Origin of the sequence: Nocardioides panacisoli, assembly GCF_039537325.1 — a bacterium.
GTDB classification, from domain to species: domain Bacteria; phylum Actinomycetota; class Actinomycetes; order Propionibacteriales; family Nocardioidaceae; genus Nocardioides; species Nocardioides panacisoli.
The window spans coordinates 1-228,319 of record NZ_BAABAH010000005.1 but is presented as its reverse complement, the minus strand read 5'-3'; the positions used below and the strand labels follow the sequence as shown (position 1 = coordinate 228,319).

The 228,319-nt window shown below is 72.0% G+C and carries 202 protein-coding genes, 3 pseudogenes and 1 riboswitch (1 of these 206 cut by a window edge); of the genes and pseudogenes, 90 read left to right on the top strand and 115 right to left on the bottom strand.

The window, feature by feature from the left end:
- From ABD709_RS09985 to ABD709_RS09965, 5 genes are all read left to right on the top strand, one after another.
- A protein-coding gene (locus ABD709_RS09985; protein WP_344774859.1) for an Ig-like domain repeat protein crosses the window boundary here: on the top strand, positions 1 to 3,129 show its 3' portion. The gene continues 744 nt to the left of window position 1, outside the view; 3,129 of the gene's 3,873 nt are visible here — the last part of the coding sequence; its start codon lies beyond the left edge, outside the window; the stop codon is at positions 3,127 to 3,129.
- Positions 3,130 to 3,155: 26 nt separating this feature from the next.
- Positions 3,156 to 6,536 (top strand): Ig-like domain repeat protein, encoded by a 3,381-nt coding sequence (locus ABD709_RS09980; RefSeq protein WP_344774857.1) that lies wholly within the window; start codon positions 3,156 to 3,158, stop codon positions 6,534 to 6,536.
- Positions 6,537 to 6,651: 115 nt separating this feature from the next.
- Positions 6,652 to 7,833 carry a lysozyme family protein gene (locus ABD709_RS09975; RefSeq protein WP_344774855.1) on the top strand — a complete coding sequence of 394 codons (1,182 nt, stop codon included), beginning with the start codon at positions 6,652 to 6,654 and terminating at the stop codon, positions 7,831 to 7,833.
- Between the two features lie 11 nt (positions 7,834 to 7,844).
- The gene (locus ABD709_RS09970) at positions 7,845 to 8,528 is read left to right on the top strand and encodes an HNH endonuclease family protein (protein ID WP_344774854.1); all 684 of its coding nucleotides are present in this window, start codon (positions 7,845 to 7,847) and stop codon (positions 8,526 to 8,528) included.
- A 27-nt stretch (positions 8,529 to 8,555) separates the two neighbouring features.
- Positions 8,556 to 9,977: a calcium-binding protein gene (locus tag ABD709_RS09965; protein ID WP_344774852.1), complete on the top strand. Its 1,422-nt coding sequence runs from the start codon at positions 8,556 to 8,558 to the stop codon at positions 9,975 to 9,977.
- A 151-nt stretch (positions 9,978 to 10,128) separates the two neighbouring features.
- Here ABD709_RS09965 and ABD709_RS09960 read toward each other — a convergent pair whose 3' ends face one another.
- Positions 10,129 to 10,641 carry a MarR family winged helix-turn-helix transcriptional regulator gene (locus tag ABD709_RS09960; protein ID WP_344774850.1) on the bottom strand — a complete coding sequence of 171 codons (513 nt, stop codon included), beginning with the start codon at positions 10,639 to 10,641 and terminating at the stop codon, positions 10,129 to 10,131.
- A 113-nt stretch (positions 10,642 to 10,754) separates the two neighbouring features.
- On the opposite strand from ABD709_RS09960, the pseudogene ABD709_RS21445 reads away from it, so the two are divergent.
- Together ABD709_RS21445 and ABD709_RS09955 are read left to right on the top strand one after the other, a co-directional pair.
- Positions 10,755 to 10,958 (top strand): annotated as a pseudogene (locus ABD709_RS21445) (NADP-dependent oxidoreductase); the annotation flags it as partial.
- Positions 10,959 to 11,014: 56 nt separating this feature from the next.
- Positions 11,015 to 11,689 (top strand): NADP-dependent oxidoreductase, encoded by a 675-nt coding sequence (locus ABD709_RS09955; RefSeq protein ID WP_344774848.1) that lies wholly within the window; start codon positions 11,015 to 11,017, stop codon positions 11,687 to 11,689.
- An 8-nt stretch (positions 11,690 to 11,697) separates the two neighbouring features.
- On the opposite strand, the gene ABD709_RS09950 is transcribed toward ABD709_RS09955, so the two are convergent.
- Genes ABD709_RS09950 through ABD709_RS09935 form a run of 4 tightly spaced genes read right to left on the bottom strand, consistent with a single transcriptional unit; the run spans position 11,698 to position 13,175 of the window.
- On the bottom strand, positions 11,698 to 12,129 hold the full coding sequence (locus ABD709_RS09950; RefSeq protein ID WP_344774846.1) for a pilus assembly protein TadG-related protein: 432 nt from the start codon (positions 12,127 to 12,129) through the stop codon (positions 11,698 to 11,700).
- On the bottom strand, positions 12,129 to 12,575 hold the full coding sequence (locus ABD709_RS09945; protein WP_344774844.1) for a hypothetical protein: 447 nt from the start codon (positions 12,573 to 12,575) through the stop codon (positions 12,129 to 12,131). The genes ABD709_RS09950 and ABD709_RS09945 overlap by 1 nt, the downstream gene beginning before the upstream one ends.
- Complete coding sequence (locus tag ABD709_RS09940; protein WP_344774842.1) at positions 12,572 to 12,961, bottom strand: TadE/TadG family type IV pilus assembly protein; 390 nt, start codon at positions 12,959 to 12,961, stop codon at positions 12,572 to 12,574. Before ABD709_RS09940 ends, ABD709_RS09945 begins: the two co-directional genes overlap by 4 nt.
- Before the next feature lies 1 nt (position 12,962).
- Positions 12,963 to 13,175, bottom strand: a complete 213-nt coding sequence (locus ABD709_RS09935) for a hypothetical protein (protein ID WP_344774840.1) — start codon at positions 13,173 to 13,175, stop codon at positions 12,963 to 12,965.
- A 202-nt stretch (positions 13,176 to 13,377) separates the two neighbouring features.
- Between ABD709_RS09935 and ABD709_RS09930 the strand changes: the two genes are divergently transcribed.
- Together ABD709_RS09930 and ABD709_RS09925 are read left to right on the top strand one after the other, a co-directional pair.
- Positions 13,378 to 13,635, top strand: coding sequence for a hypothetical protein (locus ABD709_RS09930; protein ID WP_344774838.1), 258 nt, complete (start codon positions 13,378 to 13,380; stop codon positions 13,633 to 13,635).
- Complete coding sequence (locus ABD709_RS09925) at positions 13,632 to 14,714, top strand: hypothetical protein (RefSeq protein ID WP_344774836.1); 1,083 nt, start codon at positions 13,632 to 13,634, stop codon at positions 14,712 to 14,714. Before ABD709_RS09930 ends, ABD709_RS09925 begins: the two co-directional genes overlap by 4 nt.
- Before the next feature lie 12 nt (positions 14,715 to 14,726).
- On the opposite strand, the gene ABD709_RS09920 is transcribed toward ABD709_RS09925, so the two are convergent.
- The gene (locus ABD709_RS09920; RefSeq protein WP_344774834.1) at positions 14,727 to 15,560 is read right to left on the bottom strand and encodes a S1 family serine peptidase; all 834 of its coding nucleotides are present in this window, start codon (positions 15,558 to 15,560) and stop codon (positions 14,727 to 14,729) included.
- Positions 15,561 to 15,845: 285 nt separating this feature from the next.
- Between ABD709_RS09920 and ABD709_RS09915 the strand changes: the two genes are divergently transcribed.
- Positions 15,846 to 16,040, top strand: coding sequence for a hypothetical protein (locus ABD709_RS09915; RefSeq protein ID WP_344774832.1), 195 nt, complete (start codon positions 15,846 to 15,848; stop codon positions 16,038 to 16,040).
- Positions 16,041 to 16,814: 774 nt separating this feature from the next.
- Positions 16,815 to 18,737 carry a tetratricopeptide repeat protein gene (locus ABD709_RS09910; protein ID WP_344774830.1) on the top strand — a complete coding sequence of 641 codons (1,923 nt, stop codon included), beginning with the start codon at positions 16,815 to 16,817 and terminating at the stop codon, positions 18,735 to 18,737.
- A 1,097-nt stretch (positions 18,738 to 19,834) separates the two neighbouring features.
- Here ABD709_RS09910 and ABD709_RS09905 read toward each other — a convergent pair.
- The 4 genes from ABD709_RS09905 to ABD709_RS09890 form a co-directional block, all read right to left on the bottom strand.
- Positions 19,835 to 20,953: a hypothetical protein gene (locus tag ABD709_RS09905; RefSeq protein WP_344774828.1), complete on the bottom strand. Its 1,119-nt coding sequence runs from the start codon at positions 20,951 to 20,953 to the stop codon at positions 19,835 to 19,837.
- 256 nt (positions 20,954 to 21,209) lie between these two features.
- Positions 21,210 to 21,842 (bottom strand): hypothetical protein, encoded by a 633-nt coding sequence (locus ABD709_RS09900; RefSeq protein ID WP_344774826.1) that lies wholly within the window; start codon positions 21,840 to 21,842, stop codon positions 21,210 to 21,212.
- 234 nt (positions 21,843 to 22,076) lie between these two features.
- Positions 22,077 to 22,268: a helix-turn-helix transcriptional regulator gene (locus ABD709_RS09895; RefSeq protein WP_344774824.1), complete on the bottom strand. Its 192-nt coding sequence runs from the start codon at positions 22,266 to 22,268 to the stop codon at positions 22,077 to 22,079.
- A 338-nt stretch (positions 22,269 to 22,606) separates the two neighbouring features.
- Positions 22,607 to 22,798, bottom strand: a complete 192-nt coding sequence (locus ABD709_RS09890) for a hypothetical protein (RefSeq protein WP_344774822.1) — start codon at positions 22,796 to 22,798, stop codon at positions 22,607 to 22,609.
- A gap of 446 nt (positions 22,799 to 23,244) precedes the next feature.
- Between ABD709_RS09890 and ABD709_RS09885 the strand changes: the two genes are divergently transcribed.
- The gene (locus tag ABD709_RS09885) at positions 23,245 to 23,445 is read left to right on the top strand and encodes an SHOCT domain-containing protein (RefSeq protein ID WP_344774820.1); all 201 of its coding nucleotides are present in this window, start codon (positions 23,245 to 23,247) and stop codon (positions 23,443 to 23,445) included.
- 330 nt (positions 23,446 to 23,775) lie between these two features.
- On the opposite strand, the gene ABD709_RS09880 is transcribed toward ABD709_RS09885, so the two are convergent.
- Genes ABD709_RS09880 through ABD709_RS09865 form a run of 4 tightly spaced genes read right to left on the bottom strand, consistent with a single transcriptional unit; the run spans position 23,776 to position 28,379 of the window.
- Entirely contained in the window at positions 23,776 to 25,335 is a 1,560-nt protein-coding gene (locus ABD709_RS09880) for a recombinase family protein (RefSeq protein WP_344774916.1), read from the bottom strand.
- On the bottom strand, positions 25,271 to 26,278 hold the full coding sequence (locus tag ABD709_RS09875; RefSeq protein WP_344774818.1) for a type II secretion system F family protein: 1,008 nt from the start codon (positions 26,276 to 26,278) through the stop codon (positions 25,271 to 25,273). The genes ABD709_RS09880 and ABD709_RS09875 overlap by 65 nt, the downstream gene beginning before the upstream one ends.
- Positions 26,275 to 27,129: a type II secretion system F family protein gene (locus ABD709_RS09870; RefSeq protein WP_344774816.1), complete on the bottom strand. Its 855-nt coding sequence runs from the start codon at positions 27,127 to 27,129 to the stop codon at positions 26,275 to 26,277. Before ABD709_RS09870 ends, ABD709_RS09875 begins: the two co-directional genes overlap by 4 nt.
- The gene (locus tag ABD709_RS09865; protein ID WP_344774814.1) at positions 27,129 to 28,379 is read right to left on the bottom strand and encodes a TadA family conjugal transfer-associated ATPase; all 1,251 of its coding nucleotides are present in this window, start codon (positions 28,377 to 28,379) and stop codon (positions 27,129 to 27,131) included. The genes ABD709_RS09870 and ABD709_RS09865 overlap by 1 nt, the downstream gene beginning before the upstream one ends.
- Before the next feature lie 224 nt (positions 28,380 to 28,603).
- On the opposite strand from ABD709_RS09865, the gene ABD709_RS09860 reads away from it, so the two are divergent.
- Entirely contained in the window at positions 28,604 to 29,479 is an 876-nt protein-coding gene (locus tag ABD709_RS09860; RefSeq protein WP_344774812.1) for a hypothetical protein, read from the top strand.
- 61 nt (positions 29,480 to 29,540) lie between these two features.
- Here ABD709_RS09860 and ABD709_RS09855 read toward each other — a convergent pair whose 3' ends face one another.
- Complete coding sequence (locus ABD709_RS09855) at positions 29,541 to 30,443, bottom strand: FHA domain-containing protein (RefSeq protein WP_344774810.1); 903 nt, start codon at positions 30,441 to 30,443, stop codon at positions 29,541 to 29,543.
- A gap of 42 nt (positions 30,444 to 30,485) precedes the next feature.
- On the opposite strand from ABD709_RS09855, the gene ABD709_RS09850 reads away from it, so the two are divergent.
- Positions 30,486 to 32,741 carry a serine/threonine-protein kinase gene (locus tag ABD709_RS09850; protein ID WP_344774808.1) on the top strand — a complete coding sequence of 752 codons (2,256 nt, stop codon included), beginning with the start codon at positions 30,486 to 30,488 and terminating at the stop codon, positions 32,739 to 32,741.
- Positions 32,742 to 32,748: 7 nt separating this feature from the next.
- Here the strand turns inward: ABD709_RS09850 and ABD709_RS09845 are convergent, their stop codons facing one another.
- The 3 genes from ABD709_RS09845 to mfd are packed head-to-tail and all read right to left on the bottom strand — an operon-like array spanning position 32,749 to position 37,631.
- Positions 32,749 to 33,345 carry a MazG nucleotide pyrophosphohydrolase domain-containing protein gene (locus ABD709_RS09845; RefSeq protein ID WP_344774806.1) on the bottom strand — a complete coding sequence of 199 codons (597 nt, stop codon included), beginning with the start codon at positions 33,343 to 33,345 and terminating at the stop codon, positions 32,749 to 32,751.
- A gap of 48 nt (positions 33,346 to 33,393) precedes the next feature.
- Entirely contained in the window at positions 33,394 to 34,074 is a 681-nt protein-coding gene (locus ABD709_RS09840) for a hypothetical protein (RefSeq protein ID WP_344774804.1), read from the bottom strand.
- 2 nt (positions 34,075 to 34,076) lie between these two features.
- Complete coding sequence (gene mfd, locus ABD709_RS09835) at positions 34,077 to 37,631, bottom strand: transcription-repair coupling factor (RefSeq protein WP_344774802.1); 3,555 nt, start codon at positions 37,629 to 37,631, stop codon at positions 34,077 to 34,079.
- Between the two features lie 216 nt (positions 37,632 to 37,847).
- On the opposite strand from mfd, the gene ABD709_RS09830 reads away from it, so the two are divergent.
- On the top strand, positions 37,848 to 40,736 hold the full coding sequence (locus tag ABD709_RS09830; protein WP_344774800.1) for a M36 family metallopeptidase: 2,889 nt from the start codon (positions 37,848 to 37,850) through the stop codon (positions 40,734 to 40,736).
- 65 nt (positions 40,737 to 40,801) lie between these two features.
- On the opposite strand, the pseudogene ABD709_RS09825 reads toward ABD709_RS09830, so the two are convergent.
- The 3 genes and pseudogenes from ABD709_RS09825 to ABD709_RS09815 form a co-directional block, all read right to left on the bottom strand.
- Positions 40,802 to 41,350, bottom strand: a pseudogene (locus ABD709_RS09825) (phosphate ABC transporter ATP-binding protein); the annotation flags it as partial.
- Positions 41,351 to 41,834: 484 nt separating this feature from the next.
- Positions 41,835 to 42,833, bottom strand: a complete 999-nt coding sequence (pstC, locus tag ABD709_RS09820; protein ID WP_344774798.1) for a phosphate ABC transporter permease subunit PstC — start codon at positions 42,831 to 42,833, stop codon at positions 41,835 to 41,837.
- Positions 42,834 to 43,024: 191 nt separating this feature from the next.
- The gene (locus ABD709_RS09815) at positions 43,025 to 43,798 is read right to left on the bottom strand and encodes an isoprenyl transferase (protein WP_344774796.1); all 774 of its coding nucleotides are present in this window, start codon (positions 43,796 to 43,798) and stop codon (positions 43,025 to 43,027) included.
- 167 nt (positions 43,799 to 43,965) lie between these two features.
- On the opposite strand from ABD709_RS09815, the gene ABD709_RS09810 reads away from it, so the two are divergent.
- Complete coding sequence (locus tag ABD709_RS09810; RefSeq protein WP_344774794.1) at positions 43,966 to 45,447, top strand: AIM24 family protein; 1,482 nt, start codon at positions 43,966 to 43,968, stop codon at positions 45,445 to 45,447.
- A 106-nt stretch (positions 45,448 to 45,553) separates the two neighbouring features.
- On the top strand, positions 45,554 to 46,294 hold the full coding sequence (trhA, locus tag ABD709_RS09805; RefSeq protein ID WP_344774792.1) for a PAQR family membrane homeostasis protein TrhA: 741 nt from the start codon (positions 45,554 to 45,556) through the stop codon (positions 46,292 to 46,294).
- Between the two features lie 6 nt (positions 46,295 to 46,300).
- On the opposite strand, the gene ABD709_RS09800 is transcribed toward trhA, so the two are convergent.
- Genes ABD709_RS09800 through ABD709_RS09790 form a run of 3 tightly spaced genes read right to left on the bottom strand, consistent with a single transcriptional unit; the run spans position 46,301 to position 50,077 of the window.
- Positions 46,301 to 46,978 (bottom strand): DNA alkylation repair protein, encoded by a 678-nt coding sequence (locus ABD709_RS09800; protein ID WP_344774790.1) that lies wholly within the window; start codon positions 46,976 to 46,978, stop codon positions 46,301 to 46,303.
- A gap of 5 nt (positions 46,979 to 46,983) precedes the next feature.
- On the bottom strand, positions 46,984 to 47,868 hold the full coding sequence (locus ABD709_RS09795) for an alpha/beta hydrolase (protein WP_344774788.1): 885 nt from the start codon (positions 47,866 to 47,868) through the stop codon (positions 46,984 to 46,986).
- A gap of 10 nt (positions 47,869 to 47,878) precedes the next feature.
- Positions 47,879 to 50,077: an NADP-dependent isocitrate dehydrogenase gene (locus ABD709_RS09790; RefSeq protein WP_344774786.1), complete on the bottom strand. Its 2,199-nt coding sequence runs from the start codon at positions 50,075 to 50,077 to the stop codon at positions 47,879 to 47,881.
- A 210-nt stretch (positions 50,078 to 50,287) separates the two neighbouring features.
- On the opposite strand from ABD709_RS09790, the gene ABD709_RS09785 reads away from it, so the two are divergent.
- Positions 50,288 to 51,313, top strand: a complete 1,026-nt coding sequence (locus ABD709_RS09785; RefSeq protein WP_344774784.1) for an MIP/aquaporin family protein — start codon at positions 50,288 to 50,290, stop codon at positions 51,311 to 51,313.
- A gap of 1 nt (position 51,314) precedes the next feature.
- Here the strand turns inward: ABD709_RS09785 and ABD709_RS09780 are convergent, their stop codons facing one another.
- Complete coding sequence (locus ABD709_RS09780) at positions 51,315 to 51,986, bottom strand: hypothetical protein (protein WP_344774782.1); 672 nt, start codon at positions 51,984 to 51,986, stop codon at positions 51,315 to 51,317.
- Between the two features lie 119 nt (positions 51,987 to 52,105).
- Between ABD709_RS09780 and ABD709_RS09775 the strand changes: the two genes are divergently transcribed.
- A complete protein-coding gene (locus ABD709_RS09775; RefSeq protein ID WP_344774780.1) occupies positions 52,106 to 53,092 on the top strand; it encodes a malate dehydrogenase in 987 nt (328 codons plus the stop codon).
- A 101-nt stretch (positions 53,093 to 53,193) separates the two neighbouring features.
- Here ABD709_RS09775 and ABD709_RS09770 read toward each other — a convergent pair whose 3' ends face one another.
- The 5 genes from ABD709_RS09770 to ABD709_RS09750 all read right to left on the bottom strand — a co-directional run bounded on the left by ABD709_RS09770 (position 53,194) and on the right by ABD709_RS09750 (position 58,096).
- Positions 53,194 to 53,562 (bottom strand): DUF3017 domain-containing protein, encoded by a 369-nt coding sequence (locus tag ABD709_RS09770; protein WP_344774778.1) that lies wholly within the window; start codon positions 53,560 to 53,562, stop codon positions 53,194 to 53,196.
- Positions 53,563 to 53,566: 4 nt separating this feature from the next.
- Entirely contained in the window at positions 53,567 to 54,427 is an 861-nt protein-coding gene (locus ABD709_RS09765; protein ID WP_344774776.1) for a bifunctional methylenetetrahydrofolate dehydrogenase/methenyltetrahydrofolate cyclohydrolase, read from the bottom strand.
- Positions 54,428 to 54,435: 8 nt separating this feature from the next.
- Positions 54,436 to 56,031: a bifunctional phosphoribosylaminoimidazolecarboxamide formyltransferase/IMP cyclohydrolase gene (gene purH / locus ABD709_RS09760; RefSeq protein WP_344774774.1), complete on the bottom strand. Its 1,596-nt coding sequence runs from the start codon at positions 56,029 to 56,031 to the stop codon at positions 54,436 to 54,438.
- 35 nt (positions 56,032 to 56,066) lie between these two features.
- A riboswitch (ZMP/ZTP riboswitch) is annotated at positions 56,067 to 56,155 on the bottom strand.
- A gap of 13 nt (positions 56,156 to 56,168) precedes the next feature.
- Positions 56,169 to 56,786, bottom strand: a complete 618-nt coding sequence (purN, locus tag ABD709_RS09755; RefSeq protein WP_344774772.1) for a phosphoribosylglycinamide formyltransferase — start codon at positions 56,784 to 56,786, stop codon at positions 56,169 to 56,171.
- Positions 56,787 to 56,806: 20 nt separating this feature from the next.
- Entirely contained in the window at positions 56,807 to 58,096 is a 1,290-nt protein-coding gene (locus ABD709_RS09750; RefSeq protein ID WP_344774770.1) for a cell division protein PerM, read from the bottom strand.
- A gap of 89 nt (positions 58,097 to 58,185) precedes the next feature.
- Here ABD709_RS09750 and ABD709_RS09745 point away from each other — a divergent pair, with 89 nt between their 5' ends.
- The 3 genes from ABD709_RS09745 (at position 58,186) to ABD709_RS09735 (ending at position 62,548) form a co-directional block, all read left to right on the top strand.
- Positions 58,186 to 60,078 (top strand): RNA polymerase sigma factor, encoded by a 1,893-nt coding sequence (locus ABD709_RS09745; protein WP_344774768.1) that lies wholly within the window; start codon positions 58,186 to 58,188, stop codon positions 60,076 to 60,078.
- A 111-nt stretch (positions 60,079 to 60,189) separates the two neighbouring features.
- Positions 60,190 to 60,696, top strand: coding sequence for an RNA polymerase sigma factor (locus ABD709_RS09740; RefSeq protein ID WP_344774766.1), 507 nt, complete (start codon positions 60,190 to 60,192; stop codon positions 60,694 to 60,696).
- Positions 60,689 to 62,548, top strand: coding sequence for a hypothetical protein (locus ABD709_RS09735; RefSeq protein ID WP_344774764.1), 1,860 nt, complete (start codon positions 60,689 to 60,691; stop codon positions 62,546 to 62,548). Before ABD709_RS09740 ends, ABD709_RS09735 begins: the two co-directional genes overlap by 8 nt.
- Before the next feature lie 54 nt (positions 62,549 to 62,602).
- Here ABD709_RS09735 and sucD read toward each other — a convergent pair whose 3' ends face one another.
- Positions 62,603 to 63,499, bottom strand: coding sequence for a succinate--CoA ligase subunit alpha (gene sucD, locus ABD709_RS09730; protein ID WP_344774763.1), 897 nt, complete (start codon positions 63,497 to 63,499; stop codon positions 62,603 to 62,605).
- A gap of 17 nt (positions 63,500 to 63,516) precedes the next feature.
- A complete protein-coding gene (sucC, locus tag ABD709_RS09725) occupies positions 63,517 to 64,683 on the bottom strand; it encodes an ADP-forming succinate--CoA ligase subunit beta (protein ID WP_344774761.1) in 1,167 nt (388 codons plus the stop codon).
- 326 nt (positions 64,684 to 65,009) lie between these two features.
- Between sucC and ABD709_RS09720 the strand changes: the two genes are divergently transcribed.
- Positions 65,010 to 66,077, top strand: coding sequence for a M23 family metallopeptidase (locus ABD709_RS09720; RefSeq protein WP_344774759.1), 1,068 nt, complete (start codon positions 65,010 to 65,012; stop codon positions 66,075 to 66,077).
- Positions 66,078 to 66,194: 117 nt separating this feature from the next.
- Here ABD709_RS09720 and pcrA read toward each other — a convergent pair whose 3' ends face one another.
- Genes pcrA through ABD709_RS09695 form a run of 5 tightly spaced genes read right to left on the bottom strand, consistent with a single transcriptional unit; the run spans position 66,195 to position 71,968 of the window.
- Positions 66,195 to 68,660 carry a DNA helicase PcrA gene (gene pcrA, locus ABD709_RS09715; protein WP_344774757.1) on the bottom strand — a complete coding sequence of 822 codons (2,466 nt, stop codon included), beginning with the start codon at positions 68,658 to 68,660 and terminating at the stop codon, positions 66,195 to 66,197.
- Between the two features lie 32 nt (positions 68,661 to 68,692).
- Positions 68,693 to 69,055 (bottom strand): hypothetical protein, encoded by a 363-nt coding sequence (locus ABD709_RS09710; protein WP_344774755.1) that lies wholly within the window; start codon positions 69,053 to 69,055, stop codon positions 68,693 to 68,695.
- A gap of 41 nt (positions 69,056 to 69,096) precedes the next feature.
- Positions 69,097 to 69,975, bottom strand: coding sequence for a M15 family metallopeptidase (locus tag ABD709_RS09705; RefSeq protein ID WP_344774753.1), 879 nt, complete (start codon positions 69,973 to 69,975; stop codon positions 69,097 to 69,099).
- A 24-nt stretch (positions 69,976 to 69,999) separates the two neighbouring features.
- Positions 70,000 to 70,617: a LuxR C-terminal-related transcriptional regulator gene (locus ABD709_RS09700; protein WP_425575097.1), complete on the bottom strand. Its 618-nt coding sequence runs from the start codon at positions 70,615 to 70,617 to the stop codon at positions 70,000 to 70,002.
- 37 nt (positions 70,618 to 70,654) lie between these two features.
- Complete coding sequence (locus tag ABD709_RS09695) at positions 70,655 to 71,968, bottom strand: ATP-binding protein (protein ID WP_344774749.1); 1,314 nt, start codon at positions 71,966 to 71,968, stop codon at positions 70,655 to 70,657.
- Positions 71,969 to 72,112: 144 nt separating this feature from the next.
- Between ABD709_RS09695 and ABD709_RS09690 the strand changes: the two genes are divergently transcribed.
- The 5 genes from ABD709_RS09690 to ABD709_RS09670 all read left to right on the top strand — a co-directional run bounded on the left by ABD709_RS09690 (position 72,113) and on the right by ABD709_RS09670 (position 75,739).
- Entirely contained in the window at positions 72,113 to 73,300 is a 1,188-nt protein-coding gene (locus ABD709_RS09690) for a PspC domain-containing protein (protein ID WP_344774747.1), read from the top strand.
- Positions 73,300 to 73,566, top strand: coding sequence for a hypothetical protein (locus ABD709_RS09685; protein ID WP_344774745.1), 267 nt, complete (start codon positions 73,300 to 73,302; stop codon positions 73,564 to 73,566). Before ABD709_RS09690 ends, ABD709_RS09685 begins: the two co-directional genes overlap by 1 nt.
- A gap of 4 nt (positions 73,567 to 73,570) precedes the next feature.
- Positions 73,571 to 74,113 carry a YbaK/EbsC family protein gene (locus ABD709_RS09680; RefSeq protein WP_344774743.1) on the top strand — a complete coding sequence of 181 codons (543 nt, stop codon included), beginning with the start codon at positions 73,571 to 73,573 and terminating at the stop codon, positions 74,111 to 74,113.
- 83 nt (positions 74,114 to 74,196) lie between these two features.
- A complete protein-coding gene (locus tag ABD709_RS09675; RefSeq protein ID WP_344774741.1) occupies positions 74,197 to 74,712 on the top strand; it encodes a SigE family RNA polymerase sigma factor in 516 nt (171 codons plus the stop codon).
- Positions 74,705 to 75,739 carry a hypothetical protein gene (locus ABD709_RS09670; RefSeq protein ID WP_344774740.1) on the top strand — a complete coding sequence of 345 codons (1,035 nt, stop codon included), beginning with the start codon at positions 74,705 to 74,707 and terminating at the stop codon, positions 75,737 to 75,739. Before ABD709_RS09675 ends, ABD709_RS09670 begins: the two co-directional genes overlap by 8 nt.
- Here the strand turns inward: ABD709_RS09670 and npdG are convergent.
- Positions 75,720 to 76,400 (bottom strand): NADPH-dependent F420 reductase, encoded by a 681-nt coding sequence (gene npdG, locus ABD709_RS09665; protein WP_344774738.1) that lies wholly within the window; start codon positions 76,398 to 76,400, stop codon positions 75,720 to 75,722. The two genes, ABD709_RS09670 and npdG, sit on opposite strands and share 20 nt — an antisense overlap.
- Before the next feature lie 56 nt (positions 76,401 to 76,456).
- Between npdG and ABD709_RS09660 the strand changes: the two genes are divergently transcribed.
- From ABD709_RS09660 to ABD709_RS09625, 8 genes are all read left to right on the top strand, one after another.
- Positions 76,457 to 77,494 (top strand): LLM class F420-dependent oxidoreductase, encoded by a 1,038-nt coding sequence (locus tag ABD709_RS09660; protein ID WP_344774736.1) that lies wholly within the window; start codon positions 76,457 to 76,459, stop codon positions 77,492 to 77,494.
- A 174-nt stretch (positions 77,495 to 77,668) separates the two neighbouring features.
- Positions 77,669 to 80,029 carry an MMPL family transporter gene (locus ABD709_RS09655; protein ID WP_344774734.1) on the top strand — a complete coding sequence of 787 codons (2,361 nt, stop codon included), beginning with the start codon at positions 77,669 to 77,671 and terminating at the stop codon, positions 80,027 to 80,029.
- Between the two features lie 101 nt (positions 80,030 to 80,130).
- Positions 80,131 to 81,402, top strand: coding sequence for a hypothetical protein (locus tag ABD709_RS09650; protein WP_344774732.1), 1,272 nt, complete (start codon positions 80,131 to 80,133; stop codon positions 81,400 to 81,402).
- Positions 81,403 to 81,455: 53 nt separating this feature from the next.
- Entirely contained in the window at positions 81,456 to 83,981 is a 2,526-nt protein-coding gene (locus tag ABD709_RS09645; protein ID WP_344774730.1) for a bifunctional FO biosynthesis protein CofGH, read from the top strand.
- A gap of 134 nt (positions 83,982 to 84,115) precedes the next feature.
- The gene (locus ABD709_RS09640; RefSeq protein ID WP_344774728.1) at positions 84,116 to 85,225 is read left to right on the top strand and encodes a sugar ABC transporter substrate-binding protein; all 1,110 of its coding nucleotides are present in this window, start codon (positions 84,116 to 84,118) and stop codon (positions 85,223 to 85,225) included.
- A gap of 95 nt (positions 85,226 to 85,320) precedes the next feature.
- The gene (locus ABD709_RS09635) at positions 85,321 to 86,130 is read left to right on the top strand and encodes an ATP-binding cassette domain-containing protein (RefSeq protein ID WP_344774726.1); all 810 of its coding nucleotides are present in this window, start codon (positions 85,321 to 85,323) and stop codon (positions 86,128 to 86,130) included.
- Between the two features lie 10 nt (positions 86,131 to 86,140).
- Positions 86,141 to 87,421, top strand: a complete 1,281-nt coding sequence (locus ABD709_RS09630) for a sugar ABC transporter permease (protein ID WP_344774724.1) — start codon at positions 86,141 to 86,143, stop codon at positions 87,419 to 87,421.
- An 8-nt stretch (positions 87,422 to 87,429) separates the two neighbouring features.
- Complete coding sequence (locus tag ABD709_RS09625) at positions 87,430 to 88,659, top strand: ROK family protein (protein ID WP_344774722.1); 1,230 nt, start codon at positions 87,430 to 87,432, stop codon at positions 88,657 to 88,659.
- A gap of 11 nt (positions 88,660 to 88,670) precedes the next feature.
- Here the strand turns inward: ABD709_RS09625 and ABD709_RS09620 are convergent, their stop codons facing one another.
- From ABD709_RS09620 to xylB, 3 genes are all read right to left on the bottom strand, one after another.
- Positions 88,671 to 89,846, bottom strand: a complete 1,176-nt coding sequence (locus tag ABD709_RS09620; protein WP_344774720.1) for an ROK family protein — start codon at positions 89,844 to 89,846, stop codon at positions 88,671 to 88,673.
- Positions 89,839 to 91,008: a xylose isomerase gene (gene xylA, locus ABD709_RS09615; protein WP_344774718.1), complete on the bottom strand. Its 1,170-nt coding sequence runs from the start codon at positions 91,006 to 91,008 to the stop codon at positions 89,839 to 89,841. Before xylA ends, ABD709_RS09620 begins: the two co-directional genes overlap by 8 nt.
- A 76-nt stretch (positions 91,009 to 91,084) precedes the next feature.
- On the bottom strand, positions 91,085 to 92,509 hold the full coding sequence (xylB, locus tag ABD709_RS09610; RefSeq protein WP_344774716.1) for a xylulokinase: 1,425 nt from the start codon (positions 92,507 to 92,509) through the stop codon (positions 91,085 to 91,087).
- A gap of 128 nt (positions 92,510 to 92,637) precedes the next feature.
- Here xylB and ABD709_RS09605 point away from each other — a divergent pair, with 128 nt between their 5' ends.
- From ABD709_RS09605 to ABD709_RS09590, 4 genes are all read left to right on the top strand, one after another.
- On the top strand, positions 92,638 to 93,084 hold the full coding sequence (locus ABD709_RS09605) for a DUF5709 domain-containing protein (RefSeq protein ID WP_344774714.1): 447 nt from the start codon (positions 92,638 to 92,640) through the stop codon (positions 93,082 to 93,084).
- Between the two features lie 26 nt (positions 93,085 to 93,110).
- Entirely contained in the window at positions 93,111 to 94,001 is an 891-nt protein-coding gene (locus ABD709_RS09600) for an alpha/beta fold hydrolase (RefSeq protein ID WP_344774712.1), read from the top strand.
- Positions 94,002 to 94,115: 114 nt separating this feature from the next.
- Positions 94,116 to 94,259 (top strand): GPGG-motif small membrane protein, encoded by a 144-nt coding sequence (locus ABD709_RS09595; RefSeq protein ID WP_344774710.1) that lies wholly within the window; start codon positions 94,116 to 94,118, stop codon positions 94,257 to 94,259.
- Positions 94,260 to 94,356: 97 nt separating this feature from the next.
- Positions 94,357 to 96,384, top strand: coding sequence for an HAD family acid phosphatase (locus ABD709_RS09590; RefSeq protein ID WP_344774708.1), 2,028 nt, complete (start codon positions 94,357 to 94,359; stop codon positions 96,382 to 96,384).
- 4 nt (positions 96,385 to 96,388) lie between these two features.
- On the opposite strand, the gene ABD709_RS09585 is transcribed toward ABD709_RS09590, so the two are convergent.
- From ABD709_RS09585 to ABD709_RS09575, 3 genes are read right to left on the bottom strand one after another with little or no spacing between them, the layout of a single operon-like run.
- Complete coding sequence (locus ABD709_RS09585; RefSeq protein WP_344774706.1) at positions 96,389 to 97,531, bottom strand: FAD-dependent oxidoreductase; 1,143 nt, start codon at positions 97,529 to 97,531, stop codon at positions 96,389 to 96,391.
- A complete protein-coding gene (locus ABD709_RS09580) occupies positions 97,528 to 98,412 on the bottom strand; it encodes a DUF1295 domain-containing protein (protein WP_344774704.1) in 885 nt (294 codons plus the stop codon). The genes ABD709_RS09585 and ABD709_RS09580 overlap by 4 nt, the downstream gene beginning before the upstream one ends.
- Before the next feature lie 48 nt (positions 98,413 to 98,460).
- Positions 98,461 to 99,672 (bottom strand): oxygenase MpaB family protein, encoded by a 1,212-nt coding sequence (locus ABD709_RS09575; RefSeq protein WP_344774702.1) that lies wholly within the window; start codon positions 99,670 to 99,672, stop codon positions 98,461 to 98,463.
- A gap of 84 nt (positions 99,673 to 99,756) precedes the next feature.
- Between ABD709_RS09575 and ABD709_RS09570 the strand changes: the two genes are divergently transcribed.
- Positions 99,757 to 100,419: a TetR/AcrR family transcriptional regulator gene (locus ABD709_RS09570; RefSeq protein ID WP_344774700.1), complete on the top strand. Its 663-nt coding sequence runs from the start codon at positions 99,757 to 99,759 to the stop codon at positions 100,417 to 100,419.
- Here ABD709_RS09570 and ABD709_RS09565 read toward each other — a convergent pair.
- The 5 genes from ABD709_RS09565 to ABD709_RS09545 all read right to left on the bottom strand — a co-directional run bounded on the left by ABD709_RS09565 (position 100,416) and on the right by ABD709_RS09545 (position 108,397).
- Positions 100,416 to 102,557, bottom strand: a complete 2,142-nt coding sequence (locus tag ABD709_RS09565) for a SpoIIE family protein phosphatase (RefSeq protein ID WP_344774698.1) — start codon at positions 102,555 to 102,557, stop codon at positions 100,416 to 100,418. The genes ABD709_RS09570 and ABD709_RS09565 overlap by 4 nt on opposite strands.
- Positions 102,558 to 102,607: 50 nt before the next feature.
- Positions 102,608 to 104,188, bottom strand: coding sequence for a glutamine-hydrolyzing GMP synthase (guaA, locus tag ABD709_RS09560; RefSeq protein WP_344774696.1), 1,581 nt, complete (start codon positions 104,186 to 104,188; stop codon positions 102,608 to 102,610).
- A gap of 370 nt (positions 104,189 to 104,558) precedes the next feature.
- Positions 104,559 to 106,274: a GMC oxidoreductase gene (locus ABD709_RS09555; RefSeq protein ID WP_344774694.1), complete on the bottom strand. Its 1,716-nt coding sequence runs from the start codon at positions 106,272 to 106,274 to the stop codon at positions 104,559 to 104,561.
- Entirely contained in the window at positions 106,274 to 107,908 is a 1,635-nt protein-coding gene (locus ABD709_RS09550; RefSeq protein ID WP_344774692.1) for a succinic semialdehyde dehydrogenase, read from the bottom strand. The genes ABD709_RS09555 and ABD709_RS09550 overlap by 1 nt, the downstream gene beginning before the upstream one ends.
- A gap of 120 nt (positions 107,909 to 108,028) precedes the next feature.
- Positions 108,029 to 108,397: a cupin domain-containing protein gene (locus tag ABD709_RS09545; RefSeq protein ID WP_344774690.1), complete on the bottom strand. Its 369-nt coding sequence runs from the start codon at positions 108,395 to 108,397 to the stop codon at positions 108,029 to 108,031.
- Positions 108,398 to 108,523: 126 nt separating this feature from the next.
- Between ABD709_RS09545 and ABD709_RS09540 the strand changes: the two genes are divergently transcribed.
- Positions 108,524 to 111,643 carry an ATP-binding protein gene (locus tag ABD709_RS09540; RefSeq protein ID WP_344774688.1) on the top strand — a complete coding sequence of 1,040 codons (3,120 nt, stop codon included), beginning with the start codon at positions 108,524 to 108,526 and terminating at the stop codon, positions 111,641 to 111,643.
- On the opposite strand, the gene ABD709_RS09535 is transcribed toward ABD709_RS09540, so the two are convergent.
- Positions 111,630 to 112,439, bottom strand: coding sequence for a class I SAM-dependent methyltransferase (locus ABD709_RS09535; protein ID WP_344774686.1), 810 nt, complete (start codon positions 112,437 to 112,439; stop codon positions 111,630 to 111,632). The two genes, ABD709_RS09540 and ABD709_RS09535, sit on opposite strands and share 14 nt — an antisense overlap.
- Positions 112,388 to 113,398: a phosphotransferase family protein gene (locus ABD709_RS09530; protein ID WP_344774684.1), complete on the bottom strand. Its 1,011-nt coding sequence runs from the start codon at positions 113,396 to 113,398 to the stop codon at positions 112,388 to 112,390. Before ABD709_RS09530 ends, ABD709_RS09535 begins: the two co-directional genes overlap by 52 nt.
- 114 nt (positions 113,399 to 113,512) lie before the next feature.
- Between ABD709_RS09530 and ABD709_RS09525 the strand changes: the two genes are divergently transcribed.
- A complete protein-coding gene (locus ABD709_RS09525; RefSeq protein WP_344774682.1) occupies positions 113,513 to 115,324 on the top strand; it encodes a hypothetical protein in 1,812 nt (603 codons plus the stop codon).
- A 4-nt stretch (positions 115,325 to 115,328) separates the two neighbouring features.
- Here ABD709_RS09525 and ABD709_RS09520 read toward each other — a convergent pair whose 3' ends face one another.
- From ABD709_RS09520 to ABD709_RS09510, 3 genes are all read right to left on the bottom strand, one after another.
- Complete coding sequence (locus ABD709_RS09520) at positions 115,329 to 116,783, bottom strand: aldehyde dehydrogenase (protein ID WP_344774680.1); 1,455 nt, start codon at positions 116,781 to 116,783, stop codon at positions 115,329 to 115,331.
- 114 nt (positions 116,784 to 116,897) lie between these two features.
- Positions 116,898 to 118,076 carry an Rv3169 family protein gene (locus ABD709_RS09515; protein WP_344774678.1) on the bottom strand — a complete coding sequence of 393 codons (1,179 nt, stop codon included), beginning with the start codon at positions 118,074 to 118,076 and terminating at the stop codon, positions 116,898 to 116,900.
- Positions 118,073 to 119,194, bottom strand: coding sequence for a phosphotransferase family protein (locus tag ABD709_RS09510; RefSeq protein WP_344774676.1), 1,122 nt, complete (start codon positions 119,192 to 119,194; stop codon positions 118,073 to 118,075). The genes ABD709_RS09515 and ABD709_RS09510 overlap by 4 nt, the downstream gene beginning before the upstream one ends.
- A gap of 38 nt (positions 119,195 to 119,232) precedes the next feature.
- Here ABD709_RS09510 and ABD709_RS09505 point away from each other — a divergent pair, with 38 nt between their 5' ends.
- Positions 119,233 to 119,727, top strand: coding sequence for a nitroreductase family deazaflavin-dependent oxidoreductase (locus tag ABD709_RS09505; RefSeq protein ID WP_344774674.1), 495 nt, complete (start codon positions 119,233 to 119,235; stop codon positions 119,725 to 119,727).
- 6 nt (positions 119,728 to 119,733) lie between these two features.
- On the opposite strand, the gene ABD709_RS09500 is transcribed toward ABD709_RS09505, so the two are convergent.
- Positions 119,734 to 121,254 carry an MFS transporter gene (locus tag ABD709_RS09500; RefSeq protein WP_344774672.1) on the bottom strand — a complete coding sequence of 507 codons (1,521 nt, stop codon included), beginning with the start codon at positions 121,252 to 121,254 and terminating at the stop codon, positions 119,734 to 119,736.
- A gap of 18 nt (positions 121,255 to 121,272) precedes the next feature.
- Positions 121,273 to 122,382: a GuaB3 family IMP dehydrogenase-related protein gene (locus ABD709_RS09495; protein ID WP_344774670.1), complete on the bottom strand. Its 1,110-nt coding sequence runs from the start codon at positions 122,380 to 122,382 to the stop codon at positions 121,273 to 121,275.
- An 83-nt stretch (positions 122,383 to 122,465) separates the two neighbouring features.
- Here ABD709_RS09495 and ABD709_RS09490 point away from each other — a divergent pair, with 83 nt between their 5' ends.
- Positions 122,466 to 122,987 (top strand): DUF4188 domain-containing protein, encoded by a 522-nt coding sequence (locus tag ABD709_RS09490; protein ID WP_344774668.1) that lies wholly within the window; start codon positions 122,466 to 122,468, stop codon positions 122,985 to 122,987.
- Positions 122,988 to 123,005: 18 nt separating this feature from the next.
- Positions 123,006 to 125,069, top strand: a complete 2,064-nt coding sequence (locus tag ABD709_RS09485; protein WP_344774666.1) for an AAA family ATPase — start codon at positions 123,006 to 123,008, stop codon at positions 125,067 to 125,069.
- Between the two features lie 250 nt (positions 125,070 to 125,319).
- Here the strand turns inward: ABD709_RS09485 and guaB are convergent, their stop codons facing one another.
- Positions 125,320 to 126,819, bottom strand: coding sequence for an IMP dehydrogenase (gene guaB / locus ABD709_RS09480; RefSeq protein ID WP_344774664.1), 1,500 nt, complete (start codon positions 126,817 to 126,819; stop codon positions 125,320 to 125,322).
- A gap of 74 nt (positions 126,820 to 126,893) precedes the next feature.
- Between guaB and zwf the strand changes: the two genes are divergently transcribed.
- Positions 126,894 to 128,351 carry a glucose-6-phosphate dehydrogenase gene (gene zwf / locus ABD709_RS09475; protein ID WP_344774662.1) on the top strand — a complete coding sequence of 486 codons (1,458 nt, stop codon included), beginning with the start codon at positions 126,894 to 126,896 and terminating at the stop codon, positions 128,349 to 128,351.
- Here zwf and ABD709_RS09470 read toward each other — a convergent pair.
- The 5 genes from ABD709_RS09470 to groES form a co-directional block, all read right to left on the bottom strand.
- Complete coding sequence (locus ABD709_RS09470) at positions 128,338 to 129,138, bottom strand: SMP-30/gluconolactonase/LRE family protein (RefSeq protein WP_344774660.1); 801 nt, start codon at positions 129,136 to 129,138, stop codon at positions 128,338 to 128,340. The genes zwf and ABD709_RS09470 overlap by 14 nt on opposite strands.
- Before the next feature lie 37 nt (positions 129,139 to 129,175).
- Positions 129,176 to 130,039 carry a GNAT family N-acetyltransferase gene (locus ABD709_RS09465; protein WP_344774658.1) on the bottom strand — a complete coding sequence of 288 codons (864 nt, stop codon included), beginning with the start codon at positions 130,037 to 130,039 and terminating at the stop codon, positions 129,176 to 129,178.
- Positions 130,040 to 130,086: 47 nt separating this feature from the next.
- A complete protein-coding gene (locus tag ABD709_RS09460; RefSeq protein ID WP_344774656.1) occupies positions 130,087 to 130,872 on the bottom strand; it encodes a DUF1684 domain-containing protein in 786 nt (261 codons plus the stop codon).
- 153 nt (positions 130,873 to 131,025) lie between these two features.
- The gene (gene groL, locus ABD709_RS09455; protein WP_344774654.1) at positions 131,026 to 132,657 is read right to left on the bottom strand and encodes a chaperonin GroEL; all 1,632 of its coding nucleotides are present in this window, start codon (positions 132,655 to 132,657) and stop codon (positions 131,026 to 131,028) included.
- 63 nt (positions 132,658 to 132,720) lie between these two features.
- Positions 132,721 to 133,017, bottom strand: coding sequence for a co-chaperone GroES (gene groES / locus ABD709_RS09450; protein WP_344774912.1), 297 nt, complete (start codon positions 133,015 to 133,017; stop codon positions 132,721 to 132,723).
- 214 nt (positions 133,018 to 133,231) lie between these two features.
- Between groES and ABD709_RS09445 the strand changes: the two genes are divergently transcribed.
- The 5 genes from ABD709_RS09445 to ABD709_RS09425 all read left to right on the top strand — a co-directional run bounded on the left by ABD709_RS09445 (position 133,232) and on the right by ABD709_RS09425 (position 139,912).
- The gene (locus ABD709_RS09445) at positions 133,232 to 134,689 is read left to right on the top strand and encodes an MFS transporter (RefSeq protein ID WP_344774652.1); all 1,458 of its coding nucleotides are present in this window, start codon (positions 133,232 to 133,234) and stop codon (positions 134,687 to 134,689) included.
- 34 nt (positions 134,690 to 134,723) lie between these two features.
- Positions 134,724 to 136,880 (top strand): MMPL family transporter, encoded by a 2,157-nt coding sequence (locus ABD709_RS09440; protein ID WP_344774650.1) that lies wholly within the window; start codon positions 134,724 to 134,726, stop codon positions 136,878 to 136,880.
- Between the two features lie 12 nt (positions 136,881 to 136,892).
- Complete coding sequence (locus tag ABD709_RS09435) at positions 136,893 to 138,068, top strand: class I SAM-dependent methyltransferase (RefSeq protein WP_344774648.1); 1,176 nt, start codon at positions 136,893 to 136,895, stop codon at positions 138,066 to 138,068.
- A gap of 120 nt (positions 138,069 to 138,188) precedes the next feature.
- Positions 138,189 to 138,725, top strand: coding sequence for a SigE family RNA polymerase sigma factor (locus ABD709_RS09430; RefSeq protein WP_344774646.1), 537 nt, complete (start codon positions 138,189 to 138,191; stop codon positions 138,723 to 138,725).
- Positions 138,726 to 138,760: 35 nt separating this feature from the next.
- On the top strand, positions 138,761 to 139,912 hold the full coding sequence (locus ABD709_RS09425; RefSeq protein ID WP_344774644.1) for a TolB-like translocation protein: 1,152 nt from the start codon (positions 138,761 to 138,763) through the stop codon (positions 139,910 to 139,912).
- Between the two features lie 12 nt (positions 139,913 to 139,924).
- On the opposite strand, the gene ABD709_RS09420 is transcribed toward ABD709_RS09425, so the two are convergent.
- Complete coding sequence (locus tag ABD709_RS09420) at positions 139,925 to 140,527, bottom strand: hypothetical protein (RefSeq protein ID WP_344774642.1); 603 nt, start codon at positions 140,525 to 140,527, stop codon at positions 139,925 to 139,927.
- Positions 140,528 to 140,674: 147 nt separating this feature from the next.
- Between ABD709_RS09420 and ABD709_RS09415 the strand changes: the two genes are divergently transcribed.
- Both ABD709_RS09415 and ABD709_RS09410 read left to right on the top strand, forming a co-directional pair.
- A complete protein-coding gene (locus ABD709_RS09415) occupies positions 140,675 to 141,100 on the top strand; it encodes a hypothetical protein (protein ID WP_344774640.1) in 426 nt (141 codons plus the stop codon).
- Positions 141,100 to 142,356, top strand: a complete 1,257-nt coding sequence (locus ABD709_RS09410) for a hypothetical protein (RefSeq protein WP_344774638.1) — start codon at positions 141,100 to 141,102, stop codon at positions 142,354 to 142,356. The genes ABD709_RS09415 and ABD709_RS09410 overlap by 1 nt, the downstream gene beginning before the upstream one ends.
- A 10-nt stretch (positions 142,357 to 142,366) precedes the next feature.
- On the opposite strand, the gene tsaD is transcribed toward ABD709_RS09410, so the two are convergent.
- From tsaD to glmS, 10 genes are all read right to left on the bottom strand, one after another.
- On the bottom strand, positions 142,367 to 143,416 hold the full coding sequence (gene tsaD, locus ABD709_RS09405; RefSeq protein ID WP_344774910.1) for a tRNA (adenosine(37)-N6)-threonylcarbamoyltransferase complex transferase subunit TsaD: 1,050 nt from the start codon (positions 143,414 to 143,416) through the stop codon (positions 142,367 to 142,369).
- A gap of 10 nt (positions 143,417 to 143,426) precedes the next feature.
- A complete protein-coding gene (gene rimI, locus ABD709_RS09400; RefSeq protein WP_344774636.1) occupies positions 143,427 to 143,876 on the bottom strand; it encodes a ribosomal protein S18-alanine N-acetyltransferase in 450 nt (149 codons plus the stop codon).
- Complete coding sequence (gene tsaB, locus ABD709_RS09395) at positions 143,873 to 144,538, bottom strand: tRNA (adenosine(37)-N6)-threonylcarbamoyltransferase complex dimerization subunit type 1 TsaB (RefSeq protein ID WP_344774634.1); 666 nt, start codon at positions 144,536 to 144,538, stop codon at positions 143,873 to 143,875. Before tsaB ends, rimI begins: the two co-directional genes overlap by 4 nt.
- Before the next feature lie 36 nt (positions 144,539 to 144,574).
- On the bottom strand, positions 144,575 to 145,726 hold the full coding sequence (locus ABD709_RS09390; RefSeq protein WP_344774632.1) for a glycoside hydrolase family 16 protein: 1,152 nt from the start codon (positions 145,724 to 145,726) through the stop codon (positions 144,575 to 144,577).
- A gap of 266 nt (positions 145,727 to 145,992) precedes the next feature.
- A complete protein-coding gene (gene tsaE / locus ABD709_RS09385; RefSeq protein WP_344774630.1) occupies positions 145,993 to 146,952 on the bottom strand; it encodes a tRNA (adenosine(37)-N6)-threonylcarbamoyltransferase complex ATPase subunit type 1 TsaE in 960 nt (319 codons plus the stop codon).
- Positions 146,949 to 148,037, bottom strand: a complete 1,089-nt coding sequence (locus ABD709_RS09380) for an alpha/beta fold hydrolase (protein WP_344774628.1) — start codon at positions 148,035 to 148,037, stop codon at positions 146,949 to 146,951. Before ABD709_RS09380 ends, tsaE begins: the two co-directional genes overlap by 4 nt.
- Complete coding sequence (gene alr, locus ABD709_RS09375) at positions 148,034 to 149,188, bottom strand: alanine racemase (protein WP_344774626.1); 1,155 nt, start codon at positions 149,186 to 149,188, stop codon at positions 148,034 to 148,036. Before alr ends, ABD709_RS09380 begins: the two co-directional genes overlap by 4 nt.
- Positions 149,189 to 149,203: 15 nt before the next feature.
- Positions 149,204 to 150,634, bottom strand: coding sequence for an NAD(P)H-hydrate dehydratase (locus ABD709_RS09370; protein WP_344774624.1), 1,431 nt, complete (start codon positions 150,632 to 150,634; stop codon positions 149,204 to 149,206).
- Positions 150,635 to 150,784: 150 nt separating this feature from the next.
- Complete coding sequence (locus tag ABD709_RS09365; RefSeq protein WP_344774622.1) at positions 150,785 to 151,138, bottom strand: holo-ACP synthase; 354 nt, start codon at positions 151,136 to 151,138, stop codon at positions 150,785 to 150,787.
- A 9-nt stretch (positions 151,139 to 151,147) separates the two neighbouring features.
- A complete protein-coding gene (gene glmS, locus ABD709_RS09360) occupies positions 151,148 to 152,992 on the bottom strand; it encodes a glutamine--fructose-6-phosphate transaminase (isomerizing) (protein WP_344774620.1) in 1,845 nt (614 codons plus the stop codon).
- Between the two features lie 85 nt (positions 152,993 to 153,077).
- Here glmS and coaA point away from each other — a divergent pair, with 85 nt between their 5' ends.
- Positions 153,078 to 154,034, top strand: coding sequence for a type I pantothenate kinase (gene coaA, locus ABD709_RS09355; protein WP_344774618.1), 957 nt, complete (start codon positions 153,078 to 153,080; stop codon positions 154,032 to 154,034).
- Positions 154,035 to 154,043: 9 nt separating this feature from the next.
- Here coaA and ABD709_RS09350 read toward each other — a convergent pair whose 3' ends face one another.
- The 4 genes from ABD709_RS09350 to rplM are packed head-to-tail and all read right to left on the bottom strand — an operon-like array spanning position 154,044 to position 157,002.
- Positions 154,044 to 154,664 (bottom strand): hypothetical protein, encoded by a 621-nt coding sequence (locus tag ABD709_RS09350; RefSeq protein WP_344774616.1) that lies wholly within the window; start codon positions 154,662 to 154,664, stop codon positions 154,044 to 154,046.
- Positions 154,661 to 156,010, bottom strand: a complete 1,350-nt coding sequence (gene glmM / locus ABD709_RS09345) for a phosphoglucosamine mutase (protein WP_344774614.1) — start codon at positions 156,008 to 156,010, stop codon at positions 154,661 to 154,663. Before glmM ends, ABD709_RS09350 begins: the two co-directional genes overlap by 4 nt.
- Before the next feature lie 10 nt (positions 156,011 to 156,020).
- A complete protein-coding gene (gene rpsI, locus ABD709_RS09340) occupies positions 156,021 to 156,533 on the bottom strand; it encodes a 30S ribosomal protein S9 (protein ID WP_425575089.1) in 513 nt (170 codons plus the stop codon).
- Between the two features lie 25 nt (positions 156,534 to 156,558).
- Positions 156,559 to 157,002 (bottom strand): 50S ribosomal protein L13, encoded by a 444-nt coding sequence (rplM, locus tag ABD709_RS09335; RefSeq protein WP_344774610.1) that lies wholly within the window; start codon positions 157,000 to 157,002, stop codon positions 156,559 to 156,561.
- Positions 157,003 to 157,211: 209 nt separating this feature from the next.
- Here rplM and ABD709_RS09330 point away from each other — a divergent pair.
- Positions 157,212 to 158,508, top strand: a pseudogene (locus ABD709_RS09330) (citrate synthase).
- A 39-nt stretch (positions 158,509 to 158,547) separates the two neighbouring features.
- Here the strand turns inward: ABD709_RS09330 and ABD709_RS09325 are convergent.
- Positions 158,548 to 159,369, bottom strand: coding sequence for a DUF2127 domain-containing protein (locus tag ABD709_RS09325; RefSeq protein ID WP_344774608.1), 822 nt, complete (start codon positions 159,367 to 159,369; stop codon positions 158,548 to 158,550).
- 74 nt (positions 159,370 to 159,443) lie between these two features.
- On the opposite strand from ABD709_RS09325, the gene ABD709_RS09320 reads away from it, so the two are divergent.
- Together ABD709_RS09320 and ABD709_RS09315 are read left to right on the top strand one after the other, a co-directional pair.
- A complete protein-coding gene (locus ABD709_RS09320; RefSeq protein WP_344774606.1) occupies positions 159,444 to 161,072 on the top strand; it encodes a long-chain-fatty-acid--CoA ligase in 1,629 nt (542 codons plus the stop codon).
- Positions 161,073 to 161,130: 58 nt separating this feature from the next.
- Positions 161,131 to 162,375, top strand: a complete 1,245-nt coding sequence (locus tag ABD709_RS09315) for a S1C family serine protease (RefSeq protein WP_344774604.1) — start codon at positions 161,131 to 161,133, stop codon at positions 162,373 to 162,375.
- 72 nt (positions 162,376 to 162,447) lie between these two features.
- Here the strand turns inward: ABD709_RS09315 and ABD709_RS09310 are convergent, their stop codons facing one another.
- Genes ABD709_RS09310 through ABD709_RS09300 form a run of 3 tightly spaced genes read right to left on the bottom strand, consistent with a single transcriptional unit; the run spans position 162,448 to position 165,704 of the window.
- Positions 162,448 to 163,485 (bottom strand): GNAT family N-acetyltransferase, encoded by a 1,038-nt coding sequence (locus tag ABD709_RS09310; RefSeq protein WP_344774602.1) that lies wholly within the window; start codon positions 163,483 to 163,485, stop codon positions 162,448 to 162,450.
- On the bottom strand, positions 163,482 to 165,209 hold the full coding sequence (locus ABD709_RS09305; RefSeq protein WP_344774600.1) for an ABC-F family ATP-binding cassette domain-containing protein: 1,728 nt from the start codon (positions 165,207 to 165,209) through the stop codon (positions 163,482 to 163,484). Before ABD709_RS09305 ends, ABD709_RS09310 begins: the two co-directional genes overlap by 4 nt.
- A 48-nt stretch (positions 165,210 to 165,257) precedes the next feature.
- Positions 165,258 to 165,704, bottom strand: coding sequence for a hypothetical protein (locus ABD709_RS09300; RefSeq protein WP_344774598.1), 447 nt, complete (start codon positions 165,702 to 165,704; stop codon positions 165,258 to 165,260).
- Between the two features lie 54 nt (positions 165,705 to 165,758).
- Here ABD709_RS09300 and ABD709_RS09295 point away from each other — a divergent pair, with 54 nt between their 5' ends.
- Entirely contained in the window at positions 165,759 to 166,430 is a 672-nt protein-coding gene (locus ABD709_RS09295; RefSeq protein ID WP_344774597.1) for a maleylpyruvate isomerase family mycothiol-dependent enzyme, read from the top strand.
- A 24-nt stretch (positions 166,431 to 166,454) separates the two neighbouring features.
- Here ABD709_RS09295 and ABD709_RS09290 read toward each other — a convergent pair whose 3' ends face one another.
- Positions 166,455 to 167,126, bottom strand: coding sequence for an SIMPL domain-containing protein (locus ABD709_RS09290; RefSeq protein WP_344774596.1), 672 nt, complete (start codon positions 167,124 to 167,126; stop codon positions 166,455 to 166,457).
- Positions 167,127 to 167,248: 122 nt separating this feature from the next.
- Here ABD709_RS09290 and ABD709_RS09285 point away from each other — a divergent pair, with 122 nt between their 5' ends.
- Together ABD709_RS09285 and ABD709_RS09280 are read left to right on the top strand one after the other, a co-directional pair.
- Complete coding sequence (locus ABD709_RS09285; RefSeq protein WP_344774595.1) at positions 167,249 to 167,746, top strand: SigE family RNA polymerase sigma factor; 498 nt, start codon at positions 167,249 to 167,251, stop codon at positions 167,744 to 167,746.
- Positions 167,743 to 168,837 carry a hypothetical protein gene (locus ABD709_RS09280; protein ID WP_344774593.1) on the top strand — a complete coding sequence of 365 codons (1,095 nt, stop codon included), beginning with the start codon at positions 167,743 to 167,745 and terminating at the stop codon, positions 168,835 to 168,837. Before ABD709_RS09285 ends, ABD709_RS09280 begins: the two co-directional genes overlap by 4 nt.
- Before the next feature lie 2 nt (positions 168,838 to 168,839).
- Here ABD709_RS09280 and ABD709_RS09275 read toward each other — a convergent pair whose 3' ends face one another.
- Genes ABD709_RS09275 through ABD709_RS09265 form a run of 3 tightly spaced genes read right to left on the bottom strand, consistent with a single transcriptional unit; the run spans position 168,840 to position 170,658 of the window.
- Positions 168,840 to 169,445: a class I SAM-dependent methyltransferase gene (locus ABD709_RS09275; RefSeq protein ID WP_344774591.1), complete on the bottom strand. Its 606-nt coding sequence runs from the start codon at positions 169,443 to 169,445 to the stop codon at positions 168,840 to 168,842.
- Complete coding sequence (gene truA, locus ABD709_RS09270; RefSeq protein ID WP_344774589.1) at positions 169,442 to 170,266, bottom strand: tRNA pseudouridine(38-40) synthase TruA; 825 nt, start codon at positions 170,264 to 170,266, stop codon at positions 169,442 to 169,444. Before truA ends, ABD709_RS09275 begins: the two co-directional genes overlap by 4 nt.
- 26 nt (positions 170,267 to 170,292) lie before the next feature.
- The gene (locus tag ABD709_RS09265) at positions 170,293 to 170,658 is read right to left on the bottom strand and encodes an MmcQ/YjbR family DNA-binding protein (RefSeq protein ID WP_344774587.1); all 366 of its coding nucleotides are present in this window, start codon (positions 170,656 to 170,658) and stop codon (positions 170,293 to 170,295) included.
- Positions 170,659 to 170,674: 16 nt separating this feature from the next.
- Here ABD709_RS09265 and ABD709_RS09260 point away from each other — a divergent pair, with 16 nt between their 5' ends.
- Genes ABD709_RS09260 through ABD709_RS09250 form a run of 3 tightly spaced genes read left to right on the top strand, consistent with a single transcriptional unit; the run spans position 170,675 to position 173,832 of the window.
- Positions 170,675 to 172,360 (top strand): NAD(P)/FAD-dependent oxidoreductase, encoded by a 1,686-nt coding sequence (locus ABD709_RS09260; protein ID WP_344774585.1) that lies wholly within the window; start codon positions 170,675 to 170,677, stop codon positions 172,358 to 172,360.
- Positions 172,361 to 172,385: 25 nt separating this feature from the next.
- A complete protein-coding gene (xseA, locus tag ABD709_RS09255) occupies positions 172,386 to 173,630 on the top strand; it encodes an exodeoxyribonuclease VII large subunit (RefSeq protein WP_344774584.1) in 1,245 nt (414 codons plus the stop codon).
- Positions 173,623 to 173,832: an exodeoxyribonuclease VII small subunit gene (locus ABD709_RS09250; protein WP_344774582.1), complete on the top strand. Its 210-nt coding sequence runs from the start codon at positions 173,623 to 173,625 to the stop codon at positions 173,830 to 173,832. Before xseA ends, ABD709_RS09250 begins: the two co-directional genes overlap by 8 nt.
- Here ABD709_RS09250 and ABD709_RS09245 read toward each other — a convergent pair.
- The gene (locus ABD709_RS09245) at positions 173,829 to 174,416 is read right to left on the bottom strand and encodes a DUF4245 family protein (RefSeq protein WP_344774580.1); all 588 of its coding nucleotides are present in this window, start codon (positions 174,414 to 174,416) and stop codon (positions 173,829 to 173,831) included. The genes ABD709_RS09250 and ABD709_RS09245 overlap by 4 nt on opposite strands.
- A 121-nt stretch (positions 174,417 to 174,537) precedes the next feature.
- Here ABD709_RS09245 and ABD709_RS09240 point away from each other — a divergent pair, with 121 nt between their 5' ends.
- From ABD709_RS09240 to glpX, 5 genes are read left to right on the top strand one after another with little or no spacing between them, the layout of a single operon-like run.
- Positions 174,538 to 174,945 (top strand): TOBE domain-containing protein, encoded by a 408-nt coding sequence (locus ABD709_RS09240; RefSeq protein ID WP_344774578.1) that lies wholly within the window; start codon positions 174,538 to 174,540, stop codon positions 174,943 to 174,945.
- Positions 174,946 to 174,948: 3 nt separating this feature from the next.
- On the top strand, positions 174,949 to 175,713 hold the full coding sequence (gene modA, locus ABD709_RS09235; RefSeq protein WP_344774576.1) for a molybdate ABC transporter substrate-binding protein: 765 nt from the start codon (positions 174,949 to 174,951) through the stop codon (positions 175,711 to 175,713).
- Positions 175,710 to 176,504 (top strand): ABC transporter permease, encoded by a 795-nt coding sequence (locus tag ABD709_RS09230; protein WP_344774574.1) that lies wholly within the window; start codon positions 175,710 to 175,712, stop codon positions 176,502 to 176,504. Before modA ends, ABD709_RS09230 begins: the two co-directional genes overlap by 4 nt.
- The gene (locus tag ABD709_RS09225) at positions 176,501 to 177,472 is read left to right on the top strand and encodes an ABC transporter ATP-binding protein (protein ID WP_344774572.1); all 972 of its coding nucleotides are present in this window, start codon (positions 176,501 to 176,503) and stop codon (positions 177,470 to 177,472) included. The genes ABD709_RS09230 and ABD709_RS09225 overlap by 4 nt, the downstream gene beginning before the upstream one ends.
- Positions 177,473 to 177,512: 40 nt before the next feature.
- Positions 177,513 to 178,529 carry a class II fructose-bisphosphatase gene (gene glpX / locus ABD709_RS09220; RefSeq protein ID WP_344774570.1) on the top strand — a complete coding sequence of 339 codons (1,017 nt, stop codon included), beginning with the start codon at positions 177,513 to 177,515 and terminating at the stop codon, positions 178,527 to 178,529.
- A gap of 45 nt (positions 178,530 to 178,574) precedes the next feature.
- Here the strand turns inward: glpX and ABD709_RS09215 are convergent, their stop codons facing one another.
- Complete coding sequence (locus ABD709_RS09215; protein WP_344774568.1) at positions 178,575 to 179,408, bottom strand: lipase family alpha/beta hydrolase; 834 nt, start codon at positions 179,406 to 179,408, stop codon at positions 178,575 to 178,577.
- A 58-nt stretch (positions 179,409 to 179,466) separates the two neighbouring features.
- On the opposite strand from ABD709_RS09215, the gene ABD709_RS09210 reads away from it, so the two are divergent.
- The 5 genes from ABD709_RS09210 (at position 179,467) to ABD709_RS09190 (ending at position 184,924) form a co-directional block, all read left to right on the top strand.
- Entirely contained in the window at positions 179,467 to 180,396 is a 930-nt protein-coding gene (locus ABD709_RS09210; protein ID WP_344774566.1) for an alpha/beta fold hydrolase, read from the top strand.
- 165 nt (positions 180,397 to 180,561) lie between these two features.
- Complete coding sequence (locus tag ABD709_RS09205; protein WP_344774564.1) at positions 180,562 to 181,911, top strand: extracellular solute-binding protein; 1,350 nt, start codon at positions 180,562 to 180,564, stop codon at positions 181,909 to 181,911.
- Positions 181,908 to 182,843 carry a carbohydrate ABC transporter permease gene (locus ABD709_RS09200; RefSeq protein ID WP_344774562.1) on the top strand — a complete coding sequence of 312 codons (936 nt, stop codon included), beginning with the start codon at positions 181,908 to 181,910 and terminating at the stop codon, positions 182,841 to 182,843. The genes ABD709_RS09205 and ABD709_RS09200 overlap by 4 nt, the downstream gene beginning before the upstream one ends.
- Positions 182,843 to 183,706: a carbohydrate ABC transporter permease gene (locus tag ABD709_RS09195; RefSeq protein WP_344774560.1), complete on the top strand. Its 864-nt coding sequence runs from the start codon at positions 182,843 to 182,845 to the stop codon at positions 183,704 to 183,706. Before ABD709_RS09200 ends, ABD709_RS09195 begins: the two co-directional genes overlap by 1 nt.
- 3 nt (positions 183,707 to 183,709) lie before the next feature.
- Entirely contained in the window at positions 183,710 to 184,924 is a 1,215-nt protein-coding gene (locus ABD709_RS09190) for an ABC transporter ATP-binding protein (protein WP_344774558.1), read from the top strand.
- A gap of 81 nt (positions 184,925 to 185,005) precedes the next feature.
- On the opposite strand, the gene ABD709_RS09185 is transcribed toward ABD709_RS09190, so the two are convergent.
- Entirely contained in the window at positions 185,006 to 186,022 is a 1,017-nt protein-coding gene (locus ABD709_RS09185; protein WP_344774557.1) for an asparaginase, read from the bottom strand.
- A gap of 53 nt (positions 186,023 to 186,075) precedes the next feature.
- Between ABD709_RS09185 and ABD709_RS09180 the strand changes: the two genes are divergently transcribed.
- Complete coding sequence (locus ABD709_RS09180; RefSeq protein WP_344774555.1) at positions 186,076 to 186,450, top strand: YdeI/OmpD-associated family protein; 375 nt, start codon at positions 186,076 to 186,078, stop codon at positions 186,448 to 186,450.
- 22 nt (positions 186,451 to 186,472) lie between these two features.
- Here ABD709_RS09180 and ABD709_RS09175 read toward each other — a convergent pair whose 3' ends face one another.
- From ABD709_RS09175 to ABD709_RS09155, 5 genes are all read right to left on the bottom strand, one after another.
- Positions 186,473 to 187,522 (bottom strand): NAD(P)-binding domain-containing protein, encoded by a 1,050-nt coding sequence (locus ABD709_RS09175; RefSeq protein ID WP_425575084.1) that lies wholly within the window; start codon positions 187,520 to 187,522, stop codon positions 186,473 to 186,475.
- 33 nt (positions 187,523 to 187,555) lie between these two features.
- On the bottom strand, positions 187,556 to 188,437 hold the full coding sequence (locus ABD709_RS09170; RefSeq protein ID WP_344774553.1) for an RNA polymerase sigma-70 factor: 882 nt from the start codon (positions 188,435 to 188,437) through the stop codon (positions 187,556 to 187,558).
- Positions 188,434 to 189,024 carry a carboxymuconolactone decarboxylase family protein gene (locus ABD709_RS09165; protein ID WP_344774551.1) on the bottom strand — a complete coding sequence of 197 codons (591 nt, stop codon included), beginning with the start codon at positions 189,022 to 189,024 and terminating at the stop codon, positions 188,434 to 188,436. The genes ABD709_RS09170 and ABD709_RS09165 overlap by 4 nt, the downstream gene beginning before the upstream one ends.
- A gap of 90 nt (positions 189,025 to 189,114) precedes the next feature.
- Positions 189,115 to 190,002, bottom strand: a complete 888-nt coding sequence (locus ABD709_RS09160; RefSeq protein WP_344774549.1) for an exonuclease/endonuclease/phosphatase family protein — start codon at positions 190,000 to 190,002, stop codon at positions 189,115 to 189,117.
- Positions 190,003 to 190,104: 102 nt separating this feature from the next.
- The gene (locus ABD709_RS09155; protein WP_344774547.1) at positions 190,105 to 190,698 is read right to left on the bottom strand and encodes a TetR/AcrR family transcriptional regulator; all 594 of its coding nucleotides are present in this window, start codon (positions 190,696 to 190,698) and stop codon (positions 190,105 to 190,107) included.
- A gap of 90 nt (positions 190,699 to 190,788) precedes the next feature.
- Between ABD709_RS09155 and ABD709_RS09150 the strand changes: the two genes are divergently transcribed.
- From ABD709_RS09150 to ABD709_RS09135, 4 genes are all read left to right on the top strand, one after another.
- On the top strand, positions 190,789 to 192,039 hold the full coding sequence (locus tag ABD709_RS09150; RefSeq protein WP_344774545.1) for a glycosyltransferase: 1,251 nt from the start codon (positions 190,789 to 190,791) through the stop codon (positions 192,037 to 192,039).
- Positions 192,032 to 193,744: a fumarate hydratase gene (locus tag ABD709_RS09145; RefSeq protein WP_344774543.1), complete on the top strand. Its 1,713-nt coding sequence runs from the start codon at positions 192,032 to 192,034 to the stop codon at positions 193,742 to 193,744. The genes ABD709_RS09150 and ABD709_RS09145 overlap by 8 nt, the downstream gene beginning before the upstream one ends.
- Before the next feature lie 66 nt (positions 193,745 to 193,810).
- Entirely contained in the window at positions 193,811 to 194,119 is a 309-nt protein-coding gene (locus ABD709_RS09140) for a hypothetical protein (protein WP_344774541.1), read from the top strand.
- A 40-nt stretch (positions 194,120 to 194,159) separates the two neighbouring features.
- Positions 194,160 to 195,551, top strand: coding sequence for a class II fumarate hydratase (locus ABD709_RS09135; RefSeq protein WP_344774539.1), 1,392 nt, complete (start codon positions 194,160 to 194,162; stop codon positions 195,549 to 195,551).
- Between the two features lie 125 nt (positions 195,552 to 195,676).
- On the opposite strand, the gene ABD709_RS09130 is transcribed toward ABD709_RS09135, so the two are convergent.
- The 3 genes from ABD709_RS09130 to ABD709_RS09120 form a co-directional block, all read right to left on the bottom strand.
- Complete coding sequence (locus ABD709_RS09130) at positions 195,677 to 196,333, bottom strand: aggregation-promoting factor C-terminal-like domain-containing protein (protein WP_344774537.1); 657 nt, start codon at positions 196,331 to 196,333, stop codon at positions 195,677 to 195,679.
- A 227-nt stretch (positions 196,334 to 196,560) separates the two neighbouring features.
- Positions 196,561 to 197,199 carry a response regulator gene (locus tag ABD709_RS09125; RefSeq protein ID WP_344774535.1) on the bottom strand — a complete coding sequence of 213 codons (639 nt, stop codon included), beginning with the start codon at positions 197,197 to 197,199 and terminating at the stop codon, positions 196,561 to 196,563.
- A complete protein-coding gene (locus tag ABD709_RS09120) occupies positions 197,196 to 198,302 on the bottom strand; it encodes a sensor histidine kinase (protein WP_344774533.1) in 1,107 nt (368 codons plus the stop codon). Before ABD709_RS09120 ends, ABD709_RS09125 begins: the two co-directional genes overlap by 4 nt.
- Before the next feature lie 167 nt (positions 198,303 to 198,469).
- Here ABD709_RS09120 and ABD709_RS09115 point away from each other — a divergent pair, with 167 nt between their 5' ends.
- On the top strand, positions 198,470 to 199,168 hold the full coding sequence (locus ABD709_RS09115; protein WP_344774531.1) for a hypothetical protein: 699 nt from the start codon (positions 198,470 to 198,472) through the stop codon (positions 199,166 to 199,168).
- Between the two features lie 66 nt (positions 199,169 to 199,234).
- On the opposite strand, the gene phoH2 is transcribed toward ABD709_RS09115, so the two are convergent.
- Entirely contained in the window at positions 199,235 to 200,593 is a 1,359-nt protein-coding gene (phoH2, locus tag ABD709_RS09110) for an RNA 5'-3' helicase PhoH2 (protein WP_344774529.1), read from the bottom strand.
- Between the two features lie 327 nt (positions 200,594 to 200,920).
- On the opposite strand from phoH2, the gene ABD709_RS09105 reads away from it, so the two are divergent.
- Positions 200,921 to 201,646, top strand: a complete 726-nt coding sequence (locus ABD709_RS09105; RefSeq protein WP_344774527.1) for a tetratricopeptide repeat protein — start codon at positions 200,921 to 200,923, stop codon at positions 201,644 to 201,646.
- Here ABD709_RS09105 and trmB read toward each other — a convergent pair.
- From trmB to ABD709_RS09060, 9 genes are all read right to left on the bottom strand, one after another.
- A complete protein-coding gene (gene trmB / locus ABD709_RS09100; RefSeq protein ID WP_344774526.1) occupies positions 201,618 to 202,355 on the bottom strand; it encodes a tRNA (guanosine(46)-N7)-methyltransferase TrmB in 738 nt (245 codons plus the stop codon). The genes ABD709_RS09105 and trmB overlap by 29 nt on opposite strands.
- A gap of 47 nt (positions 202,356 to 202,402) precedes the next feature.
- Positions 202,403 to 202,768 carry a hypothetical protein gene (locus tag ABD709_RS09095; RefSeq protein ID WP_344774524.1) on the bottom strand — a complete coding sequence of 122 codons (366 nt, stop codon included), beginning with the start codon at positions 202,766 to 202,768 and terminating at the stop codon, positions 202,403 to 202,405.
- Positions 202,769 to 203,029: 261 nt separating this feature from the next.
- Positions 203,030 to 204,223, bottom strand: coding sequence for an elongation factor Tu (gene tuf, locus ABD709_RS09090; RefSeq protein WP_344774522.1), 1,194 nt, complete (start codon positions 204,221 to 204,223; stop codon positions 203,030 to 203,032).
- A 66-nt stretch (positions 204,224 to 204,289) separates the two neighbouring features.
- Complete coding sequence (gene fusA, locus ABD709_RS09085; protein ID WP_344774520.1) at positions 204,290 to 206,401, bottom strand: elongation factor G; 2,112 nt, start codon at positions 206,399 to 206,401, stop codon at positions 204,290 to 204,292.
- Positions 206,402 to 206,480: 79 nt separating this feature from the next.
- Positions 206,481 to 206,951: a 30S ribosomal protein S7 gene (gene rpsG / locus ABD709_RS09080; RefSeq protein WP_344774518.1), complete on the bottom strand. Its 471-nt coding sequence runs from the start codon at positions 206,949 to 206,951 to the stop codon at positions 206,481 to 206,483.
- 2 nt (positions 206,952 to 206,953) lie between these two features.
- Positions 206,954 to 207,325 carry a 30S ribosomal protein S12 gene (gene rpsL / locus ABD709_RS09075; protein ID WP_179669067.1) on the bottom strand — a complete coding sequence of 124 codons (372 nt, stop codon included), beginning with the start codon at positions 207,323 to 207,325 and terminating at the stop codon, positions 206,954 to 206,956.
- Positions 207,326 to 207,497: 172 nt separating this feature from the next.
- The gene (locus ABD709_RS09070; RefSeq protein WP_425575096.1) at positions 207,498 to 208,706 is read right to left on the bottom strand and encodes an MFS transporter; all 1,209 of its coding nucleotides are present in this window, start codon (positions 208,704 to 208,706) and stop codon (positions 207,498 to 207,500) included.
- Between the two features lie 87 nt (positions 208,707 to 208,793).
- Complete coding sequence (locus ABD709_RS09065) at positions 208,794 to 209,234, bottom strand: MarR family winged helix-turn-helix transcriptional regulator (protein ID WP_344774516.1); 441 nt, start codon at positions 209,232 to 209,234, stop codon at positions 208,794 to 208,796.
- Positions 209,235 to 209,311: 77 nt separating this feature from the next.
- The gene (locus ABD709_RS09060) at positions 209,312 to 210,775 is read right to left on the bottom strand and encodes an NCS2 family permease (protein WP_344774514.1); all 1,464 of its coding nucleotides are present in this window, start codon (positions 210,773 to 210,775) and stop codon (positions 209,312 to 209,314) included.
- Between the two features lie 69 nt (positions 210,776 to 210,844).
- On the opposite strand from ABD709_RS09060, the gene ABD709_RS09055 reads away from it, so the two are divergent.
- Entirely contained in the window at positions 210,845 to 211,144 is a 300-nt protein-coding gene (locus ABD709_RS09055) for a DUF2530 domain-containing protein (protein ID WP_344774512.1), read from the top strand.
- On the opposite strand, the gene ABD709_RS09050 is transcribed toward ABD709_RS09055, so the two are convergent.
- Complete coding sequence (locus ABD709_RS09050; RefSeq protein WP_344774510.1) at positions 211,141 to 211,920, bottom strand: DUF3027 domain-containing protein; 780 nt, start codon at positions 211,918 to 211,920, stop codon at positions 211,141 to 211,143. The genes ABD709_RS09055 and ABD709_RS09050 overlap by 4 nt on opposite strands.
- A gap of 89 nt (positions 211,921 to 212,009) precedes the next feature.
- Here ABD709_RS09050 and ABD709_RS09045 point away from each other — a divergent pair, with 89 nt between their 5' ends.
- Positions 212,010 to 213,419, top strand: coding sequence for an MFS transporter (locus ABD709_RS09045; RefSeq protein ID WP_344774508.1), 1,410 nt, complete (start codon positions 212,010 to 212,012; stop codon positions 213,417 to 213,419).
- A gap of 1 nt (position 213,420) precedes the next feature.
- Here the strand turns inward: ABD709_RS09045 and ABD709_RS09040 are convergent, their stop codons facing one another.
- A complete protein-coding gene (locus tag ABD709_RS09040) occupies positions 213,421 to 213,816 on the bottom strand; it encodes a cold-shock protein (RefSeq protein WP_344774906.1) in 396 nt (131 codons plus the stop codon).
- Positions 213,817 to 214,005: 189 nt separating this feature from the next.
- Between ABD709_RS09040 and ABD709_RS09035 the strand changes: the two genes are divergently transcribed.
- Positions 214,006 to 216,138 carry a S8 family serine peptidase gene (locus tag ABD709_RS09035; RefSeq protein WP_344774506.1) on the top strand — a complete coding sequence of 711 codons (2,133 nt, stop codon included), beginning with the start codon at positions 214,006 to 214,008 and terminating at the stop codon, positions 216,136 to 216,138.
- 6 nt (positions 216,139 to 216,144) lie between these two features.
- Here ABD709_RS09035 and ABD709_RS09030 read toward each other — a convergent pair whose 3' ends face one another.
- From ABD709_RS09030 to ABD709_RS09020, 3 genes are read right to left on the bottom strand one after another with little or no spacing between them, the layout of a single operon-like run.
- The gene (locus ABD709_RS09030) at positions 216,145 to 217,215 is read right to left on the bottom strand and encodes an RDD family protein (protein ID WP_344774504.1); all 1,071 of its coding nucleotides are present in this window, start codon (positions 217,213 to 217,215) and stop codon (positions 216,145 to 216,147) included.
- A gap of 26 nt (positions 217,216 to 217,241) precedes the next feature.
- Positions 217,242 to 218,876, bottom strand: coding sequence for a hypothetical protein (locus tag ABD709_RS09025; protein WP_344774502.1), 1,635 nt, complete (start codon positions 218,874 to 218,876; stop codon positions 217,242 to 217,244).
- On the bottom strand, positions 218,873 to 219,697 hold the full coding sequence (locus tag ABD709_RS09020) for a PP2C family protein-serine/threonine phosphatase (protein WP_344774500.1): 825 nt from the start codon (positions 219,695 to 219,697) through the stop codon (positions 218,873 to 218,875). Before ABD709_RS09020 ends, ABD709_RS09025 begins: the two co-directional genes overlap by 4 nt.
- Positions 219,698 to 219,715: 18 nt before the next feature.
- Between ABD709_RS09020 and ABD709_RS09015 the strand changes: the two genes are divergently transcribed.
- Genes ABD709_RS09015 through ABD709_RS09005 form a run of 3 tightly spaced genes read left to right on the top strand, consistent with a single transcriptional unit; the run spans position 219,716 to position 224,097 of the window.
- Positions 219,716 to 221,986, top strand: a complete 2,271-nt coding sequence (locus ABD709_RS09015) for a helicase-associated domain-containing protein (RefSeq protein WP_344774498.1) — start codon at positions 219,716 to 219,718, stop codon at positions 221,984 to 221,986.
- A 51-nt stretch (positions 221,987 to 222,037) separates the two neighbouring features.
- Positions 222,038 to 223,693, top strand: a complete 1,656-nt coding sequence (locus tag ABD709_RS09010; RefSeq protein ID WP_344774496.1) for a DNA repair helicase XPB — start codon at positions 222,038 to 222,040, stop codon at positions 223,691 to 223,693.
- 2 nt (positions 223,694 to 223,695) lie between these two features.
- Positions 223,696 to 224,097: a hypothetical protein gene (locus ABD709_RS09005; protein ID WP_344774494.1), complete on the top strand. Its 402-nt coding sequence runs from the start codon at positions 223,696 to 223,698 to the stop codon at positions 224,095 to 224,097.
- 13 nt (positions 224,098 to 224,110) lie between these two features.
- Here ABD709_RS09005 and ABD709_RS09000 read toward each other — a convergent pair whose 3' ends face one another.
- Positions 224,111 to 225,376, bottom strand: coding sequence for an HNH endonuclease signature motif containing protein (locus ABD709_RS09000; RefSeq protein WP_344774492.1), 1,266 nt, complete (start codon positions 225,374 to 225,376; stop codon positions 224,111 to 224,113).
- A 279-nt stretch (positions 225,377 to 225,655) separates the two neighbouring features.
- Between ABD709_RS09000 and ABD709_RS08995 the strand changes: the two genes are divergently transcribed.
- Entirely contained in the window at positions 225,656 to 226,522 is an 867-nt protein-coding gene (locus tag ABD709_RS08995) for a hypothetical protein (protein WP_344774490.1), read from the top strand.
- A gap of 12 nt (positions 226,523 to 226,534) precedes the next feature.
- Here ABD709_RS08995 and ABD709_RS08990 read toward each other — a convergent pair whose 3' ends face one another.
- Positions 226,535 to 226,813, bottom strand: a complete 279-nt coding sequence (locus ABD709_RS08990) for a DUF2087 domain-containing protein (protein ID WP_344774488.1) — start codon at positions 226,811 to 226,813, stop codon at positions 226,535 to 226,537.
- Positions 226,814 to 226,823: 10 nt separating this feature from the next.
- On the bottom strand, positions 226,824 to 227,123 hold the full coding sequence (locus ABD709_RS08985) for a chorismate mutase (RefSeq protein WP_344774486.1): 300 nt from the start codon (positions 227,121 to 227,123) through the stop codon (positions 226,824 to 226,826).
- 54 nt (positions 227,124 to 227,177) lie between these two features.
- Here ABD709_RS08985 and ABD709_RS08980 point away from each other — a divergent pair, with 54 nt between their 5' ends.
- Positions 227,178 to 227,786 carry an HD domain-containing protein gene (locus ABD709_RS08980; protein WP_344774484.1) on the top strand — a complete coding sequence of 203 codons (609 nt, stop codon included), beginning with the start codon at positions 227,178 to 227,180 and terminating at the stop codon, positions 227,784 to 227,786.
- Positions 227,787 to 227,804: 18 nt separating this feature from the next.
- Positions 227,805 to 228,191, top strand: a complete 387-nt coding sequence (locus tag ABD709_RS08975; RefSeq protein ID WP_344774482.1) for a hypothetical protein — start codon at positions 227,805 to 227,807, stop codon at positions 228,189 to 228,191.
- A 13-nt stretch (positions 228,192 to 228,204) separates the two neighbouring features.
- Here ABD709_RS08975 and ABD709_RS08970 read toward each other — a convergent pair.
- The coding region (locus ABD709_RS08970; protein ID WP_344774904.1) for an integrase core domain-containing protein at positions 228,205 to 228,319 on the bottom strand (115 nt) is incomplete at its 5' end.

Genomic DNA, 228,319 nt, shown 5'->3' with positions numbered 1-228,319 from the left:
GTGGTGACCTCGCACAGCTCCGACGGCACCACGATCGACGACCACTGGTACTCCCCCGCCCACAAGTACGACGCCCGCGAGCTCCTGCAGCTGCCGCTGGACGGCGGCTCCCTGACCATCGACCGCAAGCTGTCCTCGTCGGCGGTCCCGGCGGCCGGCGGCATCACCGAGACCATCACGCCGTCGCTGTCGTGCGCCGGTGGGGACGTCACGGTCAGCGGCAAGGTGAGCAGCGGCGCGGCCGGCGTGCCGGTCTCGATCTCCCTGGACCGCTCCCCGGTCTCGGCCGGCGCGAGCACGACCGCGAGCGCGACCACCACCTCGGGCGGCAACTACTCGGCGACGCTCCAGGCGCCGGCCGCCAGTGACGGGATGGCCAAGAGCGGCGCCCGGGCCAGCTGGGGTGTCCTGGTCACCGGTGGCGGCGGGGTCAACGCCGCGACGCTGGTCGTGACCCCTCAGGACTGCACCACGCTGGCCTACGACGGCCCGACGAGCGCCGCGCAGGGCGACACCGTCACCGCCCACGCCACGCTCGTCGACCTGGCCGGCGGCGACGTCGCCGGGCGCACCGTCACCTTCAGCCTCGCGGGCGGCGCCTCGGTGAACGCGACGACCGACGCCGCCGGGGTCGCCCAGGCGAACCTGCCCGTCGCCGGGCCGCCGCGCAGCACCACGATCACGGCGAGCTTCGCCGGGACCTCCGGCCTGACCGCCGCCAGCAGCACCGCGGCGTTCACGGTCGGCACCATCGCGACCACCACCGCCGTGGTCGCCGACCCGCCCGTCGTGACCATCGGCGACGGCGTCCGGTTCACCGCGACCGTCACCCCGGCGCACGGCGCCACCCCGCAGGGCTCGGTGCAGTTCAACGTCGACGGTGCCGACTTCGGCGCCGCCGTCCCGCTGAGCGGCGGCTCCGCCACCAGTCCGGCGCTGTCCACCCTCCCGCTCGGCAACCACACGGTGACCGCGTCCTACGGCGGCTCCGCCGACGACTCGCCGAGCACCTCCGCGGCGTTCACGTTCCGGGTGCGGGAGCCGCTCAAGCCCACGACCACCACCTCGGCGGTGTCCCCGTCGAGCGCCGTCCACGGCCAGGACGTCACCCTGTCCGCCTCCGTCAGCGCCGCCACGGGCACCCCGACGGGTGAGGTCGTGTTCAAGGTCGGCGCCGATGAGGTCGGCCGGGCCCCCGTGAGCGCATCGGGCGACGCGAGCGTCACCGTCACCGACCTGCCGGTCGGCAGCAACGCGGTGGTGGCGACGTACACCGGCGACGACGTGTACGACGCCAGCTCGGCCGCACCGCGCACCGTGAACGTCGCCAAGGCCGACGTGACCGTCACGCTCGGCGCCTCGTCGACGCACACCGTCGCCGGCCAGGCAGTCGCCTACAACGCCTCCGTCGCGGTCGACGCGCCCGGTGGCGGCACGCCCGACGGCACCGTCCAGCTCGCCGTCGACGGCTCCGACGTGGGAGGTCCGGTCCCGCTGAGCAACGGCTCGGCGACCTTCCCGGCCGTCACCTCCCTCGGCGCCGGCAGCCACACCGTCAAGGTGACCTACGCCGGGACCGCCGACTACGCCGGCGGCTCCGACCAGATCCAGCAGACCGTCACGCAGGCGGACACGACCACCACCGTGGTCGCGACGCCGTCGCCGTCGGTCCAGGACCAGAACGTCGAGCTGCAGGCCGTCGTCTCCGCCGTCGCGCCCGGCGCCGGCTCCCCGACCGGGACGGTCACCTTCCTCTCCGACGGCGACCCCGTCGGCTCCGCCCCGCTGACGGCGACCGGGGCCGGGAGCACCGCGACGCTCGATCTCAGCGACCTCGCGCCCGGCTCGCACCAGGTCATCGCGCGCTATGCCGGCGACAGCGACTACCGCGCCAGCGACTCCGAGGCGATCAGCCACACGGTCATCGAGGGCACCGCGGTCGTGGAGACGTCGACGGCGCTCACCTCGAGCGAGAACCCGTCGACGTACGGCTCCCTGATCACCTTCCGCGCCGCCGTCACCGCGGCGGACGGCAGCACACCGGCCGGCTCGGTGCAGTTCTCCGTCGACGGCACCGACGTGGGCGACCCCGTCCCTGTCGACGGCGACGGCGTCGCGGAGAGCCCCGCCCTCGCGTCACCCGACCCTGGTGACCACACGGTCATCGCCGCGTTCCAGGCCGACACCGGCTACACCGGCAGCGGCGACATCCTCACCCAGACCGTCGAGTCCGCGGGCGTCGACGTCTCCCTGACGTCGTCCGCCCCCGACGCCGAGGTCGGGCAGCAGGTGAGCTTCACGGCGACCGTGGCGTCCCAGGTCGTCGGCACCGGTACGCCGACCGGCTACGTCCAGTTCGCGGTGGACGGCCAGCCGCTCGGCGACGCGGTCGGGCTGCAGGGCGGCACGGCGCACAGCCCGGTCGTCTCCGACCTCGCACCCGGCAGCCACCGGGTGACCGCGCTGTACTCCGGCGACACGCACTTCGCCCCACGCCTGGTCGAGCTCGACCAGGCGGTGCACCGGCTGGCCACGAGCACGGCGCTGCAGGTGACCCCGAGCTCCCCGACGTACGGCGACGCGGTGACCCTCAAGGCGACGGTGACCCCGGCGCACGCGGGCCACGGCACGCCGACGGGCGCGGTCCGGTTCACCGACGGAAGCACGGTCCTGGCGACCGTCGCGGTCGCGCCCGGCAGCGGCGGCACCGCCGTCGCGTCGCTGACCACCTCGGCGCTGCACGCCGGCAGCCACACGCTGCGGGCGTCGTACCTGCAGGACCCGGTGTTCGCGGCGAGCGACTCGCCGGCCGTCCAGGTGACCGTCGCCAAGCAGTCGACGGCGCTGAAGGCGGACCCGGCCGTCGTGTCCCTGACGCCGCTCGGCCTGCCCCTCGGGCAGCTGCGGGTCACCCTCACCGGCGGCGGCCAGCCGCTGCCGGGGGCGGCCGTGCAGTTCAAGGTCGGCACCAAGGTCGTCTGCACGACCACGACCGACGCGCTCGGCGTGGCCACCTGCAACGCGGCGAGCCAGGTCCTCAACCTCGTCGCCGCCGGGGGCTACACGGCCTCCTTCGCCGGCGATCCCGACCATCTGTCCGCCTCGGCCCACGGCGCGATCCTCAAGTGACGCGGACCGCGGAAAGGAACTCCGTCATGCGCAAGCTGATCTCCCTCCTCACCACCCTCGCCCTCCCGGTCGCGCTGCTGGCGCTGCTGGCCGGCCCCGCCTCCGCCGACATCTCGGCGCCCGCCGACGGCGCGGTCCTCCGCGGCAACGCGACGCTGTCGGCCGGCGGAGCCTCCGACGGCACCCTGTGCGCCAACGCCAGCAGCCCGCAGACCACCCTGCAGCTGATCAACTCCGGCGGCACGGTGGTGTTCGAGAGCGTGCAGGGCGGGACCGGCGCCAAGAGTGCCGCGATCGACACCCACAACTACGCCAACGGCGCCTACACGGCACGCGCGATCGAGCGGAACAGGTCCGGGTTCGTCTTCTGCTCCAACAACACCAAGACGACCAACCGCTCCGTCACGATCGACAACATCACCCAGCTGTCCTACTCGGGAGCGACCGAGGGCGCGCAGAACACCTCCGTCACCGTCAAGGCGACGCTGACCGACCCGAACCTCTCCGGCTCGGTCCTGGCCAACCGCACCGTCACCTTCTCCCTGTCGGGCGGCACGTCGGTCAACGGCACCACCGATGCCAACGGCGTCGCGACCGCCTCGCTCCCGGTCTCGGGACCGCCGCGGACCGCGACGGTGACGGCCTCGTTCGCGCAGACGACCTTCTACAAGGGCTCGACCGCCTCCTCGCAGTTCACGGTCGAGAAGAACGCCAGCACGACGACCCTGGACGCCCCGGCGCCCGTCGTGCACGGTCAGGCGACCTCCTTCACGGCGCACGTCGCGCACGTGGACGGCACCAGCAACCCCACGGGAACCGTGCAGTTCACCGTCGACGGGGACCCGTTGGGTGCGCCCGCCCCGGTCTCGGGAGGTACGGCGACCTCGCCGACCACCTCCCAGCTCAGCACGGGCGACCACACCGTCCGGGCGACCTACAGCGGTGACGGGAACCTGCTGGGCAGCAGCGCCTCGGCCGTGACCCAGACCGTCGGCAAGGCGCCGACCACGACGAACCTGGCCAGCTCGGGCTCGCCGACCGTCACGGGCGAGGCGGTCACGTTCACCGCCACCGTCGCCGTGGCCGCGCCCGGTGCGGGCCAGCCGGCCGGCGGCGTGCAGTTCAACGTCGACGGCGCTCCCTACGGCACCGCCGTCACCCTGACCGGCGACACCGCCCAGCTGACGATCGCGAACCTGCACCCGGGCAACCACGAGGTGCGGGCGACGTACAACGGGAACGGCGACTTCGCCACCAGCTCCTCGGCCGTGCTGACCCACGGCGTCGACCGGGCGGCCACCACCGTCACGCTCGGCACCTCCGACGCCGATGCCGTCGCGGGCGAGCCGCTCACGTTCACCGCGGACGTCGACGTCGCCGGTCCCGGCGCGGGCAACCCGACCGGGGTCGTCCAGTTCTCAGCGGACGGCCACCCGATCGGCGGCCCGGTGCCGCTGAGCAACGGCACCGCCGTCTCGCCGCCGACCGGGCTGGACGCCGGGACGCACGAGATCACCGCCGACTACCAGGGCGACGACGACTTCGCGGGCGCGACGGCCGCGCTCCAGCAGGAGGTCGCGGCCGCGCACACCACCACGACGGTGACGACGTCGCCGAGCCCCTCGGTCTTCGGCCAGCCGGTCACGATCCGCGCGGTCGTGCGGCCGGTCAGCCCGGCCACCGGCACCCCGGAGGGGGCGGTCCAGCTCACCATCGACGGTCAGCCGGGCGCGTTCGAGACCCTGGTCGACGGCGCCGCGGAGATCGACACCGCGACGCTGTCGCGCGGCAGCCACGAGATCAGCGCCCGCTACTTCAGCGCCGACCCGAACTTCGTCACCAGCACCTCCGACCCCGTCGAGCACGTCGTCAACAAGGCGGCGACGCGGACCACGGTCGAGAGCTCCTCGCCGACGTCGGTCTTCGGGCAGCCGGTGACCTTCACGGCGACGGTCTCGGTGCAGGCGCCGGGCGCGGGCTCCCCGTCGGGCACGGTGACGTTCACCGACGGCTCGACCGTCCTCGGCACCGCGCCGGTCGACTCGAGCACCGGCGAGGTCGCCTCGATCACCACCGACGTCCTCACGGTCGGGCAGCACGCCGTGGTTGCGACGTACGACGGGGACGACAGCTTCCTCGGCAGCACCGGGTCGGCCCAGCAGAAGGTCAACCGGGCCCAGACGTCGCTGGTCGTCGACTCCTCGGTGAACCCCGCGCAGTCGGGTCAGAGCGTGCGGTTCACCGCCACGGTCAGCCCGGTCGCGCCGGGCGCCGGCGTCCCGTCCGGGACCGTGCGGTTCACCGTCAACGGCGCCAACCTCGGCTCTCCGGTCACGCTGAGCGCAGGCCGGGCCACGAGCAGCGCGTTCGCGTCGCTCTCGCCCGGCACCTACAAGATCGAGGCCGCCTATGCCGGTGACGCCCGGTTCGTCGGCAGCACCGGGACCCTCGACCAGGGCGCCGGGCAGAACGTCACGAAGGGCGACACCGCGATGACACTGGTGTCCGACGCGCCGTCGTCGGCCTACGGCCAGCCGGTGACGTTCACCGCCCAGGTGTCCGCGGTCGCCCCGGCGACCGGCAAGCCGAGCGGGACCGTGCAGTTCTGGGAGGGCCAGAAGCTGCTCGGTGCGACCGGTCTCACCGCGACCGGGCCCGGCACCAGCCAGGCCTCGTTCGTGACGTCCACGCTGAAGCCGGGCGACCACTCGATCCGGGCGGTCTACCTCGGGAACTTCAACTTCAACGGCCAGACGGCGTCCGCCGTGCAGACCGTCGGAGGGATCCCGACGGTCACCGGCATCGAGGGCTCGCCCAACCCGGCGACCTACGGCGACGACGTCACCTTCACGGCCGTGGTCTCGGCTCCGGCGGACGCCGCGGCGACGCCGGCCGGGACGGTCACGTTCACCGACGGGTCCACCGTGCTCGGCACCGCTGCCGTCCAGGTCGCGGACGGGCACAGCCGGGCGAGCATCACCGTCCACGGGCTCGGCGCCGGCACCCACCACGTGGTGGCGAGCTACTCCGGTGAGCCGAGCTACCTCGCGAGCGCCTCGCCGGCGTACGACGAGGTGGTCGCGCAGGCCGCGACGACGCTCACCGCGCGGACGGCGTACACCGATCCGGTCCACGACCAGATGGCCCGGCTGACGGCGACGCTCACCGGCCCGGGCGGCCGGCCGATCGCCGGCGAGGTGGTGTCGTTTTCGACGACGCAGCTGCTCGACCAGGGCGTCTACCCGCTCTGCGAGGCGACCACCGACGCCGACGGCGTGGCCACCTGCTGGACGGTCGCCGGGATGTGGCAGCGGATCGAGGACAACGGTTATGACGCCAGGTTCGCCGGCTCGGCGAATTTCCTCTCCTCGGGGGATCACGCGCAGCTGGTCGGCAGTGCACACTGATAAGCAGAAGCGAGAGAGGGAAACCTGAGAATCAGCCAAATCGCACCCCGTTGCGCGACATTTGCGGGCACGCTTTGGTCCTGACTCCCAGACGACCCGACCCGAGGGGAAGCGGATGCCCGACCAGCCACGCCACAGCGCACGACCGATCGGTCGTGCGCTGCGGCGCGCACCCGGGTCCCGCCGGACCGTCCTGACGGCCCTGCTGGCCTCCGGCACGCTCACCGCGGGCGTCGTCACGGCAGCGGCCCTCTCGCTGACCTCGGCCGGACCCACGGACGTCTCCGCGACGCCGGTCGACGCCAGCGCGCCGACCTCGTCTGCGGACGCGGCTCTCGAGTCGCCGGCGACCCTCGACCACGGAGCGCACGTCGACGTCCGCGTCTCGCCGGTCGCCGACGTCCGGGCCGACCTGGCGGCCATCCCGCTGCCGGCGATGTCGGCCTACCAACGCGCCGCCGACGTGATCGACCGCGCCGACCGGAGCTGCCACCTCGACTGGACCGTGCTCGCCGGCGTGGGGCAGGTCGTCAGCCAGCACGGCCTGGTGGACGGCGCCCGGATGACCCACCGCGGCGTGGTCAAGCCGGCCCTGGTCGGCAAGGTGGTCCGCAACAACGCCGGGCAGCGGCTGACCGACACCGACGCCGGACGGCTGGACGGCGACAAGCGGCACGACCGCGCGGTCGGACCGATGCTGCTCGCCCCCTCGACCTGGAACGTGGTCGGCGTGGACGCCGACGGCGACGGGAAGCGCAACCCGCAGGACGTCGACGACGCCGCCCTCGGCGTGTCCGTGCTGCTGTGCTCGGGACAGCTCGACCTCCGCAAGGACAAGGAGCTCGCCAGGGCGGTGGGCCGGGTCAACGACGACCGCGCGTTCGTGCGCGCGGTCCTGAGCGCGGCCACCGACTACGCCCGGCAGGCGGCGGCGACGCCGGTCACGACCGTGCCCGGTCCGGTCGTCATCCCCACCGACCTCCCGACGCACGTCGCCAACGCCCGGGGCGCCGCTCCGAGCGCGACTCCGTCCGACCCGGTCTCCCCCGCGGCTCCCGGCAGCACGGCGACGAGCATCCCGGGCGGTCCGCACCCGACGCACCCGTCCAGCACCGACACCCCGGACCCGACGGACTCCCCGACCGACGACCCGACCGAGTGCACCATGGACGACCCGAGCAGCACCCCGTCCGACCTGCCGACGGACCAGCCCACCGACGAGCCGACCGACGACCCGTGCGCCACGGACCCCACGGACGAGCCCAGCGACTCCCCGTCGGAGAGCCCCACGCCGTAGCGTTCGGCTCGATGAACCGGATCGCTCCCGCGACGCTCGTCGCCGCCCTCGCCCTGTCCGTGCTGCCCTCGGCGCACGCCGAGGCCGACCGGCCGGCGCGCGTCAGGTCGACGTACGACGGGACGGTGGTGGCGGCCCTCGACTCGCTCAAGGTCAAGCGCGAGCACCGCGACGGCTACGACCGCGACCTGTTCCCGCTGTGGGACTCCCAGGGCGGCGGCTGCAGCACCCGGGACGTCGTGCTGATCGACGAGTCCAAGGACCCCGACACGGCACCGGACGGCGACTGCGACTACACCGGCCGCTGGCGCTCCGCCTATGACGGCGTCACCACGACGGACCCGTCCACCTTCGACATCGACCACCGCGTCCCGCTCGCGGAGGCCTGGGACTCCGGCGCGTGGCGGTGGACGACCGCCACCCGCGAGCGGTACGCCAACGACCTCGGCGACCCGCGACCGTTGATCGCCGTCTCCGCCTCCTCCAACCGGTCCAAGGGCGACCGGGAGCCCCAGGACTGGATGCCCGCCAAGCGGCAGTGCACCTACCTCGTGCAGTGGGTCGTGGTGAAGGTCCGCTGGCACCTCGCCGTGAACAGGCGGGAGAAGCGGTTCGTCGAGCGGGACCTGGGCGACCTCGGCTGCGGCAACCCGACCATCACGGTCCGCCGGGCGCCGGTCCACTACGCCCCCTAGCCCGCTCCGCGCGTCGTAGCCTGAGGGATGCGCGCCGCCGGACTCCTCCTCGTCTCCCTGTCCCTTGCGAGCGCGGCCGTCGTCGTGGGCGGACCGCCCGTGGCCCAGGCGCAGGCTCTCTGCAACGGCCTCGCCGTGACGCTTCCAGGGACCGAGGGCGACGACGTCCTCGATGGCACCGAGGGATCGGACGTGATCGCCGGCGGCGCAGGGTCCGACGTCATCCGTGGTCTCGGTGGCGACGACGTCCTGTGCGGCAACGCGGACGACGACCGGCTCGAGGGCGGAGCGGGCGACGACGTCATCATCGGAGGCGACGACCGCCGCGGTGAGGAGTGGGGCGAGAGCCACTTCTACTACTACGGCGACCTGCTCACGGGAGGCGCCGGCGACGACACCCTCGTCGGCGACGGTCCGGAGGTCACCGGCGACCACCCGCACGGCGACGACACCGTCAGCTACGCCGACTCGGCGCGGGGGGTGACCGTGCGGCTCGACCTGGGCACGGTGACGGGTGAGGGACACGACACCCTCGACACCGTCAGCAGCGTGGTGCTCAGCGACCACGACGACCACGCCGTGCTCGGAGGCGACGGCGCCCAGGTCGACGGAGGAGCGGGCGACGACGTGCTGTCCACGGCCCCGGGCTTCCGGCCTCCGTATCGCGCGACCGATGCCTTGATCGACGGCTACCTCGACGGTGGGTCCGGGGACGACCTGCTCCGGTCGGCCGCGCCTGGGTGGATGCTCCGCGGCAGCGGCGGAGCCGACCGCCTCGTCGCCGGCGGCCGCTCGTCGCTCGACGGCGGGCCCGGCGCCGACGTGGTGGTCGGGTCGCAGGGCGCCGACGACATCGCGACCGCGGGTCCGGGCCGCGACTCGGTCCGCGCCCGCGGTGGGGCCGACCTGCTGCTCCTCGGCAGGGCGTCCGAGGACCAGCTCGCTCCGGTGGATGCCGATCTCGGCGACGGCGCGGACACCGTCGAGGTGCACGTCAGCCCGCGGGACGGCACCACGATCTCGCTCGGCGCGGGCGCCGACGACGTCGCCTGGGCGCCCTACGCGTTCGACTCAGAGGCCGCGCCGCTCCCCCAGGTGCGGTTCGTCGCCGGTCGGGGCCGGGACCACCTCGGCGTGCCGCTGATGATCGCCGACAGCAGCCCAGGACGCCCCGCCGGCGTCCGCGCGGACCTCTCCGCCGGCACGGTGCGCACGCTCGGCACGCACTCGCGGATGACGGTGCTCGGGTTCGAGGACCTCACCGGAAGCCCATGGGCGGACGTCCTGCTGGGGTCGGTGGGAGCGAACGGGATCCACGGCGGCGAGCGTGACGACGTCCTCGACGGACGCGGCGGCCGCGACGTGCTCGTGGGAGACACCGGCCACGACCGCGCGGACGGCGGGACGGGCGACGACCGCTGCGATGCCGAGGTCACCCACAGCTGCTGAGACGAGCGGGGGGGCTGCTCTCTCGCTGACCTCGGTGCCGTGTGCGGCCGCATCGGCGCCGTACAGCGCGGCGCCCCCAGCGGTCGTGGCCCTCGACGAGGGTGCCGTCGGGTCCCGCGGAAGAGTTCACCCGACTCCGGCGCGGAGCGGCCTAGTCGTCGCCCTCCTTGCGCCGTCGTCGCCTCGCCGAGCGCGGCGGGGCGGACCGCATGTGCTCGCGGGCGGGCTCGAGCACCGAGCGCAGCGTCTCGACCTGGGCCCGCGACAACGGCTTCAGCAGCAGGTCCTTGATGACCGCCACGTGCCCAGGCAGCACCCTCGCGATCCGCTCACGGCCCGCGTCGGTGATCGTCACCAGGACGGCGCGCTCGTCGTCGGCCGCCGCCGCTCGCGTGACGAGCCCCGCCTTCTCCAGCAGGCCGGCCTGGTAGGTCAGTCCGCTGCGGCTGTAGACCACACCGTCCGCCAGGTCGGTCATCCGCTCGCTCCCCGTCGGCGAGTCCAGGCCGAGCAGCGCGAGCAGCTGGAACTGCACGTAGCTGAGGTCGCCCTGCTCCCGGAGCTGCTGCTCGACCGCGTGGCGCAGCAGGCCCGCGACCTCGATCAGGGCGAAGTAGGCGTCCAGCTCGACGCGGTCGAGCGGTGACTGGCCGGCGTCCGTCATGCCCTGAACATACTTCACGTTCGAATCACTTGCTTTGAATTCGAATCATCGCTACCGTGACTCTAGTGCTTCGAATTCGAAGCACCTTGGACTCATCGAGAGAAGGCACCGCCATGAAGGCAATGGTTTTCCACCAGTACGGCGACCCGGACGTCCTGCAGTACGGGGACGTCGAGACCCCCGAGCCCCGGGCGGGGGAAGTGCGCGTGCGCGTGGCCGGGACAACGTTCAACGGCGTCGACGGCAACATCCGGGCGGGATTGATGCAGGAGCCGATGCCCCTGACCCTCCCCCACATCCTCGGTGTCGACGTCGCCGGCACCGTCGACTCCCAGGCGAAGGCGTCGACACCCTCACGGTCGGTGACCGCGTCGTGGGCTTCCTGCCGTTCGTCAGCAACGGCGCGGCCGCCGAGTACGTCGTCGTCGACGCCGCCAGCCTCGCTGCCGCTCCGGCCGGCATCCCGCTCGGCGACGCCGCCGCCCTGCCGGTGGTCGGGCTGACGGCGTGGCAGGCGCTGTTCGAGCACGCGGAGCTGACGGACGGACAGCGGATCATCGTCAACGGCGCCAGCGGTGCGGTCGGCGGCTACGCAGTCCAGCTCGCCAAGGCGGCCGGCGCCCACGTCATCGCCACCGGCAGCGGCCGATCCCACGACAGGCTCCTCGCGCAGGGCGCGGACGAGATCATCGACCACACCGCGACCGACGTCGCTGCGGCGATCGATGAGCCGGCCGACGTGCTGCTCAACCTCGCCCCCATCACCCCCGACCAGTTCGAGGCGCTGGCCGGCCGGGTCCGCGACGGCGGCGTCGTCGTCAACACGACTGTCTGGATGCCCGCTCCCGGCGACGAGCAGCGCGGCGTCCGCGGGATCGACCTCTATGTCCGCAGCGACGCGGACCAGCTGGCCGAGCTCGTCGCCCGCGTCGACCGCGGCGAGCTGACCGTCGACATCGCCGAGCGCGTCGTCCTTGCCGACCTGCCCGACGTCCACGCCCGGGCCGCCGCCGGGACCCTCCCCGGCAAGCTCGTCGTCCTTCCGTGACGGGGCAGCTAGTCCGGGCGCACGACCGCCGAGCCCGTCGAGCTCACGCCCGCGACCTCCGGCCCGCCGGGGACCGAGAAGGGCAGGTCGATCCGCGAGGAGATCCGGACGACGACCGAGTCGCCGTGGACGGTGACGTGCGCGGACAGGCCGGGGTGGTCGGCGTACGCCCCGACCTTCCGGAGGTACTCCGCAACGCCGGCGCGGGCCCTGGCCGCGGTGAGGTCGAGGTCGCCCTTGCCGATCCCGCCGGTGTAGACCTCGGTTCCCTGCGCGGCCGCGTCGGCGCCGTACAGCGCGGCACCGTCGGCGAGGCTGTCGAGGCTCTGCCGCTCGAGGAAGGCGACGCTGGCGTCGACGACGACCACGATCAGGGAGACGATCACGACCGCGAAGCCGATGATCAGCAGGCTCGCCTGGCCCCGCTCGTCGCGCCGCATCAGCGCGGCCGGTCGATCTCGACGTAGCGGCCGATCGGCACTGTCTGGGTCGCGGAGAGCGAGAAGGTGGGCTGCCCGGAGGCGAGCACGTCGGGCAGCATCCGCAGCACCACGCTGGTCCGGACGTGCACGGTGATGACGGACGTGCCGTTGTGGCAGTCCGAGGGGTACGGCGTGCAGGTGACCCAGAGCCGCAGCGGTGCACCGCCGAGCCCCTGGTCGGCGAGCGCCTGCCGGGCCACCGCCTCGGCCCGCTGACGCCCGCTCGCGTCGTCGGGAGCGAGCGCAAAGGCGCGACCCGCCGCCCGTGCGGCGGCCGCGACGCCGAACGACCCGCGCTGCACGTCGAAGACCGAGACCACCAGCCAGATCAGGGGCACGAGCAGCAACAGGCCCAGCCACACCAGCTCGACCGTGGCACTGGCCCGTTCGTCGCGGCGGATCACGGCTGCTCCTCGATCGCCCGTCCGGTCACGGTGAGGGTGACCGCGGGCCCGCCGAGGCCGAGAGCAGGAACCTCGGCGCGGACGACGATCTCGATGCCGGGCTGGCCGGCGACCGTGGCCGGACGGGCGCTCACGTCCTGCGCGAAGCTGCCGGCGAGCGCGTCGTCGATCTGCTCCCGGGTGCGGGCGATCCCGTCGCCTGGTCCGCGGTCGGCGGTGGCGGCGTACCGCGCTCCCTCCGAAGCCGCCGCGGCCAGCACGGACCGGACGTGCAGGACCAGGGCGACCTGGATGATGCCCAGCACGAGCGGGACCAGCACCACCAGCGCGAGGACGAAGTCGACGACGGCGGCGCCCCGCTCGCCATCACGACGGCGGCGGCTCATCTCACTTCACGGAGCTCAGCGCGTGCCGGAGCATCTCGGACAGCTGTCCCTGGGCGATGCCCCAGAGCGCCGAGACGAGTGCCGCGGTCATGACGGTGACCAGGACCCAGCCCGGTACGTCTCCCCGGTCGTCGTGCGGCCGTAGACCGGTGAGGGCGAGCACGAGCCTCGCCCGGAGCTGCCGGAGCTTCCGGAGCAGGTGGTGCGGGTCCATCGGCGGGTCCTTCCCGAGAGTGCTGCTGGTCAGTGCGTGGTGAGGGAGAGCCCGACGAGGCCGGGCCAGAAGGCGAAGCTCTTTCATCCATCAAGGGTGTTTGAAAGTTGCACCCTGCGAAGGGTTCGGCCAACTTCGCCGGTTGTGTCGGCGTCCCTCTTTACGCTCGTGCTCTCCACAACCGAGAAAGGTGCGAGGCGACATGACGGTCTACCCCTCACCCCCTGTCGAGTTCACCATTGATGTCACCTACAAGGGCAGCGTGGACGGATGCCTAGACGTGCTTCAGGCGATTGAGACCCTGGCCTGCATTGAGGCCGAGTTCATCACCGCATCCCGGAACGGCAAGGGCGCATTGCGCATCCAGGTGACCTCCTCCAGCGGCATCAAGCTCGGCCTTGCTCTCAGCGACCTCACGAAGATCCATGAACTGGCCCAAAGTAAGGGCCTGACCGAATGACCACCGCCCACGGGAGCCCGCTCGGGGACGGGCAGGAGGAGCCCGTGGATTCGTACGACGCCATGTGTCGGTTGGAGTACCTCCGGACGTTCGAAGACTCCGAACCGGACATGGAGTGCTTCCCGGCGTACAACCTGTCAGTCGCTGAACATGACGAACTGGCAGCCGCATACGACCGCATTAAGCAGGCGAACCATCCGCCGATGATCGAGATCCTTGGCGATCTTCGCTTCACGCTGCATGACACGGTCCGCCGCTACCTTCAAGCCCTTGAGTCGGGCGCTCGGGTCTCTCCCGCTGAGGTGACGCGGGTCGCGCGAGTCACCGCGTTTGCAGCCGTCAACGCCGTCTACTCCTTTGGGGAGTACGTGGAGGCCGAGCTGCGGCATCGCGGAGGGAAAGAGCTGTGGGAACCCGCGTCGGCTGTGTTCACAGCCGTCTACGACGAGAACCCGCACTTCCTCCTTGCCGACAAGCTTCGGCAGGTCTTCAGTCACAGGACCATGGAAGCTCTCAAAGTGCACGGCGGATCGAAGATCACGGCGCTGGGCCAAGACCCGACGTTCACCGTGGCCTGCGTGCTAGACCGCACGAAGTTGCTCGAAAGGCTGGAGAACAAAACGCGGCGGTGGCTCCTGACTCTGGATGAGGACGTCGCGCTAGACGACGTTCTGGCCGCGTCGATACATGGAATGGCACGGGTCTACCGGGCGGTTCGACCCATGTTGTTTCCTGACGAGGCGAGGGACCTGACCGCGTTGTCCCGGTATCGAACCGAGTTCCTCAACCTCAACTATCCGCTGACCCTGAGCAGATACACAATCGCCACCGATGGAACGCTCGGCCCCTGGTCTCACACCAGCATCGATGCGGCTGAGCTGACCGCAGCGGGGCTGAAGCCCCTGAGTCGAGAGGAGTGGGAAGCGTCGAGCACACAGGCGAGTGCTCGGATCGACTCTCACCGTTCAGCAATCACGCATCCACCCCACTCACCGGCATTCAAGGACAACCCCAACGCAGACGGCCTACCGCCAGCCGATGGTCAGTCCGAGAACAATCGGCAGGATGACGTTTCGTAAGCAGGAGAGCGCCTACTCACGGGTGGACCGCCAGTCAACCCGGCGGTGCGGCTCGCTCAATAGGGCGAGCAGGTCGGTCGATCGAGTGAAGTAGGAGAACTGCAATGGAGTCTCCTGTGAGTCCTGGAAGCTGCCTGTGTTGACGCCAACCAACCGAAGCGGTCGAGGCTCAGGACCGACAAGCCCTTCGCCATACTTGAAGCCCCGCTGTGTGGCGAAGACAGGGGCGCCCGACAGCCCAGATCGACTAAGCGACTGATAGAGCACGGCTCGCGCAACAGACCCACCCGGGCGCGCTACGTCTATAGGAAAGCGCGGATCACCTGCGATGAGTCCTGTCAGAAGGACGGGCCTGTCCAGCTCGGTACCGGGCAGCTTGGTGAATCCCGGCGAAGCCAGGAAGTCACCTACACGGATGTCGTCCAGATATTCCGACTCTGCCGCGAGCCAGTCGAACGGGATCCATTCGCTGATCCCGCCACCCTTTGGCAACGCCAGGCTCGTCTTTAGGGGGATGATCGCCAGATCGACGTTGGGATCCTCGCTGCAAAGGAACGTCGGCGGGAACAGGGCGGTGAAGGTCCGCTGATCCTCGACCTCTTTGCTGTAGTGCCAACCCGCCATGAAGATGGCGGCGAGGTCAGCGCCCGGGAACTTTATGAGGGCCAGCTCGGGGTCTACAACGTGGCGCGCTGTAACTACGAACGCTTCACCATCCGGCGCCTTCACGACGAAACAGGTTCCCATTCCCGACCTTTCGTCGCCGTCCTTAGTACGGAATACGACGTTGAGCAGTCGAGCGCTGTAGAGCGCAGCGGTCGGGAACGCTAGGTCGAGCACACGCACAGTATGGAGACGATCCTGCAAGGCTGACATGGGAACGCGCACGCCCGAACGGGGTATGGCTGAACGCCTGAGCCCGAGGGGTGGGGGAGCAACCCCCTTGGGGCATGTGAGCCTCCCTGGTGTTGGACAGCAGCCCGCAAGTTGCCACGGTCTAGGGTCGCAACGGCCCCTACACACATAGGACCGCCCCACTCGTCAGGGGGCACGAGTGGGGCGACCGCTCCAGCCTGATGACCGGGGTCTCGGGCCACTGGTCAGCGGGAGCGTGCTGTCTACGCTAGGCGTTTGGTTGTCGTCAGCATCTTTTGTTTCAGCATCGGGGTGCTCGCCGAAGATTTCGAGATAGGCGTCATCGAGGTCGGTCCATTCTTCCTGCATGGCGCCATCGTCTGCCCGATCCGCGCGGCGCGCACCTCGTCATCCACAGGGCTCGGCCAGAGACAAAGAATGGGCCCCTACCGGCCCGAAAGGGACCGGTAGAGCTTGGCAGATCAGCAGTTCGCCGAAGTTAGAGACAGCGCTCACGAGCAGTCTCACACTGTCGGCATGCGTGCTCCCTTCGTGATGCTCCTCGCTGCCGCTTTGCTCGGCGGTTTGCTCGTTGCGGGTCCGTCGACCGCAGCCCGAGGCACAGAAGAGATGTCGCACCATCGCGCTGCGATGTACTACAAGAAGCACGTCCGGCCCGTGACCTGCGCAAGCAACGCCTTCTTTGGACGCATCTGGCACGGTCGCAATCGGATTACCGCGCACGAGGTCGCGCGACGCCTTCCGGAGATACGTCGTCTGTCTGGAATGTACGGACGAGCCTTGTACCGATGGGTCCGCGCGCTGTACAACCCTCCTGCTGACTGGCCGAGCTACGTCGCTCATCTCGTCAACAAGCTGGCCGCTGTGGACACCCGCGCCTCAGAGATTCGGCGTGCCCAGGGTTCTGCCGCTAGTGCTCGCGGATGGTTGCGCCTAAACGCCCGCGCCAACAGGCTGTACTACGGGCACTATGCGGCCACAATCCGGGCTCGTCTTAACCTCCCCCGAACGACGCCCTGCCGCAGGCGCTGAGAGAGATGTCTGCACCGAAGCTCACTGCTCTTCAGTCGCGTCATGGCGACCGCCAGAGCGGCAGCAATTCAAGCGCACACGCCGGGCGGCGGTAGCCGCCGCGCTTCAGTTGCAGATTCGCCGGTGGACCACCCGCTCCTTTGAAGCCGACAGAACGGCGCTGCTGGGCGAGTCGCCTTGATTTTTTCGGCCATGACGCGCACAGGATTGCAGGTGACATTAGTCCAGGTACTTGCTGGGAGACGCTCCGTGCATCTTGCTTGCGACTTTCGACTGACGGACGCGCGCACCCAGCGGCTAATCGAGGACTCCGCGCACAAGCTCGTTCGTGTCGGGACGGAACGATCCGCGCTGGTCGGCGTCACTGGATTGGCCCACCTCGACAGCATTCCCGTTGGCGAGTGGATCGTGCGCCGCTTGGGAACGCTGGAGCCCGGACCGGACTTCCTGGATCGGATCGTCGAAAGCCTGCGCTCGTCGGCGCAGTCCTCTGCTGCTTACATCCGGGACGCGCTTGTCCGCCGGACGACATTTGTGGTTGGCGGCTTCAGCGGAACACAGGCACGGATCGTCTTGGTATCTAACTTCGAGGCATTCTTCAACGGTCGAGTCAAGCGCGAAGGTCTAGCTGCCGATCGGTTCGCAGTAAGCGGCATTCGACCGAAGGCACCCATCTATTTTACGACTGGCGTGACCGGAGTCGAGAAGCCGGAAGACATTGAGAAGGCAAGGCTTCTAGTTAGGTCGGAGGCCGACGATTCCGCGATCCAGCGGTCCCTCGCAGAGATAAATAAGTGGGTTAGCGCACGGTCTCTTTCCGTGAGTCCGGGATGTTACACCGCTACCATTCATGCGACCGGATCTGGGTCAAGTCAACCGTTTCTTTCGGGTGGTCAACTTGACAGCCCGTTCATTCCGCCCGATGTGCAACTAATGATGCACGAGCTTCAGACAGTGTTCCGACCAGCAATCAAGCCTGACGGGCACCCGTCGCCCATTCAAATCAGAGGGACCACGCATGCGTTTATAGGCACTGGCGAGAAGTACTGGCAAGGACAGCTGCGACTCACTCCGCATAGCGCCGCGGTCTGGAATAACTATGGCGCCGATCTCGCCGGGCGAGGCCGGTTCGAGGAAGCTAGACGCGCGTATACCCGAGCGTGCGAGTTGGATGAAACCTATCCGACGCCACGCGTAAATCTCGCAGGACGGGTGTGGGTTGACTTGGGAGACGCCGCGACAGCGGAAGGACTATTCCAGGAGGCATTTGCAATTTGGAAGAACAAAATTCCCTCCAATGAGATTGTCCGATACGCCAATTTCCGTCTCTACGCGTACCGAGATGAAGCGGAAGCAGAAGCGCTCTTTCGGAAAGCGTGCAGGGACAAGGATTGTCCGATGGCGCCAGTCCGGCTGGCGCAACTGCTTCTTGAGACCGGGAGAGGCAAAGACGAAGCCGTCGATCTTCTGGCCAGCGCTCGCGAACGGTTTCCGACAAATCAGGAAGTTCTTGGGCACGTCGGCTTTGCGGAGTTCCGTTATCTAGGCCTCCCCGAGCAGGGCCGCGCACGGTTGGAGCAGGCGTGCGTCGCGGATCCAACTAACGCGGACCTCCTGACGATGGCAGGGGACGTATGCCTACTCACGGGGGATCCGTCAACGGCGTCATATTACTATCGCAAGGCTATCAAGCGACTACCGACCCACTGGGCCATCCACCTCAACTGGGGATTGGCGCTCGCTCTTGAACAGAACTTTGAGGCGGCTCTGAAACACCTTCGTGAGGCGACGGCCATAGTGCCGCCCGACCAATCCGCTTCTGTTCAGATTAATCTTGCAGCTGTGCTGTGGGCTAGTGGAGATCGTTCTGCGGCGGTCGACTTGCTTCACTCCCTGCAGGGCCACCTGCCGCTTCCTCGGGAGGTAGAGATGGAGCTGCTGGCCATGCTCGAGATTGCAGGAGAGGGATCCCACCGTGATCGCATCGCTGACTTGGTGGCGTCAGGACCGCTTCCCACTGCTCTCACTATGCAGGCAATGGCCCTGGGTGGAACGGCCACCGAGCAGACCGTTGCACGCGAACTCGCAGCGTTGCTTGTGAACGACAGCCTGTAGTTGCGACGCCACACCCCTGCCCCGCCACGTGGGACCGGCGAGTACACCCCGGCCCACCCCAGTCAGCCTCGGTGCCCGGATCTCGGCACGAGCACACCATCGCCACTGGACTGTCCGCCTCGGGCCGCCCCAGAGATCCCAAGGGCGAGGCACTCGCGAAGGAAGTAAGAGGCTCGGCGCCGAATGGACGGCTAGAAGGCCCCGACAAGGCACCAATGGGGACTTGCCGGGGCGATGGGGTGACTAGGAGCAGTAGTGGCTAGCCACGTCGCGGAGAACGCGCTCTAGCTCGTCCTCCGTCACACGTCGCCTGGGCCGGACTTCCGAGCCGGAAGGTTGCCAAGAGCGATGGCGTCGTGCGCCAGCTCGATCAGCCAAGCGCCGACGGCGTTTCGGTCAGCAAGGTGCATGGGTCACCTCCTTCCGAGCCAATCAAGACGTTCGCCCGCAGTCGCCGAACGCTCGGGCGATCTGCCCGCTGGTCCGCGTCGAGCAACGCATGACACGAACGGCACCGGGGCTGGTAGTGCTCGGGGTGGTCGCAGTAGGCGAGGACAGTTCGATCAGGCTCAGACGCCTTCCTTGGTCCGCGCTTCTCCTCTGCGCATCCGCCGACGTGGGACCAGTGAGCAGCTCGTGCGGCGCAGTCCGCGCACCGGTAAGCCGACGCTGGCCCTCGGTGATTGCGAATGCGTTGGTGAGCCCGTTGATAGCCACGGTCCGCCCCGTCGTTCTTGATAGGTCGGTGCCTCTGGCAGCCGCATGAGGCGGCTCGCCCTGTCCGCAGGTTCGTTGCCCTGGTAGTGATCGGTCCGCCACAGTCGCAGCGACACCGCCACATTCGGTGTGGCCCGCGCATCGGAGCGGGCGCTGTCACCGTGAGCATCCCGAAGCGCTGGCCGGGTGCGATGTCATCCAAGGGCTTAGGTCCGGACTTCACGGCGCACCTTCGGGGGTCCTGAGGGACCCGAGGAAGCGGACGGTTGCACCGGGAAGCTGCTTGGGAACGAACAGCCGCGCCTGTCGGCGCTCCTGTCCAGGTAGCAGCGGGAGAAGGTGCTCCCAGGGTTCGTGCGGCTCTGCGAGCACACCGCTGCTCAAGCTGCCACCGAGTCAGAGACTCGGGAGGTGAACCTCCCCGTGATGATGAATGGCGTGTACGGGGTGCCCTGCGATTCGCGCATGCCCCGGACGACGGACAGTCCCTCGACAACGCCGAGACCTGCGACGACTCCGGGCAGTTTGTTGATCCCTTGGTTGAAGCAAGCCTCGATGGTCCCGAGGTCATGGGAGGTGTTGACGCCGAGGGTCTGCCGGAAGGCGATGGTTCGGGTTCCATCCTCAACCGTCTCGGCAAGCTCGGGCTTGCCTACGACAACGGTGAGCTTCGGGCTTCGGAGCGTGACAATCTCCCCCGTGCGCTCTAATCCAGCACCCCGGCTGACTACAACGGCGCCAAGGTCCCGGTCATAGGCGATAGCCGAGGAGGCGACGGCCTGACCGATGTTCTGCGCGGCGGACACGTCCGCCTCAGCAAGGGCGGGCAAGCCTCCCCAGATGGCACGAACGTCAAGCTTTACTACGTCGGTCACGAACTCAGCACCGGAGCCGAGAGTCCCGTACCGATTCTGCACGTTGATGCCTTGCGTGAAGCACGCCTTGTCGATCTGTGCGAAGTCGAGCGGGACATGAATGGTGGAGCGCAAGTAGCGGACGGTGATGAGGTCGGCGCTCAGGGCGCCCGACCTCGCATTGTGCATTGAGGCGTTGGTCTGGACGATGACGACGGCGGGACGGGCCGAGCTGTCCAGAGGAGACCAGTAGTCCGTATCGGCATAGGTCGAGACGACCGGGACGCCGGGGAGGATGCTCTCGACGATCGGAGCAAGCGCGTCGGCAACGGCACAGTCACGGGCCGAAGTGATCCTGTGCGTAAGCGCGGACCGCGTAGCGGTCGCGCCCTTGATCTGAGTGCTGAGCTTCTCAACCTCTGCTTGTGCAAGAGCAAGGTCCGAAGCGGGAACGTCCTCGCCGGAGAGCCAGGAGCGCTCAATCTTCTTGACCTCTGCCTCTGCTGTGCTCAACCGAGCTTCCAGCTCAGTGAGCCTCTCGGTTAGAGAGTCGATCTCCTCAATGGCCTCGTCCTCAGTCGCTCGGAGGTTCTCCTCCGCACGTCCGACCATGGCCTTGATGTTCTTGGCGTTCGAGTTCGCCAATGCGTTTCCTCCTTGGGTTGTTGGGTTGAAACAGAAAGAGCGCCCTGAAGGGCGCTCCCGTATGCCTCAGGTCCTTTGGACCAAAGGTCTTTGGGTCCAAGCCGTGAAGGCCGAACCAAGCTTCTCGATGCCCACCTCCGGTGCTACCTCGCTGAGCGTCGGCGGGCGGTGCACGTCGGTCGGTGGTCCGCACCCACCGTGGGGACGGTGCGGATAGAGACTTGACCGAGCGAGTGAGGCCTCTACCTTCTGTGCATTACTCAGACGGTGATGCCTCTACCTCCTGTGCAATACCGAAGCGGGGTCGCACCAGCCGGTAGGTAGTCCGGGCTCCTCGCCCTCTGCCGGTCACGATCTTCGCAAGGAAGCCGTGGCGGATCAGAGCCTCGATGCCGCCTTGGGTATAGGCGATGTGTCGCCCTGCCGCGTCCGTACGTCCGACCGCGTCGGCGAGCGACCGCTCTGGGATCGTGACTGCGTCACCATTGCCCGCGAGCCGTGCAAGCTGTCGCGCGACGTGAACACCGCTCGGGGGAACCAGTCCGGAGCCTCCATCAAGCCATTGCGTGTTGGAGTACATGCCGCCGAGAACGGCAGTGAACCAGTCCGCTGCGTAGCCCGTTGGCGCCCTATCCTCGCCGCTCTGAGGGCCACCCATGGCACGCCTCAGGAGGTCGCGTCTCATGCCATCCGTGGTGCCCCCGTAGCGCATCCGGTCGCCGCCACGGTCGATCACCGCGTCATGAGTGAGGATGCGGTGAACGTCCCGAACCGTCCGGGGGCGTTCGTAACCCCGATGCACGACCCCGACCGCGCGCTGGGCATCTGGGTCAATCCGAATGTCGCGGATCTCCCCGGTGGTCTCATCGACCTCTTGCCATTCGATCACTCCACCCCGTCTCTCTGCTCGCAGTTGATCCCTCGGCGAAGTGCCGTCGACTGGCGCCGTCCTGGCGCCCCTGGTCTCTGTCCATCCGAATGAGCTGATCCGTCCTTAGGTACCGGTCCGCGCCTGTCCGGTGGTCGATGCATCTCCAGACCACCTTCCCGGCCTTGGTGCGCTTCCAGTCGGAGAGGACCTCAAGCGACCCGATGCGTTGGCCGGTCCGGTCTCGGTACTGACTCACTCGGGCTGACCGAGAGTGAGCCGATGCGCGAGTTCGTAGGCCTCTACGTCGGCAAGGCGATAGAGCGGCCTCGCTCCGATCTTGGTTACTGCAGGCCCCTTCCCAAGGGACGCCAGGTTGCGGAGCGAGAGCGGGGAGATGTGCCAGCGTTCAGCGAGTTGATCACGGGTCAACAGGATGGTTTCCATAGGTGGCCTCCTTGACGGAGCGGAATTGACCGAGCTGTCTGCTCGGGCATGGATGCAGGACTAAGGGGGCTCTCCTCCCCCTCCGAGAACATGAGAGAGGGAGGAGAGCAATGGGGAGCACGTCTAGGGGCCAACCCAGGTGGAGGACGACGAGAGCGCGCCTAGGTGCTACGCGGGCGCCCGACAAGGGACGCCCTACCCGCGTCCACAAGCCGAAGGCAACTGGCTCGTGGACAGACTTGAGGGGTACCGGGACCTACGAGAATGTCCCTCTCGGTAACAGCCCCTCACCCCCTAAGGGTTTTTCCCATACACGTTTCAGAGGCTTCGGCCCTGAATCACCACAGCCCGTTGCGGCGTCGCTCCCGCTGACGTTCCTCCTCGATGGACTGTCTGATGCGCTCCCGGTCGTACATCACGGGCGGTGGTTCCTGCCGCTCGGCGCGGCCACGGGTCGCGGGGTCCTTGCCGATGTGTCCGCAACTCGTCGTGCGATGGTTGGTCAGGTTGTGTCCGAGCACGAAGGTCACGGCTCCGCAATCGCACTTACACCGGTATCGGGCATGGGTCCCGCCTGACGGCGTGACGTGATCGCCGACGCGCTCGATCACCGTCAAGTGGTCGAAGACCTGCCCGGAGAGATCGGCGCTCCTGGAGCCCTTCGGGCGCCCTGGGCCCGGTAAATATCGCTGTGTCGCGTGGTCCCACCGATGCGTGTATCTCCCTAGCCGCATCGCCATCCCTGCACCTTCCTTCCTGTAGTTGGGCGCACCGCAGTAGCGCCCAACCCGGTGTCGGTGCGTCATGTCGTGCGCATGTAGTGCTCTCGCATTGGCTCCACTCCGTCGCTAGTGCAGCGCGCGGACTCTATCCCGCCAGGGGGACAAGAGAAGGGCACCGAGGCCCTCGCCGAGGGGCCTTCACCGAGGCTGATTGAAGGCATTCACGGAGTGCTGGGCGGTGACAGGATGGAGCCGTGTTGAACGATGCCAAGCGCGCCGAGAGCCTCCAGCTCGGACTTGCGATCCTCGGCGGCGAACTCGTTGACGAACCCGCTCGCGGAACGCCAGGAGCAAAGCTCCGCGCACTGGACGAAGCACGCGAGCGTGGGGATATCACTCAAGACGAGTTCCGCGATGCGGTCAGGCGCCTGCTGCGCGGTGCGGGAGAACGCTAGGCATCACGCGAGCTGCGGTTAGTAGAGCCGCGCGGGCGCCAACCATCTCCGGAATCGTCGGGCGACTCACGATGCCCTCGGCAGCGAGAGCGATGGCGAGGCCCCCGTCAGCCGTGGTGCCTTCCTCGATGAACAGCCCGTCCTCATCGAGCAACGGCACCCATCCCAACGCTCGCGACACCAGCAGCGAACCGTCGAAGTCGGCTCCATGCAGAGAGCCGGACAGCCACACGTCCGTTTCAGGGTTCGGCAGCAGGAGGAGACCCAGTCCCGCCATCGTGTGGAAGTAGGCCGTGTGAAGGGCGCCGACTTGGCGCCTAGCTACGCCGCTCACAAGGTTGCCTTTCCAGTTAGCGACTCGGCGACGGAGGCGCTCACTAGGTCGCTCGGACGGGCCAGTCGGTCTGACGGGAGGTGCACCCCCGATAGCTCGTCCAACGCCGGGATCAACTCCTCGCCGTTGCCCCGGTCCGCTCGCACGTACACGGTGACCTGTTCTGTGATCGGCACGCCCTTCCGCCCCCTCCCCTTTGGGTACAGGGTCACGACCGCAAGGCGCGCCAGAATGGCGCGCTGTCCGTCTGTATTTAGCTCCCGGAAGCGCTGAACGTTCTCGGCGTTGACCGCTCGGGCGTCGAGGTTCCCGGCTGCGTCTAGCTCCGATAGCTGCTGCTCTACACCCGCCAGTCGTTCGTTGATTCGCTCCGTCGCTGCCTTCAACTGCTCCAGTGAGAGAGCGCCATCTGCGTACGCCGTAGACAGCCCCGTGAGCCTGTCGGAGAGGCGCTGTCGTTCCTCCCATAGTTCGGAGCTGGAGACGCTCTCGGGTGCCGTCAGAACCGCGCCAGGGACGGCAGTGAGTGCGGCCACGGCGAATGCCTCCCTGACCGCGTCATCCGCATCCGCTCGATAGGTGTTGAGGTGCTCATTCGGGCACCGGTACACGCCGACGCGCTCGCTCTTGAGTGCCCGCGTCCCTCCGGTCACGGGTTCCCGACAGACGCCGCAAAGAGCAATCCCAGACAGAAGGTTGGCGGGCGCACGTCCTGCGCTTCCCCTCGTGTTGCGATCAGCAGAGGTCAGCTTGGCGACAAGGAGAGCGTGAGTTTCCTCCGACAGGATCGGCTCCCATTGCCCCTTGCCGACGATCTCCCCTTTGTACGTCGCGAATCCGGCGTAGCGAGGGTTGAGCAGGACGCTCCTGACCCCCTTGTGAGTCCAGCCATTCACTCCCTGGCTGTTGCGAGGTGTCGTCACGCCCTCGGCGTTCCAGCGCCGTGCGATCTCCCGGAGACTGACGCCATTCAGCACGTCCTCTGCTGCCTTCCGAAGGTGGTCAGCCTGCTCCTCGATCACCTCTCCACCGAGGGTGTAGCCGAGGGCTGCCCAGCCGCTTCGCCAAGGCAGCCCCTCTGCCGCTCGGGACTCGTTCGCCCTGCGCTGACGGGCGCCCTTGCGTTCCACCTCGGCGCGCGCCACCGCCGCGAGGATGCGCGCCACCATGCGACCCGTGTCCCCGGTCAGATCAATGTCTCCGGTGACCGTCGCGACCCCGACGTCATTGCCCTCGGCCAGAAGGATCAGGCGCTCAAGGTCGAGCATGTTGCGAGTCATCCGGTCGAGATGCCAGGCAACAATCACGTCCACCTGCCCCGCGTCGACCATGGCAAGCACCCGCTCCCAAGCGGGGCGCTCCTTCACGCCATAAGCGCTGATCCCCTGGTCGATCTCCTCGGCGACGACGTTCCACCGCTTGAGCCGCGCAAGTGCGCGACAATCCTCTAGCTGGCGCTCCGTCGAGCTAGCGCCCTCGGCGCCGCTGTCGTCACGTGAAACACGGCAGTAGATGACGGCTCGGGCTCCATCGCCGTAGCGCTGCTTGGTTCCCATCACACATTGAGCCTAAAGCCCCTTGTGGGAACAAGGCGAAGACGACGGTGACGGGCAGGACCAGGAAGACGACCGGGACCATCATCAGGATCTCCTTGCGCGAGGCGTCCTCGATCAGCTCGCGACGGCCGGCCTCGCGCACGTCCGCTGCCTGCGCATGGAGCACGTCGGCCAGGGGCGTGCCGCGCTCGACGGCGACCGCGACGCCGTGGGCGAACCGGGCGACGACCGGTACGCCGGTGGTGGCGGCGAGCCTGTCGAAGGCGTCCGCCACCGGCTCCCCTGTCCGGATCGCGGCGAGCACGTCGGCCAGCTCACCGGACAGCTCACCGCCGCTGCGGCGGACGACCCGGGCGAGCGCGGCCACCGGCCCCTCGCCGGCGGCGACGGCGAGGGCGAGCAGCTCGGCGACGGTCGGGAACTCCGCCACGACCGCGCGCTCGCGGCGGCGTACCTGGGCGCTGAGCCGCTGGTCCCGAGCCAGTACGCCGAGCGCGAAGCCGACGCCGCACGTCGCCAGGGCAGCGACCGGGTTCACCGGCCCACGCAGCGAGCCGAGGAGCTGCCAACCCGCGGCCACCGCGAACCCCACGATCCCCCAACGGACCTGCTCGACGCGGAAGTCGTGGACCGTGTGGCCGTCGTGATCGAGGCCGGCGCGGGCCAGCCTCCGCCGTACGGACGCGGCGCCGCCGAGCACCCGCTCGACCACGCGCGCCGCGGCGGCGACGGGCGGACCGAACAGGTCGCGCAGCGGCGACCCGGACGGGCTCGCGCCGGTGCGCCCGGCGCGGGCGGGAGCGATGTCGCGCAGGTAGGGCAGGACACGTGCATCGAGGCTGGGCCGCCGCATTGAGGAGACGCGGGCCAGCACCACGAGCAGACCGAGCGCGGCCGCCCCGGCCAGCAGCCCGCCGAGCACCGGTCCCCCGACGCCGGTCATGCGAGGATCCGCCGCTCGTCGGGAAGTCGGCCGAGCCGCATCATCAGGCGGTAGGCGACGACGCAGACGCCGCCGCCGACCGCGAGGATCACGGCGCCGGTGGCGGACCGGTACCGCGTGATCACCTCCGACTGCAGCGACATCAGCAGCAGCACCAGCCACGGCGCGGAGACCGCGAGCCGGGCGCCGTTGACCGCCCACGACTGCCGCGCCTCGAGCTCGGCGCGGGTGCGCTGCTCGTCGCGGAGGTAGCTCGACAGGTTGCGCAGCAGCCGACCGAGCTCGCCACCACCGACCTCGCGCGCGACCCGCAGGCCCTCGACGACGCGGTCCCCGACCGGATCCGCGAGCCGGCCCTTCAGCCGGTCGAGGCAGTCGCCGAACCGGCCCGAGACCTGGTAGTCGAGCGCGAACGCGTCGAACGCGGGCCGCAGCGCCTCCGGCCCGCGCTCACCCAGTGCGGCCACCGCGTCAGGCAGGGACATCCCGGCGCGAACGGCCGACGCCAGGTCGTCGACCGCCTCCGGCCACACCTCGGCGTGGTCACGTCGCCGCCGACGGACCCGGCCGCGGACGACGGCGACCGGCAGCCGCGCGGCGAGGCCACTCAGCACGACCGCGACCGGCGCGGTCCGGGTGACGCCGAGCGCGACGACGAGGACGACGGCGCCCGACACGATGCACGCGAGCAGCAGCACCCGGGGTGTCGTGCTCGCCATGCCCGCTTCCGCGAGCAGCCGCTCCCACGGGCCGGCCGGACGCGGCGCCCGCTCGGCACCACGCGGCCACGCGAAGGCAGACCACGCCAGCAGCAGGCCGACGCCCACACCGAGCCCGACGAGCGCCCCCATCAGGCCGCCTCGTGCAGCAGCCGGCCTACGTCGATCCCGACCCGCTCGAAGCTGGTGACCCTCGGCGGCATCCCGATCCCGCGACGCAGCGCGCCGTCGCGGGTCTCGAAGACCGGCTCGGTCTCGATCACCTCGCCCTCGATCCGCCCCGGCACGGCCACGACCTCCGTGACCCGCCGCGCGCCGCGCGGGTCGACGGCCAGGTGCACGACGAGGTCGACGCTCGCCGCGACGGTGGGCACCACGAAGCGAGCCGAGATGTTCTCGCCAGCAAGGAGGGGGAGCGTGCACACCTTGGTCAGCGCCTCCCGAGCGCTGTTGGCGTGCAGGGTGCACATCCCCGGGAGCCCGGAGTTGAGGGCCAGCAGCAGGTCGAGGCACTCCTCGGCCCGCACCTCCCCCACGATCAGCCTGCTGGGCCGCATCCGGAGCGACTCCTTCACGAGGTCGCGCAACCGGATCTCGCCGGTGCCCTCGAGACCGACCTGCCGGGTCTGCATCGCCACCCAGTCCGGGTGGGCGAACCGGATCTCGAAGACCTCCTCGGCGCTCACCACCCGCTCCCCACCGGGGATCGCGGCCGCCAGGCAGTTGAGCATCGTCGTCTTCCCGGCCTGCGTACCGCCGCAGACCAAGATGTTGAGGCCCGCTCGCACCGACGCCTCGAGGAACAGCGCGGTCGACGGGGTCAGCGTCCCGAGGTCGACCAGGTCGGCGAGCCGGGTGGCCCGCACGACGAACTTGCGGATGTTCACCGCCGAGAAGCCGCGGCTGATGCCCTCCAGCACCACGTGCAGGCGGTGGCCCTGCGGGAGCATCGCGTCGACGAAGGGCCGGCTCAGGTCGATCCGCCGCCCGGTCGTCTTCAGCATCCGCTCGACCAGCTCGGTCACCTGCGCCTCGTCGAGCACCAGGTTGGTCAGCTCGTGCCGGCCGTTGCGGGCCACGAAGACGCGGTCCGGGGCGTTGATCCACACCTCCTCGACGGTGGGGTCCTCCAGGAACGGCTGCAACGGCCCGAACCCGGCGACCCGGGCGACCAGCTCGGTGACGGCGGCGTCGACGTCACCGACCGGCGCGACCACCCCGGTGAGGCTGCGCTCGTCGTGCTCGCGGACCAGCTGCTCAGCCAGCCGGCGTACGGCCACCGCCTCCCGCTGCGGGTCGATGCCCTGCCGCCGCACGGCAGAGCGCAGCGCCTCGTCGAGCCCGCCGACGACGTCGGCCGGGGTCTGCTGCGCCAGGGTCATGAGGTCTCCCGAGAGGAGGTGAAGCGACCCTCGAACGCTAGGCGCGGCGGCGGTCCCGGCGCGACGACCAGATCCGCGGCTGTGGATAACCGACCGCGGCCTGCTGCGACGGGTGCGCCGGGCCCAAAGACCCTTGCCGCGCCGGCGAGGCACGTGATGAGGTTTGCCCGTGGCGGGCGCCACGGGAGGTGGAGCCCGCCGATCACTACGGGAGGGAAACCCTTATGTCATTGCGTCCTCGCGCGCGCTTGCGCGCCGCAGCTGCGGGCAGCATCGTCGCACTCGCAGCCGGATCGGCCGTCGTCATGGGTACGGCGCAGCCGGCCGCGGCGGCTTCACTCAACTTCGACTGCAACGTGCTGGGCAACCCTCAGACGTTTCCTGTCGACATCACCAGCTCGGCGCCGGCCCAGCTGCCCACCGGCTCGTCCACCACACCCGATCTCACCACGGTGGTGACCATCCCTGCGGGACTCGCGGACGCCCTGCGCGGCCTCCTCCAGGCCTCGTCGTTCTCCGGCGTCATCCACTCGACGACCCTCGTCAACGACGTGCCCCAGGCTGCCGACCTGACGGTGCCGCAGACCGGTGCGGGTGCACCGGGCACCGCGATCCCGTTGACCGCGACGGGATCACTCGCACCGATCACTGCCGGCAACCCGGGAGACGTGACCACCCTGGCCGCTGGAGCTCAGGACGTCGTCATGACGCTCGTCACTCCGGGTGGCGACCAGCCGCTCGAGGTGCTGTGCACCCCTGGCGCCGACCAGGACCTCACGTTCGGCACCATCACCTCGGTGAAGGACGGCTCGAAGACCGCGGCCAAGGCGGCCTACAGCGCCAAGCACCACGCGGTGGCCAGCAGCGCCAAGGTCACCTCCGCGCACGGCATCGTGCCGGCGTCCGGCAAGGTGAAGTTCGTGCTCAAGCGCGGCTCCACGGCCGTCGGATCGGTCACCGAGGCGCTGAACGACTCCGGCAAGGCGACCGCCGCCTTCACCGGCGTCCGGAAGTCGGGCTCCTACACCGTCGTCGCGAGCTACAAGGGCTCCGACCTGCTGAAGGGCTCGAAGGACTCCGCGGGGTTCACCGTCCACTGACCGTCGGACGCTTCGCCTCTCGCGACTCCCCGGCCACCTGCGGTGGCCGGGGAGTCGTGCGTCAGGGGGCCGGGACGGCCACCGGGACCAGGCGGACCGGTGCCGCGCGGCCCTTGACCCGCAGCTCGAACTGCTCGCCACGCGCGATCGTGGGCTCGAGGTCGAGGGAGTGCTCCGCGAGCACGGGCGGGAGGCCGTCGCGCCCCGCCAGCGAGGAGATCCGGAAGGCCAGGTTGATGGCGTCGCCGTGCAGGACGAAGCGCCCCGGAGACGGACGGCTCGCCGAGATCATGCCCGCCGTGACCCCCCAGCCGATCCGGAGCAGCGACCCGTCGGGGTAGCGGAGCGGAAGGCCCGGCACCATCGCCTCGACAGCGATCTGGCAGGCCAGCGCCGCGCGGACGGCGTCGGAGGCCGAGGACCCGTCCCAGGTCGCGAAGACCGCGTCGCCCGCGTAGGAGTTCACGACGCCGCCGTGGTCGACGATCCGCGAGCGCAGCCCGGCGAACACCTCGGACAGGCACTCGGCGACGACGTGAGGGTCGTTGGCCTCGCTGAGTCCCGTGTAGCCCACGACGTCGCCCACGAGCACGACCATCGGTGCGGACTGGCCCTCGCGGAGCGTCTCGGTCCCCTCCTCGACCTCGACCGGCGCGAGCACGCGCACCCCGAGATCGGTGCGGCCCACCGTGACCGTGTCCCCGTCCGAGAGCGGCACCCGCTCGCCGCTCTCGATCCGGCGGCCGTTCACGCGGGTGCCGTTGGTGCTGTGGTCGACAAGGTGGACGCGGCCACCCTCGATCACCACGTGCGCGTGGTCGCGCGACACCCCGCCGTCGTCGATGAGGATCCGGTCCTCGGGAGGCACGCCGGCACAGACCCTGCCGAGGTGAAGGCGGCCGCGCACGCGCACCGGACGCTCGCCGGACCGACCTGGGTCGATCACCAGCCAAGCCTCTGACATCGGCACTACCCTACGGTCCGGGGAGTCCTCCTGGGGGTCACATTGGACGATCTCGAACGGCTGCGCGGGGCGCTGCCGTCCTACGACGTCGGCGAGGTGCTGGGCCGGGGCGCGTGGGGCGTCGTGGTGGCGGGCCGCCACCGTCAGCTCGGCCGGGCCGTCGCGATCAAGGTCCTGCCGCTCGGCATGACCCGGGACCCCGGCGTCCGGCAGCGCTTCGAGCGGGAGGCGAAGACCCTCGCCTCGCTCGACCACCCCCATGTGGTGCGCGTCTACGACTACGTCGAGCAGGACGAGGTCTGCGCGCTGATCATGGAGCAGCTGACCGGCGGCAGCCTGGGCGACCGGATGCGCCTGGCGCGGCTCTCGCCGCAGACCGCCTCGGCGCTGGAGGTCGCCGCCCTGCACGGCCTCGAGCACGCGCACCAGCAAGGTGTCCTGCACCGCGACATCAAGCCGGAGAACATCATGTTCACCCGCGACGGCTGGCTGAAGATCACCGACTTCGGCATCGCGACGGTGCTCGGCGACCAGGCCGAGCGGCTGACCGCGACCGGCACGGTGCTCGGCACGCCGGCCTACATGGCTCCCGAGCAGCTCGACGAGTCGCAGCCGGTGACCAGCGCCTCGGACGTCTGGGCGAGCGGCGCCGTCTACTACGAGATGCTCGCCGGCGACGCGCCGTACGCCCGGCGCGCGACGCTGCAGGCCACCCTGCTGGCCCGGCTGAACGAGGACCCCCGCCCCCTGCGTGAGCTCGACCCCGACGTCCCCACCGAGGTCGCCGAGGCGGCGATGCGCGCGATCGCGCGCGACCCGGCCGACCGCTGGACGAGCGCCGGCGAGTTCGCCGAGGAGCTCGAGCGCCGCGGCTCGGGACTCTGGGGCGCCGACTGGCTTTGCGCGACCGGCACGCCGGTGGCGCGCACGGAACGCGCCGCCTCGGCCGACGCGACCGGGGCCCTGACCTCGGCGGCCCCGGCGACGGCGCTGCCGCGAGCGATCCCGCCCGCGGTGCCCCGGCGCGGCTCGCGGCGGCGCTGGCTGGTGCCCGCGGCCGCCGCCACCGCAGTGGTCCTGATCGCCGGCGGAGTGGCGCTGCTGGCAAAGGGTGACGACGAGCCCGCGCACGCTGGTTCGGGCGGCAGCGAGCACGGCCTTGCCCCCGCGGGCTGGCCGGACCGGCTGCAGATCGGAGTCGGTCTGCCGGCCGACCTGACGGCCGACATCCCGTCCCACTTCGGCAAAGGTGTCCCGGCGGTCATCGGCTTCAGCGGCGACCCGCTGACGTCGGACGTGTGGAGCGCAGGCGGGGGGCAACCGGCGGTCACCCAGGTTCGCCAGGCGGAGGTGGGCGGCGTGCCGCCGACGGGCTACGCGTACATCCAGCGGCTCGTCGGACAGGGCGCCGGGAACGACGCGGACGCCGACGGGACGCTGCGGATCCTCAAGGATCCGCGGCTGATGCGGGCCTACTGGGAGAACATCAAGCTGCTGCTCACCCAGCTCGGCAGCCTGGACGAGCCGATCGACCTGGTCGTCGAGAGCTCGGTGGCCAGCAACATCGCCGCGGCCTACCCGGACGCGACCCAGGTGCGCGCTGTCGTCGGGTCCTCCGGCGTCCCCGACCTGGACGGCCTGCCCGACACGTTCGCCGGGTGGACCCAGGCGTGGGTGCGGCTGCGGGACCAGCTGGCGCCGCAGGTGCAGCTCGGCATGGACGTGGAGTCGTGGGGCTACGGCGACTTCCTGATCCCGGTCCGGCCCACGGTCCAGGACATCGACGGCTGGGTCGCGAACTTCAAGCGGTTCTACGCCAGCCTCGGGACGAAGTACGACTTCCTGGACGACACGGTCTCCTACGGCGAGGCGGGTGCGCAGGACGATCCCCAGGAGCAGATGCCGACCCCCAAGGACTTCGACCGGCTGCTGGCCTGGGTGCAGGGCATCAGCACGGCCGCTGGCGCCGGGGTCGTCCTCGACTCGGTGCCCACCGGCAACACGGTCTACCGGACGGTGAACAACACGCCGTACCACTACCAGGACGGCTACGTGGAGTGGCTGCTCGGCGACGACGACTACGCCCACCTCCAGGCCTTCCGCGACGCCGGCCTGATCGGGATCGTCTTCGGCACCGCAGGCGACCCCGCAGCCGAGACCTGCCCGTGCGACGCAGCGGACGACGGCGTCACGAACCCGCCCGGGACCGGCAGGGAGGCCGACTCGAGCGACGACGACGGCGGCTACCTCCAGGAACAGGTGCGCCGCTACCTCGACGGCGGCGGCATGCCGCTGTGAGGCGGCGTCAGAGCCGCCGGCGTACGGCGTCGCGCAGCGCCTGCTCGGGGTCGGAACCCGAGGCGCGCGCCTCGGCGACCAGGGCGAGCAGCCGCTCACCCAGGTCGTCGGAACCGGCGTCGGGGACGACGTCGTCGCCGGACCGCGCCAGCCGGTCGAGCACCTTGTCGGCGTAGAGCAGAGCGGGGAGCGTGGGCGGGATCCCGTCGTCGGGCCGGCTGCGACCGGACTTCTCCTCCGCCTTGATCTGCTGCCAGAGGTCGTTGACGTCGTCGGCAGTCAGGTCCCGCGTCGGGGTCTCCTGACGGTCGCCGGGGCGACCTCCTCGACCACCGTCCGGGGGGAACACGTGCGGGTTGCGGCGGCGCATCTTCTCGGTGATGCCCCTGGCGACGTCCTCGAGCGTGAACGCGCCCGTCTCCTCGGCGATCACGGCGTGGAAGACGATCTGCAGCAGCAGGTCACCGAGCTCCTCACCGAGGTGCTTCATGTCGCCGGCGTCGATCGCCTCGAGGGTCTCGTGGGTCTCCTCGAGCAGGTAGCGCGCGAGCGACCGGTGCGTCTGCCCCTGCTTCCAGGGGCACTCGGCCCGCAGCCGCCGCATGACGGCAACGAATTCCGCGACCGCGTCGGACACGGCTCGAGCCCCGGCTCAGCCCTGCGGGACGGGGATCGGCGGCACGCTCGGCGAGGCGCCCGGCTGCGGCTTGGTGCCGCAGACCTGGCTGTCGGGGAGGGACGCGAGCTGCTCGGTGGTCGGCTGCGCCGCCGAGCCCGCGACCGACTCGTCACTGACCGCGGCCGACAGGTCGTTGCCCGCGTCCGCGAGCCGGTCGTCCTCGACGTTGATGTCGTAGCGCGGGTTGATGGTCACGTCGACCCCGGAGAGGTCGAGGCCCTTCTTGTCGCTCTTCAGCTTCGAGCCGACGGCCTGGAGGTAGCTGATGTCGTCGGCGTAGGCGCCGACCACGTCCTGCTCGTCGTCGCTGAGCTTGTCGAAGCCCGGGATCTGGCTGCGGTCGAACGGCTGGGCGTCGACGCTGATCCCCTGCTGGTCGGCCAGCTGGCGCGCGGCCTGGGCGGTCACCCACTGCGCGATGATGCCCTGCTCGGCGAGGACGCGCGTGGTCGCCTGCGCCTGCGGGTTCTGCTCCTGCGCTGCGCACACGGCGTCGGTGATCTGGTCGGCGTCGCTGACCGACAGCTGCACGTCACCGACCTTCGCCGCAACGCCCGGCTGGGGTCCGTCGGCACCGATGACGGTGCTCCCGCTGCACCCGCTCGCCAGTACGGCGACACCGGCGATCCCGGCCAGGACCAGCTTCCGCGCCACGCTCACTCCTTCGGGTCGATGATGGTGTCGATCACACCGCGCGCCCATTCAAGCAGGGCGATCCCCTCGAGCGGACGCCCGGTCGCCCCCGGTGTGCCGGGGCGTGGTACGAGGATCGACTCGACCTGCTGCTTGACGATCGACTTCGGGTAGAGCCGCTGCAGCCGGATGGTCCGCGACTCGGGAAGCGTGACGGGCGCGAACCGGACGTTCTTGCCGACAGTCGTGACCTCCTTGACCCCCGCCTGCCGCACCCGGGCGCGGAACCGCGCGACCAGCTGCAGCGCGACGACGGGGACGGGCGGTTCGCCGTACCGGTCCTGGAGCTCCTCGGCGATCTCGTCGACGTCGGCGTCGGAGCGGACCTCGGCGAGCCGCTTGTACATCTCCAGCCGGAGCCGCTCGCTCGGGATGTAGTCGTGCGGCAGGTGCGCCTCGACCGGCAGCTCGATCCGGACCTCCTCGAGCTGCTCCGGCGCGCCACCGTCACTTCGGAAGTCGCGGACCGCCTCGCCCACCAGCCGGACGTAGAGGTCGAAGCCCACGTCGGCGATGTGCCCGGACTGCTCGCCGCCGAGCAGGTTGCCGGCGCCGCGGATCTCGAGGTCCTTCATCGCGATCGCCATGCCGCCGCCGAGGTCGGAGTGCTGCGCGAGCGTGGCCAGCCGCTCGTGGGCCGTCTCGGTGAGCGGCTTCTCCGCGGGGTAGAGGAAGTAGGCGTAGGCGCGCTCGCGGCTGCGGCCGACCCGGCCGCGCAGCTGGTGCAGCTGGGAGAGGCCGAGGGTGTCCGCGCGCTCGATGATCATCGTGTTGGCGTTGGAGACGTCGAGGCCGGACTCCACGATCGTGGTGCAGACGAGGACGTCGAAGCGCTTCTCCCAGAACTCGAGCATGACCTGCTCGAGCTGGTGCTCCGCCATCTGGCCGTGCGCCGTGGCGACCCGCGCCTCGGGCACCAGCTCGCGGAGACGGGCGGCGGCCTTCTCGATCGACTGCACCCGGTTGTGGATGTAGAACACCTGGCCGTCGCGCAGGAGCTCGCGGCGCAGGGCGGCCACGACCTGCCGGTCCTCGTAGGCGCCGACGTAGGTCAGCACCGGGTGGCGTTCCTCGGGGGGCGTGGTGATGGTCGACATCTCGCGGATGCCGGTGATCGCCATCTCCAGGGTCCGCGGGATCGGCGTCGCACTCATCGACAGCACGTCGACCGATGTGCGCAGGCGCTTCATCGCCTCCTTGTGCTCGACGCCGAACCGCTGCTCCTCGTCGACGATGATCAGCCCGAGGTCCTTGAACTTCACGTCCGCGTTGAACAGCCGGTGCGTCCCGACGACGACGTCCACGGTCCCGTCCGCGAGGCCGGCCATCACCTCGGTCGCCTCCTTGTCGGTCTGGAACCGGCTGAGGCCGTTGAGCACCACCGGGAACCCGCTCATCCGCTCGGTGAACGTGGACAGGTGCTGGCTCACGAGCAGCGTGGTCGGCACCAGCACGGCGACCTGCTTGCCGTCCTGCACCGCCTTGAACGCGGCGCGCACGGCGATCTCGGTCTTGCCGTAGCCCACGTCGCCGCAGATCAGCCGGTCCATCGGGACCGTGCGCTCCATGTCGCGCTTGACCTCGTCGACGGTGGTCAGCTGGTCGGGTGTCTCGTGGAAGGGGAACGCGTCCTCGAGCTCGCGCTGCCACGGGCTGTCCGGGCCGAAGGCGTGGCCCCGGGTGGCCTGGCGGGCGGCGTACAGCTTGATCAGCTCGGCCGCGATCTCGCGCACCGCCTTGCGGGCGCGGTTCTTCCGCTTCGTCCAGTCCGCACCGCCGAGGCGGTCGAGGCTGGGTTGCTCGCCGCCCACGTAGCGGGTCACCTGGTCGAGCGCGTCCGCGGGCACGTAGAGCCGGTCCGCCGGGGCGCCGCGCTTCGAGGCGCCGTACTCCAGCACCAGGTAGTCGCGGGTCGCCCCGTGCACCTCGCGCTGCCTCATCTCCACGAACCGGCCCACGCCGTGCTGCTCGTGGACCACGTAGTCGCCGGGCTTGAGCTCGAGCGGGTCGATCTGCCGCTTCCGGCGGGTCGGCATCGCGCGCATGTCCCGCGTCGAGGCCTTCTGGCCGACGATGTCCTCCCCGGTGAGGACGACGAGCCGGCGGTCCGCGTCGATGATGCCGTGCGCGATCGCTCCGCAGGTGACGGTGACGACCGCGGGGTCCGGTACGTCGCCCGCGGGCACGGCCTCCGCGAGTCGCGCCGGGAGGTCGTGCTCGCCGAGCGCCTCCACCATCCGCTCCGCCGGGCCGTGGCCGGCGTGCACCACTACGACGGTGAACCCGTCGTTGTGCCATTTCGCGATGTCGCCGATCGCCCGCTCGACGTCGCCGCGGTACAACGGCGCAGGATGCACCCTGGTAGCGGTGGTCGAGTAGCCGTCGCGAGGGACGAGCGACGGCGTATCGAGACCCTCGTCGAGACCGAACGGGCTGAACGTCCACCAGGACTGACCGCGCTCGAGTGCGTGCGCGCGGACGTCGCCGAGCTCCTGGTAGGACGCGGCCTGCAGGTCGATCGGCGCGGTCCCGCCGCTGGCGGCAGCCGCCCAGGAGGCGCCGAGGAACTCCTCGGAGGTCGCGACCAGGTCGTGCGCGCGGGCGCGGGCACGCTCGGGGTCCACGACGAGGATCTGGGTGTCGTCGGCGAGCAGGTCGACGAGCAGCTCCAGCTCGTCGACCAGCGCCGGGATCAGGGCCTCCATGCCCTCGAGCGCGATGCCCTCGCTGAGCTTGTCGGTGATCTCGAGCAGCTCGGGATGCGCACGCCCGAGCTCGGCGGCGCGTCGGCGTACGTCCTCGGTGAGCAGCAGCTCGCGGCACGGCGGCGCCCAGAGCCGATCGAGCTTGGCGATGGTCCGCTGGTCGGCGACGGCGAACGAGCGGATCTCCTCGATGTCCTCGCCCCAGAACTCGACGCGGACCGGGTGCTCCTCGGTCGGCGGGAACACGTCGACGATCCCGCCGCGGACGGCGAACTCGCCGCGCTTCTCGACCAGGTCGACCCGGGTGTACGCCGCGTCGACCAGCCCGGCGACGACCACCTCCAGGTCCGCCTGCGCGCCGACCTTCAGCTCGACCGGGACCAGGTCGCCCAGGCCCTTGACCTGGGGCTGCAGCACCGACCGCACGGGCGCGACGACCACGGACAGCGGGCCGGTCCCGGGGGCGTCGCCGGGGTGGCAGAGCCTCCGGAGGACGGCCAGCCGCCGTCCGACGGTGTCGCTGCGGGGGCTCAGCCGCTCGTGCGGGAGCGTCTCCCAGCTCGGGAAGTAGCCGACCGTCTCCGGGTCGAGGAAGTCGCCGAGCTCGGTGACCAGCTGCTCGGCATCGCGCGTCGTGGCGGTGACGACGAGCACGGGGCGCCCGGTCCCCGCCAGCCCGGCGACCACGAACGGCCGCAGCGGCTCGGGGCCGGTCAGGTCGTGGGTCGGCAGCCGGCTGCTCCGCGCATCGGCCATCGCCGTCGCGAGGGCCGGATCAGCAAGGACCAGGTCGGCGAGTCCGGCGAGCGTCACGTTGTCCGAGGCTATCCGGCGGTGTCGACAGGGTCGCAGCCGCACGCCTTTATGTACGTACATCAAGCCTGATGTACGTACATAAAGGACGGCGGGCGCCCCGTTCCACCGAAAGACCTGTTGCGAGGGGGGCACCCGTGGTTAGAGTCCGACAGCGGCCCCCCTCTCCACCTCCTTCCGGGTCGCGACTCACTCGCCGTTCCCAGGGAGGGACACATGAGCCGAGCAGCCGTCGGACGACGGATCACCCACTTCGCCCCCGCACTCGCCGCCACCGCGCTGGCACTCGGGTTCCTGACGGCAGCGGGGCCGTCCGACGGAAGCCCGCCGACGGCCCAGGCCGCCGGTCGCGCGGCCGACGACCGCGGCGCGGAGCACCACGGCAACTACGACGCCCGCATCCTGCACGGCGACGCGCTCGCGCACGCCCAGGTCCGGCAGGTCCGGGCCAACGGCAAGGCCGTGCACCGGCTGGCCGTCGGCCTCGGCGGCGGCGCCCGGATCGAGGTCGACCCGCTCACCGGCACCCCCGACAGCGTGTCGGCCACCGGTCGCACCCTCACCGGGCCGAGCAAGGCGGCTCCCACCAAGATCGCGCTCGGCTACGTGCGCGACCACGCGGCGGCCTTCGGCCTGACCTCGGCGGACCTATCGACGCTGGTCCTCGCCCGCCGCTACACCGACGTCAACAAGATCACCCACCTCTACTGGCAGCAGCGCGTGCAGGGCATCCCCGTGTTCGGCAACGGTCTGCGCGCCCACGTCACCGCCGACGGCCGGCTGCTCTCCGTGCAGGGCGCCCCGGTCTCGGGCCTGAGCCGGCTCGCCTCGAACGCCCCCGACGCGCGGATCAGCAGCTCCACCGCGATCGGCCGGGCGGTCTCCGACGCCCACAGCGCGCGCCCGGCGGTCCAGCCCGGCTCGACCGCCCAGCGGGTGTGGTTCCTGACCGCCGAGGGCCTGCGCCCGGCCTGGACGACGTACACCGAGCCGGACACGGTCGGGGCTTACGCCCACGTCATCGACGCGCGCACCGGCGCCGTCCTCTACCGCCAGTCACTGACCGACTACGAGGGCAAGAACGACCCCTCCGGCGACGCCTACGTCCACGACAACTACCCCGGCGCCAGCGGTGACGACTCCGGCGGCAAGATCCACCACGTCAACCTGATCAAGCTCGGGTTCCTCGACCCGCACGCGACCTACCCGTGGGGCCCGTTCGCCACCGTGTGGCCGGATGTCAACGACAACAACAAGCGCGACGTGCCCGCCGAGGTGACGCACGTCCCGACCTCGCTCAAGCAGGCCAAGGCCTGGAAGCTCAAGCCGTTCAAGACCGCCAAGGGCCAGATCCCCTGCTCGAAGCACTACATGTGCACCTGGAACCCCAAGAAGGCGAAGTCCTGGAAGGTCAACATGAACCAGGACGCGCTCGAGGGGCTCTACCTCTCCGGGCGCTACGCCACCTGGCTCGAGAAGGCGCCGTTCGGCTTCACCAAGGCCAGCGGCAACTTCACCCGCGGTGACGGCGACGCGATCAAGCTCAACGTCCTCGACGGCGCGAACACCGCCGGCGGCTTCCCCGACGGCGACCACGTGAACAACGCGAACTTCTCGACGCCGCAGGACGGCAAGGCGCCGAAGATGCAGATGTACCTCAACGACGACTTCTACCTGGCGGCGAGCTCGACCGACGACTTCCTGACGCTCGGCCACGAGTTCACCCACGGCCTGTCCAACCGCCTGGTCGTCAACTCCGACAACAAGTCGACGCTGCACAGCTACCAGGCGGGCGGCATGGGTGAGGGCTGGAGCGACTTCTACGCCTTCGACTACGTGCTGACCCACCACTACGCCAAGAACGACCCGGCGGTGCCGGGCGAGCTGAGCCTCGACCTCTACCTGGCGAAGAACGAGGTGGTCACCCGGACCGAGGCGATCGACTGCGGCGTCGGCGACGACGTCCCGCGGTGCGACTTCGGCGACCAGGTCGGCGGCTACACCTACGACGCGGTGGGTGACGGCGCGCTGGGCACCGAGGTCCACGACGTCGGAGAGGCCTGGGCCCAGACCCTCTTCGACATCTGGCAGGACCTCGGCCACGAGAAGACGATGGGCCTGGTCACCGAGGGCATGCGGCTCACGGCCGACGACCCCTCGCTGGTCGACGCCCGCGACGGCATCCTCGCCGCCGACGAGGCGATGTACGGCGGCGCCGACACCGATGCCCTCTGGTCGCACTTCGCGGCCCGCGGGCTCGGCTACTACGCCGGATCCGACGGCGGCTCCGACCCGGCGCCGACGGCGGACTTCCACGTGCCGCCGGCCGACACGAGCCAGAAGGGCTCGATCTCGGGCACCGCGACAGACACCGAGGGCAACCCGCTCTCCGGCGTCAGCGTCCACATCTCCGGCCACCCGGAGTGGTCGGCGGTCACGGACGACAACGGCCACTACACGATCAACGACGTGGTGGTCGGCACCTGGCCGAAGGTGACCGCGTCGCGGGCGGGCTACGAGTCGGACGTCGACGCGGTGACCGTGGTCGCCAACACGACGGCGACGTACAACCCGGAGCTGCGTCGTGACTGGGCGTCGGCGAGCGGCGGTGCGAGCATCGCCGACTTCAACGGCCCCGACTACTCCCCGCAGTGCGGTCCGGAGGGCGCCATCGACCTGTCCGCCGGCACCGGCTGGGGCAGCGCGACGCAGAACAGCCAGCAGCCTCTCGGCCCGGACGGCGAGAGCAAGGTCAAGCCGAGGTTCATCGTCATCGACCTGCCGAGCACCATCGACGTGACCGGCTTCGGGGTGAACCCGACCGCGACCTGCGGTGACCCGGGCAGCGCCTCGACGGGCGAGTACAAGATCTACGTCGCGGCGACCCCCGACGGGCCCTGGGGCTCGCCGGTCGCCTCGGGGACCTTCGACGAGAACGACCGCAACAAGCTGGTCGACATCCCGCTCGGGTCGCCGGCCACCGGCGTCGGTGCGATCAAGTACGTCATGGTGAAGCCCCAGGTTCCGGACTGGTCCGGGTGTCCGACGGCCTACGCCGGCTGCCAGTTCATCGACACCACGGAGGTGGCGGCGTACAACGACTGACGCCTCAGATCACGACGGCTGCGACCCACGGGTCGCAGCCGTCGTGCTTTTCGGGACCGGATCGATCAGCCGAAGCGGCCGTTGACGTAGGCGGTGGTGCGCTCGTCCTTTGGGTTCTCGAACATCGCCCGGGTGTCGCCGTGCTCGACGATGACGCCGGGGGTGCCGAGGGAGGCGAGGAAGAACGCGCACTGGTCGGAGACCCGGGCGGCCTGCTGCATGTTGTGGGTGACGATGACGATCGTCACCTCGCGGGCGAGGTCGACCATGGTCTCCTCGATCACCCGGGTGGACGTGGGGTCCAGGGCGGAGCAGGGCTCGTCCATGAGCAGCACGCGCGGCTTGATCGCCAGCGACCGGGCGATGCACAGCCGCTGCTGCTGACCGCCGGACAGGCCGCCGCCCGGGGCATCGAGCCGGTCCTTGACCTCGTCCCAGAGGCCGCCCTTGGTGAGGCACTCCTCGACGAGGAGTTCCTTGTCGGGCTTGCGCAGCTTGGTGCCGGTCAGCTTGAGTCCGGCGAGGACGTTCTCGCGGATGGACATCGCCGGGAAGGGGTTCGGCTTCTGGAAGACCATGCCGATCGACCGCCGGGCGGCGGCGTGCTTGACTCCGCCGGAGTCGAAGCCCGCCTTCGGCTCGACGCCGGACATGTCGTGGGTGAAGAAGTTGGCATGGGTCAGCGGTCGCCGGCCGCGCAGGAACACGAAGACGACCGTCGAGACGACGGCGAGGCCGACGAGCAGCGCGCCGCCGGTGATGATCGTGGCCGCGACCCGGTCCTTGACCTCGACCCAGGTCCCGGTCATCGCTGTCAGCAGCGCGGTCATCAGCACACCGGTGACGAACAGGACGATGACGAACCACGGCAACCCGCGCATCGGCAGGAAGCGCTGGGTGATCAGCCAGCTCAGCCCGAGCGCGGACACCCAGGCGCCGAGCCGGACGAAGACGTCGTCGGCGTTCGGCGCGCCGAGCGTCGTACGCGGCCGGGGCGGTGGGGCCGAGTCGTCGCGGACCGGCAGGAAGGTCCGCGGCTCGGCCGTCTCGAGGCGCGGGGTCCCGGTCACGGGCGGCGGCAGGGTCTCGGCACTCATGTCAGGCGTCCGCGTCCGCGCCGCTACGGCTGCGGTTGACGACCACCGCTGCGAGCGTGTTGACGGCCAGCGTGATCATGAACAGCACGAAGCCGGCGGCCAGCAGAGCGGAGAGCTGGGAGGGCGAGGCGTCACCGAACTGGATCGCGATCAGCGCGCTCACCGAGTTGGCGCCGATCTCGAGGATGTTCCACTTGACCTGGAACGCCGGCGAGATGATCAGGACGACGGCGATCGTCTCGCCGAGCGCGCGGCCCAGGCCGAGCATGGTGCCGCCGATGATGCCGCCACGGCCGAACGGCAGCACGACGGACCGGATGACACCCCACTTGGTCGCCCCGAGCGCGAGCGCTGCCTCCCGCTCCCCCGGCGGGGTCTGCGAGAAGACCTGCCGCATCACGGCACACCCCATCGGGAGCACCATCATCGCGACGGCGATGCCGGCGCAGAACGCGCTCGAGACGTAACGGGTGGAGTCCCACACCGGCGAATGCGGATCGGTGTTGCGCACTTGGAAGAACGGCACCCACCCGAAGTGGCGTTGCAGCCAGTACGCGAGGGCGGAGGCGTGGGGCATGATCAGGAAGAAGCCCCACAGGCCCCAGACGATCGACGGGATCGCGGCCATCAGGTCGACCATCGAGACGAGCAGGCCCTTGATCCGGGCAGGTGCGTACTCGCTGATGTACAGCGCGGTCAGCAGCGACAGCGGGAACGCGAACGTCATCGCCACCAGGGCGATCGAGACCGTCCCCACGAGGACACCGGCGATGCCGATGACGTCCTGGTCCGGCTCCCACCGCTCTCCGGTGAAGAATCCCAGGCCGTAGCGATGGATCGTCGGCACCGCCTGCCACGCGAGGAAGACGCCCACCCCGCCGGTGATGACGAGCACCGACGCACCGATCGTGCGCACGACGTTGACGAACACAGCGTCCCCACCGGTCGCCCGTCGGGAGATCCGCCGCGGAGCCGCTTCGGGCGCGCTCGGATCAACCACTGGCAGCGTCGTCACTCGTTGTCCCCCTGCTGCTGCCGCCCGAGCGCGACACGAACTGGACCGGGCAGGAATAGCCCGGCCGAGCAGCACTATCCGGGGGTCACGGGAAGCGCCGGGGTGCGCGAGGTGAACGACGAGGGAACGTCGAACTGCGAGTCAGGCGGTGATCGGTCTGGACCAGCTCGAGCGGGTCAGACGCCGTGCCGACGCTCGCGCAGGGCGTACGCCCGGATCGCGCGGAGGAAGTCGACCCGTCGGAAGTCCGGCCAGTAGGCCTCGCAGAAGTAGAACTCCGACTTGGCGCTCTGCCACAGCAGGAAGCCACCCAACCGCTGCTCGCCCGACGTCCTGATGACCAGGTCGGGGTCCGGCTGGCCCTTCGTGTAGAGGTGGTCGGCGATGTGCTCGACGTCGATGATCTGGGCGAGCTCCTCGAGCGAGGTGCCCTTGCCGGCGTGCTCGATGAGCAGCGACCGTACGGCGTCCGCGATCTCGCGGCGGCCGCCGTACCCCACCGCCACGTTGACGAGCATCCCGCCGACGTCGCTGGTGCGCTCGGCGGCGGCCTTGAGCCGCTCCGCGACCTCGGCGGGCAGCAGGTCGAGGGCGCCGACCGGGTTGATCCGCCAGCGCCGGGTGTCGGCGAGCGAGTCGACGGCGTCGACGATGATCTCGAGCAGCGCCTCGACCTCGGGCTGCTGGCGGTTGAGGTTGTCGGTCGAGAGCAGCCAGAGGGTGACCACCTCGATCCCGACCTCGTCGCACCAGGTGAGCAGCGGCTCGATGTTGGCGGCTCCCGCGCGGTGGCCGTGCGCCGTGTCGCGACCGACCGCCCGCGCCCAGCGTCGGTTGCCGTCGAGCATCACGCCGACGTGCTTGGGGAGGTTGCCCGGCATCCGGCGGAGCATCCGCGCCTCGTACGCGGGGTAGAGCACCCGCCGCACGCCGCGCTTCCAGTCCGCCACGCTCGAATGTTAACCAGTCGGGGCTCGCGGCACGGCGGACTCGGCCGGGGTGCTTCCCTCGGGTTGTCGCTGGCTGCGACGATGTGCCCCCTGGGGGCCCTCGGTCCCGATGACCCCGATGACCCCGATGACCCCCGCTGAACCTGGGCAAGGAAAGAGGTACGACGATGACCGCCGCCGCATGGCACCCGGACCCGACCGGACGACACGAGCTCCGCTACTGGGACGGATCCCAGTGGACCGAGCACGTCTCCGACGGCGGCGTCGTGTCGTCCTCGCCGCTGCAGCCGCCTGCCGAGCCCCAGCAGGAGCAGCAGGTCCAGTACGGCCAGCAGGACCAGTACGGCCAGCAGGACCAGTCCGCCCAGCAGGCGCAGCCTTCGCAGTACGAGCCGGTCACGCAGCTCGGGGTGGGCTCGCCGCAGCCCGCGTCCGACCGGCCGACCGGGGCCGACACCGAGCCGGCGCCCAGCGACCAGTGGATCTCCGCGCCCGCCGAGGAGCCGTCGCCGACCGACGACGCGGCGCTCGACCGGACGATGGTCGCCCACCCGCACGACCCGCTCACCGACCCGATGCCCGCCGACGAGGCGACGCCGGACCCGGTGATGACCGAGGAGTCGATGGGCGAGCAGCAGCCCGCCACTGACGAGCCGGTGTCCGAGCCGGTGTCCGAGCCGATGTCCTCCGAGCCGCCGCTCGCCCCGACGATGATGGTCCCGGCCCAGACCGAGGCCCCGGACGCCCAGGAGGCGCAGCCCGCCGCCGAGCAGCCGGCGGCCGAGCCGCCCGTCTACGATCCCGAGCCCGCCGCCCAGCCCGACTTCGGCCAGGCGCCGCCGGCCTACGACCCGGGCCCCGCCGCCTACCAGGCGCAGCCCGAGCAGCCGGCCGCGCAGCCCGGCTACGGCCAGGCGCCGTCGCCGTACGCCGCCCAGCCGCCGGCCGCCGCGGCCGTCCCCGGCGACGCGTTCCAGGGAATCTCCGGTGACCTGGTCGACGGCCGGTTCGGCGAGGTCGCCGACACCCCCGGCCCGTCCCTGCAGAACGCCAAGCTGCTCAAGGTGCGCGTCGTCGAGCCGTTCATGGCCCGCAACGGCGCGATGGTCGCCTACCAGGGCAACGTCAACTTCAACTTCCAGGGCGGCGGCGCCGCGAAGTTCCTGAAGAAGGCGCTCACCGGCGAGGGCCTGAAGCTGATGCGCGTCGAGGGCCAGGGCGACGTCTTCCTCGCCCACGCTGCCGACAACGTGCACATCCTGCACCTGAACAACAGCGGCCTGTCGATCAACGGCGACAACGTGCTGGCGTTCTCGGCCGCGCTCGACTGGAACATCGAGCGGGTCAAGGGCGGCAGCATCGCGGCCGGCGGACTGTTCAACACCACCCTGCGCGGCACCGGCTGGGTGGCCATCACCACGGACGGCGACCCGGTCGTGCTCAACGCCGCCGAGGCGCCGACCTTCGCCGACACCAACGCGATCGTCGCCTGGTCGATCAACCTGCAGACCAGCATCAAGTCCAGCTTCACCGCCGGCGCGCTGATCGGCCGCGGCTCGGGCGAGGCGTTCCAGGTCGCCTTCAACGGCGCCGGGTTCGTGATCGTCCAGCCGTCCGAGGGCGCGGAGGTCCCCCCGCACACCCACTGATGCGCCGAGTCGGCTCATCTCTGCACCCACGGCGCAGAGATGAGCCGACTGACCGCGAAGGGCATGCAGAGACGGGCCGACTCGGTGCGCCCGGTAACTTGGCGGCATGACCGACCCGATGCACCAGGCGAACGAGACCGTCCGCTCCGGCATCGAGCACGTCGGCGAGCAGGTCCGCGAGGTGATCCGGGACGTCAAGCCCAAGCTGCGGGGCTGGATCCACCTTGTCTCGGCCCCGCTGATCCTCGCCGCGGGGATCGTCCTGATCTGCCTGTCCCCCACCGCGACGACCAAGATCGGCTCGGCGCTCTACGCCGGGAGCGCGATCCTCCTCTTCGGGGTCTCCGCGCTCTACCACCGCGGCACCTGGTCACCGAAGGTGTGGCTGATCCTCAACCGGTTCGACCACTCCAACATCTTCCTGCTGATCGCCGGGTCCTACACCCCATTTGCACTGATCCTCCTCGACGGCCTGCCCCGGGTGGTGCTGCTGTCGGTGGTGTGGACCGGGGCGATCTCCGGAGTCGCCTTCAAGCTCTTCTGGCCGTCCGCGCCGCGCTGGCTCTCGGCGCCGATCTACATCGCGCTGGGCTGGGCGGCGATCTTCTTCATCCCGGCGTTCTTCCACGGCGCGCTCGCGCTCGGCCTCGGCATCGGGATCGCGACCTTCGTGCTCATCTGCGTCGGCGGGGCGCTCTACACCTTCGGGGGCCTGGTCTACGGCCTGCAGTGGCCGGACCCCTCGCCGCGGTACTTCGGGTTCCACGAGGTCTTCCACGTCTTCACGATCCTGGCCTTCGTGTCCCACTACGTCGGGGTCTCGCTGGCGACGTACTCGCTGCGCTGAGGGGGCTCAGCCCCGGTCGATGCGCCGGAGCGCCTCGCGTCGGCTCAGCGGGCTGAGCTCGTGGCTCGCGACGTAGGTCCGCACCCAAGCGGGGTCGACGTACGACGCCTCGCGCAGAGCCCAGCCGATCGCCTTGCGGACGAAGAACTCGGGGTCGGCGCGGTTCGGCTCGATCAGCCGCGAGAGCAGGTCGAGGTCGAGCCGGTCCTTGCGACCCAGCTGGCTGAGGATCGCCAGCCTGCGCATCCAGAGGAACGGGTCGGTGGACCAGCGCACGGCCAGCGCGGCGGTCGCCTCGGGGTGCGCGTCGTGCTGCTCGGCGAGCCGGTGCGCGAGCTCGTCGACGTGGTCCCACCAGGCGCCCGTGCGGGCCATGTGCTCGTAGAGCGGGACCATCGCCGCGTCGGCGCGCAGGGGCGGGAGCGCGAGGAGGGCTGTGGCGGCGTACCGCTCCTCCCGGTGCGTGGCTCCGTCCCACAGCTCGGTGGCCGCGGCGGCCAGCACGGCCCCGTCCGTGACCCCGAGGTCGCGCACGACGCGCCGAGCCAGCCGTCGCACCTCGGGGACACGCACCCCGAGGAACGGCATGGCCGACTTCATGTACGCCTGCTGCCCGGGCGCGAGCGACGGGTCCGCAGCCGCGCGCAGCGCGGCGCGCAAGGCCCCCACCAGGTCCCCGGCCATCCGGTTCACCCGCCGGCGAGGGCGTGCCCGAGGAACGCGACCTGCCCGGGTGCGATCCGACGCCAGTAGCCGATGTCGTGGTCGCCGAGCGCGAGGCCCCCAGCGGGTTCCTCGGCGAAACCGGCGCGGTAGTCCTTGACCGCGTCGTAGAACGGGTCGCCCTCACCGCAGTCGATCCGGACGGCGGTGCGGGCCAGGTCGTCCTGGTCGCCGAACGGAGTCGTCCGCTCGAAGTCCGTCTCGTCGTCGAAGGCCCCGGGCGCGGTGTCGGCGTACTCGTGCCAGAGCGCGGGGCTCATCGCGCCGATGGCGCGGACCTGGGCGGGAGGCGCCGCGCCGATGTAGAGAGCGCCGAAGCCGCCCATCGACCAGCCCAGAAGTCCCAGCCTGCCGAGGTCGAGGTCGTGCCGGCCGAGGAGCAGCGGCAGGAACTCGTCGACCACCATCGCCGCTGCGTCCTCCCCGCTCTCGCGCGGGTGCCAGTAGGTGTCGCCCCCGTCGATGCTCGCCAGCGCGAACGGCGGGGTCCCGTCGGCCACCGCCGCCGCGAGGAACATGTCCAGCGCGAGGTAGTCGTGGTCGAAGGCGGACGCGTGGTCGTCGCCACGGCCGTGCAGCACGATCGCGACGGGAAGCCTGGCGTGCTCGGCCGGCGGTCGCGCGATCGTCCAGCCGACCTCCTGGCCGAGCCGGTGCTCCGACGTGAAGCTGCCGCTCTCGGTCGGGCCCGGCGTCACGTCGGGGACCGTGCCGTCCGCGCCGTCGATCCCCAGGCGGTGGTAGGCCCAGGATCGGCCGGGCAGGACCTCCGTCTGGACACCGATCGCGGCGCCGGCGGCCAGCGCGCCGGCACCGCCGATGCCCACCAGGACCCCTCGTCGAGAGATCACGCCGAGCTCGTCAGAACGAGGCGATCGCCTCGTTGAGCGTCTTGCTCGGGCGCATCACGTCGGAAGCCTTCTCCGGGTCGGGAAGGTAGTAGCCGCCGATGTCGGCCGGCTTGCCCTGTACGGCGATCAGCTCCTCGGCGATCGTCTCCTCGTTCTCGCGCAGCGTCGTGGCGAGCGGCGCGAACGCCGCGGCGAGCTCGGCGTCGTCGGTCTGCTTCGCCAGCTCCTCGGCCCAGTAGAGCGCGAGGTAGAAGTGCGACCCACGGTTGTCGGTGGTCCCGAGCTTGCGGCCCGGCGAGCGGTCCTCGTCGAGGAAGGTGCCGGTGGCGCGGTCCAGCGCATCGGCCAGCACCTTCGCCGCGGCGACGCCGCCCTGCTCGGCGTACTTCTCCAGCGAGGGGACGAGCGCGAAGAACTCGCCGAGGCTGTCCCAGCGCAGGTAGTCCTCCTCGACCAGCTGCTGGACGTGCTTGGGAGCCGAGCCGCCGGCGCCGGTCTCGAACAGGCCGCCGCCCGCGATGAGCGGCACGACCGAGAGCATCTTCGCCGACGTGCCGAGCTCGAGGATCGGGAAGAGGTCGGTGTTGTAGTCGCGGAGCACGTTGCCGGTCACCGAGATGGTGTCCTCGCCCTTGCGCATGCGCTCCAGCGAGTAGGCGCAGGCCAGCGTCGGCGCGAGGATCTGGATATCCAGGCCGTCGGTGTCGTGCTCGGGCAGGTAGGCGTTGACCTTCTTGATGATCTCCGCGTCGTGGGCACGGGTCTCGTCGAGCCAGAAGATCGCCGGGGAGCCACTGGCCCGGGCGCGGGTGACGGCGAGCTTGACCCAGTCGCGGACCGGGACGTCCTTGGTCTGGCAGGCGCGCCAGATGTCCCCGGCCTCGACGTCGTGCTCGATGAGCACGTCGCCGGCGGCGTTGACGATCCGGACCGTGCCGGCGGTCTCGATCTCGAAGGTCTTGTCGTGGGAGCCGTACTCCTCGGCCGCCTGCGCCATCAGGCCCACGTTGGGGACGCTGCCGATCGTGGCGGGGTCGAGCGGGCCGTTCGCCTTCACGTCGTCGATGACGGCCTGGTAGACGCCGGCGTAGGAGGAGTCCGGGATCACGGCGAGGGTGTCGTCCTCGCTTCCGTCGGAGCCCCAGAGGCGGCCGCCGTTGCGGATCAGCGCCGGCATCGACGCGTCGACGATGACGTCGGACGGCACGTGCAGGTTGGTGATGCCCTTGTCGGAGTTCACGTAGGACAGCCGCGGCCCGTCGGCCATCGCGGCCTCGAAGGCGGCCTTGATCTCGGCGCCGTTGTCGAGCGCGTCCAGGCCCGGGAGGATCGACCCGAGGCCGTCGTTCGCGGAGAGGCCGGCCGCCTCGAGGTCGTCGCCGTACTGCGCGAAGACGTCCTTGAAGTAGGCCTTCACGACGTGGCCGAAGATGATCGGGTCGGAGACCTTCATCATCGTGGCCTTGAGGTGCACCGAGAACAGGACGTCGTCGGACTTCGCCTTCGCGAGCGCGTTCGCGAGGAATCCGTGCAGAGCAGCAGCGTCCATCCGGGTCGCGTCGATGATCTCGCCGGCGAGCACGTTGAGCCCGTCCTTGAGGACGATCTCCTCGCCGCCCTCGGTCTCGAGCACGATCCGCAGGAGGTCGTCGGCCTCGATGGTCACGGACTTCTCGTTGGACTTGAAGTCGTGGTCGCCCATGGTGGCGACGGTGGTCTTCGACCCGTCCGCGAACGGCTTGTTCTTGTGCGGGTGCTTCTTCGCGTAGTTCTTCACCGACGCCGGCGCGCGGCGGTCGGAGTTGCCCTCGCGCAGCACCGGGTTGACGGCGGAGCCCTTGACCTTGTCGTAGCGGGCGCGGGCCTCGCGCTCCTCGTCCGTGGTCGGGTTCTCGGGGTAGTCCGGAAGGTCGTACCCCTTCTCCTGCAGCTCCTTGATCGCGGCCTTGAGCTGCGGGATGGAGGCGGAGATGTTGGGCAGCTTGATGATGTTCGCCGCCGGCGTCTTGGCCAGCGCGCCGAGCTCGGCGAGCGCGTCGTCGGCCAGCCCGAACTGCGCGAGGATCCGCGCTGCGACGGAGATGTCGCGGGTCTGGACGCTGACGCCCGCCTTGGCGGCGTAGGCCTCGACGATCGGCAGGAAGGAGTACGTCGCCAGCAGCGGCGCCTCGTCGGTGTGGGTGTAGATGATGCTGGACTCGGTGGCCATGTTCCGGCGTCACTCCTGGGACGAGAGGTTGCTTGACATCAAGATATCTCACCGGTCTCGGCCGGTCGCCACAGCGTTGCACCGTGACCGGCGCGCGGCAAACGCGGCAGCCACCGAGGTGGCTAGAGTGCTGGCTGTCCCGCGCGGCTCCCCCGGAGTGTGGAGGGGGAGAGAGGTTTTCGGGAACCGATCCGAGGAGATACGACTGCCATGACAGAAGTTGCAGCAGACGCGACCCCGGTCGCGCCCCCCACCACCGCCCAGAAGCTCGCGGCCGAGCTCATCGGCACGTTCGTGCTGGTGTTCATCGGCTGCGGCGCCGCCGTCTACACGGGTGTCGACATCGTCGCCACCGGTCTCGCGTTCGGCCTGGCCATCGTGATGATGGCCTACGCGTTCGGCCGGGTCTCCGGCGGACACTTCAACCCCGCCGTCTCCCTCGGCGCCGCGCTCGCCGGCCGGATCCCGTGGCTCGAGGCGGCGCTCTACGCCGCGGCGCAGGTCGTCGGCGGCCTGGTCGGCGCGCTGGCGCTGTGGATCGTGCTCCACGGCTTCGACGGCTACAAGTCCAGCGTGGACGGGATCGGAGCCAACTCCTTCGGCGACACCAACGGCAACGGCTTCGCCTGGTGGGCGGCGTTCCTGCTCGAGCTCGTGCTCACCGCGGTGTTCGTGATGGTGATCCTCGCGGTCACCGACGAGCGCAACGACACGACGGCGTTCGCGCCCCTCGTCATCGGCCTGACGCTCTCGGCGATCCACTTCGTCGCGATCCCGGCGACCGGCACCTCGGTGAACCCGGCCCGCTCGATCGGTCCCGGCATCTTCACCTTCGACGGCGACCACATCCTGCAGCTGTGGCTTTTCATCCTGGCCCCGCTCGTCGGCGCGGTCGTGTCCGGCTTCGTGTACCCGCTGGTGTTCGGCCGTGGCAAGGAGCCGGTCGCAGGCTCCGGCCTGGCCTTCCGCGCCGCCCAGCCCGCGGTCGCCGTACCGGGTCTCGGCGCGCCGAACGCGTTCGAGCAGCAGTGGAACCAGCAGGCGTACGCGCAGCAGGCGCCCGAGCAGCCGATCATCCAGGACGGCTGGCAGTGGGACCCCGCCACCCAGCAGTGGATCCCCGCCCAGCAGCAGCCGGCGGTGCCCCCGCAGCCGAGCGCCCAGGGCTGGGCTCCCCCGGTCCAGGCCGACCCCGGCGACCCGAGCGGCCAGACCCAGGTGCGCCCGCCCCAGTAGGTCAGGAGGAGGGGGGCTCGTCGACCGCGACGAGCCCCCACTCCACCGAGCCGTCCGCGGTCGCCGTGGCGACCAGGCCGGTGCCCTTGGCGAAGGACACCAGCAGGTCGGCCGCCTGAGCGCCGACCACGTCGATGTCGAGGGTCTCGTAGTCCCCCGCGGGCACCGAGGCGGACGCGTCGACGGACCTGACCATCGCGTGCACCTCCCCGTCGGGAAGGTCCGCCATCAGGTAGCCGTCGCCGACCCGCGGCTCGGCCGGCAGGTACAGGCCCGCCGCGTCGAACCACTCGCTGCCGCGGCCGAGCCACCACACGTTGCCGTCCCGGTCCTGGGCCAGGTGGTCGACGACGCGGTCGACCTGACGGTCCTTGTCGTCCAGCGTGGTGCGCGCCAGGTCCGTCGTACGGATCCCGTCGTGCTCGGGACCGTCGGAGACCGAGATCCGCGCCGCCGTGATCCGCCCGGCGCCGGTGACGGTGTACCGCCACGTCGCACCGGGCTCCAGCGCCAGCCACGGGTTGTCGACGTCGGCCACGAAGTCGTCCGGGTCCGGGCTGGGAGTCGGGATCTGCAGCCCATCGACGCCGGTCGGCGGGCTGTCCTTTGCCGCGTCCCCGCACCCCGCGGTCAACGCCAGCACCCCCGCCAGCACCACCAGTCCACTGCGCACTGGCGCATCCTGCACCACGTCCCGGCCCAGGTACGACCCGGCGCGCAGGCGCTGCTAGCGTCACCAGCACCCTGGCTTCCAGCCTCACCGCGACAGACGCACCCAACGAAGGAGTCCTCGTGAGCGACACGCCCCTCAAGGTCGCCGTCACCGGCGCCGCCGGCCAGATCGGCTACAGCCTGCTCTTCCGCATCGCCAGCGGTGCGATCGCCGGTGACCGCCCCGTCGAGCTGCGGCTGCTCGAGATCGAGCCCGCCCTCAAGGCGCTCGAGGGCGTCGTGATGGAGCTCGACGACTGCGCGTTCCCGAACCTCGCGGGCGTGGAGATCGGCGCCGACCCGACGAAGATCTTCGAGGGCGTCAACCTGGCCCTGCTCGTCGGCGCCCGGCCGCGCGGCCCAGGCATGGAGCGCGGCGACCTGCTCGAGGCCAACGGCGCGATCTTCACGGCCCAGGGCAAGGCGCTCAACGAGGTGGCCGCGGACGACGTACGCATCGGTGTCACCGGAAACCCGGCCAACACCAACGCGCTGATCGCGATGAGCAACGCGCCGGACATCCCCCAGGAGCGGTTCTCCGCCCTCACCCGCCTGGACCACAACCGCGCGATCTCCCAGCTCGCCGCCAAGACCGGCGCGCCGGTGACCGAGATCAAGAAGATGACGATCTGGGGCAACCACTCGGCGACGCAGTACCCCGACCTGTTCCACGCCGAGGTCTCCGGCAAGAACGCCGCCGAGGCCGTGGGCGACCAGGAGTGGCTGGAGAGCTACTTCATCCCGACCGTCGCCAAGCGCGGCGCGGCGATCATCGACGCCCGCGGCGCCTCCTCCGCCGCCTCGGCCGCCTCCGCGACCTGCGACGCCGCCCGCGACTGGCTCTACGGCACCCCCGAGGGCGACTGGGTCTCGATGGCGGTCGTCTCCGACGGCTCCTACGACGTCCCCGAGGGCCTGGTCTCCTCGTTCCCGGTGACCACGTCGAACGGCGACTGGACCATCGTCCAGGGCCTCGACATCGACGACTTCTCCCGCGGCCGGATCGACGCCTCCGTCGCCGAGCTCGCCGACGAGAAGCAGGCCGTCACCGACCTCGGCCTCATCTGATCCTCGCCGAGTCGGCTCAAGCTTGAGCCGACTCACCGCCGAGTCGGCTCAAGCTTGAGCCGACTCGGCGTGTTTTTGCCCGAGTTCCTGCCGGCTCGGCGCTAGACGGGCTGGTTGGGGATGCTCGCGGCGAGGAGGAACAGTACGACCGCGACGACGCCCACCACGGCGACGTCGAGGAACCGGTTGCGCACCGCGAGCATGCCGGCGTCGCGCTGGGGCAGCACGAGCCGGAAGAGCGCCGCGGCGGCGAGGGCGCCGGCGAGGATGCGGACGCCCGTGCGCCAGTCGTCGAGCCAGACCACGCCGAGACCGGTCGCCATCGCGGCGAGGACCCCGAGGTAGAGCGCCCCGCCGATGGTCGACGGGTGCCGTCGGGGCTCGTCCGCCGGGGGCTGAGCGGCCTCCACGGGCTGCTCCTCCGGCTGCTCCTCGGCCGCCTCGCCGGTGTGGTCGTCGATGAGGGTCACGACCTCAGTGTGCTTCGCCCGCGGCCTTCTCGGCCATCGACACGACGTTGGCCAGCAGCATCGCCCGGGTCATCGGGCCGACCCCGCCGGGGTTCGGCGAGACCCAGCCTGCGGTCTCCCACACGTCCGGCGCGACGTCGCCCGCCAGCTTGCCGTCGACGCGGGACACCCCGACGTCGAGCACGGCGGCGCCGGGCTTGACCATGTCGCCCGTGACGATGCCGGGCACCCCGGCCGCCGCGACGACGATGTCGGCCTGCCGGACGTGGGCGGCCAGGTCACGCGTCCCGGTGTGGCACAGCGTCACGGTCGCGTTCTCCGAGCGCCGGGTCAGCAGCAGCCCGAGCGGGCGGCCGACGGTGATGCCCCGGCCGACGACCGCGACGTTCGCTCCCGCGATGCCCACCCCGTGGCGGCGCAGCAGCTCGACGATGCCGTACGGCGTGCAGGGCAGCGGCGCCTCGTGCCCGAGGACCAGCCAGCCCAGGTTCGTCGGGTGCAGCCCGTCCGCGTCCTTGGCGGGGTCGATCATCCCGAGCACCCGCAGCTCGTCGCGGCCCTTCGGCAGCGGGAGCTGGACGATGTAGCCGGTGCACGCCGGGTCGGCGTTGAGGGCTGCGACCGCCTGCTCGATCTCCTCCTGCGACGCGGTCTCCGGAAGATCGACCCGGATCGAGGCGATCCCGACCTCGGCGCAGTCCTTGTGCTTGCCGTTGACGTACCACCGCGAGCCCGGGTCGTCGCCCACGAGAACCGTGCCGAGGCCGGGCGTCACGCCCTGCTCCCTCAGCTTGGCCACCCGCTCGCGCAGCTCGTCCTTGATGGCGGCCGCGGTCGCCGTGCCGTCCAGCTTCTGTGCGGTCATCGTTCCCCTCAGTGCGCGAAGTGCCGGGTGCCGGTGAAGTACATCGTGACGCCCGCAGCCTTGCACGCCTCGATCGTCTCCTCGTCGCGGACCGAGCCGCCCGGCTGGACGATCGCCTTCACGCCGGCGTCGATCAGGACCTGGGCGCCGTCGGAGAACGGGAAGAACGCGTCGGAGGCGGCGACGGAGCCGCGGGCGCGCTCCTCGCCCTCGGCCAGGCTGTTGGCCCGCTCGACGGCGAGCTTGCAGGAGTCGACCCGGTTCACCTGGCCCATCCCGATGCCGACCGAGGCGCCGTCGGCGGCGAGCAGGATGGCGTTGGACTTGGCCGCGCGTACGGCGCGCCAGGCGAACGCCAGGTCGGCGAGCGTCCGCTCGTCCGCGGCCTCGCCGGTCGCGAGCGTCCAGCTCGCCGGGTCGTCGCCCTCCGCCTGGAACCGGTCGCGGTGCTGCATGAGGATGCCGCCGGAGATCGGCCGGAACTCGACCGGGTCGGGGTGCTCGTCGGGCGGGCAGAGCAGCACCCGGATGTTCTTCTTGCCCTGCAGGATCTCAACGGCGCCGTCGTCGTACGCCGGCGCGACGATCACCTCGGTGAACACCTCGGACACCTGCTGCGCCATCTCGACCGACACCGGCCGGTTCGCCGCGATCACACCCCCGAACGCGGAGACCGGGTCGCAGGCGTGGGCGCGGCGGTGGGCCTCGGCGATGTCGGTGCCGACGGCGACGCCGCAGGGGTTGGCGTGCTTGATGATCGCGACGGCCGGGCCGTCGAAGTCGTACGCCGCCCGGCGGGCCGCGTCGGTGTCGACGTAGTTGTTGTAGGACATCTCCTTGCCGTGCAGCTGCTCGGCGGCTGCGAGGCCGCCGCGCCAGTGGCGGTAGAGCGCGGCGGGCTGATGCGGGTTCTCGCCGTACCGCAGCACGGCGGCCTTGTCCCACGTGGCGCCGATCCAGGCCGGGAACCCGGTGCCTGCGGAGGTGTCGGTCAGCACGTTGCCCATCCACGAGGCGACCTGGACGTCGTAGGTCGCCGTGTGCACGAAGGCCTTCGCGGCGAGCTGCTCCCGCTCGGCCAGGGTGAAGCCACCTGCCTTCGCGGCCTCCAGGGCACGCGGGTAGTCGGCCCCGTCGGTGACGATCGCGACCGAGGCGTGGTTCTTCGCCGCGGCGCGGACCATCGACGGGCCGCCGATGTCGATCTTCTCGATGCAGTCCTGGACGCCCGCGCCGGAGGCGACCGTCGCGAGGAACGGGTAGAGGTTCACGACGACGAGGTCGAACGGCGCGACCTCGAGCTCCTCGAGCTGCTGCACGTGCTCGGGCAGCCGACGGTCGGCCAGGATGCCGGCGTGCACGCGCGGGTGCAGGGTCTTGACCCGCCCGTCGAGGCACTCCGGGAAACCGGTGAGGTCCTCGACCCGCGTCACCGGCAGGCCGAGCGACTCGATGAGGGCGGCCGAGCCGCCGGTCGACACCAGCTCGACGCCGGCCTCGTGCAGCCCGCGGACCAGGTCGTCGAGACCGGTCTTGTCGAAGACGGAGACGAGTGCGCGCTTGATCGGGATGCGATCCCCGGCGCCATGGATCTGGTCGGTCACAGGAGGGTTCTCCTCATCGTGTCGGTCACTGTTGATGAGGGCACCCAGGCGGTCGATGCCGAACTCTGTCCCATTCAGGGCACTCCCCGGTGGTCCCCCACCCGCGCCAGTCGTGTGGGGCCGACTCTACCGAGGAGTCAGCCGCCGAGGCGAACCCGGCGGCCGTCGACGGTCATGCCGTCGCGGGCGATCCGGCCGACGCTGTCGACGAGCATGACGCGCTCGGCGACCTTGATCCGCTCGTGCAGGGTCTCCACGGTGTCGTCGTCCTCCACCGGCACCACGGTCTGAGCGACGATCGCGCCGGTGTCGACGCCGGCGTCCACGACGAACAGGGTGGCGCCGGTGACCTTCACGCCGTACTCCAGCGCGTCCGCGGGCCCCCGGACGCCCGGGAACGACGGCGACAGGGCCGGGTGGGTGTTCAGCGTCCGTCCGCCGAACCGATCGAGGAACGCCTCGCCGAGCAGCTTCATGAACCCGGCCGAGACGACCAGGTCGGGCTCGAAGGCGCCGACCTTGTCGGCCAGCGCCCGGTCCCAGTGCTCCCGGGAGGTGTAGTCCTCGAGCCGGACGACGAACGTCGGTACGCCGGCACGCTCGGCGCGCGCCAGGCCCTCGATGCCGTCGCGGTCCGCTCCCACCGCGACCACGCGGGCGCCGTACGTCGGCTCGGCGCAGGCGTCCAGCAGCGCCTGGAGGTTGGTGCCGCTCCCCGAGACGAGGACGACGAGGCGCGCGGGCGAGTCGGACACGGCGCCGGAGTCTAGGGCAGTCAGCCGCGCCGGAACCGTGCGGGCACGATCCGCGCGAGCAGGTCACCGCGCTGCTGCCAGCCGACCATGGCGAGCGCGCCCAGGAGGCCACCGACGCCGAACCCGGTCACCGAGTGCAGCAGCACGTCGAACGCGGACGGGCCGATGTCCCGCATCCGCCCCGGCCCGACCGCGCCGCCGGCGAACAGGGTCATCGCGCCGAGCGCGACGCCCGCGACGAGGCCTCCGCCGCAGCCGCGCAGCGCCGCCTGGTCCCATCGCACCGGGCCGGACCGCTGGGCGAGCGCGGCGACGGCGCCGGCGACGAGCACCGGCGAACCCACGACGAGGATCGCCCAGCCCGGGGTCGGGCCGGCGTCCGGCAGCGCCGCGAGCAGCGGGAACATCGGCAGCGGGCCGAGCACGACCTGCGCAGGGGAGACGACGGTGCCCGACCCGACCGCGAAGCCCGGCCCGAGCAGGTAGGAGCCGGTGAACAGCAGCGCGTTCGGGAGCACGAGCAGGGTGAGGAGCGTCATCAGCGCGGTGTCGCCCGCGTCGGCGTGCAGCTGCTCGACGACGTTCGCTGCGGTCGAGAAGTCGAGCGCGAAGGCCACCAGCAGCACCAGGGTCGACAGCGCGAACCAGACGAGGAGGATCCGGCGTGCCGTCGTCGCTCCGGCGCGGATCGAGCTGGACAGCGTCGGGACCCAGATCGCGGCCCGGCCGCTCCCCCGCGCGATCGCGGGGAGACCCGCGCCACCGGCCACGAGGACCGAGAAGAACACGACCCGCGCGGTGCCTGGCTGCGTCGAGGGGGTGGCCGCCATCGCGCCCACGACCACCGCGACCACGACGTAGCCGACGGTGAACAGGAGCGCGGTCAGCGGGACGGTCCAGTCCCGCTCGCCGTCGGCGATCCGGTCCGCGTCCGGGCCGTGCCCGGAGACGGCCTCGCCCACCCGGTGGCCGACCCGCCACGCGGACCAGGCACACAGCAGCGTGAGCCCCAGCGGTACGGCGGTCAGCCGGACGCCCTCGGCGGTGACGCCGGAGCCGTGCGCGGCCAGCCAGAACAACGAGCCGACACGCAGCGACCCGCCCGGGCTGCCCTCGCCACCGCCGTCGGTCAGGAACCAGCCGACCACGGCGACCGCCAGCGCGAAGAGCAGCGGGCCGCCGGCGGCCAGCGCACCCCCGAGGGTGGCCGTGGGCACCAGCGGGCGGCGGGTGCTGAGGTCGCGACGGACGTCCGCGTCGGTCCGCTCGCGGCTCCCCCGGCGCGTGCTCGGAGACAGCAGCGACGTCATGGAATCCAGCATCACCGTTGAGGCGGCGCCGCCGGGGCAGGCACGCCGAGGACGGCCCTCGGGCCTGCCGGATGTACCGTGGGGCCGCCATGAACGACGCCGTGCCCGCCTTGGATCGCGACGCCCGGTTCGACCAGTTCTACCGCGAGTCCCGGGACCGGCTGCTGCTCCAGACCTATGCCATGACCGGCGACCTCGGGGCCTCGCGGAGCGCGGTGCGCGACGCCTTCGTCGTGGCGTGGCACCACTGGCGGAAGCTGGTGCGGCTCGAGTCCGCGGAGAACGCCGTACGTCCCCAGGCGCTGCGCAACGCCGCTCGCCGTGCCACGGTGCGGCCCTGGCACCGCGAGAAGAACCTCGACCCGCAGGCGCGGGCGACCCTGGACGCCCTGGCGTCGCTCACCGTCGTCCAGCGCAAGGTGCTGGTGCTGACCCAGCTGGCCGCGGTGTCGATGCCGGAGGTGGCCCGCGAGATCGGCGTCACCCAGGAGGCCGCGGAGCGCGAGCTCCAGCTGGCCGCCTCGGCGTTCTCGACCGCGCGGGGGATCCCCGCCGCGTCGATCCCGGTGCTGTTCGCCGAGCTCGGCCAGGCGACCGGGCCGGTCACCTGGCCGCGGGTCACGATCATCCGCCGGGCCGGCGCGGCCCGGCGCCGCGCGCACACCGTCGTCGGCGCGGTCGTCGCCGCGGCCGTCCTCGCCGGCAGCGGCGCGGCCGTCACCGACTCGGCCGGCGTGCACCCGACCCTCGCCCGCGACCTGCCCCCCGGCCCGACGGGCGGGCCCCTGGTGGCCGATCCGCAGATCAAGCTGCCCGACACCAGCCTGCTGCCGGAGGAGGCCGTACGCGCCGGGTTGCCGAGCCGCGCGTGGCGGATCGAGCGCACCGACGACAACTCGACCGGCAGCCCGGTGGTGCACTTCTGCCAGGACCCGAAGGAGCGGTATGCCGACGCGCACGGCTCGGCGGCCTGGGTGCGGGTCTTCCGCGACGGGAGCCGCAAGGACGCCACCCGAGCGCTGACCCAGAGCGCCGAGGCGTCCGTCTCCCCCGCCGCCGCACGGAAGGCCTATCTCAACCAGCGCCGCTGGTTCTCCGGTTGCACGGTCCCGCAGACGCAGCTGATCAGCACCTCCACCAGCCCCACCACGGGCGACGAGGCGGCGCTGTTCGTGCTCCGGGAGCAGCCGACCCGGACGACGTACGTCGTCGGCGTGGCCCGCACCGGCCTGTTCACCACCGCCCTGACGTTCCAGACCGACGTCGTGCCCGGGCACGTCGACCTCGACGGGGTCGCCAACCTGCTCGGAACCGCGGTCGAGCGGCTGTGCGACCTGCCCGACGGCGGCAAGTGCGCGGCCTCGCCGGCGAAGGTCGAGGCGGCGCCGGCCTACCCGGCGGGTGCCGTTCCGGCGATGCTGAGCGAGCTCGACCTGCCGCCGATCGGCACCGAGCCGACCCAGTGGGCGGCGCCCGACGCCCGCGAGATCACGCCGGGCAGCACGAGCACCGCGATGATCGGCTGCAGCTCCATCGCGTTCGTCGGCTCGTTCCGCGGCAAGGAGTTCAAGCACGCCCTGGTCCGCGACTGGGTGCTGCCGGACGCCGACCTGCCGCCGGAGGTGGGGCTCACCCAGACCGTCGCCTCGTTGCCACCGGCACCCGCCGCCGACCTCGTCACCCAGGTGCGCGACCAGGTCGCGAAGTGCCCCGACGAGGACGCCGGCGCCGGCACCGACGTCACCCGCCTCGCGGGCTGGGACCACGGCGACCAGAGCCTGACCGCGTGGCACCTCGTCACGCGGGTCACCAAGGACAAGACGATCGAGTACGACGTCGCGATCCTGCGCGACCACGGGGCCGTGTCCCAGCTGACCTACGTCGCCGCGAAGGATGCCCCGATGCCTGCCGACGCGTTCGTCGCGCTCGCGCAGCGCGCGCTCGAGCGGCTGGCGACGATGCCGTCCTACCGCTCGCACTGAGCGGGCCGGAATTCCGTTCGGTCCGTCGCGCAACCAGGAAGCCTGGTCGGGCGTATCCCTCATGCAACCACCCAGCAGGGGTGGTCTCGGGAACGAAAGGGGGACGGACGCGTGGACGAGTCAGAATTCGACCAGTTCTACGCCGCCTCGTTCCGCCGGGTGACCGCACAGGTCTACGCGATGATCGGCGACCTCGACGAGGCGACCGACTGCGTGCAGGAGGCCTTCGCGAGGGCATGGGCGCACCGGCGCAGGCTCGAGCGGGCGGAGTACCCGGAGGCGTGGGTGCGCACGACCGCGCACCGGCTCGCGATCAGCCGGTGGCGGCGACGCAAGGTCGCGTCCCGCCCGGCCGACCGGGCCCTCTCGGCGCCGCTCCACGCACCGGCGGTCGACGAGTCCTACGTCGCCCTGATCGCCGCTCTCGAGAAGATCCCGGAGGCCCAGCGCCAGGCGCTGGTGCTCCACCACATCGCCGACCTGCCCGTCCACCAGGTCGCGGCCGAGGTCGGCGTACCCGAAGGAACCATCAAGGCCCGGCTCAGCCGCGGCCGCACCGCGCTGGCCGCGCTCCTCGCGGACGACAACGGCCTGCAGGGAGGCGTTTCCCATGTCTGACCCGATCGACCGCCTGAGCGGCTTCGCGTCCTCGTTCGAGGGGGAGATCATGCCGAGGACCGCCGCGGACGCGCGCCGCCGCGGAGACACCATCCGCCGGCGCCGGCACGCCCTCGTCGCCGCGGGCAGCGCCGCGGCCGTCGTGGCCGTTGCCGTCCCGGTGTTCGCGTTCGCGAGCGGCGGGGACGACGCCGATCCGCCGGTCGGCCCGGCCACGGGTGGGACCTCCGGGACGAGCGCGCTGTCCGCGGACAACCTGCTGGCCGACGAGGAGACCCGGGCGGACGGCTTCAACTCGTCCTGGCTGACCAGCGGCACGTTCTCCGGCGACGGCCAGGCCCCGTTCCACCCGTGCGCCCCGAAGCCGCTGACCAGCCTGGGCGCGACCGACGTCCTCAACCGCGAGTGGAGCCTGAAGAGCACCACCAAGGCGGCCGAGCGCCTCAACGGCCAGGACTCGCTCCAGGAGTCGGTCGCGAGCTTCGCCGATGCGCGCGCCGCGCAGGCCGCTTACGACGCCATCGCCGGCGCGATGCCCGCGTGCACGCAGCTGGCGTCGACCTTCCCGGACTATGAGCTCCAGGCCGGCGCGACCACCGACGTGGCGATCCCCGCGGACGGCAGCGCGCAGTACTTCGCCGCCCGCTTCGACGACGAGCAGGACCCGCAGGGTGGCGGTTACACGCACGTGCTCGAGACCGGGCTGGTCGTGTCGGGCGACCGGATCGCGGTGCTGACCCTTGCGTACGCCGGCCAGGACTACGTGACCGAGGAGATGGACCAGATGATCCCGGTGGCCGCCCAGCGCCTGGTGACCGGGAGCGGCCCAGGGACGACGACGGCGCCGCCGACCGCCGGGACCAGCAGCCCTCCGCAGGCCGACCCCGGCGTGACGACCACGATCCCCGACGACATCCCGATCGACCTCGACCTGGTCGACATGGGCAGCGACGGTGACTACCAGGCGCCGGAGCACCTGCAACCGTCCGACTTCGAGCCGCTCACCCTCTGCGGCACAGACCTGTGGCCGCCCGCCCACGTCGATGCCCTGTCGACCTGGGCGACCGGGCCCGAGTACAGCGACGACCGCGACCTGCTGACCTTCGGTAGCGTGGACGACGCCGTGGCAGCCGTGCAGTCGATCCGCGACGGCCTCCAGGGCTGCGCCCACAGCAACGGCCAGGTCGTGACGACCCACGACGTCGACACCGGCTACGACTCGGTCACCTTCAGCACCGCGTGCCCGGCCGGTGGACCGCCCTGCCTGACGGTGTACCAGGCGACCCGGGTGGGCAACGCCGTCCTGCTGACGTCGATCTACGGTGAGTACAGCGTGGACGACGCCGACCACGTCGCGAGCGTCCGCACCGACATCACCAAGAACATCGCCACCCACCTGTGCGTGTTCACGGCGGACGGCTGCAGCGGTGGCAGCGACTCGGTGTCCACCGAGGTGCCGCTCGGCCCGGACGGCTACGGCGACCTGACGATCGGGATGTCCGAGCAGGAGGCGGTCGCGACGGGTGGCCTCACGGTCACCGGCACCGACTTCGGCTGCCGGCACTTCACGCTCGCCGGTTATGCACCTCGCGCGAACAGCACCGACGGCTACATCACCGCGAAGAACGGGCTGGAGTCGATCTTCGCCCGGCCCGGGATGCTGACACCGGAGGGCATCGGGATCGGCTCGACGCTCGACGAGCTGCGCGCGGCGTACCCCGATCTCAGCGGCAGCGACGGCATCTTCAGCGAGACTCTCGACAACGGCAACTGGTACCTGTTCGACGTCCAGGCCGATCACCAGGTGAGCCAGCTCGCGATCGTCGCCCACCGCCAGACCTGCTTCGACTGAGGGAACGCGAAGGCCCGCCCCCGCGACGAGCGGGGGCGGGCCTTCGGCACACGACTAGAGACCCTTGAGGATCTCCCGCATCAGCTCGGCGGTCTCGGACGGCGTCTTGCCGACCTTCACGCCGACGGCCTCGAGGGCCTCCTTCTTCGCCTGGGCGGTGCCGGCCGAGCCCGAGACGATGGCGCCGGCGTGGCCCATGGTCTTGCCCTCCGGGGCGGTGAAGCCCGCGACGTAGCCGACGACCGGCTTGGTCACGTTCTCCTTGATGTACGCCGCCGCGCGTTCCTCGGCGTCGCCGCCGATCTCGCCGATCATCACGATCGCCTTGGTGTCGGGGTCCTTCTCGAAGGCCTCGAGCGCGTCGATGTGGGTGGTGCCGACGATCGGGTCGCCGCCGATGCCGATGGCGGTCGAGAAGCCGAAGTCCCGCAGCTCGTACATCATCTGGTAGGTCAGCGTGCCCGACTTGGACACCAGGCCGACCGGGCCCTTGCCCGCGATGGTGTGCGGGGTGATGCCGGCCAGGGACTCCTCCGGCGTGATGATGCCCGGGCAGTTCGGGCCGATCATCCGCGTGGACTTGCCCTGCAGGTAGGACCACACCTCGGCGGTGTCCTGGACCGGAACACCCTCGGTGATGACGACGATCAGCGGCATCTCGGCGTCGATCGCCTCGATGCAGGCGTCCTTGGTGAACGCCGGCGGGACGAAGAGGACCGACACGTTGGCGCCGGTCTCCTTCATCGCCTCCGCGACGGTGCCGAAGACCGGGAGCTCGACGTCGTTGCCCTGGTGGTCCTGGTGGGTGACGGTCGTGCCGGCCTTGCGGGCGTTCACGCCGCCCACGATGGTCGCGCCCGAGTCGAGCATCAGCGCGGTGTGCTTGGCACCCATGCCGCCGGTGATGCCCTGGACGATGATCTTGCTGTCCTTGTTGAGGTAGATGCTCATGTCTCTTCTCCCCGGCCTCAGGCGTTCGCGAGCTCGGCGGCCTTGTCGGCCCCGCCGTCCATGGTCTCGGCGAGGGTCACCAGCGGGTGGTTCGCCTCGGCGAGGATCTGCCGGCCCAGGTCGACGTTGTTGCCGTCGAGCCGGACCACCAGTGGCTTGCTCGCCTCGTCGCCCAGGATCCGGAGCGCGCCCACGATGCCGTTGGCGACCTCGTCGCAGGCGGTGATGCCGCCGAAGACGTTGACGAAGACCGCCTTGACCTGCGCGTCGTTGAGGATCACGTCGAGGCCGTTGGCCATCACCTCGGCGTTCGCACCGCCGCCGATGTCGAGGAAGTTGGCGGGCTTCACGCCACCGTGCTTCTCGCCGGCGTACGCGACGACGTCGAGGGTCGACATGACCAGGCCCGCGCCGTTGCCGATGATGCCGACCTGGCCGTCGAGCTTGACGTAGTTGAGGCCGAGCTGCTTGGCCTTGGCCTCCAGCGGGTCGTCCTCCTCGTGGATGACGAACTGCTCGTGGTCGGGGTGGCGCACCTCGGAGGCGTTGTCGTCGAGCGACACCTTGCCGTCGAGCGCCTCGAGCTTGTCGCCGCCGAGCCGGGCCAGCGGGTTGACCTCGACGAGGGTCGCGTCCTCCTCGACGAAGACCTTGTAGAGGGCCTCGATCATGGTCACGGCCTGCTCGAAGACCGGCTCGGGGAACGCGGCCTCGGTCGCGATCTCGCGCGCCTTCGCGGCGTCGACGCCCTTGCCGGGGTCGATCGCGATCTTCTTGACGGCGTCGGGGTTGGTCTTCGCGACCTCCTCGATCTCGACACCACCCTCGACCGAGGCGATGCAGAGGTACTGCCGGTTCGACCGGTCCAGCAGGAAGGAGAAGTAGTACTCCTCCTCCGGCGGGGTCGCCGGCGTGATGAGGACCCGGTTGACGCGAAGACCCTTGATCTCCATGCCGAGGATGTTGCTGGCGTGCTCGAACGCCTCGTCCGGCGTCTTCGCGAGCTTCACGCCGCCTGCCTTGCCGCGGCCACCGGCCTTGACCTGCGCCTTGACGACGGTGACGCCGCCCAGCTGCTCTGCCGCTTCCTTGGCGGCGTCGGCGGTCTCGACGACCACGCCGAGCGTGGTGGTCACGCCGTGCTTGGCGAAGAGCTCCTTCGCCTGGTACTCCATCAGGTCCACTGAAACGTCCTCTTCATCGAGTGCGGGGGGCACATCCTCGGGCACCCTAGTCCGCTGCCGCGGCGCAGGACGAGGCCCCCCATACCGGACGTGACCTGGCTAACACGCAGCGGGGGGCTGGCCCTCCACAGGCGCGACCCCTAGGATTTCGGCTCGTGTGCCGGGTCCGTTAGGGTCGGCACGCGCGTTTCACCGGGACGTCATGGGGCGTCCACCTGGCACCTGGGCCGACTCGGGACCGGCAGCACCACGCCAGGCGGGGGCGGGAGACAGCGCCATACGAGCACTACGTGAAGACGACGAGTCGGCCAGGGAGTAACTGAGGAATGGGTAGCCACCGAGCGGAGGGTCGCGAACCGACCCCACCGCGGAGCGAGCACCGGCCCCAGGAGTACGTCGGCCGCCGCATCGCAGGTCGTAGTACCCCGTCGGCGACCAGCGCAACCCCGTCGACGTACGTCGGGCGCCGCGCCGCGCGGCCGGCGGAGGACACCGCGCCGGCTCTCGTCGCCACCTCCGAGCCGCTGCCGTTCCTCTCGACCGTCGAGCTGCCGACCCTGTCGACCCTCTCGACGTCCATCCGCTCCACCACCGACCTCCGCCCGGCGCAGCCGGGCAAGCGCCGGGCCGTCAAGGCCCCGACGCGCCGCGGTGCCCTGCGGGTGCTGCCGCCGGTTCCCGTGCTGGCCGGTGTCGCCACCCTCGCCATCGCGATCGGCGGCGTGGTCACCTCGGCCGGCGACGCCCAGCTCGCGGCCAGCAGCCCGCGGATGTCGATCCCGAACGCGGCGACCGGCCAGTTCGGCAGCGGCACCTACGACGCGCTCGGCCGCAGCCCGGTCGTCAGCCGCGACAGCGACCGCGACGCGCTCGGCGACGCCACCGGCACCGACCTCAGCCAGGAGGCCGAGGTCCAGGCCGCGCAGCGCAACGAGGCCATCGGCCAGCTCGCCCAGCAGGCCGAGCGCGAGGCCCACCAGATCAAGCTCAACGCCTGGGGCCTCCCGGTCGAGCCCGGCGCCTACCACCTGACCGCCGGCTTCGGTGACTGCTCCGGCCTCTGGTCGCACTGCCACACCGGCCTCGACTTCGCCGCCCCGACCGGCACGCCGATCCACGCGATCGCCAACGGCACGGTCACCTCGGTCGGCTACGAGGGCGCCTACGGCAACCAGACCATCGTCACCCTCGATGACGGCACCGAGATCTGGTACTGCCACCAGAACGAGTTCGCCGTCTCCGTCGGCGACCGGGTCACCATCGGCGAGGTCATCGGCTACGTCGGCTCCACCGGCAACACCACCGGCCCGCACGTGCACGTCGAGGTCCGCCCCGGTGGCGGCGACCCCGTCGACCCCTACGAGGCCCTCGTGGCCCACGGCGTTCAGCCGTAGCCGTCGTCCTGCAGGTTCCCCAAGGTATGTAGGGAAACCTGCACTTCCCCATGGTTGTACGCCGTGGGACGCGCCGATGTCCCTACATCCCTTGGGAAACCTGCAGCGCCTGCGCGGCTAGAGCTTCTCGACCGGTGCGTACCGGAGCAGCAGGCGCTTGACGCCGTCGGTGCCGAAGTCGATCGAGGCGACCGACTTCTCCGCCTGCCCCTCGACCGAGATCACGGTTCCGAGGCCGAAGGTGTCGTGGGTGACCCGGTCGCCGGGCTCGAGGACCGGGATCGGGCGGCCCTGCTTGGCCTTGGAGGCCGCGTCGGCGCGGGCGGCGGCCGCGGAGAAGTTGCGGCGGCCGGCACCGGTCGGGGCGCCGAGCCGCTGGCCGGCGTACTCCCCCGAGGAGGAGGCGTACGTCGGCCGCGCCCACCGGGTCTGGTCGGCCTCGGTCCGACGCCAGTCGACGAGGTCGACGGGCAGCTCGCCGAGGAACCGTGAGGCGGGGTTGTGGGCGGGCGCGCCCCAGGCGGAGCGGACGACGGCGCGGGAGACGTAGAGCCGTTGGCGGGCCCGGGTGATGCCGACGTAGGCCAGCCGGCGCTCCTCCTCGAGCTCGGGGCGGTCACCGAGCGAGCGTGAGTGCGGGAAGACGCCGTCCTCCAGGCCGGTGAGGAACACGACCGGGAACTCCAGGCCCTTGGCTGTGTGCAGGGTCATCAGCGTCACGACGCCCTGCTCCTGGGCGACCTGGCCGGGCTCGCCTCCGTCGTCGGCGGCCGGGGCGTCGGGGATCTGGTCGGTATCGGCCACCAGCGCGACCCGCTCCAGGAAGTCGGCGAGGCCCGGCTCGACCAGCCCGGCGTCGACGTCGGCGGGGTCGGCGGAGGGCGCTGCCACCGGGTCCTCGGCGAACTCGCGGGCGACGGCGACGAGCTCACCGAGGTTCTCGACGCGGGTCTCGTCCTGCGGGTCGTCGGACGCCTCGAGAGAGGCGAGGTAGCCGGACCGGTCGAGCACCGTCTCCAGCACGACGTCGGGGCGCTCCCCGCCCGCGACCATCGACTGCAGCTCGGTGACCATCGCGACGAAGTCCTCGATGTTCTTCTGGCTGCGGGTCGCGAGGCCGGGCGCCTCGTCCGCGCGCTGGAGCGCCTCCCAGAAGGTGACGCCCTCGCGCACCGCCAGCTCGTTGACGCACTCGACCGCGCGGTCGCCGATCCCGCGCTTGGGAGTGTTGAGGATCCGGCGCAGCGACACCTGGTCGTCGGGGTTGACCAGCATCCGCAGGTAGGCGAGCGCGTCGCGGACCTCGCGCCGCTCGTAGAACCGCACGCCGCCGACGACCTTGTAGGGCTGTCCGGTGCGGATGAAGATCTCCTCGAACACCCGGGACTGCGCGTTGGTGCGGTAGAAGACCGCCACGTCACCGGGCTTGAGGCCGCCGTCGGTGAGCTTGTCGATCTCGTCGGAGACGAACCGCGCCTCGTCGTGCTCGTCGTCGGCGACGTAGCCGACGATCCGCTCGCCGTCGCCGGCGTCGGACCACAGCCGCTTCTCCTTTCGGCCCTGGTTGCGCTCGATGACCGCGTTGGCGGCGGTGAGGATCGTCTGCGTGGAGCGGTAGTTCTGCTCGAGCAGGATCGTGCGCGCGTCCGGGAAGTCCTTCTCGAAGTCCTGGATGTTGCGGATGTCGGCACCGCGGAAGGCGTAGATCGACTGGTCGGCGTCGCCGACGACCATCAGCTCCGCCGCCTCGGACCGCTCCTCCCCGGTCTCCTCGAGGGCCTGGCCGCAGAGCTGGTGGACCAGGGAGTACTGGGCGTGGTTGGTGTCCTGGTACTCGTCGACGAGGACGTGGCGGAACCGGCGGCGGTAGGTGTCGCGGATGTCCGGCTTGGTCTGGAACAGCCGCACCGTCTCCATGATCAGGTCGTCGAAGTCGAAGGCGTTCGCCTCCCGCAGCCGCCGCTGGTAGAGGGTGTACGCCGCCGCGTAGGACTCCTCGATCGAGTTCCGGGCGTCGGCCGCGACCTCCTCGGGGTCGCGCAGCTCGTTCTTGTGGTCGCTGATCCAGTGCAGCACCGGGCCGGGCTGGAACCGCCGCGGGTCGAGGTCGAGGTCGTTGCAGACCAACGTGACGAGGCGCTTCTGGTCCTGGGCGTCGTAGATCGAGAAGTTCGACTTCACTCGCTCGTAGCCGAGGTGCTCGACCTCCTTGCGCAGGATCCGCACGCAGGCGGAGTGGAAGGTGCTCACCCACATGATCCGCGCGCGGTTCCCGACCAGCTCGGCGACGCGTTCCTTCATCTCGGCCGCGGCCTTGTTGGTGAAGGTGATCGCCAGGATCGAGCCGGGGTGTGCCTTGCGCTCGGAGATCAGCCACGCGATCCGCCGGGTCAGCACCCGGGTCTTCCCGGAGCCGGCGCCGGCGACGACGAGCAGCGGTGGGCCGGCGTGGACGACCGCCTCGCGCTGGGGCGGGTTGAGGCCCTCGAGCAGCTCCTCGGCGGTCGGCCCGCGGCGGGTCGTGCGGGGCTCCTCGGCGGGCGCGAGGTCCTCGAACCCGGGCAGCTGCGGCGTCGTACTCATGGAGGACCAAGCCTACGGCGCGGGTCCGACGGCTACGAATGCACGGGCGACCAGAGCACGGCCACGCAGACGTCGGCGACGGCGAGCACCAGCAGGCCGAGCCAGAGGCCGAACGGGATCCGCTCACGACGGGCGTTGGCCATCACCAGGACGAGCAGGACCAGGGCGATGCCGAACTTCACGGCGATCTTGCCGTGGTTCACCGGGTCGTCCCCCGCCTCCAGCACCCCGACCAGGGCCAGGCCAGCGACGAAGGCCGTGCCGATGCCGTCGCGCATCACCCCGGTGATCCGCCGCTCGTCGCGGTCGGCGCCCACCTGCGCGAGGAGTCCGCCGATCAGGGCGGAGAAGCCGAGGATGTGGAGGATCAGCAGCACCAGCCGGAGGGTCTCCATGGGCGCACTCTAGGGGCGAGCGAGGCCGCAACCGGGGATGGTCAGCGTCCCGTCGCGCTGAAGTGCTGGTAGTCCTTGAGGCTCGACCAGTCGCCGCCCCACGACCAGCCGATCCGCGCGAAGGCCCGGACCGCGACCGAGCCGGGCTCGACCATCCCGGGCCGGATCCAGCCGCGGTCGAGGTACGCCGACGCGAGCTCGGGGAGCACCAGGTCCCCCCGGTGGTAGGGGTTGTCGAACGGGTCCAGGTCGATCGCGAGACCGTAGGCGTGCGCCGACCACGACGTGGCCCCGGTCGTGGCCCGGCAGACCAGTCCCGAGGTGTTGTTGCCGTCCCCCGTCGGGGTGGCCTCGACGTCGGCGGTGGTGGGCAGGCGCATCTCCTCGATCGGGAAGCCCGCCGCGAACAGGGTCCGGAAGACCGACACCACCCCCTGCGCTTCGGACGCCGCGACCACGAGCTCGCCGGTGTGCGCGGCGCCGTCGAAGCCGCGGAAGGTGAGGGTCAGGTAGGACAGGTCGGCCAGCGCGACCGGGCACGCCGGCGACCAGGTCTTCCCCATCCGGTCGCGGATCGCCGGCGTGATCGGGCCGATGGTGGCGTGGAACCGGCCGTCCGCGGGCGGCGGCAGGACGTCGGTGGTCGGGAGGCGCCGCACGCGGAGCGCCTCCGGCGTGGGCCGGATCTCTCCGTAGCCGTCGGGGCGCAGCGGGAGCGGCTGGGCACCGACGTCCCAGTCGGAGTACGACGGGCCGGGGCTCGAGGTCGGGTGCCGGTGCTGGTGGCCCGTGCCGTGGTGGCTGGTGCCGGGGTGGCCGGCGGTCGGCGTACCGCCGTCGTCCCCGCAGCCGGCGAGCAGCGCGAGGAGCACGACGACCACAAGTGAGCGTTCAACGCGCTCGAAGTGACGGTTCGACATGCTCGAAGTGAGGGTTCGACGCGGTCAGAGGAGGCGGCGGTCGTTCGCCCAGCGGGTCAGCTCGTGGCGGGAGGAGAGCTGGAGCTTGCGGAGGACCGACGACATGTGGGTCTCGACCGTCTTGATCGAGATGAACAGCTCCTTGGCGACCTCCTTGTAGGAGTAGCCGCGGGCGATCAGCCGCATCACCTCGCGCTCGCGCTCGGTGAGGCGGTCGAGGTCCTCGTCGACCTCGGCGACCTCGATCGAGCCGGCGAAGGCGTCGAGGACGAAGCCGGCGAGGCGCGGCGAGAAGACCGCGTCGCCCTCGGCGACCCGGGTGATCGCGTCGACCAGCTCGGGGCCGGTGATCGTCTTGGTGACGTAGCCGCGGGCGCCGCCACGGATGGTGCCGATGACGTCCTCGGCGGCGTCGCTGACCGACAGCGCGAGGAACCGCGGCGCCTCGCCGGGCGTCGCACCCAGCCGTCGCATCACCTCGGCGCCCCCGCCTCCGGGCAGGTGCACGTCGAGCAGCACGACGTCCGGCCGGGCCTGCGTGATCGCGGCGACCGCCGAGTCGACGTCCTCGGCCTCGCCGGCGACCTCGACCACGCCCGCACCGGTGCCGGCGAGCTCCGCGGTCACCCCGCGCCGAAACATCGCGTGGTCGTCGACGACCACTACTCGCACTGCCACGTCAGTCCTCCTCGTCGGGCCGGTCCAGGTGCAGCCGGACCTCGGTGCCCTCCCCCTGGGCGGACCGGATCTCGGCCCGCCCGCCGTGCCGCTGCATGCGGTCGATGATGCTGCCCCGCACGCCCATCCGGTCCTCGGGGGTGGCGTCCGGGTCGAAGCCGGCGCCGCGGTCCCGGACGAACACGTCGACCGCATCGCCGGTGATCTCGGCGTAGACGTCGACCCGCGGGACCCCCGCGTGCTTGGCGGCGTTGGTGACCGCCTCCCGGGTCGCCGCGACGACGGGCCGCAGGCCCTCCACGAGGTCGGCGTCGCCGACCGCCACGACGTCGACCATGACGCCGTACTTGTCCTCCACCTCGGCCGCCTGCTGGCGCAGGGCGCCGGCGACGGTCGCGGCGTCGAGGGTATCCCCGGCGAACAGCCACGAGCGCAGGTCGCGCTCCTGGGCGCGGGCGAGCCGCGCGGCGTCGGCCGGGTTCTTCTGGATGAGGGCGAGCGTCTGCAGGACCGAGTCGTGGAGGTGGGCGGCGACGTCGGCGCGCTCCTGGGTGCGCACGCGTTCGGTGCGCTCGTCGGCGAGCTCGGCCGTCAGCCGGTAGATCCAGGGCCCCACCACGATCGCGATGCCGGCGATCCCGAGCAGCACCGCGATGGTGACGTCGCGCGCCAGCGACAGCGAGCCGCCGCGCAGCGAGAAGAGCACCAGCGCCAGCACCATCAGGGAGAGACCCGCACCGAGCCGGGCGTACGCCGCCCAGCCGCCGCGGCCCAGCACGACCCGGGCCGGGTCCACCCGACCGGACGCGTCCAGCCAGCGCTCGCGCTGCGCCTCGTCGGCCTGCCGCCAGAGCAGCGCCACGCCGGCGACGCCGATCACCACCGGCCACACCAGCGCGCCCCGGCCGAAGACCGCCTCGAACGCGAACACCAGGCCGATCGCGACCGCGCCGAGCGCGATCACCGGCCCGACGTCGCCGAGCCGGCGGATCCGGCCGGGTCGACGGCCGCCGCGGGTGGCGCTCTCGATGCCGGGCGCCTGCTGGTCGAACTGCGCGCCCACGGGCAGCAGCACCCACAGGGCCGCGTAGAACGCGATCCCGGCGCCGCCGAACACCGCGCCGAGCACGAAGGCCAGCCGGATCCACAGGACGGGGAGGCCGAGGTGCGTCGCCAGCCCCGACGCCACGCCCCCGACGACCTGGCCGTCCAGGTCGCGGTAGGCGCGGCGCACGTCCCGCCGCCCGGCGACCGGCGGCGGAGGCGGGACGGCCTGCGCGGACGGCGCTACGGGTGCGGTCGGACTGCTGCTCATGGTGCCTCCATCGTCACACAGCGCAACCGCCGCGAGCAGCGGGAACGACCCTGAGCGGACCCGGATCCGAACCCGTGTCCGATGCGCGAGGATCAGGGGACTCCCCGATGGTGCGGAGCCCTCGGACACCCCACATTGGATGACATGACCACCACCCCGCCGGGCGGCAGCGCGACCGCCCCTCCGCCACCCCCGCCCCCGCCTCCGCCGTCCTCCGACGGCCCGCGGGTGCCCTGGGAGGAGATGCGGGAGCTGGGCCGGATCCGGCGCAGCCTGACCGACCGCAAGATCGCGGGCGTCGGCGGTGGCATCGCGCGGCACCTCGACATCGACCCGCTCGTGGTCCGGGTGGCGCTCGTCGTCCTGGTCCTCTTCGGTGGCGGCGGCATCCTGCTGTACGGCGTCGCGTGGCTGATCGTCCCGGACGACTCCGGCGACGCCGTGGTCCGGATGGACGACCGCAGCCGCTCCGTGGCGCTCGCCGTGGTCGGCGTCCTCACCGCACTGTCCCTGGTGGGCGAGATGTTCGGCGGCACCCACTTCCCGTGGCCGCTGCCGGTCGTCGGCGTGATCGTGATCGTGGTGCTGCTCGGCCGCCAGCGGCGGCGCAGCTGGCACGACGGCTACCAGGTGCCGGTGCCGCCGCCCACCGCCACCGGGACGGACGGGGCGACGTACGCCGGCTACCAGCCGCCGTCGCCCGCTCCGCGCCGCGACCCGCGCCGCCGGGGGCCGATCCTGTTCGGGCTGGCGTTCACGGTCGCCCTGCTGGCCCTCGGCGTGCTCGCCACGATCGACCTCGCCGGCGCCGACCTGCCGCCGTCGGCGTACCCCGCGGCCGTCCTGGCCACCTGCGGCGCGTTCCTCGTGCTCGGTGCGTTCTGGGGCCGTGCCGGCGGCCTGATCCTGGTCGGCCTGCTGGCGGCGTTCGCGACCCTGGTCACCTCGGTGGCCGATGGCTTCGACATCGGCCAGACCGACGCGAAGCCGGACTCGGCCGCGGAGCTCCACGACCACTACCACCGCGACATCGGACAGGTCGTCGTGGACCTGACCGACATCACGGACCCCGACGCGTTGGACGGCCGGACCCTCGACGTCGACGCCTCGGTCGGGCAGCTGACCGTGATCGTGCCCGACGAGGGGTTGGACGTCGCGGTGCGGGCGACCATCGGAGCCGGCGGCGAGACCGTCCTGTTCGGCGACCGGGTGAGCGGCTCGGCCGACCGGTCCTACGACGGTGGCTCCGGCGCGGACACCCCGCAGCTGACGATCCACGCCGACCTGCGGTTCGGACAGATCCAGGTCGAGACGGAGAAGGAGGCCGCGTGATGGCCGAGCTCGAGACGCACGGCGAGAGCACGCCGCCCACCACAGGCTTCCACCGGATCAGCATCGGTCACCTGGTGATGGGCACGGCCTTCCTCGGGCTGTCGGTCGTGTGGCTGCTCGTCGCCGGCCTGGACCTGGTCGACCTGCGGGACGCGCACTGGCTGCTGCCGCTCCCCTGGCTGGTCGCCGGCGCGGTCGGGCTGGCCGCCACGACGCTGCGCGGCCGGTTCCCGGCCGCGGATCGGCGTACCGACCGGGCAGACTGATCGGGTGGACCTCGCCCGCCTGCCCGGCCTCACCTCGCTGCCCGCCCTCGACCACCCCGAGCTGCTGGCGCCGTCCGTCGCCGAGGCGCTGCGCGGCTGGCCGTCGGCGGCCGGCGTCGCGGTCGTCGAGATCGACCCGGACCTCGCGGACACCGCCGCGATGAGCGAGGCCTACGACGTGCCGATGGCCGCGGGCGCCAACTGCGTCCTCGTCGCCGGCAAGCGTGAGGGCGAGGAGCGGATCGCCGCCTGCCTGGTCCGCGCCGACACCCGGGCCGACGTCAACCACACCGTGAAGCGGCTGCTCGACGTCCGCAAGCCGTCGTTCATGCCGATGGACCGGGCCGTCGGCGAGTCCGGGATGGAGTACGGCGGCATCACCCCCGTCGGCCTGCCCGGCGGCTGGCGCCTCCTCGTCGACGCCCGCGTCCCCGAGATCGACGTCGCCGTCATCGGCTCCGGCGTGCGCCGCTCCAAGCTGCTGGTCCCCGGTCCCGCCTTCCTCGACCTCCCCGGCGCCGAGGTCGTCGACGGTCTCGCCGGCTGAGCCGTCGCTGCGCCGGACGGGCGACAACCATTGCGGGGGCCTGGCCGCTTCTAGAGGGTGAGAGGAGTGGGATGGACGCTGTGGTGAGTGAGCGACCGGCTGCCGGGCACGACGCGGCGGCCGGGTTCGACGCGTTCGTCGCGGCGCGGGGCGATGCCCTGTGGCGCTCGGCGTGGCTGCTCACCTGCGACCACCAGCTCGCGGAGGACCTGGTGCAGACGGCGCTCGCGAAGAGCTGGCGCGCCTGGACGCGGGTCGGCCCGGAGGGGTTCGAGCCGTACGTGCGGCGGGTGCTGTTCACCACGTACGCCGCCTGGTGGCGGCGCAAGTGGCGCGGCGAACGGCCGACGGGCGAGCTGCCCGAGCAGGCCGGCGGCCAGCCGGACAGCGACACCCGCCGCGACCTGGTCGCCGCCCTCGCCACGCTCCCGAGGGGGCAGCGGGCGGTGGTGGTGCTGCGGTACTTCGAGGACCTCACCGAGGCCGAGACGGCCGACGTCCTCGGGGTCACCGTCGGCACCGTGAAGAGCCAGACGTCCCGCGCGCTCGCCGCGCTCCGCACCTCTCCCCGCCTGCGAGAGGAGAACGACGATGACTGACGAGCAGTGGCTGCGCGAGGGGCTCGCGGACGCCGTACCCGAGGCCCCGAACGCACCCGAGCGCGCCGGCGCCGCACGCAACCGGGCCGCGCGGTCACGACGGCGCGCGACCGCCGCGACGCTCGCCGGCGCCGCGGCGGTTGCCGTGGTGGTCGCCGGCACGGCTCTCGCCTTCCAGCGCAACCCGGACAGTCCCGCTGCGGGGCCGGCCAAGGCCACCGACACGCGGTCGACGTACGACGCCCCGCCGTGCCCGCCCGCCCCCCGGCCGGTCCCTGGGCAGCAGGACCCGCTCGACCAGCCCCGTCCCGGCCAGCCGGACGCGGTGCCGGAGGACGCCACGTCGGTCCGGCTCTGCCAGGGCGAGGGGACCTCGTTCGACGTGCCCTCCGACGCGCTGGTGAACAGCGTCAGCACGATCGTGGACGAGATCAACGGGCTGCGGAAGAGCGACCCGCCGGAGGTCTGCCCCGAGGACTACGGTCCGGGCTACCGGCTCTCGTTCGGGTACGCCGACGGATCCACCTTCGTGGTGTCCGGCAGGCTCTACGGCTGCCGCGAGCTCGTCGTCGGCAGCGGCTACCGCTCCGACGCGACCGTCGCCTGGCAGGCGTTCGTCAAGGTGCTGCGCGGCCAGCGCGAGACCAGCACGCCCCTGGCCGGGTCCGGCACCGTCGACGACCTGTCCTGCGCCAGCACCGTCGCCTCACCCGTCGCCGTGACGGCCGACATCACCCAGGCCGTCTACTGCCGGGGCGAGGACGTCGGTGTCCCGATCCCGTCCGACCAGCTGCAGGTGCTGGTGGCCGACATGGCCGAGAACACCGGTTCGTCGAGCAGCTCCGGGTCGTCGGGCGTGCTGCACGTCTGCGCCAACCGGTCCAAGATCGTCGCGGTCACCTCCTGGGGCGACCGGATGATCCTCCAGGGCGCGTGCCACGGCTTCATGATCGAGGGCGACCAGACCTGGACGCCCGGGCCCGGGGCGCAGCAGGTCCTCGACGCCCTCAGTGCTCCAGGCCGGTGATCCGCAGCCCCGAGTGCACCTTGTACTTCCGGTTGATCGAGATCAGCACCGCGGTGAACGGCTCGAGCTGACGGGCGAGCCGGAGCTTGCCGCCGTCGATGCCCCGCCGGCCGGTGACCGACGCCGCGAGGTCCATCGCGACCTCCTTGGCCTCCACCACGTCGCCGACGACGATCACGTCCTCGTCGAGGTACTCGGCGTCCTCCCACAGGCCGACCGCCGACACGTTGTGGAACGCGCCGACCACGGTCGCCTCGGGCGCGAGCCGCTGGGCGGACTCGGCCGCCGACCCCTCACCGCCGTCGATGACCTTGCCGTGCGCGCCGCGCTTGTCGAAGGCCAGCGGGTTCACGCAGGAGATGACGGTCTTCCCGGCCAGCGGGAGCGAGGCCACCAGCTCGTCGTGACCGTCGTACGGGACCGCCAGGAGCACGACGTCGCACCCGGCCACCGCGTCCGGGTTGGCGGCGCCACCGACCCGGCCGGCACCGTCGGCGCCCCCGAGCCGCTCGACGACCTCCTCGGCCACCGTCTCGGCCTTCTCGGCCGCCCGCGAGCCGAGAACGACGTCGTGGCCGCCCTTCGCGAACCGGTAGCCCAGCCCCTTGCCCTGCGGGCCGGTGCCGCCGATCACCGCGACCGTGTACTTCGTGTCCGTCATCACTCATCCTCTGGAAGCGTTGCGATTGTGACAGTAACACTGTCAGTGTTGGCCCCATGAAGCTGTCGATGCCGCTCGTCTACGCCGGGAATCCCCGGGAGTCCGCCGACCAGGTCGCCGCCCTCGAGAAGGCCGGACTGGACACTATCTGGGTCGCCGAGCCGTACGGCTTCGACGCCCCCACCCTGATGGGCTACCTCGCCGCCAAGACCGAGACGGTCGAGATCGGCGCCGGGATCCTCAACGTCTACTCCCGCACCCCCGGGGCGATGCTGCAGACGGCCGCGGGCCTCGACAACGTCTCCGGCGGGCGCGCGGTGCTCGGCCTCGGCGCCTCCGGCCCGCAGGTGATCGAGGGCTTCCACGGCATGCCCTACGAGCGCCCGCTCGGCCGGACCCGCGAGATGATCGAGATCTTGCGGATGGGGCTGCGCCGGGAGCCGCTGGAGTACGCCGGCCGCGACTTCACCCTCCCGTTGCCCTCCGACCAGGGCCTCGGCCTCGGCAAGCCGCTCAAGCTGCTCAACAAGCCCGAGCGCGCCGACCTCCCGATCTGGGTCGCGGCGCTCGGCGACAAGAACGTCGCGATGACCGCCGAGATCGCGGACGGCTGGCTGCCGTTCCTCTTCTACCCCGAGAAGGCGCGCGGAGTCTGGGGCGAGGCGCTCGACAAGGGCCTCGCGAAGCGCTCGGCCGACCTCGGTCCCCTCCAGATCAGTGCCGGCGGCATGGTGGCCATCGGCGAGGGCCCCGAGACCAAGGCGTTCCTCGACTTCATGCGCCCGATCTACGCGCTGTACGTCGGCGGCATGGGCGCCAAGGGCAAGAACTTCTACAACCAGCTCGCCTGCGAGTACGGCTTCGAGAAGGAGGCCGCCGAGATCCAGGACCTCTACCTGTCGGGCAAGAAGAAGGAGGCCGAGGCCCTGGTCCCGCTGGAGTGGCTGGAGGCCGGGAACCTGGTCGGGCCGGCGTCGTACGTCCAGGAGCGGATCGCCGCCTTCCGCGAGGCCGGCGTCACCAACCTGTCGGTCTCGCCCGCGTCCGAGGACCCGGCGGCGACCATCGCCCAGGTCAAGGAGTGGGTGTCCTAGAACTTTCTGGGCACTCCGATGTCACGAAGAGGCCCGGTCGACCGTCGTATGGCGGGAGGCCGGGCCGTTCCTGTGCCACTCCGGGTAAACCTTCGATGAATCCGGGGCGTGCTCAGGGTCGGATCCGGCAAAACCCCGATGCCGATGTCCGTGCCCGATGGGAGAGTTCCGAACATGCACCGCCAGATCGCCGGCAAGCTGACCGGCCCCTACACCAAGTGGATCGTGGCTGCGATCGTCATCCTGGTCGGCTTCGGCCTGTTCCCGCTCGGCGGGAAGCTCGCCGACGTCCAGGACAACCAGGCCTCGTCCTGGCTCCCGCAGTCCGCCGAGTCGACCGAGGTGCTCAACCAGCTCTCCAAGACCGTGGACCCCAACGACATCCCGACCCTCGTCGTCTACGACAAGGACGGCGGCGGGAAGCTCACCCCCGACGACCTGAAGCAGATCAACGAGCAGGCCCTGCAGATCGCCAAGATCGACGGGGTCACCGACAAGGGCGTGCTGACGCCCACGATCGCCCAGCAGCAGCACCTCCCGGTCCAGCTGCTCTCCGACGACGGCGAGGTCGCCTACGTCTCCTTCACCTTCAACTTCGGCACCGACGGGTGGAACTCGATCCCCGACGCCGCCGACGAGGTCCGCGACATCGCGAAGATCGACGGCGTCACCGTGCACCTCGCCGGCTACGGCGGGCAGGCCGACGACGCGGCCAAGTCGTTCAAGGGCATCGACACCAGCCTGATCATGATCGCGCTGCTCGTCGTCATCGTGATCCTGCTCTTCACCTACCGCAGCGCCGTGCTGTGGATGCTGCCGATCCTCAGCGTCGTCATCGCCAACGGCATCGCCACCGGCGTGGTCTACCTGCTGGCGAAGTACGCCGACCTGACGGTCAACGGCCAGAGCCAGGCGATCCTCAGCATCATCATCATCGGCGCCGGCACCGACTACGCGCTGCTGCTCGTCGCGAGATATCGCGAGGAGCTGCGCCGGCACGAGGACCGGCACGAGGCGATGGCCTACGCGCTGCACCGCGCCGCCCCGGCGATCCTGGCCAGCGCGTCCACCGTGGTGATCGGCATGCTCTGCCTGGTCTTCGCCGAGCTCAACTCCACCGCCGGCCTCGGCCCGGTGATCGCGATCGGGGTCGGCGTGACCTTCCTGGTCATGGTCACCCTGCTGCCCGCCCTGCTGGTGATCTTCGGCCGCTGGGTCTTCGGGCCGCGGCGCGAGGACCACCGCCGCTGGGTCGTCACCGGCGGGTCCATGCTCGGCGGCGGCGTCGTCGCCGCGGTCCTGGGCGGCGTGCTCGGCGGCACCGACAACGACGGCCTCAAGGCACTCGGCGCCGTCCTCATGGGCGTCGGCGGCTTCGCGGCGATCATCGGCCTCCTCGTCCTGCTCCAGGTCGGCATCGAGACCTGGACCCGGGTGCACAGCCGTCCCGACTTCGGCTCGGACGAGCCCACCAGCAGCGGGCTCTGGGCCAAGGTCGGCGCGCGGATCGCACCGCACCCGCGGACGGTGTGGACGGTCACCGCTGCGGCGCTCGCCCTCGCGTGCCTGGGCCTGTTCGCGCTCAACACGGCAGGCCTGTCGACCGAGGACAGCTACACGAAGGAGTTCGACTCGATCAAGGGCCAGAAGGTGCTCGCCGCCCACGGTCTCGTGGACAGCTCCAACACCGCGCAGGTCGTCGCGAACACCGACAAGATCAGCTCGGTCGAGGACGCGATCTCCGGCATCGACGGGCTCGGGCAGCCGACGCAGGCGACCCCGATCGGCGACGGCCGCTCCTACTTCGAGGCGACCATCAATGCCGACGGAGCATCGACCGAGGCGGCCGACATCGTTCGCGAGACCCGCGCGGCCGTGCACGGGATCGCCGGCGCCGACGCGCTGGTCGGGGGCAACTCCGGGTTCTACGTCGACACGAAGATCGCGTCGGACCACGACAACAAGCTGATCATCCCCATGGTCCTGCTGGTGGTGTTCCTCATCCTGCTCGCGCTGCTGCGGGCGATCGTGGCACCGCTGGTCCTGATCGCGACGGTCGTGCTGTCGTTCGGCGCAGCGCTCGGGCTGTCGGCGCTGATCTTCAAGTACGTGTTCGACTTCGCCGGGTCCGATCCAGGATTCCCGCTGTTCTCGTTCGTGTTCCTCGTGGCCCTGGGCATCGACTACAACATCTTCCTGATGACCCGGGTCCGTGAGGAGTCGGCGACCAAGGGCACCCGGGAGGGCTCGCTGATCGCGCTGTCCTCCACCGGTGGCGTGATCACCTCGGCCGGGCTCGTCCTCGCGGCGACCTTCATGGTGCTCGGCACCCTGCCGCTGGTGTTCCTTGCCGAGCTCGGCACCGCCGTGGCGCTGGGTGTCCTTCTCGACACGATGATCGTGCGGTCGGTGCTGGTGACGGCGCTCAACCTCGACCTGGGCTCGAAGATCTGGTGGCCGAGCAAGCTCGACTCCGGCAAGGAGCCGGAGCTCCCGGGCGAGCCCGAGGAGAAGAAGCTCCCCGCCGGGGTCTGACCCGGCGATCGTCCGGTCCGGGCGGGAGTGCGGTGCGCAGCACTTAAACTCCTCCTGCTCGGGCCGGACGGGACGGCCCGTCGGGACAAGGACGGTCGGACGTGGTGGACGAATCTCGGGACGAGACGACGCGACCGGCGGCCCAGCCGCCCGCACCGCCGCCCCCGCCGCCGGCCTGGCCATCGGCCGGCCAGCTGCCGCCTCCGCCCGCGGGACCGCCGCCCGGCTACGGCCACCTGCCGCCACCGCCGTCGGGGCCGCCGCCCGGCTGGCCGCCCGGCGGACCGGCGCACCCGCCGCCGCGACGGCGCCGGTCGCCGTGGCTGATCGTGGTGCCGATCGTGCTCGCCGTCGTCCTGGTCGCGGGACTCGCCGTGACCGGCTGGCTCTACGCGACCGGGCGGCTCGGGATCGGCCCGCTCAGCGCGGCGGACAAGGAGGCGGCGGCCGCGATCGCTGAGCACGTCGAGGGCCCGGACTGGGCCGACGCCGAGGAGAAGCGCTGCGCGACCGACGAGCTCCTCCACGAGACCCGCTCCGGCGACCTCGAGACCGAGGGCGTGATCAGTCGCGACGGCGACGGCTGGGACTACGTCGGCACCTGGCCGACCGGCACCGCCACCACCTACGTCGAGGACGTCCTCGACTGCGCCGACGACTGGGCCAGCGCGCTCGGCGACACCCTCGGCGTCGGCGACCCGTCCTGCCTCGAGCAGATCGACCGGTCCACGCTGTCGGCGTACCTCGCGGCGGACACCCTCGACCTCGCCTCTCCGGCCGACACCGACCGGGACCGGGACGACACCGTCTCGGCGCTCGACGACTGCTACGCGACCGACCCTGCCGCCCCCGACGGCGCGGCGAAGCCGGGCTACCGGTCGGTGCTGTTCCGGTTCGACCGGCCCGACGTCCCGGACGCCGACGTCGCGCTCCTGGTCAAGGCCCCGGACGCCGCGTCCCAGCGACTGCACGGGGCGACGTACCGGCTCGACACCGGGGCCGGTGGCCGCAAGGGCTGCGTCGTCGCGCGGACCGTGGCCGAGTACGCCTGGGGCACCACGCGTACCGCGAAGCACCGGGTCTGCGGCACCTCCGAGCCGGCCCGGATCTGGTGGACGACGAGCGACGACGCCCAGTGCACCGACCCCGCCTGCTGGGACCTCCACTACGAAGGCTTCGCCGACAACGCCCCGATCACGTTCACGCTCAGCCAGAACGGCGGCAGCTGCATGTCGGTGAGCGGCGAGTGCTCGCACACGGTGCACGCGGCGTACGGCGGCCGCGGCGTGCTGGTCACCTGGTCGGCGTTCGCCGGCTGGCACGAGCACTTCACCGCGTCGGTCGGCGACCTGACCGCCGTCCTCCCGAACTGACCGCACTTCGGGCCACCGGGAACGCGTTCCAGCCGGCAAGTAGCGTGAGCCGGGTGACAGACGTGCCGAACGCCCATCAGGTACGCCGAGCGCTGGCCCGCGTGGAGCGCGGCGCCGCGATCGACACCGACGAGGCGACCGCGCTGCTGGCCGCTCGCGGCGAGGACCTGGACCGGCTGACCGCGGCCGCGGCGCGGGTCCGGGACGCCGGCCTGGTCGCCGCCGGCCGGCCCGGCGTCGTCACCTACTCGCCGAAGGTGTTCATCCCGGTCACGCGGCTGTGCCGGGACCGCTGCCACTACTGCACGTTCGTGGAGACGCCGGCTCAGGCGGCTCGTGAGGGAAGGGCGCCGTACCTCTCCCCCGACGAGATCCTCGAGATCGCCCGCCAGGGTGCCGCGCTCGGCTGCCTGGAGGCGTTGTTCACGCTCGGCGACCGGCCCGAGGACCGCTGGCCCGAGGCCCAGGCATGGCTCGACGAGCAGGGCTACGACTCGACGCTGGCCTACGTCCGGGCGATGGCGGTGCGGGTGCTGGAGGAGACCGGCCTGCTGCCGCACCTGAACCCGGGCGTCATGTCCTGGGAGGAGCTGAACCGGCTCAAGCCGGTCGCCCCGTCGATGGGGATGATGCTCGAGACCACCTCGCGCCGGCTGTTCGAGACCAGGGGCGAGGCGCATTTCGGCTCCCCGGACAAGGACCCCGACGTCCGGCTCCGCGTGCTCGAGGACGCCGGCCGTCTCTCGGTCCCGTTCACGAGCGGCCTGCTGGTCGGCATCGGCGAGACCCTCGCGGAGCGGGCGGAGACGATCTTCGCCCTGCGGCAGACCTCGCGCGCCTACGGCGCGGTCCAGGAGGTGATCGTCCAGAACTTCCGGGCGAAGCCGGACACGGCGATGCGGCACACCGACGACCTCGGCCTCGACGACTACCGCGCGGCGATCGCCGTCACCCGGATCGTGCTCGGCCCGAGGGCCCGGGTGCAGGCGCCGCCCAACCTGGTCGACCTCTCCGAGTGTCGCGCCCTGCTCGACGCCGGCGTCGACGACTGGGGAGGCGTCTCCCCGCTCACCCCGGACCACGTGAACCCCGAGCGCCCCTGGCCCTCCCTCGATCGGCTCCGCTCGGTCACCGCCGAGTGCGGCTTCGACCTGCGCGCCCGGCTCACCGTCCATCCCGAGTACGTCGTGGGCGCGCTGCGGCGCGGGGAGCCCTGGCTCGACCCGCGGGTCGCCGCGCACGTCGCGGCTCTGGCCACCGACGACGGTCTCGCGATCCCCGGCGTCCGGCCCCGGGGCCTCCCCTGGCAGGAGCCCGACGGCGGCCTCGAGAGCTCAGGACGGACCGACCTGCACGCCTCCGTCGACACCGAGGGCCGCACCGCCGACCGCCGCTCTGACTTCGACGAGGTCTACGGCGACTGGGACGAGGTGCGCGCCGCGGCACGGCGCACCGGTGGTCCCGGTGCGCACGCGACCGACGAGAAGGACGCGCTCCGCGCGGCGGAGCGGGATCCCGGCAACCTGTCCGACGAGCACGCCCTCACGCTCATCACCGCCGAGGGCGACCTGCTCCGCGAGGTGTGCCGGCTGGCCGACGACCTCCGCAGGGAGACCGTCGGGGACGACGTCACCTACGTCGTCAACCGGAACATCAACTTCACCAACGTCTGCTACGTCGGCTGCCGGTTCTGCGCATTCGCCCAGCGCCGTACCGATGCCGACGCCTACTCGCTGTCCTACGACGAGGTCGCCGACCGCGCCGAGGAGGCCTGGGACCTCGGCGCCACCGAGGTCTGCATGCAGGGCGGCATCGACCCGCAGCTGCCCGCCTCGGCGTACTTCGACCTCGTCCAGGCGGTCCGGCAGCGCGTCCCGGAGATGCACGTGCACGCCTTCTCGCCGATGGAGATCGTCAACGGGACTGCGCGCACCGGCCTGTCGATCGAGGACTTCCTGATCAAGGTCCGCGAGGCCGGCCTCGGGTCGATCCCCGGCACCGCGGCGGAGATCCTCGACGACGAGGTCCGCTGGGTGCTCACCAAGGGCAAGCTGCCGGCCCGCACCTGGATCGAGATCATCAGCACCGCGCACCGGCTCGGGATCCCGACGACGTCGACGATGATGTACGGCCACGTGGACAACCCCCGGCATTGGGTCTCCCACCTGCGCGTCCTCTCCGACATCCAGGACCGCGCGCTCGAGGCCGGGGTCGGCGGCTTCACGGAGTTCGTGCCGCTGCCGTTCGTGCACACCTCCTCGCCGATCTACCTCGCCGGCGTCGCCCGGCCGGGGCCCACGCTGCGCGACAACCTCGCCGTGCACGCGATGGCCCGCATCCTGCTGCACGGCCGGATCCGCAACATCCAGACCAGCTGGGTCAAGCTCGGCGTGGACGGCACCCGGGCGATGCTCCGGGCGGGCGCCAACGACCTCGGTGGCACCCTGATGGAGGAGACGATCTCCCGGATGGCCGGCTCCGAGCACGGCTCCGCCAAGACCGTCGCCGAGCTCACCGAGATCGCCGCCGGCATCGACCGCCCGGTGCGCGAGCGCAGCACGCTCTACGACCTGCGCTGATCACAACTTCGCAAAATCCTCGATCTACCTCTTTACGTGACCGCCATCACTCCATATGTTGTGGCGAACAACATATCGATCCCTTGATTGATGCGTCCGCCGGACGCGGGGTCGACATCGCGAGGAGGCTTTTGATGGTGAAGCGCAAGCAGAGCGCGCTGTTGGCGGTGGCGGGCCTCGGGCTCGCGCTCGCGCTGACCGCGTGCGGGGACGACGGGTCGGACAAGGGCTCGGACAGCAGCGGCGGCAGCAGCAGCGGCGGCGACGTCCAGGGCAAGATCGGCGTCATCCTCCCCGACACCGAGTCGTCGGTGCGGTGGGAGTCGGCCGACCGGCCCGCGCTCGAGGCAGCGTTCAAGGACGCGGGTGTCGACTACCAGATCGAGAACGCCGAGGGCGACGCGGACCGGATGACCCAGATCGCCGACTCGATGATCGGCAACGGCGTCACCGTCCTCGCGATCGTCAACCTCGACTCGGCGTCCGGCGCCGCGATCGAGGAGAAGGCCAACGCGGCCGGCGTCGCGACCATCGACTACGACCGGCTCACGCTCGGCGGCTCGGCGCAGTACTACGTCTCCTTCGACAACACCAAGGTCGGGGAGCTCCAGGGCCAGGGCCTGGCCGACTGCCTCGGTGACAAGTCGGCGAACATCATCTACCTGAACGGTTCGCCGACCGACAACAACGCCACCCTCTTCGCCGACGGCGCGCACAGCGTCCTCGACAAGATCAGCAACTACAACGTCGTCGGCGAGCAGGCGGTCCCGGACTGGGACAACGAGCAGGCCGCGACGATCTTCCAGCAGCTCTACACCGCTGCGGACGGCAAGGTCGACGGTGTGCTCGCAGCCAACGACGGTCTCGGCGGCGCCGCGATCGGCGTGCTCGACGCCAACGGCCAGGCCGGCAAGGTCCCGGTCACCGGCCAGGACGCGACCGTCGAGGGTCTGCAGAACGTCCTCGCCGGCACCCAGTGCATGACCGTCTACAAGTCGGCCAAGGAGGAGGCGGGTGCGCTCGCCGAGGCCGCCATCGCCCTCGCCACCGGTGGCGAGGCGGACACGACCGGCACCGTCCACGACTCCGACGGCAACCGCGACGTGCCCTCGATCCTGCTCGACCCGAAGTCCATCACCAAGGACAACGTGGGCGACGTGATCGCCGACGGTGGACAGACGTACGACGACGTGTGCACCGGCGACTACAAGAAGCTCTGCGACCAGGCGGGCATCCAGCCCTGATCCCAGGCTCCGGTGCCGTCCCTGCCCTGGGGGCGGGGGCGGCACCGGCACGAGTTTGTCGATCCGACCAACAATCAAGTGCAAGGCGATCACCGATGACACAACCCACCGAGGCCGCGCCCTCCTTCGCTCCCGAGGCGCCGCTGCTCGAGCTCAAGGGCGTCAACAAGAGCTTCGGCGCGGTCCACGTCCTGCACGACGTCGACTTCGCGGTCTACCCGGGCAAGGTCACCGCGCTCGTCGGTGACAACGGCGCCGGCAAGTCCACCCTGGTGAAGGTGATCGCCGGCATCTACGGGCGCGACAGCGGCGAGTACCTCTACGAGGGCAACCCGGTCAACGTCCACAACCCGCGCGACGTGGCGGCGCTCGGCATCGAGGTCGTCTACCAGGACCTGGCGCTCTGCGACAACCTGGACATCGTCCAGAACATGTTCCTCGGCCGCGAGCTGCGCACCGGTCCGGTGCTCGACGACGTCACGATGGAGACCAAGGCGCGCGAGACCCTCGCGTCGCTGTCCGTGCGCACGGTGAAGTCGGTCCGGCAGAGCGTCGCGAGCCTCTCCGGCGGCCAGCGCCAGACCGTGGCGATCGCCAAGGCCGTGCTCTGGAACTCCCGGATCGTGCTCCTCGACGAGCCGACCGCGGCCCTCGGCGTAGCCCAGACCCGCCAGGTCCTCGACCTGGTCCGCCGCCTCGCCGACCGGGGCCTGGGGGTCGTGCTGATCTCGCACAACATGAACGACGTCTTCGAGGTCGCCGACCGGATCACCGCGCTCTACCTCGGGCGGGTCGCCGCCGACATCCCCGCCGACCAGGTCACCCACAACCAGGTCGTCGAGCTGATCACCGCCGGCCGCTCCGGCGAGCTCGGCATCCGCAACGTGGCCACGGCCAGCATCTGAGAGGCAGACGATGACCGTCCAGTCCACCGACCCCGGCACGCAAGGCGTCGCCGACTCCGACTTCTCCGGCGACAACCGCCAGTCGGTGACCGTCCGCGACTCCGTCGCCGCCTACCTCAACCGGCTTCGCGGCGGCGACATGGGCTCGCTGCCCGCGATCCTCGGCCTGATCGTGCTGTTCGCCGTCTTCGCCACCCTGCACGACAAGTTCCTGACGACGTACAACATGGCGAACCTGGTGATCCAGGCCGCGTCGATCTGCGTGCTCGCGATGGGCCTCGTCTTCGTCCTGCTGCTCGGCGAGATCGACCTCTCCGCCGGTGTCGCGGGAGGCGTCTGCGCGACGATCACGGCGAAGACCATGCTCGAGTACGGCTGGGAGTGGTGGCTGGGTGCCCTCGCGGGCATCGTGGTCGGGGCGCTGATCGGGCTCGCCATCGGAGTGCTCGTCTCCATGCTGGGCATCCCGTCCTTCGTCGTCACCCTTGCGTTCTTCCTGGCGCTGCAGGCGGTGCCGCTGAAGATCATCGGCTCCGGCGGCTCGCTGCGGTACGACGACACGGTGCTGCGCGGTCTGTCGATCAAGAACGTCCCGGTCACCGCCGGCTGGATCGCCGCCGTCGTGATCGTGGTGGGGTTCGCCGCACTCGCCCTCTGGCGCTACCGCACCCGCTCGGCGAGGGGACTCGTCCACCAGCCGCTCCCGATCGTGCTCGTGCAGATCTCGGTCCTCGGCGTGATCGTGCTCGGCCTCACCGCGCTGCTGAACGAGAACCGCGCGCCGAACCCGCTGCTCTTCAACATCAGCGGGGTTCCGTGGGTGGCGCCGGTCGTCATCGCGCTCCTCATGTTCTGGACCTTCGTCCTCGGCCGCACCCGGTTCGGCCGGCACCTCTACGCCGTCGGTGGCAACGCCGAGGCGGCGCGCCGGGCGGGCATCAACGTCACGGGGATGAAGGTCGCGGCATTCGTGATCTGCTCGTCGATGGCGGCGGTGAGCGGCCTGCTCCTGGCCTCCTACACCGGCAAGGTGTCCCCCGGCTCGGGCGGCGGGAACGTGCTGCTCTACGCGGTCGGTGCTGCCGTCATCGGCGGCACCAGCCTCTTCGGCGGGCGCGGGCGGGCGATGGACGCCGTCGTCGGCGGCCTCGTCATCGCGACCATCCCCAACGGTCTCGGCCTCCTCAACCAGGCGAGCTACATCAACTACCTGGTGACCGGTGGCGTCCTCCTGCTCGCCGCGAGCGTCGACGCGATCTCCCGCCGCCGCCGCTCCAGCGCGGGCGTCTAGCGGCCACCATGCCGAGCAGCCAACGTGGCACCAACCAGGAAGCGGTCCGGCGCCACAACCTGGGTACCGTCCTGCGCCACGTGCACCGCACGGGGGAGATCTCGCGAGCGCAGCTGACGACCGCGATGGGCCTCAACCGCAGCACGATCGCCGACCTGGTCGGCGAGCTCGCCGAGCTCCGCCTGACCGAGCACGCCGAGCCCGGCGGCGGCGGCACGGCCGCCCGGCGTACGGCGGGACGGCCCTCAGCGGGCGTCCGCGTCGCGGACGAGGGGCCCTACGTGATCGCGGTCGACCTCGGCGTCGACCGGGCGGTCGTCGCCCGGGTCGGGCTCGGCGGGCGCGCCTTCGAGCGGGCCGAGGCCGCGATCACCCACGAGACCGAGGCCTGGCAGGTCGGCGCGTCGGTGGCAGCCCTGATCCGGCACGTCGTGTCGTGGGCACCCGCGGAGGCGCCGCTGCTCGGCATCGGGATCAGCGTCCCCGGCCTGGTGCGGCGCAGCGACGGGCTGGTCCGGCAGGCACCGAACCTCGGCTGGACCGACGTCTCGTTCGGCTCGATCGTGCAGGCCGCTCTCGACCTCGACGTGCCCGTCCGGCTCGGCAACGACGCCGACCTCGGTGCGCTCGCCGAGCACAACCGCGGCGCCGGCCTGGGTGTCGACGACCTCATCTTCATCTCCGGCAACGTCGGTGTCGGTGCCGGCATCATCAGCGGGGGCGCGCGGCTCGAGGGCGCCGTCGGGTACGCCGGCGAGGTCGGCCACCTCAACTTCGATCCCCGCGGGCCCGCCTGCCACTGCGGCAGCCAGGGCTGCTGGGAGACCGCCGTCGGCGCGCACGTGATCGCCGAGGCGCTCCGCTCCCCCGGGGACCAGGTGCACCGGCTCGGCGAGATCCTCGACGAGGTGACGACCGCGCCGCGGGAGCTCCGCCCGATCGCCACCGACATCGGCCGCGGCCTGGCTGCCGTCGTCAACGCCTACAACCCCAGCGTGGTGATCCTCGGCGGCTACTTCCGCCCGATGTACCGCCTGCTCCGCGCCGAGGTGAACGCCGGCCTGGCCGAGCGCGCGATGGCGCCCGCCTTCGAGTCCGTCCGCCTCTCCCTGCCCGGCCTCGGCACCGACTCCGTCCTCCTCGGGGCCGCCGAGAACGCCTTCGAGCCCGTGTTCGCGGACCCCGTCGCCAGCCTCGCGACCGCGGTCACCGACGCCCGCTCCCGCCTCGCCGGCTGACCGGGAGAAGGTCAGACCAGGTCCACCAGCCCGTCGAAGACAGCCGTGACGGCGCGCTCGGCGGCGCCGAGGGCCGCTGCCTCGGTGCCGAGCTCGCCGACCCGCAGCTCGGGGGGCTGCTGGACCGGGGCGGCCAGGGCGCCGGCGAGAACGGCCCGCGCAGGAGCGAGGACGAGCTCGCCGAGCGGCTCGAAGTAGCCGCCGAGGACCACGACAGCCGGGTCGAGCATCCCGGAGACGATCACCAGTCCGCGGCCGAGCAGTCGCCCGGTCTCCTCGATCGCGGCGCGGACGGCGGGGTCGGTCGCCGCCCGCTCGGCGAGCGACGCGGCGGTCTCCTCCGGCGTCGCGAGCTCGGCGGCCCCGCAGCGCGCCAGCAGGGCGTGCAGACCGACCGAGGCCTCCCAGCAGCCCGTACGGCCGCAGCCGCAGCGCGCCTCCGGCTCGCCGATCGGCAGGTGGCCGACCTCGCCCGCGAACCCGCGGGCACCACGCACCAGCCGGCCGCTCTCGACCAGCCCGGCGCCGATCCCCACGGTGCCGGTCAGGTAGAGGAGGTGGTGGTTGCCGCGCCCCGCTCCGTGGTGGAGCTCGGCGAGCGCGGCGCAGTCGGCGTCGTTGTTCACCCGCACCCGCCCGGTCCAGCCGAAGGCCCGGTCCACACGCTCGGCGACGCCCGTCCCGGTGATGCCGAGGTTGGGCGTCCACGCGATGGTGCGGTCGTCCTCGGCGATCAGGCCCGGTACGGCGACCGTCCCGCCGATCGCGCGCTGGCCCGCGTCCCGCACCAGGACGGCGACCTCGTCGGCGAGGGCGGCCAGCGCCTCCGCGACCGCTCCGACCGAGGCCACCGGCCGGGTCAGCTGCGCCCGCACCGTGCCCGACAGGTCGACCACGACCGCGGCGACGTACTCGACGTTCGCCTCGAGGCCGACGCCGACCGGGCGGCCGCCCGCGAGGGTCAGACGTACCCCGGGCCGGCCGCGGTCACCGCTGCGCACCTGCTCGTGCTCGCGTACGGCGCCCGCGTCCTCGAGACCCGCGACGATGCTCCCGACCGTCGCCTTCGCCAATCCGGTCCGGCCGGACAGCTCGGCCCGGCTGGCCGGGCCGTCGTGCCGCAGCGACCGCAGCACCGCGGCCGCGTTGCGGCGGCGGAGCAGCTCGGCGCCGGCGTTCTCAGCCACGGACCCCGTAGAGGTGCTCGAGGGCGAGCTGGTCCAGCCGCTCGAACGCACCGCCGCGCACCGCGATCGCCTCGATGTCCGGCAGCGGCCACTCCAGCAGCTGCTCCCAGCCCTCCCCCTCGCCCAGCGTCGGCACGGCGAGCTCGGGGACGCGCGCGGCCTCGAGGGCCGCCTGCACCTCGGGGTCGGCCCGGAACGCCTTCGCCTTCTCCCGCAGGATCAGGTAGTTGTCGATGCAGGCCTTCGCGGACGCCCACACCCCGTTCTCGTCCTCGGTGCGGGCCGGCTTGTAGTCGAAGTGGACCGGACCGTCGTAGCCGCCGGCGAGGAGGGTGTCGACCACCCAGAACGCGCCGCGCACGTTGCCCGCGCCGAACCGCAGGTCCTGGTCGTACTTCGGCCCGTTCTGGCCGTTCAGGTCGATGTGGAAGAGCTTGCCCTGCCACAGCGCCTGCGCGTAGCCGGCGGCCGCGTTCATGCCGGCCATCTCCTCGTGCCCGATCTCCGGGTTGACGCCGACCAGCTCGGGCCGGTCCAGCGTGGAGATGAAGGCGAGGGCGTGACCGATGGTCGGTAGCAGGATGTCGCCGCGCGGCTCGTTGGGCTTGGGCTCGATCGCGAACCGCAGGTCGTAGCCCTTGTCGGTGACGTAGTCCCCCAGCAGGTTGAACGCCTCCTGGTAGCGGTCCAGCGCCTCGGCGACGCCCTGCGAGGCGCCGTACTCGGCACCCTCGCGGCCGCCCCAGCACACGTAGATCTCCGCACCGAGCTCGGCCGCGAGGTCGATATTGCGCATCACCTTGCGCAGCGCGAACCGCCGTACGTCGCGGTCGTTGCTGGTGAACGCGCCGGTCTTGAACACCGGGTGCGTGAACAGGTTGGTGGTCGCGGTGGTCACGACCAGGCCGGTGTCGGCGAGGCCCTTCTTGAACCGCTCGATGATCCCGTCGCGGGTGGAGTCGTCACTGCCGAACGGGATCAGGTCGTCGTCGTGGAAGTTCACGCCGTAGGCGCCGATCTCCGCCAGCTTCTCCAGCGCGTGCACCGGGTCCATCGGCCCCCGGGTCGCGTCGCCGAACGGGTCGCGCGCCTGCCACCCCACCGTCCACAGCCCGAAGGAGAACTTGTCGGCCGCGGTCGGCGCGGGGATCTGGATGCTCATCGTCATGCCTCTCGATGTGGATGCGGTGTGGGTGCGGTCAGAGGTGTCGAACCCTCAGTTCGAGCACGTCGAGCCTTCACTTTGGTGCGGACCGAACTGACGCTTCGACGTGCTCCAAGTGAGGGTTCGACGGTGAGTCCCGGAGCGCCGCGTAGGCCGCGCGTACGGCGACCTGGGGGGCGGCGTCGAGGGTCTCGGTGCCGGCCAGCGGCCAGTCGGGCGGGGTGGCGGCGCCACTGAGCGCCCAGGCGGCCTGGCGGGCGGCGCCGAGGGCGACGTACTCCCCCGGCGGCGGGAGCAGCACTGGCCGGCCGAGGATCGCCGGCGCGAGCGCGCGGACGGCCGGGCTGCGGGTCGCGCCGCCGACGAGCAGCACCCGCCGGGGGCTCTCCGGGATCGCGGCGAGGAGGGCGTCGACGGCGTCGGCGAGCGCGCAGAGCATCGCCTCGAAGGCGGCTCGAGCCAGGTCGGCGCGGGTGGTGCGGGTCGTGAGCCCGGTCCAGGTTCCGGTGGCGTCCGGCCGGTTCGGCGTGCGCTCACCGCCGTAGTAGGGCAGGAACGTCACGCCGCCCGCGCCGGGCCGGGACTGCATCGCCAGCATCGCGAGGTGGTCGTGATCGACGCCGAGCCACTTCGCCTGGAGGTCGAGGATGCCGGCGGCGTTCATCGTCGTCACCATCGGCAGGAAGCCGCCGCTCGCGTCGGCGAACCCGGTCACCGTGCCGGTGCCGTCGGCGATGGGCGACCGGCTGACGGTCGAGGCGACTCCGGAGGTGCCGATCGACACCAGGACGTCGCCGGGCCGCAGGTCGAGACCGAGCGCGGCGCCCATGTTGTCACCGGTGCCGGCGGCCACGACCTGGTCCGTGACCGTGTGCGCAGCGACGGCCCCGGGCGCGACCACGGCCGGCAGGGCCGGCTCGTGCCCGAGGGCGGCCTTGGCGAGGTCGGGGCGCCAGGCGCCCTCGGCGGTCGCAAAGTAGCCGGTGCCGGACGCGTCGCCCCGGTCGGTGAACGCCGGGGTCCCGGGTCGCGCGGCGTGCCGGGAGACGTAGTCGTGCGGGAGCAGCACCTCGGCGACCCGGCCGGCGTTGGCGGGCTCGTTGTCGCGCAGCCAGCGCAGCTTGGTGGCGGTGAAGGAGGCGACGAGGACGCTGCCGATCGCGTCCGCGCACGCCTGCGCGCCGCCCATCTCCTCGATCAGGTCGCGCGCGGCCGCCGCGCTGCGGGTGTCGTTCCAGAGCAGCGCGTCGCGCACCGGTACGCCGGTCCCGTCCAGCGCGACCAGCCCGTGCTGCTGGCCGCCGACGGCGACGGCCGCGGCCCGGTCGATCAGCCCGGACGTCGCGTCGTCGAAGGCGGCCAGCCAGGCGCGCGGGTCGACCTCGGTGCCCGCCGGGTGGGGCGCGGTGCGGTGCGCGACGACGGTCCCGTCGTCGGCGTCGACGAGGACGGCCTTGGTCGACTGGGTCGAGGAGTCGACACCGAGGACGAGAGGCATACGACTATTTAGTACGAGTCTCGAACTAAAGTCAACCGCGCACCGCCACCAGGGCCGGAGGACCTGTCTGGCGGTGGGCTGCGCGGGTACGTTCGGGAGCACAGCCCCACCGACAAGAAGGAGACCCCGTGCCCACCAACGAGCCCGAGGACGGCGAGGTCTACGGCGACTACAGCGTCGACGACGAGGACCAGCCCGCGGCCGAGGACCTGCTCCTCGACGACGAGGTCGACGAGGCGGACCGGGGCTACTCGCCGCCGGAGAAGTGGTCCGCGGCCGAGGGCTACGGCAACACACCCTACGAGGAGGCGGTCGGCGAGTCCCTCGACCAGCGGATCGCGCAGGAGATCCCGGAGCCGGACCCCTACGCGGAGGCCGCGGAGGAGGACGAGCAGGAGTCCGCGGACGAGCACGAGGTCGGGGACCGCCGCGCGGGCCGCCTGGTCGACCCCGACGAGGGCTTCGGTGAGGACGAGGAGAAGGACCTGGTCGGCATCGACGTGGGGATCGACGGCGCCGCCGCCAGCGCCGAGGAGGCCGCGGTGCACGTGGTCGAGGACGACGCCGACCTCTGACCCCGCGATGAGTTCCGGCCGCCCCCGTGGTCGGCACCGGCATGGACGAGTGCCGGATCGAGGACGAGCGCATCCAGCGGGTGAACGGGGTCGACCTCTGCTCCCAGGCGTTCGGTGAGCCGTCGGACCCCGCGGTGCTGCTGATCGCGGGGCGGGACAGCTCCATGGACTGGTGGGAGGACGACTTCTGCCGGCGGCTCGCGGTCGGGGGCCGGTACGTCGTCCGCTACGACCTGCGCGACACGGGTCGCTCGACGACGTACCCGGCGGGCGAGCCGGACTACTCCTTCGCCGATCTGGTCGACGACGCCGTCGGCATCCTCGACGCACGAGAGATCGCCTCGGCCCACGTGGTCGGGATCTCGATGGGCGGCGCGCTCGCCCAGTGGCTCGGCGTCCTCCATCGCGACCGCGTCGAGAGCCTGACCCTGGTCGACACCAGCGGCGCGCTGCCCGGGATGCCCGACGACCTCCCGCCGCCCGAGCCGGAGCTGGCGGACTACTTCCGGTCCGGAGGACTGCGCCCGGAGGACGCGACGGACACCGCCGCCGTCGTCGAGCACGTCGTCGAGGGCCAGCGGGCGTTCGCCCGGGGACCGTTCGACGAGGACCGCTGGCGCTCCATCGCGACACGGGTCGTCCAGCGGATGCCGTCGGTGCCGGGAGGGCTGGGCAACCACGGCGTCATGCGCGACTGCCCGAGCCCGGACGCCGGCCTCGGCGAGATCACGGTGCCGACGCTGGTCGTGCACGGAACGGCGGACCCGCTGTTCCCGCTGCCGCACGGCAGGGCGCTCGCCCGGGCGATCCCCGGCGCGACCCTGCTCCCCCTCGAGGGCGTCGGGCACGAGGCGCCGCCACCGTCGACCTGGGACGTCGTCGTGCCGGCGCTGCTCCGGCTGACCGGCAACCGCTGACGGAGCCGCCCTGCACCGCCCACGGCAAAGTCGCCACCGCGGAGAGGATGCCGCCGTGGCCACGGGGTATTGCGGGTCTGGGCTTACGCAGCCCAGAAAGCGAGGAGGGAAACCATGGCATTCATCCTGTGGATCATCGCCGTCATCCTGGTGGTGGCAGGGATCGTGAGCTTGTTCAGAGGGCAGATCCTCTGGGGCGCGGTTCTGATCATCGTCGGCCTGCTGGTCGGGCCCGGTGGCGTCAGCATCTTCACCTGATCGTCGCTGAGGAGGGTGTCCTCGGGGAACCTGGTGCATCGTCGGCCGATGGGGCGTAGCGTCACGCGCACTTGACCCCCAGCCTCTCGGAGTACCGATGCATCTTTCCCGGCCCGCCGCGTTCGTCGCCGGCGTCACGACCCTCGCGCTCACCCTCCTCAGCGCCGGCGACCCAGCAGTCGCCGACGACAGTGCGCTCGAGCCGCACCACACGTTCACGATGGCGATCAACGCCGCCACCGGATCGGTCGCCAGCCCCGCCGCGGGGGCCGACATCCCGAACGTCGACTCGACCAAGAGCACGATCCGGAAGTACTACAACGCGGGCGCGGGCACGCTCCCCGACGGCACCCCGGCCAGCAACGGGATCGCGAACAAGGACAGCTCTCCCTACGTCACCGAGGTCGAGGGCATCGAGCAGAACCTGCTCGACTCGCTGCGCAGCACCGCGCGTCCCGGCCAGGTCGTCGTGTTCGACGCCGACGACACGCTGCTGTGGAACTACGACTTCGAGGACGCCGCGACCAACTTCGTCTTCGACCCTGCGAAGCAGCAGCCGTGGGTCGACAACGGGTGGTTCCCGGCGGTGCCCGGCATGGTCGACACCGTCGAGGAGATCCTGTCCCGCGGCTACGGCCTGTACGTGATCACCGGTCGCCCGGCGAGCCAGGAGGACGCGACGATCGCCAACCTCACCGACGACGGGTACGTCGACGGCCAGGGCGACCCGATCTTCGACAACGACAACGTCTTCACGAAGTACAACACCGCCGCCGAGAAGCCCGACTACATCGCCGAGTGCACGCCGGCCGGCAGCCGGTGCACGACGGTCCAGTACAAGGCCCAGACCCGTGAGCACATCGAGGACTCCACCAGCAGCACGATCGTCGCGAACGTCGGCGACCAGTGGAGCGACCTGTGGGGCGGGTACGCCGACCGCTCGGTCAAGATCCCGAACCCCACCTACTTCCTCGCCAGCCCCGACCTCGCCAACGCGCCGGCGTCGGACGCGGCGATGGTGCCGCCGTCGACGTACACGATGCTGCCCGACGGCTCGAGCGGTCTCACCGAGCCCGGTGACCACATCCCGAACATCGACCTGGTCCGCAGCGAGGTCCGCGCCTACTACGGTGCGGGCCCCGGCACCCTCCCGGACGGGACGCCGGTCAGCAACGGCATCGCGAACAAGTCGGCCTCGCCGTACATCTCCGAGATGACCGACAGCACCGCCACGTGGGCCGACCAGGTCGGCACCGAGTGCGCCGACGCCGTCACCGCGCACGACGACGCCGCCGCCGACCTCGCCGACGCCCAGGCCACCCTGGCCGACGCGCAGGACACGCTCGCGGCCGATCAGGCCACGCTCCAGAGCGCCCGTACCAGCCTGGACACGGCGAAGGCGCAGCTCGACGCCGCGAAGAAGCGGCTGGCGCAGGCGGACACCCCGAAGGAGCGCCAGCGCGCCCGCAAGGCCGTGCACCACTGGCGCCACGTCGTCGCCCATCGCCAGCTGGCCGTCGACGCCGCCCGTGAGCAGGTCGCGGCGGACCGCGCCGACGTCGCGGACGCCCAGGCCGCCGTGGACGCGATCACCGTGCCGGACCTCCCCGCCGCGGTGTTCGACGCCGACGACACCACGCTGTGGACCTACGACATGGAGGACGGGGACATGAAGTTCGTCTTCAACCCGACCCGCCAGAACACGTGGGTGACCAACAAGTGGTTCCCGGCCGTGCCGGGGATGGTCGACGTGGTCAAGGCCGCAGACGCGGCGGGCTGCACGATCATCGGCCTCACCGGCCGCGGGACCAGCCAGCAGGCCGCGACGATCGCCAACCTCTTCGAGGTCGGGTACGTCGACGGGGGCGGCGACCCGCTGTTCCTGGCGTCGAACTACTTCACGAAGCCGCCGTTCGCGGAGACGCCTCCCTACATCGACTGCAGCGTGGACGGGAACCCGGCCTCGTGCTCGACCATCGAGTACAAGTCGCAGACCCGCAAGCACGTCGAGCAGGACCTCGGTCTGGACATCGTCGCCAACTTCGGCGACCAGTTCTCCGACCTGAAGGGCGGGTTCGCGGACGCGACGTACAAGCTCCCGAACCCGACCTACTACCTGCCCTGACCTCTCAGGCGTCCCGGCCGCGCACGCGCGCGGCCGGGGCGGGTCGCACGCCGCCGTAGATGCCGCGGCGCACGATCCACGGGAAGAGAACCCGCCGGACCGACCACGCCGGGAACCGGAACGGGTGCCCGGACGGGGCGAACACCTGCAGCCCGTCCCGCTGGGGACCGACCACCGATCCCCAGCGGCGGCGCGGCGGGTCGAAGGACCGCAGCGTCCGCCCCGCGAGGTACGCGCGGATGTTGTGCGCCAGCATCCGGTCGGCCCGGTTCCGCGCCGACGAGCGCAGCGGGTCGGTGGCGGCGACGTCGCCGATCGCGAACACCTCGGGGTGGCCCGGCAGCTGCAGCGTGGGGAGCACCCGCACGAACCCGTGCTCGTCGAGCAGGTCGGCGGGCAGCCAGCCGGTGTTGGGCCGAACCTTCCCGATCGCCCAGACCACGGCGTCGGCGGCGATCGGCTCCTGCCCGGTCGTCCAGGTGACGGTGCCGGTCGTGATCTCGTCGGCGCCGAAGCCGGCGGGCAGCTCGGCGCGGTGACCGGCCCGGAGGTGCACGCCGGCCGCGACCAGGCGCCGGCGCACGTGGCCCCAGACACGTGGGTGGTGCCGCGGGAGCGGCCGGTCGCCGGGGTAGCAGAGGTCCACGGTCTTCTCGGGCCAGCGCAGCGCGATGTTGAGCGCGCTGCTCGCCGCGGCCGCACCACCGCCCACGACCACGACCGAGTCCGCCTTCTCGAGGCGGCGGTGGGCGTCCTCGAGGTCCGTGGCGACGTCCTCGTCGCCCTGCAGGTGCGGCCGCCGCCAGAAGCCGTTGGCGACGCCGGTCGAGATGACGAGGACGTCGTAGGGCTCGCGGGTGGTGGAGCCGTCGGCGCGCTCGACCTCGACCTCACGGCGGTCCGGGTCGAGGCCGGTGAGCGTCCCGTGCACGGTCCGCGCGGGATCGAGCCGGCGGTAGCGGTCGAAGGCGGTCCAGTACTCCTCCGCCCACTCCTCGGGCCGGGTGAGCCTCATGCCGAGCTCCTGGCCGCTGACCAGTCCCGGCTTGGCGGAGATGCCCACGACGTCGAGGTGCCGGGCCAGGTGGATCGCGGTCAGGGTGCCGGTGTCACCCAGGCCGGCCACCACGACCCGGGGCCCGGTCACGAGCCGACCCGGCGTCGGGGCGGGCGGGGCACCAGCATCGGCACCCTGTCGATGACGTCCTGGTAGGCCGGGCGCCGCTCGAGGCTGCGTCCCTCCATCATCGGGATGCTGGCGCCGAGGAACATCGCGACCATCGCCACCGTGCCGAGCAGGCACCACCACCAGTCGCCGGGCGAGGCGGCGATCCCGAACAGCCCGAGGGCGAACCAGAAGCTGATCTCCCCGAAGTAGTTGGGGTGCCGCGACCACGCCCAAAGGCCGCGGTCCATGACCTCGCCCGGACGCCGGTCGCCGGCGAACCGGCGCATCTGGGCGTCCGCCGCGAGCTCGAGGACGACCGCGCCGACGCCGACCACGACGGCGAGGGCGTCCAGCCAGCCGGCCGACCGGCCGGAGCGACCGAGGGCGACGTACACGGGGATCATGCCGAGGAAGACCTGCAGGGTGGGGATCAGGTGGATCGCGAACAGGTCCACCGGGAGCTCGAAGGAGCCGGCACGCTCGCGGAGCAGCGGGTAGCGCCAGTCCTCGTGGTGCAGGCCCGGCCAGCCGACGACCCAATTGACGGTCAGCCGCACGGCCCACAGCACGACGACGGCGACCACGAGGACCGTGCGCACGTCGTTGCCCGCGCCGTCGCTCGCGAGGACCCAGTAGGCCGCGAGGCACGGCGGCGCGACGCTCCAGTAGGCGTCGTAGAAGCTCGAGTTGTGGTGCAGGCGGCTCGCGACGAACACGACGAGGGTCGCCAGCACGTCGGCCACGAGCGCGTCGAGCCACAGGTGGTCGGTGCCGGGCCCCCAGACCAGCCACGCGGCGGCGACGCCGAGCGCGACGACGTACGTCGCGGTCACCCGCGCCAGCGACTCGCTCCGGCTCACCTGCCGAGCATAATGGAACGTGTTCTAGTTCTGCCGGGGTGTCGGGGATCAGATGTCCGGGTTGTTGCCGGTCGGGAGCTCGATGCTGATCGGGTGGCCCTCCGCCAGGTAGAAGAGCGCGCCGCGCCGGATGAACTCGTCGAAGGTCCAGTAGAGCTGGGGCGCGCCCGGGAGGATCGTGCCGAGCTCGCGCATCCGGATGAAGGCCGGCCAGCCGACCTTGATGGCCTGGTCCCAGCCCGGCTCGCGCGGGATCTGCAGCCAGTCGGCGATCTGGTCGCCGAGCGTGTAGCGCGTGAACGCACCGAGGAACGGCCGGGTGAACGTCCCGCCGTCGACCTCGGCGCCGAGGTCGAGCAGGAAGTCGGCCAGCGCCACCCCCTCCTCGGTCGGCGCGAGCACCGGGTCGAGGACCTGCGCCGCCTGGGCGTTGGCCTCGGTCCAGGTCGCGGGAAGGTACTCGTCCCGGATGCCGAGCAGGTGCCCGGTCACCTGCCAGGAGTGCAGGAACGCCGCTGCGTGCGCGGGGGCGATCGGCACGCGCCAGCGTCTCAGCTGCTTCATGACCGTGGTGGGCAGGCTGTGCCAGGTCACCATCAGGTCGCGCTGGCTGATCGGGACCCTCTCGTCGGCGACGCCCTCCCAGTGCGGCGACTGCGGCAGGAGGTGCCGCACGGCGGCGTGCACCAGCCGGGTCTTCACGCAGGTGACGACCATCTGGCCGCCGGGCTGGAAGGCGTTCGGCGAGCCGACGTCGTAGCCGAGCTTGGCTGTCTTGGAGATCCGGTCCTTCATGTCCGCGCCGCCGGCGGAGTAGTAGACCGCCCGCGCCTCGTGCGGGATGGCGGTGCTCATCATCCCGCTCGCGAAGCCGTAGGTGACGCCGAGGTAGGTGCCGCGCAGCTGGTTGAACCTCACGGCCGTGGCGAGCTTGCCGCGGTCGACCCAGGCGGGCAGCTGCCGCGCCTTCTCCATCAGGTCGCGCAGGTCGGCGGGCAGCCCGGCCGGGAGGGGCTGGTCGTTGGTCTTCCAGGTGCGCAGCAGCGCGTTGACCGCCGGTACGTCGCCGCTGTCGAGCACCGCGGCGACCACGGGGTCCGCCTCGTCGTCCCAGACCCAGCGCGGGTCCGTACCGGCTCCGCTGCCCACCACCGACCCGAGCGGCGACCAGGACCAGGCCGGCGCCGCGGTGGCGAGCGCGCCGACCGCCCCGAGGGCACCGCCCGTCGTCAACAGCCTGCGCCTGCTGAGCTCCGCCATCACGACCTCCAGATGATACGCTGATACACAACTTGTATCCTTGTATCACGCGTCGGCACGTCGGGCAACGTCGGAGGAGGAGCCATGGGCAGCGCAGCCGCCGCCGATCCCGCCCTCGCCGGGTCGCTCCTGGCGCGGGCGTTCAGCGAGGCGGTCGGGAGCACGGAGGGGCTCGACGACACCAGCTCCCGCATCCTCGACGCGGCCGCCGAGCAGTTCCGCCGGGCCGGCGTGCACCGCTCGACGATGGAGGACGTCGCCCGCCGGGCGAAGGTCTCCCGGATCACGGTCTACCGGCGGTTCGCGACCAAGGACGTCCTGGTGGAGCAGGTCGTGCGGCGGGAGTTCCGGCGCTACTTCGACCGCTTCCTCGCCGACGTCGCACGGGCGGAGACGGTCGCCGACCGCGTGGTCGTCGGGTTCGTGAGCGCGCTGCGGGCGATCCGCGGCAACCCGCTCATCGGTGGCCTGCTCGCCTCCGAGCCGGACCAGCTGGTGCCCTCGATGACCAGCGACGGCGGGGTGACCCTGGCGACCGTGCGAGAGTTCGTCGCCGGGCAGCTCCGCCAGGAGCAGCGGGCCGGCAACGTCTCCGGCGAGCTGGACGTGGACACGGTGGCAGAGCTGATGGTCCGGGTGTCGGGATCCTTCCTCGCCATCCCGAGCCAGGTGGTCGACGTCGAGGACGACGAGCAGCTCGCCGACCTCGCGCGGCGGTTCCTGGTGCCGATGCTGGAGCCGCGCTAGCCCGTCGGACCGGTCCAGCGGACCGCCAGGGCCGCGACGTCGTCGTCGCGGCGGTCGTCGCGCACCTCGTCGACCAGGGCCGCGAGCCGCTCGGCGGACAGCTCACCGCCGAGCGCGGGCAGCCGGTCCCGGATCCGCTGCAGGCCGGCGTCGATGGCCTCGTCGCGGCGCTCGACCAGGCCGTCCGTGAAGGCGAGCAGGGTGCATCCCGACGTCAGCGGCACCGACCGGGCGACCCGCTCGGCCGGGGTCACCCCCAACGGCGGACCGTCCGCGATCGGCAGCACGGTGACGGACCCGTCGGCCGCGAGCACCATCGGTGGCAGGTGGCCGGCGTTCACGAACGTCGCGGAGTCCGGGGCGAGGACGACGTACACGAGGGTGACGAGCTGGCCGATGTCGTAGGTCGAGAACAGCACGTCCATCTTCTCGACGACGACCTCCGGATCGGGGTCGACCACGACGTACGCGCGCACCGCCGCACGCATCTGCGCCATGGCCGCCGCCGCCTCGACGCCACGACCCATGACGTCGCCGACGAAGATCGCGAGCCGCCCGTCGGGGAGCGGGATGGCGTCGAAGAAGTCGCCGCCGACCTCGGTCCGCCCGGCGGGGGCATAGCAGCTGGTCAGCTCCCAGCCGGGCAGCTGCGGCGGCAGGTCCGGCAGCACGGCGCGCTGGAGCTCGTGGGCGACCATGCTGATCTGGCTGTGCAGCTGGGAGTTGTCGATCGCGACGGCTGCGCGGCGCGCGAGCTCCTCGGCGAAGTCGACGTCGGTCGGCGCGTAGGTCCGTCCCGACTCCGCCATCACCCACGTGATCGCACCGAGCACCCGGTCGCGGACGACGAGCGGCACGACCAGCGCGCTGCGCAGGCGGAGGGCACGGATCAGCCGCAGGTGCTCCTCGTCCTTGGCTGCGTCCTCGAGCATCTCGTCGCCGATCTCGGGCACCAGCATGCTCTCGCCGGACTCGATCACCGCCCATGCACCCTCCCCCGCCTCCTGGTCCGCGGGGTAGCGGCGCTCGAGGTCGATCGCCATCTGCACCTTCGTGGGGTCGACGTGCTGCACGGCGAGCCGGTGCAGGCGGCCGTCCTCGAGGAGGTCGACACCGCACCAGTCGGCGAAGCCGGGCACGGCCATCTTCGCCACGTTGCTCAGGGTGACGCCGTAGTCGAGACTGCTCGCGAGCTCGGCGCTGGCCCGGGCGAGGAACCGGGCTCGCGCCTCCTGCGCGGCGGCCTCCTCCTGCGCGCGGATCCGCTCGAGCGCCTGGGCGCAGGAGTCGGCGAGGGTGCCGATGAACTCCAGCTCCTGCTCGCGGAGGGACAGCTTGCCGGGGAAGGACAGCGTCACGACGCCGATCGTGTGCCCTGCCTTCAGCGGGAGCGCGACCATCGAGCGCTCGCCGTCCGCGGCCTTCTCGAGGTGGGGGTAGGCGGCGTCGATCGCGTCGCGGCCGGTCAGGAAGAGCGGCTCACCGCTGCGGACGACGTCGGCCGCAGGCGTGTGCGACGAGATCGGGTGCGACCGCCAGCGCTGGTCCGCCCCCGCGAGACCGCCCCGCAGCCCGGCGAGCACGAGCTCCTCCCCCTCGACCAGGCTGAGCGACGCCACGGTGGCACCGACCGCGTCGGAGAGGTGGGAGATGACGACCTCGGTGACCGTGCGGACGTCCTGCGCCGCGCCCAGCTCGGCGGCGACGCGAGCCAGCAGCGCGAGCCGGACGCTGAGCCGCCGGACCGCGTCCCGGTCGTCGTCGGGACCGGCCTCAACCGGTGCGCCCAGCAGGCAGAGCACGCCGGTGCTCCCGCCGGCACCGCGCAGCGGCGCACAGGTCACGTCCACCTCGCGCAGGGTGCCATCGGCTCCCGCGACCTCGAGCCGCCCGCGCCAGGTCGACCCTTCCGCGACCTGACCCAGGATCCGGTCGAGCTCGTCGCGGGCCCCGCCCGTCACCAGGTCGGGCAGCCACGCCTGCCGTCCGCCCGAGGCGGTCAGGCGACGGTAGAGACCCTCCGCGGCCGGGTTGACGTACTGCACCCGCCCGTCGACGTCCGCCACCAGCGCGGGCTGGTCCACCGCGTCCAGGTGGACCAGGTCGCCCACCCAGGCGGGAGCGTCGGGAAGCAGCACACGCAGATCATGGCAGTGCGGGTGCATCGCCGCAGGTCAGAGCCGGAAACTCACTCCCACTCGATGGTGCCCGGAGGCTTCGACGTGATGTCGACCGTGACCCGGTTGATCTCGCGCACCTCGTTGGTGATCCGCGTCGAGATGCGCTCCAGGACGTCGTACGGCAGCCGCGCCCAGTCGGCGGTCATCGCGTCCTCGGAGGTGACCGGCCGCAGGACCACCGGGTGGCCGTAGGTGCGGCCGTCGCCCTGGACGCCGACCGAGCGGACATCGGCGAGCAGGACGACCGGGAACTGCCAGATGTCGCGGTCGAGGCCGGCGGCGGTGAGCTCCTCGCGCGCGATGGCGTCGGCCTCGCGCAGGATGTCCAGCCGCTCGCGGGTGACCTCCCCGATGATCCGGATGCCGAGGCCGGGGCCCGGGAACGGGTGCCGCCAGACGATCTCCGGCGGCAGGCCGAGCTGCTCGCCGACCAGCCGGACCTCGTCCTTGAACAGGGTCCGCAGCGGCTCGACCAGCTCGAACTCGAGGTCCTCGGGCAGGCCGCCGACGTTGTGGTGGGACTTGATGTTGGAGGTACCGGCGCCGCCGCCGGACTCGACGACGTCGGGATAGAGCGTCCCCTGGACCAGGTAGCCGACCCTGGAGCCCTCCGGGGCGCTCTTGATGATGTCGACCTCGGCGGCCTCGAAGGTCCGGATGAACTCCCGGCCGATGATCTTGCGCTTGGTCTCCGGGTCGGTCACGCCGGCCAGCTCGTCCAGGAACTGCTTCTCCGCGTCGACGACCACCAGGTCGGCGCCGGTCGCGGCGACGAAGTCGCGCTCGATCTGCTCGGTCTCGCCCTTCCGCATCAGGCCGTGGTCGACGTACACGCAGGTCAGCCGGTCGCCGATCGCCTTCTGGACGATCGCGGCGGCCACCGCGGAGTCGACGCCGCCGGAGAGGGCACAGATCGCCCGGCCGTCCTCGCCGATCTGCTCGCGGATCCGCTCGACCTGCTCCTCGGCGATGTTGCCGATCGTCCAGGTCTGGCGGCAGCCGGCGATGTCCCAGAGGAAGTGCTCGAGGACCCGCTGGCCGTGCTCGGTGTGCAGCACCTCCGGGTGCCACTGCACGCCGGCGAGGCCGCGGTCGACGTCCTCGAACGCCGCGACCGGGGTGCTGTCGGTCGAGGCCAGCACCTCGAAGCCCGCGGGCGCCGCGGTCACGGCGTCACCGTGGGACATCCAGACCCGGTGCTCGGTGGGGATCCCCCCGAGCAGGGTGCCGGCCTGGGCGACGTGGACCGGCGTGCGGCCGTACTCGCGGAGCCCGGTCGCGGAGACCGTCCCGCCGAGGCCCTGGGCCATCACCTGGAAGCCGTAGCACATGCCGAAGACGGGTGTGCCGGCCGTGAACAGGCCGTCGTCGATGCCGGGGGCCCCTTCGGCGTACACCGACGACGGGCCGCCGGACAGGATGATCGCCTTCGGCTCCCGCGCCAGCATCTCCTCGATCGGCATCGAGTGCGGCACGATCTCGGAGTAGACCCGCGCCTCGCGCACCCTCCGCGCGATCAGCTGCGCGTACTGCGCCCCGAAGTCGACGACGAGGACGAGATCGTGGTCGTGCTCAGGCGCTGCCGTCATGGGTGGATCGTATCGGGGGTGGCCTGCGTGGCGACCGCGGCACAGGGGTCTCGATACGCCGGTCGCTGCCGCCTACGGGTCTCGATACGCCGGCCACCGGCGCTCGTTCCTCGCACCGGTGCGGCTACTCGACCTCCCGCGCTGATCTCCGGCCTCGCGGGCTCGGCCGGAGGCGCGTGAAAAAGCACCAGAGCCCGGCCGGGGAGGGAGGGTGGCCGGACTCTGGCTGTCCATGCAGCTGCTGGACAGTGCCTGGACCGAGCCCGGACTTCGGGAGGGAGCGTGAATTCCCGGGCTCGGATCGATCAACGACGTCCTGCGGGGCGGGTTACGCCGATCTGTTACATGTTCTCGAAGAAAATTTTGCCGATCAGGAGACGCCGACGATCGGCAGCCTGAGCGCACCGGGCGCCGCGTCGGGGACGACGGGCGCCTTGGGGGCCACCGGCTGGATCCTCTGGTACGCCGACCCGAGCGCGGGGCGGGTGTCGATCTCGCCCTTGTTGGGCCAGTAGGCCATGGCCCGCTCCGCCTGGGCGGTGATGGTCAACGAGGGGTTCACGCCGAGGTTGGCCGAGATCGCCGACCCGTCGACGATGTGCAGACCGTCGTAGCCGTAGAGCCGCTGGTAGGGGTCCACCACCCCGGTCTGGTCGCTGTCGCCGATCGTGCAGCCGCCGATGAAGTGGGCGGTCAGCGGGACGTTGAACGGCTCGCCGACGGTGCCGCCGGGCTTCCCGCCGAGCACGTCGGCCATCCGCCGCACGGCCTCGTTGGCGACCGGGATCCAGCTCGGGTTCGGCTCGCCGTGGCCCTGCCGGGAGGTCAGCCGCCAGCCCAGTCCGGGCAGCCGCTTGGCGCTGGTGATGATCGAGTTGTCGACGGTCTGCATGACCAGCGCGATGACGACCCGCTCCGACCAGTGCCGCAGATCGTAGAGGTCGAGGACGTTGGCCTTCTCCCGCCACATCTCCTTCAGCCAGGTCCGCCAGCGCGGCTCGGGGCCGCCGCCGTCGGTCAGCACCGTCTGCATCAGCGACATCGCGTTGGAGCCCTTGCCGTAGCGGACCGGCTCGATGTGGGTGACCTCGTCCGGGTGCCACGAGGAGGTGATGGCGACGCCGCGGGAGAAGTCGGTCCCGGCGCCCTTCGGCGCGATCGCGCCGAGGATCGACTCGGAGTTGGTGCGGGTCAGGTGGCCGAGCCGGTCGGAGACCTTCGGCAGGTCACCGGTCGCCTTGAGCTTGTGGAGGAGCTTCTGGGTGCCGAGCGCGGCGGCGGAGAAGATCACCTGCTCGGCGGTCAGCGTCTTGACCGCGGTACGGCGCGACAGCTTGGCCTTGGACCAGTGGGTGTCGACCCGGTAGCCACCGCCCTCGAGCGGCCGGACCCGGTCGACCGTGGTCATCGCGTGGACGACGGCGCCGTTCTGCTCGGCGAGGTAGAGGTAGTTCTTGACCAGGGTGTTCTTGGCGTTGTGGCGGCAGCCGGTCATGCACTCGCCGCAGTTGAGGCAGGTGTTGCGGGTCGGTCCGGCGCCGCCGAAGTAGGGGTCCTCGACCCGGGCACCGGCCTCCTGGTCGGGCCCGCCGAAGAACACGCCGACCGGGGTCGGGTGGAACGTCTCGCCGACGCCCATGTCGTCGGCGACCTTCTTCATCACCTCGTCGGAGGGCGTCATCTCGGCGTACTCGACGACGCCGAGCATCCGCTTCGCCTGGTCGTAGTAGGGCGCCAGCTCCTCCTTCCAGTCGGTGATGTGCGACCACGACTTGTCCTGGTAGAAGGGGTCGAGCGGCTCGTAGAGCGTGTTGGCGTAGACCAACGAGCCACCGCCGACACCCGCCCCGGCGAGGATCAGGCAGTCGCGGACCGCGTCGATCCGCTGGATGCCGTAGCAGCCGGCCGCCGGCGCGTAGAGGTACCGCTTGAGGTCGAAGGAGGTGTCCGCGAAGTCCTCGTCGGTGAACCGCGCGCCCGCCTCGATGACCGCGACCTTGTAGCCCTTCTCCGTCAGCCGCAGCGCCGAGACCGAGCCGCCGAAGCCCGACCCGATGACGATGACGTCGTAGTCGAAGTCGGTCATCACGCGCGGCCCAGCTTCTTCAGGGCGCGCAGGCTGAGCGTCATCAGCTTGGCGTGGGTCTCGGCCTTCATGCCGAAGTTCGGCGCGATCTTGAGCAGCCGCTGGGTCGCGACCGTCTGCGACTCGGTGTAGCGGTGGATGCCCTCGGAGCCCTGGCGGCGGCCCATGCCGGACTCGCGCATGCCGCCCATCGGGGAGTCGATGCTGCCGAACGCGGACGCGAAGCCCTCGTTGATGTTCACGGTGCCGCACTTGATGTGCTTGGCGATCGCGCGGGCGCGGTCGCCGTCGCGGCTGTAGATCGAGCCGTTGAGGCCGTACTCGCCCTCGTTGGCGCGCGCGATGGCGTCGGCCTCGTCGTGGAACCGGTAGACCGAGACGACCGGCCCGAACGTCTCGTTGCCGAAGCAGGTCATCTCCGGGGTGACGCCCTCGAGGATCGTCGGCTCGAAGAAGTACGGCGCCAGGTCCGGCCGCGCCCTGCCGCCGGCGAGGACCGTCGCGCCCTTGGCCACCGCGTCCTCGACGTGGGCCACCGCGGTGTCCAGCTGGTCCTTCGAGATCAGGGTGCCCATGTCGACCTCCCAGTCCAGCGTGGCGCCGAGGGTCATCGCCTTGGTGCGGGCGACGAAGCGCTCGACGAACCGGTCGTAGACCTGGTCGGCGACGAACATCCGCTCGGTGGACACGCACAGCTGGCCGGCGTTGGAGAAGGAAGCCCGGACCGCACCCTCCGCGGCGAGCTCGACGTCGGCGTCGCGCAGCACCAGGATCGGGTTCTTCCCGCCGAGCTCGAGGGAGCAGCCGATCAGCCGCTCGGCGCACTGCCGGGCGATGATCTTGCCGGTCGCCGTGGAGCCGGTGAAGCAGATGTAGTCGGAGCGCTCGATGATCGGCGTACCGAGCTCGCGGCCCGGGCCGGCCACCACGACCCACAGGTCACGCGGGAACCCGGCCTCCTCGATCAGCTGGGCGCCGAGCAGCGCGGTCAGCATGGTCTGCGCGTCCGGCTTGGTGACGACCGCGTTGCCGGCCATCAGCGCGGGCAGGCCGTCGGAGATCGCCATCGTCAGCGGGTAGTTCCAGGGCGAGATGATGCCGACCACGCCCTTGGGGATCCGGTTGTGGTCGACCCGCGTCAGCACCGGGATCACGCCGGACCGCCGCTGGGTGTCGAGGTGCTTGTGCCCGGTGCGGGCGTAGTAGCGCGCGGTGAGCGCGACGTGGGCGGCCTCGTCGTAGGCGTGCTTGCGCGCCTTGCCCGACTCCAGCGTGATCAGGTCGAGGATCTCGGGCGTCCGGTCCAGGACCAGGTCGTGCAGGCGCAGCAGCGCGGCCGACCGCTCCTCCAGCGACGTCCGGGCCCACGCGGCCTGCGCGACGCGCGCGCGGCGGAACGCCTCGGCGACGTCCTCCTCGCTGGACTGCGGGATGTTCGCCAGCGGCGCCTCGTCCAGCGGCGAGCTCACCGGCACGGTGCGGCCCGTGGTCGACACGATCCGGTCGGTCAGCGCGGCGACGTACTCGGGCTCGAGGACGTACGACGCGCGGGGGTCGTGCTCCGGGTCGTGCGGGCCGTCGGCGACGTGACGGCCGCCGACACCCTCGGGGTGGCCGGACTCAGAAGCGCTCATGGTCCGTGAGGTTACTCCCCGGAAACATCGAATTGGAGGGTTCTGTTTGACAGATGGACCACATCTGTCAACCGAACGACGCCGAGTCGGCTCAAGCTTGAGCCGACTCGGCGCTGCGGGTCAGGGCTTCGCGTACGCCGACGCGCCGTACCAGTCGACGACGACGACCGGCTCGTCGCCGACGACCCAGGCGTCGTGGCCCTCGGGCAGCGACGAGACGTCGCCGGGGCCGAGGTCGAACTCGCTGCCGTCGGCCATCTTGACGTGCAGGGTGCCGCTGACGTGGTACTGGAAGTGCGGCGCCTCGCAGAGGTCGGTGCCGGCGATCGGCTTGACGTGCTCGGCCCAGTGCCAGCCGGGCTGCAGGGTGAGCCGGCCGATCTCGGCGCCGCCGATGTCGAGGATCTCGGCGACGCCGTTCTCGAAGGAGCGGGTCTCGGTCGGCGCGGAGAAGCTCTGGTGCTCGGTGATCTGGGTGGTGGTGGACATCGTTCGCCTCCGGGGTGCTGCGGCGCGTCTCGCCGCGTTCGACCGAAGCCTCGCCACGGGACCTTGCAGCCGGCTTGCAACGGCCGACCTCGTACGACCAGGGCGCCGGCGGTCTAGCATGCCGTCGTGGGCGCACTCGCCGTCCGTGTGCTCGGGGAGCTCACCGTCGACGGAGCCGACCTGAGCGTCGTGGACCGGAAGACCCGGACCCTGCTCCAGCTGCTGGCGCTGGCCCGCGGGCGCTCCGTGCGCACGGACGCCCTGGCCGAGGCGCTGTGGGGCGACGTCCCCCCGGCCCGCCCGGCCGACCAGGTCGCCGTGCTCGCGAGCCGGCTGCGGCGGCTGCTGGGCCGCGAGCGCGTGCTCCGCGGCGACGGTGGCTACCGGCTGGCAGCGGACTGGCTGGACCTGCTGGAGCTCGACGCGGTCGTCACCGAGGCCGAGCGGCGCAGCGCCGCCGGCGAGGTCAGCGGCGCGGTCGGAGCGGCCCGGCTGGGGCTCGCCCTCGTCCGTGGTCCGGGTCCCGACGTCCCCTCGGAGGCCGAGTGGGTGACCGCAGAGCTGGCGGCGGTGAACCGCCTCGTACGCCGAGCGCGCCGGATCGCCGCCACCACGCTGCTCGCGGCCGGCAGCTGGCTCGAGGCGCTCGAGCTGGCGACCGCCGATGCCGTCGCCGACCCCTTCGACGAGGAGGCGGTCCGCACGGCGATGCGGGCCCAGGCCGCCGGCGGAAGACCCGCCCTCGCGCTGGCGGCGTACGCCGACCTGCGCGCCCGGCTGTCCGAAGGGCTCGGCACCGACCCCGCGAGCGAGACCGAGGCGCTGCACACTGCCTTGTTGCGGGGAGAGCTGCCCGCAGCGGCACCGACGCAGGTCGCGGCCGCGCTCGTCGGCCGCGGCAGTCAGCTGGCGCACCTCGACGCCCTCGTCCACCGGGTGGCCGCCGACCACGTGCCGAGGGCCGTCCGCGTCAGCGGCGAGGCGGGCATCGGGAAGACCACGCTGCTCTCGGCCTGGACGGCGGAGCGGCGCAGGCACGGCGACCTGGTCCTCCACGGCAGGTGCGGCCCGCTCGACCGCGCCGCACCTCTCGACGTCGTCCTGTCGGCGCTCGGTGACCACGTCCGCGGCTCCTCCGAGGCGGCAGCCCTCCTCGGGCCGGAGGCCGCGCTGCTCGGTCCGCTGCTCGGTCCCGTCACCGGTCCGGCGTCCCCGCGGCCCACCGACCCCACGCTGGGGCCGGCCGTCCTCTACGCCGCGCTCACCGCCGTGCTCGCCCGGATCGCCGCCGACCGCTGCGTCGTCCTGGTCGTCGACGACGCGCACCTCGCCGGCGAGGCACTGGCCGACTGGCTTCGGTACCTCCTCCGTCGGCAGCTCCCCCTGCTGGTCGTGCTGGGTGCCCGGCCCACGGAGGGTCCTGCCTTCCCCACCACCGACCACGTCGGCATCGGGCCGCTCGACCGCGACCAGGTCGCCGAGGTCGTCGGTGTCGACCGCGCCGACGACCTGTTCCGCCGGTCCGGCGGGCACCCGCTGTTCCTGACCGAGCTCGCGGCGGTTCCGAGCGGCGACCTGCCGGCCTCCTTGGTGGCAGCCATCACGACCCGCTGCGACCAGCTCGGCCCCGCGGGCGACCTGGTGCGGACGGCGGCGGTCCTCGGCGGCGATCTCGACGTCGAGCTCCTGGCGGGCGTGCTCGGTCGGAGCGCGCTCGATGCGCTCTCCGACGTCGAGCACGCCGTGCGGAGCGGCCTGCTCGTCGACGAGGCCGGCCGGCACCGGTTCCGGCACGACCTCGTCCGCGAGGCCCTGGTCACGGGCACCTCGCCCGGCCGGGCACAGCTGCTCCACCGCGAGGCCGGCCGCACCCTCGCGATGCGGACGAGCGCGGATCCCGCGGCCGTCGCCGAGCACGCCCGCCTCGGTGGCGACCTGCCGCTCGCCGCGGCGGCCCTCGAGCGCGCGGCCGTCCGCGCCGCCGAGCGGTTCGACCACGCAACGGCGGAGGCACTCCTCGACGAGGCGCTCCGGCTGGCCCCCGACGACGAGACGCGGGTCGCTCGGGCGCGGGTGCGGATCCGGCGCGGCCGGTACGCCGAGGCCGAGGCGGACGCCCTGGAGGCAACCGGCGCCGGCGCCGAGCGCTGGGAGACCGCGGCGTGGGCGGCGTACTTCGACCGCCGCTTCGACGACGCGATCGCCTACGCGGACGACGGTGCGCTCGCGGCCGGCGAGCCGACCACCCGGACGGGGTGCCTGGTGGCGGCGGGCCGCGTCCTCCACGCCCGAGGCGACCTGGACCGGGCGGCAGCCGCTCTCGAGGAAGCCGTACGCATCGGCTCCGGTGAGGCCCGGCTCGAGGCGGCCACCTGGCTGGGCGTGCTGCGGGCCCACCGCGGGCACGTCGACGAGGCCCTCGAGCTGCTGCGCGCGGCGACCCGACCCGGCGTGAGCGTCGAGCACACCTCGGCGACGCTGCACGCCCTGCTCTTCACCGGTCACGCCCTCGCCTCCGCCGGCCGACCCGCGGAGGCCCTGGCCTGCTTCGGCCACTACACCGACGAGGTGACCCGGCGGGACGTGCCGCGGTTCGCCGGCCGCGGGGTGAACTTCACCGGCTGGGTGCTCCGCAACCTCGGGCAGGCCGGCGCCGGCATCGAGGCGCACCACGAGGCGCTCGAGGCCGCCCACGGCGACGGGATCCCGGAGATGGCCGTCGCGGCGCTGGAGGACCTCGCCGAGGAGCGGGTGCGGGCCGACGACCCTGAGGCCGCCGCAGGCCTGCTCGACCGCGCCCGGACCGCACTGGTCGGCGACCTGGTCTTCGGCTGGCGGCTCGCGATGCGGCTGGACCTGGTCGACGCGGAGGTGCGGCTCCGGCTGGAGGACCCGGAGGGGGCGCTGCGGATCGCGGACTCCCTCGCGTCCTCGGCCCGGGCCCGCGGCGTCCCGAGGTACGACGCCTGCGCCCGCCTGGTCGCCCACCGGGCGCGGGCGGCGCTGGGCGAGCGGGCCGACCGCGCCGGGGTCCGTGCCGACCTGGACGCGGTCGAGCGCGCGGTCGGGATCGAGGCCTGGTGGTGGGCAGGCCGGACCGGGGCCGACCTCGGGGACGTGCGCCTGCTCGACCACGCCGAGGTGCTCGCCGGCACCCTGGCCGCGCGGAGCGGAGCGCGCGGCGGGCAGCTCCGGCGTCACGTCGCCCGCCGGCTCGACGGCTGGCGCACCCTCACCGCGCGGTGAGGACCACCATCGCCACGACCAGGGGTGGCATCCCGGTCACCGCCGTCTCGGCAGCCCGGCGCAGCGCCACCCGCTCCCCCGTCGGCAGCGCGCCGACCCACGGCGCGACGTGCGCCATGCCGAACCGCCAGTCGACGAGGTCCGCCGGCGTGTTCATGCCGGTGGAGACCTCGACGACCTCCGCCCGCGCCTCCCCGTAGCCCGCTGCCCGGGCGAAGGTGGCCAGGTCCTCGCCCCCGGGATTGGCGTCCGCTCGGACAACGGCGTACCACTCCGGCGGCCGGTGACCGTGACGCGCCAGCACGTCGTCGACCGCTTCCTTCGCCGGGTGCGCCCACTCCGGCGCATACGCCGTGGCGAGGAGCGCCCCCGCGACCCGGCGGAGCTCGGTCATCGGCGGCACGGGGTCGGTGAAGTGGTTGAGCGAGAACGCGGCGGCCGCGAGGTCGAAGGAGGCGGCCGCGAACGGCAGCCGCGTCAGGTCGCCCACCGCGGCCAGGGCCGGCGGCCGCGGCAGCATCGTCGGCGCGAGGTCGAGGGCGACGACGCAGCGGGCGCCGCGCCGGCGCAGCGCCTCGCCCGCCACGCCGGTGCCGGCCCCGGCGTCGAGCACGCGGGCACCGGCGAGGGCCACCGGCGCGTGCGCGGCCATCACCTCGGCCATCCGCGCGTACATCCGCTCCGGGCCGGCCCGCCAGCCGGTGGACGCGGCGTCGTACGCCTCGCCGGCACCCTCCGCCGGCGTCACGCCGGCTCCAGGAGGTACGCCGCCCGCGCGACCTGTCGGTCCCACCACGCGAGCTCGTCGTCGTACCCGCCGAGCGCCTTCTCCCAGCCGAAGTTGACCATCGCACCGACCAGGCACAGGCCGAGCTGGGTCTCCCACCACGGTTCCGTGTCGACCCCGCGGCGCTCGAGAGCCGTCCGGTAGGAGTCGATTGTCTGCTCCTTCGTGGTCGGGATCCGGCGGCAGTTGATCGCCAGGTACCACGCGAGGTCCGACAGTGGCGCGCCGCGTCCGGGGACCTCCCAGTCCAGCAGGATCGTCCGGCCGCGAGCGTCGCTGCCGAGGTTGTCGAGCTTGAGGTCGCCGTGGACGAAGGTCGACGGCGTGGCAGCGAGAGCGGCGACGAGACGTGCCGGGTCGTGCGCCAGGGGCAGCACCACCTGAGCCAGCCGCGGCGCGACGCGCTCCAGCAGCGGCCAGCCCTCGCCGATCAGCTGCGGCACCCGGGCGCCCGACCCGAGCGCCGCCTCGGCCGCGGCCGTTCCGGGGGAGAGGAAGAGGTAGCGGGTGCCGGGCGGCACGACGTCGACGTCGAGGTCGCTGTCCCAGAACGCGGCGTGGAGCGCGGCCATGTGGTCGACGAACCGCTCGTGCAGCTCTGCCGGCACCGGGTCGTCGCCGCCGGGGACCAGGGCGGCGCCGACGTCGCGCATCAGAAGCGCGCCGGTGGTCGGCCGGTCCGGGTCCTGGGCCACGGCCAGGATCGGCTGGTCGAAGCAGTCCGGGAGGGCGGCCAGGACCCCGCGCCGCCACAGCTCCACGGGCGGGACGACCGGCGCACCCAACGCACGCAGGGTCCAGTCCCCGGCGTGGTCGAGGTGCTTGAGGACCAGCCACTCGGCACCGATCCGCACCCGTTCGAGCGCGGCGCCGGACACGCCCGGCGTGGTCAGCGGCACCCGTTCCTCGACGTCGACGAGGAGGTCATCGACCGACTCCAGGACAGGTGGCGCGGCGGGCGTGGACATGGCGGCTCCTCGGACTGCTCCATCGTGGCAGGCCCCGAGAGTCCCGGGTCGGGATTGCAGCACGATTGCAGCGAACCGCCCCTGCGCCGGCCGGTCTTCGACTAGGTTCCGGCCGTGCGCACGGGGGGGTCGGTCGAGCCTGTGCGCTCCCTGCTCCTCGCCGCGGTCGGACTGCTCGTGCTCGGCACCACGCTCGCCTCCCCGGCCGCGAGCCACGAGCGCGCTCACCCGCCGCGGGGCACCCCGGTGCTGACGATCAGCCAGCAGTCCCTCGACGTGGGCCGGGTCGGGCGCGGGATCGTCGGCGGCAACCTGCGGTGGCTGGGCGACGCCGACGGCGCGTACGACCCGGCCACGGGCCGGATCCGCACGGACCTGGCGCGGCTGATGCACCGGATCGGGCTGGGCACCATCCGCTACGCCGGCGGGACCGTGGCCAACCTGTTCGACTACCGCCACGCGACGAGCAGGCCCGGCTGCCAGACGAGCGGCGGCTTCGCCGCACCGCAGTTCGCGGCGATCCCCGCCGCACGCTCGGGCTACACGATCCCGCGCCAGGCCGACTTCGCGCGGGCGGCGCACAGCGCGACCAACGTGATGGTGCCGATGGTCAACACGACGCCGGCCGACGCGCAGGCGTTCGTCCGGGCGGTGGCCAGGGACACCGGTCAGAGCTCGGTCGTCGTCGAGCTCGGCAACGAGCCGTACGCCGCCGACCAGCGCTACTGGCGGACCCCGGACCTCAGCCGGCGCCTCGACGACTACATCCTCGGCGGGACCCGGGAGCAGACCGGCAGCGCCGGCGACGACGGGCTCTACCCCGTCGGTGGCTGCGACCTGCTCCACCCGGCCACGGCGAACGGTCGGGCCGGCCAGACCTACCGCCCGCGCTACCTGCCGATCTCGCTGGGCACCCCGCCGGTGGTGTGGGTGGGCGGGACGAAGTGGCACTACGTCGCCGCCCTCGGCGACGCCGGTCCGCGCGCGCGGGCGTTCACGGTCGACCCGAGCCTGCGCCGCATCGAGTTCGGCGACGGCAGGCACGGCGCCGAGCCGCGGGGCGCGCTCCGGATCCGCTACAGCGCCGGCCCGATGCCCGGGTTCGCCGAGATGTACGACGCCCTCAAGGCGATGCCCGGCGTCGACGTCCAGGTCTGCTCCTCCTGGGCGACGACGACGTTCGTGGCCCGGATGGCCGCGCTCGGACTGCCCTACGACTGCATCGCGGTCCACCAGTACGCCGCGGTCGCCGGCTCCTCGAGCACCCGGAAGGTCTACCGGCAGTACGTCACCGCTGCCGCCCGCACCAACGACGCGCTCGGGTCCCTGCGCACCGCGATGGAGGCCTCCGCACCCGACCGCTTCCTCGCCGTCACCGAGTTCGGCGGCTTCACGGCCGACGGGCACAGCCGGGCCGAGGACTTCCTGATGGACCTGGTCCAGGCGGTCGAGTACGCCGGCCAGCTCCGCAACGGCGTCCGGGTCTCGAACCTGTCGAACTTCGACGTCCTGCACGAGCGGTACGGCGACCGGTTCGCCCTGTCCGGCACCGGCTACCTCGCCGACATGGTGCACGCGTTCGTCGGGCTCGACCCGGTCGCGGTCACCGACCCGTCGGCGGGGCTCACGGTCGCCGCTGCCCGCTCGGGCGCGCGGGGCGCCGTACTCGTGGTGAACACGCGGTGGCAGGGCGCAGTGACCACCGACCTGCAGGCGTCCGGCCGCGGGGGCACCTCGTGCGGGACGTTCCGGACCCTCGACGCCGACCCCGGGCGGCCGACCCGGGCGGCGAGCCCCGGTGCGCTGCCCCGGTCGGTCCGGCCGACGACGCACCGCACCTGGCGCTCGGGGCGGCTGCGGCACCGCTTCCCCGCGCGCTCGATCACGCTGCTGACCTTCCGCCCCGAGCCGGCCCGCGGTTGCTGAGCCGCTACATCGACGGCGCGCTGAGGTACACCGACTTGAGCTCGGTGTACTGCGCCAGGCCCTCCGGGCCGAACTCGCGCCCGACCCCCGACGCCTTGTAGCCGCCGAACGGCGCGGCGAAGTCCATCGTGTAGGTGTTCACACCGTAGGTACCGGTGCGCACCCGGCGGGCCACGTCGAGACCGGTCTCCTCGTCCGCGGTCCACACCGTGCCGGCGAGGCCGTAGTCGGAGTCGTTGGCGATCCGGACCGCGTCGTCGACGTCGTCGTACGCGATCACCGAGAGGACCGGCCCGAAGATCTCCTCCTGCGCGATCCGCATCCGGTTGTCGACGCCGGCGAAGACCGTCGGCCGGACGTACCAGCCGGTGTCCAGGCCGTCGGGCCGGCCGGTGCCGCCGGTCAGGACCTTGGCGCCCTCCTCCTGCCCGAGCGCGATGTACTTCTCCACCCGCTCCTGCTGGCGCTGGGCGACCATCGGGCCGATCTCGGTGGCGGGGTCCAGCGGGTCGCCGACCTTCATGCCTCCGATCGCCTCGGCGAGCGCCCCGGCGACCTCGTCGTGGCGGTCGCGGCTGACCAGGATCCGGGTCTGCGCGACGCAGGCCTGGCCGGAGTTCATGACGCCGACGAACTTGAGTCCCTCGAGCACGGTGGTGAGGTCGGCGTCGTCGAGCACGATCGCGGCGGACTTGCCGCCGAGCTCGAGGGAGCACCGCTTGAGCTGCTCGCCGCAGATCGCGCCGATCTTGCGGCCGGCCGCGGTCGAGCCGGTGAAGGCGACCTTGTCGACGCCGGGGTGCCGGACCAGGTGCTCGCCGGCCTCGCGTCCGGCGGCGACGATGTTCACGACGCCCGCGGGCACACCCGCCTCCTGCAGGATCTCGGCGAGCAGGTAGCCGTCGAGCGGCGTCTCGGGCGCCGGCTTGACCACCACCGTGCACCCCGCCAGCAGCGCCGGCACCAGCTTGGACATGATCGTGAACTGGGGAACGTTCCACGGCGGGATCGCCGCGACCACGCCGACCGGCTCGTGGCGGACCAGCACGTCGGCGCCGAGCGCGCCGGGCCGCTTCGCCTCCCACGGGAACTCGCGGGCGATGGCGAGGAACGCCTCGATCTGCATCCAGGGCGCCGGCGCCTGCGCGAGGCTGCTGAACGAGATCGGCGAGCCCATCTCCGTGGAGATGACCTCCGCCATCTCGCCGAGCTTGGCGGCGTACAGCCCGGAGAACGCCTGGACGACGTCGATCCGCTCCGCCGGCGTCATCCGGGGCCACGGACCCTCGTCGAAGGCCCGACGCGCCGCGGCGACCGCAGCATCGATGTCGGCCGTCGTGCCCTCCGGCACGCGGGCGACCACCTGCTCGGAGTGCGGTGAGACCACCTCCAGCAGCTGGTCCGATGCGGGCTTCGCCCAGGCGCCGTCGATGAACAGGGCGTCGCGGTCGAGGGTCATCTCATCTCCTGTGGTTGAGGTTCAAGCGGCGCCCTGCGGGCGCGGGTCGGCCTCGCAGCTCCGCTCGCTTCGCTCGACTCCGCTGCGCTGCTCGGCCGACCCGCGCCCGCCACGCTATTTCGCAAGGTCGAACCAATCGGCGAATCCGCTGGGATCGTGCCGCCCGAGGGCGCCGTGCTCGAAGAGGCCCCAGCCCTCGGAGCCGTCGGGCGTCCCGGCGCCGGGGCCGTGCACCGTGGCCCGACCGACGTGGTCGATGACGCCGAACATCACCCGCCCGGCGACGGCCGGGTCGTTGAGGTCGTAGGTGAGCCGCTCGGTGAAGGCGGGACCCTTCCACGTGCCGTGCGCCCAGTCGGAGTCGCCGCCGTAGCCGCCGCCGACGTGGATCGGTACGCCGAGCAGCGAGCTCACCTCGAAGGTGACGTCCTTGCCCTCCGGCGTCGTGCAGCGGATGGTCGCACCGGTGGGGACCCGGGTGCCGGAGCCGTAGCGGATCTCGACGCGCGGCCAGCCGAGCTGCTCGACCCGGCCGTCCGGCCAGACCCGCGTGCAGTCGTTCACGGTCCGGTAGCCGTCCGGCGTCTCCTGCATGATCAGGCAGATGGCGAAGTCGTCGAACGCGATCGGCACGTAGAGCCACCACATGCCCTCGAACGGCGGGTCGGCCGGCTTGCCGGCGGGGATCGCCTCGCCCTGCGGCCGGATCCCCCACGACCGGTCGCGGGACCCGATCCAGCGGTCCGGGGACACCGCGATCTCCTCGCCGTCGATCGAGATCCGGCCCTCCCAGCTGCCGACCTGCGCGAACCGCTGGGCGTCGAGCGTCGTCCCGCTGCCCTGCCGCATCACGTGCGGCAGCTCCTGGATCACCGGGTGCAGTCCGCGCCAGGTCAGGTCGAGGGCGACGCCCTCGGTCTCCTCCAGCACCACCCGCAGCTGCTGCAGCGGCTCCTGCACCTCGACGCGGTAGTTCACGACCCGTTGCTCCATCCGGTCGCCGCCGCGCGGGTCGGCAGCGTCGGAGAGGTGGACGGCGGTCTGGGTGTCGCCGCGGCGCACGAGGACGAAGGCGTCCTTGGTGCCGAGGTTCGGGTAGAAGCCGATGCCCGAGATCAGGAAGATGTCGCCGGTGCGGTCATGGCAGTTGAAGTAGCTCCGGTCGTAGAAGTGCCGGTCGCTGCTGCCCGCCCAGGCGACGGGGCGGGGCAGCTGGTGGATGGGGTACTCGTCGAGCGGGCCGAGGCCGACGTACTCGCCGTGCAGGCCCCCGGTGCCGGCAGGCCCGGTCATGCTCCGACCTCGTCGAGCAGGCGGACGATCAGCGGCTTGCAGTGGAACAGCGTCTCGACGTCGTCGGGGCGCTCGATCTCGCCGAACCGGACCTGGCGGGCGCCGGTGCGCATGAAGACCACGCACCAGATCACGCCGTTGTAGAGGTGGAACCAGGTGAGGTCGCCGAGGGCCGCGCCGGTCAGCTCCTCGTACGTCGACCGCACGTCCTCCTCGCGCAGGAAGTCGGGCATCCCGGGCAGCTCGAAGACCGCGGCGATCGACTGGAAGACCTGGTGCGCGAAGACCAGCCAGGAGACGTCCATCTCCCGGGGGCCGAGCGAGGCCATCTCCCAGTCGAGGACGGCTGCCGGCTCGAAGTCCTGGTAGAGGACGTTTCCGATGCGCGCGTCGCCCCAGCACAGCACGGACTCCGGGGCGTCGGGGAGGTTCGCGTCGAGCCAGGCCAGCGCCCGCTCGACCATCGGCGAGCGGCCCAGGTCGGCGGTGGCCCACTCGTACCAGCCGCGCAGGTGCGCGAGGTTCCGCTCGAGCAAGGTGTCTCCCGCCTCGGCCGGGGCGAGGAAGTCGAACGTGCCGGCCGGCAGGGCGTGCAGCCGGGCCAGCACGCTCACCGTGCTGTCCTGGAGGCGGCGCTGGTCGGCGGGGTCGGCGTCGAAGAGCCAGTTGTCGCCGAACGGGTAGGGCATCACGTCCGGCGGGACGATGCCCTCGATCCGGTCCATGAGGAAGAACGGCGTGCCGAGCACGTCGCCGGTCTGCTCCAGCCAGCGGACGCCGGGCACCGGGACGTCGGAGAGCTCTCCGACGAGCCGGATCACCTCGTACTGGCCGGCCAGGTCGTAGCGCTGGAAGACCGGTACGTCGTCCGGGGCGGGCGCGACGCGGGCGACGTACTCCCCGGTCCGGCGCTCGCCGTCCTCGGTCCACGTCACGTCGAGGATGACGGTCTCGCTGGACATCCCGTTGCTGTCGACACCGGCGTGCAGCGTGACCTCGGGCTCCGCGCCTGCCGGCAGCACGGTGGCGAGCCACTCCTCGAGCCGGTCGTGGACCGCGCCCTGGTCACGACTCGATCTCTGCATGCTGAAGTCTGCCGGCGGCGGTGCCTGCGTCATCTGGCCAGCGTGGTGGAACGTGTTCTAGTTTGTCAATCGTGAGCAGATTCAAGCTGACCGAGGAGCGCCCGCCGGGCCTCGACTCCCCTGTCACGGCCAAGATCATCAAGTACGGCGCCCGCGCCCAGGTCGCCGCGTTCAAGGCGACCAACGGCCGGATCGGCAGCAAGTGGCGGGTCGGCGCCGGCTTCCGCAAGCCGGTCCCCACCCTGCTGCTCGAGCACGTCGGCCGGAGGTCGGGCCGTACGTTCACCACTCCCCTGCTCTACCTCGCCGACGGCGAGGACCTGGTGATCGTCGCCTCCCAGGGCGGGCTGCCGAAGAACCCGCAGTGGTTCCACAACCTGGTCGCGAACCCCGACACGGTGGTCCACGTCCGCGGTGAGCGCAACCGCCGCGTGCACGCCCGGGTCGCCACGCCCGAGGAGCGGGCGACCCTCTGGCCCCGGCTGGTCGACCTCTACGCCGACTTCGCCAAGTACGACGCCTGGACCGACCGCGAGATCCCGGTCGTCGTCCTCCAGCCCCGCTGACCCCGATCAGGGGTGGGCGGTGGTGGCGGGGTCGCGGGGGTGGAGCTGGGGAGCGCAGACCCCGCAGTGGGGGCAGCTCTCGATGTGCAGCCGCTCGGGGCGCGGCTCCCCATCCGGGGTGGTACCCGCGGCGAGCGGGCGGCGTACGAACAGGAACGCCAGGACCGCGCCGCCCACGAGCAGACCGGCGTTGATCAGCATCGCCCGCTCGAACCCGTCGCCGAAGGCACCCGGGTCGGTGTAGTCGGCGCCGCCGATCCCGGCCGCGGCGGGCACGACCGCGACGGCGAGGAGGCCGGCGGTCCGCGCTACGGCGTTGTTGACGCCCGAGGCCGCGCCGGCGTAGCGGTCGGGTGCGGAGTCCAGGACCGTCGCCGTCAGCGGTGCCACGATCAGGGTGAGGCCGAGACCGAAGACGACGACCGGTGCGAGCACGTCGAGCGGGTAGGAGGCGTCGGGACCGATGCGCGACAGCCAGACCGCGCCGGCGGCGGCCACCAGCGGACCGACGGTCATCGGGATCCGCGGGCCGATCCGTTGCGCCAGCGCGCCGACCCGCGCGGAGAGCAGCAGCATCAGCACCGTCACGGGCAGCATGCTCGAGCCCGCCGCCAGCGGCGGCCAGCCGGTGACGACCTGCAGCTGCAGCACGACCAGCACGAACTGCACGCCGAGCGCGGCGTAGACGAGGAGCGTCACCGCGTTCGCGGCGCTGAACTGCGCGTTGCGGAACAGCACCAGCGGCACGAGCGGGTACGGCGTACGCCGCTCGACCACGACGAAGCCGACCAGGGCAGCGAGCCCGACGAGCCCGGCGACGAGGACCGGAGGCGAGGCGCCGTCCTCGCCCGCCGCGGTCAGCGCCCAGGTGACAGCGGCGAGCCCGCCGGCGGCCAGCACCGTGCCGGTGAGATCGAGCCGGCCGGTCGCCTCCTCGTCCCGGCTCTCCGGCACGTGCCGGGCCGCGAGCAGGATCGCGACGGCCACGGGGACGTTGACCAGGAAGACGAGCCGCCAGTTCCACTCCACCAGCCAGCCGCCGAGGAACGGGCCGATCGCACCCGCGATGCCGCCGAGTCCCGACCAGGCCCCGATGGCGGCCGCGCGATCCTCGCCGTGGAAGGAGGCGGAGATGATCGCCAGGCTGCCGGGGGTGAGCAGCGCGCCGCCGACGCCCTGCAGCGCGCGCGCTCCGATCAGGGCGCCGATGCTCGGCGCGAGGCCGCACAGCAGCGAGGCGACCGCGAACCAGACGACGCCCGTCACGAACACCCGACGCCGGCCGAAGCGGTCACCCAACGAGCCGCCGAGCAGGATCAGCGCCGCGAGCGTCAGCGTGTAGGCGTTGACCGTCCACTGCAGCCCGGAGAACTCCGCGTCCAGGTCGTCGCCGATCCGCTCCAGCGCGACGTTGACGACCGTCGCGTCGAGGAACGCCAGACCAGACCCGAGGACGGTCACCAGGAGCACCCAGCGGCCGCGGGTCGTGCCCATCCGCAGGACGGCGGTGTCCTCGGTCTCGGTCACGCCTGTCGTCCGGTCCGCTCAGGCCTGCGCGACGACTTCGATCCGCTGGAACTCCTTGAGCTCGGTGTAGCCCGTGGTCGCCATCGCCCGCCGCAGCGCACCCACCAGGTTCATCGTGCCGTCGGCGACGTGGGAGGGGCCGAACAGGATCTCCTCGAACGTGCCGACCTGCTCGAACTCGACCCGCTGGCCACGGGGCAGCTCCGCGTGGTGCGCCTCCGCGCCCCAGTGGAAGCCGCGGCCCGGCGCGTCGGTCGCGCGGGCGAACGGCGAGCCCACCATGACGGCGTCGGCACCGCAGGCGATCGCCTTCGCGATGTCGCCGGACTTGCCGATCGAGCCGTCCGCGATCACGTGCACGTAGCGGCCGCCCGACTCGTCGAGGTAGTCGCGGCGCGCGGCGGCGACGTCGGCGACCGCGGAAGCCATCGGTACGGCGACCCCGAGCACGGTGCGCGTCGTGTGCGCCGACCCGCCGCCGAACCCTACGAGCACGCCGGCCGCGCCGGTGCGCATCAGGTGCAGCGCCGCCTGGTGGGTGGCGCAGCCGCCCACGATCACCGGCACGTCGAGCTCGTAGATGAACTCCTTGAGGTTGAGCGGCTCGGCCTGGCTGCTCACGTGCTCCGCCGAGACCGTGGTGCCGCGGATCACGAACATGTCCACGCCCGCGTCGACGACGACCTTCGCGAACTCCTTGGTGCGCTGGGGGGAGAGCGACCCGGCGACCGTCACGCCCGCCTCGCGGATCTGCCGGAGCCGCTCGGTGATCAGCTCGGCCTTGATGGGCTCGGCGTACAGCTCCTGCAGCTTGCGGGTCGCCTCGGCGCCGCGCAGCCCGGAGACCTCCTCGAGCAGCGGCTGGGGGTCGGAGTAGCGGGTCCAGATGCCCTCGAGGTTGAGCACGCCCAGGCCGCCGTGCTTGCCGAACGCGATCGCGGTCGTCGGCGACATCACCGAGTCCATCGGCGCGGCGAGGATCGGCATCGAGAACCGGTAGGCGTCGATCTGCCAGTCGGTGCTGACCTCCTCGGGGTCCCGCGTCCGCCGGGACGGCACGATCGCGATGTCGTCGAAGGAGTAGGCACGACGGGCGCGCTTCGCCCGCCCGATCTCGATGTCAGTCACCGGAGAAGCCTACAAGCGAGCGCGCCCCGCGGATGTCCGCCAATCCCTCCCGTACGCCGCCGCGCGGTGCGACGATCCAGGTCATGGCGATCAACGCAGGCAGGTACACCGCCGACGTGGGCGATCCCGACGACGAGATCGTGGTCTTCCTCATCGGGATGAGGGTCAACAAGCCCTGGCTGGTCCGCCAGTGGTGGCCGGTCTTCACGGCGATGCCCAAGATGCTGCGCTACCTCGACCAGCACCCCGAGCACGGGCTGCTGGGCTGGCGGCTCAGCATCGCGCCGGCGCTCGCGCTCGAGCCGAGCATCGTGCAGTACTGGCGCTCCTTTGCCGACCTCGAGCGGTTCGCCCGCAACACCGACGACCCGCACCTGGAGGCCTGGCGGGCGTTCAACCGGACGGTCGGGAAGAGCGGGGACGTGGGCATCTGGCACGAGACGTACGTCGTCAAGCGCGCCGCCATCGACAGCATCTACGCCAACATGCCGGCCTACGGCCTCGCGAAGGCCACCGCCGCCGTACCGGTCCGGAAGGGCAAGCAGTCGGCCGCGGCGCGGGCCGGCCAGCGCGACACCGACGACCCGGCGCTGCCGACGTACTGACGCGCCGCGCCCGCCTCCATGAGCCAGCTGCAGCTGCCCGCCCACCTCGCGCCGCTCCTGGGCGACGCGCCGTACGTCGACGTGCCCGGTGCGGGCGACCCGTGGCCGATCCCGGACGGCTGGCTGGAGCAGACCCAGCAGGGGATCAAGGCGCTGATGGAGCGGCTCGGGGTCGACGCGATCGGCGAGATCACCTCCCAGTACAAGCCCGGGACGCCCAAGACCGCTTGGTTCATCTGGAACGTGATCACCTACGGCCCGGCGCCGTACCCGATCTGGATCGGCTCGGACACCCGGCTCGGCATGACGCTGCTGCGGCCGTGGTACCTCGACGACTACGTCGAGTCCCAGGGCCAGCCGCGCGAGATCACCTACTTCGACACCCGCTGGGACTGGTTCAGCGACCTGCGCTACCACGCGGCCGAGGCGGGCGGCGACGTCCGTGCCGCGCTGCAGCTCAGCGTCGACGCGTTCGAGCTGTTCGCCGACGTCCCGATGTACGCCGACCGGTGCGCGGCGGGCGCGCGCATCCTGCGGCGGGTCCTCGACGACCCGGTACGCCTGCAGTTCGCCTCGACCGCGCCCGACGCCGAGGTGCTCCGGTCGTGGACGAGCGATCCCGAGCTGGTCACCGACGAGGACGCCGCGGTCCTGCCGGAGGCGCGGGGCCGGGGGGCGATGCTGGCGTGGGCCGTCGCGGGGCTCGACGGCGTGCACGCGCACCTCGGCCAGGCGCTGAGCCGGACCCAGGACGCCGACGAGCTGATCGCGTCGATGGCCGTCCAGGGCGGCGTCGACGAGCTGCCCGGCCTGCTCGCCGGCGCCGTCGGCCAGGAGCGCTTCCTCGCGATCAGCGCCACCATGGACCGGATCCGGAGCGGCTTCGACGCCAACGACTGGCAGAGCGACAACCGCGGGTGGCTGGCGCGCGGGATGCTCGCCGGCGAGGTCGACGCGGTGCGACTGTGGCTCGCCATGGCCACCTGCGTCGCGGCCCAGATCGTGAACCTCGGCACGAACACGACCAACGGCACGACCTTCCCCGACCGGCCGGGGTTCCTGGAGGACCTGCGCTCGATCTTCCGCCCGGCGCCGGTGGTTCGAAACCCGCTGCTCGACCGGCTGAAGCCGGTGGTGAAACCGACCACGGACGCCGGTGGCGCGGACACCGGGGACCGGCTCCGGCAACGCGAGGGCGAGCCCGGGGACGCCGGCGACACCCGGCCCGAGCGGGTCGAGATCGGCGACCCGCTCGCCGAGCTCGACCGGCTGGTCGGGCTCACCGCGGTCAAGGAGCAGGTCAACCGCCTGGTCGCGGAGGTCAGGGCGGAGCAGCTGCGCCGCGAGATCGGCATGCCCGCCTCCGACCGGTCCCGCCACATGGTGTTCCTCGGCAACCCCGGCACCGCCAAGACGACGGTCGCCCGGCTGCTCTCGCGCGTCTACGCCCAGCTCGGCGTACTGGAGAACGGGCACCTGGTCGAGGTCAGCCGGCAGGACCTGGTCGGCGAGTACATCGGGCAGACCGCCCCGCGCACCACGGCCGCGTTCAACCGGGCGACCGGTGGCGTCCTGTTCGTCGACGAGGCCTACGCGCTGGTGCCGCAGGACTCCGGTCGCGACTTCGGCCAGGAGGCGATCGCGACCCTGCTCAAGCTGATGGAGGACCGACGCGACGAGGTCGTCGTCATCGTGGCCGGCTACCCGCAGGAGATGCAGCGGTTCCTCACCGCCAACACCGGCCTCGCCTCCCGGTTCCCGACCACGGTCGCGTTCCCCGACTACCCGGACGAGGACCTGGTCGCGATCTTCGACCTGCTCCGCACCGCCGCGGGCTACACGCTCGACGAGTACGTCGTCCAGCAGCTGCGCCGGCTGATGCCCAGCCCGCGGCCGACCGGCTTCGGCAACGGCCGCTGGGTCCGCAACGTCTTCGAGGACGCGGTCGCCCGCCAGGCGCAGCGGATCGTCGCCGGCGGCACCACCGACCCGGCCGAGATCCGGATGCTGCGCTGGCAGGACCTCCCCGACGCCCCGCCCCCCACCGGCAAGCCCGCCGACGGCACCGGCCAGTACCTCTGACCCTCACGCCGAACCCTCACTTCGAGCACGTCGAACCCTCACTTCGAGCACGCCGAACCGCCACTTCGAGCACGTCGAACCGCCACTTCGAGCACGTCGAACCGTCAGTTGGGTCCGGGTTGAAGGAGCGGGTTCGACCTGCTCGAACGCACGGTTCGATGAGTCCGAACGCACGGTTCAACGTGCTCGAACTGAGGGTTCGACCTGCTCCGACTGAGGGTTCGACGTGCTCGAACCCACGGTTCGACCGCTAGCGGTGGTAGTTGGGGGCCTCGACGGTCATCTCGACGTCGTGGGGGTGGCTCTCCTTGAGCGAGGCGGAGGTGATCCGGACGAAGCGGCCCTTGTCCTGCAGCTCGGGGATGGTGCGCGCGCCGACGTAGAACATCGACTGGCTGAGGCCGCCGATCAGCTGGTGGGCGACGCCGGCGAGCGGGCCCTTGTAGGCGACCTGGCCCTCGACGCCCTCGGGGACGATCTTGTCGTCGCTGGTGACCTCGGCCTGGAAGTAGCGGTCCTTGGAGTAGGACTTCTTGCCCCGTGAGGACATCGCGGCCATCGAGCCCATGCCGCGGTAGGACTTGTACTGCTTGCCCTGGTGGAAGATCACCTCGCCCGGGGCCTCCTCGCAGCCGGCGAGCATCGAGCCGATCATCACCGACTCGGCGCCGGCGACGATCGCCTTGGCGATGTCGCCCGACTGCTGGAGCCCGCCGTCGGCGATCACGGGGACGCCGGCCGGGCGGGCGGCGAGCGCGGCCTCGTAGACGGCGGTGATCTGGGGTACGCCGCAGCCCGTCACGACGCGCGTCGTGCAGATGGAGCCGGGGCCGAAGCCGACCTTTACCGCGTCGGCGCCCGCGTCGACGAACGCCTGGGCGCCCTCGCGGGTGGCGACGTTGCCGCCGATCACCTGCACGTGGCGGGTCGCGGGGTCGGTCTTGAGCCGGCGCACCATGTCGAGCAGCAGCGTCACGTGGCCGTGCGCCGTGTCGGCCACGAGTACGTCGACGCCGGCCTCGATGAGGGTGGTGGCCCGCTGCCAGGCGTCGCCGAAGTAGCCGATCGCGGCGCCGACCATCAGCCGGCCGTCGCCGTCCTTGGAGGCGTTGGGGAACTGCTCGGACTTCACGAAGTCCTTGACCGTGATGAGGCCGCCGAGCCGGCCGTCGGCATCGACGAGGGGCAGCCGCTCGCGCTTGTGCTTGCGCAGCAGCGTCGTCGCGTCCTCGCGGGAGATGCCGACCGGCCCGGTGACGAGCGGCATCGGCGTCATCACCTCGTCGACCTTGGTGGTCGCCCACTCCGCGACGGGGGTGAACCGCAGGTCGCGGTTGGTGCAGATGCCCAGCAGCCGGTCGTCGGCGTCGACGACCGGGAGGCCGGAGACGCGGTACTCGCCGCAGATCCGGTCGAGCTCCTCGAGCGTCGCGTCCGGTCCGATGGTGACCGGGTTGGAGATGATCCCGGTCTGGGTCCGCTTGACCAGGTCGACCTGGAGCGCCTGCTCCTCCGTCGACAGGTTGCGGTGCAGGATCCCGATGCCGCCCTGGCGCGCCATGGCGATCGCCATCCGCGACTCGGTCACCGTGTCCATCGCGGCGCTGATCAGCGGCGCCTTCAGCGAGATGCCCCGCGTCAGGCGGGTGGTCGTGTCGATCTCGTCCGGGACCAGGTCGGAGTGACCGGGCAGCAGCAGGACGTCGTCGTAAGTGAGACCGAGGGCGGCGAACTTCTCGGGTACCTCCATGAAGGAATCCTACGGGTGATCGTCCGCCGCTCCGAACCGGCGCCCCGCTTGACGTGCCGGGCAGGCTTGGATCCGTGAGCGAGCTCTCTCCGCACGTCCTCGTCCTGTTCGGCGCGACCGGCGACCTCGCCGCGCGGAAGCTGTTCCCCGGGCTCTACCGGCTGGCGCTGGCGAAGCGGCTGCCGACCGAGTACGCGATCATCGGCAGCGGCCGCCACTCTCCCGGCTCCGACGACGAGTTCCGGGACAAGGTGCGTGCGGCGCTCGAGGAATTCGTCGGCGATCTCGACGAAGCCGTCGCCGGGCCGCTGCTCGAGCGGATCTCGTTCGTCACGTCCTCCGCGGACGACGGCTCGGCCCTCGCCGCCGCGGTCCACGACGCCGAGGACCGGCTCGCGCTCGACGCGGGGCTGCCGCCGGGCGACGTGCGCCGGCTGCTCTACCTCTCGGTGCCGCCGCGGGCGGTCGAGGGGATGGTGGGGATGCTCCACCGCGAGGAGCTCAACGACCGGGCCCGGCTGGTCGCGGAGAAGCCGTTCGGCACCGACCTCGCCTCCGCCCGCGAGCTCGACCGGATCCTGGGCGAGGCGTTCGACGAGGACCAGATCTTCCGGATCGACCACTTCATCGGCAAGGAGGCCGTGCAGAACCTGCTCGCGCTGCGGTTCGCCAACGGCCTGTTCGAGCCCGCGTGGAACCGGCACAGCATCGAGTCGGTGCAGATCGACGTGCCCGAGAAGCTCACCGTCGAGGGCCGCGGCAGCTTCTACGAGGGCACCGGCTGCCTGCGCGACATGATCACCACCCACCTGTGCCAGTTGATGGGCTTCGTCGCCATCGAGGACCCGCACGCGTTCCGCGAGGGCTCGATCCGGGCCGCCAAGGCCGCGACGTTCGCGGCGGTGCGCCCGCTCGACCCGAGCCGCGTGGTCTTCGGGCAGTACGACGGCTATCGCGAGGAGCCCGACGTCGCCGAGGACTCCGACGTCGAGACGTTCTGCGCGATCGAGATGTGGATCGACAACGACCGGTGGCGAGGGGTGCCGTTCTACCTGCGCACCGGCAAGGCGATGGCCGACGGTCGCCGTACGATCACGATCCGGTTCACCGACCCCCGGCACCGCTGGCTCAAGCCGATCGGGGCAGGTCAGCCGGAGCCCAACGAGCTGGTCATCGAGCTCACCGACCAGCCGCGGATCGCGATCGACGTACGAGCCAAGCGGCCGGGGCCGGACATGGCGCTGGTCGAGGGGGTGTTCCGGCTCGACCTCGCCTGCGACGTGCCGGACGCCGGCGCGCTGGAGGCCTACGAGCGGCTGCTGCTCGACGTCATGCGCGGCGACCGGACCCTGTTCACCGGCGCGCGCGAGGTGGAGCGGCTGTGGGAGATCTGCCAGCCCGTGCTGGACCACAAGCCGCCGGTGGAGCCCTACGAGCAGGGCTCGTGGGGCCCCCAGTCGGCGATCGACCTGCCCATCGGAGGCTGGCGGCTCGGCAACCACGCCCCCGACACCGGGCTCACGAACCGCTGACGTCGACGGCGACCAGCTGGCCGTTGCGGCCGGGCTGCGGAACGCCCTTCCACACGTTGGTGGCGACGTAGAGCACCTCGCCGTCGAGGGCGCACGAGAACGCGCCGCGGTCGAGGTCGACGGTCCGCACGACCTCGCCGCCGTCGGCGACGAGCGTGCAGGACTCGTGCGGCACGTCGGCGTACCAGATCCGGCCCTGCTCGTCGACGCAGACGCCGTCGGGATAGTGGTCGCCGAGGTCGGCCCAGGTGCGGCCCGGCCCGAGAGAGCCGTCCGGCCCGATCGCGAAGGCGGTCAGGCAGTGTGCGTAGGACTCCGCGACGACGAGCTCGTCGCCCACGACGACCATGCCGTTCGGGAACAGCACGCCCTCGGCGGCCCGCTCGACGTGCCCGTCCGGCCGCACGAGCGCGACGAACCCGGGGCCTGGCTCCCCGCCGGGGAACTCGAAGTCACCGTTGCCGACGTAGACGAAGCCGTCCGGGTGGACGGTGACGTCGTTGAAGTCGAACTCGGAGAGCGCCGACAGGTCGGCGTACGTCGACCGGCTCCCGTCGGCGTCCTGGACGATGAGCTCCCGGCCGTTCACGAGCAGCAGCCGGCCGTCGGGCAGGAAGTCGATGCACAGGGGGAACGACGTACCGCGCGCGACGACCTCCGACCCCCCGCCGTCGAGGAGGGCGTGGACCTCGCCGGCTCCCCAGTCGGCCACATAGACGCGTCCGTCGTGGCAGCGCGGTGACTCCGGGAACGCCAGGCCGGAGAGGACGACGGAGGGCTCGCTCATGTCCGTTCCGACCCGGTCCGGGCCGGCGACTCATCGCTCAGACGCGGAGCTCGGACAGCGAGATCCGGATCGTGACGGTGTCTCCGGCCATCCGGATCCGGCCGCGCAGGCCGGCGGCCAGCACCATCGGGAGCACGGCCTGACTGTCCGCGGGGGCCGTGAGCACGACCTCGTCCGCGCCGTCGGCGCGCGCCACCCGGACGATCTCGGCGAGCAAGCGGGTGCCGAGGCCACGCCGCTGCCAGGCCGGGTCGACCCACATGTCGACCGGCCACGGCTCAGAGCCCTCGCCCCGCTCGTACTCCGCCCGCCCGGCGACCAGGCCGTTGGCGAGGGCGGAGACCGTGCGCCCGCTGGTCGCGTACTCGAGGTTGCTGTCGGCGCCCTGGACCGGCGGCGGCGCCGGCGCGCCCTGCCTCGACAGCACGTCGGACACCAGCTCCGCCATGGCCGCGCCGCGCTCCCGCTCGGTCGGGGTGAACGGGGTGGCGCGGCGGATCTGCACGACCGCGTTGCCCACGCTCAGCTCGAGCACGTCCTCCTGCCCGCCCGTCGGTGCGGTGTCGGCGTCGAAGAGGTGCGCGACGACGTCCGGGAACGTCGCCGGCGCGTCGAGGATGGCGAGCGCGGCCTTGACGTAGCGCGTGGGCTGGTCCTCGAGCGCCGCCTCGGTGCAGGGCAGCGCGACCACGGAGTCGGCCCCGGCGCGCTCGACGAGGGAGACGAGATCGCTCGCGCTGATGTCGTCGGGCGCCCGGAGCACGAGCTCGTCGGTCACCTGGTCCTGGCCGGGGAAGACCTGGACGCGGTCGATGTTCGCCCCGGCCTTGCCGCACTCGTGCGCCAGGGCGGCCAGGGTCCCGGGCCGGTTGGGCAGGTTCGCGCGCACCCTCCACAACATGCACCCAGCATGCCGCAACCGCGTCGGCGGAGCGAGCAGCGTCGGTTTCAGCGGTGCGCCGGGTCCTGCTCGCCGGCCTCCACCGCGAACGGCAGCCGGTTGCCCGGGGGCGGGAACGGGCAGGTCGTGAACGCGGTGTAGGCGCAGGGCAGGTTCGCCGCCCGGTTGAAGTCGAGGACGACCGCCCCGTCGGGGCCGGGCGGCCGCACGGAGAGCTGGCGGCCGGCGCCGTACGTCGTCACGCCGGAGGTGACGTCCGCGAACAGGATCCACAGCCAGCCGTCGTCGTCCGCGAGCGCGACGAGCGCGTGCTCCCTGCCGCCGACCTCGAACGTGACCGTGCCGGCGAGCGGCTCGGGCTGGGCCGCTCCGTCGCTCATGGTCTGGATGTCGACGGTCGCGTCCGGCGGGGCGGGCGTCAGCACGCCCGGGACCACCCAGGCCGGCGACGGCTCGAAGGTCGGGGTCGGGGTGTGCTCGGCACGCCGCGGGCTCGCAGGGTCGCGCGGCCGCAGGACGACGTCGCCGCCGCGCGCGGCGACCTCGACGACCACGTCGCCGTACGTCGCCCGGACGCCCGCCTCGTCGACGGTCCCGAACCGGTACCGCCCGGTCAGCGCGACCCCGTCGACCGCGAGCTCCTCGCCGTCGCCGAGCTCCACCTCGACGCCGTCCGCCCCCACCGACCACGCCCCCGGCACCCCGTCGAAGCGCTGCGGCTGCTCGTCCAGCCAGTACATCCCCGTGATCGACAGGAACCCGTGCGGCGCCGTCAGCCGCTCCTCGCGGGCCGCCCGCCACGCCCGCCACTCCCCGAGAAAGTCGTCAGCCACGGGAACCGATCCTAGGTCGAGTGGGCCCCCCTGCCCGGTCGAGTGGGTGTCGCCGCCCGGTCGAGTGGGGCGAAATGCACGCACCCGCGGACCGGGGTCCGCGGGTGCGTGGGCGTCGCTAGCTACTCGACCGGGCCGGAGCCCCCACTCGACTCAGTGGCCGTGACCGTGTCCGTGGCCGTGGCCGCCGGCAGCGGCGGCCTCGTCCTCGTCCTCGGGCTTCTCGACGACCAGGGTCTCCGTCGTGAGCAGCATCGCGGCGATCGAGGTCGCGTTGACGAGCGCGGAGCGGGTGACCTTGACCGGGTCGAGGACGCCCTGGGAAACCAGGTCGCCGTACTCGCCGGTCGCGGCGTTGTAGCCGTTGCCGACGCCGAGCTCGCGGACCTTGGTGGTCACGACGTAGCCGTTCTCGCCGCCGTTCTCGGCGATCCAGCGCAGCGGCTCGTCGGCGGACTTGCGCACGATGCGCACGCCGACGGCCTCGTCGCCGGTGAGGCCGAGGTCCTTGTCGAGCACGGAGACCGCGTGGATGAGCGCGGAGCCACCGCCGGGGACGATGCCCTCCTCGATCGCGGCACGGGTCGCGGACACGGCGTCCTCGATCCGGTGCTTCTTCTCCTTCAGCTCCACCTCGGTGGCGGCGCCGACCTTGATCACGCAGACGCCACCGGCCAGCTTCGCGAGCCGCTCCTGGAGCTTCTCGCGGTCCCAGTCGGAGTCGGTGCTCTCGATCTCGGCCTTGATCTGGTTGACCCTGCCCTCGACCTCGCCGGCGTCGCCGGCGCCGTCGACGATCGTGGTGTTGTCCTTGGTGACGACCACGCGACGGGCGCGGCCGAGCACGTCGAGCCCGGCCTGGTCGAGCTTGAGGCCGACCTCGGGCGCGATGACCTGGCCGCCGGTGAGCGTCGCGATGTCCTGCATCATCGCCTTGCGCCGGTCACCGAAGGCGGGGCTCTTCACCGCGACGGCGTTGAACGTGCCGCGGATCTTGTTGACCACGAGGGTCGAGAGCGCCTCGCCGTCGACGTCCTCGGCGAGGATGAAGAGCGGCTTGCCGGCCTGGATGACCTTCTCCAGCAGGGGCAGCAGGTCGGCGATCGCCGAGATCTTGCCCTGGTGCAGGAGGATGTAGGGGTCGTCGAGGACGGCCTCCATCCGCTCCGGGTCGGTCACGAAGTACTGGCTGATGTAGCCCTTGTCGAACTGCATGCCCTCGGTGAACTCGAGCTCGGTGCCCATGGTGTTGGACTCCTCGACCGTGATCACGCCGTCCTTGCCGACCTTGTCGAAGGCCTCGGCGAGCAGGTCGCCGATGTGCGAGTCGCGCGAGGAGATCGTGGCGACCGAGGCCATGTCCTCCTTGGAGTCGACCTCACGGGCGGCGGCGAGCAGCGCGTCGGAGACGGCCTGCGCGGCCGCGTCCATGCCCCGCTTGACGCCCATCGGGTTGGCGCCGGCGGCGACGGCGCGCAGGCCCTCGTGCACCATCGCCTGCGCGAGGACGGTCGCGGTCGTCGTGCCGTCACCGGCGACGTCGTTGGTCTTGGTCGCGACCTCCTTGGTGAGCTGGGCACCGAGGTTCTCGAACGGGTCGTCCAGCTCGATCTCGCGGGCGACGGTCACGCCGTCGTTGGTGATCGTGGGGGCGCCCCACTTCTTGTCGAGGACGACGTAGCGGCCCTTGGGGCCGAGGGTCACCTTGACGGCGTTCGCGAGCGCGTCGACACCGCGCTCGAGCGCACGCCGCGCGCCCTCGTCGAACTCCAGGATCTTGGGCATTGGTTCTCCTTCTGGAAAGGGTCAGAGGGCGCCACGCGACCGCGTGACGCCCTCCTCAGGTCTTCAGGAACCGACGACTGCGAGGACGTCGCGCGCCGAGAGGATCAGGAACTCCTCGCCGGAGTACTTGACCTCGGTGCCGCCGTACTTGCTGTAGATGACCTTGTCGCCCACCGCGACGTCGAGCGGCACGCGGTTGCCGTTGTCGTCGATGCGGCCGGGACCGATCGCCAGGACCTCGCCCTCCTGGGGCTTCTCCTTGGCGGTGTCCGGGATGACCAGGCCGGAGGCGGTCGTCTGCTCGGCCTCGAGAGGCTTGACGACGATCCGGTCCTCGAGCGGCTTGATGTTGATCGACACGGGATCGACCTCCACTTTCTGCTTGTGGCTACAGGGTTGTCTGCAGGTGGAGGGCGGGCGCCCTCCCACGTTCGGGCTTGGCTTGAGGAGTACGTCGTCGCGGGTGCCGCACACCGCCGGCCAAGCGCTGGCACACTCGGGTCGAGAGTGCCAACCCGAAACTAGCACTCCCCGTCAACGAGTGCCAGTGGGGTCCCCTTGGCAGGATGACGCAATGGCCGCCGACGTCCCGGAGCTCGAACCGGCGCCGGGCCGGTGGGTGGCACTCGTCGTGTGCTGCAGCGCCATGTTCATGACCCTGCTGGACGTCAGCGTCACCAACGTCGCGCTCCCCTCGATCGGGCGGTCGACCGGCGCGGACCCCTCCGACCTGCAGTGGGTGATCAGCGGCTACACGCTGGCGTTCGGGATGGTGCCGGTGCTCGCCGGCCGGCTCGGCGACGACCACGGCCGGCGTCGCATGTTCCAGGTCGGCGTGATCGGGTTCGCGATCACCAGCGCGCTGTCCGGCGTCGCGCCGTCGGTCGGGCTGCTGATCGGCGCCCGGGTCCTCCAGGGCGTGTTCGGCGGCTTGATCAACCCGCAGGTCTCCGGCCTGGTCCAGCAGCTGTTCCGCGGCTCGGAGCGGGGCCGGGCGTTCGGCGTCCTCGGCACGACGGTCGGCGTCGGCATCGCGCTCGGCCCGGTCGTCGGCGGCACCCTGATCGCGCTGGGCGGCCCCGGCCTCGGCTGGCGACTGGTCTTCTTCATCAACGTCCCCATCGCGGTCGTGGTCATCGCGCTCGCGCGCCGCCTGCTCCCGGACGACCCGGCACAGGGCGACCACCGGCTCGACGTGCTCGGCGCGCTCACCCTGGGCGCCGCCACGTTCTGCGTCCTCTTCGCCGCGGTCCAGTACGACGCCGTTCACGACCCGCGCCTCGCGTGGTTCGCCGTGCCCGCCGTCGTGCTGCTGCTGGTGTTCTGGCGCCGTGAGCGACGCCTGACCGAGCGGCAGGCGGATCCGCTGGTCGACCTGCGGCTGTTCCGCCAGCGCTCCTACACCCCCGGCGTGCTGCTCGCGATCACCTTCTTCCCGGCGCAGGCCGGCCTCCCGCTGGTGCTGGCGATCTACTACCAGGACGGGCTCGGCTACTCCGCCCTGCAGTCCGCGCTCGGCGTCACGGCGTTCGCGTTCGGGAGCGCCGTCGCCGCACCGACGGCCGGCCGGTTCGTGACGAGGCTCGGTCGGCCGCTGGTCGTCGGGGCCGCCACGGCGTTCGGCGTCGGCGCGCTCGCGCTCGCCGTGGTCGCCTGGCACGGCCCGACCCACCACGCTGCCCTGGCGCTGGCGCTGCCGCTGTTCGTGATGGGCTGCGGCTCCGGCTGCCTGATCACCCCGAACCAGACGCTCACCCTCGCCGACGTGGACCCGGTCGTCGGCAGCACCGCCGGCGGCGTGCTGCAGACCGCCCAGCGGATCGGCCTCGCGATCGGCCAGGGCGTCATCGGAGCCGTGTTCTTCGCGACGGTGAGCGGCGGGCAGGGCGCCACCACCTACGGCCACGGCGTCGCCGCCGCGGTCGCGGCCGCGCTGTGCTTCGTCAGCCTCGCCATCGCCATCGGGATCAGCGACCTGGTGCGCAACGGACGACGTACGCCGCGCGCCCCCACCCCTACGAAAGTCGGTTGACCCCGTCCCGGCTCGACTGGATAGCGTTCCAGCCATGTTCGGAGCCCTCGGCCGGTTCGTGTCCCGTCGCCCGTGGATCGTGCTCGGCGCGTGGGTCGTCCTCGCCGTCGTCGTGATCGCGACGGCGCCCGCACTGAAGACCACGACCGAGGAGTCGGACTTCCTCCCCGACCACTACGAGTCGATCAAGGCAACGCAGCTGCAGCAGGACCGGTTCCCCTCCGCGACCACGCCGGCGGCGCTCCTCGTCTTCCAGCGCGAGGACGGCGGGCAGCTGACCGAGGACGACCAGGCGACGGTGACCGACATCGCCGACAAGCTCGGGCCCGAGCTCAAGACGAGCACCTTCGTCCAGCAGGTCGTCACCGTCGACGCCGAGGGCAACCCCAACGTGTCCCAGGACGGACTGGCCGAGGTCGGGATCGTGGGTCTCGCCGACGGGGCGACCGGCTACGACCCACAGAACTACGACGACGCCAAGGCCCTGCGCAACGACCTGGAGCCGCTGGTCGAGGGCACCGGGCTCGAGGTGCAGACGACGGGCACCGTCCCCCAGGGCCTCGACTCGGAGGAGTCGAGCCAGCAGACCCTCGCCATCGTCGGAGCCGCGACGATCGTGCTCATCGTCGTCCTGCTCGCGCTCATCTTCCGGAGCGTGATCATCTGCCTGACGCCGATCCTGGTCGTGGCCCTGGCCGGCACCATCGCCACCGGCCTGATCGGTTGGGCGAACGAGGCGTTCGACCTCAAGGCCGACTCCTCGATCGAGACGATCCTCTTCGTCGTGCTCTACGGCATCGGCACGGACTACATCCTGTTCCTCCTGTTCCGCTACCGCGAACGGCTCCGCGACGGCGAGGAGACCCGGCCGGCGGTGGTGCACGCGCTGACGCGCGCGGGCGAGGCGATCGCGTCCGCCGGCGGCGCCGTGATCGTGGCGTTCCTCGCGCTGCTGCTCAGCTCGCTGAGCCTGTTCCGCGCCATCGGCCCGGCGCTGGCGATCGCGGTGGCCGTGACGCTGCTGGCGGCGCTGACCCTGGTGCCGGCCGTGGTCACGCTGCTCGGCCGGGCCCTGTTCTGGCCGTCGAAGAAGTGGCGGGTCCCGAGCGAGGGCGGCAGCAGGTTCGGGCGCATCGGTGCCGCCCTCGGCCGGCGGCCCGCGCTGTTCGCCGGCGCCTCCGGCCTGCTCCTCGCCGCCTTCGCCGTGTTCGCGTTCGCCTTCAACCCGTCCTTCGACTTCAACTCCAGCCTGCCGAGCGACGTCGAGTCGACGAAGGGCCTGCAGACCTTCCAGGAGCACTTCGCCGCGGGTGCCAGCGAGCCGATCCCGGTCATCCTGGACGTCGAGAACGGCAACCCTCCCGACCAGGCCGCCCTGGACGCCTACCAGTCGGCGCTCGAGAAGGCGGACGGTGTCGACAAGGTCTTCCCCGGCCAGCCGTCCAAGGACGGCACCGCCGTGCAGTTCTCGGTGATCCTGGACGCCGACCCGGTCTCCGACGCCGCGCTCGACGCCGTGAAGGGCCCCATCCGCGACGTCGCCCACGCGGCCGCACCGGACGGAACCACGGCGTACGTCGGCGGCACGCCCTCGGTCTTCGCCGACCTCCAGGAGGCCATGGCCCGCGACTACTCGGTCGTGTTCCCGGTCGCCGCCGTAGTGATCATGCTGATCCTCGCGCTGCTGCTGCGCAGCCTGGTGGCGCCCTGGTACCTGATGATCGCGGTGGGTCTCGGGTTCGCCGCGACCCTCGGCGCGACCGTGATCATGTTCCAGAAGATCCAGGGCGACGCCGGCCTGATCTTCATGCTCCCGATCTACATCTACCTCTTCGTGACGGCGCTGGGCACCGACTACAACATCCTGATGATCGCGCGACTGCGGGAGGAGGCCCGCGCGGGCCGGTCCCCGCGCGACGCGGCCGCGGAGGCCGTCCGGCACGCCGGCCCGACCATCGCCGCGGCAGGTCTCATCCTGGCCGGCACCTTCGGTTCCCTGATGCTCGGCGGCAACTCGCTGATCGTCTCGATGGGCTTCGCCCTCTCGGTGGGCATCTTCATCGCCGCGTTCGTGATGGCGATGTTCTTCACCCCGTCCCTGACCGCACTCATCGGCCGCGCGGCGTGGTGGCCGGGGCACGGCGACGAGTCGGCGGACGAGCACGAGGCACGGGTCCACGCCGAGGCCTGACAGGATCGCCGGATGGACCTCGACTCCTTCCGGTGGCTGCTGACCGACGACGGCCAGGCACTGCTCGCGAAGGCCACCGCCCTGGTCGCCGAGGGCGGACCCGAGCTGCACGTCCAGGCCGAGCTGCGCAGCACCGCGGCCGCCGAGCAGGTGGCCGCCGCGCTGACCCAGGTGGAGCTCCGCGAGCACGCGGTCGCGAAGCTCGGCGAGGGAGCGCACCGGCTGTACTTCACCCGCGACGGCCTGGAGCAGTGCACCCGCTGGCCGGTCGCCCGCCACCGCGCCGGCCGGATGAAGGCGTACGGCGCCCGCACCCTCATCGACCTGGGCTGCGGCATCGGCGGCGACCTCATCGCGGCGGCCAGCGAGGGCATCATCTGCGCGGGCGTCGACGCCGACCCGCTGCGGGTCGCGGTCGCCGAGGCGAACCTCGCGGCACTCGGGCTCCCGGGCGCCGTCCAGGTCGCGGACGCGACCGAGGTCGACCACTCGGGGTTCGACCTCGCGTTCGCCGACCCGGCCCGCAGGAGCGGAGCCGGACGGACGTTCCGGGCCGAGGACTGGACGCCGCCGTGGAGCTTCGTCGAGGCCCTGCTGCGCCGGGACGCGTGCGTGAAGGTGGCGCCCGGCATCCCGCACGCGCTCGTCCCGGACGGCGTCGAGGCGGAGTGGGTCAGCGACGGCGGGGACGTGAAGGAGGCCGCGCTGTGGTCCGGCCGGACGGCGACGGTCGCCCGCCGCGCCACCGTGATCGCAGCCGGCGGGCTGGCCACGCTCACCGACGAGGACGACCCCGGCCCCGAGGCCGTCGGCACCCGGGACGTCGGGACGTTCCTCTACGAGCCCGACGGCGCGGTGATCCGCGCGGGCCTGGTCACCGCGGTCGCAGCGGGTGTCGGGGGCGGCCTGCTCGACCCGCACATTGCCTACGTGACCGCCGACGGGTCGTTCCGCACCCCCTTCGCCCGCGGCTACCGGGTGCTCGAGGAGCTGCCCTACCGCGAGAAGCAGCTCAAGGCCGCGCTCCGCGAGCGCGACATCGGCATCCTGACCATCAAGAAGCGCGGGGTCGACGTCTCCCCCGACCAGCTGCGGAAGCGGTTGGCGCCCACGGGCGACGCCGAGGCGACGATCGTGCTCACGCGCGTGGGCGACCGCGGGATCTGCCTCCTCGTGCAGCCGTTCTGACCGCCGCGCGGGGACTTCCTCGGCGATTGCAACCATTCCGCGCGAAGCTGCGTCCTCCACCCGACAGCATTGTTCAGGGGTGCGAACCACGCACTCACGAGGGCACGAGAGGAGGCCGCCATGGGCCGCAGCGACCGATGGGCGCAGCGCGACGTCGAGTTCACCGACTACCTCGCCGCCCGCCAGCCGTCGCTGCTGCGGACGGCGTACCTCCTGACCGGCGACCGCCACCAGGCCGAGGACGTCCTGCAGACCTCGCTCGCCAAGCTCTACCTGGCCTGGGACAAGGTGCACGACCGCAACGCGGTCGATGCCTACGTCCGGCGGATCATGGTCAACGAGAACAACTCGTTGTGGCGCAGGGGCTGGAAGAAGCGCGAGTACGCCGCGGACGACGTCCCCGAGGGCGACCCGCACCACGACGCCTACGACGACGGCACCAACGACGAGCTGTGGCGCGTGGTCCAGTCGCTGCCGCCCAAGGCGCGCGCGGTCGTCGTGCTCCGCTACTACGAGCAGATGTCCGAGGCGGAGACCGCCGACGCGCTCGGCATCTCGATCGGGACCGTCAAGTCCCAGTGCAGCCGCGCACTCGCCGCGCTCCGCGAGCGGGTGCCCGTCACCCTCCACCCTCGCTACTCCGGGGAGGACCAATGAACAACGAACGCGATGACACCACCTGGGAGTCCGCGATGAGCCGTGACTTCGATGCTCGGGTGCGCGACCTCAACGAGGCGCCGCTCGACCTCACCTCCGTGAAGGGAAAGGCCATGACGATCCGACGCAACCGCAGGATGGCGGTCGCCGGTGGCGTGCTCGCCGCCGCTGCCGTGATCATCCCGGTCGCCGCGATCGCGGCCGGCAACGGCACCACCGTGCACACGGAGCCGCCCGTCGCCACGAGCGACCCGGGCCCGACGCCGACGGAGGCCGTCGACACCGGCGGCGTCGAGTACGTCCAGGGCGACACCTGGCACCGCGCGGACGGGACCGAGGTCACCCTGCCGCACGACTACGACAGCGCCGTCCTCTGGGACGGCCAGCTGGTCGGCACCCGGTACGACGGGGAGGTGTACTCGACGGCCGACGTCGTCGACGGGCAGGGTCAGGTCGTCGACAGCTTCGACACCACCGGCGCGGTCGCCGTCAACGACGCGGACACCACCCTCGCCTGGGTCGGCACCGACGGCCAGGTCATGACCCGCTGGGACGGCGGCCAGGTCTCGATGGGACAGGTCGACCTCGCCGCCGCCGGCGAGACCATCGCCTGGACGGTCGGCGCCGTGACCGGCGGCCCGGACTGCCACGAGGCGGTCGACGGCTGCGTCGTGTACCTCAACAGCGGGCTCGGCGAGGGCAGCACGGCGTACGACTCGCACGGCATCCAGGACAGCCCGGTGCCGGGCGCGCTGAAGTTCTTCGACGCCGACGAGGACGGACAGGTCACCGCCCTGACCGAGGTCGCCGACGACCACACCTGCAGCGAGCTGGTCATCCCGGGCGCCGACCCTGCTTGGGGGCCGACCTGCGACCACCAGGTGCAGCAGATCTCGCCGGACGGCAAGTACGTCGCCGGGCTGCCGAGCTACTTCGACGGCCTGGGCCCGACGACCATCTCGGTGATCGACGCCGCCGACGGCCACGTGACCGGCCAGTTCGCACCGGAGGGCGGCTTCATCGGGAGCTGGGCCTGGTCGGGCGACGGACGGCTGGTGTTCGACACCTACGACGGCGCCAGCTGGCACCTGATGGCGATGCAGCCCGACGGCACGATCGACGAGCTCACCGACCCGGTGAAGGGCAGCGCCGATGCCGGCAGCCCGTTCACGATGGTCGCCGGCTGAGACCGCCCCGACCTAGCGCCACCGGACGCTCCCCAGCACCGAGTCGATGACGGCCCGGGTCTGGGGAGTGTCCTCGGGGAACGTGAACTGGATCGTCACCCAGTCGGTGTCGTGCACGACGGCCCCGAAGCGGTAGTGCAGCACCGGGTCGCCGAAGGTGTCCTTGCTCGCCTCGATCACCCAGCCGTCCACGCCGTCGACCGTCCGGTCGGCGGCAGGCTTCGCGTCCGGGTAGTCGTTGCGCGCGGACTGCAGGTCCTGCTGCGCCAGCTGCTGGGCGGTGATCGGCGTGCTACCGACGAAGTCGGAGTAGAAGACGGTCCAGTGGTCACCCGTCGGCGGCCAGTACGCCGCCGACTGGCCCTCGCGCTGGAGGTGCCACCTCCGGTCCGCGGGCAGGCTGTAGGAGACCAGGTCGGTCGTGACCTCCTGGCCCGTCGCCGTGGTTGCCGTGGACGACGGCGGTGCGCTCGACTCCGACGAGCTCGACGCCGGCGAGGAGCCGCTCGGGCTCCCGCCCGACCCGGCGGTGTCACCCGGGTCGTCGTCGGAGCAGCCGGCGAGAGCGACCAGGCCCACCACCACAACGGCCGCGATGCACACCCGAGAGCGCATGCGTTCTTCTCCTCGTGTTCACGCCGGCCGGTCAACCGACGGCCGCGGTTTCGCGTTTAGTGTGCAACATGGCGGGTAGTCGACGGCAGTCGGACAACCGGTAGGAAGCCCTCCACGCAAACCAACTCGGGAAACGGATTTGCCACGATGCTGCAACTCGACGCGTTCACCAGCGCAGCCGTCCAGGCCGGGCCCTCGGCGCTGCAGGGGATCAACCTGGCCCTTCCGAAGATCGACGACCTGGTGCGCAACATCGACCGCCAGATCGACCTGCTCAAGCCCGCTGCGTTCGAGCGCGAGGGCGAGATCCCCGGCAACGCGTTCGGCGGCGGTGACCGGGCGTCGAACCTGGCCGTGAGCTATCGCGGTGCGCACCGGGCGACCTACGAGCGACTGCTCCAGACCAAGACCGACCTGCTGAACTTCCGGACCGCGTGCGTCCAGGCGAAGCAGATCATCGAGGACGCCGACCACGACGCCGGCTCGTCGCTGGCGGCGCGGAAGAGCGCGGTCGACGCGCTCGGCTACGGCGCCACCCCGTTCAACGAGCACCACCGGAAGGAGCACGCCTGATGGCCGGCCACTACATCGCGAAGCTCCGCCAGACCCGGGCGGGCATGGACCGGCACCAGGTCCAGCGGTCCATCGACGCCTGGGACGCCGGCGCCTCGACCCTCGCGACGCTCGGCACCGAGCTCGGCAGCTCGGCGAAGGACGTCGGTGACTCGTTCGGGCCGGACTCCGAGGTCGGGAAGCAGGCCCGGCTGGTGATCGAGTCGGTCCAGCGCGGCGTGGTCACCGACAGCGGCAACATGCACAAGGCCAGCGGCGTGCTGGGCCGGGTGCGCGACACGATGCACGCCACCGAGCAGGAGGCCGACACCATGCCCGCGGCCGCGCCCGGGGGGCCGCCGCAGATGGAGGGCGGGCCCTACACCGGCGACGCGGACGAGATCCACGCGATGAAGGTGCACGCCGCGAAGGTCGCGGTCTACAACCAGCAGGTCTCGGCCTACAACGACGCCGACGACCGGGCTCGGGTCCAGGTCGAGCAGACGGACGCGGAGTACGACCGCGCCGCGGCGTTCTTCTACGGGCTCTCGGACCACTCCGACGACAAGGACCCGACCGGTACCTCGTCGTCGGGCACGGACGCGGGCACCGGCGGCAGCGGCCCGCTGGGGACCAGGCCGACGTACTCCGGGCCGAAGGACCACCCCACGACGCACACCACGACGCCGATCCCGACGGACACCACCACGACGACCACGCCGACGAACCACCCCACGGGGCCGGGCGACGGCAAGGGGCCGGACGACTACCCGGCCGGTCCCGGGCAGACCGGTCCCGGCGCCGGCGACGGCCCGACCTCGCCGCTGAACCCGTTCGGGGACGGCTCCGACGGGCCCGACGTGGTGTCCGGGGACCCCGGCGCCGGGTCGCCCTTCACGTCCACGACCGGCACCGCCGGGACGGCGGGCCTCGGGGTGCTCGGCGGCCTCGGTCTGCGGGGCCTGCTCTCGGGCACACCGGCCACGGTCACCGTGCCCGGTGCGCCCGCCGGAGCGCCGATCGGCAGCACCACCCGCACGGGCGCAGGCAGCGTGCTCGGGCGGAGCGCCACCGGCGGCACCAGCGGCACGGGGCGTGGCTCGCTCGCGCCGGGCCAGTCCGTGGGCCGGGGCGCCGGTCGCGGCGTGGGCGCCGCGGGCGCCGGCGGCCGGGGACGGCGCGGCAAGGACGGCGACGACGACGCCGAGAAGGAGATCTACGACGTCGAGCGGGACTGGACCGACGACGAGGGCCAGTTCCCCGGCGTGATCGGCTGAGGCGGCCGGCTCAGCCGGCGAGCACCTCCGTCACCGGCAGGCTGGAGTCCGCCGGCAGGTCCAGCGACGACGGCGGCCGGCCCGCGGCCACCATCGACGAGCCGAGGGCGGCCACCATCGCACCGTTGTCGGTGCAGAGACCGGGTCGCGGCACCCGGACGCGTACGCCGACCGCGGCCGCGCGCTCCCCGGCGAGCGCCCGCAGCCGGGAGTTCGCGGCCACCCCACCGCCGATGAGCAGGTCGTCGATCCCCTCCGCGGCCGCGGCGTCCAGGGCCTTGCGCACCAGCACGTCGCACACCGCCTCCTGGAAGGACGCGGCGACGTCGGCGACGGGGACCGGCTCACCGGAGCGCTCGCGCGCCTCGACCCAGCGCGCGACGGCGGTCTTGAGCCCGGAGAAGGAGAAGTCGAACCGGTGCCGCTCGAGGTCACGACGGCTGGTGAGCCCGCGCGGGAAGTCGATCGCGACCTGGTCGCCCTCGCGCGCCATCCGGTCGATGTGCGGTCCGCCGGGGAACGGCAGCCCGAGCAGCCGGGCGACCTTGTCGAACGCCTCGCCGGCGGCGTCGTCGATGGTCGCACCGAGCGGCACCACGTCGCCGGTGACGTCCGCGACGCGGAGCAGGCTGGAGTGGCCGCCGGAGACGAGCAGCGCGAGGCAGGGGTCCGGCAGCGGCCCGTGCTCGAGCTGGTCGACGGCGACGTGGGCCGCGAGGTGGTTGACGCCGTACAGCGGCTTGCCGAGGGCGAACGCGAGCGACTTGGCCGCGGCGACGCCGACCAGCAGGGCGCCGGCGAGGCCGGGGCCGCTGGTCACGGCGATCGCGTCGACGTCGTCGAGGGCGACGCCCGCGGTCTCGCACGCGCGGTCGAGGGTGGGGACCATCGCCTCCAGGTGCGCGCGGCTGGCCACCTCGGGCACCACCCCGCCGAACCGGGCGTGCGCGTCCACGCTGCTCGCGACGGCGTCGGCGAGGAGCGTGCGGCCGCGGACGATGCCGACGCCGGTCTCGTCGCACGAGGTCTCGATGCCCAGGACCAGGGGCTCGTCGGTCAGCACGCCCCCATCAAACCAGGCGCCGCTCGAGGACCAGTGCGTCGGCGCCGTCGCGGAAGTACCGCTTGCGGCGGGCGATCTCGCGGAAGCCGGTGCCGGCGTAGAGGGCTCGCGCGGCGTCGTTCTCCTCACGGACCTCCAGCAGGATCCGCTCGGCGCCCTGCTGCCGTGCGTGGTCCGCGGCCGCACGGGTCAGCGCGACCCCGGCTCCGAGCCGGCGCGCCGCCGGGAGCACCGCGATCCGCTGCAGCTCGGCCACGTCGTCGACGACGCTGACGGCGGCGTACCCGACGAACGCGTCGCGGTGCTCGGCCACGAGGTAGGACAGGCCCGGCACCTGCCCGGTCACACCTTGCTCGGTCATCTCGCGGGACCACCACACGATCGCGAAGGAGTCGTTGTCGAGCGTCGCGATCGGCTCCACGTCGTCCGGGGTCGCGGGCCGGACCTCGATCGTCACGAGACCGGTTTGGGGGCGCGCGGGATCTCGGCGTCCGGCCGGCGCAGGTAGAGCGGCTCGGGGTCGATCAGCTCGACGTGCTCCCCGGCGACGGCCCGCGCCAGCCACCCGGCGCTCGGGCGCAGCGGCTGCCGGCCGTCGGGGTAGTGGTCGGGGTAGAGCGCTGCGCCCTCCCCGACGACCGGACCGGTCGAGGCGGCATCGGCCGGCCGCGAGACGGTGGGGCCCTCGAGCCGGGTGCCGCGCTCGTCGTACGACGCCAGGTAGACCTCGCGGCGGCGGGCGTCCGTGGCGACCAGGAAGGCGCCCCCGACCGCACCGACCGCACCGACTGCACCGACGGTGCCGGTGGCGACGGCCTCGACCGCGAGGACGTCGAGCGAGCAGGCGCCGTACACGGGGATGGAGAGCGCGTGCCCCAGGGTCCGGGCGGTCACCAGGCCGACCCGCAGCCCGGTGAACGGCCCGGGCCCCGCGCCGACGGCGACGGCGGTGACGTCGCGCGGCGCGAGGCCGGCCTGGGCGAGGGCGTCCCTCACCAGCGGCATCAGCTGCTCGCCGTGCCGCATGGCCGCGTCCGACACCAGCTCGGCGACCACGTCGGTGCCGTCGTGGACGGCTACGGTGACGGTCGGCGAGGAGGTGTCGAACGCGAGCAGCACGGGGCCGAGGCTATCGCCCGGCCCGGCGCCGCTCCCTCACTGCCAGGCCCGGACCCAGTCGACCACCAGGGGTGCCGAGCTCGGCGTCGCGGCCGTCGGGGCGTTCCACAGGTAGCCCCAGGCCTGGGTCATCACCAGCGAGAACGGCTTGTCGAACGGCTGCGAACCCGTCAGGTTGGTCGGGGTCCACGAGTGCGAGTAGCAGAGCTTGTCGTCGTAGTAGAACTTCATGACCGTCGGCGACCACTCCACGGCATAGGTGTGGAACGAGGTGGACCGCCCGGTCACCGGGCAGTTGTAGCCGGTGCTCAGCGCGGTGTTCTCGCCCGTGTAGTGCACCGACGGGTAGACGTTCGCCGGGCGAGCGCTGAACCACTCCGCGACGTCGATCTCCCCCGAGGCCGGCCACGGCCCGTAGGTGAGGGTCGGGGGGTACATCCACAGCGCCGAGTGCGCCCCGGGGGCACCGGCCATGTCGGGGAACTTCGCCCGGAACTCGAACCGGCCGTAGGCCTGCGAGAACTTGCCCCGGCTCGTCACGGTCGCCCCGGTCGACGTGGCGGAGAAGCCGCCCGTCGGGGTGGCGCACTTGAAGGCTGAGAGGTTGCGGCGGGCGTTGAGCACCAGGTCGCCGTCCTTGAGGAAGACGGTCTGGGCGTCGTCGACGTAGCAGTCCTTGTTGCCCGTGGTCATCCCGCTGTACGACGACTTCCCGATCGACCACTTGCTCGCGTCGAGCGTGGTCCCGTCGAACTCGTCGTTGAAGGTGCAGGACCAGAACGACCCGTCGCTCTTGGCGGGGCGGACGCCGCAGGCGTCGCTCGGCGGCGCGGCCGGCGTGGTCGGCGTGCTGGTGGGGTCCGTGGTCGGGTCCGTGGTTGGGTCCGAGGTGGGATCCGTGGTCGGGTCCGTCGGGTCCGTCGGGTCCGTGGTCGGCGGGGGGTCGGCGACCACCGGCTTCACGACGCGGACCGGGCTCGTGAGCCGGCCGGCGACCGCGCGCACCCGCCAGGTGCTGGACGGGCTCTTCGCCCGCACCCGGAAGTGACCACGGCGGTCGGCACGGGTGACGGCGATGCGTACCCAGCCGTGGTCCGTGCGGCGAGTGATCCGGACCTTGACGCCGGTGGGCGCCCTACCGGTGAAGACGGTCCCGTGCGTCTTGACCTTCGGCGTTGCGAGTGTCACCGCTTGAGCGGCCGTGGCTGGGACGGCGTCCGTCGGAACCAGCACCGTGGCGAGAAGACAAGCAATGACGACAGCGGCTCCGCGCATAGGCGAGGCCTCCCTCCGAACGTGCGATCCACACGCCGTCCGTGGGCGGCGCCGGGACAACGCCTTCTCGTTGTCCTCGGGGGAGGCATCGGCCGGAGGAGGGGGGTTCTTTCGGCAATCCCGGCAGGTCGGTGCGGGTGGGCCTGCCGGCACCACCCGAACGGGCTATGCGTCCGGACCTATCGGAGGTTGCGGGCCCAGTCGGGGAGGTCGACGTCGAGCCAGCGCGGACCGAGCGGGTCGATCTCGACCCGGCGCGGGTCGTGGTCGTCGCCGTCCGCGTCGTCCGCGGCGGCGCGATGGATGCGGATCTCCATCGGCGAGTCGGAGAGGCCCTCGGCGACGCCGGCACCCCACTCGACGACCGTCACGGCCTGGTCGAGGTCGGTGTCGAGGTCGAGGTCGTCGAGCTCGGCGGTCCCGTCCAGGCGGTAGGCGTCGACGTGGACCAGCGCGGGGCCGGTGCCGAGCGGCGGGTGCACCCGGGCGATGACGAAGGTGGGCGAGGTGACGTCGCCGCGGACGCCGAGCGCGGCCCCGAGGCCCTGGGTGAACGTGGTCTTGCCGGCGCCGAGGTCGCCGCTCAGCACCAGCACGTCGCCGGGGCGCACGACCGCGGCCACCCGCGCGGCCAGCGCCCGCATCGCGTCGGGGTCCGGCACGTCGACGACGACGGGGACCGGCCGCGCCAGCTCGACGTACGGCGGCCGGTGGGCGGTCTCGACGAAGCCCTGGCTCTGCCAGAACGCGATCGTCGCCGGCAGTTCCTCGCGCGCCTCGACCACGATCCGGGCGACGTCGAGCTCGCCGGCGGCGAGCAGGGCCTCGCGGACGAGCGCCCCGGCCACGCCCTGGCCACGCGCCGCCGGCGTCAGGCCGAACCGGCGCAGGTGCAGCGCGCCGGGCTCCAGCTGTTCGTCGAGGACGAGCGTGCCGACCGGGCGACCGTCGAGCTCGGCCACCAGGCCGCCGGCGCCCTGGAGCAGCCGGGACATCGACTCGGGGGTCTCGGCGAGCGCTGCCGTCGGCGGGTCCAGGGGCTCACGGTCCGCGAACGCCTCGCGGACGAGCGCGGCGACGATGTCCGCGCTGTCGGGGCCGACCCGTCGGACGACGAGCGTGGCGGTGTCGGTGGTCATCGGGCGGCGTGTCCCGTGGTGGCGGCGGTGATCAGCTGGTCGAGCTCGGCGTTGACGAGGTCGTGCCGCTCCAGCAGCACCATGTGGCCCGCGCCCTCGCACTCCAGGAGCCGCGAGCCGGGGATCCGGGAGTGGAGCTTGCGCGAGTGCCCGATCGAGGTGATCCGGTCGGCCGTGCCGCAGATGACCGACGTCGCGACCCGGCCGAGCGCCTCGACGTGGTCGAACTTGTCCAGGCCGGAGAAGTGGGGGAAGAAGTCCGCGACCACCTCGAACGGCGTGGCCGAGAGCATCCGGTCGACGAACTCGACGTAGCCCTGCGGGACCTCGTCGCCGAAGGCGAGCCGGTCGGTGGTCACGGTGGCGACGACCTTGCCGAGCCGTCGCGCGGTGTCGACGGCTCGGTGGCCGCGGTGCAGGGTGCGGATCGCGCCGCCGGCGAGCGGGCGGCTCAGCCGGGCCGGCAGCATCGGGAGCAGCATCCGGCTGGGGTCGAGCCCGCCGGCCGTCGTCGAGATCAGTCCGACGCCGACGACTTTGTCGCCGATCAGCTCGGGGTAGTTCTCGACGAGGGAGACGATCGACATGCCGCCCATCGAGTGCCCGACGAGGACGACCGGGCCGTCCGGCACGGCGACGTCGAGGACCGCCTTCAGGTCGTGGCCGAGCTGGTCGATCGTCGCGTGCTCGCGGTCGGACCGGCCGGAGCGGCCGTGCGAGCGCTGGTCGTAGTAGACCGTGCGGACCAGGTTGCGGTAGGCCGCGCGCTGGAAGTGCCAGCAGTCGAGGTTGAGGCAGAAGCCGTGGGCGAACACGACGGTGACGTCGGGCCGTGAGCTGCGGATCCGCTGGAGGAAGCGGCCGCCGCCCACTGCCTCGTCGACCTCGTCGACCTCGACGTGCAGCGGCACACCGTCGTCGGCCAGCACCGTGATGGGCGCCGAGCGGAGCGAGCCGAACGCGATCGACTCCCCCGCCCGCCGGCTGATCTGACGCTGCTGGCGCAGCAGGCTGACCGCCCCGCCGGCGGCGGCGATGCCGACCGCACCGGCGATCGAGCCGAGGATCCGGCGACGCGCGGTCACCGCTCGCTCCCCGCGTCGGTGTCGACGTGACGGCGGTGCATCCGACCTCCGATCCTCGTGACGATCTCGTAGTTGATGGTGCCGCACGCCTCGGCCCAGTCCTGGGCGGTGGGTACGCCGGCCGCGGGCGCACCGAACAGGACGACCTCGTCGCCGGTGGCCGGCCGGTCGCCGTCGAGGTCGACCACGAACTGGTCCATGCACACGCGGCCGCGGATCGGGCGCCGCTTGCCGCCGATGCCGACCTCGGCCCCGTGGTCCCGGCCCGAGGCGTGCCGCGGGATGCCGTCGCCGTACCCGGCGGGGACGAGACCGACCGTGGTCGCGTGGTCCGCGGTCCAGATGTGGCCGTAGGACACCGACGCGCCCGCGTCGAGGTCCTTGACCATCGCGAGCCGGGCCCTGGCGGTCATCGCGGGCGTCAGGCCGAGGTCGTGGGTGCGGCCGGGCGCCGGGTCGAGACCATAGATCGCGATCCCGCAGCGCACCGCGTCGAAGCGCGCCGACGGCCGCAGCACGGCAGCGGCGGAGTTGGCGAGGTGCCGCAGCTCGGGGCGCAGGCCGATCTCGTCGGCGAGGGCGAGGGCCTCGCGGAAGGCGGTCTCCTGCGCGTCGTTGGCGGGGTGCTCGGGCTCGTCGCTGCACGCGAAGTGCGACCAGAGGCCGGTGACCGTCCAGAGCCCGTCCCGCTCCCCGGCCCGGGCGTGCTCGAGGACCTCGCGCCAGGCGCTGCGCGGCGCGCCGCCGCGGGACAGCCCGGTGTCGAGCTTGACCTGCACCCGGGCCCGGCCGCCGCCCGTGGCACGGACCGCGGCGGCGATCTCGTCGAGCTCGGCGACGGAGTACGCCGTCACGTCGATGCCGGCCGCGATCGGCGCGACGTAGTCCTCGCCGGGCACCGCCAGCCAGCAGAGCACCCGCCCTGTGTCGCCTGCGGCCCGCAACGCCAGCGCCTCGTCGATCGTCGCCGTGGCGAGCCACTCGGCGCCGCCCTCGCGCGCGGCCCGGCCCGCCTCGACCATCCCGTGGCCGTAGCCGTCCGCCTTGACCACCGCGATCATCGCGACGCCGGTCAGCTCACGCAGCCGGCGCACGTTCCGCCGGATCGCCGCCAGGTCGACGACGATCTCGGCACGGGCCGGATCGGGCATGCCCTGATCCTTCCATCACCCGGGCGGCGAGGTGTGGAGGGTGCCGGCCACCGCCGGCAGCGCGCGAGCCACGTCACCCGCGACGATCGGGCCGTCCTGCGCGGCGAGGGTCGCCGCGGCGCCGTGCAGCCAGGCGCCCGCGGACGCGGCGTCGTACGGCGTCAGCCCGCCCGCGAGCAGCGCACCGATGACTCCCCCGAGCACGTCTCCCGCGCCCGCGGTGGCGAGCCAGGGCGTGCCCGTCCGGTTGACCCGGACCCGGCCGTCGGGGGCGGCCACCAGCGAGCGCCGGCCCTTGAGCAGGACGACCGCGTCGTAGCGCTCGGCGGCCGTGCGGGCGTGGTGCAGCGGGCGGTCCTCCACCTCGACGCGCTCGCAGCCGAGCATCGTGGCGAGCTCGCCGGCGTGCGGCGTGAGGACCACCGGTCGACCGTGCGCCAGGTCGACGTACGCGAGGGCGTCGGCGTCGACGACGAGGGGTACGTCGTCCGCGAGCGCCTCGCGCAGGGTGCCCTCGGCGCCGTCGGCGCTGCCGGACCCGACCACCCACGCCTGGACCCGGCCGGCACCGACGACCTCCGGGTGCTGCTCGTGGACGAGGTCGTGGACGTCCTGGTCGCCGACGTAGCGGACCATCCCCGCGAGCCCGCAGGCCGCCCCGGAGACGCTGAGCAGCCCGGCGCCGGGGTAGGTCGCGGAGCCGGCGCGGACGCCGACCACGCCGCGGGTGTACTTCTGCGCGTCCGGGTGGGGGCGCGGCAGCAGCGCCGCGACGTCCTCGGCCTGGAGGGCCTCGACGTCCGCGGGCGGCAGGTCCAGGCCGATGTCGACCAGCTGGACCACGCCGGCCGCCCCCGCCGCCGGGTCGACGAGGTGCGCCACCTTGTGGGTGCCGAACGTGACCGTGACGTCCGCGACCGCGTGCGGCTCCGGCGTCTCCCCCGTGTCGACGTCGACCCCCGACGGCGTGTCCACCGCGACCAGCGGCACCCCCGCCAGCCGGTCCAGCGCCGCGGCCGCCTCCTCCCGCAGCCCCGGCCGCCCCCCGATCCCCACGATCCCGTCCACCACCACGTCGAACCGTGGGTTCGAGCCCGTCGAACCGTCAGTTGGAGCACGTCGACCCGTCGGTTCGGTACGCCGTACGCGCCCTCCGGCGCCGCGGAGGGCAGCGACGCCGCCCTTGTGGGCGCTGTCCGACAGCAGCCACGCCTCGACGTACGCCCCGCGTCGCGCGAGCACCGCGCCGGCGTACAGCGCATCGCCGCCGTTGTCCCCCGACCCGACCAGCAGCACCACGCGCCGTCCGTACGCGCCCGCGAGGAAATCGACGACCGCGTAGGCCAACCCGTAGGCCGCCCGCTGCATCAGCGTCCCTGCCGGCACGCGCGCCATCAGCTCGGCCTCCGCTGCCCGCACCTGCTCGACCGTGTGCGCCTGGATCACGCCCCCCACGCTAGGGGCTCGAGCCGCCACAACTGACGGTTCGACCCGCCCCAAGTGAGGGTTCGACCCGCCCCAAGTGAGGGTTCGAGCCGCCACAACTGACGGTTCGACCCGCCCCAAGTGAGGGTTCGACCCGCCCCAAGTGAGGGTTCAACTCTCCAGGACGACGACGGCGGAGGCGATACCGGCGTCGTGGGAGAGGGAGAGGTGGGCGGAGCGTACGCCGAGGGCGTCGGCGGCCGCCTTGACGGTGCCGCGGAGGTCGAGGTGGGGGCGGCCGGAGTCCTCGGCGAGGATCTCGCAGTCGTGCCAGCGCATGCCGCGGGGGACGCCGAGGGCCTTGGCGACCGCCTCCTTCGCGGCGAACCGGGCGGCGAGGGAGGACACCGGGAGGTCGAGCTCGCCGCCGGTGAACAGCTTCGTGCGCAGCGCCGGGGTGCGCTCGAGCGCGGCGGCGAACCGGTCGATGTCGCACACATCGATGCCGACCCCCACGACCGCCATGCCGCTCCCCTACTCGACGGTGACGGACTTGGCGAGGTTGCGGGGCTGGTCGACGTCGTGCCCGAGCGCGGTCGCGAGCTCGCAGGCGAACAGCTGCAGCGGGACGATCGCGACGAGCGGCTGCAGCAGCACGGGGACCTGCGGGAGCCGGATCAGGCTGTCGGCGTAGGGCTCGATCGCGGTGTCGCCCTCCTCGACCAGGCAGATGGTCCGCGCGCCGCGGGCGCGGACCTCCTGGATGCCGCTCAGCATCTTGCCGTGCAGGCTGTCGCGGCCCCGCGGCGGTACGACGCACAGCACCGGCAGGCCCTCCTCCACCAGCGCGATCGGCCCGTGCTTGAGCTCGCCGGCGGCGAACCCCTCGGCGTGCAGGTAGGCGAGCTCCTTGAGCTTCAGCGCGCCCTCCAGCGCGACGGGGTAGCCGGCGTGCCGGCCCAGGAACAGCACCGACCGGGTGCCGACGTGCTCCCGCGCGAGCGCGTAGACCGCCTCGGCGCCCTCGAGCACCGTCTCGATGTGCTCGGGCATGCTCTCGAGCTGGTTCATGATCTCGTCGATCTCGTCGCCGAACCGGGTGCCCTTGACCTGGGCGACGTAGAGCGCCAGCAGGTAGCACGCGACCAGCTGGGTGAGGAAGCCCTTGGTCGAGGCCACACCGATCTCCGGTCCGGCGTGGGTGTAGATCACGGCGTCGGACTCGCGCGGGATCGATGACCCGTTGGTGTTGCAGATCGCGAGCACCTTGGCCCGCTGGGACCGGGCGTGCCGGATCGCCTGCAGCGTGTCGGCGGTCTCGCCGGACTGCGAGATGGCGACCACGAGCGTGCTGTTGTCGACGATCGGGTCGCGGTAGCGGAACTCCGAGGCGAGCTCGACCTCGACCGGCGTGCGGGTCCAGTGCTCGATCGCGTACTTCGCGACCATGCCGGCATAGAACGACGTGCCGCAGGCGATGATGATGATCTTGTCGAGCTCGCGGATCTCGTCGTCGTCGAGGCGCATCTCGTCGAGCTGCAGCAGCCCTCCGAGCCCGCGCCGGCCGATCAGCGAGTCGGCGACCGCGCGCGGCTGCTCGTAGATCTCCTTGCGCATGAACCAGTCGTGGCCGTCCTTCTCGGCCGCGGACAGGTCCCAGCTGACGTGGAAGCGCTCGGCCTCGACGGGGTTGCCGTGGAAGTCGGTGACGAGTACGTCGTCCCGCGTCATCACGACGATCTGGTCCTGGCCGAGCTCCAGCGCCTCGCGGGTGTGCTCGATGAACGCGGCGACGTCGGAGCCGAGGAAGTTCTCGCCGTCACCGAGGCCCACGACGAGCGGGGAGTTCCGGCGCGCGGCGACGACCGTGTCCGGGTCCTCGGCGTCGATGGCGACCAGCGTGAACGCGCCGTCCAGCTGCTGGCAGACACGCTGCATCGCGGTCGCCAGGTCGACGCCGGACGCGACCTGCAGCTCGACGAGGTGCGCGGCGATCTCGGTGTCGGTGTCGGAGAGGAAGACGTGGTCGTCGGCCTCGATCCGGGCCCGCAGCTCGGCGAAGTTCTCGATGATGCCGTTGTGCACCAGCGCAACCCGGCGGGCGCCGCCCGCGTGCGGGTGGGCGTTGGCGTCGTTGGGCGGCCCGTGCGTCGCCCACCGGGTGTGGCCGATGCCGATCGTGGCCGGGGGCAGCTCGTGCTCCACGAGCGCCTTCTCCAGGTTCGCCAGCTTCCCGGCGCGCTTGGCCATCGCCAGCCGACCGTCGTGCACGACGGCGATCCCGGCGGAGTCGTAGCCGCGGTACTCCAGCCGGCGCAGGCCCTCGATCACGACGTCCTGCGCGCGCTGGGGCCCGACGTACCCGACGATCCCGCACATGAGCGACCACTCTAATCGGACCGACGGGTGTCACCGGTCAGGCCCTACGGGGCGGACCTGACTGCCTGCTGTAACAATCGCGACCATGTCAGGCGGCCACGGCGACGAGTCCTCGCCGTACCTCGAGCTCGACCGCAGCACCTGGGCCGCGCTCGCCTCCGAGACGGAGAGCCCGCTGACCGAGGAGGAGGTACGCCGGATCCGGGGCCTGGGCGACCAGCTGGACCTCGACGAGGTGGTCTCGGTCTACCTCCCGCTCTCGCGCCTGCTCAGCCTGTACGTCGAGGCCGCGGGCCGGCTGCACCGGCGCCAGGAGGAGTTCCTGCACCGCCGCACCCCGCCGCGCACACCGTTCGTCATCGGGCTCGCCGGCTCGGTCGCCGTCGGGAAGTCGACGGCCGCCCGGCTGCTCCAGCAGATGCTCGCCCGCTGGCCGGAGCACCCGAACGTCGCGCTGGTGACCACCGACGGCTTCCTCTACCCCAACGCCGAGCTCGAGCGCCGCGGCCTGCTGCAGCGCAAGGGCTTCCCGGAGTCCTACGACCGACGCGCGCTGATGAAGTTCGTGGTCGACATCAAGTCGGGCAAGGAGGAGGTCGAGGCCCCGGTCTACTCCCACCTCATCTACGACGTGGTCCCCGACGAGAGGATCGTCGTGAAGAGCCCCGACATCCTGATCCTCGAGGGCCTCAACGTGCTCCAGCCGGCGCGCCAGCGCGGCGACGGGCGCACCAACCTCGGCCTGTCGGACTTCTTCGACTTCTCGATCTTCGTCGACGCGGCCGTCAACCACGTCCGCGACTGGTACGTCGACCGCTTCCTCAAGCTCCGCGAGACCGCCTTCCGCGACCCCGACTCCTACTTCGCGAAGTACGCCGCCCTCACCCACGACACCGCGGTCGACGAGGCCCGCCGGATCTGGGACACCATCAACGGCCCGAACCTCATCGAGAACGTGCTGCCCACCCGCGCCCGGGCCACGCTCGTGCTGCGCAAGGACGCCGACCACTCGGTGCGCTACGTGCGGCTGCGCAAGATCTGATCCGAGCGGCTACGGGCTCGGGGCGACGTCCTGCGGGGGCGACAGCTCGATCAGTCCCGACGCCAGCACCTCGTCGGTGGTGGGCCGCTCCGCACGCGGGAGGACGACCGTCACGCTGTAGGGCGCGTCCACGTAGGTCCAGGTGAGCTTGAAGTAACCCTCGTTGGTCCCGGCCCAGCGCAGGAGCCCGTCGCCGGCCCGGTCGCTGCCGCCGGTGCGGGCGTAGCTGCCGTCGGTCCAGGAGTCGGCATAGGACACCGCGGCGACGCTCGTGGTCCACTCCGAGTAGAAGATGGTCGCGCCCGCTCCGTCGTAGTCCGCGGTGCACCGCCAGCGCCGGAGCCGACCCGGCACCTCGGTCGCCTCCGACTGGGTGTCCTGGGCGCAGTCCTGGGCGGCCATGGAGGGGAACACCTGTTCCAGCGCCTCGGGTGGCCCACTGCTGGCCGGGGTGCTGGGGGTCGTCGGGGCGGTCGCGTCGCTCGTCGTGCTCGTCGTGCTCGACGGGCCGACCGGACCGGCGTCGGTGCCCGATCCCCCGCCCGAGGCCAGGGCGAGCCAGACCCCGGCGACGGCTCCGACCACGGCGACCGCGACCAGCGCGACGACGTACGCCGACCGTCGGCTCAAAGGGCCAGCCGCTCACGCACGACGGCGGCCAGGCCCTCGGCGACCGACGAGGCCCGCTCGGCGGTGGCGGCCTCGACCATCACCCGCACGAGCGGCTCGGTGCCGGACGGGCGCAGCAGCACGCGACCGGTGTCGCCGAGCTCGGTCTCGGCCTCGGCCACCGCGGCGAGCAGGACCTCGTCGTCGGTGCGGTCCTTGTCGACGCCGGGCACGTTCACGAGCACCTGCGGGAACCGGGTCATCACCGCGGCCAGGTCGCGCAGCGACGAGCCGGTGACCACCATCCGCTGCATCACGTGCAGCGCGGTCAGCAGGCCGTCGCCGGTCGTCGCGTGGTCGCGGAGGATCACGTGACCGGACTGCTCGCCGCCGAGGTTGTAGCCGCCCGAGCGCATGTCCTCGAGCACGTAGCGGTCGCCCACGCCGGTCTGCCGGACGGTCACCCCGCCGGCCTCCATGGCCCGGACCAGGCCGAGGTTGCTCATCACCGTCGCGACCAGGGTGCTCTCGACCAGCCGGCCGGTCTCGTTCATCGCCAGCGCGAGGACGGCCATGATCTGGTCGCCGTCGACGACCTCGCCGGTGTGGTCGACGGCGAGGCACCGGTCGGCGTCGCCGTCCACCGCGAAACCGGCGTCGGCGCCGTGCTCGAGCACGGCCTTGCGGAGCGGCTCGAGGTGGGTGGACCCGCAGCCGTCGTTGATGTTGAGCCCGTCGGGCTCGGCGCCGATCGCGACCACCTCGGCGCCCGCGTCGCGCAGCGCGCGGGGTCCGACGACGCTGGCCGCGCCGTGCGCGCAGTCGAGGACGACCTTGAGGCCCGTCAGCGGCTTGTCGAGGGTCGAGACCAGGTGGGCGGCGTACTCCGCCACCGTCGGCCCGTACGGCGTCACGCGCCCCACCGCCGCACCCGTGGGCCGCTCCCAGTCACGCCCGATGTGGTCCTCGATCTCGCGCTCCAGCGCGTCGTCGAGCTTGACCCCGCCGCGGGCGAGGAACTTGATGCCGTTGTCCGGCATCGGGTTGTGGGAGGCGCTGATGACCACGCCGACGTCGGCGCCGAGCGCGTCGGTGAAGTAGGCGACCCCCGGGGTCGGCAGCACCCGCAGCCGGAGCACGTCCACCCCGGCGGAGGCGAGCCCCGCGACGACCGCGTGCTCGAGGAACTGACCCGAGATCCGGGTGTCCCGGCCGACGACCGCCAGCGGACGCTCGCGGCCCTCGCCGTACTCCTCGTGCTCGACGAGGACCCGGGCGGCAGCAACGCCGAGGTCCAGGGCCAGCTCCCCGGTCAGCTGACCGTTCGCCAGGCCCCGGACCCCGTCGGTGCCGAAGATGCGCGTCATGCGCAGCGCGTCAGCGCTTGCTGTACTGCGGCGCCTTACGGGCCTTCTTGAGACCGGCCTTCTTACGCTCGGTCGCACGGGCGTCGCGCGTGAGCAGGCCGGCCTTCTTCAGCGCCGGACGGTTGGCGTCGATGTCGATCGCGTTGAGCGCACGGGCCACACCGAGGCGCAGCGCGCCGGCCTGGCCGGTGATGCCGCCGCCGTGGATGCGGGCGATCACGTCGAAGCGGCCCTGCAGGCCGAGCGTCGTGAACGGCTCGTTGACGACCTGCTGGTGCAGCTTGTTCGGGAAGTAGTCCTCGATGGTGCGACCGTTGATGGTCCAGGTGCCGTCACCCGGGACGATCCGCACGCGCGCCACGGCCTCCTTGCGGCGGCCGGTGGCCGCGCCGGGGGCGATCGTCGCGGGACGGGCGTCGGCGGCCTGAGCCCCGTCGGTCTCGCTGGTGTAGGCGAGGCCCTGCTCGTCGGTCTCGTAGGTCTCCTCGACCTCGGTGGTGTTCTCAGCCACGGTGTTCCTCAAAGTCCTGTCGTCGCTCGTCGATGCGTCACTGGGAGATCTGGGTGATCTCGAAGGGGATGGCCTGCTGGGCCTGGTGCGGGTGCGTGGGGCCGTTGTAGACCTTCAGCTTCTTGATCATCTGCCGGCCGAGGCGGTTCTTCGGCAGCATGCCCCACACGGCCTTCTCGATCGCCTTGCGGGCGTCCTTGTCGAGGACCTCGCCGATCGGGGTGGCGGTCAGGCCGCCCGGGTAGCCGGAGTGGCGGTAGACGAGCTTGTTGGTGCGCTTGTTGCCGCTGAGCGCGACCTTCTCCGCGTTCACGACGATGACGTAGTCACCGGTGTCGGCGTTCGGGGCGAACATCGGCTTGTGCTTGCCGCGCAGCAGGTTCGCGGTGGTGACCGCGAGACGACCGAGCACGACGTCGGTCGCGTCGATCACGAGCCACTGGCGCGAGATGTCGCCAGGCTTCGGGGCGTACGTACGCATGGAGGAGTCCACACTTTCGTTCGTGTCTGACACGACGGAGGACTCCCCGTCGCGGCGTCTTCTGACGAACACTGCCCTTCTCTTCTGAGGAGGGACTGCCCCCGCGAGCGGGAGCGGCAGGAGACGCGATCGACAAGACTACGGCGCGCGGGCCGCAGGGGTCCAATTCGCAGACACCGCCTACCCGGTCCTAGCAGGGTGAGACTACGGTGCAAGGCGTGACTGATTCCCTCACCGTACGCGACAACCGCACCGGCGCGGAGTACGACGTACCGATCAACGACGGCGCCATCAAGGCCGCGGACATCGGGAAGATCAAGGCGGACGAGAACGGTCCCGGCCTTGCCGTCTACGACCCCGGCTTCGTGAACACGGCCTCGTGCCGAAGCTCCGTCACCTACATCGACGGGGAGGCCGGGATCCTGGAGTACCGCGGCTACCCGATCGAGCAGCTGGCCGAGGACTCGACGTTCCTCGAGGTCGCCTACCTGCTCATCCACGGTGACCTCCCCACCCGCGAGCAGTACGAGGCGTGGGTGCACGAGATCACCTACCACACCTACGTGCACGAGAACGTCAAGGACTTCATGCACGGGTTCCGCTACGACGCGCACCCCATGGGGATGCTGATGGCGTCGGTCGGGGCCCTCTCGACGTTCTACCCCGAGTCGCGCAACATCGCCGACGAGGAGAACCGGCACATCCAGATCGTCCGGATGATCGCGAAGATGCCGACCCTCGGCGCGTGGTCGTTCCGCCACGCCCAGGGCAAGCCGTACATCTACCCGGACAACGAGCTCAGCTACACCGAGAACTTCCTCTCGATGCTGTTCAAGATGAGCGAGCATCGCTACGACGCCGACCCGCGCATCGCGAAGGCGCTCGACGTGCTGTTCATCCTGCACGCCGACCACGAGCAGAACTGCTCGACCAACGCGGTCCGGTCCGTCGGCTCCTCGCAGGTCGACCCCTACTCCGCGGTCGCGTCCGGCATCGGCGCCCTCTTCGGCCCGCTGCACGGCGGCGCCAACGAGGCCGTGCTCAAGATGCTGCGGCGGATCGGCTCGACCGACAACATCCCTGCCTTCATCGACGGCGTGAAGAACGGCGACGAGCGGCTGATGGGCTTCGGTCACCGGGTCTACAAGAACTACGACCCGCGCGAAGATCATCAAGAAGGCCTGCGACGACGTCTTCGAGGTGACGGGCGTCAACCCGCTGCTGCAGGTCGCCCAGGAGCTGGAGAAGATCGCGCTCGAGGACGAGTACTTCGTCAAGCGCAAGCTCTACCCCAACGTCGACTTCTACTCCGGCCTGATCTACGAGGCGCTCGAGTTCCCGCCCGAGATGTTCACGGTCCTCTTCGCGATCGGCCGCACCCCCGGGTGGCTGGCCCAGTGGTCGGAGCTGGTCCAGGACAAGGAGCAGAAGATCGCCCGGCCCAAGCAGATCTACACCGGTGACCGGACCCTCGAGTTCGTCCACCGCGAGAAGCGCTGGGCCTGACCCGGCCCCCTCCGCGCAGCACGCGCCGTACGACGCCCGCTACCCCGTGGTGACCTTGTCCCCCGGGCTGGCGGGCGTCGTCGTGTCCACGGCCGCGGCGTGCTCGACCTCGAGCAGCGACTGGGCGTGCCGGGCCCTCTCGAAGGCCTCGTGGCCGCCGCGGATGCCGAACAGCCTCTTGGACCACAGCAGGTAGGCGACGGCGGCGAGGTTGACGACGAGCGCGGCGAGCTTCAGGACGGTGAATCCCTCGACCAGCTCGTAGATCTCGACGGGCACGAAGACCGAGGTCCCGACGACGGCGACGTACTCGCCCCAGCGGCGCATCAGCCAGAGGCCGGTGGCCTCGGTCAGCTGCAGCACGGCGTACGCGAGGACGCCGAGGCAGACCCAGATCAGCGTGCTGTGCTGCAGGGAGAGCGCCTTCTCGATGAGCATCACGGGGCCGCTGTGCTCCACGTCGACGTGCGCGCGGTCGCCGATCGGGCGCAGCAGCGGGAGGTACTCGTCGAAGGTGCGCTTGAGCGCGACCCGGGACCCGTCGAACTTGTAGATGCCGTAGGCCAGCAGCAGGAGGAAGAGCCCGCGGATGCCGCGCTCAACGGCCAGCAGCCGGAGGATCGCCGCGTCCTTGAGCGCGTTGCCGCGCAGCACGAGCGGTGCGTCGTCGGCCGGGCCGGACCCGGCCGGCGGCCCGAGGACGAAGGTCTCGCAGCGCAGGCACCGCCAGGCCTCCCCGACGTCGGTCTGCGTGTGCAGGCGCTCGGCGAGCGCGGGCTCGTCGGGGCGGTAGGTCACGTGCCCGTGGAGGCCGCAGGAGCGCAGGTTCCAGTCGAAGGCGCGGAAGGGGCTGAGTCGCACGCGGGCCAGTCTGCCCGCGACGCGCGCTCCGCGCGTCGTTGTGTGGATCTGTGACCTGCGACACAATCGCGCGGGTGAGCACCGCGACCGACCCCCTGCAGACCTCCTGGCCGCCCGCGACGCCGCCGGAGCCGACGTACGTCGAGGACCGGCTCAACTACTGGGCGGAGGCAACGCCGGACGCCGAGGCCATCACCTACCTCGGCCGGACCTGGACCTGGGCCCAGTGGCACGAGCGGGTCCACCGCGCGGCCGGCGGGCTCCGCGACCTCGGCATCGGCCGCGGCGACGTCGTCGCGTTCCTCGACAAGAACCACCCGGCCTGCGTGGAGATCAGCCTCGCCGCCGCGTCGATCGGAGCGGCGAACGCCATCGTCAACTGGCGGATGGCGGGCGAGGAGGTCGACTACGTCCTCAACGACTCCGGCGCGCAGGTCCTGTTCGTCGGCACCGAGCTGCTCCCCACGATCGAGGCGATCCGCGACCGACTGCCGAACGTCCGCGAGGTGATCGCGGTGACGCCGGAGGGCGCGGAGGGTGACGAGTACGAGGCCTTCCTGCAGGCCTCGACGCCCTGCGACGACGGGCCCGACGTGCTCGAGGACGACGTGTGCCTCGTCCTCTACTCCTCCGGCACGACCGGCCGGCCGAAGGGGGTCATGCTGACCCACCGCAACATGGTCGCCCACACCGTGAACGCCCATGACGGCTGGGGATTCGGGCCTGGCGACAAGTCGATGGTCGCGATGCCGCTGTTCCACGTGGGCGGATCGTCCTACGTGCTGTTCGGCATCCACGACGGCGTCCCCAGCGTGATGACGCGGGACCCCGACGGCGCGTCGCTGGCCGGCGCGATCCTGGCCGGCGCCAACTGCACGTTCCTGGTGCCGGCGGTGCTCGCCCAGGTGCTGCAGGCCGGACCGGACGCGGTGCAGCTGTTCGGCGCGCTGAAGACCTACACCTACGGCGCCTCGCCCATGCCCCCGCCGCTGCTGCGCGCCGCGATGGAGGCCTGGCCGGAGACCGACTTCATCCAGGTCTACGGCCTGACCGAGGTCGCCGGCGTCGCCACCCACCTGATGCCCGACGAGCACCGCAGTGCCGAGCCCGACGGGCGCCCGGAGCGCCTGCTGTCGGCCGGCCGCGCGATCCCGGGGATGGAGATCCGGGTGGTCGACTCCAGCACCGGCCAGGACCTGCCCACCGGGGAGGCCGGCGAGATCTGGCTGCGGTCGCCGCAGGTGATGGCCGGCTACCTCAACCGGCCCGAGGACACCGCGGAGGTGATGGCCGAGGACGGCTGGTTCCGGACCGGCGACATCGGGCACCTCGACGAGGAGGGCTACCTCTTCGTCTCCGACCGGCTCAAGGACATGATCATCACCGGGGGCGAGAACGTCTACAGCCCCGAGGTCGAGCGGGTGCTGTCCGAGCACCCCGCGGTGCTCGAGGTGGCCGTGGTCGGCGTACCGGACGACACGTGGGGCGAGCAGGTCAAGGCGTTCGTCGCACTGAAGGAGGACGCCACGCCTCCCCTGCCCGGCGAGGCCGAGCTGATCGAGTGGTGCCGCGAGCGGCTGGCGCACTACAAGTGCCCCAAGTCCGTCGACCTCGTGCCCGCGCTGCCCCGCAACCCCACGGGGAAGATTCTCAAGCGCGAGCTGCGCTCGCCCTACTGGGACCACCGCGAACGACAGGTCTGAAAGCAACTCCTCAATCGGCTCTCAGCCACGTCATAGGTAGGGCGGCCACCCTGGTCGCATGAGCACGAGCTTCCCGCCTCCGAGCACGCCACCGTTCGGACCCCCGCCGTCGCAGCCTCCCCACTCCTCGCTGCTTCCGCCGCCCCCGCCGCGCAGGCCGCAGCGCGCCCGGTTCGCGGCCCTGGTGCTCTCCGGTGCGCTGCTCGTGGGCGGCGCTGCGGGTGCGGGCGGCGCCGCCCTCGTGAACGCGGCGTCGGACGACGACACGTCCTCCGCCGGCGGCTCGTCGTCCTCGCCCCTCACGGTGGCGAACGACACCTCCAGCCCGTCGGGCTCGACGGCACCCACCGGGAGCGTGGAGAAGGTGGCGGCCGCCGTGCTGCCCTCCGTCGTCGAGCTCGACGTCAGCGGCGGCAACCAGGCCGGCAGCGGGTCGGGCGTGATCCTGACCGACGACGGGCTGATCCTCACCAACAACCACGTCGTCACGCTGGACAGCTCGGTCCCGGCCGACCAGTCGACGGTCACGGTGTCGTTCAACGACGGCACGCACACCACCGGCAAGGTCGTCGGCACCGACCCGCTCACCGACACCGCGCTGGTGCAGGCCCAGGACGTGAGCGGGCTGAAGCCGATCACGATCGGCAAGTCGCAGAGCCTCGCCGTCGGCGAGCAGGTCGTGGCGATCGGCTCGCCGTACGGCCTGGACTCGACGGTCACCAGCGGCATCGTAAGCGCGCTGAACCGCCCGGTCGACGTCGGCCGCGACTCGCAGAACAACGTGACGGCCTACCCGGCCATCCAGACCGATGCGGCGATCAACCCGGGCAACAGCGGCGGCGCGCTGGTCGACATGGACGGCCACCTGGTCGGCATCAACGCCTCGATCCAGACCGCCGGCAGCTCGATGGGCGGCCAGGGCGGCTCGATCGGTCTCGGCTTCGCCATCCCGATCGACGAGATCCGGCCGATCATCGACGAGCTGCGCAACGGCGACACCCCGACGCACGCCCGCCTGGGGATCGAGGTCAGCGACGCGGCGGACACCAGCGGCGCGCAGATCTCCGAGGGCGCGAAGATCGAGTCGATCAGCAACGGCTCGGCGGCCGGGGCCGCCGGCCTCCAGGAGGGCGACGTGATCACCGGCATCGACGACCAGCCGATCACCAGCTCCGACGGCCTGGTCGCGACGGTGCGGTCCTACCGCCCGGGCGAGACCGTCAAGGTCACCTACGAGCGCGACGGGTCCGAGCACACCACGGACCTGAAGCTCGACTCGGACGCGGTCGCGAGCAACTCCTGACCCACCGACTCGCCGGGTCGGCAGAAGTGCACGACAAGGGGGCGCTACTTCTGCCGGCCCGGCGTACCAGCCTCAGGGCTTCTTCTGGAGCTCGCCGCAACGGGCGGACTTGACGAAGCCGAGCTGCTCGTTGATGCCGATCATGTGGTCGTTGACCTCGGCGTTCCAGGTGACGACGCAGCGGTCGGCCAGGTCGACGCCGGAGCGCTGCATCGCCAGCAGGTTGGCGGCCTTGACCGCCAACCCGAGCCGGTGACCCCGGTGCTCCCGGTGGACGAGCGTGCCCCACTGCATCACCCAGCGCGGGTCGTGGCCCACGAGCACCAGGTCGGTGTAGGCGACCACGGTCCCCTCGCCGTCGAGGGCGACGCAGCTGAACTTCGTGCGTTGCTGCTTCGCGAGGATCGCCTCCCGCGTGCGGAACGCCTCGAGGTCGGTGCTCGGGTCCTCGTACTCGTTGTCGCCGGTCGGCGCCTCGTTGGTGAGGCTCGCGTCGAGCTCGACGTAGCCCCGGACGAGGTCCTCCGGGACCGCTCCGGTCCAGGTGCGCAGCTCGTAGGCCGGGTGCCGCGGCGCCGCCTCGGCCGCGAGCCGCTCGAGGAGCTCCTCGTCGACGGGCAGAGCCATCTCCCGCTGCACGTCGCACAGCCCGAGTGCGTAGCCGTGCACGCGGCCGAACTCGACCCCGGGCGTGCCGGCGCCGTCGCCGGGGCCGTCGTAGGGCCAGCTCGCCATGGCGTCGAGCCGGGTGCGGCCGTGCTCGGCCGCGACCTGCTCGACGTGCCGGAGGAGCTGGGACCCGTAGCCGTGCCGCCGGTGCTCCGGGAGTACGCCGACCCCGACCTCCGCGGAGGTCAGGTTGTCCAGGAGCGGGAGCCCCACGTCCCCGTAGCCGACGACCTCGCCGTCGACCTCCCCGACGTACGGCACCCACCTGCGGTCCTTGCGCGGCTCCCGCAGCGCGACGAGCAGCTCCGGCAGGGTCCAGGTGACCGCGTGCTCGCCGAGCTCGTGCGCCTCGACGGTGACCATCGCGGCGTGCCACGCGGCGACGTCGGCGTCGTCGTGGACGTCGACCGGCCGGGTCGTCATCGCAGTCGTCACAGTCATCGCACCCGCTCCACTCGCTTCTCGTCCCAGACCGGGGCCGGGGACTCATAGACGTTGCCGTCGGCGCCGAAGACCAGGAACCGGTCGAACCCGCGGGCGAACCAACGGTCGTGGGTCACCGCGACGACCGTCCCGTCGAAGGACTCGAGGCCGGCCTCCAGGGCCTCCGCCGAGGCGACGTCGAGGTTGTCGGTCGGCTCGTCGAGCAGCAGCAGGGTCGCCCCGGACAGCTCGAGCAGGAGGATCTGGAACCGCGCCTGCTGGCCGCCGCTGAGCGACTCGAACCGCTGCTCGGCCGCCGCACTGAGCTCGTAGCGGTCGAGCACGCGGCTCGCCTCCTCCCGGCCCATGCCCTTGCGGCCGGGGAGCCCGTCGCGCGCGCCGTCGCCGCGGTGCAGGATCTCCAGCAGCGTGCGACCTCTCAGCTCCGGGTGGTCGTGGGTCTGCACGAACCAGCCGGGGCGGACCCGTGCGCCCAGCTTGGCGGCGCCGGTGTGGCGCACCGGCGCGACCGGAACGTCGTCGACGGGCCGGTGCCCGACGTCGGGGTCCGACCCGCCGGCGGCCAGCAGCCGGAGGAAGTGCGACTTGCCCGAGCCGTTCGAGCCGAGCACCGCGACCCGCTCGCCGTACCAGACCTCGAGGTCGAAGGGCCGCATCAGGCCCGTCAGCTCCAGGCCCTCGCAGACGATCGCGCGCTTGCCGGTGCGGCCGCCCCTGAGCCGCATCTTCACCTGCTGCTCACGCGGCTGCTCGGTCGGCGGCCCGGCCTCCTCGAACTTCCGGAGCCGGGTCTGCGCGGCCTGGTAGCGGCTGGCCATGTCGGAGTTGTAGGCCGCCTTCTGCTTGTACATCAGCATCTGCGCGCGGAGCTTGGCGTGCTCCTCGTCCCAGCGCTTGCGAAGCTCCTCGAAGCGGGCGAACCGGTCCTTGCGCGCCTCGTGGTAGGACGCGAACCCGCCCGGGTGCGTCCAGACCAGGTTGCCGCCACCACCGGCGCCGAGCTCGACGGTGACCACCCGGGTCGCGGCGTTCGCGAGCAGCTCGCGGTCGTGGCTGATGAACAGGATGGTCTTCTCCGACGCGGCGATCCGCTGCTCCAGCCAGATCTTGCCGGGCACGTCGAGGAAGTTGTCGGGCTCGTCGAGGAGCAGCACCTCGTCGGGGCCGGCGAGCAGGTACTCGAGCACGATCCGCTTCTGCTCGCCGCCCGACAGGGTGCGCAGCGCCCGGTGGCGGGCGCGGTCGTAGGGGATGCCGAGCGCCTTGACCGTGCAGACGTCCCAGGTCACCTCGAGCTCGTAGCCGCCCGCGTCGGCGTACTCGGCGAGCGCCGCGGCGTAGCGCAGCTGGGTCGGCTCGTCGTCGACGTCCATCAGGGCGAGCTCGCACCGGTCCACCTCGGCGGCTGCCTTCTGCACGCGGGGCGGCGCGAGCGAGAGCAGCAGGTCCGCGACGGTGGGGTCGGGGACGTCCCCGTTGGCGCCCGTCGAGATCCTGTCCACCATCTGCCGCATCAGGCCGAGGCCACCGGAGCGGGTGACCGCACCGGCGTGCGGCGCGAGCTCGCCGGTGACGATCCGCAGCAACGTGGTCTTGCCGGCGCCGTTCGCGCCGACCAGCGCGACCTTCTGCCCGTCGCCCACCCGGAAGGACACGTCGTCGAGCAGCACGCGCCCGTCCGGCAGCTCGAACCGGACGCCGGTGACCTCTACGTGACCCACGGGCGTCGATTCTCCGGGAGCGCAGGGGATTCCGCAGCCGGTTTTCCGTCAGCCCTGGTCGACGCTCGCGAGGATCTGCCGGGTCAGGGTGCGCTGCGGGGTCTGCACGTAGACCGCCCAGTCGCCGCTGTAGGCGTAGCCGCCGAACAGCGCCGGGTCGGTGCCGACCGGGCTGATCACGCCGGCCCGGTCCTTCGGGTCATAGGTCGCCGAGCCGTAGAAGGCCACCCCGACGCCGCCACCGCAGGGCCCCGGCCCGGCGGGCCCGAGCTGGGTCCAGTCGAACTCGCCGCAGTCGAGAGGCTTCCAGTCCTCGGGTACGTCGACCGTGGCGCCGCGGTAACGGACCCGCTCCAGCCCACCGGGCAGCGGGGAGGTCGTCGCCGGCGCGGCGCTCGGTCCCTCGACGGCCGGAGGCGCGTCGTCGGAGCAGCCGGCCAGCGCGCAGGCGGCGAGGAGGGTCGCGATCGCCAGGACCGCGGCAGGTGGCTTCACGCTCCTCGGACGTCTCCCGGGGGCTGCTCGTTCCCTGCGGGAGAATCTGGCGTCATGGACTGGATCGCCGCGCTCGACGACGCGACCGGGCGCTTCGCCGCCGTGCTCGAGGAGGGCGACCTGTCGGCCCGGGTTCCCGCGTGCCCCGACTGGTCGCTGGCCGACCTCGGCGAACACCTCCGCGGCGTGCACGCCTGGGCCGCGCACGCCGTCACCGAGGGCAACCCGGAGGGCCAGCCACCACCCGGCCCGCTCGACCGGGACGGGCTGGTCGCCGGCTACCGCGCGGCGGCGGCGCACCTGGTCGAGGTGCTCGCCGCGACCGAGCCGGACGCGCCGGCCTGGGCGTTCGGCCCGGAGAAGGTCGCCGGGTTCTGGCGACGGCGGCAGGTGCACGAGACGACGATGCACCTGCTCGACGCGCTCGCGTCGCAGGACCGCGCGAGCGAGTGGCGCGTCGACCCGGGGCTCGCCTGGGACGGGGTCGAGGAGGTGGTGACGGTCTTCTACCCGCGCCAGGTCCGGCTCGGCCGCACCGAGCCGCTCGCCGGGACCCTCCGGCTGGTGGCCGAGGACGTCGACACCGCGCCGGTCGAGCTCGGCGCCGGCGAGCCCGTCGCCACGATCAGCGGCCGGGCGGCGTACGTCCTCGAGGCGCTGTGGAAGCGCGCCACGGTCGGCGACCCGGTCGCGGCCGGACTGCTGGAGGCAGCGATCACGCCGTGAAGGAGCAGCGTCGCTGATCGCAGGTCACTCCGCGACGAACCGGGCGTCCACCGACGCCGCGACCTCGATGTCCTCGGGCGACAGCTCGAGCTGGACGTCACCGCCGCCGCCCAGTCCGGCCGCGCGCGCGTACGCCGCCTGCGGGCCGAAGTCGGGACGCAGCCCGTCGCCGAGCATCCCTGCGTCGGCGACGGCGACCGGGCGCACCGGACCCAGGCCGATCGCGTCGGCGTAGTGCTGCGCGCGAGCGGCCGCGTCCTGGACCGCGCGGGTGCGGACCTGCCGCACCAGCTCCTGCTTCCGCTGCTCGGTGAGCGCCCAGGTGACGCCGTCGAGGCCGAACCCCTCGGTGCGCTCGACGTGCTCGCTCACCCACCGACCCAGCGCGGCGAAGTCGCGGAACTTCACCTCGACGCCGACGGCGGCGTGGTGGACGAGCGGGAGCTGCTTGCCGTCCTGGTTCCACGGGCGCTGCGCCCAGGTCCGGACCTGCTGGGTCGCCCACCACGTCACCGGGCCACGCTCGGGGTCGTGCAGCGGCTGCACCGAGGACCTCACCTGCTCCAGCGCGTGCACGACCCGGTCGAAGACCGGCTGGAGCTGCGGGCCCTCGAGGCCGAGGGTCGCGCGGGCCGTGGCGCGCTCGGGCGGCTCGAAGGCGGAGAAGGAGCCGCGCACGGTGAGCTCGGTGGCCATGCACGCAACCTAGCCCGGCGCCAGCACCGGTCACGACACCATCGTTGCCCGGGGCGGGTGAACCTTCCCGTGCGGTGAGGTGTCTTCACCCTTCGACAGCACCGTCCCCCGAGAGGGCCCCGATGAGCGACATCTCCTTCAGCGAGTTCATGACGGCTCGCTGGGCGCCGTTGTACCGGACGGCGTACCTGCTGACCGGCGACCCGCACGACGCCGAGGACCTGCTCCAGTCGGCGCTGGTGCGCACGTGCGCCCGGTGGGACCGGATCCGCGACAAGCGGGCCGCGGACGGCTACGTGCGGACCGCGATGGCCAACCAGCTCACCAACCGGTGGCGCCGCGGCGGCCGGGAGGTCAGCCGGGCGGAGCTGCCCGAGGTCGGCCACGACGGAGGCCTCGGCCTGCGCGCCGACCACCTCGCCCTGTGGGCGCAGGTCCGCTCGCTCCCGCCGCGGATGCGGGCGGTCCTGGTGCTCCGCTACTTCGAGGACCTGAGCGTCGAGCAGACCGCCGCCGAGCTCGGCTGCTCCCCCGGCGCCGTCAAGAGCCAGACCCACAACGCGATCCAACGGCTCCGCGCCGAGCTGCCCGAACACGACCTCGTGGAGGAACTGCGATGACCGGCACCGACCTTCGGACCACCTTCGACGCCGTCGCGCAGGCCGTGCCCGTGCCGCCGATGGACCGGCTGGGCTTCGAGCGGCGAGTCCGAGCCCGCCGCGTCCGGAGGGCCGGCGGCACGGCGCTGGTCGCCGCGGCTGCCGTCGCCGTCCTCGCCGGCGGCGCCGCCGTGGTCACCGGCGACCATCCCGGCGACCGCGACGGTGCGACGGTGACGGACAGCGTGCCGGACGGCCCCGCGAGCGCGCGGCAGACGGTCGCGGTCACCGTCCGCGGGCACCTGGTGGTGCTGACGCCCGACGGTGCCGCCCACGACTCCGGCGTGCGCGTCGAGGAGGTGGTGGCGCTGACCGACGAGGGTGCGGTCGCGATCACCACCGAGAGCCACCTGGTGCTGATCCCCGTCCGTCCGGACGGCGTCGCCGGCGAGCCCCGGCCGCTGGTCGCCGGAGCGGTGCAGCGGGTGGCGGTCTCACCCGACGGGTCCCAGGCCGCCTACGTGGACCTCGAGGACGTGGCCCACGTCCTCGAGGTCGCCACCGGCCGGGAGGTCGGCGGACCGGTCCCGCTCGGGCCGCACGACCGGCTGCTCTCGGTCGACCACGGGGCTCTGCTGATCGGCATCCCCACCGGCCTCGCCGTGCACGACGGAGCCACGACCGAGATCCTGGCTCCGGAGGAGGACATCGGCGGCCAGATGGCCGGCGGCGTGGTGAGCTACCAGGGCTACGGCGGCGTGTGGATGTTCGACACCGACGGGACGCAGCGCACCGGCGAGCTCGGTGCTGCGATCGGCGGCCTCTCGACCGACGGGGCTTCCTACGCCACCGCCCCGTCCCAGGACCAGATCGACGACCAGATGTCCGACGACCTGGAGGTCCTGGACACGGCCACGGGCGACCGGAAGGTCGTGCGCGGGTTCGAGGGCGACGCGGTCCAGATCCGCTGGACCTCCGCGGACCGCTTCCTCGTCGCGGCCGACGACCCGCGCCGACCGGGACGCCTGCTCCTCGACTGCTCCGCCGCGGCCGGCCTCTGCGAGCAGGTGTACGACGACGCGAGCGCGACCCTGACGCTGCCGACCCGGTGACGTCAGTCCCCGGCGCGTCCGATCCGCAGCACCCGGAACCCCTTCGCGCTGGCCACCCGCTCGGCCGGGAAGCCCTGGTCGCCCAGCCAGCGCTGGAGGGAGTCCGCGCCGAGGTTCTTGCCGACGACCATGGTCGCCCGGCCGCCGGGTACGAGCCGCGGCAGCCAGGTGAGCAGCAGCTCGTGCAGCGCGGCCTTGCCGATCCGGATCGGCGGGTTGGACCAGATCTCGTCGTACGTCGACCCGGGGGCCACGTCGTCCGGGTGCGAGGCGGTGAACCGGTCGGCGACGCCGAGCCGCTCGGCGTTGCCGGATGCGAGGGCCAGCGCGCGGCGGTTGACGTCGACCGCCGTGACCCGGGCCTCCGGTGCGGCGACCGCGCAGGCGAGGCCGATCACGCCGTACCCGCAACCGAGGTCGAGGATCCGGCCGCCCCGGGGCGGGTCGGTCGACCGGAACAGCACCGACGTCCCGATGTCGAGCCGGCCGTGGGCGAAGACCCCCGAGCCGCTCTCCAGCTCCAGCTCGTGGCCCCAGACCTCCGCGCGAACCGTCGTCCGCTCGAACGGCACCGACGGGTCGGCCGAGAAGTAGTGCTCGTCGCTCACGACTCCTCCTGCTCGGGGATCGCCCGCTTGGCGGAGGTCTGCTCGACCCGGGCCGCCAGGTCCTCGTCGGGCGGGTAGGCGACCTCCTCCAGGGTCAGCCCGTGCGCAGGCACCACCACCACGGCCGTGTCGCGGCGCTCCGCCGCGAGGACCTGCGCGGCCCACGCCGGCTCCTTGCGGCCTTCGCCGACGGCGATCAGGCAGCCGACCAGCGCCCGCACCATCGAGTGGCAGAAGGCGTCGGCCTTGACGTGGCCGACGAGGACGCCGGTGTCGTCGCGGGTCCAGGAGTACTCCAGCAGGGTCCGGATCGTCGTCGCGCCCTCGCGCCGCTTGCAGAAGGACGCGAAGTCGTGGAGGCCGGTGAGGGTCGCGGCCGCGGCGTTCATCGCGTCCAGGTCCAGGCGCCGTCCCCAGGCGAGCACCTCGTGGCGGCGCAGCGGGTCGACGGCGCCCGCTTCGTCGGCGATCCGGTAGGCGTAGCGCCGCCAGAGTGCGGCGAACCGCGCGTCGAAGCCGGGAGGTGCCGGCGTCATCCGCCTGACCCGTACGTCGCTCGCGAGCACGCCGTTCACGCGCCGGCACAACGACTCCGGCGGCAGCCGGACGTCGTCGGGCAGGTCGCAGTGGGCGACCTGGCCGCGTGCGTGCACCCCGGAGTCGGTGCGACCGGCGCAGACGACCTGGAGCGTGCCCGCCTCGACCCGCAGCACCGTGTGCAGGGCGGCGGTCACCTCGCCCTGGACGGTGCGCAGCCCGGGCTGGGTCGCCCAGCCCCGGAAGTCGGTGCCGTCGTAGGCCAGGTCGAGGCGGATCCGCACCGGGCCAGTCTCCCAGGCGCCACCGGTCAGCCGTCCCACCCGTCCGGGCGCAGCTTCCTGGGAAGACCCTCCACCACCAGCCGGTAGGACTCGTCGACCGCCTCGAGCAGCTCGTCGTCGGGGATCGCGCCACCGAAGGCCAGGTCGTTCCAACCCGAGCGCCCGATGTAGCGCATCACGGAGGCGTCGCCGGGGTAGCGGTCGATCCACTCGTCCGCGGCCTCGCGGGAGCGGCCACCCTTGACCCCGACCCCCTCGGCGCCGAGGAAGGCGAAGATCTTGCCGCGCTCCCCCGGCCCGACCTTGACGACCGGGTGGTGGTGGTCCCACGGGTTGTCCGTCCACGCCCCGGGCTTGGCGAGACAGTGCTCCTGCATGCGCTCCACGTCCACGGCTCATACTTCACTCGTGACCGAGCCGTCTGTCGAGCAACCTGCCATCGTCCTGGTCTCGGAGGAGCGCGGCGAGTTCCTCCGCGACGAGTTCGGCCGCTACGCCCGCGACTACGACGTCCGGGTCGCTGCCTCGGTCGCGGAGGCGGAGGAGATCGCCGGCCGGGTCCGCCAGGAGGGCCGCCAGGTCGCGCTCTTCGTGACCGAGTCGCGGGTGGCCGACGGCCCGATCATGCCGGCGCTGCACCGGCTGCGGGTCGCCGTACCGACCGCGCGTCGCCTGGTCGCCGCCCACTGGGACCACTTCCTCGAGGACGCCGAGTCGATGCGGCCGGGCATGGTCACGGGGAAGTACGACGCCTACCTGCTCATGCCGCGCGGCGCGCGCGACGAGGAGTTCCACACCGCGGTGTGCGAGCTGCTGTCGGACTGGGGCTCCACCGTGGCGCGGCCGGAGGTGGTCACCGCCGAGGTGGTCTCCGAGCCCGGCAACCCGCTGGCCGGGGCGATCCGCGAGTTCCTCGAGCGGATGGGCATGCCGACCGCCGCGTACACCCCGGAGTCGGAGGTCGGCCGGGCCGCGGTCGAGGAGTGGCGCGAGGTGCAGGGTGGGGAGCCGTCCTTCCCGCTGCTGCGGACGATCCGCGTCGGGCTGGTCGCGCCGGGCAGCGTGCGGGAGGTGGCCGCCGCGATCTACGGGAGGCCGGACTCGATCGACCCCGAGGGGGCGAACACCGTCGTGGACCTCTGCATCGTCGGAGCCGGACCGGCGGGCCTGGCGGCGGCCGTGTACGGCGCGTCCGAGGGCCTGAGCACGGTGGCGATCGAGGCCGAGGCGATCGGCGGGCAGGCCGGGACCAGCTCGATGATCCGCAACTACCTGGGCTTCCCGCGCGGGGTCTCCGGGATGCGGCTGGCCCAGCGGGCGCGCAACCAGGCGTTGCGCTTCGGCACCCGGTTCTTCACCGGCTGGTCGGTCGAGGGCCTCACGCCGGGCGCGGACGGCGCCCCGCACGTCGTGCACACCGAGGGCGGGGACGTGCACGCGCGCGCGGTCGTGCTCGCGACCGGCGTGAGCTACCGCAAGCTCGGCGTCGAGCCGCTCGAGGCGCTGGTGGGCCGCGGGGTCCACTACGGCAGTGCGATGTCGGTGGCCCGGGAGATGGAGGGCGGCGACGTCGTGGTCGTGGGCGGCGGCAACTCCGCGGGCCAGGCCGCACTCCACCTGGCCCGGTTCGCGCGCTCGGTGACGATCGTCGTCCGCCGCGAGGGGCTCGAGGCGACCATGTCGGCGTACCTCGTCAAGGAGATCAGCTATCACCACCGCGTCCAGGTGCGGCCGTGCACCGAGGTGGTCGGCGGCGGCGGGGCGGACCGACTGGAGTGGCTGCGGCTGCGGGACAGCCGGGACGGCTCGGAGGACGAGGTCCCGGCCACCGGGCTCTTCCTGCTCCTCGGCGCGGAGCCGCACTGCGGGTGGTTGCCGGACGCGGTCGTGCGCGACGAGCACGGCTTCGTTCTGACCGGTCGCGACGTCCCGACGGACGCCTGGACCGACGGTGTGCCGCCACCCGACCTGTGCACCACCGTCCCCGGCGTCTTCGCCGTGGGCGACGTGCGGTCCGGCTCGATGAAGCGGGTGGCCGCGGCGACCGGCGAGGGCGCCAGCGTCGTGCCGCTGGTGCACGCCCACCTCTCCTGACGGACCCATGAAATAGGGTCACCCCGTGGCCCTGGAGACCTCGCCCGAGAAGCCGGCACCCGTCCGGCAGGTCGCGAACGCGCTCGCGGGCTGGATCGACCGGCTCGGCGTGGTGTGGGTCGAGGGCCAGGTCGCGCAGGTGAGCCGGCGACCGGGCATGGGCACCGTCTTCCTGACCCTGCGGGACTCCGTCGCGGACGTGTCGGTCACCGTCACCTGCTCGCGGGTGCTGTTCGACAGCCTGCCGACGCCGGTGCAGGAGGGCGCGAGCGTCGTCATCCACGCCAAGCCGTCCTACTACGCCAACCGCGGGACGATCTCCCTGCAGGCCCGCGAGATCCGTGCCGTCGGCCTCGGCGAGCTGCTGGCCCGGCTCGAGCAGCGGCGGCAGCTGCTCGCCGCCGAGGGGCTGTTCGCTCCCGAGCGCAAGCGGCGGCTGCCGTTCCTCCCCCACCTCGTGGGGCTGGTGACCGCGCCGGGGTCCGCCGCCGAGCGCGACGTGGTCGAGAACGCCACCCGGCGGTGGCCGGGCGTGGCGTTCGAGACGGCGTACGCCGCCATGCAGGGCACGCGCAGCGCGGCGGAGGTCATCGACGCCCTGCGCCGGCTCGACGCCCACCCCGGCGTGGACGTGATCGTCGTGGCGCGCGGCGGCGGGTCGGTCGAGGACCTGCTGCCGTTCTCCGACGAGGGACTGGTCCGGGTCGTCTCGGCGGTCCGCACGCCGGTGGTGTCGGCGATCGGCCACGAGCCGGACACGCCGCTGCTCGACCTGGTGGCCGACGTGCGCGCCTCCACACCGACCGACGCGGCGAAGCGGATCGTGCCCGACGTCGGCGAGGAGCGGGGCCGGGTCGTCCAGGGCCGCGACCGGCTGCGGCACGCGCTCGACCGCTACCTGCACCGCGAGCAGGCCGCCCTCGACGCCCTGCGGTCGCGCCCGGCGCTCGGCGACCCCCGGGTGCTGCTCGACCAGCGGGCCGACGAGCTCCGGGCCTACCGCGACCGGATCCGCCGCTGCCTGACCCACCGGCTCGACCGGGCGGCCGACGACGTCGACCACCACCGCGCGCGGGTCCGCGCGCTCTCGCCGCTGGCGACCCTGCAGCGCGGTTACGCCGTGGTCCAGGACGCCGACGGACACGTCGTCACCTCGGCCGGGACCGTCGCCGTCGGCGCCGAGCTCAGCGTGCGCGTCGCCGACGGCCGGATCCACGCCACGACCACTCACAGCGAGAGCCACACCGAGACCGAGGAGAGCGATGCCTGAGGAGAAGCCGTCCTACGAGGACGCCCGTGCCGAGCTGGTCGAGGTGGTCCAGCGGCTCGAGGCCGGGGGCTCCAGCCTCGAGGAGTCGCTCGCTCTCTGGGAGCGGGGCGAGAAGCTCGCCACGGTCTGCCAGGAGTGGCTCGACGGCGCCCGCGAGCGGCTCGACGCCGTGCTGGGGGACGACGAGGAGCCGGACGACTAGCTCTTCGAGCCGACCGGCGCGGTCGTCAGTCGGTCGACGATGTCCTGGAGGTCCGAGGCGGGCGCGTCGCCGTACACCACGACCAGCCGCTGCCCGGACAGCTCGGCGACGTACGCGTGGTCCGACCCGTCGCTGTAGCTGTCCCACTTCGGTGCCACCGAGCCGTCGCTGGAGTACGCCGCCTCCGCTGTCGCCTCCTCCTCGCCGAGGTGGTGGAGCAGCTCGAACGGGCTGGACCCCTTGGCCACCGCGATCCCCACGAACTTCCCGTCGTCGGTGAGCATCCGGATCTCGAACCCGCCCTGGTCCTCCGGCACCTCGGCCGCGGTCACCGTCCAGCCGTCCGGCACCGACCTCGGGTACACCGGCTGCAGGCCGCCCTGCTGGAACTCCGCGATCGTCGTGCGGAGGTCGACCGAGTCGGGCCCGATGTCCGTGTCGTGCCGGAACAGGCCCATCACCCAGATCAGCGCGCCGATCACGACGGCGGTCGTCACCAGCGCGGCGATCAGGCCGCCGGCGCTGCGCTGGTACTTCCCCGGCCGCCCGGTCGGCTCCGCCGGCTGCTGCTCCGTCGTACTCATCGCACCCCTATCCTTCCAGACCCGCCGAGCCGACCCAGCCGGGCACCCGCGCGCCTGCACACACCTCGGCATCTGCGGCCTTTTTCGTGACAGAAGGACGCAGATGCGTCATAGTGCGAGCGTGACGACCTACCGTATTGCGGAGGCGGCCGAGGTCCTCGGCGTCAGTGCCGACACCGTCCGCCGGTGGGTGGAGGCGGACCGCCTCACGGCGGCGACCGAGGGGGGCCGCACCGTCGTCGACGGCGTGGAGCTCGCGGCCTTTGCGGCGTCCCTGCTCGACGAGGCCGAGCGCGACCGCACCAGGGCCCGCTCGGTCAGCGCGCGCAACCGGATGTCGGGGATCGTCACCCGGGTCACCCAGGACACGGTGATGGCCCAGATCGAGCTGGTCTGCGGGCCCTACCGGATCGTCTCCCTGATGAGCGCGGAGGCCGCCTCCGAGCTCGGGCTCGAGCCCGGTGTCCGTGCCATCGCCTCCGTGAAGTCGACCAGCGTCGTGGTCGAGCGCCCCGTCGAAAGGAATTGACCCATGCTCTCCCGCACCCGGCTCGCTGCCGTCGTCGGCGCGCTCGCGCTCACCCTGCCCCTCGCCGCGTGCGGTGACGACGACAACGGCGGCGGTGACACCACGACGCTCCAGGTGCTCGCTGCCTCCTCCCTCACCGACGTCTTCGGGGACTTCGGGAAGCAGTTCGAGGCCGACCACGACGGCGTGAAGGTCGAGTTCTCGTTCGGGTCGAGCACCGACCTGGCGGCCCAGGCGGCGGACGGAGCGCCCGGCGACGTGCTCGCCACCGCCGACCAGGACTCGATGACCTCTGCGCAGGACGCCGGCGTCGTGACCGGTGACCCGGCGAACTTCGCGACCAACGTGCTCGTGCTGGTGACGCCCCCGGACAACCCGGCCGGCATCACCTCGCTCGCCGACCTCGACGGCGCGACCTGGGTCCGCTGTGCCGACGAGGCACCGTGCGGCAAGGTCGCGCTCGCCGTCCTGGACGCCCAGCACGTCACCGCGCAGCCGGCGAGCCTCGAGGACGACGCCCGGTCGACCCTCGACAAGGTGACCTCCGGCGAGGCGGACGCGGCGCTGGTCTACGCCTCCGACGCGCAGTCGGCCGGCGACAGCGTGAAGACGATCCCGATTGCCGGCGCGGAGGGCCAGCAGACGTCCTACTACATCGCTCCCCTCGACCAGAGCGGTGACGCCGACCTCGCCCAGCAGTTCACCGACCTCGTGACCGGGCCGGACGGACAGCAGGCCCTCGCCGGGGCCGGCTTCGGGAAGCCATGACCCGCGACCCGCTGGGTCGGGCGCCGCTCGCGCTGGTCGTACCGGCCGGCATCGCGGTCGCCGTCCTGGTGGTGCCGCTGCTGGCGATGGTCGCCACTGTCGACCTCGGCTCGCTCCCGGACGCGCTGACCTCCGAGGCTGCCCGCGAGGCGCTGTGGCTGTCGGTGCTGACGTCCACGGCCGCGATGCTGGTGTGCCTGGTGGTGGGGCTGCCGCTCGCCTGGTTCCTCGCCCGGGTCGAGTTCGCCGGCCGGCGCCTGCTCCGGGCCGTGGTGATCGTCCCCATGGTGCTGCCGCCCGTGGTCGCCGGCATCGCCCTCCGCTCGGCGTTCGGCCGCTCCGGCCTCTTCGGCGAGCCCCTGCTCCACGCCACCGGCTTCGCGTTCCCCTACACGACGTGGGGCGTCGTGCTGTCCCACGTCTTCGTGTCCCTGCCGTTCGTGGTGGTCAGCATCGAGGGCGGCCTGCGCTCCGCCGGGAGCGAGTACGACGCCGCCGCGGCCACCCTCGGGGCCGCCCGGTGGACCACGTTCCGGCGCGTGACGGTGCCGCTCGCCCTGCCCGGCATTGCCGCGGGCATGGTGCTGGGATGGGCCCGCTCACTCGGCGAGTTCGGTGCGACGATCACCTTCAACGGCAACTACCCGGGGACCACGCAGACCATGCCCACGCTCATCTACGTCCAGCGCCAAGCCGACTCCGACGGCGCGGTGGCGCTCAGCCTGCTCATGCTCCTGGTCTCGGTCGCCGTGCTCGCCGCGCTCCGCGACCGGTGGCTGGTGCCGGCGTGACGGCGGGCCTGGACGCGGAGCTCGAGGTGCGGGGGCGCCTGCGCGCCGCGCTCTCGGCAGAGCCCGGGGACGTCGTGGCGGTGGTCGGTCCCAACGGTGCCGGCAAGACGACGCTCGTGCACGCGCTCGCCGGGCTGGAGCGGGCGCGTGGCCACGCGCGGATCGACGGCACCGACCTGCTGCCGCTGCCCCCGCAGGAGCGCGCCGTCGGCGTGGTCTTCCAGGACCGCCGGCTGTTCCCGCACCTGACCGCGCTGGAGAACGTCGCCTTCGGCCCACGCGTCCGCGGCACCGACCAGGCCACGGCCCGCGCCGCCGCTCGTGAGGCGCTCGACCGGCTCGGCGTCGGCGACCTCGCCGACCGCCGGCCCAAGAAGCTCTCCGGCGGCCAGGCCCAGCGGGTCGCGATCGCCCGCGCGCTCGTCACCGAGCCCCGGCTGCTGCTTCTCGACGAGCCGTTCACCGGGCTCGACGTACGGGTGGCCGCGGAGCTGCGGATCGAGCTGTCCCGCCGCCTCTCCGACTACTCCGGCGTGACCATCCTGGTCACCCACGACGCCCTCGACGCCCTGACCCTCGCGAACCGGGTCGTGGTGCTCGACGCCGGCGAGGTGGTGCAGACCGGCACGCCGGACGACGTCGCCGCCCGTCCCCAGACCGAGCACGTCGCGCGCCTGGTCGGGCTCAACGTCGTCCGCGACGGGGACGTGCTCCGCGCGTTCCCCCCGAGCGCGGTGACGGTGGCGCTCGAGCGGCCCGCCGACTCCAGCCGCAACCACTGGGCGGGCGCCGTCCGCGGGGCCGCGCCGCACGGGGACGCCGTACGCCTCCAGGTCGGCACCGACGGCGGCCCCGACCTGATCGCTGACGTCACGCCCTCGGCGACCCGCGACCTCGGGCTGGCCACCGGGCGGCGGGTCTGGCTCGCGGTCAAGGAGACCGCGATCACGACCTACACCGCCGGCTGAGCCGGGGATCGCCCACCCGGCGAACCGATAAGGTTCGCCCATGACCGACGACTCCCTCGCCGTGCACCCGCCTGCCCCCGACCGGAACCTCGCGCTGGAGCTGGTGCGGGTCACCGAGGCGGCGGCCATGGCGGCCGGCCGCTGGGTCGGGCGCGGGGACAAGAACGGCGCGGACGGCGTGGCGGTCCAGGCGATGCGGGTCATGATCTCGACGATCGGCATGAACGGCACTGTCGTGATCGGCGAGGGCGAGAAGGACAAGGCCCCCATGCTGTTCAACGGCGAGAACGTCGGCGACGGCACCGGCCCCGAGTGCGACGTCGCCGTCGACCCGATCGACGGCACCACCCTGACGGCCAAGGGCATGTCCAACGCGGTCTCGGTGATGGCCGTGAGCCCGCGCGGCTCGATGTACGACCCGTCCGCGGTCTTCTACATGGAGAAGCTGGCCACCGGCGCCGAGGCGGCCGACGTCGTCGACATCCGCTACCCCGTCGCCGAGAACATCCAGCAGGTCGCCAAGGCGAAGGGCTCGAACCCCTCCGACGTGACCGTCGTCCTCCTGGACCGGCCGCGGCACCAGAAGCTGGTCGAGGAGATCAGGGCGACCGGTGCCCGGATCAAGTTCATCTCCGACGGCGACGTCGCCGGGGCGATCATGGCCGCCCGGCCGGACACCGGCATCGACCTGATGCTGGGGGTCGGCGGCACGCCCGAGGGCATCATCGCCGCCTGCGCGATGAAGGCGATGGGCGGCGTCCTCCAGGGCCGGCTCTGGCCGACCGACGACGAGGAGCGCCAGCGCGCCATCGACGCGGGCCACAACCTCGACGCCGACCACGTGCTCACCACCGACACGCTGGTGACCGGCGACGACTGCTTCTTCGTGGCCACCGGCATCACCGACGGAGAGCTGCTCAGCGGCGTCCGCTACCGCGGCGGCGGCGCGATCACGGAGTCGCTCGTCATGCGCTCGCGCAGCGGCACGATCCGCAAGATCACCTCCGAGCACCAGCTGCAGAAGCTGCGCCGCTACTCCTCGATCGACTTCGACTAGTCGCCGGGTCGGCAGCAGCTCGGCGCCCTCAGGGGGCCTGGCGCCTCACGCCCCGGTCTGGCGCCAAGCTTCTGCCGACTCGGCGCTGCTCTGCAGCAGGAGCGACTCCGCCACCACGTCGGAGACGCGCGGGTCGAGGGCCATCCCGATGTGCGAGGCGCGGACCTCGACGGCGCGACCCTGCGGGTCGATGCACGCGCGCCAGTCGACGATGCCGTCGCGGCGGGAGTAGACGTTCGTCATCGCCACGTGGTCGAGCAGCGGCTCCTGCGACTCCCGGAAGCTCAGCTCGGCACAGGCGCCGGAGACGCACTGCTCGGACATCACACCGGCCAGGCCCAGCCGGCTCAACCGGTTCAGGACCGTGACGCCGCCCGTCAGCAGGCGGTGGTGCGCCGCGGGCGCCAGCATCGGGCTGCCCATCGTGACGATGCCGGCGACCAGGTCGGGCCGGCGCGCAGCGAGGCCGCGCGCGATCATGCCCCCCAGGCTGTGGCCGACGATCTGGACGCGGTTGCCGCGCCGCTCGACGACCTGCTCGATGCGCTCCTCCAGCAGAGCCGCGGCGTCGAGCGTGCAGTTGACGTTCGCGAAGATGTGGGACCGGTAGGTGCGGAAGCCCTGCTCGCGCAGCACGCCGCTCATCTGCCGCAGCGTCCAGTCACCGGCCAGGAACCCCGGGACGAGCAGGACCGGCTCGGCGGCGCGCACGGCCGCGCGGCGCGCGTACGGCGTCCGCCTCCGGTGCCGGCGGGCCGCGCCACGCCGGATCGCGAGGCGACCTGCCTCGGTGACCACGCTGCCCTCGCGCGCCAGCGCCGCGAGCGCGGGCCGGCCGAAGCCGTCCGGCAGCAGGAACGGTGCCATGGTGTGCCCCATACCCGGAGATTACGTGGTTGAAACGTGAACCGTTGGGAGAATCCGCCACACTGGGGGCATGTCCAGCCGAACGGAGCCCGAGGGCCTGTCCGACGTGACCATCTCCGCGGAGCTGGTCGCGCCGCTGCCGACGGGCGTCGAGATCTGCTACCAGACGTTCGGTGACCCCGACGACGAGCCGATGCTGCTCGTGATGGGGCTGGGCGGCCCGATGACGTGGTGGGACGCCCAGCTGTGCGAGATGCTCGCCGCCCGCGGCTACTACGTCATCCGCTACGACAACCGCGACACCGGCCGGTCCACCCGGTCCGAGGGCCACGTCACCAGGTCCGCGGTGCTGCGCGCGTTCCTCGGCCTGCCGGTGCGGCCGCCGTACTCGCTCGGGGACCTCGCCGACGACGCCTTCGCGCTGCTCGACCACCTCGGCATCGAGTCCGCGCACGTGGCCGGCGTGTCGATGGGCGGGATGATCGCGCAGACGATGGCCATCGCCGCTCCCGAGCGCGTCCGCAGCCTGGTCAGCATCATGTCGTCGACCGGCCGCCGCTCGGTCGGCTGGCAGCACCCGTCGCTCGCGCCCACGCTGCTCGCCCAGCGCGGCCCGAGCCGCGACGCCTACGTCGCGGGCGCGCTCAAGGTCTGGCGGCTGATCGGCTCCCCCGGCTACGCGCCGACCGACGAGGAGCTGCGCAGCCGCGCCGGGGACACCTACGACCGCGGCGTGAGCCCCGAAGGGGTGCTCCGGCAGATGATGGCCGTGCTGACCCAGACCGACCGCACGGCCCGCCTGCGGTCGCTGCACGTGCCGACGCTCGTGGTGCACGGGCTCGCCGACAAGATGGTGCACGTCTCCGGCGGCCGCGCCACCGCCGCGGCGATCCCGGGCGCCGAGCTCGTGCTCGTCGACGGCATGGGCCACGACCTCCCGCACGCCTTGTTCGAGAGCTTCGCCAACGCCATCGCACGTACGGCGAGGCGCGCGGGCTGACCTCCCGGCCGTTGCCACGCCCGGCGCCGGGACCTCCTGGCACGGAAAGAACTCCCGTCTGACCTGCACAGACGCGGGTATCTGAGCGCCGTGCGCGGCAGGTGGTCTGGACAACTTCGCCCGTTTGAGCGAATGTGGTCCCGGTCACATCATCGGGAGGATTCAATGGCGAATCGCTCGGGAGATCCGGCGATCAGTGACGACGACGGGGGACCTCGTCACGACGGGCGGCCCACGGGGTCGGGGAGAGCAAGACGGTCTCGGCGCGGCATCGCCGCACTGGCGACCGGCCTCCTCGGCGCCTCCCTCCTCGCTGCGTGCGGGAGCGGCTCGGACAACACGCTGATCTGGTACATCAACCCCGACGCCGGCGGTCAGGCGGCGGTCGCGGCGGCCTGCAGCAAGGAGCTCGGCATCGACATCACCACCCAGGTGCTGCCGCAGGACGCCAACCAGCAGCGGATCCAGCTCGCCAGGCGGCTCGCGGCGCACGACCCGGGCATCGACCTGATGAGCATCGACCCGCCCTACACGGCGGAGTTCGCGAACGCCGGCTACCTGGCGCCGATCCCGTCCGACGAGCAGGACCGGCTGCGCGAGCAGGCGTTCAAGGGGGCCACGGCCGCGGCGACCTGGAACGACCAGCTCGTGGTCGCGCCGTTCTGGTCCAACACCCAGGTGCTCTGGTACCGCAAGTCGTTCGTCCAGAAGGCCGGCATCGACATGAGCCAGCCCGTCACCTGGGACCAGATCATCAAGGCCGCGTCCGACAACGGCGGCACGGTGGCGGTGCAGGCCAACAAGTACGAGGGCTACTCGGTGTGGATCAACGCGCTCATCTCGGGCGCGGGCGGCGAGATCGCCACCGACACCGAGAAGGGCGCCGACGCCAAGCTCGAGGTCGACTCCGAGGCCGGTGACGACGCCGCCGGCGTCATCCACGAGCTGGCCCACTCCGCGGCCGCGCCGGCCGACCTCTCGGTCGCCCAGGAGGGCCAGGCCGGCGCGACGTTCGGCAGTCCGCAGGGCGCGTTCATGGTCAACTGGACCTACATCTGGACCAACTACGACGCGACCCAGCCGGACGTGAAGAAGGACATCGGCTACGCGCGCTACCCGCAGACCGTGGCGGGCGAGGAGTCGCGGCCCCCCTACGGTGGCATCGGCATCGGCGTCAGCAACTACTCCGACCACAAGGACGACGCGGTCAAGGCGCTCGAGTGCCTGACGAGCCCGGAGAACCAGGGCCTCAACGCCGAGCTGACGGGCAACATGCCGTCGAGCTCGGCCGGCTACGACGACCCGAAGCTCAAGGAGATCTACCCGCAGGACCTGCTCGACCTGTTCCAGCAGAGCGTCGACGCGGCCGCCCCGCGCACGGTGACGCCGTACTGGAGCGACATCTCCGGCGCCCTGCTCAGCCGCTTCCACCCACCGTCGTCGGTCGACCAGAAGACGCCGGCCGAGGCCCAGAAGTTCATCGAGGACGTGCTGCAGCAGAGGAGCCTCCTGTGACCACCACCGTCGCTACCCCGGCCGCGCGGCGCGCCGCCACCAGCGACCGCGCGGTCGCGGAGAACCGGCTCGGCCTCCGCCTCGTGGCGCCCGCGGTGATCGTGATGCTCATCGTGACCGCGTGGCCGATGATCCAGGCGCTCTACCTGTCGCTGTTCCGCTACCGGCTCACGACTCCGGACGACAAGGAGTTCGTGTTCCTCGGCAACTACGGCACGATCCTGACCGACGGCCTGTTCTGGAAGGACACGCTCAACACGGTCCTGATCATGCTGGTCACCGTCGCCGTCGAGCTGGTCATCGGCTTCGTCTTCGCGATGGTCATGCACCGCGTGGTCTTCGCCAGGGGCGTCATGCGCACGTCGATCCTGATCCCCTACGGCATCATCACCGTCGTCTCCGCCTTTGCGTGGCAGTTCACGTTCAGCCTCAACAACGGCTGGGTCAACAGCTGGTTCGCGTGGCTCCCGGGGATCGCCGACAACACCAACTGGTTCGGCGACCACTGGCCGGCGATGTTCGCGATCATGGTGTCGGAGATCTGGAAGACGACGCCGTTCATGTCGCTGCTGCTGCTGGCCGGACTTTCGCAGGTGTCGGAGGACATGATCGAGGCCGCCCAGGTCGACGGCGCGACGTGGTGGCAGCGGCTGTGGCGGGTGATCCTGCCCAACATGCGGGCCGCGATCATGGTCGCCGTACTGTTCCGCGCCCTCGACGCGTTCCGGATCTTCGACAACATCTTCGTGATGACCCGGGGCGCCCAGAACACCGAGTCGTCGTCGTTCCTGACCTACCGGCAGGTGATCGAGCAGTTCCAGCTCGGCCTGGGGTCGGCGCTGTCGGTGCTGCTCTTCCTGACGGTGCTGCTGCTGGCCTTCCTGATCGTCAAGCTGTTCAGGGTCGACCTGGCCCAGGCGAGGGGTGAGTGATGAACGCCAAGTCGCGCGCCGGCACCGTCATCGGCTTCGTCTTCATCCTCGTGTGGTGCCTGCTACCGGTCGTCTGGATCATCTCGCTGTCGTTCAAGGGCGCGGCCGAGACAGGCGCCGGGAGCCCCCACTTCCTGCCGCAGACCTGGACGATCCAGAACTACCGCGACCTGCTCGGGTTCGGCACCGTCACCCCCGGCCAGGAGGCGACGCACACCGACTTCCTGCACGCGTTGCGCAACTCGTTCGGGATCGCGCTGATCGCGACCTTCCTCTCGGTCGTCTTCGCGACCCTCGCTGCCTACGCGATCGCCCGGCTGGAGTTCCGGGGCAAGCGGGTCGTGCTCTCGCTCGCGCTGGCGATCGCGATGTTCCCGGTGGTCTCGCTCGTCGGCCCGCTGTTCGACATGTGGCGCACGTTCCACCTGTTCAACACCTGGCCCGGCCTGATCATCCCCTACATGACGTTCACCCTGCCGCTCGCGATCTGGACGCTCTCGGCGTTCTTCCGGGAGATCCCGTGGGAGATGGAGCAGGCGGCGCAGGTGGACGGCGCGACGTCCTGGCAGGCGTTCCGCAAGGTGATCGTGCCGCTGGCGGCTCCCGGTGTGTTCACCGCGGCGATCCTCACGTTCTTCTTCGCGTGGAACGAATTCGTGCTCGCCATCTCGCTGACCTCCACGACCGGGACGCGCACCGTGCCGGCCCAGATGTCCTTCTTCGTGGGACCCGACCCGTTCAACCCGCCGTACGGCGAGCTGGCTGCCGCATCGGTGGTCGTGACGGTCCCGATCATCGTCATCGTGCTGCTGTTCCAGCGGAAGATCGTCGCCGGCCTGACCTCCGGCGCAGTGAAGGGATAACCAATGGCGTCCATCACGCTGAGCAACATCGTCAAGCGGTACGGCGACGGCTTCCCCGCCGTCAACGACGTTTCGATCGACATCGCCGACGGCGAGTTCATGATCCTGGTCGGCCCGTCCGGCTGCGGGAAGTCCACCCTGCTGCGGATGATCGTGGGGCTGGAGGACATCACCTCGGGCGACATGAAGATCGGCGACCGCCGGGTCAACGACCTGGCGCCGCGCGACCGCAACCTGGCGATGGTGTTCCAGAACTACGCGCTCTACCCGCACCTGACGGTCTACGAGAACATCGCGTTCCCGCTGCGGCTGGCCAAGAAGCCCGACGACGAGGTCGACCGCCTGGTCCGGGACGCCGCCGGGACGCTCGAGCTGACCGAGCACCTCGACCGCAAGCCGGGCAACCTCTCCGGCGGTCAGCGGCAGCGGGTCGCCATGGGCCGTGCGATCGTGCGGCAGGCCGACGCGTTCCTCTTCGATGAGCCGCTGTCCAACCTCGACGCCAAGCTCCGCGGCCAGATGCGGACCGAGATCGCTCGGCTGCAGAAGCGGCTGGGGATCACCACGGTCTACGTCACCCACGACCAGACCGAGGCGATGACGCTGGGCACGCGGGTCGCGGTGCTCAAGAAGGGTCTCCTCCAGCAGCTCGCCACGCCGCGCGAGCTCTACGAGAACCCCGGCAACCTGTTCGTCGCCGGCTTCATCGGCTCCCCGCCGATGAACTTCCTGCCCGCCGAGGTCAGCGGCAACCGGGTCAAGCTGCCGTTCGGCGAGGTCGAGATCCCCGCCGAGAAGGCGAAGGCCGCCGAGGGCAAGGGGCTCCTCATCGCCGGCATCCGGCCGGAGAACTTCGAGGACGCCTCGCTGGCCGCCGGCAAGGGCGAGAGCAACGGCTCGTCGACCTTCCGGGCACCCGTCGACGTGGTCGAGTGGCTCGGCAACGAGACCTACGCCTACATCCCGTTCGAGGCGCCGCCGGAGGTCGAGGCGCAGCTGCGACAGCTGGAGCAGGACCTCGACGGCGAGGCGATGCGGACCCAGCTGGTGATCTCCCTCGACGGGGCCAGCCGGATCACCGAGGGCTCGGAGGCGGAGATCTGGATGGACGCCTCCAAGCTGCACCTGTTCGACCCGAGCACCGGCGAGAACCTCACGGTCGACAAGGAGCACGCGGGGACGATCCCGCAGAAGGCGGTGGCCGCAGCCCCCGCCTGACCGGACTCCACCACCCCGGCGGGCTTTGCGTGCCTTACGCAGTGCCCCCCAGGGCCCGCCGGGGGGTGGCTCCGTCTCCGGCTAGGGAGCGCCGCGATCGGCGAACGCCGCGCGCAGCCGCTCGCCGTCCGTCTCGCCCGTGAGCAGCAGCGTCCACAGCAGCAGCCGCGCCTTGAACGGCGACAGCCAGCCGGCGGCGATGGCGCCACGGCGCACGAGGTCGACCTCCGAGCCGGGGTAGCCGTACATCGCGCGGCCCGTGGGCCCGGCGCCGGTGCGCGACGCGAAGACGAGGGGCACGGCGACGGCCGCCCTGCCGACGACCTCGGCCATCTCCGCCGAGACGTGCCCCGCCCCGAAGCCGCCGACCACGATGCCGTCCGGCTCCGCGGCGGTGACCACGTCGAGGACCTCGCCCTTGTCGCCGAGGTGGGTGACCACCAGCGGCACCCGCGGGAGCGGCTCCTCCAGGCGGGTGCGCAGGTCCGGCAGCTCCACCGGGACCGGATGGCGCGCTGGCGCGCCGTACAGCGCCTCCCCCTCGACGTAGCGTCCCAGCGGGCCGAACACGGGCGATCGGAAGGCGCCGGTCGCGACCGAGTCCGTCTTCGCGACCCACCGCGCCTGGTGCAGCTCGTCGTCGAACGCGACGAGCACGCCCCGGTCGCGGGACGCCGGGGCCACCGCGGTGCGCACCGCGGTCAGCAGGTTGGCCGGCCCGTCCGCGCCGGCGCTCTGCGGCGACCGCATCGCGCCGGTCACGACCAGCGGCTCCGGACGGTCCCAGAACAGGTCGAGCAGGTAGGAGGTCTCCTCGAGCGTGTCGGTGCCCTGGGTCAGCACGACGCCGACCGCGCCCCCGTCGACCTGCTCGCGCGCCCAGCACAACGCCCGCAGCACCGTCGGCTCGTCCAGCGACGGGCTGGGCAGCATCGCCAGCGTCTCGGCGTGGACGGCCGCCGACTCGACGAGTCCCGGCACCGCCTCGGCGAGCCGCTCGGCGCTCAGCGTCGGCACCACCGCACTGCCGTCGGTCGACGACGAGGCGATGGTGCCCCCGAGGGCCCCGACGGCGACGACCGGACGACCGCTGCTCACCGGCTCAGGATCGCATGGTGCGGTTTGTCGGCGTCCGCTGGCACGCTGACGCCATGAGCGACGACTCCCCCGGCCGGATGGGCGGCACCGCCGAGCGGCCGGCCCGCTTCTTCGCGAGCGCGGCGGAGTTCGGCGCCTGGCTCGCCCGGCACCACGACACCGAGACCGAGCTCTGGATGGGCCTCTACAAGAAGCATGTCGCGGACAAGGGGCTGGCCTACGACCAGGCCGTGCCCGAGGCGCTGTGCTGGGGCTGGATCGACTCGTTGATGCAGCGTGTGGACGAGGACGCGATCCGGCTCCGCTGGACCCCGCGGAAGCGGACGAGCAACTGGAGCGAGACCAACATCGCGCTGGTCCGGCAGCTGGTCGCCGATGGCCGGATGCAGCCGGCGGGGCTGGCGATCTTCGAGCAGCGCCGACGCTGATCCGCGCCCGCCCTGCGGTGCCTCAGCCGGCCGCCCGCTCGTCCTGCTCCTCCAGGAACCGCCGTACGGCGAGCGCGGCGGCGCGGCCGGCGCGGTTGCCGCCGATCGTGCTCGCCGACGGCCCGTAGCCGACCAGCTGCACCCGCGGGTCCCGGGCAGCGGTCACCGAGGTCTGCACGTCGGTGGTGCCGGGGAGGAGCGCTATGCCGCCGTACTCGCTGCGCAGGCGCAGCGGCGCGAGGTGGCCGACGGCCGGCCGGAAGCCGGTGGCCCACAGGATCACGTCCGCGGGCTCGAAGGTCCCGTCCGCCCAGCGCACGCCGTCCGCCTCGATCCGCGCGAACATCGGCCGGCGGCGGTAGGCGCCGAGGATCTCCGCCAGCCGCTCCTGCGGCCGCAGGGCCAGGCCGGTGTGGCTCACCACCGATGCCGGCGGCAGGCCCTGCCGGACCCGGCGCTCGACCAGCTGCACCACGGCCCGACCGTCGATCTCGCCCCCGTTGCGCCACACCGGCTCCCGACGGGTCACCCAGACCGTCTCGGTCACCGGCCGCAGCTCTCCCAGGAACTGCACGGCGCTCGCGCCGCCGCCGACGACCACGACCCGCTTGCCGCGGAAGTGGTCGGGCCCGGGGTAGTCGGCCGTGTGGAGCTGCTCACCGCGGAACGTCTCCTGGCCGGGGTACCGCGGCACGAACGGGCGGGACCAGGTGCCGGTGGCGTTGACGAGGGTGCGCGTCGTCCACGACCGCTCCCCGGCGCGGACCACGAGCAGCTCCCCGTCGCTGTCGACCCGGTCCACCCGCACCGGGCGGACGACGGGCAGGCCGTGGCTCTGCTCATAGGCGGCGAACCAGTCCGGGATCACGGCGTTCGCCCGGTCCGGTCCGCGACCGGGCGCCGCGGAGTCGGGCAGGTCGGCGACGCCGTGCACGTCGTCCATCGTCAGCGAGTCCCACCGGTGCCGCCAGGCGCCGCCCGCGCGCTCGTCGGCGTCGAGCAGGACGTGGTCGATGCCGAGCCGCTGGAGGTGGTACGACGCCGACAGGCCTGCCTGACCGGCGCCGATCACCACTGCTTCGTAGACGTGCACATCGCTGCAACGTCAGCGACCGAGCACAACTTCCTCGTCGATCCGCTCGAGCTTGTGCGGATTGCGCATCGCGAACAGCTTCGTGATCCGGCCGTCCTCGACGACCATGCTGATCGCGGAGGTGCCGACCGGGTCGGGGCCGTCCATCCGGAGCGCGGGTGCGCCGTTGATCCAGACGACGCGGAGCTCGGTGCCCTCCGCGAACCGCGGGAAGTTCCGCAGGAACGCCACGATGAGCTTGGAGCCGAGGATCGGCTGCCGCGCCGCTGCGGCGAAACCGCCACCGTCCGCGATCAGCACCGCGTCCGGCGCCAGGGCGTCCATCAGGCCCTGGACGTCGCCGGACGTGAGCGCGGCGAGGAACCGGTCCATCACCTGACGCTGCTCGGAGCGGTCGACCTCCATCCGCGGCCGCCGGGCGGCGACGTGCTCGCGGGCGCGGTGCGCGACCTGGCGTACGCCGGCCGCGGTCCTGCCGGTCGCAGCGGCGATCTCGTCGTACGGCAGGTCGAAGACCTCCCGCAGCACGAAGACCGCCCGCTCGGTCGGCGTGAGCGTCTCCAGGACGGTCAGCATCGCGATCGACAGGCTCTCCGCGAGCTCGACGTCCTCCGCGACGTCCGGGCTGGTGAGCAGCGGCTCGGGCAGCCACTCGCCGACGTAGTCCTCCCGCCGCCGGGCGAGCGAGCGCATCCGGTTGAGCGACTGCCGCGTGACCGTGCGGACCAGGTAGGCGCGCGGGTCGCGCACCCCGGCCCGGCGCTCGGGCCCGATCCCGTCCCACCGCAGCCAGGTCTCCTGCACGGCGTCCTCGGCGTCCGCCGCGGAGCCCAGCATCTCGTAGGCGACCGTGAACAGCAGGCCGCGGTGGGCCAGGAACGGGTCCTCGCTCATGCCTGGGACCCTACGGCGGACCGCTCCGCCAGCGGCTTCAGCCCGCACGCGGCCGCGAAGCCGTCGGACTCGATCCCCAGGGCGACGTTCGGTCGCGTCGTGAAGTTCGCGAACGCGATGACGGCGGTCAGCTCGACCACGGCGGCGTCACCCAGCTGCCGACGCAGCGACGCGACCATCTCGTCGGTCACGGTCGGCTCGGTCACGGTCATCGCCTCGGCGTAGGCGAGCACCTCGCGCTCCAGCGGCGAGAAGTCGCCGGACTCGCGCCAGCGCGGGATCTCCCGGGCCTTGTCCATGTCGAGGTTCTTGTTGTGGGCCTCGAAGTAGTTGAAGTCGAGGCACCAGGTGCAGCCGACCTGGGAAGCGACCGCCATGTGCGCGAAGGACTTCAGCTGCTCGTCGCAGGCGTCCCACTTCTGCATCTTCTGGCCCATCCCGGCCATGCTCATCAGCACCTTCTGGTTGTGCCAGTAGACGCCGATCGAGGTCGGCACCTGGCCCAGGGCCTTCTTCGCGAAGCGCTTGACGAGCGCGCCCTTGAAGCCGGTGATCTCCTTCGGCGGGATCCTGGTGTCGCTGTTCATCTCTCTTCCTCCTCTGTCGCGGCCCTGTCGGGCCGTTCGACATGGAGACACCGGACGCGTCGGGGACGTGACAGGAGGAGCAGGAAAAGATCAGTCGAGCGCGGTCGCGTCGTTCATCGAGAGCACGGTGATGTTCGCCGGGTGGTCGGACCGGACCCGCATCTCGGAGTGCTCGGCGACGGTGACGCTCTTCGGGAAGAACTGGTACATGACGCCGCTGTCCTTGGTGTAGGAGTAGCCCGCGTCGGTGAGCCGCGGCGCGGCGGCCCAGATGCCGTCGGTGGGGTGGGAGTTCATGTCCCCGCCGATCAGGACGGGCCCGTAGGCGTAGAGCTCCGCGCCGAGCTGGGCGATGTAGGACATGCCCTCGCCGTACTGCTCCTGGCGGGTGAACGGCTCGTCCCCCCACTGTCGCCAGCGGTTGGGGTTGACCATCTGGTGGGTGGCGATGACCGACACCACGGCTCCGTCCTTGATCCGCTTGAACACGCCCCAGACCGCGAACCGGTCGAACCGCGCGCGGTGGTGGTGGAACACGACGCGGTCGTCGTCGACGATCTTCACGCGCCCGCCGTCGACGAGCTGCCAGCGGTCGCTGCGCCACATGATCGCGTTGTTGATCGACTGCGCCGGGCTGTGCCCCTGCAGCATCACCGGGTCCTTGTAGGCGCCGTAGCCAGGCAGCGCGCCGGACAGCTCCGCGGGAGTGAAGTCGTGGATCTCGGCCAAGGTGATGAAGTCGGGGTGCGCGCGGTTCTCGATCGCGCGCAGCGACGCCACGGTGCCCGAGGGGTAGGGCAGGTTCGCGTTGACGATCCGGATCTTGCCGGACACGGGCGCGCCGGGCGCCGCCGTGATCGTGCCGACCTCACCCAGCTCGGTGCCGGTGCCGGACTGGCCGGCCGCGAAGGCGGTGCCGGCACGGCCCCCGACGCCCGCGAACAGGACCGCGAGCAGCAGCAGGACAGGGAACGACACGCCGCGCCTGAGGTGCATGTGACATCCGACCATTCGTGTGACTGATGTGATAGAGGGAGGCTAGTGGGTGAACGCCGATCCCGCCACCGCTCTCCCGATCGGCTACTGGGCGCGCTGTCCGAGGATCCCCGCGACGAGCACCCGCAGGTGGGCGCCCACCGCCTCCTCGCTCAGGCCCTCGTCGCGCCGCAGCTTCTTCCAGGTCACGACGTCGAGGACCGTCACCAGCAGGGTCGCCACACGGTTGCGATCCGCGCCCGTGCACCGCGAGAGCTGCGGCTCGAAGGCGCGCTCGACCCAGGTCCGGTGCCAGCGTCGGCCGTTCTCGGCGATGTCGGCCAGGTCGGGCTCGCGGTCGGCGAGGGCAACGGTTCGCCAGGTGCCGTCGCCGGTGCGCTCGTAGTCCCGCATCACCGCGGCGACGACTCCGTCCACGTCGCCCGGCTCGGGCTCGCCACGCAGCCCGGTCAGCATCGGCACGAACCGCTCCGCCAGCCCCGCGCGATAGAGGCCGATCTTGCTGCCGAAGTGGTTGGCGACCGTCTGCTGGGAGACGCCCGCGCGCCTCGCGATGTCGGCGAGGGTCACCTGGTCGAACCAGGCCGGCGTGAACAGCTCGGTCGCAGCGTCGAGGATCGCCTCCCGGGTCCGCTGAACGGCGGCGGAGCGCGAGCTCATCTCGTACCGTCGGGGCATGGCACCAGTCTTTCATTAGGACTTGACACAAACGATTTGGGTCTCATACTAACTAATATTCTCGATCCGCCACAGACCCGGAGCGCCGTCATGACCCGATTCCTCGCCTACCTCACGCCCGCGGTGGGCCACACCCTTCCCTACGTCCCCGGGCTGCTCGAGCTCCAGCGCCGCGGCCACGAGGTGCACGTCCGGACGCTGCCGAGCATGGCCGAGCACCTGCGCGCCGCGGGGCTCCAGGCCGAGCCGGTGGCCGACGACGTGCTGACCGTGCCGGTGACCGACTACCTCGCCAAGACCGACGCCGACCGGCTCAAGAACGGCCAGGTCGACCTGATGGTCCGCGGCCGCTACAACGGCCCGGACCTGGACCACGCGATCGCCGCGGTCCGCCCGGAGGCGTTGCTCGTCGACTCGATCGCGTACGGCGCCATGGCGCGTGCGGCCGCCTCCGGCCTGCCGTGGGCGATGCTGGTCCCCTCGGTGCTGCCGGTGCCCGAGCCCGGGATACCGCCCTACGGTCTCGGCCTGCCTCCGCGCCCAGGCCCGCTCGGCCGGGTCCGGGACGCCGCGGGATGGCGATTGGTCACTCGGATGTTCTCCAAGGCGATGATGCCCGGCTTCAACGAGCTGCGCGCCTCCGCAGGCCTCCAGCCGCAGCGCTCCCCGCTGGAGGTCTACGACGAGGCCGACGCCGTGATCGCCTTGACCTCGGCGCCGCTGGAGTACCCGCGGCACCGGATGCCCGCGCACTTCCACCTGGTCGGCACCCAGCCCTGGGAGGTCCCGGCTCCGCGGCCGGCGTACCTCGACGAACCCGGCGACCCGTGGGTGCTGGTGACCTGCTCGACCGACTACCAAGGCGACCAGGACCTGGCACGGGTGGCGGTCGAGGCACTGCGCGACGAGCCGGTGCGGGTTCTCGTCACCCTTGCCGACGCCTACGACGAGACGACGCTGCCGATCGCCGACAACGTCCGCGTCGAGCGGTTCGTGCCGCACGGCCAGGTCCTGCCCGAAGCGTCCCTCGTGGTGTGCCACGGAGGGATGGGCATCGTGACCAAGTGCGTCGGCGCCGGCGTGCCGATGGTCGTGGTGCCGTTCGGCCGCGACCAGCCGGAGATCGCCCGCCGGGTGACCGAGGCAGGAGCCGGGGTCAGCCTCAAGGCGCGCCGGCTCACGCCCGAGCGACTCCGTGCCGCCGTGCACGGAGCTCACCAGCTGGCTCCATCCGCACGGGCCGCGCGCGAGCTGATGGACCCTGCCGGGGCGCCGGGGCGCTTCGCCGACGCGGCGCTCACCCTCGGGCGCCGGACCGATATCCTCACCATCCGTGGCTGATGCTGAGTTCCTCTACTCCGACCTCCTCCCGACGCCCGGCTCCAACGGCGAGCCGGCGACGCCGTACCGGCTGATCACGACCGAGGGCGTCTCCACCTTCGAGGCGGACGGCCGGACCTTCCTGAAGGTCGAGCCCGAGGCCATCCGTCGGCTCACCGCGGAGGCGATGCACGACATCAGCCACTACCTGCGGCCGGGGCACCTCAAGCAGCTGCGCAAGATCATCGACGACCCCGAGGCCTCGGGCAACGACCGGTTCGTCGCGCTCGACCTGCTCAAGAACGTCAACATCTCCGCGGGCGGTGTGCTGCCCATGTGCCAGGACACCGGCACGGCGATCGTGATGGGCAAGAAGTCCGAGGGCGTGCTCACCGGCGCCGAGGACGGCCAGGCGATCAGCCAGGGCGTCTACGACGCCTACACCAAGCTCAACCTCCGCTACAGCCAGCTCGCGCCGCTCTCGATGTTCGAGGAGAAGAACACCGGCTCGAACCTGCCCGCCCAGGTCGAGATCTACTCCACGGCCCAGGGCCCCCAGGGGCCCGAGTACAAGTTCCTGTTCATGGCCAAGGGCGGCGGCTCGGCGAACAAGTCCTTCCTCTTCCAGGAGACGAAGGCGATCCTCAACCCCAAGCGGATGCTGAGCTTCCTCGACGAGAAGATCCGCTCGCTCGGCACGGCCGCGTGCCCGCCGTACCATCTCGCCGTCGTCATCGGCGGCACCAGCGCGGAGTTCGCGCTCAAGACCGCGAAGTACGCCTCGGCCCACTACCTCGACGACCTCCCGACCGAGGGCTCGATGGACGCGCACGGCTTCCGCGACCTCGAGCTCGAGGAGGAGGTCTTCAAGCTGACGCAGTCGTTCGGGATCGGCGCGCAGTTCGGCGGCAAGTACTTCTGCCACGACGTCCGCGTCGTGCGGCTGCCCCGCCACGGCGCGTCCTGCCCCGTGGCGATCGCGGTGTCCTGCTCCGCCGACCGCCAGGCGCTGGGCAAGATCACCGCCGACGGCGTGTTCCTCGAGCAGCTCGAGACCGACCCGGCGCAGTACCTCCCCGACACCGAGGACCAGCACCTGATCCAGGGCGGCGAGGTCGTGAAGATCGACCTCACCCAGCCGATGAGCGAGATCCTCGCCGAGCTCTCGCAGCACCCGGTGAAGACGCGACTCTCGCTGACCGGCCCGCTCGTGGTCGCGCGCGACATCGCGCACGCCAAGATCCAGGAGCGGCTCGACGCGGGCGAGGAGATGCCGCAGTACCTCAAGGACCACCCGGTCTACTACGCCGGCCCGGCCAAGACTCCCGAGGGCTTCGCGTCCGGCTCGTTCGGTCCGACCACCGCGGGCCGGATGGACTCCTACGTGAAGTCGTTCCAGGCCGCCGGAGGCTCGATGGTGATGCTCGCCAAGGGCAACCGCTCCAAGCAGGTGACCGAGGCGTGCAACGAGTACGGCGGCTTCTACCTCGGCTCGATCGGGGGCCCCGCGGCACGGCTGGCGCAGGACTGCATCAAGTCGGTCGAGGTGCTGGAGTACCCCGAGCTCGGGATGGAGGCGGTCTGGAAGATCGAGGTCGAGGACTTCCCGGCGTTCATCGTCGTCGACGACAAGGGCAACGACTTCTTCACCGACCCCTCCGGCGCGGTGACCGTGCCGCTGAGCTCGATCACGGGGGCGGGGATCCGGGTCCGCTCGGCCGAGTAGGACGAGCTGGCCCCGCTGGTCCCGCTGGCAACGCCGGCGCAGGCGACCGCGCTCGACCCCTTGGTCGTGACGACGGTGACCATCGCCGGGAAGCACGTCCGCTTCGTCCTCGGCCTCGACGGCGAGAAGGCCTACGTGGTCATGAAGCTCCGGAAGGACGGCCGCTGGCGCCCGGTCGCGTCGGACCGGACCGACTGCAAGTACTACCAGGGGAGCAGCAGCCCCGCGCTCGAGGTGCAGAAGGCCGACAAGCAGGTCTTCGTCACCTGGTTGGGCCCCAACCCCGAGGAGGGTTACGCGGAGTACGGCGGCTACGACGTCAAGCACCGGACGCTGGAGATGTTCGGGGCCGAGAGCTGCCCGGCCGCGGGCTGAGCCGGAGACCCGCTCCCCGGCAGCGGGCTAGGGTCGGAAGGTGGCCGAGAACGACGACTTCCGGATCGAGCACGACTCCATGGGCGAGGTCCGGGTGCCGGCCTCGGCGCTGTGGAAGGCCCAGACCCAGCGGGCCGTCGAGAACTTCCCGATCAGCGGCACGCCGATCGAGCCGGCGCTGATCCACGCGCTCGGGGAGGTCAAGGCCGCCGCGGCGCAGGCGAACAAGTCCCTGGGCGTGCTCGAGCCTGCCAAGGCCGACGCCATCGTCGAGGCGGCCCGGTCCGTCGCCGCCGGCGAGCACGACGACCAGTTCCCGATCGACGTCTTCCAGACCGGCTCCGGCACCAGCTCGAACATGAACGCCAACGAGGTGATCGCCTCGCTGTGCGCGAGCGCCGGCGTCGACGTACACCCGAACGACGACGTGAACGCCAGCCAGTCGAGCAACGACACGTTCCCGACGGCCGTCCACGTCGCCGCGGCGCTCGCCGTCACCCGCGACCTGCTGCCCGCGCTGGACGTGCTCGCGACGTCGCTGGGCGCCAAGTCCGCCGAGTTCACCGACCTCGTGAAGTCCGGCCGCACGCACCTGATGGACGCGACGCCGGTGACCCTCGGGCAGGAGTTCGGCGGCTACGCCGCGACCGTGCGGTACGGCGCCGAGCGGCTCGACAGCGTGCTGCCGCGGGTGCGTGAGCTGCCGCTGGGCGGGACCGCCGTCGGCACCGGCATCAACACGCCCCAGGGCTTCGCGACGGCCGCGATCGATGCGCTCAACGCGGCGACCGGCCAGGAGTTCACCGAGGCCCGCAACCACTTCGAGGCGCAGGGCACCCGGGACTCGCTCGTCGAGCTGAGCGGCGTGCTGCGCACGATCGCCGTCGGCATCACGAAGATCTGCAACGACCTGCGCTGGATGGGCTCCGGCCCGACGACGGGGCTCTCCGAGATCCACCTGCCCGACCTCCAGCCCGGCTCGTCGATCATGCCCGGCAAGGTCAACCCGGTGCTGCCCGAGGCGACCCTCATGGTGTGCATGCAGGTGATCGGCAACGATGCCACCGTCACCGCCGCGGGCGCGAGCGGAGCGTTCGAGCTCAACGTCGCGATGCCGGTCCTGGCGCGCAACGTGCTCGAGTCCGTGCGCCTGCTGGCCAACGCCCTGCGCACCCTCGCGGCCCGCTGCGTCGACGGCATCACCGCGGACGAGGAGCGGATGCGGCGCTACGCCGAGTCCTCCCCGTCGGTGGTCACGCCGCTGAACCGCTACCTCGGCTACGAGGCCGCGGCGAAGATCGCGAAGCAGGCGCTCGCCGACGGCGCGACGATCCGCGAGACCGTCCTCGCGATGGGGTACGTCGACCGCGGCGACCTCACCCTGGAGCAGCTCGACGCCGCGCTCGACGTCGCGTCGATGACCCACCCCTGAGCCAGCCGCAAGCCTCCAGCTGTGCAGCAGTGGAGCCGCGCAGCAGCCGTGCAGCCGCCAACCAACCTCGCACCGCGACCACCTCGACCGCGCGGCCGGCAGGCGACACGCTCGGCCAGTACGACTCAGTACCAGCCGGTGGCCTCGGAGTGGCCCCACGCGCCGCACGGGCTGCCGTAGCGGTCCTGGATGTAGCCGAGGCCCCACTTGATCTGCGTGACCGGGTTGGTCGCCCAGTCCGAGCCGACGGTCGCCATCTTCGAGCCCGGCAGCGACTGCGGGATGCCGTAGGCGCCCGACGAGGCGTTCTCCGCGCTCGGGTTCCACCCGGACTCGCGGGTCCAGAGCAGGTCGAGGCAGTTGAACTGGTCGGCACTGAAGCCGTAGTCGCCGAGCAGGGCGCGGGCGATGTCCTTGGGGTCGGAGTCCGAGAGGCTCCGGGTGTCGGTCATCGCCGCCGGGTCGCTGTCGGCGAGGCCGGCGGCCTTGGCCGGGTCGGCCGAGCCGCGCTGGTCGCTGCGCGAGAGCAGCGGCTCGCGGTCACCGGTGTCGGCAGGCGGGACCTCGGCGTTCGCGCGGAGGCCGGCGTCCAGGTCGGCAGCGGCTCCGGCGGCGCCGGGCGTGCTCTTCAGGACGCCGCCGCCGACGGCGACGCCGGTGACCGCCAGGGCCACCGAGGAGAGGACCATCGTGTTCCGGAACGCACGCTTCGGGGTCTCCTTGAGGTGAGCGTGCCTCGGCGTTCCGCGGTGCTTGGGCGCGGGCTGTGCTGGCTTCGACAAGGATTCAGTCCGTGGTTGACGACGGGGGTCGGGCGCCACTGCCCACGACCGCTGCGAACATACGGCCTGACCGTGGCGACCTCGACACCCTGCACGACGGCGCGAGCACATGCAAACCGACGGGCGCGGGTTCCACAGGAAGACGGTGCGAGTCGGGTCACACCAGCAACGCACGTCACATCCGGCTCGTGCGTCCCCTTCCCCAGGGACAAATCGGGACCACCGGCCTAGTCCGTGAGACCGGCCTCACGGGCCACCACGACCGCCTGGGCGCGGTCCCGGAGGTCCAGCTTCGCGAAGATGTGCCGGACGTGCGTCTTGACCGTGGCCATGCTGATCACCAGCTCGGCCGCGATCTCGGCGTTCGACCGGCCGGCGCCGATCTTGCCCAGCACCTCGATCTCGCGCTCGCTGAGCTCGCCGAAGCGCGGCGGGAGCACCGGCGCGCCCGGCGGACGGGCGGCGTAGTGCTCCATCAGGCGCGCCATCACCCCCGGCGCCATCACGGGCTCGCCGGCCACGGCACGGCGTACGGCGTCGACCAGCCCCTCGGACGTCACGTCCTTGAGCAGGAACCCGGCGGCGCCTGCCCGCAGCGCCTCCGCGACGTTCTCGTCGGTGTCGAACGTCGTCAGCACCAGGACGCGGAAGCCCTCGGCGGCCAGCAGCCGGGTCGCCGCCACCCCGTCCATGCCGGGCATCCGCAGGTCCATCAGCACCACGTCCGGACCAGTCCCGCGGACCAGCTCGACGGCGGCGGCGCCCTCGTCGGCCTCGCCGACCACGTCGATGCCGGCGAGCTCGAGCAGCAGGCGCAGGCCCTGGCGGACCAGGGCCTGGTCGTCCACCAGCACGACGCGGGTCATCGCGCCACCCGGGCCGGCTCTGCCGGGAGGGTCATCTCCACGCAGAACCGGCCGTCCACGAGCTCCCAGCCGAGCGTCCCACCGAGGAGCTCGGCACGGTGCCGCATCCCGGTCAGGCCGCGTCCGGGCACGACCCGACGGGCGCCGGTCGGGTTCGACGCCCGGACGGTGACCGCGTCGGGACGCCAGTCGACGCTGATCTCGGCCGTCGACCCCGGCGCGTGCCTCCCGGCGTTGGTCAGGCACTCGGTCACCACCCGGTTGACCGCGAGCCAGACGCCGGCCGGGCCGGGCCACGGCGCCCCGGTCGTCACCAGCGTGTTGGCGATGCCGCTCGCCTCGGCCCGCCGCGCCACCTCCGCCAGCCCCGCACCGGACGGACGCGCGGCGTCCACGGGCACGAGCACGCCCAGGGTCTCGCGGATCTCGCGCAGGGTGCGGTGGGCGCACTCGCGGATGGTCTCGACCGGCTGGACGGCCCGGTCCGGAGCCGATCGCAGCGCCATCGCGGCAGCCTCGGCCTGGATGGAGATCAGGGTGAGCTCGTGGCCGACGACGTCGTGGAGCTCCTGCGCGATCCTCGCCCGCTCCGCGGCGACGGCGGCCTCCTCCGCGTGGGCGCGCTCGGCGTCCAGCTCCTCGGTGAGCCGCGCGAGGGCGGCGTTGCGGGCCCGTTCCCGCGCGACCACCTGGCCGGCGAGGACTGGCGCGACGACGACGAGCACCGCGCCGACCGCGGCGACCGGCTGCTCGGGGCCGAGGAGCGTGCCGACGACGCTGACCACCACGGCCCACGCGGTCACCGCGGCGGTGACGGCGCGCGAGCCGGGCCACGCCCCGAGGGCGTAGAACACGAGGACGACGCTGATGAAGCCCAGGACGGGGTAGCCGTCGGTCGGGACGATCCAGAACGCGCTGGAGACCAGCGCCGCCTCGACCGGGCGGATCCGCCGCCAGGCGACCGGGACGGTCGACCCGAGGACGAACACCACGCCGACCAGCCGCGGCGCGAACGGGACGACGAGGGCCTGCGCCAGGCCGGCCGCGACGAGGACGGCGGCCGGGACGGCGTCGTGGCGCCAGCGGCGGTCGTCGGTGAGCACGGTCCGAGGTTAAGGGCGTCGGAGGCCTCCTCGCGTCAACCCGTGGGCTGATCGCCGGGCGAGCCGAGGGCTGACGCAGGAGCAGCCCGCCGGTCGATGTGGCCGGGGTGGCGCCGTACCTAGCGTCGACCTCGTTCACCGACCCGCCTCCCCGAAGGGAATCCCCCATGTCCACCACCATCGACAGCCCGGCACGCGCCACCGGAGGCGCGATCGACGCCACCCGGCTCAGCACCCGCTTCGGCGTCGCGTACGCCGTCTGCCAGCTCCTCACCCTGGTCGGCTTCTCGATCTTCGTCCTGCCGCACGCCGGGTCCCCGAGCGACTCCGCGCTCGAGCGGGGGCACCGCGTCGACGACGCGAGCGAGATCTACCGCGTCGCCAACTACCTGTTCGTCGTCTCGGGCGCGCTGCTCGTCGGCTTCCTCGGCGCGGTGAGCACCCGGCTGCGCCGGATCGACGCCTCCGGGACGCTCGCCGCGGTCGCGCTCGCCGCCGGCACCCTGCTCGGCGTGATCTGGCCGCTCGCGGGCGTGCTCCACGACGTGGCGCTGGACGCCGCGGCGGACGGCGCCGACCTCCGCCTGCTCGGCGCGTGGGACGCGGTCGCGCCGTACTCCCTCGCGTTCTCGGCCCTGCCCCGGTTGTTCTTCGTCGGTGCCATCGTGCTGGGCCTGCGCGCCGCCGGTACGTCCCCGTGGCTGGTCCGCACCGGCTGCGTGCTGCTCGTGCTCAGCGCGATCGGCAGCGCCACCCTCGTCGCCGGCGCCCTGTTCCCCCTGCTCGCCCTCGGCACGCTCGGCTACGAGCTGTGGGTCGGCGCCGTCGCCTGGCACTGGCTGCGCGGTGGCCGGGGCGAGGGGTAACTCGGTGTTCGGTTCGCTCCCACGTAGTGGTCCTCACACCGAGTTACAGCTGGTTCCCGCCCGCCGTCACACCACCACGTTCTCCAGCATCTCGGTGACCAGCGCCGCGATGGGGGAGCGCTCGGAGCGGGTGAGGGTGACGTGGGCGAAGAGCGGGTGGCCCTTGAGCTTCTCCACCACCGCGACGACGCCGTCGTGGCGGCCGACGCGCAGGTTGTCGCGCTGGGCCACGTCGTGGGTGAGCACGACCTTGGAGTTGGCGCCGATCCGCGACAGCACGGTCAGCAGCACGTTGCGCTCCAGCGACTGCGCCTCGTCGACGATCACGAACGAGTCGTGCAGCGACCGGCCGCGGATGTGGGTCAGCGGCAGCACCTCGAGCATGCCGCGGTCGAGGACCTCGTCGATCACGTCGCGGGAGGTCAGCGCGCCGAGGGTGTCGAAGACCGCCTGCCCCCAGGGCGACATCTTCTCCGACTCGGTGCCGGGCAGGTAGCCGAGCTCCTGGCCGCCGACGGCGAAGAGCGGACGGAAGACGACGACCTTCTTGTGCTGCTGCCGCTCCATCACCGCCTCCAGGCCGGCGCACAGCGCGAGGGCGGACTTGCCGGTGCCGGCGCGGCCGCCGAGCGAGACGATGCCGACCTCGGGGTCGAGCAGCGTCTCGAGCGCGATGCGCTGCTCGGCGCTGCGGCCGTGGATGCCGAACGCCTCGCGGTCGCCGCGGACCAGGTGGACGAGCTTGTCGGGACCCACCCGGCCGAGGGCGGTGCCGCGCTCGGAGAGCAGGACCAGACCGGTGTGGCAGGGCAGGTCGCGCGCGTCGGCGAGGTCGACGGTGCCGTCGTCGTAGAGCTCGTCGAGGTCGGCGGCCGCCACCTCGAGCTCGGCCATGCCGGTGTAGCCGGTGTCGGAGTCGGAGATCGCCTCGCCCCGGTACTCCTCGGCGTCCAGCCCGACCGCGGACGCCTTGATCCGCAGGGGGAGGTCCTTGGAGACCAGGGTGACGTCGTGGCCCTCGTTCGCCAGGTTGCGGGCGACGGCGAGGATCCGGGTGTCGTTGTCGCCCAGCCGGAAGCCGGACGGGAGCGACGCGGCGTCGGTGTGGTTGAGCTCCACCCGCACGCTCCCGCCGTCGTCGCCGACGGGGACCGGGGTGTCGAGGCGGCCGTGGCTGACGCGCATCTCGTCCAGCATCCGCAGGGCACCGCGGGCGAAGTAGCCCAGCTCGGGGTGGTGCCGCTTGCCCTCCAGCTCGGTGATCACGACCACCGGCAGCACGACCTCGTGCTCGGCGAACCGGCGGAGCGCGCCGGGGTCGGCGAGCAGGACGCTGGTGTCGAGGACGTAGGTGCGCCGCTTCTTCCTGGCGCGTGATCCGGACGTGGTGCGGGACGGGGACTTGGCCTGGCGTGTTGTTGCCACGACTTCACCTCACCGACCGCACGCGACACCCGCGCCCGGTCCTCTACTGATCAGCGGTGGACCGGGAGGCGACGGCGCGATCGGGACGGAGTGTCCGGTCTCGCGTGCCTGCCCGAACGCCGGGGTGCCGGCGCCTCTCCACCCGGTCCGGGCCAGCGCAGGTCCTGCCCTGCTCCCGGTGGGCTTTCGAGTCGTGGTTCACGAACGGGCCTCCAGATGTAGCGGGCTTCCCCACCCGCCATTGACTCGGAAGGTACGCCGCCGCACCCCACCCGCAGGGCGACACGCCCGAACGGGTGGGTGAACGGCGAGTGCCAGAATCGGGCCGTGCACCCGCTGGACCTCTGGGACTTCGACGACGCCGCCGGCTCCGAGCAGCGGTTCCGTGCCGCGGCGGACGCCGCCGCCGATCCGGAGCGGGCGGTCATGCTGACCCAGCTCGCGCGGGCGCTCGGCCTGCAGGAGCGGTACGACGAGGGCTTCGCGGTCCTCGACGACCTTCCGCCGGCCGGGGGCGAGGTCGGCGTACGGATCGACCTGGAGCGCGGGCGCCTCCTCCGGTCCAGCGGCGCCCCGGAGTCCGCCGTCGACCACTTCCGGTCCGCTGCGGCAGCCGCGAGCGAGCAGGGCCTCGAGGAGCTCCACGTCGACGCGCTGCACATGCTCGTCCTCGTGGCCGATCCGGCCGACCAGGCGGCGCTGTCGGAGCAGGCGCTGGCGGTTGCCCGGGCGAGCAGTGACCAGCGGGCCAGGGACTGGGACGCCTCGCTCCTCACCAACCTCGGGATGACCTACGCCGACCGCGGCGACTTCGCCGAGGCGCTGGGGGTCTTCGAGGAGGCACTTGCGGCGCGGGAACGGATCGGGGACGACGCGAGGACCCGGGTGGCCCGCTGGATGGTCGCCTGGGCGCTGCGCAACCTCGGCCGGACCGACGAGGCGCTCGCGATGCAGACCGCGCTCAAGGCGGAGCTCGACGCCATCGGCGAGGTCGACCCCTACGTCGACGAGGAGCTCGCCACCCTCACCGGCGGCGGTAGCACAGGTCCGTGATCGTCCGCCCGGCCGCGACGCCCTTGCGCTCGAACTTCGTGACCGGCCGCTCGGCCCACCGCTCGACCACGCCGCCCTCGAGGCCGGGCTCGGCGCCGAGGACCTCGACCATCTGCTCGGCGTACGCCGCCCAGTCGGTCGCCAGCCGCCAGAGCCCGCCGGGCCGGAGCCGGCTGGCCGCCAGCGCCGCGAACGCCGGCGTCACCAGGCGACGCTTCTGGTGCCGCGTCTTGTGCCACGGGTCCGGGAAGAACGTCCACAGCTCGGCGACGCTGCCGGGAGCGAGCAGGTGCTCCACCGACCAGACCGCGTCGACGCCGCAGTAGCGGACGTTGGTCGCCCCCGCCTCGGCGACCAGTCGCAGCCCGGAGGCCACCCCCGGGCGCCAGACCTCGAAGGCGAGCACGTCGTACGCCGGCCGCGCGGCCGCGAGCGCCGCGGTGGCCTCGCCGACGCCCGAGCCGATCTCGACGATCAGCCCGTCGCGGTCCTCGGGCCCGCGCCCGAACCAGGTGTCCAACGAGAAGCCGGGCTGGTCCACGGCCTCGTCGGGAATCACCCACGCCTCGTGGTGCTCGTCCCACGCGGCCTGCTGATGCGGCGAGAACCGGCTGCCGCGCCGGGAGTAGGTCAGCACCTCGCGGACCCGGCGCCCGTCCTCGGTCAGCCGCTGGTGCGGCCGGGCGGGGGGCACGCGGTGGTCGGACATGCGGCCATTGTCCCGTGCAGCCGTGTCCCGCCGGGCAGCCGGGGCGCTCAGGAGGACGAGACCGAGGCGCCCAGGACCGCGATGATGATGACGAAGTAGACGACGAAGAACAGCACGCCGAGGATCAGCAGCACGCTGCCGACGATGCCGAGCACCCAGCCGACCGTGATGCCCGTCGACGGCCCGTAGGTACCCGGCGGCGCGGCCGCGATCTCCTTGCGGGCCCTGCTGCCCATCACCCACGCGAACGGCGCGCACACCTGGCACAGCACCAGCCCGAGGATCCCCAGGATCATGATGGTCGTCGTCTGCGGGTGGTCCGCGGCGGGCGGCGGGTAGCCGTAGCCCGGGTAGCCGGGGCTCGGCGGGTAGGGCCCACCCCCGTAGGGGCCGTTCGGTGGCGGCTGGCTCATGCCGTGATCATCGCCGAGTCGGCCCATCTCTGCACGCGTACGACGTCGAGTCGGCCCATCTCTGCACGCTCCGGGCGGTTGCGGGCCGGGCGCTGCGGGCGGGGATCGCCGAGTCGGCGCAAACTTCGCGGGGCTCGCTGCGCTCGCGGCGGCAGTTTCCGCCGACTCGGCTCGGAAGCACTCGCGAGGCTGATCCAACGACGACGCCCCCCGGAGCCTTCGGCTCCGGGGGGCGTCGCGTTGGATCAGTCGATCAGTCGATCACTTGGTGATCTTCGTGACCCGACCGGCGCCGACGGTGCGGCCACCCTCGCGGATCGCGAACCGGAGACCCTCCTCCATGGCGATCGGCTGGATCAGCTCGACCGACATCTCGGTGTTGTCGCCCGGCATGACCATCTCGGTGCCCTCGGGGAGGGTCACCACGCCGGTCACGTCCGTGGTCCGGAAGTAGAACTGCGGACGGTAGTTGTTGAAGAACGGCGTGTGCCGGCCACCCTCGTCCTTGGACAGGATGTAGACCGAGGCCTCGAAGTTGGTGTGCGGGGTCGTGGTGCCCGGCTTGATGACCACCATGCCTCGCTCGACGTCCTCACGCTTCGTGCCACGGAGCAGCAGACCGACGTTCTCACCGGCCTGGCCCTCGTCGAGCAGCTTGCGGAACATCTCGACGCCGGTGACCGTCGACTTCTGCGAGCCCTCGCGGATGCCGATGATCTCGACCTCCTCGTTGACCTTGACGATGCCGCGCTCGATACGGCCGGTGATGACGGTGCCACGACCGGTGATCGTGAAGACGTCCTCAACGGGCATCAGGAACGGCTTCTCGGTGTCACGCTCCGGCTGCGGGATGTACTCGTCCACCGCGCTCATCAGCTCGGCGACCGACTCGGCCCACTTCTCGTCGCCGTTCAGCGCCGGGAAGGCCGCAACGCGCACGACCGGGATGTCGTCGCCCGGGAACTCGTACTCGGAGAGCAGCTCACGGACCTCCATCTCGACGAGCTCGATGAGCTCCTCGTCGTCGACCATGTCGCACTTGTTGAGCGCGACGACGATCGCCGGGACGCCAACCTGACGCGCGAGCAGCACGTGCTCACGGGTCTGCGGCATCGGGCCGTCGGTGGCGGCGACCACGAGGATCGCACCGTCCATCTGCGCCGCGCCGGTGATCATGTTCTTGATGTAGTCGGCGTGACCGGGGCAGTCGACGTGGGCGTAGTGGCGCGCCTCGGTCTGGTACTCGATGTGCGCGATCGAGATCGTGATACCGCGCTGCCGCTCCTCGGGAGCCTTGTCGATCTGGTCGAACGGCGACGCCTCGTTGAGGTCCGGGTACTTGTCGTGCAGGACCTTCGAGATCGCCGCGGTCAGCGTGGTCTTGCCGTGGTCGATGTGACCGATCGTGCCGATGTTCACGTGCGGCTTGGTCCGCTCGAACTTCGCCTTAGCCACTGGGGCTCCTCCTGATGTGTTTTCTTACCTGACTCGTACTGGTGATGATGCCGAGGCCGTACGGCGTTACTCGCCGCGCGCCTTCTTGACGATCTCGTCGGCGACGTTCGTGGGAACCTCGGCGTACGAGTCGAACTCCATCGAGTACGAGGCCTGGCCGGAGGTCTTGGACCTCAGGTCGCCAACGTACCCGAACATCTCGGACAGCGGGACGAGGGCGTTCACGACGATGTCGCCGTGACGCTCCTCCTGCGCCCTGATCTGCCCGCGACGGCTGTTGATGTCGCCGATCACGGTGCCGAGGAAGCTCTCCGGCGTGGTGACCTCGACAGCGAACATCGGCTCCAGGAGCACCGGCTTGGCCATGCGGGCGGCCTCCTTGAAGGCCTGCAGGCCGGCGATCTTGAACGCCAGCTCCGAGGAGTCGACGTCGTGGTAGGCGCCGTCCTCGAGGGTGAACTTCACGTCGACCATCGGGTAGCCCGCGAGCACGCCGAACTCCATGGCCTCCTGACCGCCCTGGTCGACCGAGGGGATGTACTCCTTCGGCACGCGACCACCGGAGACGTTGTTGATGAACTCGTAGCCCGCACCCTGGCCGGTCTCGGGGTCGATGTTCGGCTCCAGGGAGACCACGACCTTCGCGAACTGGCCCGACCCACCGGTCTGCTTCTTGTGGGTGTAGCTGTGGTTCGCGACCTCCTTGCGGATGGTCTCGCGGTAGGCCACCTGCGGCTTGCCGACGGTCGCCTCGACGCGGAACTCGCGCTTCATCCGGTCGACCAGGATCTCGAGGTGGAGCTCGCCCATGCCGGCGATGATGGTCTGGCCGGTCTCCTCGTCGGTCTTGACGGTGAAGGTCGGGTCCTCGTCGGAGAGCCGCTGGATCGCCGTGCCGAGCTTCTCCTGGTCGCTCTTGGTCTTGGGCTCGATCGCGACCTCGATCACCGGGGCCGGGAACGTCATCGACTCGAGCACGACCTGGTTGCCGGGGTCGCTCAGCGTGTGACCGGTCTTGGTGTCCTTGAGGCCCATGACCGCCACGATCTGGCCGGCGCCGACCGACGCGATCTCCTCACGCTTGTTCGCGTGCATCTGGTAGACCTTGCCGATCCGCTCCTTGCGGCCGTTGACCGAGTTGACCACGGTTGAGCCGGCCTCGAGCTTGCCCGAGTAGACGCGGACGTAGATCAGCTTGCCGAGATGCGGGTCGGACGCGATCTTGTAGGCCAGGCCGGCGAACGGCTCGTCGTCGGACGGGCGGCGCAGGATCTCCTTGGACTCGTCGCGCGGGTCGTGACCGACGATCGCGTCGATGTCGAGGGGCGACGGCAGGAAGTTGACGACCGCGTCGAGCAGGGGCTGGACGCCCTTGTTCTTGAACGCGGTGCCGCACAGGACCGGGTTCAGCTTGTCGGCCAGGGTCGCCCGGCGGATCGCCGCGTTGAGCTCCTCGACCGTGAACTCCTCGCCCTCGAGGTACTTCTCCATGACGTCGTCGTCGGCCTCGGAGAGGGTCTCGAGCAGCTTCTCCCGGTACTCCGCGGCCTGCTCGACGAGCTCGGCCGGGATCTCCTCGACGACGTAGTCCTCGCCCATCTTCGTCTCGCCGCGCCACACGAGGGCGCGCATGCCGACCAGGTCCACGACGCCGATGAAGTCGGACTCGGAGCCGATCGGGAGCTGCAGCACCAGCGGGGTGGAGTTGAGCCGGTCGACCATCATCTGCACGCAGTTGAAGAAGTCGGCGCCGGTGCGGTCGAGCTTGTTGACGAAGCACATCCGGGGCACGGAGTACTTGTTGGCCTGGCGCCACACGGTCATCGTCTGCGGCTCGACGCCGGCCACGCCGTCGAAGACCGCCACGGCACCGTCGAGGACGCGCAGCGAGCGCTCGACCTCGGCGGTGAAGTCGACGTGCCCGGGCGTGTCGATGATGTTGATCTGGTGGTCCTTCCACCAGCAGGTCGTCGCGGCGGACGTGATCGTGATGCCGCGCTCCTGCTCCTGCTCCATCCAGTCCATCGTCGCCGCGCCCTCGTGGACCTCACCGATCTTGTAGGTGATGCCCGTGTAGAAGAGGATGCGCTCGGTGGTGGTGGTCTTGCCGGCGTCGATGTGCGCCATGATGCCGATGTTGCGGACCTTGTTGAGGTCCGTCGTGATGTCGACTGCCACGTGAGTCAGCGTTCCTTAGCTAGGGATGGACTGGTGTCGCGCGGAGCGCGCCGCCGGGCGGCGGCTCCGCGCTCGGAGATCACCAGCGGTAGTGGGCGAATGCCTTGTTGGACTCGGCCATCTTGTGCGTGTCCTCGCGCTTCTTGACGGCCGCACCGAGGCCGTTGGAGGCGTCCAGGATCTCGTTCATGAGGCGCTCGCTCATGGTCTTCTCGCGACGCTCGGCGGCGTAGCCGACCAGCCAGCGCAGCGCGAGCGTGGTGCCGCGCGTGCCCTTGACCTCGATCGGGACCTGGTAGGTCGCGCCACCGACGCGGCGGGACTTGACCTCGATCGCCGGGCGGACGTTGTCGAGCGCACGCTTGAGCGTGATGACCGGGTCGGTGCCGGTCTTGTCGCGGGTGCCCTCGAGCGCGCCGTAGACGATGCGCTGGGCGACCTGCTTCTTGCCGTCCTTGAGCACCTTGGAGACGAGCTGGCTGACCAGCTGGGACCCGTAGACGGGGTCGATGTCGATCGGCCGCTTCGGGGCCGGACCCTTGCGCGGCATTCCTACTTCTCCTTCTTGGCGCCGTAGCGGCTGCGAGCCTGCTTACGGTTCTTCACGGCCTGGGTGTCGAGCGCGCCACGGATGACCTTGTAACGGACACCGGGCAGGTCCTTCACACGACCGCCGCGGACGAGCACGATCGAGTGCTCCTGCAGGTTGTGACCCTCACCCGGGATGTAGGCGGTGACCTCGACGCCGCTGGACAGGCGCACGCGGGCGACCTTCCGGAGGGCGGAGTTCGGCTTCTTCGGGGTGGTGGTGTAGACGCGGGTGCACACACCGCGTCGCTGGGGCGAACCCTTCAGGGCAGGCGTCTTGTTCTTGGACACCTTGTCCTGGCGGCCCTTGCGGACCAACTGGTTGATGGTGGGCACCGAGTGGTTCCCTTTCTGGGTCTTCTCTCACGGCCTGGCGACCTGCCGGGCTGGGCGTGTTGCGTTGCTGCTGTCGTGCCGTTCCGGCGCACCCTGTCACCGAGCGGTTTTCGGGCACGCGCGAGGTGTCCGGGTACCCAGACACAAGCGACAAGGCTACCGGGGCGCCAGATCAGGTACCAAATCGCAGGTCTGCGGTCTCCAGCGCCACTTCCGGGCGCTCGATCCGCCTCGAGACCCACGCCCTGACCAGCAGCGCGAGCGCCACGCCCACGAGGACGAGGATACCGCCGACCTCCAAGGTCCACCGGGCGCCGAACTGCTGCCCGATCCAGCCGATCACGGGAGCGCCCAGCGGGGTGCCGCCCATCACGATCGTCATGTAGAGCGCCATCACCCGGCCGCGGAAGGCAGGGTCGCTCTCGACCTGCATGGTGGCGTTGGCCGAGTTGAGCAGCGTGATGGTGCTGAACCCGATGAGCGGGCTGAACACCATGAAGGAGACGTACGACGGGAGCAGGCCCGCCACGATCTCGGCGACCCCGAAGGCGACCGCCGCCGCGATCAGCAGGCGCACCCGGATGCGCGGACGGCGGGCGGCGAGCAGCGCCCCGCTCAGGGAGCCGATGGCCAACGCCGAGCCCAGCACGCCGTACTCCCCCGCGCCCTTGTCGAACACCTCGGTCGCCATCAGGGCCGACGTCATCTGGAAGTTCATGCCGAAGGCGCCGGCGAAGAAGACCAGCACCAGGATCATCAGCATCTTGGGCTGGCCCGCGACGTAGCGCATCCCCTCGAGCAGCAGCCCGGGCCGCCGACCCACCGGCTTGGGCGAGTGCAGGGCGCGAGCGTCCATCCGCTCGAGCTGGGCGATCACCGCGAGGTAGGACACGGCGTTCAGCAGGATGACCCAGCCGGTCGCCCTCATGCCACCGCCGAGGAGTCCGATCAGCACGCCGGCGAGCGCCGGGCCGATCAGTCGCGCGGTGTTGAAGGCCGCGGAGTTGAGGCCCACCGCGTTGGTCACGTCGTCGGTGCCCACCATCTCGGAGACGAACGACTGCCGTGCGGGCGCGTCGAAGGCGGCGCCGATGCCGAACGCGAACGCGATCGCGTAGACGTGCCAGGTGTGGACGGCGCCGAGGGCCGCGACGACGCCCAGCGCGAGCGCGGCGACGGCCATCATGGCCTGGGTGATCTGCAGCAGCCGGCGCTTCGGGAACCGGTCGGCGACGACGCCCGCGTAGGGCGAGAGCAGCAGGATCGGGAGGAACTGCAGGCCGGTGGTGATGCCGAGCTGGGCGCCGCCGTTGCCGGGGATGGAGAGGACGAGCCAGTCCTGGGCGACCCGCTGCATCCACGTCCCGACGTTGGAGACGATGCTGCCGGCGAGGTAGAGCCGGTAGTTGTGGTGGGCGAGGGATCGGAACGTGGGGCTCGTGGTTGCTCCTTCGTGGTCGGTCGGCGGTCAGTCGGACTCGGCCAGCCGCTGCAGCAGCGGCGCGGCCTTGCGGAGGGTCTCCCGCTCGTCGCTCGTCAGGCCGTCGAGGCGGCGAGCGAGCCAGGCGTCGCGGCGGGCACGGTCGGCCAGCACGGTGGCCCGGCCGGCGTCGGTGAGGGCGACGACGACCTGCCGCCCGTCGTCGGGATGTGCCCGGCGCTCGACGTACTCCCCCTCGGCGAGGCAGTTGACCGTGCGGGTCATGCTGGGCGGCTGCACGCGCTCGCGGGCGGCGAGCGCCCCGATCGTCATGTCGCCGTTGCGCAGCAGGCCGGCCAGGACCGCCATCTGGGTGAGGCTCAGCTCGTTGGCCGGGTCCCGCTCCAACGCGAGTCGGCGGCGCAGCCGCATCACGGCCAGCCGCAGCTCGGCGGCGAGCCCGACGGTACGCGTGGCCTGGGTCGTCATGTCTTTAGCATAACTCATTAGTCACGCTAAGCATTCCCCCTGAGGAAGGCCCCGGGACCACGCCCCGGGGCCTCCGCTCAGGTGAGCACCGCGGTGATCGGGTGGATCGCGAAGTAGACGACGAAGAGGATCGCCACCACCCACATCAGCGGGTGGATCTCGCCGATCTTGCCGCGGATCACCTTGATCAGCGTGAAGGCGATGAACCCCGCGCCGATGCCGACCGAGATCGAGTAGGTGAACGGCATCAGCACGATCGTCAGGAACGCCGGCACGGCGATCTCGAGGTCCTCCCAGTCGATGCCGCGGACCTGCTGCATCATCAGGAAGCCGACGAGCACGAGGGCCGGCACGGCGGCCTCGCTCGGGATGATCGCCACGAGCGGCGCGAGGAAGATCGAGAGCAGGAACAACACGCCGGTGACGACCGACGCCAGGCCGGTGCGCGCGCCCTCGCCGACGCCCGAGGCCGACTCGATGTAGGACGTGTTCGAGGAGACGCCGGCGGCACCGCCCGCGGCGGCCGCGAGGGAGTCGACGATCAGGATCCGCTGGGCGTTCGGCGGCACGCCCTCCTCGTCGAGCAGGCCCGCCTCGGCGCCGATCGCCGTCATCGTGCCCATGGTGTCGAAGAAGTCGGCGAGCAGCAGGGTGAAGACCAGCAGGATCCCGGTCACCACGCCGGCCTTGTCGAAGGAGTCGAGCAGGTTGAAGTGGAAGACGGTGGCGAAGTCCGGGTTGTCCACGATCTTGTCCGGCCACTGCGGGACGTTGAGGCTCCAGCCGGTCGCCGAGGCCTGCGACGAGCCGAGGTCGCCGATCGACTCCACGATGATCGCGAGGATCGTCGTGACCAGGATCGAGATCAGGATGGCGCCCTTGACCTTGCGCACCCACAGCACCACGACGAGCGCCAGGCCGAAGGCGAACACCGCGGCCGGCCAGCCGGCGAGCTGACCGGTGGGACCGAGCTGGACGGGCACCGTCGTGTGCGCGACGTCGGGGATCCGGCGGACCCAGCCGGCGTCCACGAAGCCGATCAGTGCGATGAACAGGCCGATGCCGACCGAGATCGCGACCTTGAGCTGCGCCGGCACCGCGTGGAAGACCGCCTTGCGGAACCCGGTCAGGACCAGCACGAGGATGATCACGCCCTCGAGCACGACCAATCCCATCGCGTCGGCCCAGGTCATCTGGGAGGCGACCGAGACCGCCAGGAACGCGTTGAGACCGAGCCCGGTGGCGAGGGCGAGCGGGTAGTTCGCCACGACGCCCATCAGGATCGTCATGATGCCGGCGACCAGGGAGGTCGCGGCGGCGATCGCAGCGAGGTTCGAGCCGTCACCGGTCCCACCGCCGAGGAAGTGGCCGTCGCCGTCCGGTGCGAACCCCAGGATCAGGGGGTTCAGCACGATGATGTAGGCCATCGTGAAGAAGGTGACCAGACCGCCTCGGATCTCGCGGCCCACGGTCGACCCGCGCTCGTGGATCCGGAAGAAGCGGTCGACGACGTTCTGCTGGGTGGCAGCCTGGGAGCTCACGAATCGGCAGCATGGCACAGCGCGCACCTGATCGGTGGGCACCGCGCTGAGCGGGGGTAGCGTGACCTCGTGGACCTCCGCGACGAGCAGCCGATGAAGCACGAGATCGGCAACCGGACCTACCTGCTGGCGCCGGTCGAGCCGCTCGACGTCGACGGGGTGCGCACGGTCCAGGTCGGCACCGCGCTGTTCGCGATCGCGTTCGTCGCCCTGCTGCCGTTCTACGGCAAGCTCGAGGAGTCCGGCCGCCTCTGGCTGCTGTGGATGTGCCTGGCCGGGGTGGGCCTCGGGCTGCTCGGCGCGGAGTACTGCAAGCGCCGCCGCATCGTTCGTGCCGCCCGCGAGGCGGGGACGACCCAGGACTCCTAGAAGAGCTCGAGGTCGTCGGCGGTCATCGTGTCGATGACCGGGGGCGCCGGCGGCACCGGCTGCTGCCGCTTGCTGAGCCGCACCTCCGAGTGCGCGCCGCAGCCGTGGTCGAAGGAGACCACGCGGCCGTCGTCGTTGGCGTCGGCGTTGGCGCAGACGCCGAACAGCTCCGAGAGCGGCCCGGCGAGCCGGACCAGGAAGCCGCAGCTGCTGCAGTGGTCGGGCGCGGACTTCGCGATCGGCGAGTCGGGCCCGCCGTCGCCGTCGTACCACCGCTCGGCTGCCAGGTCGCGGCCCTCCGGCGACAGGGTGCGGACCCGGCCGAGGCCGAGGTCCTTGGCCACGGTGCGGATCTGGGCCTTGGCGTCGGCGTCGAGCGGGTCGTCGCCGAAGGAGTACGTCGGGACCAGCCGCGGGTCGTCGTCGGAGACGGGGAGCAGGTCGCCGGGCGAGAGGTCGCCGGACTTGATCCGCTCGCGGTAGGGCACCCACGCCGGGGCGACGATCGCCTCGTCACCGGGCAGGAGCACGACCTCGTCGACGGTGACCCGCTTCTGCCGGGACGCCCGGGTCAGGGTGACGGCCCAGTGCCAGCCGACGTAGCCGCGACGGGTGCACGCGAACCGGTGGGTGACGACCCGGAGGCCGTCGAGCTCGTGGCCGAGGTAGTCGCCGACGTCCTCGGCCGGCACGTCCTCGAGCAGCGCGGCACGCGCCTGGTCGACCGCGTCGGCGGTCGCAGCGTCGGTCAGCTTGCGCACGAGGGTGGTGGGCACGGGCACATCGTCCCTCATCGGCGCCGCATTCGTCACACCGTCCCGCAGGTTGTGGGCATCGAGGTGGTCGGACGGGGCAAGATAGCCGGGTGACGACCGACCCCCCGGAGACGCCGACGGCCGAGCCGCCGCAGCAGGCGGACGGAGGTGGGAACGCGGCTGCGAACGGCGCCCGCGCGGTCTTCCGAGGAGTCGGTCGGTTCGGCCGGTTCACGCTCGGCCAGGCGCGCAAGGCCGCGGGCGCCCAAGGGGCCGAGCGCTCCGGGCTCAACCGGCTGATCGAGCTGCACGCGACCAGCGCCGCCGGCGACGCGGCGGTGACGATCGCCCTCGCCGGCACGGTGTTCTTCGCCGGGGCGACCAGCGACGCGCGCGACAAGGTCGCGCTGTTCCTGGGCCTGACCATGCTGCCGTTCGCGATCGTCGCGCCGCTGATCGGCCCGTTCCTCGACCGGTTCAGCTACGGCCGCCGCTGGGCGATCGGCGCCACCTTCGCGATCCGCGGCTTCCTCTGCTGGGTCCTGGCGGGCGCGATCGCCGGCCACTCGCTCTGGTTCTATCCCGCCGCGCTCGGCGTGCTCGTCTCCTCCAAGGCGTACGGCGTCGCGCGCGCCTCCGCCGTACCCCGCCTGATCCCCGACGGCATGACGCTCGTCAAGGCCAACGGCCGGGTCTCCCTCGCGGGCGTCGTGGGAGCGAGTGTCTCCGCCCCGCTCGCCGGCCTCGCCGCGTTCTTCGGCCCCGAGTGGGTGCTGCGCTATGCGTTCGTGGTCTTCGCGGCCGGCACGGTCCTCGCGATCCTGCTGCCGGCCAAGATCGACTCCACGTCCGGCGAGCAGCCGGTCAGCGGCAAGCACCCGGTCAACGGCGGCAAGCGCGGCACCGGCATCCCGGCCGACGTCGCCTTCGCACTCCGCGCGAACTGCGGCCCGCGCTGGCTCTCCGGCTTCCTCACCATGTACATGGCCTTCCTGCTGCGCGCCAAGCCGATCCCCGGCTGGGAGGACCGCACGACGCTGCTGATCGGCCTGGTCATCGGCGCCGCCGGCCTCGGCAACACCCTCGGCATCGTCTTCGCCTCGCTCGCCAAGAAGATCTCCCCGGCCCTCACGGTCGTCGTCGCCCTGCTGGCCGACATCGCCCTGGTCGTCGTCGCGGCCGTCTTCTACAGCCTGATCCCGCTGGTCGCCCTCGGCCTGACCGCCGGCCTCACGCAGTACCTCGCCAAGGTCTCCCTCGACTCCACCATCCAGACCGGCGTCCCGCCCACCGCCCACGCCAGCGCCTTCGCGCGCGGCGACACCACCCTCCAGCTCGCCTGGGTCGTCGGCGGCTTCGTCGGCATCGCCATGCCCTGGTGGCCGCACGTCGGCCTCACCGTCGCCGCCGTCGTCCTCTCGGCCTGGGCGCTCTTCGTCCTCAGCCGGCGGCCGAAGAAGCTGGACCGGAAGGCCGCCGCGGCTCAGGCCGCGGCTCCGCCCTCCCCGAGCCGGGCCTGACTCAGAGCTCGAGCTCGTCCGCCAGCGCTCGCAGCAGCTTGGCCACCGGCTGCGCCGTACGCCGATCGGGGTGCCGGCCGTGCCGGTAGGCCTCGCCGACCCCGTCGAGCAGCCGGATCAGGTCCTCGACGATCGGGACCATCTCCTCGGGCTTCTTCCGCTTCGCCGCGGCCAGGCTGCGTGAGACCGACGCGGGAGCGTCGAGCACCTTGACCTGCAGCGCCTGGTCACCCCGGCGTCCCTGGGCGATGCCGAACTCGACGCGGGTACCGGGCTTGAGCGTGGTGACGCCCTCGGGCAGCGCGTCGGAGTGGACGTAGACGTCCGGCCCGTCGGACTGGGAGAGGAACCCGAAGCCCTTCGCCGCGTCGAACCACTTCACCTTGCCAGTCGGCACCGACTCGCCCTCTCTCGTCATGTCCACGGCCCGTTCCGCAGCCGGCCGCCCATGCTAGGCGATCGCGAACAGCGCGAGCCAACGGCATTCCCCGCCGGCGGGGATCCTCCACAGCCCCGCGGCCGAGCTTGGGTGCGGGTCGTGCCCATGGGCCACAATGGACGGTTCCGAGACAAAGGAGGGGGCGGGATGGCGCGCACTCGTGGCAGAGGCGTCGTGGCCGGGGCGTCGGCCCTGGCGCTGCTCGGCTGCTCGCTGCTGGCCGCCGTCTCCCCCACCTACGCCGGCACGGCGGCCCGCGAGGTGGGCGGTCCGGCGGTCTACCTGGTCACCCTCGAGGGCCCCGGCACCGCCGGCCGACCGGGGCCGCCCGCGGCCAGCGCGACCGCGATGATCTCGGCCCAGGACGACGTGCTCGCCTCCGTCGACGCGGGCGAGCCGCTCTACCGCTGGACGACGGCCCTCAACGGCTTCGCGGTCGAGCTCGACCCCCTGCAGGCCGACCGGCTGGACGACGACCCCGAGGTCGCGCTGGTCGAGCGTGACCGGGTGCTGCCGCTCGCGAGCACCTCAGCCCACCGCGCCCTCGCGGTCCCGCGGACATCGCCGCACCGCCCCGGCTCGGGAGGCGCGGGCACCGTGATCGGCCTGGTCGACACGGGCATCGCCCCGGACAACCCGGCGTTCCGCGTCGCGGCGGGCCTGGGCCCGAGCCCCCGCGGCTTCCAGGGCTCGTGCGCCGACGCACCGGACGACCCGGGCTGGGACGCGGACTCGTGCAACGCCAAGGTGGTCGCGGGTCAGTACTTCGTCGCCGGCTACGGCACCGACGCTCTCCGCTCGGCAGCCGTGCTCTCGCCCTACGACACCGATGGTCACGGCACCGAGATGGCGTCGATCGCGGCCGGCGCTCCGGACGTGCGGGTGCGCGCGCACGGCCACCGGCTCGGACGCTTCTCCGGAGTTGCGCCGCGGGCGCGGATCGCGGCCTACAAGGCGTGCTGGAGCGCTCCGGACCCCGACGACGACGGCTGCGCGGCGGCCGACGTCGTCGCGGCGATCGACCGGGCGACCGCGGACGGCGTCGACGTGCTGAACCTCTCGATCGGCGGCCGCGCCGAGATCGACACCGTCGAGCGGGCGCTGCTCGGCGCCGCCGAGGGGGGCATCGTAGTGACCGCCGCGGCCGGCAACACCGGTGACCGTGCCTACGCCGCGCACCCGTCGCCGTGGGTGGTGACCGTCGGTGCGTCGCACGCCGCCGAGCGCGTCGGCGAGGTCCTCGCGGCCGGCGGACCGCGGCTGCGCGGTGCGTCCTCGACGGTCGACCGCGTCGGGGGACGGCTGGTGCTGGGCGCCGACCTGCGGGCCCGGGGCGCCGAGCGCGCGGCTGCCCGGCACTGCCTGCCCGGCAGCCTGGACGCCGGGCGCACGGACGGCGTCGTCGTCGTGTGTGCCCGCGGTGAGGGCCCCCGGGTGGACAAGTCGCGGACCGTCGACCTCGCGGGCGGCGCGGGCATGGTCCTCGTCAACACGCGGCAGGGCTCGGTCGACGCCGACCTGCACTCGGTGCCGACGGTCCACCTCGCCGCTCCGGAGGGCCACCGGCTGCTCGCCTGGGCACGCCGGGCCGACCGTCGCGGTGAGCCGGCGCGCGTGCGCCTGCTGCCCGGCGGCGTCGAGCAGGGGCCTGACCGGGTCGCCGCGTTCAGCCCGTCCGGCGACCCGACGTCGACGGTGCTCAAGCCGGACGTGGTCGCACCCGGCACCGAGGTGGTGGCCGCGACCCCCGCGGGGTGGGACCTGGTCTCGGGCACGTCGGCGGCCGCCGCGAGGGTCGCCGGCGCCGCGGCGGTGCTGCTCGGGCGTCCGGGAGCGACGGCGCCCGGCGTGCGCTCGGCGCTCGCGACCACGGCCGCACCGGTCGGCGGTCCGGGCCTCCGGTCGGGCGCGGGAGTGGCGGCGGTCGGCGAAGCCGATCCGGGCCTGGCGTTCCTCGTCCCGCCGCGGAGCTACCGCGCGTGGCTCGTCGGTGAGCGCGCCGACCTCGACCTGCCGCAGGTCCTCCTCGCGGACGGCAGGCTGCGCGCTCGCCGCACGATCACGAACACGAGCGACCACACGGTCGTGCTGACGGCGCACCCGAGCGGCTTCCACGACGGCGTGCAGGTCTCGCCCGAGTGGGCACGCCTGGAGGCCGGCGACCGGTTCACCTTCCGGATCTCCGCAGCTGCGGCGCCGACGGCCACCGACGACGGCGTGGTCGAGTGGCACGAGGGCTCGGCGACCGTCGTCCGGATCCCGGTCGTCGTGACCCGCTGACCTGTCTCAGGGGGCGTGCCGGGCCACCCGGCTGACCTTCATCGTCCGGTCGCCGAACCGCACGACGTCGCCGTCGAGCAGGGTGCTCGGCCGACCCGGTGCCAGCGGCTTGGAGAGCCCCTGGCGGACGACGAAGGACCCGTTGGTCGAGCCGCGGTCCATCACGACCAGCGCGCCGTCGGGCGCGACCTGGAACTGGGCGTGGGTCTTGGACAGCGACATGTCGGTCGACGGGAGCGGCACGACCTGCTGGACCGGCTCCCCCGGCCGCGGCTCGGGCCGGCGCCCGACCAGGGTCAGGCCGAGCACCTCGAACCGCTCGCCGGTGTCGAAGGCGACGGCCCACCGGACGCCCGTCGCGTCCGGCCGGCTCACGTGCGTCGGGGTCGCCGGGACCGGCGGTGGCGGCGGTGTCGTCGGTGCCGTCGGTGCCGTCGGTGTCGTCGGTGCGACCGGCGCCGCGGGCGGGGTGGTCGCACCGGGCGGCACAGCCGGCGGGGGTGCGGCCGGCTCGCCGGCTGACGCCGGCCGGGACGCGGGTGCCGGCAGCAGCCGCATCGCGGTCAGGTTGACCAGCTGCTGAGGCGCATCTTCGACGGGGGCGGCCTCGACCGGCCGCGGTCGCACGTCGACGACCACCGCGTGGCTGCGCCGGTCGTGCAGCCCGCGCCGCCGTTGCTCGGGGTCCATGGCGGCGGTCCAGCCGAGTGTCGCGGCGCCGAGGCACAGCGTCGGCAGGCCGGCGACGCCGAGGACCAGCACCCGGACCATCGCGGCGCCGACGCCGATCGGCCGGCCGTCGACCTCCCGGACCACGCGCAGGCCGAGCATCGCCTTGGCGGGCGTCAGGCCGGTCGTACCGAGCACCACGGCCGTCACCAGGCCCAGCACCACGTCGGCGCCGGCGAACACCAGCACCGTGACCAGGGTCGACGTACCGGCGAGGGCCCAGGCGGCGTACGCGACGGCCGCGGAGAGCCCCCAGCCCAGGATCCGGTCGATCGCGAACGCCGTGCACCGGCGGTCGAGGTCGGCGACGGGCAGGTCGACCGCACCGGAGGGAGGGGTGGATGACATCGGCTCAGTCCCGAGAGCAGGCCGGGTCAGGGACGCGTGACTTGGATGGTGATGCCGTCGCCGAGGTTGATGATCGCGCCGGGGATCAGCTGTACGGCGATGCCGGGCTTGAGGTCCTCGGGCCCGAGGCCGGGCTGCACCAGGACCGTGCCGTTGGTCGAGCCCATGTCGGTGACCACGGCCGAGCCGTGGTCGGCGCCGGTGCCGGGACGCACCTCGACGTGGGTCGCGGAGATCTCGTGCAGCCGGCTCGGGACCGAGACCAGCAGCGGCTGCTCCGTCGAGGAGAACCGCCGGGCCTCGGGGGCGCGGCCGATCAGGATGACGCGGTCGACGACGACGTTCTGGCCGTCGGAGATCATCAGGTTCGCCACCGGCTGGGTGACGGGGGGCGCCGGCGGCTGACCCGGGATGCCGGGTGGGGGCGGCACCTGGCCGTGGTCCGCTCCCCCGACGGTGAGCCCGTCGTGGTCGGTGTCGGGTGCCGGGGGCGGCGGCGGGAACCCGCCGACGGGCTCCCACGAGCCGATGCCGAGCGGGGGCGGGGTCGACGGCCCGTCGACCGGCGGCGGCGGGTAGGCCGGCGCGGGGGGCTCGTCGGCGGCGGGCGCGTCGGGGACGGACGCCTCAGGGGCTGGCTCCTCGACCGCGGGCTCCTCGACCGGAGCGGCCTCCGGTGCCGGTGCGTCCTCGGGCACGGGCGGCGCGGCGGTCTCGGCCGGCGGGTCCCACGGCGTCACCCAGTTGCTGGGCGCGGGTTCCTGCGGCGGCATCGGGTCGGTGAGCGGGTCGGCACCGAGCGGCGGCGGCAGCTCGAGCTCGCTGGCGGCCAGCGAGGTGTCCGGGGAGACCGGCGGCATCTGCTCGGTCGGCTGCAGGTCGAGCCCCGGATCGGCGGCGGGAGCGTCGTCGGCCGGAACGTCGTCGGCCGGTGCGTCGTCGGCCGGTACGTCGGCCGGTAGGTCCGCGGCGGGCACATCCATCGGCGCCGGTTCGGCGCTCGGGGTGACCACCGGGATCGGGGCGTCCGCGCCGACGACGTCGGTGCCCGGGAGCGCGACGGCCGCGTCGTCGGACGGCTCGGCCTCCGCGACCGGCCCGGCCGCTCCGACCGGCTCGGCCTGGGCCTCGAAGACCGGCGGGGTCTCGCCGACGGCGGCCTCGACCTCCTCGGCGGTCTCGGGCTCGACCACGCCGGCGGCACCGGAGGCGACGGCCGGCCGGTCGACCCGGCCGACGCGCACCAGGCCGGTGGTGATCGGGAAGTGCACGTCGTCGCTGGAGTCGGCGCCGACCTCGATCCGGACGCCGGTGACGCCGTCGACGCTCTGCTCGACCCACGTGGCGCTCGCGCTGCCGTCGAGGGCGACCTCGCCGTCACCGGTCGCCAGCACCACCGTGACGTCCGCGCCCCGCAGCAGGACCCGGGTGGGCCCGCCCTCGGCGCCGAGCAGGACGAAACCGGGCAGCGAGCTCAGCCCGGTCGCGAGCAGCCCGTCGAGCACCTGGTCGAACCCGCCGCCCTCGTCGACCGTCGCCCAGACGCGGATCACCCGCTCGCGCTCGGACTCCGGCAGCAGCACGGTCACCTGCGGCCCGAAGACGGCGAACCACGACCCGGCCTGGTAGGACCACCCGGAACTCGTGCTCATCTCGCTCATGGGAGTGCTCCCAACTTCTGCTCCAGACTCACGCGCTGCGCATCGGAGTCGTACGGGGTGTCGTCACCCAATCCCACCACATCCACGACGACCGCGGTCGCGTTGTCACGACCTCCGGCCGCGACCGCCGCGCCGACGAGCTGGTCCGCCGCGTCGCGCGGGTCCTCGTGCTCCCCGAGGATCCGCGCGATCTCGGCGTCGTCGATCATCCCGCTGACGCCGTCGGAGCAGAGCAGCAGCCGCTCGGCGGAAACCAGCGGCAGCAGGAAGTAGTCGGCCTCGCCGCTCGCGGTCCCCCCGAGCGCGCGGGTGATCACGTGCCGCTCGGGGTGCTCTGCGGCCGCCGACGGGCTGATCCGGCCGGCGTCGATCAGCTCCTGGACGATGCTGTGGTCGACGCTCACCTGGTCGAGCACGCCGTCGGTGAACCGGTAGATCCGCGAGTCACCGACGTTCGCGAGCAGCCAGCGCGGGCCGTCCTCCTGCTCGACGAGGAGCGCGGCCACGACGGTGCTGCCGGAGGAGCTGGTGGGCCGCTCGGAGGGGTCGCCGTGCTCGGCGTCGTACTCCGCGATCCGTAGCTGCGCCGCGACCAGGGTGGCGGCGACGGCCTCGGCGCCGCGCGCGGCGTCGTACCCCTGCTCGGCGAGCTTGCCGAACTCCTCGACGACGATCCGGCTCGCGACGTCGCCGTGGTCGTGCCCGCCCATGCCGTCGGCGACGACGAAGACGGGTGGTGCGACGAGGTACGCGTCCTCGTTGACCTCCCGGACCAGGCCGACGTCGGTCGCTGCGCCGGGATGGAGCTCGACCGGGATCATCGGACTACCGTGGTGCAGGTGGGGCGGACAGGCAACGACGGCGCGCAGCGCTCCGGCCACCGCTCCCTCGCCGACCAGCTGCGGTCGTGGCCCGCCGAGCGGGTCGCGCAACTCCTGACGGACCGTCCCGACCTGGCCACACCCGCCCCTCACGACTTCGGACAACTCGCCTCGCGCGCCGCCTCGAGAAGCTCGGTCGCACGCGCGATCGACATCTTGTCGCGCGGTGAGGTCTCGGTGCTAGATGCCCTCGTCGTCGCCGTCGAAACCACGCGCACGGAGATCGCGCAGACGGTGTACGCCGACCCGTCGTTCGTCGGCGCGACCGTCGACCGGCTGCTCGACCTCGCCCTGGTCTGGGAGTCGACCGAGGGCCTCCGACCGCTGAGCGCGGTCGCCGACTGCCTGACCGGCGGGACCGAGTCCGGTGTCAGCGGCCTGCGTCCCCGGTCGGCCGAGAACCGCTCGGTCGCCCGCACCGCCGAGCTGGTGGCGTCGGTCTCGCCCGGCGCCCGGCGGCTGCTGGAGCACGTCGTGGCCGAGGGAGGTACGGCGACCGCCGGCTCCGCACGCGTCGGCATCAGCCCCGGCGACGAGACCAGCCCGGCCGAGGAGCTGATCGCCCACCGCCTGCTGCTGCCGTCGGGTGACGGCCTGCTCGTCGCGCCCGGCGAGGTGGGTCTCGCCGTCCGCGGCGGCCGCACCACGACCACCCCGGTCGACGTACCGCCGGACATCGCCTGGTCGGAACGGCCGGTACGGCTCGCGACCTCGGCAGCCGCCGGAGCCGCCGCCGAGGCCGTGCGGCACGTCGAGCAGCTGCTCGAGTGGTGGGGGCACCGACCGGCAGCGGCGCTGCGCACCGGCGGGCTCGGCGTGCGCGAGCTGCGCTCCGCCGGCGAGCACCTCGGCCTCGACAACGGCGGCGCCGCACTGGTCGTGGAGACCGCCTCCGCGGCCGGGCTCGTCGCCACCCGCGCCGACGTCGACGGCAACCCGGTCTGGGTGCCCACGGACGCGTTCGACTCCTGGATGGAGCTGGACGTCGCCGGTCGTTGGGCCGTGCTCGCCCGGGCCTGGCTCGCGAGCCCCCGGCTGCCCTCGCTCGTCGGCGAGCGGGGCCCGGACGGAAAGACCTGGAACGCGTTGACGCCCGAGCTGTCCTCCGGGGTGCTGCCCGAGACCAAGCGGATGGTGCTCACCGAGCTGGCGCGCGCACCCGAGGGCAGCGGCCTGGCGACCGGCACGGGGCTGGCCTCCCTCGTCGCCCGGCTCGCCTGGCTGCGGCCGCGCCGGCCGCGCACCCGGGCGGACCTCGCGGCCTGGGCGGTGGGCGAGGCCGGGCGGCTCGGGCTGACCGGGCTGGACGCGGTGCCGTCGTACACCCGCGACCTGCTGGCCGGCGCCGACCCCGTGCCCGCCCTCGCCGCACTGCTGCCGGACCCGGTCGACCACGTGCTGATCCAGGCGGACCTCACCGCGGTCGCGCCCGGTCCGTTGCTCCCCGACATCGCCCGGTCGCTGCACCTGGTGGCCGACGTCGAGTCGCGCGGCGCCGCGACCGTCTACCGGTTCACGCCCGCGTCCATCCGCCGCGCGCTCGACGCCGGGTGGTCGGCTGCCGAGACCCACGCGTTCCTGGAGTCGGTCTCACGGACGCCCGTGCCGCAGCCCCTGAGCTACCTGGTCGACGACGCGGTGCGCTCGTTCGGGCGGCTCCGGGTGGGCGTGGCGGAGTCGTTCGTCCGGTCCGACGACGAGGCGGCGCTCGCCGAGCTGGTGCACCACCCGCGGGCCGCCGCGCTCGGTCTGCGCCGGATCGCGCCGACAGTCCTGGTCAGCACCACCCCGCCGGACATCCTGCTGCCGCGCCTGCGCGAGCTGGGCGTCGCTCCCGTCGCCGAGGCGTCCGACGGCACCGTGCGGGTCGGCGTGGTCGAGCCGCTGCGCGCCCGTGCGCCGAAGCAGCGCGTGGCCGCCGCCGAGGAGGCCCGCGCTGCCGCCCACGCCGCGGCCGCCGTACGCGCCCTCGAGGAGGGCGAGGAGGCCGCGCGCTCACGTCCGGCCACCGCCTCCTCCCCCGCCAACGCCCTGTCCGCGCTCCGCGACGCCATCGAGCGCCGCGCCGACGTGCTGATCGCCTACACCGACGACCGCGGCGTCGTCGGTGAGCGCACCGTCCGCCCGGTACGCGTCGAGGGCGGCCGGCTCACGGCGCTCGACCCGTCCGACGGCGAGGAGCGCTCGTTCCCCGTGCACCGGATCGGCCGCGTGACCCCCTCCCCCTGACGCCGAGTCGGCTCAAGCTTGAGCCGACTCGGCGTTCCGTAGACTCGTGCGGTGACCGAGGGCCCCCTGATCGTGCAGAGCGACAAGTCGCTGCTGCTCGAGGTCGACCACCCGCAGGCCGTCGAGTGCCGCCGCGCGATCGCGCCGTTCGCCGAGCTGGAACGCAGCCCCGAGCACATCCACACCTATCGGGTCACGCCGCTCGGCCTCTGGAACGCGCGCGCGGCAGGCCACGACGCCGAGCAGGTGGTCGACACGCTGCTGACCTACAGCCGCTACCCCGTCCCGCACTCGCTGCTGGTCGACGTGGCGGAGACGATGGCGCGCTACGGGCGGCTCCGGCTGGACAAGCACCCGACCCACGGCCTGGTGCTCGCCAGCACCGACCGGCCGGTCCTCGAGGAGGTGCTCCGCGCCAAGAAGATCGCGGGCATGCTCGGCCAGCGCATCGACGACGACACCGTCGCCGTGCACCCCTCCGAGCGGGGCAACCTCAAGCAGGCGCTGCTCAAGCTGGGCTGGCCGGCCGAGGACTACGCCGGGTACGTCGACGGCGAGGCCCACCCGATCGAGCTCGCGCAGGAGGACTGGACGCTCCGGGACTACCAGGCCGAGGCGGCTGAGTCGTTCTGGCACGGCGGCAGCGGGGTCGTCGTACTCCCGTGCGGTGCCGGGAAGACCCTCGTCGGCGCGGCGGCGATGGCGCACGCCAAGGCGACCACGCTCATCCTCGTGACGAACACCGTCAGCGCGCGGCAGTGGAAGGACGAGCTGATCCGCCGGACCAGCCTCACCGAGGACGAGATCGGCGAGTACTCCGGCGCGGTCAAGCAGATCCGCCCCGTCACGATCGCGACCTACCAGGTCGTGACGACCAGGCGGAAGGGCGTCTACCCGCACCTGGAGCTGTTCGACGCCCGCGACTGGGGCCTGATCGTCTACGACGAGGTGCACCTGCTGCCCGCGCCGATCTTCCGGATGACCGCCGATCTCCAGGCCCGGCGCCGGATCGGGCTCACCGCGACCCTGGTCCGCGAGGACGGCCGCGAGGGCGACGTGTTCTCGCTGATCGGCCCGAAGCGGTACGACGCCCCGTGGAAGGACATCGAGTCCCAGGGCTGGATCGCGCCCGCCGACTGCGTCGAGGTCCGGGTCAGCCTCCCCGAGTCGAGCCGGCTCGTCTACGCCACCGCCGAGCCCGAGGAGCGGTACCGGCTCGCCGCCTGCACCAAGGAGAAGGTCGGCGTCGTGCGCGACCTGGTCGCGCGGCACTCCGGCCAGCCGACGCTCGTCATCGGCCAGTACCTCGACCAGCTCGAGGAGCTCGGTGAGGAGCTCGACGCACCCGTCATCACCGGCGAGACCACGGTCAAGGAGCGGCAGCGGCTCTTCGAGGCCTTCCGGCACGGAGAGACCGGGCTGCTGGTGGTCTCGAAGGTCGCGAATTTCTCCATCGACCTTCCCTCGGCCGAGGTCGCGATCCAGGTGTCCGGCTCCTTCGGCTCCCGCCAGGAGGAGGCCCAGCGGCTCGGCCGGCTGCTCCGCCCGGGCGACCCGGGCCCCGACGGCGAGCGCAAGATCGCGCACTTCTACACGATCGTCTCCCGCGACACCGTCGACGCCGAGTTCGCCCAGCACCGCCAGCGGTTCCTCGCCGAGCAGGGCTACGCCTACCGGATCATCGACGCCGACGAGCTCCAGGTCTGAGCATGACCCAGCCACCGCCGCCGGGCGGTCCTCCGCAGGGAGCGGTCGAGCTGAACGTCCAGGGCAGTGCGCTCACCAGCTCGATGGTGCCGCCGACGGTCCGGATCAACGGGGCGCCGGTCCCGGTCGGTTACGGCCGGCGTCTGGTCCCGGTGTGGGCCGGGCCGGTCCGGATCGACGCGGAGTGCTCGTGGATGTGGAAGTACGGCCAGGCTTCCCTCGAGTTCATCGTCGCTCCGGGACAGACCGTGCCGGTGTACTACGCCACACCGCTCACGACCTGGGCGCCGGGCTCGATCGGGCACGTGCCGCAGAAGCGCAACGGCCTGCTCCCCCTCGTGCTGATCTTCGGCGGCATCGGCCTCTTCTTCCTGCTCGTGGTGGTCCTCGCCATCGCCCTCTGATCGCCCGACCCGATCAGGTCTTGCGGCGGATGACCAGGTCTCCGTCGGGCAGGAGCTGGTGCTCGTAGCGGGGGTCGTGGACGCGGTGGTGATGCCAGGCGCAGAGGGTGATGCCGTTGGCGAGGTCGGTGGCGCCGCCCTGGACCCAGGGTTGAAGGTGGTGGGTCTCGCACCAGACTGCGGGTTGGTCGCAGCCCTGGGCTCGGCATCGTCGGTCGCGGAGGCGGATGGCTCTGCGTTGGGGTGGTCGGAAGAGCCGGTCGGCGCGGCCGAGGTCGAGGACTTCGCTGTTGGTGCCGAGGACGGCGGGGATGATCTGGGCGGTGCAGGCCAGTCGTCGGGCCTCGGCTGCGGAGAGGTTCGGTCCCAGCGCGGGGTCGGTGCCGTCCAGGATGCCCGCGGTGCCGAGCTCCTTGCGCAGGTCCTCCAGGCTCATGGTGACGATCAGGGTCGTCGCGTCGCCGCCGTGCTCGGGGAGCTTCCGGGGGTCGAGGTGCTCGAGCAGGGTGCAGAGTGCGTGGGCGAGCTTGCGGGCGGAGGGGATCCGCTCGGCCTCGCCGGCACCGGTGGGGGTGTTCTTCGGGTTGCGGGGCGAGGTGTAGGCGTCGAGGTAGGTCTTCAACCTCGTTGCGGCGGAGTCGGGCAGGAGTCCGGAGAGCCGGGTGGTCCCGTCGCCCTGGGGCTTGAACGTGAGCCGCATCTTCGCCCGCGCGGACTGCTCCTCCTCGTGGAGGCGCTTGGCGTCGGCCTCCTCGGCCGTGCCGGGGTCGACCACGGCCAGGATCCGCTTGCCGAGGGCGCGGAGCTCGTGGGGTGCGAACCGGGTGCACCAGGCGACCAGCTGCCCCTCCGCCTTCGCGACGAGGTCGCGGTCCAGGCCCTCGGGCAGGGCGTCCAACGCGTCGACGACCACCTTCGCCTGCGCCGGTGAAACGGTGCCGTCGGCCATGCCGGCGGCGACGTGGCGCCAGCGCCGGTCCAGCGCGTCGGCGAGCGCGGTCTCAGCGCGAGCAGCCCGCAGGTCGGCGTTGGTGTGACCGGAGAGCCACGAGCCGAGGTCCCGCGCCCCTTCGGTCTCAGCCAGATCACCGGCGGCGGCGAGGACCCGCAGCTTCAGCTCGGCCAACTGCGCCTCCGCGGAGGCGATCCCCAGCAGCGCGAGCTCCTTCTGCGCGGTCGTCATGAACGTCGGCTGCACGCCGCGCACGGCCTTCAGCTCGGACTCCACGTTCTCCACGCACAACAGCACCGGATGCGGTGCGAGCGGGGAGAAGTCCATGACCGAATTCTTCCGCGCGCTGGCGACGTCGCCGAATACCTCGACCCGTGCCTGTGGAGGGCCAGCGCCGGTTTCGAGGCCTGTGCACGGAACCTGGGCCGTGGTGTGACCCATGGGTCTCGTGACGGTCGCTGCGCGACCTCCTCGACCACCGGGTGCCGGGCTGCGCGACCTGCTCGACCACCGGCGTCGCGCTGCGCGACCTCCTCGACCACCGGGTGCCGGGCTGCGCGACCTCCTCGACCACCGGGCGTCGGGGCCGCGTGCGAGACTGCGCGGGTGCGCCGATGGTGGGTCCCGGCGGTGGTGGCCGGGCTGCTCGTGACGACGGCCGCGTGCGGCCACGAGAACGACCGGCTCGACGACCGGGTGGTCCCGAGCCCGTCGCTGACGATGATCCAGACGCCGACGCTGCCGCCGAGCGGAACGCTCGACGTCGCGATGCAGGAGTCCTCGCACGACCGCGCCCACCACCGGATGGAGGCGCTGATCACCAACGGCACGGCGCAGACGGTGCACCCCCAGAAGATCGTGTACGACGACCCGCGCCTCACGGCCCCCATCACCGCGGGCAGACTGCGCGCCATGCCGCCGACGTCGCACCGGCAGTTCCCCCTCCCGCTGCCCGAGCCGCGCTGCGACGGCCCGCGGCCGGATCCGGACGTGCAGGGCTCGAAGGGCACGCTCACGATCACCGCGGGCGGCCGGACCCAGGTGCGTCCGGTGACCGACGTCAACGACGACATCGGGCGTTACAGCGAGGAGGAGTGCTTCCGGCAGGCCGTCGCGGAGATCACCGACCTCCGGTGGTCCGACCGCGTCGAGGACGGCAACCTCCAGCTCGACGTGCGGCCCACGGGCGCTCCCGGCACCGTGACGCTGCTCGGCGTCCAGGGCACCTATCTCTTCGGTCCCGAGCACGGCGGGTCGTGGCCCGCGCACGAGGTGCTCACGGACCGGCCGGTCCGGTTCCCCATCCTCCCCTCGCGGTGCGACGGCCACGCCTTCTCCGAGGGCGGCACCGCGACGACGTTCCGGGTCACCCTGCGCACCGAGGGCGTCCAGGGCGAGTTCGAGATCCCGATGTCCGAGCGCGGCAAGCGGGCGATGATCGCCTACGGCCTGGACACCTGCGGCCTGTCCTGAGCGACGGCGCCCTCAGACGTCGACGGTCCCGCCGGACCGCCAGTAGTGGTTGTCCCGCCGGGTGAGGAAACCGTCGTCGACGAGGTAGCGGCGCAACGCCGCGTGGTCCTCGTGGATCGTCTTGAGCACCGCGTCGACGTCGAGCTCGGCGTACACCTTCCCGAGCTCGAACCGCTGCGCGATGTGGTCGAGCACCACCTGCCTCTTCACGTGGCGGGTCGGCATCGTGTGCAGCCGTCCGTCGGCGGCGAAGAACCGCCGCAGGGTCTCGCCCGGGTCGACCTCGGCCACGCGGACGAGGCTACGCCTCGGCGTCGAGGAACTGGTGGTGGTTCTGGATCACCTCGGCGATGATCAGGTTGAGGATCTTCTCCGCGAACTCCGGGTCGAGCCCCGAGCTCTCCGAGAGCGCGCGCAGCCGCTCGATCTGCACCGCCTCCCGGTCCGGGTCGGCGGGCGGCATGCCCGCCCGGGCCTTGAGCCGGCCGACCTGCTCGGTGCACTTGAACCGCTCGGCGAGCAGGCTCACCAGCGCTGCGTCGAGGTTGTCGATGCTCGCCCGCAGCCGCCCGAGCTCCTGGCGTGCCTCCTCCGCGTCCACGCGACCATCCTCCCAACCCTGCGCGATCCGTGCTCCTTGGGTTTCAATAGGCGGATGGACGACGACCATCCCCCGCCACCCTGGCCCCTTGCCGACGGCGAGGGGCTTCGCGACGAGCTGCTGGCCGCGTACGCCGAGCCCACCCGTCGCTACCACGACACCCGCCACCTTGCCGGCGTGCTCGACCGGCTCGACGAGCTCAGGAGCGCGGGGGTGTCCTTCGAGCGCCAGCCGGTGGTCCTGGCGGCCTGGTTCCACGACGCGGTCTACGACGGCGAGCGGGACGCGGAGGAGCGCTCGGCGGCCTGGGCCGAGGCGGCGCTGCCCGCACTGGTGGACCGCCGGACGGTGACCGAGGTGGTTCGCCTCGTACGGGTGACCGAGACCCACGACCCGGCCGACGAGGACGCCAACGGCTGCGCGCTCTCCGATGCCGACATGGGGGTGCTCGCGCTCGACGACCGGCTCTACGACGAGTACGCCGACGCCGTCCGCGTCGAGTACTCCCACCTGGACGACCAGGACTACGAGGAGGGACGCACGGCGTTCCTCGAGGGCCTGGTGCGCCGCGACCGGATCTTCCGGACCGACCACGCGCGCAAGGAGTGGGAGGACCGCGCCCGGCACAACATCGAGCGGGAGCTCGAGCGGCTCCGCGCCTGACTTTGCCCCGGAAGCACAATGGGGCTCGTGGACGACAGCGTGATCTACGGGGCTCGGGCGAGCGTGCTGGCCGACCTCGAGGCCTGCGGGCTCGCGGTGCCGCTGGCTGTCTCCCTCCTCGAGGAGGCGTGCTCCCAGCGCCGGTGGTGGCTCGAGCAGTGGCCGCAGGGAGCGCCGTACGTCGCCGGGCTGGTCGCGCAGGACGTCCAGGACGGGCTGCGGGACGGCCTGCCGGGCGACGACCCGGCCGGTCGCTGGCCGGTCTGCGCACGGTGCGACGACGCTCCGCTCCACGCGCTGCACATCGAGCCCGACCTCGGCGGACCCGACCCCACCTGGGTGTGCGAGGAGTCCGGCCAGCGGGTGGCTCCGTTGGGCGCCCTCGAGCGCTGGGCGAGCGCCTAGATGTACTCGGCCGTCACGTTGGTGACAGCCGGCTGATCGGTGGCAGGCCGTCGAGCGCAGTGTGGCGGCGCTGAGTGTTGTAGAGCTCGAGCCACGGAGCAAGGGCAGCGGCGCGGTCATCGTTGGTG

What these genes read in the sequence shown, in the direction of transcription:
- ABD709_RS09980 (WP_344774857.1), top strand. Translation starts at nt 3,156, where the DNA reads ATGCGCAAGCTGATCTCCCTCCTCACCACCCTCGCCCTCCCGGTCGCG.
- ABD709_RS09975 (WP_344774855.1), top strand. Translation starts at nt 6,652, where the DNA reads ATGCCCGACCAGCCACGCCACAGCGCACGACCGATCGGTCGTGCGCTG.
- ABD709_RS09970 (WP_344774854.1), top strand. Translation starts at nt 7,845, where the DNA reads ATGAACCGGATCGCTCCCGCGACGCTCGTCGCCGCCCTCGCCCTGTCC.
- ABD709_RS09965 (WP_344774852.1), top strand. Translation starts at nt 8,556, where the DNA reads ATGCGCGCCGCCGGACTCCTCCTCGTCTCCCTGTCCCTTGCGAGCGCG.
- ABD709_RS09960 (WP_344774850.1), bottom strand. Translation starts at nt 10,641, where the DNA reads ATGACGGACGCCGGCCAGTCACCGCTCGACCGCGTCGAGCTGGACGCC.
- ABD709_RS09950 (WP_344774846.1), bottom strand. Translation starts at nt 12,129, where the DNA reads ATGCGGCGCGACGAGCGGGGCCAGGCGAGCCTGCTGATCATCGGCTTC.
- ABD709_RS09940 (WP_344774842.1), bottom strand. Translation starts at nt 12,961, where the DNA reads ATGAGCCGCCGCCGTCGTGATGGCGAGCGGGGCGCCGCCGTCGTCGAC.
- ABD709_RS09935 (WP_344774840.1), bottom strand. Translation starts at nt 13,175, where the DNA reads ATGGACCCGCACCACCTGCTCCGGAAGCTCCGGCAGCTCCGGGCGAGG.
- ABD709_RS09930 (WP_344774838.1), top strand. Translation starts at nt 13,378, where the DNA reads ATGACGGTCTACCCCTCACCCCCTGTCGAGTTCACCATTGATGTCACC.
- ABD709_RS09925 (WP_344774836.1), top strand. Translation starts at nt 13,632, where the DNA reads ATGACCACCGCCCACGGGAGCCCGCTCGGGGACGGGCAGGAGGAGCCC.
- ABD709_RS09910 (WP_344774830.1), top strand. Translation starts at nt 16,815, where the DNA reads ATGACGCGCACAGGATTGCAGGTGACATTAGTCCAGGTACTTGCTGGG.
- ABD709_RS09895 (WP_344774824.1), bottom strand. Translation starts at nt 22,268, where the DNA reads ATGGAAACCATCCTGTTGACCCGTGATCAACTCGCTGAACGCTGGCAC.
- ABD709_RS09880 (WP_344774916.1), bottom strand. Translation starts at nt 25,335, where the DNA reads ATGGGAACCAAGCAGCGCTACGGCGATGGAGCCCGAGCCGTCATCTAC.
- ABD709_RS09875 (WP_344774818.1), bottom strand. Translation starts at nt 26,278, where the DNA reads ATGACCGGCGTCGGGGGACCGGTGCTCGGCGGGCTGCTGGCCGGGGCG.
- ABD709_RS09870 (WP_344774816.1), bottom strand. Translation starts at nt 27,129, where the DNA reads ATGGGGGCGCTCGTCGGGCTCGGTGTGGGCGTCGGCCTGCTGCTGGCG.
- ABD709_RS09865 (WP_344774814.1), bottom strand. Translation starts at nt 28,379, where the DNA reads ATGACCCTGGCGCAGCAGACCCCGGCCGACGTCGTCGGCGGGCTCGAC.
- ABD709_RS09860 (WP_344774812.1), top strand. Translation starts at nt 28,604, where the DNA reads ATGTCATTGCGTCCTCGCGCGCGCTTGCGCGCCGCAGCTGCGGGCAGC.
- ABD709_RS09855 (WP_344774810.1), bottom strand. Translation starts at nt 30,443, where the DNA reads ATGTCAGAGGCTTGGCTGGTGATCGACCCAGGTCGGTCCGGCGAGCGT.
- ABD709_RS09845 (WP_344774806.1), bottom strand. Translation starts at nt 33,345, where the DNA reads ATGCGGCGGCTGCGGGCCGAGTGCCCCTGGAAGCAGGGGCAGACGCAC.
- ABD709_RS09830 (WP_344774800.1), top strand. Translation starts at nt 37,848, where the DNA reads ATGAGCCGAGCAGCCGTCGGACGACGGATCACCCACTTCGCCCCCGCA.
- ABD709_RS09810 (WP_344774794.1), top strand. Translation starts at nt 43,966, where the DNA reads ATGACCGCCGCCGCATGGCACCCGGACCCGACCGGACGACACGAGCTC.
- trhA (WP_344774792.1), top strand. Translation starts at nt 45,554, where the DNA reads ATGACCGACCCGATGCACCAGGCGAACGAGACCGTCCGCTCCGGCATC.
- ABD709_RS09800 (WP_344774790.1), bottom strand. Translation starts at nt 46,978, where the DNA reads ATGGCCGGGGACCTGGTGGGGGCCTTGCGCGCCGCGCTGCGCGCGGCT.
- ABD709_RS09790 (WP_344774786.1), bottom strand. Translation starts at nt 50,077, where the DNA reads ATGGCCACCGAGTCCAGCATCATCTACACCCACACCGACGAGGCGCCG.
- ABD709_RS09785 (WP_344774784.1), top strand. Translation starts at nt 50,288, where the DNA reads ATGACAGAAGTTGCAGCAGACGCGACCCCGGTCGCGCCCCCCACCACC.
- ABD709_RS09765 (WP_344774776.1), bottom strand. Translation starts at nt 54,427, where the DNA reads ATGACCGCACAGAAGCTGGACGGCACGGCGACCGCGGCCGCCATCAAG.
- ABD709_RS09750 (WP_344774770.1), bottom strand. Translation starts at nt 58,096, where the DNA reads ATGACGTCGCTGCTGTCTCCGAGCACGCGCCGGGGGAGCCGCGAGCGG.
- ABD709_RS09745 (WP_344774768.1), top strand. Translation starts at nt 58,186, where the DNA reads ATGAACGACGCCGTGCCCGCCTTGGATCGCGACGCCCGGTTCGACCAG.
- ABD709_RS09735 (WP_344774764.1), top strand. Translation starts at nt 60,689, where the DNA reads ATGTCTGACCCGATCGACCGCCTGAGCGGCTTCGCGTCCTCGTTCGAG.
- sucD (WP_344774763.1), bottom strand. Translation starts at nt 63,499, where the DNA reads ATGAGCATCTACCTCAACAAGGACAGCAAGATCATCGTCCAGGGCATC.
- ABD709_RS09720 (WP_344774759.1), top strand. Translation starts at nt 65,010, where the DNA reads ATGGGTAGCCACCGAGCGGAGGGTCGCGAACCGACCCCACCGCGGAGC.
- pcrA (WP_344774757.1), bottom strand. Translation starts at nt 68,660, where the DNA reads ATGAGTACGACGCCGCAGCTGCCCGGGTTCGAGGACCTCGCGCCCGCC.
- ABD709_RS09710 (WP_344774755.1), bottom strand. Translation starts at nt 69,055, where the DNA reads ATGGAGACCCTCCGGCTGGTGCTGCTGATCCTCCACATCCTCGGCTTC.
- ABD709_RS09705 (WP_344774753.1), bottom strand. Translation starts at nt 69,975, where the DNA reads ATGTCGAACCGTCACTTCGAGCGCGTTGAACGCTCACTTGTGGTCGTC.
- ABD709_RS09700 (WP_425575097.1), bottom strand. Translation starts at nt 70,617, where the DNA reads ATGTTTCGGCGCGGGGTGACCGCGGAGCTCGCCGGCACCGGTGCGGGC.
- ABD709_RS09695 (WP_344774749.1), bottom strand. Translation starts at nt 71,968, where the DNA reads ATGAGCAGCAGTCCGACCGCACCCGTAGCGCCGTCCGCGCAGGCCGTC.
- ABD709_RS09690 (WP_344774747.1), top strand. Translation starts at nt 72,113, where the DNA reads ATGACCACCACCCCGCCGGGCGGCAGCGCGACCGCCCCTCCGCCACCC.
- ABD709_RS09685 (WP_344774745.1), top strand. Translation starts at nt 73,300, where the DNA reads ATGGCCGAGCTCGAGACGCACGGCGAGAGCACGCCGCCCACCACAGGC.
- ABD709_RS09670 (WP_344774740.1), top strand. Translation starts at nt 74,705, where the DNA reads ATGACTGACGAGCAGTGGCTGCGCGAGGGGCTCGCGGACGCCGTACCC.
- npdG (WP_344774738.1), bottom strand. Translation starts at nt 76,400, where the DNA reads ATGACGGACACGAAGTACACGGTCGCGGTGATCGGCGGCACCGGCCCG.
- ABD709_RS09660 (WP_344774736.1), top strand. Translation starts at nt 76,457, where the DNA reads ATGAAGCTGTCGATGCCGCTCGTCTACGCCGGGAATCCCCGGGAGTCC.
- ABD709_RS09655 (WP_344774734.1), top strand. Translation starts at nt 77,669, where the DNA reads ATGCACCGCCAGATCGCCGGCAAGCTGACCGGCCCCTACACCAAGTGG.
- ABD709_RS09640 (WP_344774728.1), top strand. Translation starts at nt 84,116, where the DNA reads ATGGTGAAGCGCAAGCAGAGCGCGCTGTTGGCGGTGGCGGGCCTCGGG.
- ABD709_RS09635 (WP_344774726.1), top strand. Translation starts at nt 85,321, where the DNA reads ATGACACAACCCACCGAGGCCGCGCCCTCCTTCGCTCCCGAGGCGCCG.
- ABD709_RS09630 (WP_344774724.1), top strand. Translation starts at nt 86,141, where the DNA reads ATGACCGTCCAGTCCACCGACCCCGGCACGCAAGGCGTCGCCGACTCC.
- ABD709_RS09625 (WP_344774722.1), top strand. Translation starts at nt 87,430, where the DNA reads ATGCCGAGCAGCCAACGTGGCACCAACCAGGAAGCGGTCCGGCGCCAC.
- xylA (WP_344774718.1), bottom strand. Translation starts at nt 91,008, where the DNA reads ATGAGCATCCAGATCCCCGCGCCGACCGCGGCCGACAAGTTCTCCTTC.
- xylB (WP_344774716.1), bottom strand. Translation starts at nt 92,509, where the DNA reads ATGCCTCTCGTCCTCGGTGTCGACTCCTCGACCCAGTCGACCAAGGCC.
- ABD709_RS09595 (WP_344774710.1), top strand. Translation starts at nt 94,116, where the DNA reads ATGGCATTCATCCTGTGGATCATCGCCGTCATCCTGGTGGTGGCAGGG.
- ABD709_RS09590 (WP_344774708.1), top strand. Translation starts at nt 94,357, where the DNA reads ATGCATCTTTCCCGGCCCGCCGCGTTCGTCGCCGGCGTCACGACCCTC.
- ABD709_RS09575 (WP_344774702.1), bottom strand. Translation starts at nt 99,672, where the DNA reads ATGGCGGAGCTCAGCAGGCGCAGGCTGTTGACGACGGGCGGTGCCCTC.
- ABD709_RS09570 (WP_344774700.1), top strand. Translation starts at nt 99,757, where the DNA reads ATGGGCAGCGCAGCCGCCGCCGATCCCGCCCTCGCCGGGTCGCTCCTG.
- guaA (WP_344774696.1), bottom strand. Translation starts at nt 104,188, where the DNA reads ATGACGGCAGCGCCTGAGCACGACCACGATCTCGTCCTCGTCGTCGAC.
- ABD709_RS09555 (WP_344774694.1), bottom strand. Translation starts at nt 106,274, where the DNA reads ATGACCGACTTCGACTACGACGTCATCGTCATCGGGTCGGGCTTCGGC.
- ABD709_RS09550 (WP_344774692.1), bottom strand. Translation starts at nt 107,908, where the DNA reads ATGAGCGCTTCTGAGTCCGGCCACCCCGAGGGTGTCGGCGGCCGTCAC.
- ABD709_RS09545 (WP_344774690.1), bottom strand. Translation starts at nt 108,397, where the DNA reads ATGTCCACCACCACCCAGATCACCGAGCACCAGAGCTTCTCCGCGCCG.
- ABD709_RS09530 (WP_344774684.1), bottom strand. Translation starts at nt 113,398, where the DNA reads ATGTCCACGCCCGCCGCGCCACCTGTCCTGGAGTCGGTCGATGACCTC.
- ABD709_RS09520 (WP_344774680.1), bottom strand. Translation starts at nt 116,783, where the DNA reads ATGACCCTCGACCGCGACGCCCTGTTCATCGACGGCGCCTGGGCGAAG.
- ABD709_RS09515 (WP_344774678.1), bottom strand. Translation starts at nt 118,076, where the DNA reads ATGACCGGGCCTGCCGGCACCGGGGGCCTGCACGGCGAGTACGTCGGC.
- ABD709_RS09510 (WP_344774676.1), bottom strand. Translation starts at nt 119,194, where the DNA reads ATGACGCAGGCACCGCCGCCGGCAGACTTCAGCATGCAGAGATCGAGT.
- ABD709_RS09490 (WP_344774668.1), top strand. Translation starts at nt 122,466, where the DNA reads ATGGCGATCAACGCAGGCAGGTACACCGCCGACGTGGGCGATCCCGAC.
- ABD709_RS09485 (WP_344774666.1), top strand. Translation starts at nt 123,006, where the DNA reads ATGAGCCAGCTGCAGCTGCCCGCCCACCTCGCGCCGCTCCTGGGCGAC.
- guaB (WP_344774664.1), bottom strand. Translation starts at nt 126,819, where the DNA reads ATGGAGGTACCCGAGAAGTTCGCCGCCCTCGGTCTCACTTACGACGAC.
- ABD709_RS09470 (WP_344774660.1), bottom strand. Translation starts at nt 129,138, where the DNA reads ATGAGCGAGCCCTCCGTCGTCCTCTCCGGCCTGGCGTTCCCGGAGTCA.
- ABD709_RS09465 (WP_344774658.1), bottom strand. Translation starts at nt 130,039, where the DNA reads ATGTTGTGGAGGGTGCGCGCGAACCTGCCCAACCGGCCCGGGACCCTG.
- groL (WP_344774654.1), bottom strand. Translation starts at nt 132,657, where the DNA reads ATGCCCAAGATCCTGGAGTTCGACGAGGGCGCGCGGCGTGCGCTCGAG.
- ABD709_RS09445 (WP_344774652.1), top strand. Translation starts at nt 133,232, where the DNA reads ATGGCCGCCGACGTCCCGGAGCTCGAACCGGCGCCGGGCCGGTGGGTG.
- ABD709_RS09440 (WP_344774650.1), top strand. Translation starts at nt 134,724, where the DNA reads ATGTTCGGAGCCCTCGGCCGGTTCGTGTCCCGTCGCCCGTGGATCGTG.
- ABD709_RS09435 (WP_344774648.1), top strand. Translation starts at nt 136,893, where the DNA reads ATGGACCTCGACTCCTTCCGGTGGCTGCTGACCGACGACGGCCAGGCA.
- ABD709_RS09430 (WP_344774646.1), top strand. Translation starts at nt 138,189, where the DNA reads ATGGGCCGCAGCGACCGATGGGCGCAGCGCGACGTCGAGTTCACCGAC.
- ABD709_RS09425 (WP_344774644.1), top strand. Translation starts at nt 138,761, where the DNA reads ATGAGCCGTGACTTCGATGCTCGGGTGCGCGACCTCAACGAGGCGCCG.
- ABD709_RS09420 (WP_344774642.1), bottom strand. Translation starts at nt 140,527, where the DNA reads ATGCGCTCTCGGGTGTGCATCGCGGCCGTTGTGGTGGTGGGCCTGGTC.
- ABD709_RS09415 (WP_344774640.1), top strand. Translation starts at nt 140,675, where the DNA reads ATGCTGCAACTCGACGCGTTCACCAGCGCAGCCGTCCAGGCCGGGCCC.
- ABD709_RS09410 (WP_344774638.1), top strand. Translation starts at nt 141,100, where the DNA reads ATGGCCGGCCACTACATCGCGAAGCTCCGCCAGACCCGGGCGGGCATG.
- tsaE (WP_344774630.1), bottom strand. Translation starts at nt 146,952, where the DNA reads ATGACCACCGACACCGCCACGCTCGTCGTCCGACGGGTCGGCCCCGAC.
- alr (WP_344774626.1), bottom strand. Translation starts at nt 149,188, where the DNA reads ATGCCCGATCCGGCCCGTGCCGAGATCGTCGTCGACCTGGCGGCGATC.
- ABD709_RS09365 (WP_344774622.1), bottom strand. Translation starts at nt 151,138, where the DNA reads ATGGCGGTCGTGGGGGTCGGCATCGATGTGTGCGACATCGACCGGTTC.
- glmS (WP_344774620.1), bottom strand. Translation starts at nt 152,992, where the DNA reads ATGTGCGGGATCGTCGGGTACGTCGGGCCCCAGCGCGCGCAGGACGTC.
- coaA (WP_344774618.1), top strand. Translation starts at nt 153,078, where the DNA reads ATGTCAGGCGGCCACGGCGACGAGTCCTCGCCGTACCTCGAGCTCGAC.
- glmM (WP_344774614.1), bottom strand. Translation starts at nt 156,010, where the DNA reads ATGACGCGCATCTTCGGCACCGACGGGGTCCGGGGCCTGGCGAACGGT.
- rplM (WP_344774610.1), bottom strand. Translation starts at nt 157,002, where the DNA reads ATGCGTACGTACGCCCCGAAGCCTGGCGACATCTCGCGCCAGTGGCTC.
- ABD709_RS09315 (WP_344774604.1), top strand. Translation starts at nt 161,131, where the DNA reads ATGAGCACGAGCTTCCCGCCTCCGAGCACGCCACCGTTCGGACCCCCG.
- ABD709_RS09310 (WP_344774602.1), bottom strand. Translation starts at nt 163,485, where the DNA reads ATGACTGTGACGACTGCGATGACGACCCGGCCGGTCGACGTCCACGAC.
- ABD709_RS09295 (WP_344774597.1), top strand. Translation starts at nt 165,759, where the DNA reads ATGGACTGGATCGCCGCGCTCGACGACGCGACCGGGCGCTTCGCCGCC.
- ABD709_RS09290 (WP_344774596.1), bottom strand. Translation starts at nt 167,126, where the DNA reads ATGGCCACCGAGCTCACCGTGCGCGGCTCCTTCTCCGCCTTCGAGCCG.
- ABD709_RS09285 (WP_344774595.1), top strand. Translation starts at nt 167,249, where the DNA reads ATGAGCGACATCTCCTTCAGCGAGTTCATGACGGCTCGCTGGGCGCCG.
- ABD709_RS09280 (WP_344774593.1), top strand. Translation starts at nt 167,743, where the DNA reads ATGACCGGCACCGACCTTCGGACCACCTTCGACGCCGTCGCGCAGGCC.
- ABD709_RS09250 (WP_344774582.1), top strand. Translation starts at nt 173,623, where the DNA reads ATGCCTGAGGAGAAGCCGTCCTACGAGGACGCCCGTGCCGAGCTGGTC.
- ABD709_RS09245 (WP_344774580.1), bottom strand. Translation starts at nt 174,416, where the DNA reads ATGAGTACGACGGAGCAGCAGCCGGCGGAGCCGACCGGGCGGCCGGGG.
- modA (WP_344774576.1), top strand. Translation starts at nt 174,949, where the DNA reads ATGCTCTCCCGCACCCGGCTCGCTGCCGTCGTCGGCGCGCTCGCGCTC.
- ABD709_RS09230 (WP_344774574.1), top strand. Translation starts at nt 175,710, where the DNA reads ATGACCCGCGACCCGCTGGGTCGGGCGCCGCTCGCGCTGGTCGTACCG.
- glpX (WP_344774570.1), top strand. Translation starts at nt 177,513, where the DNA reads ATGACCGACGACTCCCTCGCCGTGCACCCGCCTGCCCCCGACCGGAAC.
- ABD709_RS09215 (WP_344774568.1), bottom strand. Translation starts at nt 179,408, where the DNA reads ATGGGGCACACCATGGCACCGTTCCTGCTGCCGGACGGCTTCGGCCGG.
- ABD709_RS09210 (WP_344774566.1), top strand. Translation starts at nt 179,467, where the DNA reads ATGTCCAGCCGAACGGAGCCCGAGGGCCTGTCCGACGTGACCATCTCC.
- ABD709_RS09205 (WP_344774564.1), top strand. Translation starts at nt 180,562, where the DNA reads ATGGCGAATCGCTCGGGAGATCCGGCGATCAGTGACGACGACGGGGGA.
- ABD709_RS09195 (WP_344774560.1), top strand. Translation starts at nt 182,843, where the DNA reads ATGAACGCCAAGTCGCGCGCCGGCACCGTCATCGGCTTCGTCTTCATC.
- ABD709_RS09190 (WP_344774558.1), top strand. Translation starts at nt 183,710, where the DNA reads ATGGCGTCCATCACGCTGAGCAACATCGTCAAGCGGTACGGCGACGGC.
- ABD709_RS09180 (WP_344774555.1), top strand. Translation starts at nt 186,076, where the DNA reads ATGAGCGACGACTCCCCCGGCCGGATGGGCGGCACCGCCGAGCGGCCG.
- ABD709_RS09170 (WP_344774553.1), bottom strand. Translation starts at nt 188,437, where the DNA reads ATGAGCGAGGACCCGTTCCTGGCCCACCGCGGCCTGCTGTTCACGGTC.
- ABD709_RS09165 (WP_344774551.1), bottom strand. Translation starts at nt 189,024, where the DNA reads ATGAACAGCGACACCAGGATCCCGCCGAAGGAGATCACCGGCTTCAAG.
- ABD709_RS09155 (WP_344774547.1), bottom strand. Translation starts at nt 190,698, where the DNA reads ATGCCCCGACGGTACGAGATGAGCTCGCGCTCCGCCGCCGTTCAGCGG.
- ABD709_RS09150 (WP_344774545.1), top strand. Translation starts at nt 190,789, where the DNA reads ATGACCCGATTCCTCGCCTACCTCACGCCCGCGGTGGGCCACACCCTT.
- ABD709_RS09125 (WP_344774535.1), bottom strand. Translation starts at nt 197,199, where the DNA reads ATGACCCGCGTCGTGCTGGTGGACGACCAGGCCCTGGTCCGCCAGGGC.
- ABD709_RS09115 (WP_344774531.1), top strand. Translation starts at nt 198,470, where the DNA reads ATGTCCACCACCATCGACAGCCCGGCACGCGCCACCGGAGGCGCGATC.
- trmB (WP_344774526.1), bottom strand. Translation starts at nt 202,355, where the DNA reads ATGTCCGACCACCGCGTGCCCCCCGCCCGGCCGCACCAGCGGCTGACC.
- ABD709_RS09095 (WP_344774524.1), bottom strand. Translation starts at nt 202,768, where the DNA reads ATGAGCCAGCCGCCACCGAACGGCCCCTACGGGGGTGGGCCCTACCCG.
- rpsG (WP_344774518.1), bottom strand. Translation starts at nt 206,951, where the DNA reads ATGCCGCGCAAGGGTCCGGCCCCGAAGCGGCCGATCGACATCGACCCC.
- ABD709_RS09065 (WP_344774516.1), bottom strand. Translation starts at nt 209,234, where the DNA reads ATGACGACCCAGGCCACGCGTACCGTCGGGCTCGCCGCCGAGCTGCGG.
- ABD709_RS09035 (WP_344774506.1), top strand. Translation starts at nt 214,006, where the DNA reads ATGGCGCGCACTCGTGGCAGAGGCGTCGTGGCCGGGGCGTCGGCCCTG.
- ABD709_RS09030 (WP_344774504.1), bottom strand. Translation starts at nt 217,215, where the DNA reads ATGTCATCCACCCCTCCCTCCGGTGCGGTCGACCTGCCCGTCGCCGAC.
- ABD709_RS09025 (WP_344774502.1), bottom strand. Translation starts at nt 218,876, where the DNA reads ATGAGCGAGATGAGCACGAGTTCCGGGTGGTCCTACCAGGCCGGGTCG.
- ABD709_RS09020 (WP_344774500.1), bottom strand. Translation starts at nt 219,697, where the DNA reads ATGATCCCGGTCGAGCTCCATCCCGGCGCAGCGACCGACGTCGGCCTG.
- ABD709_RS09005 (WP_344774494.1), top strand. Translation starts at nt 223,696, where the DNA reads ATGACCCAGCCACCGCCGCCGGGCGGTCCTCCGCAGGGAGCGGTCGAG.
- ABD709_RS09000 (WP_344774492.1), bottom strand. Translation starts at nt 225,376, where the DNA reads ATGGACTTCTCCCCGCTCGCACCGCATCCGGTGCTGTTGTGCGTGGAG.
- ABD709_RS08980 (WP_344774484.1), top strand. Translation starts at nt 227,178, where the DNA reads ATGGACGACGACCATCCCCCGCCACCCTGGCCCCTTGCCGACGGCGAG.
- ABD709_RS08975 (WP_344774482.1), top strand. Translation starts at nt 227,805, where the DNA reads ATGGGGCTCGTGGACGACAGCGTGATCTACGGGGCTCGGGCGAGCGTG.